The organism is Paenibacillus sp. FSL H7-0737 (genome assembly GCF_000758545.1).
Taxonomy (GTDB): Bacteria; Bacillota; Bacilli; order Paenibacillales; family Paenibacillaceae; genus Paenibacillus_AQ.
The window spans coordinates 6,401,536-6,632,221 of sequence record NZ_CP009279.1; the positions used below are offsets into that span (position 1 = coordinate 6,401,536).

Below are 230,686 nucleotides of genomic sequence, written 5' to 3' on the forward strand. Positions count from 1 at the left end.
ACGGTATCAATTATTACGAAAAAGAAAACTCCCCAGCACAATGGCAAGGGAGTCCAATTTCGTATATGTATTACTCTGTATTATAAAAATACTGAATAGATTTCTGTATTCTTAGAACCAAGCTCCATGCTCGTACGTTGTAATGCCTCCATTGCTTCCAGAGCCTACAGGTCCGATAATGATGAAGCTAAACAATGCTAACACGCTTACCATCATCAATAGTGATTTTTTCATTTTTTCTCACCCCCTTTACTAATTCTCTATATTTCTCCTGTTGAGCAGTATTAGCATAATCTCTACTCATTTCAAATAAAGTTATACAATTAATAAAGTCTTTTCCATTATTCTGCTTAATAGATAACTCGAGAGATTTCACAAGATAATCCACGCCTGTAACATAACGTTTCCTATTTATTTGATAGATCGCTACTTGATAGTACAAACGGAATACACGGTCCACGTTATTCGGCTCCTGAAACCCTTCAAATCTCAACATTTCTCGTGAGAATCGTGTAAGTATATTATCAGCAGAGAACCCATATCGATTAGCCGCATCCATAATGGTAATAAGTCCTGCCAAGATTTCGCCCGGGTGATCTGCCAAAAAATCCGTATAGTTAGGCAAGACATCCACATTGCCCATCAACATCTCTATCGTGAATCCATTACCAATTGCGAATAACCGGAATTGCTCTACAGCCTGACGACCTTCTTCGTTAATCATTTCAAACCAGCTAAGGTCTGCATAGCCTGCAGTATACTTCTTAGCTTCCTCATATTTACCCTGCTTGGTAAGTGAGATTGCTTTAAGTAGATATCCATGTCCATAATAAACAACAAGCGGACGTTCAGTATGAAGAACTTCCTTTCTTCTATCCTGACTTTTTCGTAATTGGTCACGATAAACAGCATTGGCCAACGTTCTTAGTTCATCAGCGAACGACTCCATTTTAATCCATCGACGAAGATCAAAGCTCAACTGCGTTAGAGTAAGTAGACCATCTAACTGCATATTTTCTGGCAGTCGATTCCTGAAAGGTTCAAATGTAATAACTGCATGCAACTTCTCATCTGAATCGACAATTGATAAGATTGCTCTAAAAATACGATAATGACTGATAGCCAATCTCTCTGAGTAACTGTCGGACTCATTCTCTGCTACAATTTTATAGAAAAACATGGATTCATCTATTTTACCTTTATTAAACAATTTTTCAGCTATCGAATAAACGATATCTAGCGATTTAGGATATTCCAATAACTTGCTTAATGTTTCATCAATACATTGCTGCTTGCCTAGTTCAGCGCAACGTATTAAAAAAGGCTCCACCCTGCGGCGTGAGACCTTCTCCTCATTAAAGCATTCATCAATATATAAAGGATACAACCAACCGTCAGGAAATCCAAAGGCTTTAATGATTGCATCTATTTGTCCCAGGGACATAGGCTTCGGCGGATTCCCGTGCAAAATTGCACTGAGACTTCCACGATTCAGGCCACATATTTTTGAAAATGAGGCGAGATTATGGCCGGAGCGGGACAGATTTTTCTCAATTTCTGAGCGTATAGTTGTTAACTTTCCCTCCACTCGGCACCCCCAAAGTTTGACTTGAAAAGATCCTATTAATTGACATTATAGGTGAAAGTTATGGATTGTACAACTTATAGATTGTACGACAAAAAGAGGAGCGTATTTCTCTCCTCTTTATCGGTTGGATCTTTGTAATAGTGTAATTCTATGGATGTATCGAGTTTAATTTATTGTAATAGCGGCTTTTGAGCTTCAGCAGTAAGCTGTTGCACTTGCCTTGCGACTGCGCAAGTTCTCCATCATCTTATGTTGTGCCAGCAAAATATAACCGTCCAATCGCTCGCTTAGCTCTAGGACAGCATGGTCACTAAGACTCCGTTGCTCCGCGACTTCCAGCAATTCGCATCTAAGGCTCTCTATAGTCACAAACAGCTCATCTTCTCTGTAGTCTCTTCTATAAGCTTTCTCGGAAGAACCTTGATATAGTGTCACAACTCTCTCCTTCTCTCTATCAACATCTCTTCCTATCATAATCCATGATACCAAAAAACATATTTTCAAAAAAAAAGAAAAATTTGCAGAACATCCACAAAAAATAAAATAGCTATTTATTCGGGTTCTATAGGCTTGTGGGGAAGCTCATTTGGGTACTGTTCTCAATAGTCCCTTTGCAAAAGAAATCCATTCACGTGCTGCAAAAGATAAATAACGGTCTCTACGCCATGCCATAGCGATCTGCCAAGGAATCACCGGATCTGTCAAAGGAATGACTACCAATCGCGAGCGATCCATGTCACGGCAAATGGTTTCCGGCAATAATGCGATCCCCATTCCCGCAGCTACCATCTTGCTGATCAAGTCCCATTGTGAACTCTCATATATAACCTTCGGCTGAAATCCAGCTTTTACACATTCCGTAATAATCCGATCGTGCAGCGTGAAATCCTCCCGGAATAACACGAACTCCTCTTCAGCCAGTTCACTTAGTGGAACTAACTCTGCCTCGGCCAGCCGATGCCCCATAGGCAAAATAAGATTCAACTTCTCTTCAACAAAGGTAAAACAATGAAGTTTGGATGTATCTACAGGCAATACGACCATTCCAATGTCCAGCAGTCCCGTTTCTACATCTTCCTCCACTTTTTTGGCCCCATCCTCATGAAGACGAATCGTAACCTGCGGATAACGTTTATGAAATTGACCAATCACCGATGGAAAAAAGCTCGCTCCTACCATTGGAGGCAGGCCGATGCGGATGTGGCCCTGCTCCAGATTCCGTAAGTTATCCAGTTCGGAAGACAAGCTAGCGAAAGACTCCACGATATTTTGCGCTTTGGTGAACAAAATTTCCCCTGCGTCTGTAAGCCTTACACTCTTCCCTTCACGGTAGAACAAGTCTGCCTCCAGTTCGACCTCCATATTCCGAATCATTTTACTGATCGTGGGCTGTGTTATATATAATGATTCAGCAGCTCTGGTAAAGCTTTTCATTCGTGCCGCTTGAACGAAATATTCTAATTGTCGGATATCCATTTATGTGCCCCCTAATCCATAGACAAAAGGAATGTCATTTATTCGATCTATTCATTTTACCTATGAAAACAATTGATGTAAACTTTCATTATTATGAAAGGAGCGAAGCCTTATGAAAAAGATTGTTATAGGCTTGCTGCAGGTGGCGGGACTTATGTTATTCTCTTTACTTATCAATGCTGTGACCCCATTATTGCATATCCCTATTCCCGGAAGCATACTCGGAATGATTATATTGTTTCTCCTGCTTGAGTTCGGTGTCATTCGTCTGAATTGGGTAGAGGTTGGTGCTTCTTGGCTACTCGCCGAGCTCCTACTGTTCTTCATTCCATCTGCTATAGGTGTAATGAAATACGCTAATATTCTGGAAACGGATGGATTACGCATTCTTGCCGTTGTCGTCTTAGGCACATTTGTTGTGATGGCTAGTTCCGGATTACTTACCAGTAGAATTTATAAAGCGAAGGAGCGGAAAGAATCATGTTAAACGCTCTGCTATTTTTTGGCCTCACGGTCGCGGTGTATTTACTCGCGAAACGTATCTATGCTTCTACCGGTAAAGTCTACACCTCTCCATTAATCATCACACCAGTGATTATGATCATCTTTCTGCTTATAACAGGCATTACTTATGACTCATACAATGCGGGAGGAAAATGGCTGACGGATTTGCTGCAACCAGCAACCATGGCCTTTGCCATCCCTTTGCATAAGAACTTCAAGGTACTCAAAAAGCACGCCGCCGAAATTGCGGCAGGCGTGCTATCAGGGACGATAGTTGCGGTGATCTCTTCCATACTTCTCGCCAAATGGCTGCATGTTAGCGGCGATCTGGCAGCTAGTCTGGTCCCGCGTTCGGTAACTACACCGATCGCTATGAGCATCTCGCAAAGTATCGGCGGTGTACCGAGTATTACGGCAGTCTTCGTCATTATTACCGGGATACTTGGTACAATGATGGGCCCTACTGTACTTCGCATCTTCCGCATTGAGAATGAAATTGCGCGCGGTGTATCGCTGGGAACCGCTGCACATGGTACAGGAACATCCAAAGCCTTCGAGCTTAGTTCACTGACCGGAACCATCTCCAGTATTGCGATGATTCTGTCCGCGCTGTTATCTATAGGTGTGGCGCCAGCTTTGCTCGCGATATTCCTCCACTAGGCTAACCCAGCTTGGGCCAAGGGCATGTCTCTTTAGTACATCTAAAGTAGCATGTCCTTTTTCTATGAACTGAACCTTAGAACTTAACAGGCAATCCGCTTTGCGCTGAATCATAGGCCGCACAGGTGACTTTTAGGGTATTGTATCCATCCTCATAATCGCATAAAATGCGCGAGCGATCCCCCGTCCGTACAGCATGTATGAAGGCTTCACTTTCTACTAAATATGGGTTTCCTGTATTCGCAAATTCGGTGCTATTGCCGCTTCTCACTTCCAAGAGACGATCCGGGTTCCAGTCCAAAAGTCCCCGATCATTATAGAAGCTAAGACCTACACTTCCCACCTCATCAGGTAAAACGCATGTATTTGAAATATTAGCAACAATTCCATTTTCAAGCTTCAGGGATACGGTACCTACATCTGCCACGCTCACACCTTCATGCTGCTCATGCATAATCCGGTTTCCGAACATGCCGTAAACTTCCTTTACTTCTCCGGCTAGATAGCGCACCAAATCAACGATATGTGTAGTCTGCTCTGTGAATTGTCCTCCGGATTGCTTCTGATCACGCCACCAAGCTACGCCTGGCATGCCGCCCATCCATTGCCCCATAATCATACCGACTTTGTCACCACGCAAAGTTTCTTTCAGACGTTTAATGTTCTCCTGATAGCGGAAATGATATCCTACCGAGGTTAACAAATTATGTTCTTTGATATCCTGAAGTAGGCTTGCGGGAATTTCAGTAGTCATACTAAGCGGTTTTTCTATAAAAAAGGGAATATCCCTCTTGATTAATGATCGTTCGATCGCGCCATGAGATTGTGGAGGCACACAAATATAAACAGCATCGAGCTTCTCCGCATCCAGCATCTCCGTAATATCACCATATCCAGCAGCATCGTATGGACGTGCCATATCTTCGCCTTTAGCCTTACTGCTTCCGCAGACCGCTTGCAAACGGACATTATCCATCTCTGCTAGTAAATCAGCATGTACCTTAGAGAACCAACCCGTACCCACAATACCCACTTTTAATGTCATTCTTTTTCCTCCTGCCGATTGATTATGAATACCTTTTCATAGATTATACCCTCTTATGAGCGGATAAGATAATCTCTCCATTCTTCGGGAAGCAAATGCATGTAAGGACTCTGCAAAAAGCGATCATCCGCAAGCACAATAATGCCTGTATCTGTCTCACTTCGAATCAGTCTGCCTCCAGCTTGCAATACCTTGCACATTCCTGGGTAGACATAAGCATAATCAAAGCCATTTTTACCTCTGGCATTAAAATACTGACGCAGTAGATTACGCTCAAGACCAAGCTGTGGTAGGCCAACTCCAACAACCATTACCCCGTTGAGACGGTCTCCTGGCAGATCTACACCTTCCGAAAAGATCCCTCCGAGTACAGCAAATCCTAACAGCGTCTCGTCATTATCTGGACTAAATGCTGCTAAAAAACTTTCTCTAGCCTGCTCACTCATGCCTGTATCCTGTATCAAAGTCCGTACTTCGGGGTAATTCTCCGTAAAGGCCTGATATACGTTTTGTAAATAGAGATATGAAGGAAAAAAAACCAGATAATTGCCCTTCTTTGAAACCATTTGATTCAATGCCTGAGTTAACGGGATGAGGGAAGCTTCCCGGTCATGATAACGTGTGGAGACAGGCAGCACGGTCACTTCCCATTGCTCCTTCTGAAAAGGAGATGAGACCGTTAAACTGTAATCTTCCTCCACCGCACCAATCATATCCCGATAGTACGATAATGGAGAAAGCGTAGCAGAGAACAGAATCTGGCTTCGAAAGCTCTTAGACATTTGTCGGAGTAAATGCGATGGATCCAAATTAAATAACTTCAAGTACACATCGCCGCGCCGAACCTCAGCATAGGTTATGTAGCGTTCATCATAGGTCTTAAAGGTGCGAAGCATCCCTTGAACTGAAAAATAGGTATCCAGAAGAACATTCTCTCCTTCTCCATTCTGAGGAACAATGCTGGCGCTCGGGTGAATAAGTTCCTGTTCCGCCTCCAAAGAAAATATCTCAAGCAAGGCTGGCAACTCCTCCGGGAACGAAGCCCACTGCCCTTGCCCCTCTTCATTACAAATTTTGCGAAGGGAGATAAAAAAAGCATTCACCGATTTAGCTGCAGTACTCAAATTACGGTTTACTTCCTTGTACTGACGCTGGATTTCTAGAAAGGGGGCCTTCAGCAAAGAGGCAGAGAACATCTCTCGTCCCCGGTCTACCAGATTATGTGCTTCATCTACCAGAAGCACCGTTTCTCTCTTTCTCTCCTCTGTTAGCCGTTTCAGGCTGATCCGAGGATCATATATATAATTGTAATCGCAGATCACCGCATCACAGGCATAGGCTGCATCCAGCGAGAACTCAAACGGGCACACTTTATGTTTGTGAGCATACAGTGCTAGGGTGTCTCTGCTCACCAGCGTTTCATGCTCTAACAGATCCATTACCGCATCATTAATCCGATCATAATAGCCTTCCGCATAGGGACAGAAATCCTTACCGCAAATCCCTTCATCATGAAAACAGGTCTTCTCTTTAGCAGTAAGTGTGATGACATGCAGCTGGAGTCCCTGCGTCAGCAGTAGCGAGATTGCTTCCTGTGCGGCAAAACGGGTAACCGTCTTAGCCGTTAAATAGAACAATCCTTTAGCTTGTCCTTCGCCCATTGCTTTAAGGACCGGGAACAGCGTTGACATTGTTTTCCCAATACCTGTGGGCGCCTGAGCGAACAGACTGACCTTTTCTACGATGGATTTGTACACCGCTCCGGCAAAATGCCGTTGTCCCTTTCGATAAGAAGGAAACGGGAATTGTAACTCTCGAAGGCTCTGCTCTTTCTTAGCATCATGACGAACCATCATCTCAGCGTACGGAGCATATCTGGCTACGGTATCATTAGCAAATGAGATCAGTTCATCTAAAGACAACGTTCGGTACAAGCTTTTTTGCTCATCAGTAGCCCGGTGGACATAGGTAAGCTTTACTTGAATAGAAGAAAGCTCCTGCTCCAGCGATACCATATATGCGTACATCAGCGCCTGAGCCCAATGAACATCATGTCCCTCTTCCAGCATATCCAGCAGTCCGGAGGTTGATTTGATTTCTTCGACGATTAGGCTCCCATCCTCCGAAACAAGCAGTCCATCACAGCGCCCATCTACTATATAGAGTAAGCTACCATAAGGGATCTCTGTTTTCAGATAGACCTCCTTGCGGTCGCCTTCCTTATATTGCTTTTGGATTTTCTGATGAATTCGTGTTCCTTCAACCATAGAGGAAGTACCATGAAATCCAGGCTCAATACTACCGCTGCGAAAAACATACTCGACGAGAGTTCTAACGGATAGGGTTACAGTATGATCCAACTATTCTCGCCTCCCTTAATTAGCCATATATCCTTTTTATTCCCAATGTCTATTTCGGTCCTTTAATCGCTGTATAACCCCATGGGATAGCATAAACATTATCTTTCACCTATGCGTCTTTAACTTTACGCACTCCACAAAGCTTATACTTACGCTTTCGGTTTTTGACTTTCTTCTGCTAGCCCTGCATAATAAATTTTATTACTATGGAGTCATTTTGTCTTGGTGCTGTTTCGTCCTGTTTGAGAAATGGCGTTTTATCATGTAGAAAGAGGGGGAAGCTGTGTCATCCTTTAATATTAAACGTTGGATCATTAAACCTTTTGTGTTTTTCACAATACTTTTTATCCTAAAAGCATTTCTGGCTTGGGGCGTCATTTTTGATGATGTGCTGCCTTGGAAATCATTACTGACAGAAATCCCTTTTGCCTGGGCGCTCTTCTGTATTATTGAGAGGTTCGCCTCCAAACGAAAGCTTGGATATTACATGACAGTCAATTTATTAGTAACAGCCATCTTTTTCGCAGCCATTATGTATTTTAAATATTATGGTGTTATTGTAACTTACCATGCCGCGGAACAGGTGAATCAAGTCACAGCCGTCAGCAACAGCGTATTCTCACTGATGGATCCTTACTACCTGTTAATCTTTACAGATATAATTGTCCTAGGAGGCTATTTCTTCTTTAATAAGAAAGGCCGTGTCTATAAAAAAGAGAATATCAACCGTCGTAACGGAAAAATAAAATATAGTGTTCTATTCGCAGTCTCACTTGGTTTATGCTTGTTCAACATTTTGCCTAATAAGGCTAGTATGAACGAAATTAAGAAAGCTCAGGAGATGGGTATTCTTAACTACGAAGCCTATACGATCTTTGCAAAAGAAGAACCAGAGCTTGTGCAATCAAGTGACATTACACAAGATGCCATCAACCAAGTGAAGGGGATTAATACTGCGGTTAGTTCTCCACTTCATGGCACGGCTAAAGGCAAAAATCTTATTATCATTCAATTGGAATCCTTCCAGAACTTCTTGCTGGGTCTTGAGCTAGACGGGCAAGAGATTACACCGAACCTGAACAAGGTAATGAAGGATAGTCTTTACTTCCCTAATTTCTATCAAATGGTAGGCCAAGGGAATACGTCAGATGCAGAATTCGTAGTGAACACATCCGCCTACATCCCTCCGCGTGGTGCGGCAACGATGTCCTATGTAGATAAGGTGCTACCAAGTCTGCCACGCTTGCTTAAAGACAATGGGTATCAGACCGCAACCTTCCACACCAATGTCGTAGAGTTCTGGAACCGTGGTGAGCTGTATGACTCACTGGGCTTCGATCATTATTATGATCGCTCATTCTTTGGTGAAGATGATGTTTTCTTCTTCGGTGCTTCTGATGATACGCTCTATAGTAAAACTGCTGACAAACTGAAAGAAATGAGCAACGAGGGTCAACCCTTCTACGCTCAGATCATTTCGATGTCAGCGCATCATCCATTCACAATTCCTGAGGAAAAATACCGCATGAAGCTACCAGAGCGTTACGAAGGTACTTTTGTGGGTGACTATATCCGTTCCCAGAACTATGCGGATGATGCCTTCGGACATTTCGTAGAAGAGCTTAAAGCGAATGGCGTATGGGATAACAGCGTGATCATGATTTATGGAGACCATATGGGACTGCCTATTTATTCTCTCGATCATGATGATAAGCAATTAATGACTGAAATTTATGGTCATGAATATTCCTATGCGGATATGTTAAACATTCCTCTGCTCATTCATGCAGGAGACAGTACAGCACCACAGACCTTAGAGCAAGTCGGTGGCGAAGTGGATATTATGCCAACTGCTGCTGGTCTTCTTGGAATTTCATTAGAGAATAACCTAGTTTTCGGTCAAGATCTACTCAGTCAGACTTATAATTTACTGCCAGAAAGATATTATTTACCTTCTGGATCTTTCATTTCCAGCTCAGGACTGCTTATTCCGGGTAACAGCTTTGAAGATAATACCCAATACCCTATTTATAATGGAAAAGCACCGGCTGCTACTGAGGATGAATACAACCGAGCATTGAGACTTCTACAGCTTTCCCATAGTTACATTACGCAGCTGCCAGACAAACCAATTAAACCTTAGAACTTATCATTATTATATTTCAAAGAAGGCCACCTTCTCTCCGGAGAAGGTGGCCTTCTTTCTGTATCTATAAGCTAAAGCTAGAGATTTACCGTTCCTGATCCTCGATCATACGGTAGTACTCCGCAAACTTTTGCAGCTCTTCCGGCTTCAGTATAGATAAATGCTCAGCAAGCAGCTGTTTTGAACGGAAATGTCCTTCTTCAAGTATTTGCTGACCTTCCTCGGTGATGGTCACCACAACCGCTCTCCGGTCCGATCCATCCGTCTCACGCTTAATAAAACCCAGCGCTTCCAGGCGATCGAGCATCACGGTAATGGCACTTGATTTGACCTCCATAGACTCCGCCAGTTGTACCACCCGCGACTTTTTCTCTTTCGCTACTATATTTAACAGACCCATCTGAGGTACGGTAAGTCCGAGTTCTTTATGCAAAGTCCTTTGAGACATGATCTTACGCTGTACTCTCCACATGGATAATCCAAGACGCTCTATTAACGGATCTAATTGATGCGGCATCCTTGTTTCAACTCCCAATCCGTTTTTTAATAACACAAGCGTACCACTAGAACTGGTCAGGATTCAATGCTTTTGTCTACTAAAGATTTCATAATCACGTTTATTTCCATAATTTTTCCATCAATTTACAATATCCGACACAAAAATACTATATTCTATGTAAGGTCATAGGCTTAACGATACGCTATAATCGTAGCAGTGAGAGCGATTGTCTCCGAAAACATATTTTGTCAAGGTTGGTGCAAAGAATGAAATTGGCAACTAAATTAACTTGGATGATGTTCATCGTGTTACTTCTTGTTGGATCATCCATCGGGTTCTTCGGATACCGTACTGCGTATAAGCAAGTAGATGAAGCAGCAGGTATCGAATTGGTAGGATGCGCCAATATTACAACCGGGCTGATTGACCCATCAGATATTACCGCGTTAATTGCAGGAGATCAAAGCAAATTGGAGGCTGTCGAAGACCGGATCGGTTGGATTGTGGCACATAAGGCTATTTTTAAAGAGGCGTTCATTTTATCGCTAGACGGAAAGATCCTCGCCGCAGATTCAAGCTTCAAAGCAAGAGGTTATAAAGCAGGCGACACTTTTTATTTCTCAGATGAAGAGAAACAAATGATCACTAAATCTAAGCATTCCGCTTACTCCAAGGTTTATACATACGAAGGTACCTCACTTAAGACGGGTTACGGCCCCATCTATCAGGATCATGATCCGTCCAAGCCTATAGTTGCTCTAATGGCTATTAACTTCGATGGCCCATTAATTCAAGAACGGACCCGAGACATCATTGTTCAGCCTTTTATTATCGGGACTTCCATTCTAGTTATTGCTATTGTGGCAGCATATCTCTTAATCCGCCGAATGGTAAGTCCACTAACAAAGCTATCCAGAGGCGTAAATCTTGTTGCACAGGGTGATCTTACTCATGATCCTATTTCATTCAACAGCAAGGATGAGATTGGTACACTAGCTCGAAATTTCAACGGCATGACGCAGAGCTTGCGCATGCTCATTACCGAAGTTAATGAAACCTCCATGCAGGTGGCGTCTTCATCCGAAGAGCTCTCTGCCAGTGCACAGGAAACTAACCGTGCTGGTGAGTACAGTGTCAACGTTTCGATTGAACTTGCTGATGGAGCTAATACACAATTGCAAAATTTGGAGGGTGGATATAAGTCTGTACAAGACTTGTCACACTTCATTACAGAGATTGCAGGAAATGCTGATAACGCAATGAATAATGCTACCAGTAACGCCGAAAAGGCTCGTACAGGTCGAGAAGCAATGGACTCTACTACACAACAGATGAGCATCGTCAGTGACAGCATCACTGATTTAGCTGTCATTATTGAGACCTTGGGCGGCTACTCCAAGGAAATTGAGAATATTGTGGGCACGATTGCGAGCATCGCAGAAGAAACCAATTTGCTGTCGCTGAATGCAGCCATTGAAGCTGCAAGAGCCGGAGAAGAGGGAAGAGGCTTTGCGGTAGTTGCACAATCCGTACGCAAGCTTGCCGAGCGATCCGCCCAATCTGCTGCTCAAATCGGACAACTCGTAAGCATCATCGTAAATCAGATGGACCAAGCAGGAGAAACCATGAAGCGCTCTACAGAAGAGATGGATCAAGGCCGGGAATTAATCGTAACAGCAGGTCAATCCTTCTCCGAGATTGAGATGTCTGTCTCTGGGATGGCTTCACAAAGTCAGCAGATTTCCGGAACAGTCCGCGAGCTAGCCTCCATCTCCGATGGTCTCGTTACTACTCTACAGAATATTGTAGACGTCGCTAATCAGACAGCAAGCGGTGCGGAAACATTATCCGCCTCCTCACAAGAGCAGCTTGCAGCCATGGAAGAAGTGGAGTCAGCCGCAGGTTTCCTGTCCTCGCTAGCTGAGAAGCTACAGATTCTAATTGAACGTTTCAAAGTATAATTCTTCTTATTCATGTAAGTTCTTAAACTTAAAGGGGCTAGCGACCAAGCAGAGAAATTCTGCTTGGTCGCTAGCCCCTCTTCTATGTATTGAGATCACGACGCTGCCGTATTCGCTATAAACCACTCACCCAGCTCATGTACAGGCATCGGCCGACCGTAATAATAACCCTGCATGACTCTACAACCCAGTGATTTCAGCAATTCAATTTGCTCTGGTGTCTCCACACCTTCCGCCACGACTTCCATATTAAGATGAGTCGCAATCGCAATAATATTGCTGATAATAGCTTTCTTGGAGTGCATCTTGCTGTTACGAATAAATACTTGGTCAATCTTGAGTGTGTTCACTGGGATTTCATCCAAATTACCAAGGGAGGAGAAGCCTGTCCCAAAGTCATCCAGCGATACTCTTACCCCAAGCAATCGAAGTCTAGACAGCTGTGCAACCGTCTCTTTCATGTTATGCATCGCAATGGACTCTGTAATCTCCAGTTCGAGAAAGTGTGGCTCTAATTCTGCACATGTGAGTGCTTCCGCTACAACATCGTATAGACTCCCATCCTCAAACATCCGTGCGGACATATTAATTGAGACCGGTACGTTAGCTATCTCTTCCTTATGCCAGAACCTGTTCTGGCTACACACATCATGTAGCATCCAATAGGTAATCGGAACGATCAGTCCGGTCTCCTCTGCAATAGGAATGAATTCCGCTGGCGAAATGATCCCATGCTCTGGGTGTCTCCAGCGCAGCAGTGCTTCAAGACCCACCGTAACATTCATATATGAATCCCATTTCGGCTGATACACAACCATAAACTCAGAACGAGCCAAAGCTTTTCGAAGATCCTTCTCTAGCGACATCCGCCGTAACTGATGGCGGTTTACTTCCTGGTCGAACACACTGCATTTATTCTTACCTGAATCCTTAGAGGTATAAAGAGCCGTATCCGCAGCCTTCATTAGCGCTGAGCGATCAGTCCCATGCATAGGAGTCATACTGATTCCAACACTTGCAGTAACATATAGCTCATTGCCCTGAATACGATAGAATTCCTTAAGTTCATGCATAATATGCCCTGCTTCTTCCTGCGCACCCTCCAGTGTGCAATCTGGAAGAGCAATCAGGAATTCGTCACCGCCTAAACGGAAGATCTTTCCTTTATCCCCTACAGAACGAATTAATCTAACAGCGACCTCCTGTAGTAACATATCTCCTATATCATGTCCCAGCGTATCATTAATCGACTTAAAGCGATCTAGATCTACAATAAAAACAGCACCAGATCTGCTTTCAAAAAATTCATCTTTAAAATAGCGTTCTAGTCCATGTCGATTCGGCAGCTCTGTTAGCGGATCTTGATAAGCCATTCGTTCAAGCACATGGCGATCCAGAAATACGGCGCCAGCAGAAACTGCGAGCATAAGTAGCGCTGCCAGCGAAAATGCCATTAACAGTATAACATCAGTCTCTACAAAAAAAGGTTTGCTTCCAGGTAAGTTGTTATATTCAAAATGACAAGCCTTTACACTTGTGTAATGCAATCCGGTAACTGAAAATCCGATAAACAACGCCGAGTATAGCTTCCATCGCTGAAACCCTGCGCATTCTTTAAACTTTTGAAACATCAATAATCCGATATAAGACGAAACCAAAACCAGAATTACAGCAACGGCTTGAATCCATATATCATAATGAATCCTCGTCGCAATCTTCATAGAAGACATTCCGATATAATGCATAGCCGAAAAGCCGCTTCCCAAGAGAATACCACCTACTACTAAATTCCATATCTTTAACTGAGGAACAGATGTGATCCGGAATGCCAAATAGCAGAATAACACACCAACTAATAGTGATATTATAGATCTGCCTGGATAATAATTGACCTCCGCCGGAAAGCGATTCGCCATTATCCCAACATAATGTATTGCCCATATACCGCAGCCTAACACACAAGCTCCCGAGATCAACCACAGACGTCGGATTTTGCCAGTAGAACGTGAAACTTGCGAAATCAGATTTAGTGCAGAATAAGTAACTGTCGCCGCTAGCACAAATGATAGTAAAACAATCCAAACATTAAAGTGGATTCCCATTTTATCCATTAGTTAACCTCTTCACCGGTTTTGAATCCCGTAATCGCTCAGCGTATTTCTCAAGTAAAAAATCAGTACACGAATATCAGATATGGAAGAGTGCGTAAAGATTATAGGTTATCCATAAAAAGAAACTTTAGATGTATTCTACTCTGTATTCAGAAGATTGTCTAAGTAAATACTGGAATTTATACCCTTTTTTATTACGCGAAAAATGTCCATATTTGACACAATCACTCAACCCGGAAAACTTGAACCATGACCTTTTGATGATACATTTTTGGGAAATGTAATTCGCCATATCCATAGATTCAAAACTACCAGAACCAACAGGTAGATATAAACTCCACCCATAAACAAAGTGAAGACATAATGAATACCTGCCATCCCCATCAGCAAAAATAGTAATCCAAAGGAGTTTGCGGTGTAATCCTTCTGTTTAGCTGCCTCATAACGTTCTGAGAAAGGTAGTACCGGAGGATAAGAACGGAAACAAATGACCGCATAGATCAGCATTGCAAACAGCACGACTACCAAGTCTGGCACAATCCGCAGCCCAAACAACCAAAGATACACTATCGCTTCTATAGCGAATAAAGGTAATAGCAGGCGAACTATCGCTGCCTTAAGCATTCCACGATAGATGGGTGCGGTGTTTGGCAGAGGAATCAGCTTATAAATCCAAGAGCCTTTATAACCCGCAGAGTACCTTAGCATTAGAACAACCGTCTGAAGTAACGTCGCACCGAAATAAATCATCAGGTATGTGTTCGAATCCTTGATAGACGATGCATTCCCATCCCAAAAGATCCCAAATATAAAAATGAACGGGAAGACAATGGAATAACCGATTGCCGGATATACCTTTAACTTGAAGTCACGCTCATTCTTCATCATTGACCAGCTAAAGCGAAAAAACATGCCCTCTACCGGGTTCTTACAAGTTACTTTCGACAACCAGTCCACCATTCGGGCGTTACTCTTGCCAACGTTCCCTTGTTCTGAAAGCTTCTGTAAGCTCTTTTCGAATAAAGGCATCAGCTTAATATAAGCCACAATCAGCAGAACCGGAATTACTAAAGCTAGCACTGAAAGCACCACGAAGTGTGTATCTCTCGCCCCGCCAATCAACATCTCAAATGGAGCCGCGAACCAAATCGGAGAAATCAAATACTGCCACCATGCCGGCTTAAAAGAGAGGCTCAATTCAGCAATATCGAACAGTCTAACAACGAGCTGATACCCTACTGTAATCCCTATAGTCAAAATGATCTGTACATAATTAATAATATCTTTGAGCTTCTCCCCGTCGAAAAACTTCATAATCAATAAATAAAGCAGCGCCGTAATGACGAGGATAAAGCAGTCCATCAGAATGATCTCAACAGCATATATTAGAAAAAATAGTACTCCCTGTTTGAACAGGCACAAAATCAGCGAAGGTCCGGTCAAGGTCAGCGTCACTGAAAATAAATAAATGAGAATGTGGATGCTCTTCGCCATGTTCAAGGTACGGCGGTTCACTGGCTTTGAAGCCAGTATGTTTTTGTCCCGAAGATCAAGCATCACGGAAGAGAAATCAGAGATCAGTGTGGTCGTAATCATAAACATCACTACACCAAACACTAGACTCATCTGCAGCATATAGTTCCCCGTTAACATCATAAGAGGAATTAACATGACGCCAAAAAGTAAATAAATCCATTGCACCCGCAGCGGCGAGCCCTCTTTCTTCTCCTCCTTTTTCTGCATTCCAGCGAGCACTGTTGGTGTTCTTCTTCCGTCCATCGTCAGTTTGACCTGCAGAATACTCCGCATCACATCATAATCAACTCCGATTCGGCTAAACCCACCTCGCAGCTTATCCAGAAGCTTCAGCACATAGAAATCAGTCATGAGAATATCCCTCTTGCATGACCGCAACAAATTCCCCAGCAATATCACGGTATTTATCAAATCCAGTTAATTGATTAAAAATATCCTCAAGCGACCCTTCGCGGCCCTTCTCTCTTAGCTCAGCAAAGCTCCCATCCGCCACGATATCTCCACCATCGATCAAAACGATCCGGCTACTGATCTTCTCAACTACATCCATGATGTGTGAAGAATAGAAAATGGTCTTGCCCCTTGCCGCCAAAGATGCAAAAATCTCCTTTACCACCATTACGCTATTGGCATCCAGACCGCTCAACGGTTCATCTAGGAACAGAATATCGGGATCATGAAGCATGCTGGAGATCAGCAGTACCTTTTGTTTCATCCCTTTGGAGAAGGTTGCGATCCGTGAATCATAAGCTTTCTCAAGACCTAGCAAGGCCATTAATTTTCCAGCCTTGTAATCCACATCACTACGCTTCATACCATACAACTCACCTACAAAAGTTAGATACTCCCTAGCGGTGAGGCTATCATATAATTCGGCTACCTCCGGCACATAACCTATTCTTTTTTTGTAAGAAACATCTCCATCAGCAATATCCCTACCGAAAATCTCTACTTTGCCGTTATAGCCTTCTACCAGACCGAGCATAATCTTAACAGTTGTACTCTTTCCTGCCCCGTTAGGGCCGATATAGCCAATAATTTGTCCTCTGTATACCTTAAGGTCAATGCCCTTTAGCACCATTCGGTCCGTGTAGTTCATCCATAAACCAGAAATCGCAATGACTGGATCATCAGCAAGGCCCATATCCTAATCCCCTCTCTAGCGACTAATTGACGATGTTAAAAATTACTATTTCATAAAATTACAATAATTGTATCATTCAACTGAATCCCACTCCATAATTTAACTCACTAATCTTATATCTATGAATGCTAATGCCCTTTTCAACACAAAAGGGAGAACCATTGGTCCCCCCTTAGAGTGTAGAGATCTATCCCACACAAATTATTCTGTTTGATCCACTTGATCATATGAAGCTCTGGCCTTTTCAACCCACACATAATTTTTACTCGTCCACTGATTTAACGCTCTCATAGGCTCAAGTAACGACACCCCTAGGGGGGTTAGAGAATACTCTACGATGGGTGGAACGGAAGGTGTAATCTCGCGTTGTACCAACCCATCTCGTTCCAGTTGCCGCAAAGTTTGAGTTAGCATTTTTTTAGAGATGCCTTCGATTCGTCTTCTGATATCACTGTAACGAATGATTCCATCTTCCATGGCATAGATGACCAAAGCTGTCCATTTATTAGAGATAATATCAAGGACCTTACTGTACCCACAAATCGATAACGAGATATCAGGCTCTACGGCATTCGTCGAAAATGGATTGTTCATATAAAGTCCTCCCGTGCACTTTTTGGTTCCCTGGACACTATAAAGTGCCTCCTTACTTAAGTGTAATTTATGGATTATTGTATGTCTATGCACTTCAAGAAGGAGAGATTGCTCATGAAAGTATACGAAATCCAAAGTGAATTTGGCCTCGATCAACTGAAGGTAGCCGAACGTCCAATTCCTAATCCTGGTTCTGGTGAAGTTCGTATAAAAATGCGGGCAGTTTCCCTTAACGCTAGAGATTTAGGTGTCATTGATGGTTTTTATAACCCGATTTTGAACGCTCCATTAATTCCAGTATCGGACGGTGTTGGTGAAGTTGTCGCCTTAGGTGAGCATACGTCCAGATTCAAGATTGGTGACCGGGTAAGCGGTATTTTTACTCAAAGCTGGGTTTCGGGAGAACCTACACAAGAAAATTGGGTGAGCTCACTTGGAAGTCCGCTTGATGGGTTGCTTGCAGAATATGTTGTGCTTCCCGAGGAGGGATTAGTTCGTGTGCCAGATCTATTAACTGATGAAGAAGCGGCAACTCTTCCTTGTGCAGGTGTTACAGCCTGGCATGCTATTGTTGAAGAAGGAAAGGTGAAGGCTGGAGAGACTGTAGTGATACAAGGAACGGGTGGAGTTTCACTATTCGCGCTTCAATTTGCCAAGCTTCACGGTGCACAGGTGATCATCACATCAAGCAGCGATGAGAAGCTTAAGCGTGCAAAGGGATTGGGAGCGGATTTCGGTATCAATTATTTAAAGACCCCTGAATGGGATAAGGCTGTTCTTGAGCTGACAGGGGGACGCGGGGCAGACCATATTGTTGATCTCGGTGGATCATCCACATTAAATAAGTCAATCGTGGCGCTGCGGGTGGGTGGAAGGATCAGTCTGGTAGGCGGTCTGTCGGGCTTCCAAGTCGAGGGCTTTGAAATCATCCCTGCAATTCTGAGAAAAGCACGCCTTCAAGCCATCAATGTCGGAAGCCGTGACATGTTTGAGACGATGAACCGTGCGGTTGAACAAAATGGACTTCGCCCTATCATTGACGCTGTATTTCCATTTGAACAATCTGTTGAAGCATTGCAATACTTGGCTAAGGGTACACACTTCGGAAAAATCTGCATTAAGTTTTAACAGTAGAACCCCCCTGTAAAAAAGCAGGGGGGTTCTACTGTTATATTCAGCTACCGCCAATCATTTCGATAATAGATTATAAATGACCTGTGCCGCTTGCGCTCTTGTAGTAACTTCTTTAGGACTCAGCTTGCTATTCGCTCCGGTTACTACACCTCTTTCCACCAGCGCCTGAAGGGCTTCCTGTGCATAGCCAGCAATATCCCCTGCATCACCAAAATCAGAAAGAGCTACAGCCTTCTTCTCGGATGGCAGTTCACCTATCGCTACAAGTGAGCGATACAAGAGTGTAAATAGCTCCTGTCTAGTGATCTGAACCTCTGGCTGGAATTGATTATCTCCAGAACCTGTGGCTACCCCAAGGCGCTTAGCAGTCGCGAGATAGTTCGTGTAATACGTATTGCCCGCATCCGCAAAATTATCAGTTGCGGTAGCGTCGGGTGTGATGCCATAAGCATTCAAGAGCAAGACTATGAATTGCCCTCTAGTTATTGCAGCATTCGGACTGTAATGCTCTGCATCCGTACCGGATGTGATACTGCGTGCCGCAAGATAACCTACTGCACTGCTATACCACGATGTCTCTGAAACATCCGCAAAGCTCACCTTGTTATATCCAATAATATATTGGGAGAAATGTGTGGTAACAAAATCTACGGTTCCCTTGGCAGCGTTATAATTGCCGCGTACATTCTCCAAGCTTCCGTTGGTATTGATATGGTATACGATGACCGCATCTTTCTGTTCTCCTGCTTGCAGTGTATACGGCACACTGATATGAATAATGCCCCCACCAAAGGTGGAAATGGTACTCTGACCTGCTTTTACCGACAAATCATAAACCGGTCTGTCCCCGAGAACGGCCTTACCTTCCGCCGTTAACGAAACCTTAGCGATGGTTATGACAATGTCCCCTGCATCCGAGGCTGCGCTAATACTTGCCAAAGATTTGGCATCAAGCGTAATCGTACCTACATTCTCATAATGAATGGTAATCTCGGCCTTTGTACCAGAGACCAACTCGTTAATTATGCTTCTCGGTAGCGTAAGCTCGGCTGTTTGGGTTTCAGAAGTAGCTGCTACTTTAATTTCAAGTACGGCTTTCTTCCCATCCGCTTCTGCCTTTTTAGCAAGATTCACAAGCTCGGTAGCCGCTTCCTTCGTGATTGTTGCTGTGGTTACTCCTGTGGTTTTATCCGTTTTGGTTGCTGCTGTTGATGATAAATTCACAGTGTTACCGGTTGTTGTTGTAGCAACCAGTTGAGGGCTTGCTGTTGGTGTTGGTGTGGTCGTGCTCGGCGCAGGATTGCTGCCGCCAGGCCCACTTGTTCCTGGGTCTGAAATAGATACATAAGCAGGGACAATAATATTAGTTACTGGACTCGCCTTATAACCTTCTTTCGCTGCGTATCGAACTTGATACGTACCTGGTATTAGACCTGTAATCTCTTTATCTGGTGCATACACATAATTAGTCACACTGGACAGCTTATATTCTAAGGCTGTTGTGGTTCCTGTGATTTTTCCATCATTGTTCGCTGTAGAGGTAGGAGCTACCCCCTGTAAACCAGATGGCGCTTCTTGCTCTGCAGTGAAAACTGGAACAATCACTTCTGCTGCTCTGCCTGCATTAAACCCTTCTTTGGCTGCGTATCTTACCTGATACGTTCCCGGTACCAGTCCAACGATCTCTACATCTGTTGCATAGACATAATCGGTAACTGTTGATAACTTATACTCCAACGCTTTCGTAGTCCCTGTGATTTTGCCATCATTATTGGCTGCAGTAGTCGGTGCCACCCCCACTAGCCCTACAGGAGCTGCTTGCTCGCCATAGGCCGGAACTTCAACAGTAGCATCTTTACCTACGCTGTATCCTTCTTTTGCCGCAAATCTCACATTATAAAAGCCCGGAGTAAGACCTGTGATGGCTACGCCTGTTACAGGCTTATAATCAGCTTCTCCAACACCCTTATACTCCTGCCCTTCAGCTGAGCCCGTAATTTGCCCATCATCGTTAGCTTCAGAAGTAGGAGCTACCCCTAATAGACCTGTTGGAGCTGCTTGTTGATGGATATAAGCAGGCACCTCCACACTTACATCTTCTCCAGCATTATAAGGAATGATCGTCGGTCCCGCTGCGTTCGTTGGTCCTTGATATCCTGATGTAGCCGCATATCTTACTTTATAAACACCAGGCGCAAGCCCTGTAATTGCGGATCCTGATACTGGCGTATATGCCGTATCTCCAGCCAGCTTATATTCCAAGGCCGAACTTGTGCCCAAGATTTGCCCATCTTTACTGTCTGCTGCGGTTGGTGCTACACCTGTAAGTCCAGCGGGCACAGCTTCCAGTTTAGAGAATAGCTTATCCAGAGCTGTTGTAGTGTTAGTGTATCTGGCTCCGACTGGGTAATTCGCCTGCACGTAATCCGGTTGGATGTTCGTCCAGCTGTACATAAGCTCAATATGCCCTAGAATAGGTGCATTAGTGCCGTCTGTATCTTTGTTACCCTTGTTGTACGTGAACAGATATGGAACCTGAAGTCTATCTCCAATCACGGTGTCTCCAAGCTCATTCACATAACTAATCACAGATGGCTTGGCTGCTGTATTGTTCTCGGTCTTGATATTGGTCAGATAAGTACGAACCAGATCAACATATAAATTCGCATATGGGTGATTGGTTGTTCTAATCTGAAGCTCATTATTATTGTGCGGATTGGCATTGCCCTTGGTGCCGCTGTTATTGCTTGGTTCAGCAACCGTCACCCCAGAGTCGAGCTTCGTATCGAAGAAGTAGACCTTATCGATGTTATGCTTTTTGGCATACTCATTAATATATTTGATAACCGCTTGCGTGTTAGGGCACCATGATCCACCTAACAAAATCGCATAGTTGCCATCACTCGCCAAAATTTGCTTCAGCTGATGATAGGTCACATGTTCATACACGAGCGTACCGTCCGATTCGTTGAAGATCGTAGGTTTGCCCTCATTTTCGCCCTCGTAGTTCTTGTTAAACGCCGCCTTGATATAAGCAGATTCATCGATCGTGTTATATCCAGAAGCGGCACTAAGTACCTCTCTTACTGATGCTTTATACGCATTAACCTTCGCAGCATCAAGTGTTCCGTTCGTCAGGAACTCATTCCACGAGTAGCTTTTATCCAGATAGGATACAACAGGAGCGATATTTCCTTGTGCATCCTTGTGATCCTTGTTGTATACCAAGAGAAATGGAGATTCGATCTTATTAGCAGTTACGACATCCCCGTTTTTATTGGTATAGCTAACATTGCGTTCTGGAACATCCTTCGAGGACAGATTCAAATTCTTTAAATATTTGTTTACCAGGTCAACGTATTTGTAAGCAAATTTATTATTGCTGTCTGCAATCTGGAGCGTGTCACCGTCCAGCTTAGTATCAAAGTTATAAATCGTAGAGATGCCATATTCTTTAGCTACTTCATTGATAAAGCCGATGTCGGCCTGTGTATTCTCGCTCCAAGCGCCGCCAACCAGAACAGCGTAAGTGCCTTCACTCTCAAAAAGATGAACGATATCCTCATAGGTTGCCGTTTTAAATACATGGTCAGGATCATTCAGACGGTCATAGACATGACTGAAATAATCAAAGTGGCTTACACCACTACTTGAGCCAAAAGAAGTTAGCGCCTCTGCGTTATCCGGATTAGCATAAGCTCTTCCTGCCTGAGTAGGCAGAATTAGCAGGGAGGCTGCCAACAGCAGCGTTAGAATTTTTTTAAAGGTTAATGGTCGTATCATTATGTGCACCTCGCCTTAAATAGGTTTATGTGATGTATGGGCTGAAAGGAATCCTGAATGAGCCTGCCGCTCATCAAGGACAAACCTCTTCCTCAGCGGCTGGTGCCGGTGCGGGTGCCTGAACCGTTTCCGCTGGAGCAGCAGCTGGTGCGCTGACCGTGGATGATGCAGGTGCAGAAGACGATGTCTTCGGTTGGGCAGACTCAACGACCGGAGCGGCTGTCGCTTTAACCACCTCAGTTGTGGAGAAAGTAATGGATTTCGATTTCGAAGGTGCTTCCGTTGCTGTTACTACAGGAGCCGCAGTGGCCTTAGGCTGAGCAGATACGACAGGAGCAGATGTCGGTTGAGCTGCTTTGGCAGTTACGATTGCTTTGGGAGCTGCCGTAGGCGCAGCCGTTGGAACCGGTGTAGCTGTTTGAGTTTGCGTTTTGACAGTCGCAGCTACCGTGGTTGTAGTTGTAGCTACCTTAGCGGTCTCCGCGGCTGGAGCTGCGGTCGCCTTAGGCTGAGTGTCACCCACCGCTGGAGCTGCTGAAGCAACAGTCTTCTTCGCAGAATCAACGGTTGCGTCTGGGGCAGCAGTCGCTTTTGCGGAGACAGTCTCCACTGCTGGAGCTGAAGATTCCGGCTGAACCGTTTCTGTAACAGGAGCCGAAGTGGCTTCTGCCTGAACAACGACTTCGGCTGCAGAAGTAGCTACAGGTGCCGCTGCTGCTGAAACCGATACTGCTGTATTACTGCTTGCTTCAATGGATGCTGCCTCTGCTGTCTTTTTATTAGCGGATACTGCGGCATACGTCAGTGCGGAAAAGACAACAGTTGCAGCAACCAAAGATATCGTAAGTTTTTTCATAATGTGTACCATCCTTTTCAAATAAAATAAGACCCAACACGGCACGTATTACGTACCTGTTGAATCTCTGGCTGTCCAGTAGATCCATGCTTCTTAACTTCATCGTTGTACCTTTAACCCCTAAATTCTCCTTTCTCTAAAATAAAAAAAAGAGACTCAACGAGACGCAAAACACGCGTCTTTCGTTGAATCTCCGGCTGTCCAGTCGATTCCAATTGGCTTGTGATTAAGTTCCATATTATTCATGACGATGCGCCTTGTCAATCAATTTTTATTTTTCACATGGTTTTTATCGGGATTGATTATTTTTAACATATTATTACATTGACTTTACTATAAATTCTATATAGATTGATCTCAATAGGATTAATCACATTAAAAAACTAGGTTTAAGGGGGTATTAGTAGTGAACATAGATAACAACTTGTTATCCGCCATCGAAACGAACTGGTATGGATTTGTAGCTTCCATATTTGTTTTTGCAATTTTGTTTCTACTGGCACGTAAACGCATTGGATTTGGTACTCGGGTACTCATCGGACTTGGCATCGGACTTATTGCCGGAATATTCTTTCAATACTTCGATTTAGAGACCAAAGCTATCAGTACATTCGGCAGCATTTATGTCAGCTTGATTCGCATGCTCGTCATCCCTTTAGTATTCATACTCGTATTAAACAGTATTTCTTCCTTAACTAATCTGGAGTATCTGCGCAAAATAGGGATCAAAACCTTCGCCTGGTTCCTCGGAACGACGGGTATCGCTTCTATTATCGGCCTATCGGTTGCGCTGCTGTTCAATCCTGGTCAAGGGATACAACAGGATGTACCTGCGGATTTCGCCGCCCGGGAAATCCCTACCTTCTCACAGGTTATTCTGGATCTTGTGCCATCTAACCCTGTGAATGAAGCAGCTACGGGTAAGGTTGTGCCTCTGCTCATTTTCGCTATCTTCCTAGCAGTAGCTATAATCAAAATTGGCTCCAAGAAACCGGAAGCCGTGAAACCTGTACGTGATCTTATTGAATCCCTGACACTGATACTGCATCAGGTCGTGAAATTCATTATTCGCTTGACGCCTTACGGTGTCTTCGCACTGATAGCAGGAATTACCGCACGTTATGGCTGGGAAACGTTGCAGGAACTGGGCAGCGTAATCATTACCTCATATGTCGCAATGATTATTCATTTTGTTCTTATCTTTGGCGGGTTGGTTCTATTAGTAGCGAAGGTGAATCCAATTCGTTTCTTCCGCAAAATCTATCCAACCATTACCGTTGCCTTCACGACTAGAAGCAGCTACGCAACACTTCCTGTCAATCTTGAAGTGATTACGAAGCGCCTTCATGTCTCCCCGCGGATCGCGAGCTTTATTGCGCCGTTAGGAGCATCGGTCAACTTTAATGCGTGCGGCGGCATTTGGCCGGCGATTGTGGCTGTGTTCACCGCCCAAGTATTCGGTATTGATCTGAACTGGACTGACTATATTACACTGGTCTTAGTAAGTATCATCTCTTCAATTGGTGTAGCTGGCGTACCTGGACCAGCCGTAATCTCCACTACGGTGGTCTTAACCGCTCTTGGCCTGCCGCTTGAAGGAATCGCTATCGTTGCAGGTGTAGAAGCGCTTATCGATATGGGTCGTACCGCTGTAAATGCAACAGGAACAGCTGTAACCGCGTTGTTGGTCGCGAATTCAGAAGGTGAATTTGACCGCGAAGCCTTTAATAGCAATGATGACGAAGATGATATTCTCTTGAGCACAGTTTAAAATCCGAACATGCAAACAAAAAAACCTCCGGCAGCTGCTTATAGCAGCAAGCCGGAGGTTTTTTTAACGTAGATTCATATTAGATTCGCTGTTACACCATGCTAATTCTTTGCCGTTGTTTAGCTGAAGCAAGGCAGGTTTCAACCAGACGCATACTTAGCACCGGATCCTCCGGTGCAATGAGTCTCTTACCTGTGAACACAGCGGCTGCAAAATCATCCACCTGCCGTATGTATGGATTAGCCCCTGTGGCATCGACCCGTCTCACCTCATCACCAGTGTACACAAAGAATTCCGCATCCTCGTCTCTAGCGTTGAAAGGCATAGGCACCTCAATTCGTCCCTCGGTCCCAAGAATCTCTAAGAGCTGGCGGTTATATGCCCACATTCCGCAATCAAAGATCAAGCTTAAACCATTTGGAAACTCCACCAGCCCTGAAGCCATCATATCTACATTATCATGCTCAGGGGAGAACTTCGCATGCACGGTCACAGCTTCCGGCTCCGTCCCAAACAACAGTCGTGCCGCACTTAACGGATAGCAGCCAACATCATAAAGCGAGCCGCCACCCCAAGCCGATTTAAAACGAATATTTGAAGTGTCTGTAGCATCATTGTAAGTAAATGTACCTCGAATCGAGCGTAATTCTCCGATTTCACCGCTAGCGATAATGTCCTGGAGTTCAGCAATCCGTGGATGATGCCGATACATGTACGCTTCTGCTAAGTGAACGCCTGCATCGTTACATGCTTTCACCATCTCTGCAGCCTCTGCACTGTTCAGTGCGATCGGTTTCTCACACAACACATGCTTACCTGCTTCTGCCGCACGGATCACCCATTCTCGATGAAGATGATTAGGGAGCGGAACATACACCGCATCGATTTCTTTATCCGCAAGTAACTCTTCGTAACTGCCATATGCTTTCTCTATTCCGAACTCTGCGGCTACAGCGCTGCTTTTTTCCAAGCCACGACTCGCTACCGCTGTAATCACTCCCGAATCTGAATTCATGATAGCTGGCATCACTGAGCCAGTCGCAATCTGCGCACAGCCTATGATTCCCCACCGAAGTTTTTGTACCATAATGGCTACACCTCTTCCCTTGGATTAGTTACTATACTTTAAGACACCTTATCATAGAATGAAACTCATCACTAATAGAAAAGTACAGTCAGAGCGCAAAAAAGCAGCACCCATAGGAGATTCGACTCCGATAGATACTGCTTTTTAATCCAGTGGAAAAATTACATTATCACATTTAACAGCACAGCCGCACCAAGCACAGCAATACGGGCCGCATTCATCAACACGAAATTTTTGACGGCAAGAATAAAGGTACTCGCCTTCTCCTGCTTCTGTTTGAACAAATCGATATTTCGGTGCAATGGGATCAGTGTAAGTAGAATCGCCAAGACAAGAATAGGGTTTATCCCCAAGATCAGCAGCACTACAAGATCCAGATAAGAGACATAGTATAGATATTTAAACAGCACAAGCGCATTACGTCGGCCAATGTAGACCGGAAGCGTGTACCTGCGGTTCTCCACATCTTCATCAATATCACAAATATTATTTGCGAGCATAATCCCTGCAATCCCTAGAATGGCAGGAACAGAGAACCAGAACAGGTACAGCACTTCCATAATATTGACATTCAAGCTGACCCAACCGTTCTGAAGCAACAGCGATACCACATGCTCGTCCGTATGAATATAGGCAGAAATAAAAATAATGACAAAGCCCATAAACAAACCCGAGAACAACTCACCTAACGGCATCCGCGAAATCGGGATCGGCCCGAACGAATAAAGGATCCCTATCAAGAACGACAGCCCACCCAGCAAAAAGACCAGTAAACCCGTCTGCGTAACAAGCGCAATCCCGCCCCCTGCAGCCAGAGCCAGCAAAATAACAATCGTCGCCACGACAGTGCTCTCTTTTAGCTTAAAATGTACAATCGCATTATGCGTCTCATAGCCATAGCCGTGGGTTTTAGAAGCTTTTTTGAAATCGTAATAGTTGTTAATCGCCGTCGTCGCCATATCAAAGCTTAGCAGGGAAACGAACATCAGACCAAAACGCAACACATAAAAATCCTCAAACCGATACAGGGCATACAGCGTTCCCATCAGAAAGGGAATCATACTGGCTACTTTTGTCGGCAGCTCCACAAATCTTAGAAAGCTTTTAATATTCACACCATACACCCTTATTTATCAATTGAGCCTGCAAGGTATTACTATTCTGTCGTTGTAATCTTCACTGGGGACCATTCTGCAATAACTGTCTGTCCATGCACAGACACACTGCCTTCAGGACTCAGATCCTTCTCTGTCATAATTCCAAGCGCGACTGTAAAGTTGTTGAACTTGATCGGAATATTTTTCTCACGGCGCACTTCTTGGCCATTCAAATAGAATACAGCCTCATCGTTGCCACGGTGGTACGTTATGCGGTAGGTATTAAATTCACGTGGTTTGAAATCCGTATCTTCTTTAAAGATGCAGAAATATTTCGTTCCTTTGCTCTCTGGTACTTGTACCCCCGGGAACGGCAAAATACCATATACACTAGCATATTTATCATTTCCCGCAAAAAAGTCTAGCGCCGCACCTGTCGTAAAATCAAGCAAGTTCAGCGATACATAGCCATCGTACAAATCTCCAGGTGCTGTTCCTTGTGTACGGCTACGAATTTGCAGCTCAAAGCTAATCTCTCCGGCCTCAGGAATTACCACTGGCTCCGCGGAGTAATACATATGCTTAGCATTGTCTAGAATTTGTACTTGATGGTTCTCGCGGGATAATTTCGCACGCACATACAGCGTATCATTACGAACGATAACTACTGCTTCCGGTTCACGATAAGCCCAAAAGGATCCATCAGGCAGTGTAAATCCACCTGTCTTCCAGACCTTTCCTTCTTCTAAAATGGAGTGGAAATCTCCAAGCACCATTTGATTGCCTTTAACATTTTGTTCTTCCTTCAACAGTTCCTTGTCCTTCTTTTCCATGAAAGCTCACTCCTTCTGTATGGTAATTATTAGTACAAGCAAAAACGCCTTCAGCATCCCTAATGGACGGTAAGCGTTTATGCGAGAAATATAAGGATAATGTATAGCGTGAAACCTATATATTCTTATATCTTCAGAATAATCCTTGAATTAGTAAGGTTGCTGCCATCACTACTCCGCAACGAACGGAGGCTTTTTGTGAAGCACCCATGAGCGGGATATAGGCTGGTGAAGCATTATGTGGCTTCAGTCCACGATAAATACGAATCGGCCAGAAGGCTGTAACCAAAGCCAATAGTGCATAAACTGGAAGTACGCCCATCAGCACACAGATCACTACAGAAGCATAACCGGTGAAGAGAAGCACACGCGAGAAGACAAGTGCCTTCTGTTCACCCCACACTACAACAAGCGTAAGTTTTCCAGCCTGCTCGTCCGCTTTCCAATGTAAGAAATGATGATTAAACAATAGCAATGTAGTCAAGAATCCAACCGGCAATGAAAGGATGACAGGCTTCATGCTAAAATGACCGGTTTGTACGAAAAAGGAACCTAACACAGGCATGATCCCAAAAGCTATAAAGATAGCCATCTCACTATATCCCTTACCGCGATAGCCATACCGCAGGGGTGGGGCTACATAGAAATAAGCGATTAAAGCACCTACAAGTACAAACCAGAGGATATTCCAACCGCTATATATACTTAGGATTCCACCACAGATAAGGGCAATCGCCAACATACTCCAGGTCATCTTTGCATAAAAAGACTCCGAGAGGATTCCACCTGTCAGTAGCCCGGAGTTTGTGCTGATTTCACCAGCGGAATTCTTCGCCTCTGTATCTGTTCCGTTGCGATAATCCCACAGATCATTCACCATATTGGAAAACAGATGCGCCGAAATCGCTCCTATTAAGGTTAGAATAAATAAGACCGGATGGAATGACCTTTCCCATACATATGCCCCAACTGTACCTAAAACAATCGGGATAAGCATAACTGAAAAACTCCAAAACCGGGTCGCCTTCGTAAATAATGTCCATTTGCTCACTTCAAGCTTACCGCCTTTTCATTATGACTTGATAATAATTATCACTGACTATTATACATCAATTTTCAACAGATTGTGAAGATTATCACTGCATATAATGTCTAATCTTGACATAATACCTCGGTTTGTTTGGCTAAAAGGTTTCTTCATTGAAGCTAAAAATGTAAATAACCTCTTATTGGACATAAGGCCACCCATTTACAACAAAAAATGAGCGCTGTTTTATAGGCAAGCACATACCAATATGATATGATAGGCAAGCCTATGAACAGCGCTCCTTGAGTGCTGTTTTTAAGAGCGTAAAACTATATATAATAATGGAGGCTTTTACTGTCATGTCAGCGCAATCCCCTAACACCCAATCTGTCAAAATCGTCACCGCAGACCCTAGCGCCATCGGGCTATTCGGACTGGCTATTGTCACATTGGTTGCTTCTTCACAGAAGCTTGAGTTTACAACAGGACTTAGCTACGTCATTCCTTGGGCTATCTTCCTCGGAGCATTTGCTCAACTATTTGCCGCAATTCAAGATGCTAAGCACAACAACACCTTTGGTATGACCGCCTTTGGCGCCTACGCTTTCTTTTGGTTCGGCATGGCTAGCAGCTGGCTGATCAAGCTCGGCGTATTCGGCCCAACGCTTGCAGAGGCTGTAGATCCTAAGCAGCTCGGATTTGTATTTCTGGGTTACTTGATCTTTACAATCTTTATGACCATTGGCGCGGTTGAGGCTAATAGAGTTTTGCTTATCATTTTTGTATTGATAGATTTCCTTTTTATTGGACTAACCTTCGATTCCTTTGGTATCGCTCCAGAATTCTTCCATAAGCTTGCTGCTTGTGCCGAACTTGGAATTGGTATCGTATCCTTATACGGATGTGGCGCTTCTGTGCTAAACGCTCATTTCGGACGCACTTTCTTACCGATCGGAGCTCCGCTAGGTATTTTCAAGAAATAGTAATTCACCTTTTTTGAATCCTAACTTTTGCAAGCCGAAAGGATGCCTGAGACCATGCATGTCCTATCCTCTTCTGAATTAGCCGTAACCGCTATATTTGCGCTTATTCTCGCAGTTATTGCCTATTGGATCATTCGGAATATCCCAAAGATGTCTGGAGATATTGCGGCTTTTCGCAAAAGAACACTGGTCTGGACCCAGGTTTCGCTTGTACTAACGGTACTTCAGCTGAACTTCAAAGCAGGCGACTGGCGATTTTCTATCGTTCTTGGACTCATCGTATTATTTACCGGAAGCATTTGGCTTTCCGCCCGTTACCATGACATCCGCAGCACCTTAGATCCAGAATCCAAAGATTCTGAAGTACATTAGTAGAAGCTAGGTAACAAAATAAAGGTGATGAAGCTCCCGTAAGGGGGCTTTTTTTTGTGAATTCGGAAGGTCCCTTCGCATACTTCTCCCCTCCATAACCATACTAATGACATTCCAGGCTAAAACGCCTTCGGCGTCCTCTTAAGGACGTTTAAGCGTTTATGCGAGAATTATAAGGATAACGTATACCGTGAAACTTATACTTTCTTATAATTCAATATAAGTAACGGGAGGACTATGCAGGTGAGTAAAAAAATAAATCTTCTGATGTTCAGCGGAGAATACGACAAAGCCATGGCGGGATTGATCCTAGCGAATGCTGCGAGAGATATTGATGTAGAGGTTACGATGTTTTTCTCTTTCTGGGGTTTGTTTCTGGTGCGTGATCCGGAGAAGATGACGCTAGAGGATAAAAGTATTTATGAGAAGCTGATGGATGTCATTACGCCAAAAGGCCCTGGGCAGCTGCCACTCTCCCATTTGAATTTCAGCGGGCTGGGCCGGATGATGCTAGAGGAGATGATGGAGGAGCAAGGCGCGCCGAAGCTGATTCATTTTCTTAAAGGAGCTCGTAAAAAAAACATCAAGTTCTATGCCTGCAAGCTCTCTGTCGAGATCATGGGCTTTAAAACAGAAGAACTGCTGCCAGAGGTCGAGATTATCGATGCTGCGGCGTATTTAAGAGACGCTTTGGAGAGTGATGTTCAGCTGTTCATTTAGCGGTTGAAATTAATTAATATAAGAAAACATAAAGCGACATGGGGAATTTCTCATGCCGCTTCGGATTTCAATTGAAAGGTTATAAATTATACCGTGATGATTGTCTTGCCCATTGGAATCTTGAAGCTCTTCTCCATTACTTTGATATGAATCAGCTCTTGTGCATCCACGATTAATTGCGTCTTCAAATGATTCACTTCCACGGTAATCGTCGCTTGACGGTAACGCATCGTGAAGGTGTATCCCTTCCATTGCTTCGGCAATGTCGGGTTCAATGCCAAATGATCATCCTTGATCCTTACACCCGAGAAGCCATAGACGATCGACATCCATGTACCACCCATGTTCGCCATATGCAATCCGTCTTTCGTGTTGCCATGAGTGTTATCCAAATCCATTCGTGCCGTTTCAATGAAATAATCGTACGCCTTGTCCGAGTAACCTAACTTCGAAGCCATGATGCTATATATCGCGCAGGATAAGGACGAATCATGAGTTGTCAGCTTCTCGTAATAATCGTAGGAGTTCCGCAAGACATCGGTTGAAATGCCATCCTCGAGCAAGAAATGCGCCAGCACCGTATCGGCCTGCTTCAACACCTGATGACGATAGATGTGTAGCGGGTGATAGTGAAGCAACAGTGGGTGTTTTTCTTCCGGTGTGTTCTCGAAATCCCACACCTTCTTCGCTAAGAAAGAATCATCTTGTGCATGAATGTTCAACTTCTCATCGAAAGGCAGATACATCTTCGCAGCCGCTTCTTCAAATGCTGTAATCTCATCTGTTGTTAAGCCAATGCGACTACACAAAGCTTCCCATGCCGCAGGATGAGTTTCTGCCAGCTGCTTATACCACGATGCAGCCCACTCTAGATTATATTTTGCAAGTACATTCGTGTAATAGTTATTGTTTACGATGGCCGTATACTCATCCGGACCTGTTACATCATCAATCTTGAATAGACCTTCATGATAATGACCTAGCTCCATCCAAGTTCTTGCAGTTTCAAATACGACTTCCGCACCGAATTCCGCAATGAAATCTTTATCGCCTGTCGCGAGATAATATTGAATATACGTATAAGCAATATCACCATTAATATGATACTGTGCCGTACCAGCTGGGAAGTACCCCGAGCACTCTTCCCCTGTAATGGTACGCCATGCGTAAGCGGCCCCCTTGTTGTGGCCTAGCTCTAACGCACGCTTCTTCGCTTCACCTAGAATCGTATAACGGTAACGAAGCAACTGCTTCGCCAGCTCTGGCTGACAGAGGATGAAGAACGGCAGGATATAGATTTCGGTATCCCAGAAATAATGTCCCTCGTAGCCCTCACCGCTTAAGCCTTTGGCTGCGATGTTACTGTATTTATCTTTGCCCACAGATTGCAGCAACTGATATACGTTATATCGAAGACCTTGCTCAAGTACCTCATCACCTTGGATCTCGATATTTGCAATTTCCCAAAAATGTTGTAAATATACTTCTTGTGCCATGTAAGCCGCTTGAATCCCTTGCGTTAATACCAAAGCCATCAACTCACGTCCGTGAGCAGCTGGATCTTCGTGTCGACGTGTATCTGTAAATACGTTGAATTTTGTGAATTGAACAATATCCTTCCCTGCTGGGAACGCATACCGCACCATTACACTTTTCTCACCCTTGATCAGTTCACCGTTCACCGCAGGCGTTGTCTGATGAACTGTTGTTGCCGCCACTTGTAGCTTCGACGTATTTGTCTCAAGCACGATTTGTAAGGAGGTCTCGTCGAACACCTCGATATTCTTCATATCCAATAGCTTGGCATGACCCGATGCAACACGAGGGTCCTTCGCATTCGTATAGTTACTTACATTGCCATTCACGCCAGAGGTAATCGTCACTTCATCCTGACAATTGATACGAGTTACCTCAATATCTATCGTGAACAATTCGAGTGTTGTCAATGACGCCATGCGTGTGAATGAAATTTCGACCTCTTTACCTTGTGGTGAAATCCAGTGCACGAGCCGTACGTACTTACCTTCGCGCATATCGAGATAACGACGCTGGGAAACGACCGTTCCTGTGAAAAGACTGAACTTCTCCTCCCCGATATGAATGGTCACATCCTGTACATCCATCACATTCACAAGCTTCTGTTGTGTATCGGGAAAGCCATACGCGCTCTCCCCATATAGCATCGGTGTAATATCATAAAATGCATTTATATATGTTCCACGAACCGTTGGCTCGTCACCTTCATAACCTTCTTCAAAATTACCTCGAACACCTACATAACCATTAGCCACATTAAAAATACTCTCACTAACGCCGAGGTCTTGCATATCCCTATGATTCTCAATAATCCAGCCCGACTTCATATGAAGGCCCCCTCATCCAATTTTATTTCACAGCACCTGCCATAACGCCTTTAATAATGTATTTCTGTGCGAACAGATAAAAGATAATAACCGGAATAATCGATACGACAAGTCCTGCCATTGCAAGGTTCCACTGAATTGTAAATTCTCCGAAGAAGAAGAAGGTTGACAATGGAATGGTACGAAGCGCTGGGCTTGTTAAGGTCAAGGATGGAAGTAAATAGTCATTCCAAATCCACAATAGATTCAAGATTCCTACAGTCATCGTAATTGGCGTAAGCATTGGGAATACAACCTTCCAGAATGTCTGCCACGTATTACAGCCTTCGATCATTGCCGCTTCTTCAAGAGCAATCGGTACCCCTTTAATAAAACCGTGATAGAGGAAGACCGACATACTTAGCCCAAATCCGATGTACATGAAAATTAGGCCATAATGTGTATTAATCATAGAGAAATTAAGTGATGGGATATCCCATTTGTTTAAATATTGCATTAACGGAATCATCACCGATTGAAACGGGATGAGCATCGTACCTACGAATAAGAGGAGAATGCCATTGGACAATTTATTCTTCATGCGAACAAGCATCCAAGATGTCATCGCTGAGAAGATAATAATAAGCCCAATACTAATGACACTCACTAAGAGTGAGTTTTTAAATGCTGACAAAAAGTTCATTTTGTCCATTGCCGCAGCATAGTACTCGAAGGAAAAAGATTCCGGTAGGCCGAACGTATCGGTGAATATCTCGGCACGTCCTTTGAACGAATTCACAAACATAATATACATAGGCAACAGCATAAGAAGTCCACTAACCCAAGCTATAACTTCAAGCAATATTGAAGTTGATTTATTGCGACGTTTCATTATTGTTCAACCTCCCTTTTCTTCGAGATAACGACCTGCGTAACCGTCACAACTAAGATGACGAGGAAGAAAATAATCGCCTTGGATTGCGCGAGCGCATATTGATTCATACTAAACGCGGTTTTAAAGATATTCATTGCAACAAGCTCGGTTGTACCGTAAGGACCACCGTTCGTTAGTGAGATATTGGTATCATATTGTTTGAATGCGTTCGACAGCGTCAAGAACAAGCTGATCGTGAAGGCTGGCATAATGAGTGGGAACATAATTTTGCGGAATCGCATCCATCCGCCTGCGCCATCCATATCAGCTGCCTCCAGCACCTCATCCGAAACACCTTGAATAGCTGCGATGTAGATGATCATGACGTAGCCGGCCATTTGCCATGTTCCTACGAAGACCAGCGCCCAGAAGGAAGCCGTCGGATCATCCAACCAATTGAAGAAGATCGAGCTATTCCCCATTACTTCTCCAACCTGTACGAAGAATTTCGTGAATACGAACTTCCAGATGAAACCTAGGATCAGACCACCGATCAAGTTCGGCAGGAAGTATATTGAGCGTAAAAGATTACGCGACTTAATTTTGGAAGTCACCAGCATCGCGAGTGAAAGTCCGATAACGTTAACGAGAATAATCATGCATACGGCATATTTAAATGTCAGGCCGAAGGATGTAAGAAAATCTGAATCTTGAAACACCCGTACATAATTATCGAAGCCTACAAAGTTAGAACCTGCAAATTTAAACCCATCCCAATCTGTAAAAGAGTACACAATCCCCATAACGAATGGAATGATGACTACATTTATAAAGATGAATAATGATGGAACAATAAAAGCTGCGGCTATTAAATTTCTCTTTACACTTTTCTTCAATGGTTTCACCTCTTATCCATTTCTACAAAACAGGAAGAGGCCGCTTAACGAATATTCGAGAAGCAGCCTCCATAGCCATACGATTATTTTTTAACCGCAGTCATCCAAACATTCTGAAGTGCTTCTAACAAGCCCTCGCCCGTTAATTTTCCTGCATAGTATTTTTCCATTTGGTTCGCAAACTCTTGATCTGCTCCCGCTGGGAATTGATCGAATACCCATTTCACTGTCTTGCCTTCACTTGCATAACGGTTCACTTCTTGGGATAACGGATCCATTTTGCTAGTATCAAAACCGGAGTACACAGGGATAAAGTTAAACTCATCCGTTACATAGTGCTGACCCGCTGGATCTGTTAGCAACCAATCCAAGAACGCCTTCGCACCCGCTTGTTGATCTTCCGATGCATGCTTGTTCACGCGGAAGAAGTTACTGTTACCTACCGCAATACCTTGATTACCTTCGAACGGTACTGGCAAGAAACCGTATTCAAATTTCACATCATAATCGTTCAAGAGACCTTGTGCCCAGTTTCCTTGGTGAATCATCGCATATTGTCCTGCCGCGAAGCCTGCAACTTGTTCATCATACGTATCCTTACTCAAGTTCGTATGGTCTTTGATCTTGTCCAGATCAGCAACGTACTCTTTCAATTCAGGAATATCTTGAAGCTTCAATTCACCAGCATTGATCTTTGCAATCGTACCGGCTGTGTCTTTCATTACTGCAAATGGCCAGTTAAATGGATGCATGAACCGGAAGTAAGACTCTTGTGCATACGCGATTGCCTTCTTCACGCCCTTCACTTGCTCTAGCTTCGTGCTTGCTGCTACAAGATCATCCCATGTCTTAATATCATCCGCATTCACGCCTGCTTCCTTGAACATATCCTTATTGTAGATAAGTCCGAAGCCTTCAAGCGCAACTGGCAAGCCATATAATTTACCATCATTACGCGCTGCTGTATCTTGTCCTTCAACAATTTTGCTAGCCGCTTTCATATCATCCAAGGGTGCCATATATGGAAGATATTTTTGAAACTCTGAGCCAGATGCTGTTGTGAAAATGGTTGGTGCTTTTTCTGGTGCGGAGCTGAATTGTGTCTGGAGCACCGTCATCAGGTTGTCACCTGCTGCTCCTAATGCTTGTACTTCATATTTATCTTGAGTTTTATTGAATTCTTTCACTGCATCCTCTAGTGCACTTTGGATTTCTACTTTATTCTGAATGATTGTAATAACCGCTTTTTTACCAGTTCCTTTAGACGTTGTGTCTGCGCTATTTGCCTTGTTTGCCCCATCATCACTTTTTGCTCCACAAGCGACTAACGTGGATAACATAGCTACAGATAATAATGCTGCCCCTACTTTTTTCTTCATCTGCAATACCCCTCTTCTGAAGATTTCATAATTTTTATTTGTATTTCTAAAATTGAAAGCCTTTACAAAACTGATATTACACGATAATATAACACTTAATTATAAATTCTTAACATTAGTTTCGATTTATAAATACGGATTATATTGTAAAATCCTCCCTTAAACAGGTAGCCTAAAGGAGATTATCCATGCTAGACATTACTGCCGTCCTCGAACGCAATATGGCGAAGAATCGCTATCAGAACTATATGCACCCTTCCTATGAGCACGAAAAGAAGCTCGTCTATGCAATCCAACGCATTGATCGTGAAGGTGCCGTTAAAATATTGAATGAAATCAACCTGCTGGAACGAGCCAACCTGTCACCGAAGCCTTTACAGTCGTTGAAATATTCTCTAGTCGCTAGCTGCACCATTTTTACGCGTGCGATCATTGAGGCGGGAGTCGATTCCGAGTCCGCGTTCATTCTCAGTGACCATTACATCAACTTAATTGATGAGAGCGACTCGATCGTGAAGACCGTTGAGATTGAATACCTCATGCTAAATAGCTTTATTAGTGTCATCTCAACCCATCGTTCGTATTCGTATGGACCCATCATTAATAAGACGATCGCCTATATTAAAAAGCACATTGAAGAGAAGCCTACGCTAGAGCGAGTTGCGGAAATCGTGCAGTTGCATCCGAATTACCTCGCAACGCTATTCAAACAAGAAACAGGGAGCACTGTCCTCAACTTCATCCATAAAGAAAGAATGGATGCGATCAAGAACTTCCTGATCCATACAAATATGGCGCTTCAGGATATTAGTGATATCTTCGGCTTCGCTTCCTCTGCCTACTTCTCTACCTACTGCAAGACGCATCTAGGCATGACCGCAAGGGAGTATCGAAAAGATCACATGAAATGACAAGCAAAAAGGCGAATTCTCATTCATAGCTGAATGGAATCTCGCCTTTTGGTCCCCCTAATGATTACTTTGCATAACTATCTCTTCGGTGGTTGCGGTGTAATCAGGAAGTTAACCGGCAAATTACTACCAGACGCTGCAGTGAACAATATCTCAACAGAGCCCCCTTCATCACCTATACGATAAACCACACTATTCAAGTTTGCATTTGTAATACTGCCGGTACTTGGCATTTGAACAATTTGACCATTCACCATAACAGGTCCCATATAATTACCACCACGCGGGTTAAAGGTAATTAATGAATTTGGAGCAACATGTTCAAATTTGATTTTGTATAGTACTCCGAAGTTGCCTGCATTGGATGCACCAGTTCCTGACATAGGGTCGGTGCCCATCAAATTCAAATCACTTGAATTATCACCGATGAGAAGTCTCGCAGGTGTTCTCCCTACTTCATCCGTAACAGTCATGATACGTGTAGAATCAGCATAAGTCCCTCGGTTATGCACGCCATCACGATCCAGTATTGGAAGCATAGGAAGTGTGGTTAACGGATCTTTATTCGCATCAATCATCATAACATTGTATTCAATAGGATAATCACTATATAAGTCCGCTTGGAGTGAAACGATTTCGCTCGGTTTTATTGCAATATTATTCAGATCAGACAGGATAGAGACGCTTTCACCAGGTTGCAGGACCGTTGTCTTGTAATCTTTTTTCGTTTGCATGGATTCCCAGTAACGTTGCACTGAGAGTTTACCCGTAGCTTCCGGAAAGGGATGTGGGCCTCCAACGCCTAAATATTCTGTTGTGATCGTCGTAGGGGATAGATTGTTGTTCTTAGCTATCACATATACCTTCATTTTAGTATTCATATTATTCTTGTGGTGAATCAAAAAGCGGGTTCCACCGAACGATGTTTCACGATAAGTAATCCCTTCCATATTTACGGTTTCTGGACTGTTAGCGCGAATAAGATTATAAGGCTCAGAAGTGAGCGTATAAGCTACCTTCTGCCAGTTTGGAACATTAGATCCGTCAATATCAAATACACTACCCGGAGAAGCGAACAATCTATAGAAATCTTCCTTACTGTACAAGACTTCACCCGTAATATTAATGACTTTTTCAAAAGTGCTGATTGCGCCATGTGAATCTTCTACTTGAATAGAAACTGTTGCAGGACCAGGCGTGAAGAAAGCTTCCGCTTTATTCGTCCAGGTCGTTGTTTTAAGTGTATCTCCGTCTGGGTCGGTGCTCATATCCGTATAAGTGATCATCTCACCCATTTTGTAGGAATTCTTATCGGTCGTAAAATTTGCAACCGGCGGTGTATTCGGTTTTAGAATCGTGATCGTCGTTGAGTAAGGATCACTCCATTGTCCATTAGCATCCCTAACAGAGTAGGATACTACATATTGCCCAGGTGTATCATAGATATCCTGCTTCCCTTCCCACTTCTCTTCAACTATGGCTGAACCAATCGGTGAAGAGCTAGAAGTCAGGAAATTCACTGGATCACCAGCATAAATTATAGCCGGTACTGTAAAAGAAGCTTTAGGCTTCAAATTTAGCGAAAGAATGACTCGTTTTTGCACATTATCCACGGTATACGGAATGCCCAGCGCCCCAGTAATGGACGTCAATGGAATCATAAAGGTTCCTTTGAATTGATATGCTGGACCTTTCATTGTCACATTCTTACCATTTACGGAATAAATCTTACTGTCTGTCTTGAACCGCATAACGTCGCTGCCTTTAGTAACAATAGTCTCTTTCGTCTTATAATCGTAAATGTATTTCACACCTACACGTTCAACCATAGCTCTAATCGAAACGTAGGAAACGCCATTCTTCACTGCCATTGGCTGATTAGCCAAATATTCAATGCCATTCTGATACATTTTGTTACTATTCATCATAAGTACAAGCTGATTGCTAGCCCCTGCATTAACTATATCAGTTGTAATCGGTGGTGTGGTGGTCGCAGGTATAAGTGTAAGACTTGGACTCGGTGTGGGGGATGGTAACGTTGTTAAAGTAGAATCGGTTGTTACCCCTGTAATAGGCGTTACTGTCGCTGTTGGTGTTGGTGTTGCTGTTGCTGTTGCTGTTGCTGTTGCTGTTGCCCCTTCTGCTACCGGACGTGTCAATAATGGCAATGGATCAGTAGCTTCTGGAATTACTTCCGCAACAGATGTAGTAGCCACTCTTACTCCACTGGTGTTACTGGAGGTAATATTTCCAGCTTCAGCAAAAACGGGCACTGCCGCAGCAGTCTGAGATACGGCCAATAGTACAACTAATGATAGTTTTTTTAAATGCATGATTTGACTCCTCTGCTCCATTTATGAATATAAGTGGCCCCTAACTTTACCTTCCTCTTATATAACGAGACAGTGCTTTTACTTCATGGTACATTCATTATTTCAAATCGTATTATTTGACGCAGTAGATCTCAAAAAGTTTCATTATAAGTAAATAAAAAACAATGTTGTATATTAATTACATCATTCACCTCTATCTCCTTTATTTGTTATTCCTATAAACTCCACCTAGGCTTTAACCCAATTCTCCAAGCAAGCATATACTGATGCCATAGAAACTACTGGCACGCCGAAAATAAACTATGACCTTACCACTATCGGCGTACGGGCTGGAGGGAAATCCGTGCTAAACATCATCCACGCCTCTTCTGCAGAGACGCCCGCTTCACTACAAAACCATTTCGAGATTTTTCGTGAGCACACCATTGGAATTCGGCATCAGATCACCACACCCTATGGTAGACAGCCCCTGCTGTATGCCGATTGGACCGCAAGCGGACGCTTATATGAACCGATTGAACGGAAGCTGCAGGAAGCCTTCGGTCCATATGTTAGTAATCCACATACAGACTCCAACACGACCGGTTTAACCATGACACTGGCTTATAATGAAGCGCGACAAATTATTAAAAAGCATGTAAATGCTGGCCCTCAGGACATCCTGCTCTTCTGCGGAAATGGAACAACGGCAGCCGTAAACAAGCTGCAGCGTATCATGGGCTTAAGACTCCCTGAGTGGATTCAGGACTATAGCGCCCATTCGATGGAGGAACGTCCTGTGATCTTCACCAGCCATATGGAGCATCATTCCAATATCCTTCCCTGGCAGGAGGGGATTGGTGATGTTGTGACTGTTCCTCCCGGAGAAAACGGAAATATAGATCTTCAGCAGCTTGAAGCCCAGTTGAAATTGTATCAGCATCGCCGCTGGAAAATCGGTTCATTTACGGCTTGCTCCAATGTGACCGGAATTCAGACTCCCTACCAGAAGCTTGCCGCGATTATGCACCGTCACGGAGGCCTATGTTTTGTAGATTTTGCCGCCAGCGCTCCCTATGAACCTATCGATATGCATCCTGTCTCACCGCTGGAGAAGCTGGATGCAATCTTTTTTTCTCCGCATAAATTTCTGGGTGGACCGGGCACGAATGGCGTTCTAATTTTTGATGAGGCTCTAAGTAATGGACGTATTCCTGACGAACCGGGTGGAGGTACAGTGGCTTGGGTCAATCCTTGGGGAGGACGCCGCTACACCAACGAAATAGAGATGCGGGAAGACGGGGGAACACCGGGGTTTCTGCAAGCTTTTCGGACGGCACTTTGTGTGAAGCTGAAGGAACAGATGAATGGAAACGGTCAATATATGGTGATTAGAGAGCACGAGCTATGCCAGCAATTAATGAACGGACTCCGTAGCATACCCGAATGCTCGCTGCTAGCTGGACATCATACAGAACGTCATGGCATTGTCTCTTTTACACTACGTGATATTCATTATAATCTTGCAGTTCAACTACTGAATGATCGCTTTGGTATACAAGCCCGGGGTGGTTGCTCTTGTGCAGGTCCTTATGGGCATTACTTACTTGAATTAGGGTGGGCGCAATCTGCTCAGATCGCTGAGGCAATTACTATAGGAGACCAGTCGCTTAGACCGGGTTGGATCCGCATCTCTCTACACCCCATTATGACAAATCAGGAGGTAGAGAGAATTGTATCCGCTGTACGAACTATCGTGATCCATTTCCAACAATGGAAACAGGACTATTTTTATGATGCTTCTACGAACAGTTGGACTCATATCTACAATGAGGATCCCGCAGAAGCGAAGGTCAAAGCGCTTTTTTCGGTGTAGTTCCCAGCTTATTGTGTAATGTCCTTCACCATGTCCAGATCGGCAGCACTAGCGTTGGAGATAACTTGTTCTACATTTTTACAACCGGGAATTACACTGGTTACTGCGGGATGCTGAAGGCACCACGCCAAAGCCCACTGCGCCATATCGAGTCCAGAAGGGACTTCATTGGCAGCAATTTCAGCTACAGCGCGCAGCTGTTTTTGCCTTACATCCTCTTTATGGTTAGCACGCACATCACCCTGACCAAATACCGCATCCGGCTTGTACTTGCCGCTTAAATAACCACTCGCTAACGGAACACGCGCCAACACACCTAATTTATGCTCGATGCAGAGTGGAAGAATCTCTTCCTCAGGTTGACGATCCAGCCGATTATATACTACTTGTATGGCCTCTGCTTGCACATCCGCTGCTGCAGAGGTCTGATGTACACCCGAGACTGATGCACTTATCGAGACGCCTAAATGACGGATTTTCCCTGCCTGCTTCTGTCTGTCGAGCATGCTCCACAACTTGTCATTATCGAATTGCTCATCCGTTCCGGAATGGAATTGATAGAGGTCGATGTACTCGGTCTGAAGTGCACGCAGGGAATCATCCAGCTGCTTCAGCACATCCTCAGCACGCCATAACTGTTCCCGCTGCAAATGTCCCTGAAAATGATGACCGAATTTCGTAGCTACAATCCAGTCCTCACGTTTCCGGCGAGCCAGATAACCCCCGATGAACTTCTCTGACAAGTGATCTCCATAACATTCTGCCGTATCAATCAGGTTAATACCGAGCTCTCCAGCCTTATCTAGCATGGAATCGACTTCTGCTTGAGTGAAATCCTTGCCCCACTCTCCACCGAACTGCCAAGTACCCAAGCCGATCACCGATACATTCATCCCTGTACTGCCAAGTTTACGATATTTCATCATCATTTCCTCCTTTGTTTTATTAAAATAGTCCATTCACAGTACTAAGCGGCCTTGTTTCCATCTTCCACTGTTCTAGCGAACCGCGCCTCGATGGCTTTAACTCCCCATAGTGACAATCCAATAAACACCAAGACATAGATGATCTCCCACGGCTGGCGGATAAATCGTTCCAGATCATTTCCAATATATGAAACTGCGAATACCATGATCGCTTTGCCCACAGTGAGCGCAAGGAGGTATGAACGAAACCTCATACCAGCAAGACCAGCAGCCATATTAATTACAACGAAGGGGCCTACCGGGAATATACTAAGCAGAAATACATAACTGAATCCGCTTTGCCGCACCCATGTCATACTTTTGGCTACCTTTGGCCGTTCTGCCCATTTTCGCAGATACCGATGCGAAGCTACTTTGCGAATAATCCAAAATGTTGTCACACAGCCCGCAACCAAGCCGATCCAAGAATACAAAAAACCTAACCATAAACCATATACAGCCCCGTTTAATCCGACGATCGCAATAGTTGGTAGTGGTGGTATAAATGATTTCAAAAACGTTAACGCAATGCCCGGAAAGGGCCCAAACGAACGATATTGTTCAAGCAGATGCCGCAGATTATCCTCTGTCAGCCAAGACATAATATCAAGAAAGTACATAACCAGCTGATCTCCTCATCCGATTGGAATTCTTAACACCTGGTCTCAATTATACACGAAGTTGCGAGCATTCCTACAGCTCTTCCAATATAAAGAGAACAAGCTAGAACTACATGAATGACAGCGAGTAAGTTCTTCGTTACGATAGACAAAATAAGATTAAGTTACTTCATTACAAAGGGAGTTCAAGACACTTATCTTGACAGCACAACGATTAATAGTAAGATGAGAGTTGATGGAAATAAAATGAATTTATGGGGGCGTTATTTGTTGAAGAGATTGTCGGTTCTAGCAATGATATGCGTTTTGATATTTTCTGTAGGTCTTATTCCTGCTCCAGCGTCAGCAGCTTCGAAGGGATCCCACATTTTTGTGGATGGGGTGCCACTAAATTCAAGATCTGTGAGTAAAAACGGAGTTTCGTTCGTCCCTTTCCGAGAATTATTCGAGAAGCTTAAGATGAGTATAGACTATAACGCAAAACTGAAACAAGTTACGGGCACCAAAGGTGATTTGAAGATAACTTTTACTATTGGTAGCAAAACAGCATACGTAAATGGCCAGAAAAAAATGCTGCAGGCGGCGCCGTTTGCTCAGAATGGCACTACGTTAATTCCGGTTCGTATCGTTGGTGAAGCAACCGGGAACGCCGTTTATTATTCAGCAGCAGCAGATGTGATTCAAATTAATAGCCCATCTTTTAAAGGTGCCTCTTACACCATTGACGGCATCCCGATCTTATTCAATGCCAATGGAACTGTCTTGTTTGGTCCCAACGCATTAAAAGACATGAATTTACAAAAGGAAATAGCTGAGATCGATGCCATTAAAGATTTCACAGCTAACGCTCCCAAAATTCGTATTGTCGGAGTACCGCCAACACAAGAGCAATCCAAAGATCCCGGCTATAAAGGATACCCTGATTATTTTGACGCCAATTATGTAACCGCAGCCGGAAACAAGGAAACCTTGCCTCCGCTTATGAGCGAAGGTTGGATTTCCTTATCTATGCTCTCCGAAATTGAAAAAATCATTAATCTTGGAAATAGTGATTCCAACACCCTTAGCATAGGTAAATATGCTGAGATGGGCCTCGTAAGATACGATATCATTGTGACAGATGAATACAAAAAAGCAAAAACAGGCCAATTCACGTTAAGCGACATACGTGTAAAGAAATATAAGGGCACTATGTATCTTAACATTGAGGATTTACAAACCGTTGGCCTCATTGAGCCTAATTAAACTAGCTTGTTAGTTAGTTCAATAATTCAGAGAAAAGGCCATCCTTTTGCAGGGTGGCCTTTAAATTTTCATCATCACAACAAAAAGCCGAGCACCAAGCCTCCCGATCTAGAAGCTTACTACTCGGCTTTCAATTCATTCACTTCAAACCTCTGCACTGTAACAACCCGCCTGCTCACCTTCCGCCCTCAGCCCCGAAACCACAAGGGTTGTCACATACTTACGAGCATCTGCTGTCAGCAATAATAACTCCATCGAGCCCTTAGCCGGTTCCCCTCTGACAAACTTTATTCGGGCACCGTCCAAATCCTCTTGGATGCTGGCAATCGTATATCCTTTAAAAAGCAGCCCATCAATCTCCTGCTGTTCTTTGGCATATTCCGCAAAAGCAGACATCAGACAACACCTCCGCTAATTTCCGCCTTGGAAGGAAGAGGAGCCTCCGCTGCAAAACGCTTGCGCTTTAAATATTTTCCCGACCCGGGTTTACCAACAAATTGCTTGTCTCGAATCACAAACTCGCCTCGACTGAGGACGGAAACAGGCTCTCCCTTTACTTCAAAGCCCTCAAACGCATTATAATCGACGTTCATATGATGTGTTTCTGCGGAGAGTATTCTTTCTACAGCCGGATCAAAAATAACCAAGTCAGCGTCACTGCCTACCGCGACCGTGCCTTTTTGCGGATACAAGCCAAACAGCTTGGCGCTAGAGGTAGCAATAATGTCTACGAATTTGTTCAATGAGATCCGGCCTTTCTGCACACCTTCCGAATATAGAATCGTAAACCGGTCCTCAATGGTCGGCCCACCGTTCGGGATTTTGGAGAAATCGCCTAGCCCCAGATCCTTTTGTCCTTTGAAATCAAACGAGCACTGGTCAGAGCCAATCGTCTGCAAGCTGCCGCTCCATAGCGCATCCCACAAAACATCCTGATTCCACTGCTCACGCAGGGGCGGAGACCACACGTATTTAGCACCTTCGAAATTAGGCTTTTCCAACGCCGTCTGATCCAGCACTAAATACTGTGGACAAGTCTCACCGTAGACGCGAAGTCCCTTTTTACGCGCTTCAGCAATCTTCCAAACAGCTTCCGCACAGGTCACGTGTACAACATACAGCTGAGAATCTGTCAGTTCGGTTAGATAAGCTGCGCGTCCCGTAGCTTCACCCTCCAGCTCCGGCGGGCGGGTCAGCGCATGAAAGATCGGGTCGGTATTGCCTGCGGCCAAAGCCTGCTCTACAAGATATTCAATGACATCTCCATTCTCCGCATGCACCATAACGAGTGCACCTTCTTTTTTCGCAGCTTGGAGGGTCTTAAAAAGTGTGCCGTCATCCGCCTGAAAAGTATTCTTATAAGCCATAAATACTTTGAGCGAGGTAATGCCTTCATTCTCTATAATCTCCGGAAGCTCGCCCAGTACTTTATCGTTTAATTCTGAGACCATAAGGTGGAAGCTGTAATCAATCACCGCTTTATGCTGCGACTTATGATGCCAAGTATCTACAGCCTGCTGCAGCGGTTGTCCTTTGGTGGTTAAGCAAAAATCAATGACAGTGGTCGTTCCGCCATATGCAGCCGCAATGGTTCCCGTCTCAAAATCATCAGCTGTAACCGTGCCGCCAAAAGGCATATCCAGATGCGTATGAGGATCAATGCCTCCAGGAAAAACATAACACCCCGAGGCATCTATAATTTCCGCACCAGGGACATCCAAATGAAGGCCAATCTCCGTAATAACCCCGTTTTCAATCACCACATCGCCTGTATAAGTATCTGCTGCGGTAACGATGATGCCATTTTTAATAATCTTTTTCATCCTTACACCACCTCCACTTCCGAATAGGTGCCATTCAAGCTACTGATCACCTTCTGCCTTTCATTCCAGGTCAGAGGGGCTGCCCCGGTGTCCACTGGAACCATATCGATCGCGCCGTCTGCGGGACAGACAATAGAACAAAGATTACAGCCTACACAATCTTCCTCGCGGACCTGTAGAATAGCTTTCCCATCTGCATTAGTTAACATATCAATACATTGATGTGAAGCATCTTCGCAGGCAATGTGGCATTTATTACAGTTGATGCAGTTGTTCTCATTAATACGGGCAACGACCTTATAGTTGAGATCCAGATCACCCCAGTTGGAGTAACGGGATACCGATTTACCGATTAACTCTGTTACGGAAGCCAAGCCTTTGTCATCCAAATAGTTGTTCAGGCCATCGATCATTTCCTCCACAATCCGGAAGCCATGATGCATGACCGCTGTACATACTTGAATGCCCGTAGCACCCATCAGCATGAATTCAACAACATCCTGCCAGGTCGAAATCCCTCCAATACCGGAGATAGGAATGCCGACTCCCCGGTCACGAGCACACTCAGCTACCATACTAAGCGCAATTGGTTTCACGGCCGGCCCACAGTAACCGCCATGCGCACCCTGCCCCCCAACATTCGGAATTGTGTTCCAGCTATGAATATCTACACCAGCAAGACTGTTGATCGTGTTGATCATACTAATCGCGTCCGCTCCACCCTTAACCGCATGGTGGGCAACGACGGTGATATCCGTAATGTTGGGCGTCAGCTTCACAATCACCGGGGTCGTCGCAACTTCTTTTACCCAGGTGGTCTGTGCCTGCACCAGATCAGGCTGCTGCCCGGAAGCAGCACCCATTCCACGCTCAGCCATCCCGTGCGGACAGCCAAAGTTAAGCTCCAGACCGTCTACACCCACATCCTCTACCCGCTTAACAATCTCATGCCATTTATGCTGCGTTGGTTCTACCATCAGGGAGGTTATAATCGCATGATTCGGAAATCTTTTCTTCGTTTCATAAATTTCCTTCAGATTAACTTCAAGCGGACGGTCGGTGATCAGTTCAATATTGTTAAAGCCCGCAACCCGTTGCCCATTGAAATTTACTGCCGCAAAACGCGATGAGGTATTAATGATCGGATCACCGAGCGTCTTCCACACCGCACCACCCCAACCTGCTTCAAAGGCCCGCTGCACTTGATAGCCTGTATTCGTAGGGGGCGCAGAGGCCAGCCAGAACGGATTCGGTGATTTGATTCCTGCGAGATTAATACTTAAATCTGCCATTGATGTTCCCTCCCTGTCATGTAAAATCCAATTTGATTTCTACGCTCAGCCCGCTGATCTAACAACGACCTCCTGCTGGCCTAAGAATTGTTTAACAATCGCATGGGCCGCATCTTTTCCCTGCTGGGCCGCGGATACAACCATGGCCTCGCCTTTGCCTGAACCAAATATGATATCGCCAGCGGCATAAATTTGCGGATCGGAGGTTTGACAGGTGGCTTCATCCACCTTTACAACCCCACGGTCATGCACAAGGCCTAAGGAATCTATTAGATCTAGGCGACGCTTTTGACCAATAGCTATTACAACCGCATCTACAGGAATCAAGAACTCAGAACCCTCGATCGGCATAGGTACTGGACGTCCATCTTTGCCCAGCTCCTCTGTCAGCTTCATCTGCGCACATTCCAGTCCGGTTACGTTCCCAAACTCATCACCCACGATACGTTTCGGTAAGGTAAGCCAGTTGAACTCCACACCTTCCTGCTTCGCAAATTCATATTCAAACTCATAAGCCGTCATCTCTTCGCGGGTCCGGCGGTAGACCATTTTTACATTTGAGGCCCCCAGCCGCACTGAGCATGTAGCTGCATCAATAGCTGTATTACCCGCACCAATGACAGCGACCCGCTGACCCATCAGCTCTAGCAAAGGAATGCCAGTCTTAGTGGATTCTACGAGTGCAATGGCGTCGTATACGCCAGCCAATTTTTCACCTTCAATCCCTATCGGAGGCACATAACCCATACCCGCTGCCAAAACGATGGCATCATAGTTCGACTTCAGCTCATCTACAGAAACATCCACTCCGACTTTTACACCTGTACGTATTTCCACACCCAGCTTCTCTACCTGCTCTACTTCCCAAAGAGATACAGACTGTGGGAGCCGAAACGATACAATCCCATGTGTATCCAGCCCACCCGCTAACGCCTTAGCTTCGTAGACCACAACAGCAAAACCTTCACGGGCGAGTTCCCTAGCCGCAGACAATCCCGCAGGACCACCGCCGATAACGGCTACCTTTTTCCCATTAGGGGTGCCAGCCTTAAATAATTGAACTCCGCTGTTCATTGCCCAATCTGTCGCATAACGCTGCAGCAGTCCGATTTGGATCGGCGCCGAGGCATCATTTAACACACAGGCTCCTTCACACAGCTCATCTGTAGGACAAACACGAGCACAGCTGGCACCCACAGGATTGGAATCCATAATCGTCTGTGCCGAGCCTTTCATATTGTCAGTAGCGATCCGTTTGATAAAGGAGGGAATATTAATGCTGGTCGGACATGCTTTTATACATGGGGCATCGTAGCAATATAGACAGCGATTGGACTCATCCATGGCACCCTTATGGGTCAGAGGCGGCTCAGCCTCGGCGAAATTGCGCCTGAACATATCAGGTGTAAATGCTGTTAACGGAGATGAATGCTCCATCACTAGTCCCTCCTTATGGGTAATTTTTCATATTTGTGTTATATAATATAACATTATTCCAAGTTTTTTCTGAATATTTTGCTTACATCATTGAATTATTGTAGTAATATAAGCATTAACAGAAATTATCTCTCAACACTCTTCCTGATTAGGTTATATATACTGACATTCGTTAATCAAACTATAGTCATTTCGAATTTTCGTTGCATTAGACACTTTGTCTAATTTCAAAACTGTATTTTTTACGTATGAGAATAGGCTGAGAATAACAGGGCATTAGCCGAAGGCCAGAGCACAGAAGATCGAGGGGGAGTAACTATGGACTGGGAGCTTGTATTAACCATTCGTGACGCTTTAAAAAGACCACTATTCGCAGAAGCCGAGGTGATCGGCGGGGAAAGCGGCCTAAGCCGTGCCATTCGCTGGGTGCATGTACTGGAAAGTGCCAACTTCGAGACTCTAATTCATGGCGAAGAAATGATTTTGACTACGGGGATTGGTGCAAGTGTCGATCTCCCTTCCTCCTTGGAGTTTATGCAGAACCTGATCGACAAAAATGCAGCTTGCCTATGTATTGAGTTAGGTACGTATTTCAGCACCATCCCGCAAGAGATGATCGACTTAGCCGACAGGCATGACTTTCCGCTAATTATCTTCACCCGCACGGTTCGCTTCGTCGATATCACCCTAGACCTCCATTCCATCATCATCAATCGGCATCACCGGATGCTGCAAGAACTCGAAAGCATCTCTCGTGAATTCCACCGTCTGACCTTAACCTCACAAGGAACAGTGAAGGTACTGCAATTATTATGTAAAAGCACCCGCACACAAATCGTCTATATGCAGCTGCAAGGCAAACCCTTATTCTTCCCGGCACTTCCGCCCGATGAGCAAACTCCCCTGCTGAATTTCTTCACCACCTTCGGTGACGAGATGGAAGGCATTCAACCAGACATCGCCCCTTACACCCGAGAATATGGACAGAAGACGATTGCAATCAAGCCTGTAGGTGCGCTGGATCAGACCTGGGCTTACATTTTGATGGTATGCAATCACAAACCACAGGAATTCGACTGTCTGCTGCTGGATTCCGCCTCGCTGTCCATTGCTCAAGAGCTACTGCGTACCCGATATATGGAGGAGCGTAAGCTTTTTTCAGAAAATCTATGGGTCGATGAGCTGATCAATGGTCGTATAGAGGATGACAATCGCTTAAAAGGCTTGATCGGTTCCAATTTCAACATGGTCAACGAACTCCCTTACCGTGTATGCCTTATCGAAATCAAGAACCCTAGAGACGTAAAATGGAACAGCTCAGAGAACGAATGGGAATCAATCACCTTCCACCTTTCGCTCATCCTGCGTTCCATTTTCGAGAAATATTCTTTACGTCCGCTGATCACACTCAAGAACAATCGCCTCACCGTCATCGCACTCGACATTCAATCGAAAATGCCTGGAAAAATGCGGCTTCAGCAAGCACTTGAGGCCCTGCAGAACATCCGCTCCGATGAGAAGCTCAAGGATTTGCAGCTCGTCATTGGAGTCAGCAAATCGCATAAGCGCCTAAAACAGGCCTATTCCGGTTATCAAGAAGCTTTGCAAGCTTTGTCTCTATACTCTTGTTATCAGAAGTCACTGCTCTTCTATGAAGAGCTGGGTGTATTCCAGTTGCTGTTGAGCTTAAATGACGGAAAAACGTTGCAGAACTTCATTCGCAGTTATCTCGGCCCGCTAATCGACCACGACCAAACCAAAGGCAGCGAGCTGCTGCTTACCCTTCGTGTTTATCTGGATCATGATGGTTCCAAACAAATTGCCGCTCAAAACTTATTCATTGTCAGACAGTCCCTTTATTATCGTCTGGACAAAATAACAGAGCTACTGGGTGAAGACTTCATGCAGCCAGAGAATCGGATCTCCATTCAAGTCGCCCTGCGCGCTTACCAATTTCTATATCCAGACAAAATCACTTTGCCTATTCCCCGTTCAGCACAGATTTAAAGGTATCGATAATAAATTCTATATCTTCATCCGTGGAGGATAACGGCGGGGCGAGGGTAAGCACATTGTTGAACCCAGCTACGGTATCGCCATTTTTGCCGATGATAAGCCCCTTGGACTTACATTCGGCAATAATCCCTTTCACAATACTCAGATCAACTGGCTTTTTGCTAACCTTATCTTCAACCAGCTCGATGCCTGTCACTAAACCAAAGCTGCGAACATCACCCACAAGCTTGTGATCAAGCAGCTCAGTAAATTCTGTATTTATTCTTTTACCTAAAAGATCCGCACGTTCCACCAGCTTCTCCTGCTCGATAATCTCCAGATTACGCAGCGCCAGCGCACAAGAAGCAGGATTGCCACCAAAAGTATTCACATGGCGGAAATAGCCATAATCATCGCTATTGTCCTTAAATACCTTATAGATATCCTTACGAACAGCAGTCGCGGATAAAGGAAGATAAGCGCTAGTCAGTCCCTTAGCCATCGTTACGATGTCAGGCTTCACATTAAAGTTGTGATGACCAAACTTACGTCCAGAACGTCCGAATCCACAAATCACCTCATCCATAATGAGCAACACACCGTGCTTACGGCAGATTTCCTGCACCCGATCCAAATAAACCTGATGCGGTACAATGACCCCACCACCCGTAATTACAGGCTCCATAATCACCGCAGCTACCGTCTCCACGCCTTCCCAGATGATCATATCCTCTATGGACTGTGCACACTGGAGGTTGAATTCTTCTACAGTCATCCCGGCCGGGCGGCGATAGCTGTCCGGGGGAGCCACATGCAGAAAACCACCCGCCAACGGTTCATATTTATATTTGCGTTGGGCCTGGCCCGTTGCAGATAATGCCCCAAGTGAACTGCCATGGTACCCACGATAACGGGCAATGAATTTATGGCGATAATGCTGGCCGATTTGCTGCTGGTACTGGCGGGCCATTTTGAAAGCAGCCTCATTGGCTTCCGATCCGCTATTGGAAAAGAAGATCACGTACTCGTCTCCGAGCCATTCATTCAGCTTCTCCGCCAGCGCAATCGCCGGGAGATGACTTTGTGTCAGAGGAAAATAAGGCAGGGTCAGCAACTGATTGTAAGCAGCTTCCGCCAGCTCCTTGCGCCCGTATCCCACATTTACACACCACAGGCCAGACATCCCATCCAAAAATCGATTGCCTTGTATATCCGTGATCCACGACCCACTTGCCGAGGCGGCAATCATAGGCGGATTTTTTTCACTATAAGGTGTAATGCTGTGCCATAAATATTTCCGATCCTTGCTCACCGCAAGCTCACTATCATTCCCCAGACTCTGCATAACATCTTCTCCTCTCAGCAGCTCATTTTCTCTAATAACGGGCAGTGATCATCTTTTTACGCGTATAGAATTCCACCCCATCACGGCCATTGGCATGCAGGTCTCCATAGAATGATTTCTTATAACCCGAGAAGGGGAAAAAGGCCATGGGCGCAGGCACACCCAGATTCACACCCAACATCCCTGCATCAATCTCTTCCCGGAACTCGCGGATCGCTTTAGCGCTATCTGTGTAAATGCACGCCCCATTCGCGAATGGAGACTGATTCGTTACCGCAATCGCTTCGCTTAAACTCTTCACACGGATCACAGACAACACCGGTGCAAAAATCTCATCCTTCCAGAGGGTCATTCCCGGCTGTACATGATCAAATATCGTCGGTCCGATAAAATAACCCACACCGCCCACAGCAGCATCTTTCCGCCCATCTCTCACTAGCTTGGCTTGTTCAGCTTCACCAGTCTCAATGTAATAAAGAGTCCTCTCCTTATTCGACTGGCGAATTACTGGACCCAAAAACACCCCGTCATCAGCACCATTACCAATCTTAAGCTCATCTGCAGCCGCAGCCAGACGACTCACTAGCTCGTCAGCAATATCCTCATGAACCACTACAACCGAGCAAGCCATACACCGCTCACCCGCTGAGCCAAACGCAGCGGCAATTATATTCTTCACCGCATTATCCAGCTCCGCATCAGGTAACACAATCGAGTGATTCTTAGCGCCTGCCAATGCCTGAACCCGCTTCCCCTGCGCCGTCCCCGCCTTATATACATATTCCGCAACCGGCTGCGAACCGACGAACGAAATCGCCTTCACTTCATCATGCTCCAGCAGCCCGTTCACCACCTCATGCGCTCCATGAACCACATTCAGCACACCTGGTGGAAAGCCCGCTTCAGCAAATAATTCAGCTAACCGATTGACCAGCAGAGGCGTACGCTCAGAAGGCTTCAGCACAAAGGTATTCCCGCAAGCAATGGCGAGTGGAAACATCCAGCAAGGAACCATCATCGGAAAATTAAACGGGGCAATCCCCCCGATAACCCCCAATGGATAGCGGTACATCCCGGATTCAATTCCGGTAGCAATATCCGGAAGCTGGCTGCCCATCATCAACGTGGGGATGCCTGCGGCAAATTCCACACACTCAATTCCACGCTGCACCTCACCTTGCGCCTCTTCCAGACTTTTGCCATTCTCCAGCGTAATCAGCAGGGCCAGCTCATGCCAATGCTTTACCAGCAGCTGTTGATATTGAAAAAAGTAGCGGGCGCGACGCGGCACAGCGACCCTTTTCCACGCTTGAAATGCCACAGCAGCCGCTTCTACCGCCGCACTCAGCTCTTCCTTACTGGAAATGGGCACATAAGCAATCACTTTACCCGTCGCCGGATTATATACCTCTTCATCTCGCCCGGACGACGATTCTACCCAAGCTCCATTCACATAATTCTTAACTCTTTCAGCCTGCGTTACTAGGAGAGACATAGCTCGCACCTCTTTCTCTGTTTCAGATGCACTGATGGACTGCTGATTATAATAGATGACCGCCAGATCAGGCGGCCATCCACTATAACATTAAGCTCAGTTGGTTATTTTGCTGCCATTTCTACGATTTCGTTCGTATAAGCCTCATCTACCTTAGCAGGCTCTTTAATAACACCGAACTTTTGCGAAATATCAGCCGTTTGCTGGAACGCCGCTGCATCGGTATATCCCATCTTCGCACTATCAAAGCCCTCAGGCAGAATCAGCTTGGCAACCTCGGTCATCATCGTCAATTGATGCTCCTTAGTAGTACTGCCGTCTTCTGCTTGCTTCATTACACTATCCACCGCAGCCGCAGGATCAGCAATTGCAGCTTTCCAGCCCTTCAGGGAGGCACGTACAAACTTTGCCGCAGTCTCCTTGTTCTCCGCAAGCCATTCCTTATTAGCGAACAGATTATCCTCTAGCATCGCTACGCCTTCTGTATTCATATCGATGACATTCAGATCCTCAGCCTTAACGCCTGACTCCAGCACTACTTGGTACTCGTTGTAAGTCATCGCTGAGGCCGCATCGATCTGATCGCCCAAGAACTGATCCATCGTGAACCCTTGCTTCGTAAAGCTTAGATCCTTATTCGGATCGAACTTATATTTATCGAATAACGCTAATAGTTCAAACTCGTTGCCGCCCATCCAATTGCCGACTTTTTTACCCTTAAGATCAGCGGCTGAGTTGATGCCCGCCGATTTTTTGGAGACCAGGACCAATCCGCTCTTTTGATAGATTTGCGCGATCTGCACCAGCGGCATTCCCTCTTCAAGACTCGGCAGCAAGCTGGCTACCCAACCCACACCGATATCTGCGGAGCCACCTGCTACTTGCTGTTCCGGAACAATATCCGGACCTCCCGGCAAAATCTCTACATTCAATCCTTCTTCCTTGTAATATCCTTTATCCTGCGCCACAAAATATCCAGCAAATTGTGCCTGTGGCACCCATTTTAATTGCAGCTTCACTGTAACTGGATCAGCCGCTGGTTCAGCCGTAGCACTTGCCTCAGGAGCTGTAGAAGCTTCAGGGGCAGTCGTAGCTTCGGCTGCCGAGTTATTATTGTTGCCCCCGCAACCCGCCATTAAAGAAACACTTAACATCATCACGATCGCCAACAAACCACCACGAAATTTGCGTTTTTTCCCATTCATCAATCGAACTCCCCCTATCGTAATTTAAGTTTGTAACAAGCGTAAACGCCTTCGTCGTCCTTATAAGGATGATAAGCGTTTAAGCGAGAAATATAAGGATGATGTATAGTGTGAAACTTATAAATCCTTATATTTCAAGCAGCACAGTATGGACAATCATCGTGGTGCGTTGTATGCATACAGCCGTGGGCGGTTTCTCTTTTCCCTTCCCACTAGGACCGGATGTAATGATGTTATAGAGCTCATTTACGTTGCGAAGGATGCCACTTGATGAACACTTTCTCAAGCCGCTCAACCACTAGGTAGAAGAGCACGCCGGCAATTGCAGCCAGCACAATACAGGACCAGCCCAGTGGCATTTTGGCAACTTTAATGGAATTGGAGAGCAGGTACCCAAGCCCTTTTGAGGAGAAAAAGAATTCCCCAACAATGGCGCCAATCATACTCGCCGTCGCGTTGATCTTCAGTGCTGTAAATACATAGGGTAAGCTATTGCGAATCCGCAGATAACGAAACACTGCCGGTTTACCTGCCGCATAGGAATGCATCAGATCCAGCGCCAATGGATCGATCGCCGCCATGCCTTTATAGGCGTTGATCGCCATCGCAGCCATTGTAGTTGCCGTTACTATGGCAATCCGCGAGCCTATCCCATCCCCGAACCACAGATTCATAATGGGCGCGAGGGCGACGATGGGCACAGCATTTAGAGCAGCAACCAAAGTTAAACTTCCACTTCCCCAGCGCGGCCAAGCTGTAGCAGCTAAAGCGATCAGAAATCCGATAGCAGAACCAACCAACATTCCCAGCACAGCCTCAGTAAGGGTGTATCCGGTATAGGATAGCAACATGCTGAAATTATCCCTCATGGTCGTGGCAATTGCTGTGGGCAACGGCAGCTGATATTTCTTCAGATCAAAGATCTTATGAAAGAATTCGAACTCCCATAGCCCAAGAAACAACACCCCCGCCAATACAGGCAGCAGCACCCCTGCGCTAAATATCCTCTTCAGCATTCGTGAGCCGCCTCGACTCGCGGTAGCTTCCGCAGGTTTTGGAACGGCTACAGCATTCTTTTGTGTAGCCGTTAGCGCCGGCTGAGCCATTTCTTTACCACTAGAGCCCATAAATGAAGCCTCCCGAACGGAGTTGGTTTCCATTAGCGGCTACCTCCTTTCGGTCGAAATTCAGGCTGCCACGGCGCCACCAAACGTTCTATCAGACTGATCAACCAGTAACTTACAATCCCCAACAAAGCGCCGACAATCACCGTAGACCAGAACATGTAGGTATGAGAGCTGCCGTAGTAGAGATTACGCAGCATGATTACGCCAATCCCGTGCTGCGCACCCATGAGCTCTACCAGGATAGCACCAGTCACTGCGAGCGGAGCAGCAATCTTAAGCCCTCCGAACAAACCCGGCAGGGCCGCTGGAAATCTGAGTTTCCAATAGACTGCCCACGGCTTCGCTGCGTAAGAATGCATTAATTCCAGCGCGGAAGGATCCACACTTCGCAAGCCACGCAGCATATTGAGAGCCACTGGGAAGAATGTAATATAACCCGAAATAATAATCCGTGAAGTCTGCTCATCTCTCACAATCCCATAAATGATCGGCGCCAGCCCCAGGATCGGAATCATCTGCGAGGCGATAGCGTAAGGAAAAGTTAACCGTTCTATCGTCTTCGACAAGCTCATTAGCACCGCCAGCGAAGCACCAGCCACCGCACCAATCAGGAAGCCAACACCAGCATTGCCAAAGGTGGCAGCCCCCTCCTTCAGAAGCGTGCCACTATACTTCCACAGCGTGGATAGCACCTCATGAACGTAGGGCAACTTGGACTGAGCTAACGGTGTCTCCACTACATGGAGCAGCATCCAGGAGGTTCCTTCCCAAACTAGCAGCAAACCAAATATCCAGACAAACAACGGCAGCAGGCGACCCCGTACAAAGATACTGCCCCCTTTCATCCCTACACCCCTTCAAAGCTGTCGCGAATACTTGCGATCAGTTCGAAAAACTCTGGGCTGTTTCTCATTTCCGCCGTTCGCGGACGTGGCAGAGGAATTTCAACCACAGCGGATAAGCGACCTGGATGCGGGGAAAGAACAAACACCCGGTCAGAGAGGAATATCGACTCAGGAATACTATGTGTTACGAAGACAATCGTGTTCTGCACCTTGCTCCAGACAGATAACAGTTCTTCGTTCAGACGCTCACGTGTAAACTCATCCAGTGCAGAGAACGGTTCATCCATCAGTAGAATTTCCGGCTCCATCGATAGCGCTCTGGCAATCGCTACTCTTTGCTGCATCCCCCCACTAAGCTGCCAAGAGTATTTATCCGCGAAGCTCTGCAAGCCCACTAGATCAAGAAGCTCCAGCGCCCTCTCTTCACGGATCGACTTTTTAACTCCCATCAGTTCCAGCGGCAATGTGATGTTATGCTTCACCTTCCGCCAGTCATACAGCACAGGACTTTGAAAAACAATGCCATATTTCTGCGCCAGCCTTGCCTCTTTAGCACTTTTTCCAGCGACTACAATGTTCCCGCCCGTTGGCGCGATGAGATCGGCCATCAGTCTCAAAAGCGTTGTTTTGCCACATCCTGAAGGTCCGAGCAGTGAGACGAACTCCCCCTTTGCAATATCAAGACTCACCTGATGCAGTGCAAGCACTTCCGCAGCTTCTGCCCTATAGCGCATTTCAACATTTTCCAGCTGAATTTCAGGAATATTTGTCGCGAGTAATGACATCCTCAGCCCCCCCTTATCAAAATAAGCTATGCAATTAATGTTAATTAATCTGACTCACTAGAGAGTGTGTCGAGTTAAAATCTTCTGTTGTGTAGTATTAACTAACATGTTACACGCTGCTCACTGGACTCTCATTAGACAATTAGTAAAATAGCTCCCGCTAAATCACGTCATTTTGTCTAGGGGGACATTTATTCAAGTTTCAAATGAAGTGATTTTTAAATATTTGTAGATTTGTGGTAATATTTATCCATATCTTTCCTCAGTAGGAGACAATAGACCCATGGGATCTGTAATTTCGAATTATATTGTTATTGTGGCTATATCTGGTGTCCTGAGCGTTTTACTAGCCCTTTTCGCCTACTATAAAAAAACGGATTTCTTAGGAATTAGAGCCTTTGTTATAAGCTCCTTCACTTCCGCGATTTATACCTTCGGCTTCGCACTAGAGCTGTCGGGGAAAACACTGGAGGAAATGAGTTTTTGGATTAAAGTAGAGTACCTGGGGATGCCTTTTATAGCGCCCGCCAGCCTTATTATGGTGATGCATTTCGTAGGGCTGGAGAGTCTAATTAAAAAGGGCATGCGAGCAGCGCTATATATAATACCGTTCATCACAACACTGATGGTGTGGACCAATGATTACCACCACCTCTTCTATAAATCCATTTATTTGCGAGACAATACGCCCTCCCCACTCGTTGATGTAGTGATGGGACCTTGGTATATCGTTCACGGCAGCTTTACTTTTGGCTGTCTACTGGCAGCTATCTGCCTTATGTTATGGCAGTGGAACCGGATGAAACGGGTATACCGGAGACAAATCGTTACCATTCTAATTGGACTAAGCCTTCCAACGTTAGGCTCTTTTTTATATTTAATGGGCCTGACTCCCTACGGGATGGATCCCGTTCCCATCATTATGAGTATCACTTCCACCCTATATATCTGGGCTATCCTATCAAGAGGTATGCTAACAGCTGCGCCTATCGCCCGTGAGAATCTGTTCGAAAGCATGCGAGATGGGGTGCTTGTCACCGATCGTTCGGACATGCTCGTCGATTACAATCGCGCAGCCGCGGATATGATAGAAGGACTTAATTCCTCGGCGATTGGTAAACCGCTGGCTCAACTGTTTCTTAATGCCGGCAAAGATGCCTTGTCCTATGTTATGGATACAGAGCCACTGCAACGCGAAGAACGGGAAGTTGCTTGGATCAAAGGAGACGAGATTTGTTACTACCAAATTCGGTCCTCTCCCGTACAGAAACAAGGGGGATACTTAGCAGGACAAATGATCATGCTGATTGACGTAACTGAACGAATACTGCTTCAAGATAAGCTGCGTCAATTGGCTACGATGGATAGTCTGACGGGGATTTATAACCGTACCTATTTTTTGGAGCTGAGCCGAGGGCTTCTTGTTCAGGCCGCGAGCAATCGGAGTTCACTATCGATTATTTTGCTGGATGTAGACTTCTTCAAAAGCATTAATGATCGATTCGGACATCAATATGGAGATCAAGCCCTTCAGCACATTGTCGAGGTATGCAACAGACATATCCGGGAGGGTGACATCTTCGGACGTTATGGCGGTGAGGAATTTGTGATCTGTTTGCCAGATACGTCGCTGAAGCAAGCCGCACAACTCTGTGAAACTATCCGCGCAGATATTGAACAAAGTGTCTTATATACGCTCATCGGGTCCATTAACGTGACTGCCAGCTTCGGAGTAGTAGAAGCCCTAAGTCCTAAAGCCACTCTAGAAGAGCTACTGTCAGAGGCTGACCATGCTCTGTACAGTTCCAAACGAAACGGACGCAATGCTGTCCACCTCTCCCAGAGATCAGAAATTACACTTTTCAAGCCTATATAAATCGCATCTTTGTCCCTCCCAGCGCATTCATCAGCCTGCCTTATTTTTCATAGTCTGTTTTTACGTTTAATAAGAGTTATCTGAAAATCTAATCAGAGTGTAGAAAAAATTCGCTTTATGGATATGGAGGCGCAAGAAATAATGAGGAACCATACAATGATGCAATTTTTTGAATGGCATGTCGCTGCGGATGGGAAACACTGGGATCGCCTGAAAGAAACAGCTTCCGCACTAAAAGCCGTAGGCATTGATTCTGTTTGGGTACCTCCTGTGACAAAGGCCGTCTCCGCCGACGATACAGGCTATGGCGTGTATGATCTATACGATCTGGGCGAATATGACCAAAAAGGTACGGTACGCACCAAATATGGCACCAAACAAGCACTGATTGAAGCCATTTCGGAATGTCAAAAAAACGGCATTGCCGTGTACGTTGATTTGGTCATGAATCACAAAGCAGGAGCGGATGAAAAGGAAGTCTTCCAGGTGATCGAGGTCGACCCTAATGACCGGATGAAAGAAATCTCCAAGCCTTTCGAGATTGAGGGCTGGACTAAATTCACCTTCCCCGGCCGCGGTGATGAACACTCTTCCTTTAAATGGAATCACAATCATTTTAACGGCACTGACTTCGACGCCAAGTCGGGGCGAACAGGTGTATTCCGTATCGCAGGCGAGAATAAAACATGGAACCAGAATGTTGATGACGAGTTCGGCAACTACGATTATCTAATGTTCGCAAATATTGATTACAGTCATCCAGAAGTCAAAAAGGAAATGATCCAATGGGGAAAATGGCTGGTGGACACGCTCCACTGCAGCGGCTTTCGCTTAGATGCCATCAAGCATATCAACCATGAGTTTGTGAAACAATTCGCGGTAGAAATGTTTAATAAATGTGAGAAGGATTTCTATATCGTGGGTGAGTTCTGGAATTCGGATTTAGAATCCTGCCGACAATTTCTAAATACCGTCGACTATAAGATCGATCTCTTCGATGTCTCCCTTCACTACAAGCTGCATTCAGCTTCCTTGGGGGGTAGAAACTTTGATTTAACCAAAATCCTCGACGACACACTGGTGCAGACCCATCCTACCAATGCTGTAACGTTCGTTGACAATCATGATTCTCAACCCCATGAAGCTCTGGAATCTTGGGTAGATGATTGGTTTAAGCAAAGTGCTTATGCACTTATCCTACTGCGACGCGACGGATATCCTGTGGTCTTTTATGGAGATTATTATGGGATCGAGGGACCTACACCTGTCGCAGGCAAAAAAGAGGCGATTGACCCGCTGCTATATACCCGCTATCACAAAGCCTATGGTGAGCAGAAGGATTATTTCGATCATCCCAACACGATTGGCTGGACACGACTCGGCGTGAAAGACATCGAACGCTCCGGCTGTGCGGTTGTGATTAGTAACGGTGAGAACGGTCAGAAAAGAATGTTCGTAGGGGAACAACGCGCGGGTGAAGCATGGGTAGATTTCACTCATAATCACAAGGCGACTATAACGATTGAAAAAGATGGCTGGGCGACCTTCCCGGTCAACGGTGGCAGCGTATCTGTCTGGGCTCTGCCTGATGAAAAAGCCGACGAAAAATAAGGGTTATGTTACTCAAAATAGATGAGGCTGCTCTCGAAAGTAGTGAATGCTGCTTACGGGGCAGCTTCATCTATTTTATGGAATAGTCCAAGTAAAGATCTCACTTAACCATTAAACCTTTTCAGATTGGGTAATGATGGCAGACGATGATGAGGATATGCATGCGGGAATGTGCGGTAGACGTTTTTGCGGTGGGCAGAGTGGGTTTAACACTAATTAGGGAAAAGCTCCCTAAAAATATTCGATATTCGCTTATAATCAACGAAATTAGGGAAAAGCTCCCTGAAAATTAGGGTAATGCCTTGATTTCCCACCAAATCAGATGAATTTTAGGGATATTTTCCCTAATTATAAATCTAATGACCGATAATCTTAGAATTTCAGGGAGAAATTCCCTACTTGTTGTATTGGTGTTTCACTCAAACCATCATTTCAAACTTCAATTAACCTTCAACGCAAAAAAGGGTCGTACCCAAGTAGCTAAAACTACTTTGAGACGGTCCCCTTTTCTTTAGCTCCAATGTACGCAGACTTCACGCACGTCTCACTCTACTCCTCCGCCCTAGGATGGCGGGATACTAACCTCACCAGATCGAGTGTTAAGATCGGCAATGCTATAGAAGCCGGATAAGCCAAATAACGCGGTTCCCACTCCGGGCTGAATTTTTCTTTATAGCGGCGAAGTCCGACAAAGCCGTACCAATGCCCCCCTCTTTTAAATACGAGATGAGCCAGCTTCTCCTCTTTCAAGGCCCCAGCATTCTCACCCACACTGGACAGCGGGGCATTACCTAGATTGAATCGATGATATCCCTTAGATTTCGCCCATTCTAGCAAACGAACAAATAAATAATCCATCGTTCCGTTTGGCACATTCTTTCGATGGCGCATCAAATCAATCGATAAGGTCATACCCTGATCATACCCATTTGCAATAGAAGCAAATGCCAGTATCGTCCCTTGGGCATTCCTCAGGAGCACGATTGGAGCCAGCTGTAGATAGGCCTCGTTAAACCAACCCAGCGAATACCCTTTTTCGGTGCGCCCATTCAACCATTCGTTCGAAACGGATCGCAGCTCTCGTAGCAATTCTTCAGCGTGCGGTGCTTCTACAACTTCGAAGGCATAGCCTTCCCGTTCAAAACGGTTGCATACGCTTCGCAAATCACTGTTCTTTTTGCCACTGAGCGTAAAGGTATCGAGCGTTACTAATGCCTCTTCCCCCAGCTTAAAAAAGCGATATCCCTGTTCATGATAGATCGATAAGAAATCAGGTGTGGCCTGATAAAAAACTACGACCAGACCGTACTTATCTGCAGCTTGTCTAAATTCACTGATTGCCTCATTCATGAGACTTCTCTCTCCCAATGGATCACCAAGGACTACAAGCTTATCCCTAACCCTAGCGAAAGCGAGCAACACCTTGCCTTCTTGCGCCCAGAAGAAGCTTTTATCACCCAAAAACAGCATATGAGTTAGGGCATTGCCTTGAACTTCACCTAGGAAGTTTTTCAGCCTTGCCATATCAAAATTTCCGAATAACTCCTCCGGTTTACGATGGGGTCTAAGGGTGATCAGCAAAGTAAGAATGATCCAAGAGAAAGCTAGTCCCCCTACGGCTGTAAAAGCAACATGACTATGCCGCTGTAGCCACTCTGGCTCTACACCGGGCGGGAGATGCTTTAGAAATCCACGATGGACATGGCTGCCCAATAGATAATAGCTTAGGGCAATTACTGAAGTAAGCGCAAGCCACCAAATCGTACTCTGTCTGCTTACGGGAGCACTGATCCGGTAGAACCGAGATCTGGAGATCCACAGAATGAGTGCAACTAGGAGCAGAAACAGCGCCTCTTCATAATCAAAGCCTTTAGCCACCGCAAACACCGACCCGGAAAATAATAAAATGCTGGTCCAGATGTACGCGCTACGAACCCGTAATGTAATGCCTCTCGACAACAAAATGAGCATAAAGCCAATAAGTACAGATAAATGATGTGAGAGCTGCATGATCGAGAATGACAATATTTCCTCTGTAATCTTCAGTCTGTACAACAATCCGGGCGTAGCTGTTGATAGTAAGAGAATAAGCCCGCTAGCTAGTACAAGCTTGCCTAGAGCCCACACACCAAGATCGCTCAGAAAGGTATACTGACCCGGCCAACCCCAAATCCTCTGCCAAATGTTAAGAGCGGGTTCGAACCCTGGAGCTGAACGATCTTGACCCTTTTTTCCCTGCAGACCAAATTCCAGTGCCGCCAGCACCAATCCGATCAGCCATGGAATGAGATAATAGAACAATCTAAAAATAACAAGCACTGCCATGGCCTGATCACTTTTAAATCCAAGCTGCGTAAGACCCAGCAATGCAATAAGGTCAAAAGCACCGATACCACCAGGCGCCATACTCAAGATGCCTGCGATGGCAGCAATCGTAAAGATGCCGAATATGACTGGAAAGTGTACCTCGTGCAAAAGATGACTACTGATTGTCCAAAACGTTACGCCAGCAAAACTCCATTCCAGAAAGGAGGCACCCACAGAGGCAACTACTGTAAGCCAGGGTGTTCTACCTTGTCCCCGGTTAATCCACTTTGCATAAAGAGCAGAGCGCTGTACAAACACAAAAAACGGCAAATAAAGCGCCATCCCCCATACCGCAAATACTAACCAATGATGCTCTTCCAGCAATGCCGTTGCCGGGAGTAAACCAAAAATATTTGCCCAAGAAAGTAAAGATAATCCGGTAATCATGAGTGGTGATAAAAATACGATTGCCGGCGTTAGGACGGAAGTTGACACTCCGCTTTTTTTGTACATCAACGTCCTTAAACCCACTCCAGCCAGACCTGCAAAACCAATTAAATTATTAAATGTATTAGCTATCCAAGCATAACGGAAGGTGTCCCACAGCCCTACTTTCAAACGAAAATGTGCTCGTATCAAATAATCATAAGCACTCATTACAGCTACTGCGAGAAGTGCAAATCCGATCATTTGCAAAACGGCAGATGTAGGCACTCTTCTTAGCTCACGCATAATAAGTCCTAAATGAACCTGCTTCAGCTCATGCTGCCCCTCCCAATACACCAGCGCTATGATAGCTACTGGAAAGAGAGCTCTCACCGCCCGAATCCGATAGATGGATAAGAACAGCCTTACAATTTTGAATCTTTCTAATGTTTGTTGTTTTGATTGCATTAGGCCACCTACCCTTACCGCCGACACACGTTGTGCTAGACAATTTTTACAACCATTTCATTATAACAATTATTGGAATAAAAAACCCATGATAATCAACACCTACTACATTAGACTGCCAGCACAGCCCTAATCCCTGCAATAGTTAAAGAATGTTAATGAAATTCTATTTAGCTAAAGAACATTGAGACTGTAGTTTACACATAAAATTGCACAACAAAAAGGACATCCCTCACGGCAAAGGATGTCCTCTCTGTTATGTAGCACGGGTTTAACTAGCGTTTATACTCGAATATCAAATCTGCCTTTACTATCCGTTGTTGCGGTAGCAATCTCTTGCGGACTTGCTGCAGCAAGCGTATTGTTCGCAGGTTTGGCAGGTGCCTCTACAACACTGCTAGCGGAGGAAGCACTGCTCTGAGACTTCTGCGAGATTTGTGCCTCGATAGTCTTAATCTGTTGCTCAATTTGCTTCGTTTTCGTTTCCTTGGTCTTGTCATCGTCTGAGCTGGCATTAATCTTGTCCAGTTCTGCTTCCAGTTTCGCTTTTTGTTTCTCAAGCGTACTGGTATCTGTAGTGCTAGATGTCGAGGTAGTATACGATGTGGAACCTGAGACTGCCGATATACTCATGGTTATCCCTCCCTTCCTTACCTCCAATATAATCCTTTTGCAAGTAAGGAACGTTAAGACCCGCTGAAAGTTTGCTGAAAGTACTACTTGCCAGGTTACAATGATAGACTGCTAGGAGCTTGCTTTTCCTCGTCTAACAAGCAGCACATAAGATAGAATCGAGAGAATTCCTGTACATGCCATCACAATCGCCATCGGAAGTGCAGACTCAACGCCCCCAAGACCCACAAGTGGCGCTACACAGCTACCCAGCAATAGGGGGATTAATCCGATTAATGCCGAGGCACTGCCTGCAGTTTCACCTTGATCTTGCATCGCCAGTGAGAAGCTGGTCGCTCCGACAATCCCTACACTGGAGACAACCGCAAATAGACAGATCAGAATAGGGATCAGTCCTCCTCCTACCAGAACCGTCAGCAGTAGCAAGATGCCCCCCATCGTACATAGCAATAGTCCACTAAGTAACAACTTAGTCTCACTTACCTTTCCAGCAAGTCTACCGGCTATTTGGCCAGTAATAATAATCCCGATCCCATTCACTGCAAAGATCAGACTATAAACCTGCGGGGTAACCGCAAAAATATTTTGCAATACAAAAGAAGAACCTGAGATATACGCGAACATTGATGCCGTAACGAAACCTTGAGACAAGGCATAACCCATAAACTTACGATTGCCCAGCAATACCCGGAAGGTAAGCAGTGTACCCTTCAGTCCACTCTTAGAGCGTCGCTCCTTCGGCAGCGTTTCCGGCAAGCGCAATAGAATAGTTAAACAAAAAATAATTCCGGCAGCAAATAATACGAGGAATATCCCTTGCCATGTAGTCACCCTTAACAGCTGGCCCCCAATAACTGGAGCTAATATCGGTCCGAGACCATTCACAATCATCAATAGTGAGAAGAACTTCGTGAGTTCAGAGCCACTATATAAATCACGAACAGCCGCTCTAGAGACAACCACCCCCACTGAACCAGCAAGACCTTGAATAAACCGCAAAACGATCAGCAGTCCAATCGAAGGACTAAAAGCACATAGCACTGAGGAAACGGCGTAGATGAACATACCTATAAGCAGCGGACCGCGGCGGCCATATACATCACTCAGAGGTCCAGCGACCAACTGACCTGAGGCAAGCCCCAGCAAAAAGAAGGTCAGACTAAGCTGCACTAAAGCAGCGGTCGTACCGAAATCCGCGACAAGCGTAGGCAGTGCCGGCAAATACATATCAATCGACAACGGGCCGATTGTTGTAATGGAGCCGAGAATCACAGCCAGCTGTAATCTCTGCTTCCGTGAGGGTCCATCTGCGGCAAGCTTATTACCATTTTGAATTCCAATCATAATCCTTACTTCAACCTTTCTAAAGCAACCCTTGGGCCTTTTTTTGTATTCTTCATACTAACGTAAAGGAAGTGGATTGATCAATCCTTTTATGGAGGGTTATAGGTGCCTGTATAACAAGAATAACCGCCATTCGGCGGTTATTCTGATTGTTTTATGCATTTGTAGATGTGCTGCGCATTTGCAACCAATCTCTAGCGGCTTCAGCCTCAGCAACACTCAGGCGATGACCTTGGTTGCCCCAGTGTGTTGTAACCTCTGCGCCTGCCTTCTGTAAAATAATGTCCAAATCCTCAGTCTCCGAAGAAGCGATAAGTGGATCATTTGTGCCTGCACCAATGAAGATAGATACTCCTTCCAGCGAAGGAAGCGTAATATTCCGAAGCGGTACCATCGGATGCAGTAGAATTGCAGCGCGGAAAACATCCTTATAATGGAACAGCAGGCTACCCGCAATGTTCGCACCATTAGAGTAACCCACGGCTACCAGATTGTTGGCATCGAAGCCGTATTGTGCTGCGGCTTCATCCAGAAACTGCTTGATCTCGTGAGTACGGAAGATTAGATCTGCTTCATCGAATACCCCTTCGGCTAACCGTCGGAAGAACCGCGGCATACCATTCTCCAGTACATTCCCTCTGATGCCTAGCACCGATGAATCAGGAGATAACAACCCGGCAAGCGGCAGCAAGTCCTGCTCATTGCCTCCAGTACCGTGAAATAATACAAGCGTGGGTTTCGTTACATCTTTACCTTTATGGAATACATGAATCATCCCTGCTTCACCTCAATTTCTCTTATTTGAAAAGGACTTAAATTTTCTTCGATAGCCGCACGATGCGGTTCATACCAAGATGGCAGCATCAGCTTTTCACCCAGCGCATCCACCGCTTCATCACGAGCAAAGCCCGGAGGGTCCGTAGCAATCTCGAACAGGATTCCACCTCTTTCACGGAAATAAATCGCATTAAAGTATTGGCGGTCTTGAACCGGTGTCGGATGATGCCCATGATTCTGCACTTGAAGCCCCCATTCCTGCTGCTCAGCGTCATCTTGTGCACGCCAAGCGATATGGTGAACGGTGCCTGTACCTCCTGCTCCTTGCGGAACCGGTGTTGTCTTCAGATCAATAATATTACCCAAATCGCCAGTAGTTCTATATCGACTATACCCGTCTCCATCAGCGATATGCTTCATTCCCATTGTATGGACAAGCGTTTCTGCAGTTTGCGACGGATTGTTGCTGTAGAGCACAGCGCCGCCGAACCCTTTGATAGCATGCCCCGTGGGAACTCCCCCGAAAGACCACTTGCTAAGCGGTCCTTCCTCACGTTCCACGAGTTCAATGCGCAAACCGTCATAATCAGCAAAGGATAGATAAGATTCTGAGATTCTATGCTTAAGAGTAACCGGAATTTGATATGCCGCAAGACGCTGTTCCCAGAAGATCAGAGAGCCTACTGGTACTGCGTAAGTTGTTACGCCAACTTGCCCACTCCCAATTCTGCCTTTACGCCCGGTAGGTGAAGGAAAAAAGGTAATAATCGTTCCCGGAGCACCTACTTCATTCCCAAAATATAAATGATAAACTTCCGGAGCGTCAAAATTAATCGTCTTCTTCACAAGCCGTAGTCCTAAAATACCGGCGTAGAAGTCAACGTTACGCTGAGCATCTCCAACAAAAGCGGTAATATGATGGATTCCTGCAGTTTGAAGTGTCATAATGATAAACCCCCTTCTTAGTTAAAAATCAATGCATCCAGAGAAATCGAACCTGGCCCTGTAAGTGCTATACCTGCAGCGACTACCAGTACCGTAAGCGGAAACTCAATTCCGTTCGAAGTAGACCAGAAGCCATTTGGAGCGTGAACCTTAATGATAGCCCCCAGCATAGTGGCAACAATCAACACCGCTGCAACAGGCGTCAGAAGGCCTGCCGCGAACATGAATCCGCCTACCAGCTCCATTAGTCCTGCTAATACCGCCATAGTAACCCCCGGTTTAATGCCGATGGATTCCATCCAGCCACCTGTACCCTTCGGGCCGTAACCACCAAACCATCCAAACAACTTTTGGGCACCATGCCCTATAAACGCAATCCCGATCACTAATCTCATCAATAATATTCCTACACTTATCATTGTTAATCCACTCCAATTTTCTTTGATTTAATTATCTTAACATTAAGATATATGATAAAAATTTTTATCTTTCAGTGGTTAGAAGCAGCGAACTGCTTCCGACCATATAAAATGTCCTTGATGCGATATTTCAGCGCTCCTACACACCTTTGCCTAGCTTCTTCAGTAATTCAATCGCCTGACCCTTCTCATCCTTATCCAGTCCACGCATCAAATCATGAATCGAAGCCACATGACGCGGGAAAATCTTATCGAACAGCGCACGCCCTGCATCCGTAATCTCCGCATAGGTCACGCGTCTGTCCTCACTACACGGCACACGTTTCAGCAGACCTTTCTTCTCCAGCTTGTCGATATTATAGGTGATGCTTCCACTCGTAACGAGAATCTTCTCCCCGATCTGTTGTAGTGGAATACGGGTCCGGTGATACAGCACCTCAAGCACCATGAACTCGGCAGATGCCAGCCCATAACTCTTCATATCCTTCACAGCTTGATCCATCAAGCTTCTGTAAGCCTTAGATAATACAACAAATAACTTTAAAGAAGACGCCTGATCCATCTCCGTAGTATTCTCTGTATTACGAACATTCTCTTCGGTATTACTCATCATTCCCACCTCCAGTTTGACAGCGATGTTGTTCAATATAAAGTAAATGTCTTTACATTAAATATCTTTAAGTTAAGATAACTATACTTCCTCACACTACCTTTGTCAACCTCGCCACTCCAAAAAGATAACATAAGGTGCTTAACGAGCTGTTAATGTTCTTTCTACGACTTTTTAAGAGCGTGATGAAAATCACTCTAAGTTTGACCTGACCCTTAAAACGGCGTATTCTTGTCTTTACGAATGACTATTTAGTAAGCGATTTCACTTCTCTCAAAGGAGGCAACCTGATGGTGGAGGAACAAGCTGGTGCGCGGCGCGTGCTGATCGTAACAGCTGTAGCCGCAGAGCGAGACGCGGTCCTGCGCGGCCTACAAGGCAGCGACAGGTTCCATGTGATTGCTGCCGGCGCAGGTACGGCAGCAGCGGCGGCGGGAACCGCCGCGGCACTCGCAGCCGGATCTTACGGCTGCGTAATCAGCGCCGGGATCGGCGGCGGATTCCCGGGGGTGGCACCTTTAGGCTCGCTGGTCGTTGCCAGCGAGATGATTGCCGCCGACCTCGGGGCCGAGACGCCGGAGGGCTTTCGCAGCGCTGCCGAGCTTGGCTTCGGCAGCGTGTCCGTGCCGGCTGACCACGGCACGGTACAGGCAGTTTCGGCCGCGCTGGCAGCGGCCGGACTGACCGTAAGCACGGGGACCGTGCTTACGGTCTCGACGGCGACCGGCACCGCGGAGACGGCCGCCGCCCTCATCGCGCGGCATCCCGGTGCCGTCGCGGAAGCGATGGAAGGCCACGGAGTTGCCGTGGCCGCTGAGGCGCTAGGGCTCCCGGTACTGGAGCTCCGCGCCATCTCGAACCCGGTCGGTCCCCGCGACCGGGCCGCCTGGAAGATCGGCGATGCAATGGAAGCATTAACGGCGGCAGCCGCTATACTATTGGAGGTGCTGTAATGACAACTGAGCTTAATATCGCTTTTTCCCCTTGCCCTAACGATACCTTTGTATTCCATGCCTGGGCACACGGGCTTGTCCCGAATGCACCACAGCTTAATGTAACCTATGCCGACATTGATATTACCAACACGCTTGCTGCTAATGGAGAGGGACCTGAAGTCCTTAAAATCTCCTATGCCGCTCTACCTTGGGTTCTTGAGCGCTACAAATTGCTGCCATGCGGCGGCGCACTGGGTCGTGGCTGCGGGCCGTTGCTTCTTACAGCAAGTGGCCCAACCGCGATTAAACGTCCCGAGAAGCTAGCTGGACGCCGAATTGCCGTACCTAGCGAACGTTCTACCGCTTATCTGCTCTTCAGATTATGGGCAGCACAGCATATAACGGGAGGGATTGGCGAAATCGTCGTCATGCCTTTCGATGAGATCATGCCTGCCGTACGCGATGGACATATCGACGCTGGACTGGTAATTCACGAAGCCCGTTTTACTTACGCATCTTATGGTCTTAATATGCTGACTGACCTGGGCAGCTGGTGGGAAAGCGATACCGGACTGCCGATTCCACTCGGCGCGATCATTGCTCGCCGCGATCTGGATGCCGATGCCATCACTGGCTGGATTCGCAGCTCTCTACAATATGCGTGGGATCATCCTACCGATTCTAGAGATTATGTGCTTAGCCACGCTCAAGAGCTGGCTCCAGAAGTGGCTAAATCACACATTGATCTCTATGTGAACGACTTCTCGATGAATCTAGGCGATGACGGCTACGCTGCAATCACCTCCTTACTAAATCGTGCTGCAGCAGAAGGACTTGTACCTGCCATCGATCCTGCATTACTTCGGTAGCATTTGCTAGACGTTCTTAGCGCACTTTAAAACTAGACATAACCCACAATCCCCGGTACACCATAAGGTGTTCTCCGGGGATTTTTGTTTGAAATATAAGAAAGTATAAGTTTCACACCATACTTTATGTCTTATATTTCTCGTTTAAACACTTGCCGTCCTTATAAGGACGCCGAAGGCATTTATGCTTGTTCTGAGTAACATTCCCCACGATTGCTTCGATCCATTATTTGGCATGGCGAAGCGATGGCTATACAATAGACCTATAAATAGGTTCTATGAAGGAGGATCACATGATACCTGAAAACAATAGCAAACAAAACATCGATCGATTTCTCGGCTTTCAAGAGGACTATGACCGTTACCGTCCTGAAGCTCCTGGCATGATCATCAAGCTGCTGACCGACTACTTAGGCAGCACACCTTCAGTCGTCGCAGATATAGGCTGCGGCACGGGCTTGTCTACTTTTCTGTGGAAGGATGTCGCGGACAACGTAATTGGTATTGAACCGAATCCAGATATGCTGGGAAAAGCAATCGATAAATTAAGCCGGATAGAAGATCCTCAATCCATCACTTTTGTACAAGGTTATTCTAACCAGCTTCCACTTGCAGTGGACAGCGTAGACATAGTGACCTGCTCACAGTCATTCCACTGGATGGATCCTGAAAGCACACTTCGAGAAATCTCCCGGGTCTTGAGAACAGGTGGTGTCTTCGCTGCCTACGATTGCGACTGGCCTCTCCCCCTTCAACAGAAGGTAGAAGAACGTTACAACCAACTGATCTCCAAATCCGAGGAACTGCTCGCCTCACTCTTACCTGATGCTGAGAGAGCACATAAATGGGACAAAGAAGGGCATTTGTCACGGATTCAGGCTAGTGGAGCTTTCTCTTTTGCAAGAGAGATCGTATTTCATAATCTTGAGTCCTGCGATGCACAGCGCTATGTTGGACTCGCTCTAAGCCAAGGGGGTATAAGAACCGTTCTGAAGCAAGACGCTACCCTACTCAATCAGGACATTGCAGATTTCAGCGCTGCAGTTGAAGACCATTTTCAAGGACGCACCTTAGAGGTACTGATCAGCTACCGAATGAGAATTGGCATCAAATAATTTCCGCCCTTAAGCGCAAAGAACGCCCCGATTTTCCTTATAGGAGGAAAGTCGGAGCGTTTTCTTATTTTATTTGACTTCTTCCATGAACAAATTTAGGTTCTCAACGATTTCCTTAGATCTGGAATGGTGTAAATAATGTCCGCCTTCGAATGTCATCACTTTTCCATGCACAGATTCCTTAACTTGCCCTTCATGCAGAGGAATCCAATCTTTCACGGTTGTATTATTCGCTTGTATAAAGAATATAATGGGAAGGTTCTTGTCGAATTTCAACCCTCTGGCTGCGACAAAGTTAGGATATATATGTTCCATTTCATTTAAGGTAGTGGAATTATTCATATTTTTGAGCGATATCAATTTCATTTGTTTTTTGGTCTCATCATCAAATGGCAGTCCATCATAAGGGTCACCGCTTAATTGCAATCCCAATCTAATGATACCTGAATCTTTGAGCAGCTTTAATTTTTTTATCGGGAATTTAACATCCATACCGCCTTGCTCAGGAACACTACTATCAACCCCTACAAATGCACTCACTTCGTTTGGATATTTCTTCGCATATTCCAATCCGTAAATACCTCCAATGGAGTGACCCATTAGAATATATTGGTCAATGTTTAGATTCTGTACGGCTTCATGAACCTCACTTATGATATTCGCTGTAGTTCGTTCCTTATCGGTCTCATCACTTAATCCATACCCAAACGGCTCAACCGCGACCACTTTGTAAAATGGTGATAACTCATCAATCAACGGCTTAAAATCAAGTGCTGGCGCTCCAGTTCCAAAGCCCGGGATAAGTACAATAGTCTGCTTCCCTTGTCCTTGGATCAAAACATTCATACTTTTTCCGTCAACAGGAACTAACTGACCATATTGATGTATTTTTTTCTGATCAGATTTGTTGCTAATCACATTAACTGTATAAACAACAGCTAGAAAAAGCACGATCAAAATCACTATTGCTCCTAATATTTTAAGCAACAAGTTACGTACTTTATGCTTTTTCTTTTCATTCCCCGTTTTTATTACCTCTGTTTGTGTCACCCTCATCTTCTCCTGTCCTAATCTATTTATTATGTCGCCTTAACGTTTCGCTAATGAGATCTTAACCAACGATGATGTACTCCTCATGACCACAATATGAACTAAATATGAATAGGCAAAAAAAAATACTACGGCAGCGCAAGCAAGAAATCTTACCTGTGCTACCGTAGTATGAACAATGAGGCGCGCGTTCAACCCCTCGCAAAATATCCTTGAACGATAATTATTCTGTCGGCACTATAATTGGTAAGGTGACGATGAAGGTCGTTCCTTGGCTAGGTTCGCTTTCCACTCGGATATCCCCTTTATGAAGCGATACGATCTGTTTAACAATGGCTAGTCCCATCCCGCTACCGCCATACTTGCGACTGTGAGAACGATCAGCTTTAAAGAAGCGTTCAAATATACGTTCTTGGTCCTCGGGAGAAATACCAATGCCAGTGTCGGATATTCGGACGATTACATTGTCCAAATCTTGTTTGATGCTGACGTTAATCACACTGTCATCCTTGGAGAACTTGATGCTATTTCCAAGGAGATTCGTCCACACCTGACTTAACAGATCATGGTCTGCACATACGATTACTGATTTCAAATCAAGTTCAAAACTAATGTTGCGTGCCGACCATTGGGGCTGTATCGCCACGATTACACGTCTGATCTGTTCGTCAAGACTGAACGTGATAAGCCGCAGTTGTTGGGATTGCGATTCAAGCAAGCTCAGCTTTAACAAACTATCGCTCATCTTGGACATCCGCTCCGCTTCAGCAATAATAATGTCGAGATAACGATTCCGTTCATCCTCTGTGAGGGCTACTTTCTTGAGCGCAATAGCATAACCAGATATCGAGGTAAGCGGAGACTGAACCTCATGCGACACATTCGTTACGAACTCCCTACGCATTTGCTCAAGGTGCTGCAGATCGTGCATCATTTCCTCGAAGCTATTAGCCAAGGTACCTAGCTCACCCATCTGCTTAATATTCAATTCGACATTAAAATCCCCAGTTGCTATACGCCTAGTTGCCTTTGTAAGCCTTTTGATCGGTCTCACTAAGAACATAGAAGCGACCAGTATCAATACGCTTCCCGTTATTAACGAATACGCCAAAAAATTAAATAGCAGATTCCTCGTAGAAGACAAAGTAGGAGGCACAATCGGCTCCACAAACATCGCCTTCGTTCCCATTTCAGTTTTCAAAGGTAGTCCTAAGAGGTTGGAAGAACCTATACTCGGTTTAACTTGAACAGCTTCACCAGCCAATACTTTCTTCAGTTGCTCCCTAGTCACGGTAACAGGGCTCTCTCCATTAAGCACTCCGTAAGACTCAAACTGACCGTTCTCATCGTAAATTCGAATATGGTAGGAATCAAGCTGCTTCATTCCACTTATAAGAACATCCGCTTCACGTGATGGTAAGGTTTCGTATATCCGGGCGATGTCCTGACCAAAGCGAAGTAAGGGAATTCGCAGGTTTTCGTTTAATTTATCTTGAAATACCCAGGTTGTCACAAATAGAGAAATCAGTGTGCCTCCGATCACGGAGACTAGAAAGGTCAGAACAACACGTGTATATAACGATTTGATCATTCATATACCTCAAGCCGGTAGCCAAGTCCACGGACCGTCTCAATGCGAAAATCAGGTGTAGACGCGAACCGTTCGCGCAGACGTTTGATATGCACATCTATCGTTCGATCGTCTCCAGCGTAATCAATCCCCCAAATCTGATCGATTAACTGCTCGCGCGTATAGACTTGTCCGGGTGTTCCAGCGAGCTTATACAGCAATTCGAACTCCTTGAGTGGCAACGTGAATGACTCTGTTCCTCTCATCACCTTATAGGTTTGCCGATCAAGGACGACGTTGCCGAACTGGATCGTCTGAGTGGAACCAATCTTGTATCGCTTCAATAAGGATCTAACACGAACCGTCAACTCCAGCGGATCGAATGGCTTCGTCAAATAATCGTCTGTCCCCAGTTCGAAGCCCTTCACCTTCTCCCAGGTTTCACCTCTCGCAGTTAGCATAAGTAAGGGAAGATCCGGATTGGCTTTTCGGAGCTCTTTACATAACGTCCACCCATCCATAATCGGCATCATGATATCGAGTACAACAAGATCAACCTGCTTTGAGGCGTAAACGGCTAACGCTTCTTTGCCGTCTGCAGCTTCGGCTGTATCAAATCCGTCGTTACGTAGAAATAAACAGACGAGTTCGCGAATGTTCGCGTCGTCGTCAGCAACTAGTATAGTAGGCATTCGTACCCTCTTTTCCTGTTATCCATCCTAGCCATTATACTACAATATACTTTCAGCCAAGAAGGAACGCCTTCGGCATCATTTAAAGGGTGATGATCGTTTCACGAAAGCGCAAAACTTATACTTTCTTATCTTTCAAAAAAGAGCGTCTAACACGGTAATCCGCATGTAGACGCTCTTGAAGTCGTTTGACTTTACCTCCAAACGACTTACTTTTTATTCATCTTAAACTTCAGGAAGAGCTCATTGTAATGAGCAAGCATCCGTTTGCCAAGATTATCATACACCTCAAGCCGATCCGTAATCTCAGCAGGCGGGTAGAAACGGGTATCCTCGGAAGTTTCCTTCGGAAGTAGCTCCAGCGCAGGGATGTTAGGTGTAGAATAACCTACGTATTCTGCATTCTTAGCCGCTACATCTGGGCGAAGCATGAAGTTAATGAACTTATGCGCTCCATCCACATTATCCGCAGTTCGTGGAATGACCATGTTATCAAACCACTTGTTCGAACCTTCCTCAGGCACTACATAATCCAATTTATCATTCTCATCCATGATCTCAGAAGCATCACCGGACCACACAATCCCAACGGCAGCCTCTTCATTGGCAAGCAGCATCTTGATCTCATCTCCGACAATCGCCTTAACGTTAGGAGACAGCCTATTCAGCTTGGTCAGTGCTTCTTGCAGGTGAGCCTCATCCCGGTCATTAACGGAATAGTGCAGGCTGTTCAAAGCCATACCCATCACTTCGCGTGCTCCATCCACCAAGAAAATGTTGTTCTTCAGCCTGCTGTCCCAGAGGGAATCCCAGCTGGTGAAGTCCATCCCTTTGGTCATCTCCGGGTTGAAGATAATCCCGACGGTTCCCCAGAAGTAAGGCACGGAATACTTGTTGCCAGGATCGAAGGAAAGGTCCATAAACCGCGGATCAACATTCTTTAGATTCGGAACCTTGCTATGATCCAGCGGTATGAGCAAATTTTCTTCTTTCATCTTAGCAATAGCGTAATCCGAAGGAATTACGACATCAAAAGTAGTTCCACCCTGCTCCACTTTAGTTAGCATAGCTTCATTAGAGTCAAAAGTTTGGTAAATGACCGTTAATCCGGTCTCTTTTTCAAATTCCTTCAACAGATCAGGATCGACATAGTCGCCCCAGTTATAGATAGTCAGTGTATTCCCTCCGGAATAGCCCTCTCTCGAGTTCATCCAGGAGCCCAAGTACATTAGAGCGAATGCCGTGATCATGATCGCCAAAAAAGCATTTACCAGCTGTTTCATCTAGGCACCCCCGCTTCCGCCACTGGCTCCGCCACAGCTTCCGAGGTATTCTGACGGTTCTTCTTAAGGGTCAGGAAGTAATAACCGACAACGAGCAGTATCGTGAACAGGAAGATCAATGTCGATAGCGCATTAATGGATAACGACACCCCTTGCCGAGCTCTGGAATAAATCTCAACCGATAGCGTCGAATAACCATTACCCGTTACGAAGAACGTAACTGCAAAGTCATCCAGTGAATACGTAAGTGCCATGAAGAATCCACTAAAGATCCCCGGTTTGATAATCGGCAGAATAACCTTAGTCAGAACATCCTTGCGGCTTGCGCCAAGGTCACGTGCGGCATCCGTCAGTGAAGGACTCATATCCTGTAAATGCGGCAGAATCATCAACACGGCAATCGGTACACTGAACGCGACATGCGAAAGCAGGACGGACACGAAGCCAAGCTTGATGCCTGCAATGGTGAACAAGATCAGGAACGATGCACCGATAATGACATCCGGACTAACGATCAACACGTTGTTCAGAGATAACAAGGTGTTTTTAGCACGGCGGTTCTGTACACTCTTAATGGCCAATGCACCAATAATAGCGATAAGCGTGGCGATAGCCGAGGACAGAAGCGCGATTACAAGCGTGTTAATCATGATGATAATCAGACGTGTATCCTGAAGGACCTCACGGTAGTAATCCAACGTAAAGCCCTCGAACTTGTGCATCGTCCCCCCGCTGTTGAACGAATAGTACATCAAATAGAAGATTGGCGCATACAGAACAGCGAACACTAGCACTAGGTACAGATTGGAGAACCCGTTTTTATTTCTCATTCCGCACCCCTTTCCGCGATCCGCCGGTAATAATCATAAACAGCGCCATAATAGCAATCAGAAACACTGCGACCGTGGAGCCCATGCCCCAGTCCTGTGTGACCAGAAAATGCTGCTCAATCGCAGTACCGAGTGTAATGACCCTGTTGCCTGCAATCAGACGAGTAATCATAAACAGGGACAGCGCTGGTATGAATACCGCCATACAACCGGAACGTACACCCGAAATGGTCAATGGAAAAATAACGCGCCGGAACGTCGTCCAGCCTGAAGCACCCAGATCACGTGCCGCATCCAGCAAGGATAAATTAAGATCCTCCAAAGCGCTGTAGATCGGCAAGATCATGAATGGGATAAAGATATACACAGATACAAATACAAAGCTGAAGCCCGTAAACAAAATTTGCTGTTCTCCGATTCCAAGCAGATCAAAGAAATTGTTGATTGGTCCGAACGTACCAAATATGCCGATAAAAGCGTAAGTTTTCAGCAGTAAATTAATCCATGTCGGTAAAATAATCAGCAATAACCATAGCTGCTTATGCTTCGTTCTCGTCAACAGATATGCCGCCGGATAGGCGACCAGCAAAGAGAATGCTGTAATCAAAAACGCATACCAGAATGAGGTCAGCGTCATTTTTAAGTACACAGGTGTAAAGAAGTTCACGTAGTTATCTAGCGTAAGATGCCCATCCAGATCAAATAGAGAATAATAGATGACAAGCAGTACTGGTGCGATTACAAACAAGGCGATCCACAGGTAATAAGGGATGAGATAATACGATCTGCCCTTATTCTTCATGACTCTCCACCTCGCCGTAAGCTTCCAGACGTTTGTCGAACTCTTCCTCCGTTTCACCAAAACGCATAACATGAATCGCTTCCGGATCAAAATAAAGGCCAATTTCACTACCTACCGTCGCCTTACGTGTAGAATGCACAAGCCATTCATGTCCGGATTCATCATAACAACTGATTTCATAGTGGACACCCCGGAACAACTGGGAATCCACTCGCACACGTAGCTTACCCTGTTCCAGCGTTGAAATTTCCAAATCCTCAGGGCGTATAACAATCTCCACAGATTCGTTTGGTTTAAGACCAGCATCAAAACATTCAAAGCGGCGCCCGTTAAACTCCACCAGATAGTCTTCAATCATAACACCCGGAACAATGTTGGACTCGCCAATAAAATCAGCCACGAAACGGTTAATTGGCTCATCATAGATATCATTAGGTGTTCCGCTTTGTTCGATTTTTCCTTTGTTCATGACAAAAATCCAGTCGGACATCGCGAGTGCCTCTTCCTGGTCATGTGTAACAAAAATAAAGGTAATGCCAAGTCGTTGCTGCATTTCACGCAGTATGTACTGCATCTCTGTTCGCAGCTTCAGATCGAGCGCAGATAGCGGCTCGTCCAGCAAAAGAACCTGCGGCTCATTCACAATCGCACGAGCAATAGCCACGCGCTGACGTTGACCACCGGACATTTCGTTAATGGCACGCTGCTCGTAGCCCACAAGGTTAACGAAACTTAGCGCTTCCTGCACCTTCTTCGTGATGACGTCTTTCTTAAGCTTCTTAATGCGCAGTCCGAAAGCCACATTCTCGAATACGTTCAGGTGTGGAAACAATGCGTAATCCTGAAAGACCGTATTGACCTGCCGCTCATTGGCTGGAATGTGGTTGATCACTTTACCGTTTAAATAGATAGAACCGCTTGTTGGCTCTGCGAACCCAGCGATCAATCGTAGAATAGTCGTTTTACCACAGCCTGATGGACCAAGTAGTGTATAAAATTTGCCGCGCTCTATCTCAAAGCTGACTCCTTTTAACACCGGATCTTCGTCGTCATATTGCTTGGTAACCTCTTCAAATGAAATAATGGTGCCTTCCTGAATAGCTATAGCTAACAACCTCCCTGCCTAAAGTATCACAATACTATTTTACCCGCATCTCGCGGAGAACAATCGAATGGGCATGCTCAGCGCTAATAAGCGACAATTCCTCCTCTCATTCGACACTCCAATAGATATAGCATATTAGATTGTACCATTATATGCGATAGCTTACATGGATAAGGAATGCGTAAACTTAACAACTTTGTAAAATATCCAGTCCTCCAGGCCTTTTTTAAGGTGTTATAATGAAAACGAACTGAAAGACCAGACAGTTTTTTTCATTTTTTTCCGAAAGAAGATGAATGATAATGAACGAGGGGTTACAAGACCGCCTTGAAAAATATGGTTTCTCACTTTACATGATACGAATTACGCTGGCCGCTTCACTTTCATGGGTCGCCGTACACAGCATATATGGTAGCCAATATTTATACTTTGCACCCCTTGCGGCTATCCTCATCACCCAAGCCAGTGTTAAAGCATCGCTAGAAAAAGGAATCTACCGCCTGATCGGCATTATTCTTGGCGGGATCGTTAGCCTAATTGTTGGCCAGTTTTTTGATGTAGGTGGGCTTTCTATCCTGCTCATTCTACTCATCGGGATTGGCATCGCTACGGCCTGTAAGATGAACATTCAAGCTGTCTCACAGGTGGGAGTTACTTCCGTCCTGGCTCTTACTTTCTACCAGAATGACTACGTGCTTTGGAGAATAGGGGAAACGTTCATTGGTGTGCTGATCGCCCTGGCCATCAATATGATTATCGTGCCGCCGAACAGGTTCGTCAAGGTAAAAGCATTGGCATTCGAAGGAAGTCTTCTACTTGCGGATGCATTAAAAGATCTCGTAGGCGTAAGACGTGATTCTCCGAAAGACAATTTGCTGGAGGAAGCAGGTAAACTCCTGTCGAATAGCAGCCGGGAACAGAAAGAAATGTTCTATACCCTCACACATTATCAGTGCCGGGGTGAACTGAAGGGACTCATACAGGCTACCTCACATCTAAAAAGCATTCATTCCTACGTCAAAGAAATCGCCGACGATATTCGTCTTCTGCCAGCGCATCACGCCTCTTCGGATTGGATGAAGGATGTGCTGGAATCAACCGCAGATTGCATTGCTCTTTATGGAACCAGAACCTTATCAGACGCCGAATGCCAACGTTCTCTTGCCGATTGCATACAACGCGCTCGAGACCTGCAACTGGCAAGTTTCTCTGAACTACAAGGGAATTGTTCGCTATCAAGCATTCGTGATCTTGGTGCGGTCTTCAGTCACTTAAACCGGGTGTTGGAGGAAGTAGAGCGGGCTAAATCTGCTACTTATGTTGTAGCCACTCGGCCCTCAACGGCTGAAGTCGCACGCGCTTTACGTTTTATTAAAAAGGGACTCTCCCAGAAGCTATAAGCTTCGGGAGTGTCCCTTTTGTTCAAATATAAGGATGCCGAAGGCGTTTATGCTTGCCTATTCATCAATATGCCCTCATACGCCCCTGATTACTACAATCACCACATAAATTAACTAAACCGACTGCTTCGCGGCACGCCCGATCCTCACGTTCACCAGAACAATGCTGCTAACAATAAGCAGTAGACCAATCACAAGATTCAAAGTAATCTGCTCATTTAAAAAGACTACACTAGTACCTATCGAGATCAGTGGAATCAAAAAAGTGAATGATCCGACCTTCCCTGCCTCTCCCTCGTTAATCAGCTTGAAATAGATCAGCCAGCCTAAAGCGATCACAAAGACTGCAATAAACAGCGTATCGGCTATAAACGTTCCACTCCAGGTGATATCCGACCACTTCTCTGTAGCAGATCCCGAAAGCAGCAAAATGATACCACCGATCGTTATTTGCATAGCGGTCATCCATAGCATATCCACGCGCACAGCATTTCGTTTCATATATACCGTTCCTAATGCCCAGCTCAAAGCACTGGCTAAAGCAAGCACAATTCCCCATATAGAGATGCTTCCGTTAAGTCCTCCAATACTGAGGGAGCCTACTCCGATGAACCCTAGCAACAGACCTGCCATTTTGAGCCCGCACATACTCTCTCCTAACCACAGCCATGAAAAAATGCCCAGCAATACCGGCTGCAGAAATACAATGGACGAGAATAATCCTGCGGGTACATACTGCAAGCCAATCGTCTGAAATCCATAATAAAACACGATACTTAATATAGCCGAAGTCAGATAGATCGGCCATAGCTGCTTGAAGCGAAGCTCCTTCATCTTAGGAAGTGCAATTAGAATCAGAATGAATCCGCCGATGACGGTTCGGATACCTGCAAATAATAAGGGCGGAGCGTAGTCTAAGGCGATTTTGGATATAGGCCAATTTATGCCCCATACAATCACCAAAAATATAAGAAGGATGATGCTTTTCTTCTGCTGATTCATGTATTCACTCCTTGGTGTAGATTCATCACAAATGATACAATAATTAAGAATATAAATGAAATGAATAATACTCATAAGGGGCATATCATATTTGTTATGAACAATAATCAAATTCGTTTGTTCGTCAAAATCGCGGAAAGCGGTAGTTTTACCAAAGCTGGTGTAGAACTGAATATGACCCAACCTGCTGTCAGTCGAGCAATTTCCTCTTTAGAAGCCGAACTGGATGTAAAGCTATTACTCCGAGATCGACGGAACGGTCTAATGCTTACTGACATCGGCAAGCGTATCCTTGTTATTTTTCGTGAAATTCTAATGGGCTTTGATAAGGTCAATCAGGAGATTTCCGCCGAGAGGGGGCTTGAGAAGGGAAGCATTCGAATTGGGGCTTTTCCAGTGGCTTCCGCCTATTTTTTACCGAAGATTATTAGCTCTATCACTGAAAGATATCCGAATATTACGATTAGCCTGCAGGAGGGCTCTATCGCCGAAGTCAGAGAATGGCTGGAATCCAAAGAAATTGATGTTGGCTTATTGCTCGCTCCTTGCGAGGCGTTCGAAACCATCCCACTATATAGAGAAAAGCTGTACGCTGTAATCAGAAATGACCATCCTTTGCACGAGCGTTCTGTCATAGGTGTTAGAGAATTAGCCGGTGAGCCTATGCTGATCTGTAAAGCAGGTTATGAACCACCGGTGGTAGATTTATTCCGCAGAAGCAGCAGCTATCTGAATGTGAAATATGTGGTTAATAACTATGCAACAGCTCTTAATATGGTTCAAGAGGGGCTGGCTGTAGGTGTGATGTCTGAGCTATCCTTGTTATCTTTACCTCCAAATGTAGTAACCCGTGAACTGCAGCCCGACGCCTATAGAGATATACATATCGCAGTCAGCTCGCTTACCGATACTTCCATAGCTGTAAAGATGTTCATGGATACAGCTCTGGATCTTTTTACTAAGCCTAAAAAAATGGATGATGAGGAGTGCTGAAGATGAACTTTAAAAGACTTGGAAATAGCGGACTACAAGTATCCGCATTGGGACTGGGGACAAATGCTTTTGGTAAAAGGGCGGATCAAGAGACCTCCATTCAGATCGTACATACTGCGCTGGATCATGGCATTAACTTTATCGATACCGCTAATATTTACGCCGGCTCCGAATCTGAACGAATCATCGGTCTGGCCTTGGAAAGTAGAAGACATGAGGCTGTTCTCGCCACTAAAGCAGGCTTAGTTAAGCATGACGGACCTAACGGAAGCGGCTCCTCGAGGCGCCATTTGATGCAGGAATTAGAAGATAGTCTTCGCCGCCTAAAAACGGACTATGTCGATCTATACCAGATTCACACCTTCGATCCCAATACGCCACTCGAAGAGACGTTACGGACCCTGGACGATATGGTATCTTCGGGCAAAGTACGCTATATCGGGGCTTCCAACTATACAGCATGGCAATTAATGAAGGCGATTGGAATTAGTGAGGCACGGAGCTTCGCCAAATATATTTCAATTCAGTGTAGCTATTCCTTAGCAGATCGGACCCCGGAGAATGAGCTTCTCTCCCTTTGTCTTGATCAAGGTGTAGGGATTATTCCTTATTTTCCACTGGCGGGCGGAATTCTCACAGGCAAATATAATTCAAACGGTTCCGCACCTTCAGGGTCCAGAGCAGATACCGATCCTAATTTCAAAAGATTCCTGAATCATGAACGGATCGAACTGGGGAACAAAGTGGGACAGATCGCTGAAGAACTGGGAACCTCTTCTACTGCACTTTCCTTAGCTTGGCTCATGAATCGTCCTGCCGTCTCGACAGTTATTGTGGGGGCTACACGCGTGGAGCAGCTGGAACAGAATTTGCATAGCACCTCCATTCAGCTTAACGAAGAAACAGTGAGCAAGCTGGATGAGGCAAGTGATTCCTTCCGCTTTGGCGAGCCTTTCGCTTTTTATCGGCTCCCATAGTCTGAACTACTATAATGAAGGAGGGGAGTATTATGACAACACATACAACGGCTAGTATTCAAGTGATGCTTGAAGAGCATAAGGACTTTTTCAATCGTGGCGCAACTAAAGAGGTTGCCTTTCGGCTTAGTCAGCTTCAGAAACTCAAAGACAGCATTAAACGATACGAGGTTCGCATTATCACTGCCTTACAACAGGATTTAGGAAAAAGTGAGTTCGAGGCTTATGCCACAGAGATTGGCTTCACCTTGGACAGCCTCGGTTACATGATGAAGCATCTCAGACGTTGGGCGAAGCCCGTAAAGGTTAGATCACCACTGCATTTATTTCCTGCGAAGAGTTATATCTTAAGTGAACCTTACGGTACCGTGCTCATTATAGGTCCTTTTAATTATCCATTTCAGTTGCTGATCGAACCGCTTATAGGCGCCATTGCCGCTGGAAACTGCGCTGTCCTCAAGCCATCGGAGAGCACACCAGCCATTACGGCTGTTATAGAGCAGCTCATTCAGGAGACCTTCGAACCCCAGTATATTCGCGTAGTTCAGGGGGAGAAAGAGACCACCAATCTGCTGATCCATGCCAAGTTTGATTATATTTTCTTCACGGGCAGTGTTCCGGTCGGTAAAATCGTGATGGAAGCCGCTGCGAAGAATCTAGTGCCTGTAACCTTGGAGCTTGGCGGGAAAAGTCCGGTCATTGTCGACACATCAGCCAATCTTGATGTTGCAGCGAAGCGAATCGTATGGGGAAAATTATTAAATGCCGGTCAAACCTGTATCGCCCCCGATTATTTGCTCGTTCATAAGGACATTGCTAATGAATTGATCACCAAAATCAAACATCAGATTACTGAATTCTACGGTCAAAATGCGCAGCCGAATACAGATTATGGCCGGATCGTAAATGAGCGCCAGCTGCAAAGACTCGCCAGTCTCATTGAACGGGATCGGGAAAAGGTGGTTATGGGCGGAACCGTCATTTCAGAAGAACGTTATATTGAACCTACACTAATCTATCCTGCCGCTTGGACTGACGCTTCTATGGAAGATGAGATCTTCGGTCCGATCCTACCCATATTGGAATATCATCAATTGGATGAAGCTATCCGGAGTATTAACGAGCACCCAAAACCACTTGCACTTTATCTATTCACAGAGGATAAAAATGTTGAACAAGAGGTGCTTTCCCGAGTCTCTTTCGGAGGAGGCTGCATCAATGATACGATCTCGCATGTGGCGAACGCTAGCTTGCCGTTTGGTGGGGTAGGCAACTCTGGAATCGGCGGTTATCACGGGAAGCACAGCTTTGAAGTCTTTTCCCACCGCAAAAGCATCGTTAAAAGAGGCACACGAATCGACCTCGGGATTGTGTACCCACCCTATGGGAATAAGATCAAGCTTGTACGAAAAGTATTAAAATAGACAAAGCAGCAAGCCTCCCATGACTGGGAGGCTTGATACTTTTCAGAGGAACCACTTTTCATTATTTGAACAGCTGTACCAATTCCTCTACATGTAACTCCGCGGTAGAAGGAAACCAGAGCTCAGCACTCTCTTTCAAGGATGGACTTCCGGCTCCAACGGACCTCATACCAGCGGCTTTGATGGCAGCTATCCCCTCCGCTGTATCTTCGATAGCTACGCAGCAGTCAGGTGATATGCCCAGCATCTCGGTAACCTGTAAATAAATTTCCGGATCTGGCTTGCCCATACGGATGTTTTTAGGGTCAGCAATCGCCTGAAACAAGCGCCCGATCTTCAATCGTTCAAGAATCAGCATTGCATTCTCATTAACGGAAGCCAGTCCGACAGGGATTCGCTTTTTCTTCAAATCGGTCAGAAGACTATGGATACCCGGGTGCAAATCATCCGGTGTCATTTGTTGAATCAGCTGTTTATACTTTTCGTTCTTTTTGTTGCAGAGCATTCCTTTTACCGGTTGGGGTAAATTCAGACCGCTTCCCTCCAGTAGAATCTCTAAACATTCCATTCGACTATGGCCCTTCAGACGTACATGCTTCTCTCTATCAAAAGAAATCGCCAGCTCATCGGCTAAGGCTTTCCAGGCCAGATAATGATACTCACTAGAATCGGTAATAATCCCGTCCAGCTCGAAAATAACAGCTTCAAGCTGCTTCACATTTGAAAGAGACACCGGCTTCTTTACAGTTAACTGCACAAGGCTCCCTTTATGTAGAATTTCAACCACTTCACCTGTCAGTAGTGTATAGATCACTACCTTACTATCAACATAAATATCCAATAAATGCCCACCGCTTGTTATTTTAAACCGATAGCTGTCCCATTGTGCTGGCAAGGCAGGATTAAAGGATAGCATACCGCCACATAAGCGCATCCCACCAAACCCATTCACAATCGACAGCCAAGATCCTGCCATAGCAGCAGTATGCAGCCCGTCCTTCACATTGCGGTTAATATCATCTAAATCCATCCGTACCGTGCGGTCAAAATAGGCGTACGCCCCCGCTAAATCACCAATCTCAGCAGAAATAATACTGTGAATGCACGGTGACAAAGAAGAATCATGTGTCGTTAGCGGCTCATAGTAATTGTAATTGCGGATCTTGTCCGCCAAGCTGAACTGATCACCTAACAGAAACATGGCCATCACCAGATCTGCCTGTTTGAGCACCTGATGACGGTAAATCACCAACGGATGGTAATGAAGCAGAAGTGGATATTTATCCGCTGGCGTATGTTCAAAGTCCCACTTCTTCTTAGTCAGAAACGTATCATCCTGAGCATAGATGCCAAGCTCATCATCAAAAGGGACATACATTTTTTCTGCGGCGACCAGCCAATCACCAGGCTCTTCCTCAGTCAGACCAATCTTGCCCTTCAGACGTTCAAAATGCTCCGGATACTGCTTTCCTAACAGTCTGGCTATCTCATATGCATAATAGAGTTGATCCCGTACCATAAGATTAGTGTATGCATTATTGTTAACGATAGCTGTATACTCATCTGGACCCGTTACTGCGTCAATACAGAACGCACCCTCCCTGGCTGGATTAAAATGACCCAGATCCACCCAAAAGCGGGAGGTCTCGAAAATCATTTCCGCCCCCTCCAGGACCAGAAACTCATAATCGCCAGTTGCCCGCACATACTGTTTAATGGCATAGGCAATATCCGCGTTAATATGCATTTGTGCTGTTCCTGCCGGAAAATAGGAAGAGTTCTCAGCCCCGTCTATGGTGCGCCAAGGATACAGTGCTCCCTTCTGAGACATGACTGCTGCCCGTTCCCGTGCCTTATCTAACGTAGCATAACGAAACTCGAGTAGCTTCCGGCTAATCTCCGGCTGTGTAAATGTAAAGAAGGGTATCATATACATCTCGGTATCCCAGAAATAGTGACCTTCGTACCCTTCACCCGTCAGGCCCTTGGCCCCGATGTTCGTAACCCCGTCACGTCCTACGGATTGCAGCAATTGAAAAGCATTAAACCGGATACCCTGTTGAAGCGCAAGATCGCCCTGAATCTCTACATCGGTATGTGCCCAGAAATGATCCAGAAAAGCCCGTTGTTCATGAACAAGAGCCTCAAACCCACAATTCTCCGCCAAACGTTGTACTTCTAAGCACCTGCTCAACAGCTCGTCTTCTATATAATCCTTAGAAGTGTGATACGAAATGTACTTGGTCAGAGAGATTCTTTCCCCCATCACCACTGGTACAACCCATTGCATGGATAATCGCTGATTTTCTAGCCGCAGGAGCTTTTCATATCCAGAGCTACAATTCAGACTGTGGCTAATCCCTGTTAAAAGAGCAAACCCGGTATGCCGCGTCCTCTGTTTCATCCACAAAAAGGACTGCTCGAGCTCATGACCGGTTTCGACTAGCAGCAAGTTGGGTTCCTTACTCCCTGATCCCAGCCGGGGGTCATCCGTGACCTCCGGCCTTTGGATCTCACCATCGATCGATGAAGTAATCGTTAGGGTTCCCTCAAAATTCAATGCCTTGACCTCGTAATCTATGGCCGCTAAATGTTTATGCTGCATGGCCACCATCCGACGAATGTTCAGCTGTACCCTGTGTCCGGCAGGAGATTCCCATTCTACCTGCCGATGCAAGATCCCATTTCGCATATCCAGCTTCCGTTCATAACGGTGCACTTGCCCACTGTTCAACTGAAAGGTATGACCTTCAATGCTGAGTTCAATAATCTTGGCGTCCGTCACGTTCAGCATAGCTTGGTTGCGGGAAGGATACCCATAAGCTCCCTCTGGATACACAATAGGCTCGGAATCAAAAAATCCATTCAAGTAGTTCCCTATTACAGATGAGCCCGAGTGGCCATGGTAACCTTCCTCGAAATTACCGCGCATGCCAATGTATCCATTACCCAGAGCAAATACACTTTCGCTTCTTTGATTGTTCTCTTCATCATAAGTCTCCTCATCAAGACTCCACTCCCGGTAAGGATACACCGCAGCCGGATGTACGTATGGTTTCATCTTCATCTCTCTATGCTCCTCCTGACACAGTTTTGTTCAATTAGCTATACTTTATCCTTATAATTCCTGCAATGTTCAAATCAACCTTTTAATGATCCACCCATAAGCCCTCTGACGAAATACTTTTGCAGCAGGAAAAAAATCGCGAGCGGCATCAGCATGGAGATAAATGCAGCCGAGGTGAGTAAATGCCAGTCGTTGCCTCGTGAGCCTACTAAGTCGGCGATCTTCATCGACATGACCTGCACTGACGGTTGATTGCCGATAAAAATCAGCGAGACTAAATAGTCATTCCACACCCATAGGAATTGAAAGATTCCGATAGAAGCCAGTGCGGGCACAGATAACGGTAGAATCAGCCTACTGAAAATAGTAAAATGGCTCGCCCCATCCATAAAAGCTGACTCAAACAAATCCTTAGGAAGCTGACTGATAAAGTTATACATAAAGTAGGTAACCAGCGGTAATCCAAAGGCCGTATGCGCCAGCCAAATGCCCAAGTAACTTCCGTTCAGTCCAAGAGCCGTATAATCTTTAAGCACTGGAATAAGTGCCACTTGTATTGGAATAACGAGCATTGCGATAATGATGACAAAAAGCGTGCGGCGTCCAGGAAAACGTAGCCAAGCAAAAGCATAGGCGGCAAAAGAAGCGATCAACACCGGAATGACCGTCGCCGGAACAGCAATCGTCAGTGTATTCCAGAAGGCCTGCGACAATCCGGTACCCTTTTGCACCGTTTCACTGCCATCAGCTTGCTTGAGCTTGTATTCCTTGCCCGAGAGCACATTATTGTAGTTATCCAATGTGAGATCCGGTGTCATTTTCCAGCCTTGTTCCTGTTGATTTATGGTACGCGCTCTGCGGTTCTCCCACATCAAACGACTGCCATCGGCCTTCACGCCTGCCTTCAGCTGCTCATCGGTATAGGTTTTACCGTTTACCTCGATCGGCTCCCGCAGATCCACATCCTTCGATAGCTGAAGGGTCTCTCCAGCCTTCCACTCCTGATGGGGGAAAGCTTTCCACCATCCAGTCTGCAGAATATCGGCAGCCGGACGGAAGGAGGAAATGAACAGCCCAAGGGTCGGAAGCAACCAAATGAAACAAATCACACCCAGCACGATATTAACAATCGTCTTGCTGCCTTTTCTCTTCTTTTTCCCGGCCATTAGAATCCCCCTTGCTTACGGAACTGACGTAGATTGATTATGATCACAGGCAACACCGCGATCAGCAGAACAATAGCCAGCGTGGAGCCGTAACCGAAATTCCGGTACATAAAGAATTGGCGGTAAAACTGTGTAGCCACTACCTCTGTATCGTATTGACCTCCTGTCATCACCATGACGACGTCAAATATTTTCAATGTAAAGACGATAATGGTCGTTGTCACAGTCAGAATGGTTGCTGAAATGTAGGGGATCATGATTCCAAAGAAGATCTTCACCTCATTAGCACCATCCACTCGTGCAGCTTCCAATATGTCGTCAGGAACTCCCTTAATAGCTGCCGAGAATATCACCATCGCAAATCCGGTCTGCATCCAGATCAGAATGATGATGAGGAAAAAGTTATTCCACGGCTGAAGCATACTCGTCCATGCCTGTGGTTCTCCCCCAAAATAAGTAACGATGGCGTTCAAAAGTCCAATTTGTTCATCGCCGGGTTGATAGTAATATACAAACTTCCAAATAACGCCTGCGGCTACAAAAGAAATAGCCATCGGCATAAAAATGATCGATTTAGCTAGCTTCTCATAGCTGCTTCTGTCGGCAAGAATTGCAATCAAGAGCCCAAAAGCTACACATGCCAGTGTACCAACGAATACCCAAAGTAAGTTGTTACGCAGTGCCGTCGCCATTAGATGGTCGCTAAAGATCGCTGCATAGTTGCTGAGACCTACAAATTTCTCTGAAGAAGCATTGAAAAAGCTTAAATACAGCGTCCGCAGCGCAGGCAGCACCAATAGCCACCCCAATATAATCACTGCCGGACCAATAAAAATATAAGGCAATACCTTTCGGCGTACGTAATCAGGATATTGCTCGACTGCCCAGGTAAGTGTGTAATAGATCAGATAAACACCCAGAACCCCCCATAGAACAGCCAGAACCGCCGTTAGTAGCGGGTTTAGCGTTGAATCCCGAAAGAATAAAAAGATCGAGCCATTAACAACAACATTGGCTATTAATACTAAAAGAGACAGCAATACCGCCCTAAGGCTTACCGTCTGCTTGGCTTTTAATTGTGGCTTCATTTGTGGTTGTAGTTGTGATTGTCCACCCATATTAGCTCCAGCTCCTCCTATACTCACGCTTTGGAAAACAAAAAGAGGGGCAGAGAACCTTCAAATCTCACTGCCCCTCTTTTAACTGTGTGCTTTCAATATTAGGTTAGTTGTTCCAGCCAGACTGGATTTGTTCCAACGCCTGATCCAGCGTCGCAGTACCACTTACGTAGTCGGTCATCCCCTTCCAGAAGGTACCTGCGCCCACTTTGCCCGGCATCAGGTCAGAGCCATCAAAGCGCAGCGTGGAAGCATCCTGAACCAGCTTCGCCATCCGGCGATCGGATTCTGAGGTATACCAATCCAGGGAAGCATCATTCATTGGAGCAATTACGCCGCCCGATTGCACCCAGGTCTTAATGGATTCTCCTGTAGTAAAGAATTCCATAACTGCACGAACTTCAGGACGATCGTTGAACATCGCGTAAATATCGCCAGCAACTAGCACTGGTTTACCATATTGAGGATCAATAGGCGGCAGGTAGAACCAATCATAATCTACATCAACCTTTGCGGTTTCAGGGAAGAAGCTTGTAATAAAGTTGCCGAGCATATTAAACCATGCTTTAGGAGGATTATTGAACATTGGTGCTGGGGCATCCCCGAACGATGTCGTCACGATGGATTTTGCACCACCATAGACATAATCCTTGTTGAGCCAAATTTTCGACATGGTTTCAACTGCATTCTTCACTTCTGGAGAGGTAAATGGCAGCTCACCTTTTACCCATTTATCGTAGTTCTCAGGTGTAGTTGTGCGCAGCATTATGTTTTCTACCCAGTCTGTTGCCGGCCAGCCTGTTGCAGCACCACTCTCGATTCCAATAGCCCAAGCAGGATCACCATCTTTCGCAATTTGTTCCGTCAGAGCCATCATCTCATCCCATGTCTCAGGAACCTTGTAGCCCGCTTCATCAAATTGCTTTTTTGGATACCAGACCAAGCTCTTTACGTTACTGCGGTTCCAGATCCCCGCCATGATTTTGCCGTCTTTCCCGTCCATATTAGACATATCAAGCCAGCTCTTGTTGTAATTAGCCGTCAATTTGGCTTGATCCAGCACGTTAGTTAAATCGATAACCTTGCCAGTCTTAGCAATCGAGGCTAGCAGTCCCGGCTGCGGGAAATCAGCGATATCCGGAGCATTTCCACCGTCTACTCGAATGTTTATCGTAGCTTCGAACTCTTTTGAGCCCTCGTATTGAATATCAATCCCTGTCTTCTCTTCAAACTCTTTAATACTATTCTCAAATTTCACTTGGTCAGCATCTACGAAGGGGCCGAACATCGTTACTTTAGTTCCTTTATAGTCGCCCTTCATGGCTAGCTCTAGCGGAGATCCCGATGGCTCGGTGCTAGGAGCAGTTGTAGCTTTCTCAGTGTTATCTGCTGTTGGGCTGGTAGTCGCTGCAGGTGGATCTGTAGGCGCTGCATTGTTGTTATTGCCTCCGCCGCATGCGCTCAGCATCATAGTGAAGGATAAACACAGTACTAAAGCCAATGACTTTTTACGTCCTGAGGTTTTCTTCATCTTTTGTACATCCCCTTTAATGGTTTTAGAGATTGCTTCTGACTCAATCATCCGGTACCCTGGCATGTATAAGCAGCTTGTAGCAGATCACCTCCTTGGAAAGCTTTTCAGAATCTAAGGATCTATACTAAAAAAGAATCCAATCACAAATTCCAATTAATTGTAGCGCTTACATTTGTTATAGTATCACATAAAGTAAGCGTTTCCAATCTGTATTTGAAATGTTTTGGTAAAAATTATTTTTATTGTCTAAGCAAATATTCAAATGTTGCTTAAGACAAGCGCTGAATTCTGAAAAGCTTTTCAGAGGGTGGTACAGAAGTGAACTACCCCTATTTTTCTCGTGTAGATTCCCGCACAATCAGCTTATGCTCCATCTTCTCATTCAATACCTGCACTTCACCAGTTGTAAGCAATTCATGCAGCTTCTCGGCCGCACGATACCCTAACTCGTAAATTGGCTGTGCAATCGTAGTTAGCTTCGGGATGAACATACCCGACATCCTTAGATTATCAAACCCAATCACGGATACCTGACCCGGAACAAGAATATTACGATCCTTCAGATAAGAAATCGTCCCCATCGCGAATTCATCAGCCACACAGAAAACAGCAGTTAGTTCAGGGTAATCTGTAAATAGTTCATGCGCAGCTTGATAAGCATGTTCAAACCGGTGACTGGCATATTTACTCTTCACAATATTCTGCTGTAACCCTGACTCTGTTAGTGCTCTTACAAACCCTTCATAGCGTGGTGGTCCTGATACCGAATTATCATGGTAAAAACCAATCATACCAATATCTTTATGACCTAAATCAATCAGGAACTTTACCGCATCATAGGCAGCCGCTTCATCATCCACCTCCACACTTGGAATGTCGAACTCATCGGAATGTGACGACACTAGCACAAATGGAATTCTACAACCGACCAATTTGTCATGATACTCAGGGTAAAGAAAATCACTGGCGAATACAATTCCATCCACCTGCTTCTCATGGAAGTTATCAATATAGGACAGTAGTCGTTCTTTGTCGCGGTCCGTATTGCAGATCATTAGACTATACCCAAGCTTGATGCAAGCATCCTGCATCCCCCGAATCACCCCTGCGAAATACAGGTTCTCAATATCCGGAATAAGCAGGCCCAGTGTAAAGGACTTCTTGTAAATCAGACCACGTGCAAATGAATTAGGTTGATACCGCAATCGTTCTACAGCCTCCATCACTCGATTCCGTTTGCTCTCCACTACCGAATTCGGTGCATTCATAACACGTGACACTGTGCTAATCGACACCTCGGCCATTCTGGCAACATCTCTTATGGTTGGCTTCATAATGATAACTTCCTTTTTTAGGGAACTTTTCGATGTGATTATAGCAAGCCCGATTGGAAATAACAATATATTTTTTGAAGCGCTTACATTATTTTAAAAAATTCATCTTCTCCTCCTCTTTCTTCACTCGGAAGATAAACAACTTACTTAAAGTGTGTATATAGTTTTATTACATGGTATACTATCCGAGTAGCGATATTCGTAGCTACAAATACTGCTCTATGAGCATAGAGCATTTATTATAGGAGGGATAACATTGAAACAACCTCGTGACATTCGATTCTCCGTACTGGACCTGGCTTCTATTGTGGAAGGAGGGACCGCGGCAGACTCTTTTCATAACTCTCTAGATTTAGCTCGGAACGCTGAGAAGTGGGACTATCATCGGTATTGGTTCGCTGAACATCATAATATGATCGGAGTTGCCAGCTCTGCTACCTCACTCTTGATCGGACATATTGCTGGTGGCACCCAAAGTATACGTGTTGGCTCTGGTGGCATTATGCTATCCAACCACGCACCACTTGTTATTGCCGAACAGTTCGGGACTCTCGAATCTCTATATCCGGGACGGATCGATCTTGGACTGGGCAGAGCACCCGGATCTGATCAACCAGCTTCCCGTGCGCTGCGTCGCGGGCTCGGAAGCGATGGCAGTGAATTCCCTGAGCAGCTAAGTGAGCTAAGAGCTTACTTCGACCCTGCAGGAGCAGGATCGCGCCCAGCTGGAGTACGCGCGGTTCCTGGGGAAGGCTTAAATGTTCCCATCTGGCTCTTAGGCTCCAGCGGCTTTAGTGCTGAGCTAGCAGCCAAGCTAGGGTTACCTTTTGCCTTTGCCAGCCATTTTGCACCTGAGTATTTACTTCAGGCGCTGCACATATACCACAGTAATTTCCGTCCATCAGAAGTACTAGACAAACCTTATGTTATGGTCGGACTAGGGGTTACAGCAGCCGATACTGTAGATGAGGCAAGAAAGCTAGCTACCTCGCAGCAGCAGCAGTTCCTCAATATCATCCGCGGGCGTACAGGCAAGTTACAACCACCCGTTGAGAGTATGGATGGGCTATGGACGGTACAAGAAAAAGCAATCATGCTCGATAAGCAGCGTTATTCTTTCTCTGGCGATAAAGCAGCGATTAAAGAACGACTTCAAGACATTCTGAAAGAGACACAAGCAGATGAATTGATTATCTCCGCAGGGATTTATGATCATGAAGCTCGTCTTCGTTCCTATGAAATTGTAGCTGAGGCTATGAAAGAACTGTAAGATTGCAGTCTTAACAAGGCAGGACGTTATCTGAGTATCGGGAATTCTCCCGTTTCAGATATGCGTCTTGCCTTTTTTGTTTTGTTTTCGAAACCGTTCTTAATAAAACACTACTAAGATAGTAAAAAACATAAAAATAAAGAGATATAGAGAGAAATCAACAGATAAAGAGACCATATACTTACTATTTAAGCAAATATGATCTAATTAGTTGTAATACATCATTTTTCTTTGGATATCATTTTGATTATACTTTATATATTCGCTATAACGAACGATTTGTATTTTGGCTATGCCCTCTTTCTCCGTTCATTCAGAGAGATTCCCCCCACAAATGAAAGAGTGGTACTTCACAATACCACTTATTTCGACAATGTAGAATGGAATAATCGTTTAAAACGGAGGATTTTGCCGGAAGCCCGCAGATTTTGTTTTTCAACAGCTACAATGGGCTCAGGAGAAAGGAGCAAAGAAAGTGAAGAAGAAATACCATTCGGTCTTCATAGCTGCTTACGTTCTGATTATTCTGGTAGGAGTAATATGGCACGCTGGAGGGGTAAGCGCTCAGGATACCATTAAGCTTACTGTGAATTCTCATACCACGAGCACAGCCACCATGAACAATATGAAGCCCGGTGACGAAATGAGCTCAGAGTACACGATTATTAATGATGGCACAGAAGGCTTTGATTACTTTGTGGACTTTAAATTCATCTCTGGAGACGTAGAGTTGTACAATATTCTCCAAATGACACTCGAAAAAGAGGGAGTAATCATCTATTCGGGAGTGATGAGTGAGGCTGCTGGCAGAGTAACCATCGGTTCACTTGCTGGAGGAGAGAAGAGTGTAATTCAAATGGATGTAACCTTCCCATGGGAAGCCGGCAACGAATATCAAGGGAAGGCCACGACCGTAGCTTTTGAATTCTCCGCTTCCGGAGAACCAGGTCCAACCACCGAGCCTACTTCAACGCCTACGCCAACAGCGACGGTTGCACCTACACCTGATCCATCACCTACAGCAACAGCAACAGCAACAACTGAACCTACTACAACACCTACTGAAACACCAGCAGCTACACCTGAAGCTTCACCGTCACCTACGGTTGCACCAACCACAACACCTACGGATTCACCAACGACTACTGTCTCACCTACAGCTGTCGTAACACCAGGTCAGTCAGTGCCTCCAACAGCAACAGCAACACCATCGCCTACACCTACGGCTTCACCGCCTGCAGTCGATGAAATAAGCGTTACTGAAGAACCGATTCCAATGGGCGGAAGCAGTAATGAGCCTACACCTGCAGCGTCACCAGGTGCTGGTAGTCAAACCACCAGTGCAACACCTCAGCCAAGCGATGAGGTAGCCTTACCTGACGGCGACATTCCTTTGGGAGCACCAGAGGCAGGCAACGAGCTTCCAAATACCGCCGAGCCTTGGTATAACTTAATTCTGGCCAGCTTAGCTATTGCGGTACTCAGCGTGATCATCATGCGCAGATTGAAATCGAAGAAAGAATAACATTTAGTAATATAAGTCTGGAGGAGAGAGTATGAAGAAGCGTAATGGTGTTTTATTAACCGTGAAGCTAATCTTCATACTCTCTTTAGTTGTGCTGATTTATTCGATCGTCCAAGTCGTCAAAGCACCCATCGAGGCCAAGCAGGCCCTAAATGATTGGGCAAAAAAGAGGGAGGAAGCCATCGCCCGCCCCCTTTCAAATGAAGAGAACCCTCTCCCCAAGGGAATGGTCAGTTCTTCAAAAGAACAACCATCTTCTCCTCCCTCCTATAAAGAGGGTGAAGTGATTGGAGAAATCCGCTTCCCCACCTTAAATAAGAAGGTGGCTATTCTGGAGGGTACGGAAAGCCCTGAATTAAAAAAAGGAGCTGGACACTATATAGGTAGCGCAGCCATCGGTGCCATCGGTAATAGCGTGCTTGCTGGACACCGTGATACCGTCTTCCGCAATCTAGGAGAACTTGTCGCAGGAGATCTAATCGAACTGGAAAGCATGGACGGTACGTTCACCTATGAAGTGACAGGCAGCACGATTGTAGACGGGACTGAACGCGGCGCAATAAAACCAAGCGATAAGGCTATTCTTACCTTGATCACCTGTTATCCTTTTTCATACGTGGGGTCAGCACCGGACCGGTATTTACTTTCAGCGAAGCTAGTAAAGAAAGAAATATCGCCTCATTAAAGCTAATCTTAACTCTTAATCTTCCTCCTCAGGGATGAGACCGGATATGGAAAGTGATACTATATAGATACAACAGTAATGAGGAGATGACCCACAGTGAAAAAAGAGGTTATAGAACGGTTTATTTCGTATGCTCAAATGGATACCCAATCGAACGAGGATAATGAAACTTGTCCGTCCACTCCGGGGCAGATGGTGCTGGCTCACAAGCTGGTCGAAGAGCTCAAGGAGATCGGCATGGATGAAGTGCAGGTGGACGAGCATGGGTATGTCATGGCTACACTCCCAGCCAATACGGAGAAGGATGTTCCGACCATTGGTTTTTTAGCGCATCTCGATACAGCAACTGATTTCACAGGAACAAATGTAAAGCCACAGATCGTGGAGAACTACGATGGCAAAGATATTCTTCTGAACAAAGAATTAAATGTTGTATTGTCTAAAGCGAGCTTCCCAGAGCTGGCAGAATATAAAGGCCATACATTAATTACAACCGATGGTACCACCCTGCTTGGCGCAGACAATAAAGCCGGTATTGCCGAGATTATGACAGCTATGAATTACCTTCTTCAGCATCCAGAAATCAAACATGGCAAGATTAGAGTTGCCTTCACACCGGACGAAGAAATCGGCCGCGGACCTCATAAATTTGACGTAGCTGCTTTTAATGCTTCCTATGCTTACACTGTGGACGGAGGCCCACTCGGTGAACTAGAGTATGAAAGCTTTAATGCTGCATCAGCCAAAATCTCGGTTTACGGCGTCAATGTACATCCTGGTACTGCCAAAGGAAAAATGATTCATTCCGCAAAAATCGCTATGGCGCTCCACCTTAGACTCCCTGCTGAGGAAGCTCCAGAATTCACAGACGGTTATGATGGCTTCTACCACCTTAGCTCCATAGAAGGCACACCGGAATTCAGCAAGCTTCAATATATCATTCGTGACTTCGACCGCGAGAAATTCGAGGCACGTAAAGCCTTTCTTTCTGCCATCGTAGATGAATTCAAGAGCATCCATGGTGAAGAGAACATCGTGCTTGAAATGAAAGACCAATATTACAACATGCGCGAAAAAATCGAACCGGTGCGTCATATTGTCGATATTGCCCATGAGGCGATGGAGAATCTGAACATCACACCGATCATCCGCCCGATTCGCGGGGGAACAGATGGCTCACAGCTTTCCTACATGGGTTTACCTACACCTAATATTTTCACGGGGGGCGAAAATTTCCACGGCAAATTCGAATACGCCTCTGCTGACAACATGGAAAAAGCGGTAAACGTAATCGTCGAGATCGCCAAGCTGTTCGAACAAAAAGCCTAAATCGTAATTCACGTCACTCCATATTGAACACAAAAAATCCCTGAAAAGGTCGATTCAGACCTCTCAGGGATTATTAATGTTCAAAGTCTATTCGATTAGCATCTTTCTTCCGGCGGCGTGTCTTTCCAGATCACGTTTTCCCCGTAATTCTTACCCCAATCATACATCAATCGAAGGACGGGAAGCAGGCTTTGTCCATATGAAGTCAGAGAATACTCTACTTTTGGAGGAACCTCGGCATACACTTTCCGAAGAACCAACTGATCTTCTTCAAGCTCTCGAAGCTGATTGGTCAACATTTTCTGCGTGATATGAGGAATTAGCTTCTTCAGCTCACTGAACCGCTTTGTCCCTTCAAGCCCAAGATGCCACAGGATTATCAGCTTCCATTTGCCTCCGATCACCGCAAGCGTCAGTTCCTTCTCGCAGTTAATTTCCTTCAAATTGATGCGATCTTTAATCTCGGTCGCCATAACTAAAGCGCCTCCTCTCTCCTGTTGTCATACTAACACAAAAACGAATAACCTCCTTACTAGGAAGGCATTCGTTTCTGTACTCTCACTCTAAATTAGCATGCTTGCCGAACATCTGCTTAGTCGTCTGCCCCGTCTTCTCCATCATCCGCAGAATCACTGCATCGTAAAAGACTAACATCGTCTGTTCGAATAAAGAAGCCATTGGCTGAATCGTGCTGTAGCCTCCGCTGGTCTGATCTTTTGTAGATCCCGGCAGCTTCACTACATAGCTCGCTAAACGTCCGACGGTCGAGTCCGGCGCAATCGTAACGGCAATAACCTCTGCACCTACTCCTTTGGCCTTCTCTGCCATAGAGATCAGCCCCTTAGTCTCTCCTGAACCCGAACCGAGCACAAGCACATCACCAGGCTCAATACCCGGAGTTACCGTTTCTCCCACGACGTACGCTTCTTTACCGACATGCATGAGTCGCATTGCAAAAGCTCGTCCCATCAATCCTGATCTACCAGCCCCGGCCACAAATACCTTATTCGACTGAAGAAGCAGTTCAGCCATTCGTTCAGCCTCTTGCTGATCAAGCTGAGAAATGGAGCACTGAAGCTCCTCTATAATTTGCTGCGCATATTTCAATGTGTCCATTGTAATCTTAAGCCTGGTTAACTAGACGTTTCATCTCTGCCGCTGCGGCCTTTTGATCAGCCTCACCCGTAATGCCTCCGCCAACGATAACAAGATCAGGATTCGCTGCAATAACTTCCGGAAGCGTACTTAGCTTGATACCCCCAGCGATAGCGGTTTTAGCCTGTTTAACCACACTTTTAATTGCATTCAAATCTGCAAAAGAATTTTTTCCTTCCGCCTGATGGTCATATCCAGAGTGTACGCAGACATAGTCTACGCCAAGTGCGTCTACTTCAGCCGCTCTTGACTTAATATCTTTTACATTGATCAGATCAACCAGAATCTGTCTATTCGTCTTCTTAGCTTCCTCCACCGCACCTCGAATGGTAGCATCATCAGATACACCAAGCACAGTAACGATATCAGCACCAGCCTCTACCGCCTTCATCACTTCATATCCGCCAGCATCCATGATTTTCAAATCAGCCAATACTGTCAAAGCAGGAAAAGCTTCCTTTATTGCTTTCACCGCATGCAAGCCTTCATTAATAACGATAGGTGTTCCAATTTCAACGATATCTATATATTCAGCAACCTCTGAGACAATCTCTTTCGCTCCCGCAATATCCACTAGATCCAATGCTAATTGCAATTTCATATTTATTTGCACTCCTTGTTAATATATTTTAGTAAGTCATGTACAAATTGTAGATCCTTACATCCTTTAAGGGAAGTAGGCACTTTATTGTGATGTAGTTACCTGGAGGATACTAATGTGCTGCTGCCAGCTTTATCTTTGCAGACATTAACAACCTTTTGTCATATTTTTGTAAAAGTACTGCATTTTCATGAAAGCTGTGCTAACATTACAGTTTGTTTATGGAATAACAGCAATTTAATCATGATGTAAGAAGGTGTACAATGAAGCACAATAATCACCAAGAATTTAACCTTGTAAAACTAACTTGGCCGATATTCCTGGAACTGTTCCTATTTATGCTCATGGGCAGTGTGGATACTTTTATGATCAGCTCCGTATCGGACGATGCCGTATCGGGTGTTGGCGCAGCGAATCAGATTATCGCGATGGCTATTTTAGTTCTCAGTGTAATTGGTAACGGCGCAGCGATTGTAGTCTCCCAATACCTCGGTTCCAAAAAACCTCTGGAAGCCGCTCAAGTGACCGGCAATGCCATTACTCTAAACCTGTTAGTAGGAATTCTCCTAAGTACATTTTTGCTGATATTCGGAGGGACTCTACTAACTGCCCTGAATGTAAAAGGGGACATTCTCGTTTACGCTAAATCCTATATTCATATTGTCGGGGGCGGTATTTTTCTCCAAGCATTAATCAATGCTCTGGCGACCACAATCCGTACGCACGGTTTCACTAAACAGACGATGGTCGTATCCTTGCTGATGAACATCATTCACGTGGTGGGTAACTACTTACTCATCTATGGTCATTTTGGACTTCCAGCGTTAGGTGTCGAAGGTGCAGCTATCTCAACGGTTGTCAGTCGGTTTATCTGTCTTATTATTTTCTTCTTACTGCTCTACAGAGTGATGGAGGTACGGGTAAAGTTAACCTACTACATTCATCTTTCCAAAAAATATGTGCAGCAAATTCTCAAAATCGGCATCCCGTCCGCGTTTGAATCGATTATTTATCAATCTTGTCAGCTCGTATTCACGCTGTATATTACCTATCTGGGCGCCGAGGCTATGGCCACTCGTCAATACGCGCTCAACATTTCCAATTATATTTATTTATTCAGTGTAGCCGTCTCCATGGGAACCTCCATTATCGTAGGACATCTGGTGGGAGCTAGGCGCCCCAAGGAGGCCTATACGCGTGTATTCACCAGTGTGAAGTGGGCACTTCTGGTCACAGTAGTAATAGATGCTCTTGTGATCGTCTTCCGGGTACCACTATTCGGCCTCTTCACAGACAACGAGAACATTATTCTGATGGGGGCTCAGGTTATACTGCTTAGTTTCTTCCTAGAGACCGGGCGCACAACTAATTTGGTCATCATTAACTCACTACGCGCCTCGGGCGATGCGAAGTTCCCAGTATATATGGGACTGATCTCCATGGTCTGCATGAGCTTACCCCTTGGCTATTTTCTGGTATTCCAGCTTAACCTAGGATTAGCCGGTGTGTGGATTGCCACTGCGGCTGATGAGTGGACAAGAGCTGTCATTATGTATTTCCGCTGGAAGAGTCGAGCTTGGGAGAAACATGGACTGATTCAGCACGATGATGTAGAACACAGCGTGCCTTCCACTACCCCTGCAGCTGTAAATTAACGAATTTATTTAGGTGGTTCTCTAAGGTCATACCAGATCTTAAGGGTCCACCTTTTTTGTCGCTTCATGATTACATAAATATTAGAATGAATGAAGCATTCTACGTTACAATAGATAGAACGTAATTAATCTAAAGGGGAGAACCTCATGCCGGAAGAAACCGGAATCCACGAGTTATTGACGCTCAAGACGATTGCGGAGACCTTAAACAGTTCCAATGAGCTCAAACCGATGCTCGATACAGTTATGGGTAAGCTGTTAGATCTAACAGGAAATACGGCAGGCTGGATCTTCCTGAGCGAAGAGAATATGGAGTATGAATTCGCCGCAGATCAAGGTTTACCGCCAGCGCTGCAACGGAACAATAAACAGCCGATGCAGTGTGGAAGCTGCTGGTGCCTAGACCGCCTATGGGACGGACGGCTAGAGCATGCCGTTAACATTCTAAACTGCAAGCGGCTGAGTAATGCCAGGCAATATAACTGGGGCGATACGTTGGGGATCACCCACCACGCCACTATCCCATTGCATTCAGGCGAACGCTACTTAGGGCTTATGAATGTAGCTGCACCAGGCAAAGCACATTACCCCGACAGTGAGCTGGCTCTGCTACAATCCGTAGCCCTGCAAATTGGCAGTGCCATTGAACGCATGCAGTTATATAGCACCGAGCTGCGCCGTGCCAATCTGTACGCCAAATTAGGGGAGTTCAGCGCTGCTTTGAATATAACGGCTAGTGAATGCATCTCCCCAAGCATTCTGGTGGAGAAAACCACCGCCCTGATTGGTCAATATTTCGATTGGCCTTTTGCAGCGATCATTGGACAACACGCGGGCAAATTCGAAGTACATGCAGCCGCTCATGCAGCTAATATAACACCTGAATTAGCTCCTTTTGAGCTCTCGGATTCCTTTAAGAATCGTCTAAGGGACATTGCAAAAGGACAGCGCTTCGCAACATTAACCTCTGACGAAGAACAGGAAATTACGAACTCATGCTGTTCCGAACAGCCTGTTACAGAGCGAGTTGTAATGCTTGCCGTCCCCTTTCGGCAGATTACTGCACATGGTTCAGCCATTCTACTCATCACCTCGCCTAAAGCACTCGCCTCCGCAACCGCAGATGGAGAAGTACTCGAAGCGATTGCCGAGCACATTTCAGCTACACTGGAAAGTGTACAGCTCGGAGAGAAGCGCCGCGAAATCGCGCGTCTGGACGAGCGGAATCGACTGGCCCGTGACCTCCACGACTCGGTGAACCAGATTCTGTTCTCCCTCTCGATGACGGCCAAAGGTGTAGAAAGCATGCTGCAGCAAGAGCACATCTCCCATCCGGCTGCTGAGGCTGTCCGCGATATTCAAGAGCTCTCTCAATCTGCACTCAAAGAAATGCGTGCTTTAATCATGCAGCTTCGTCCTGCAGGACTGGAAGCCGGGTTATTGACCGCGCTGCAGGCTCATGGTCAGCAACTAGGGCTGTTGATACAGACTCAACGCAGCGGTGTACTCGAACTTCCCCGCAATGTGGAAGAAGGACTGCTGCGCATTGGTCAAGAAGCACTTAATAATGTACGTAAGCACTCCGGAGCTTCTAAAGCTGAAGTATCTCTACATTTAAACGCTACCGAGGTGATACTGAGCATTGCCGATCAGGGCAAGGGCGGTGCCAAACGGCGCTGTAACATAGACACCAATGAATCTCTCGGCCTGCATATTATGAAGGAAAGAGCTGAGGCGCTCTACGGCCATATTCATATTTACAGTGAGGAGCACCAAGGCACAACGATTGAGGTAACCATCCCTTTGCCCCTCCAATCCACATGAAGTCGGGTGATCACAAATGACAATAGGTTTATTACTGGTTGACGATCATGCAATGGTTCGTCGAGGGCTACAAGTGTTTCTCTCGACACAACCGGACATCAAGGTTATCGGAGAAGCATCGAACGGCCGCGAGGCACTAGAGAGAACGGCTGAGCTCCAGCCGGATATCATATTAATGGATTTGCACATGCCCGTTATGGACGGCATCGAGACGGCTAAACAGCTGCGGGTCTCCCATCCACAGGTCAAAATCATTGTTTTGACCTCCTTTTCAGATCAGGATCATGTACTCCCTGCTATCCGCGTAGGGATCAAAGGATATTTGCTAAAAGACATAGAACCAGAAGCGCTGGTAGTCGCCATCCGCAAGGTACACAGTGGTCAAGTTGAGCTGCATTCCGCAGCTGCCAGTCAACTGATGAATCTAATGGCAGCTTCTACACCAGAACAACTGAATGTTAGCAACTCAGATCTGAATGGATCCAGTACTACATCGGTTACAATCACCGGATCTGAGCTTCTTACTCCACGAGAGCAGGAAGTGTTAGACCTCATTGCACTAGGTATGAGCAACAAAGAGATTGCCAGTAAGCTGGTCATCACCGAGAAGACTGTTAAGACACATGTCAGTCATGTACTGGGAAAGCTGAACTTATCGGATCGGACTCAAGCTGCCATTTTTGCATTGAAAAGCGGCTACAACTCATAGCGCCACAGCCCATCTACAACTATAGTCTTAGACGCTCAGCACAATGGCTGAGCGTTTTTATTATGCAGGTTCATTCCATGTGCTGACGTCAACAAATGTCGATTCAGCTATCATTGGTTTATAGCAATCAACCTTATAGGAGTGGATACAGATGAAAGTCATGATCCTGACAGGCAGCAATCGAAAAGAAGCGACCAGCACGAAGTTGGCAGAGCATGCCGCACATTTTATTAATCAGCAAGGCGAACAAGTCACCCTGTTTAATCTCCATAAACGCCCACTGCCCTTTTATTCACCAGATGAGTCTTACGCGGAGCATGAGCATCTAAGCGCCCTCCATCAAGAGATGCTAACTGCGAACGCAATCATCCTGATTACCCCGGAATACCACGGTTCCATGAGCGGCGTGATGAAAAATGCTCTCGACCATCTAGGCCAGACGCACTTCAACGGCAAAGTGGTATTGTGCGCTAGCTCTGCAGGTGGAGCTGTAGGTGTAAGCTCATTGCTTCAATTGCAGGCGGTTGTACGCAATCTACATGGGATTAATACGCCAGACTGGATCTCCATCGGCGGGATGCAGCGCAAGCGGTTCGAGGTTGAATACGACGGGTACGAGGGCGGTCAAGAAATTGAAGATCGCATTCGCCTAGTCTTAGAATCATTCCTAAATTTAGCTCGCAAAATCAATAGCCCGACAGGTGCCGCCCTATGATCAAAGGACTGTTTGAAACCCATCTGAACGTGACTAACCTTGAACAATCTGCTCATTTCTATGAACATGTTCTGGGACTACCCTTAGCACATTCGGAGAATACTGAAGGTCGCAAGCGGCGATTTTACTGGATTGGAGAAGATCGAAATCAGGCCATGCTGGGGATTTGGGAGAAGGCACCTTCCGAGGTTGTGCGTCAGCACTTTGCTTTCCAAGTAACGCTTGAGGATTTGAAGCAGTCAGTATCCTACCTGAAGGCCAAGGGGATTGAAGCCTCCAACTTCCTCGATGATGATAAGGGACAATTGTATGTATTTAGCTGGATGCCAGCCGTATCCGTGTATTTCAGTGATCCAGATGGTCATTCCTTAGAGTTCCTATCTATACTGCCTGATTCACCCAGACCTGAGCTAGGAATGGTACCCTGGAAAGAATGGGAACTAATACATGAAAGAAATTGGTAGTTATTGATAAAATTCAGGCTAAGCCTGCACGAGGAGACGAGAATATGATAAAAGGACTATACGAAGCACATTTACCAGTAAGTAATCTTGAGGTATCTATCGAATTTTATGAGAAATTGGGATTAAAAATGGCCTGGCGGGATGAGGAAACTGCATTCTTCTGGATGGAGGAAGGTCGGAGTTGGATCGGCATTTGGGAAGGAAAGGAAGTAGCAACGCCATACCACCCATCTTTACGGCATATTGCCTTCCGCGTAACTTATGAGGATCTGAAGCAATCACTGCAATGGCTGGAATCCATTGGGGTAGAGGCTGTTCCGTTCCGTAATCGAACTTCCGTTGAGCCTTTTATTCGAGCTTATCAAGGGAATGCTTCTGTGTACTTCAACGACCCGGACGGCAACAGCCTGGAATTGATGTGCCATGTAGAGGTTCCTGAACATTTGAAGCATCTCTCAGAGAACATCATCTTAACCGAGTGGGAGAAATTGCTCGAACAGAAATAAAATACTCCAACAAAAAAACAGCTGCCCACCATCAAGGGTCCAGCTGTTTGAGTATGTTAGCTGTTTCTATTTAACCATCTCTAGCATGGTTTTAGTAAAGGCTGTTACTTAATCGTGATGCCTTTCTTCATAGCCTTCATATCTGAATTCGTGTTCACAAGCATTGGCAGTATCTTCATACTTCTCGTCATGGGAGAGTTACATTGCCAGCAGGTAGGTACGTACTGAAATGCAAAGTTATCGCGCATCCAACCGGTGCAACCTTCCTTGGTACAAGACCAAATGGCTGTGTCTTCCTGCGGAAGATCCTCCAGTGCTTTTTTACGAAAATACATAAGTACCCCTCCTTGGATCGAATCGAGACGATTTCGCCACCCTATTAGGGGCAGATTCATAAGATGAAAAATAAAAAAGCTGCCCTCAACTTGTGTTAAGGGCAGCCTAATTTTCGAATTACAGTTTTACAACGTTTTCGGCTTGTGGTCCACGAGCGCCTTGAGTTACGTTGAACTCAACGCGTTGGCCTTCGTCCAAAGATTTAAATCCGTCGCCTGTGATTGCGGAGAAGTGTACGAATACGTCGCTTCCACCTTCAACCTCGATAAAACCAAATCCTTTGTCTGCATTAAACCATTTAACTGTACCTGTTTGCATGATATTACCTCCAATATTTTATTTAACACATGTCCTTTTATTCCTACGTAGTGTACGAACAAATAAAAATTCACACATTGGAAAAGGACTCATACGCACAAATGATAACCTTTTACAATATGTGAATTAAGGGTTAAATTTATGATTAACTTCATTGTACCACACTAAATCATTGAATGCAATGTAAATGCCTACTTTTTTCATTCCGGCTCAATATCCTCTATATTAAAGGCTTTAGAGCCGGAAATGTGCACGGGTTAATCGATGTATCCTGCCAACCCTTTATCCATTAAGTAATCCATCTCCGCATCAAGAATCGTCTCCACTGTGATTTCATCCAGCTTCACATCACGCTGGCCAACAACATAATCAACCAGATCATCATTGTCGATGTCTACCTCGCCTTTGGCATTGGCCTTGGCGTTATTGATAAAGGTCTGTTCATGCTTCAATACTAAACGAATTAATTTAGGATCTACTTTGGTTTTGGCAGATAATACGGTTACTAATTCCTGCTCGTTTAATTTGTCACTCATTTTTCAAATTTCATCTCCCTACAATTATTACATCTCCATTGTAGCATATTTCACGCTTTAACGCGTCATTACGCGAAGTATACCGCGGTTTGTTCACACTTTTCTTGCTATCACGGGCTCTACAACATTCCACTTCAGGTAAGTTATTTAATAAAAACAGTTGTGAGGAACATTGACTTGTGCCAAAATATAAAAAAAGTGTTGGACCAAATTGAATACTAGAAAAGGCGGTTGAATTCATGAGCTCTGTATCTTCCCAGCAATTAGACACAAACAGCAACAAGGCACATCGTTATATCGAAGACGTATACGCACAGGTTGTTGCGCGTAATCCTTTCGAGCCCGAATTCCATCAGGCTGTAAAGGAAATCCTTGAATCTTTGCTTCCAATCCTGGCTGCTGAACCTAAGTATCAGGAAAATGCCATTCTGGAAAGATTGGTTGAGCCAGAACGTTTGATTATGTTCCGTGTTCCTTGGACAGATGATCAAGGCAAGGTCAGAGTTAACCGTGGATATCGTGTACAGTTCAGCAGTGCCATTGGACCTTACAAAGGTGGACTTCGCTTTCACCCTTCCGTTAATGCTAGTATTATCAAATTCCTCGGCTTCGAGCAAATCTTCAAAAACGCTCTTACCGGCCAACACATCGGCGGAGGTAAAGGCGGATCCGACTTTGATCCTAAAGGAAAATCCGAAGGCGAAATCATGCGTTTTGCACAAAGCTTCATGACTGAATTGCAAAATTACATCGGTCCTGACCAAGACGTTCCTGCAGGAGATATCGGTGTAGGTGGTCGTGAGATTGGTTACATGTACGGACAATACAAGCGGATCCGCGGAGGATATCCGGCTGGCGTATTGACTGGTAAAGGTATTGGTTACGGTGGAAGTCAGGCTCGGACAGAGGCTACTGGTTACGGTACAGTTTATTTCGTAAACGAGATGCTGAAAGCAAAAGGCCTTTCCTTTGAAGGAAGTCGCGTTGTTGTTTCCGGTTCTGGTAACGTAGCGATCTATGCGATTGAAAAAGCTGTACAGCTAGGTGCAACAGTCGTAGCTTGTAGTGACTCCGCTGGATATATCTATGACGAAAACGGCATTAACCTCGAAACTGTCCGCCGCCTGAAAGAAGTCGAAAGAAAACGGATAAGTGAATATGTGAATGAACACCCTAACGCAGTGTATACCGAAGATTCCACACAAATTTGGACTATTCCTTGTGATATCGCCCTTCCGAGTGCTACTCAGAATGAGATTGATGAAGCTATGGCTTTGAAACTGATTGAGAATGGTGTTAAAGCAGTAGGCGAAGGCGCCAACATGCCATCCACCCTTGAAGCTATTCACCAGTTCCAACAAGCTGGCGTGCTATTCGCGCCTGCCAAAGCTGCTAATGCTGGCGGTGTAGCTGTATCTGCGCTTGAAATGGCCCAAAACAGCATGCGTATGTCCTGGAGCTTTGAAGAAGTTGATACGAAGCTGCATGAGATCATGGTTTCCATCTATCAACAGTCTGTAGATGCATCCGAGCAGTATGGACAGTCCGGCAACCTCGTTGCAGGAGCGAACATCGCTGGATTCAAAAAAGTAGCCGATGCTATGTTGGCTGAAGGCGTAATCTAATCAAGCATAAACAAACGGCGTTGTGATCATACGAAGTCCCCGTAACCGGTGAGTAAGAAGCCGGGGACGGGGACTTTTTAATTCAACTATGAGTTCCAACCTGGGATTTGCCGCAAACCACCATCCCATATAGAGTACGTACTCTTCACAACCATATCGGACGGTGAAGAAGCCGTGTGAATGTAACAGGAATCAATCCCTGCCTTCAGAGCACCCTCAATATCCGTACGAGGATCATTTCCAATCATAATGGCTGAGCTCAAATCCGCTCCATACCTTTCAACTAAATAGCGATAAAATAGCGGATCAGGCTTGCTCACCCCTGCTTCCGAAGAGATCGCAATGCCATCAAATAGATGTATGATTCCGAGCATAGTTAACTCTGCCTCAATAAATGTCTTCTGCCCGTTGGAGAGCAAGAATACTTTTTTGCCACGTTCTCTTAACGTTTGTAGAATTTCAGTCACACCCTCATATAGAGAGATATGGACCATTGATAACGTCCGTAGCCACCTCACGGTTTCATATAACCACGCTTGATCCGGTTCTCCACCTAATTGACGGACCACAGACCGAAACACTTCCTCCATTACGAAATCCGGATACTCGCAGCTCCGTGCGGCTTCACCAAGTTGAAGATCCCGCTCCCGCAAAAACCGTTCTTGCAGTTCACTACCTGATATAGAGAGTCCCTGATATCCGAAATGGAGAGCTAACCTTTCCCATACCTCAGATTGCTCCTCATCTGTCTCAATATCAATCAGTGTACCGTACAGATCGAAAATATAAGTCTGATACATCCCCGTCTTCCTTCCCATGATTCACATTGTAAGTTACCCCTTAGTCACATTCTCCGTCGCTGCCTGCCCCTCCTCCATTTTGTTTGACACCTTTTGATAGAGATAGGAGATCCCCAGCAGGCAAATCCCAAAGCTGGCATAAGCGATAATTTTACTTCCGGTATTCAGTAGTCCCAAATCGTATAGCAGCAGCTTACCTGTCGCCAGAAGCGTTAATCCAAGGCCGAAGCGCCGGATATACACATATCTTTTGCGGAAGCCGTACATGATGAACAGAACTGCTATCAACAGATACACAAGACTAAATATTAATCCCGCATCGCTTAATTGCAGCTGTACCCCTAGAAAAGCGGTGATGATTCCGAGTAGATACACTCCCATGAAAACAGGATAGATCTCCATACTTTTATACTCACGTTTAAGTAAGGTGATCAGCAGATCACGTCCACTAAACCACACGAAAATATTGAAGATAATAAGCACACCCAGTGCGATATAATCAGCCCCGGTATTACGTGCAAGCTCATTCTGCAGGCTTGGCAAGCCTACTGTAATCACCAAACAAATAGCGTAGCCGATCCCAAAGAGAAGTCTCACAAAATACTTAACAATCGTGTCATAAAGCACCTTCACCTTTGGCAATACATAGGCCAGAATAATAGTTAACAGAGCGGACAGCAGCAAATTATAGAAGGTTCTATGCGAGAAATCCTCCGGTACAGCCAGACGATACAGTCTTCTCGATTCATACAAACCATAGATCCAGAAATTCAATAATGCCGCGTATTTAAACCACAGGGCTAAGGTGATTTCGTAAGGCTCACTGCGCTGTAGGACATCCTTTCGATTATGCTGAACAGCGTACCATACGGCAATGATCAGCATGCCTGCAGTAATGAAGACATATTTTAGCGGAAAATAGACGTCTGCGGAATTCAACCATTCATTGGCTATACTGAGCTGCATGGGTACATTTAATCCGAAGAACACCGCAAGGCAAAGCGTTAAAATCCCCCAGCCTGCCCTTTCCATCCCTTTAAACCGATTCAGATTACCAAACAAGGTAAGCACAACGCCTTCAACCAACCAGCCAATGGACCACCAAGCCGCTCCAAATTGGAACGGAATCATCAGAATACCAAAGGTCAGCGAAGTAGCGTAGAACAGCAGCATGCTTTCTTTTTCTTGTGGCATCAGTTTTTCAAGCCCTCGTCCAAGCCCTAGATACAGCAGACAGAAGAGCAGCGCCAGCGCACCATTGTAATCCTTGAGCCCTGCATCCAGAAATAGAAGATACAAGGTAAGACAGCTAATAAACGTGTTGCATCCCAGTAGAGAGAAATCCCACCAAGACAACTTGGAGCGATACTTGAACGGGTACCATAACGTAATGCCCAAATACATCGCAAAAGTCAGCACCGCATAAATCATATTCATTCCGTTGCTATCCGATAACGCTATTAATATCAGCATGGAGGGTGTATTAAATAAGTAGCTGATGTAATTGACCACGTTCCAGCGTTTGCGGAAGGAGATTAGTAGAATGAATAAATTTAGAAGAAACAAGTAGCCCATTGCCACATAAACTGCGTTGCCTGAAAGCCCGAAAGCCCCAAGATAAGAATATAGTGGCAGGTACCCTCCGACTAAGCCCAAAGCACAAATACTTCGTGATTCATACCTTAAAGACAGGAGCACCGCAGTCAAAGTGACGAGCACGGATAAGGACAGCCCTACATAAATACTGATAATATCCAGTAAAAAATAGCTATAGAAAATAGAGCCGTACAGCACTGAAATCCCGCCGCCAAGTAGCCCTAAAGCGAACGTCCCTTTTCCTTTCCGGTAGAGCCACTCCCCGCCCCCTAACATCAGTAAACCCAGTAGGAAAAAGGCGCCTCCCTTCATATAACCGGTGAACCAATTGGAATAGGAGTATCTGAATGCCGCTCCCACGGCCAAGATCAGCAACAAGATCCCAAGCTTGTTAATCCAGCCTAGTCCAATTTTCATTTCGATCTGATTTTGTTTTCTTCGACGCTCCAATACTTCTTCACTGATCTCTTCTGAGGCAAAATCATGTAATCCGTTATCCATTCTGGAGTTCAGAGCAATTTCGGATTCCCTCAGTCTTTGTCGCTGCGCTAGTACACGCTCATTTAACTCCGCCGATAACGCTCCAAGTCGACTGGATAACTCCGCTTTATCCTCACCGAGCTGCCTCGCGGCTGTTTGGTACAACCGCTGAATATGACGCTTTGTGTCCATCTCAAAATCCGTCAGCCGGTCCGTATGGGCAAGGCTTTTAGAGGCAAAATAAGTCTGTAGCTTCTGTCTGGACAGACTAAGAATGCCAAGCTTCTCATCTAAAATTTGTTCCGTTAGCGTAACTTTTAGCTCTGTATTCTCTTCTTGAAGCTTCCCCACCTGAGTCTTTAACTCCACTAAAGCAAGCTTATGTTTCTCATATTGCTTCTTTAAGTGTTCATTCTCGTTGACCAGATCGTGACTTTCATATTCCGCGATCAGAGCTTCATATTCCTTAATAATCCCGTCCTGCTGGACCTTCATGAATCTAAGTCGATCTTTGAATGACTCCATAGCGCCTCCTAATGTGAGCGATTGTTAATATTTCCATTTTACTACAAACGGAAGAGTCTCTTACTCTTTTTTATGCAAAAAACTGCAACATATTTGAGGGATGTCCCGTCTAGATAATAACAACACTAACAAATGAACTTAAAAAGGAGCTCACAACTATGAACAACATTTTAAAAACAAGTACAGTTCTTTTAACTTTGTCCCTAGCACTATCAACAGGAGCAGCCTATGCCGCACCAACAACAACTTCTGCCAAAAATGATGCTGCTCAAACTACCGTTAGCGCTAACCAAAAAACATTTGCGATTGAAATCAACGGTTCCGCTCTGAAAGAAACAGGCTTCCAAACTACAAATGGCAAAGAGCCTATGGTGCCACTTCGTTCGGTTACTGAAGCACTTGGCTTTGAATTAACTTGGAATGGACAAACTAAATCCGTTGATCTTATCAATGGTGCTGTCTTCACTACAGTGAAAGCCGGAGAAGATCGCTATAGCATTAATAAAATGAATACTACGCTTGGAACTGCACCACAATTGGTTGACTCCATTTTGTACGTTCCAGCTTCCTTTGTAAGTGAAATCATCCACCACAACATGACAGTGAAGGGAGATTCCATCGTGATCACTGCTGCTAATCAGGAAGAGCATATGACCAAGACTGGCGTGATTACAGCTGTCAATAATGATGGCAAATACCAATCCGTTCAGATCCAGGGTGTAGGCACAGATGGCATCGTACTGAATGTAGGTGAAGATACGACTATCGAAATGGCAGACGGTACTAAGCTTGCTCTAAAAGATCTTCATATCGGTATGACCGTAAAAGCAGAGCATTCCATGATCATGACCATGAGCCTGCCACCGCAAACTCCAACTTACAAGATCACTGTTCTAGATGAGCAGAAACAAAATGATCTTTTGGGTACTGCAGGTACCATTGAAGAAGTTAAAAAAGACGATGAAGGAAACATCAGCATCACCGTTAAAGGCAGTGGCCTGAACGAACAGTCACAACAAGAAGTAGTACTTCGCATTAGCAAAGATACCGTGCTAATTAATACCGATGGCAAAGCTGTAAATAGCAGCGAGCTTGTAAAAGGCGCAAAAGTTATAGGATTCTACAGCCCTATGCTGACTAAGAGCCTGCCACCAATCGGCACAGCTGCTAAAGTCGTAGTAGATTCCGTTCAACAATAACATTATCAACAACCCTAGAGCTGTCCAATCGACAGCTCGTACAAACTAAACAGCGCGCGCCAGTACTCCATTGGCGCGCGCTGTTTGATTTTTCTAGAATCTATCACCTTATGAATCACTATTTAGGATTAATTGCATCAATGCTAATAAACGTTCTAAGTTAATTGGCTTACTAAGATAATCTGTTGCACCCGCTTGTAAGATTTTCGCCTTATCTTCCTTCATCGCCTTCGCGGTCAGCGCTATAATTGGAATTTTATTCCCTGCCGGCATTTCTCTGATTCGAGCGATAGCTTCAAATCCGTTCATTACCGGCATCATAATATCCATAAGAACGATGTCTATGGATGCAGATTGCTCCAGCGCATGTATGCCTCTCTCTCCATCCGCAGCTGTAGTTACTTGCAGTCCACGCTTCCTTAGCGTGTTAGATAACGCGAACAGATTCCGCTCATCATCATCCACAATTAGAACATGCTTATGATTTAAAGAGGTGAAGTCGCTGCTTATGTTCTCACTGGTTGCTGCGGGAAGAGCAACCGAACTTTCTTCCTCATGATTAAGATCTGCTATCCCAGCGGTTTCTTCAAGGCTAGGGTCCTGAAGCTTCATTGGCAAATACACCGTAAAGACACTACCTATTCCTTCTTGACTCTCCACTGTAATCCTACCGCCGAGCAGTGTTGCCAGTTCTCTGGATATGGATAACCCAAGCCCAGTTCCACCGTATTGACGTTCTGTATTTCCATTCGCCTGTTGAAAAGCTTCGAAAATAATAGCCTGCTTCTCAAAAGGAATCCCAATTCCAGTATCTTTGATGGCGAAAGCAATAAATAACCCTGGTTCCAAATGTGCCAAACTCCGTAGTTCGTCTGTAGTCGCCAAACGTATTTCAAGAGTTACTGAACCATTAGCTGTAAACTTAAACGCATTGGACAGCAGATTTATAATAATTTGCCGTACCCTTTGAGCATCCGAATAAAATAGCGGAGGTAAGTCCTCCCCCAGTTGTATATGCAAAGGAATCTCTTTTTTTCGAGACAGGTGACTGAAGCTCTGAAGCATTGCCTCCGGGATCTCCGTTAGATTTATCGCTTCAACTTCAATATTCAGCTTCCCTGCCTCAACCTTGGACAAATCCAAAATATCGTTAATCAGCGCCAGCAGATCTTGCCCAGAAGAATGAATGGCTTGGGAGAATTCAATATCCTCCTCACTTAAGGACCCCGACTGATTCTCCATGAGAAATTCGGAGAGTAACAATATGCCGTTAAGCGGAGTTCGGAGTTCATGAGACATATTCGCCAAGAACTCCGATTTATACTGCGAGCTTTGCCGCAATAATTCTGCAGATTGAGCAAGCTCTATTCGAGCTTTTTCAGCCTCAATTGACTTTTGTTCAGCTAAGAGATTCTTATCTTCCAGCTTTCTATTCGTCGCATGTAGCGACTCTGTCTGGATTTGCAGCTCCTCAGACTGGGTTTGTAGTTCTTCAGTATACACTTGAAGTTCTTCGTTTAAGCGTTGGGATTGCTCCAAAAGTTGATCAATTCTCATACTGCTGATGGTACTGTTAATTGCAGCACCAAATGCATTTGAAATAGACTCCAAGAATTTAATCTGCGGCTCAGTAAGTGGAGAAAAGGAGGCAATTTCCACCACAGCAACTACCTCACCCGAAAAACAAACTGGAAGTAATATAAGGAATTTCGGTGCGGAAACGCCCAGCCCGGACTGAATGTTGATATACTCATCTGGAAGATCCTGTATGTGAATCAAACGTGCCTCTTTAGCACATTGACCAACCAAACCTTCTCCAATTTGGAATGTCCCATGATCTGTTATGTCGCTGTTTCCAGCAAAAGTAGAAGTTCTATTTAACATGTCTCGATCATGATCTTGCATCCGTATATATAAGGCACCATATGGATAATCAATAACTTCTGCAGTTTTACCTAAAAAGATATCGCCCAGTTGTGAGACTCGTGTGATGCCCTGATACCTTGACAGCAAATCATTAGCATGATCCTGAATCCATATTCGCTCTTGTTGCGTGTCTATCAGATGATTCGTAGCGACACTGAGATCCCTGATTTCATCATTCGTGGTAATCTCCACTCTTCTCTTCGTATCATCAGCGGAATCTAATCCAGTAATCGTATGAGTAACCTTACGAATCGTACTAACGATGGCATGTGAAATGATCCACGAGGCGATCACTGAGGTAACAGCAATAATCGCCCAAACAATATAAAGGAGCTCCAGCAGCAATTTATTCTGATCTGCCTGTCCAGCTATCAAATCATTAGTATTCTCATTCATCGTCTCGCGGTAAGTACTGATCTGGCTACGAATTCGGTCCATTTGATCTTTGCCATCATCCGAATGGAAATATCGTAAGATTTCAGCTTCCTGTCCCTCTTTTTTCAACTCTATCACATAATCCCCGGACTGCTTGATCCACTGCTGAATATTATTTTCAATGCCCATCAGACGCTGAAGTTGCATGGAATCATTAGCAGTAAGCACGGAGAGCTCATCATAATTCGCCTTCCATTGAGTTTTCCCCAAATTATAGGGCTCCAGATACTTATCATCGCCGGTGATAATATAACCTCGTTGTCCCGTTTCCATATCTAGAATGTTCTTCTCGATCTGATTAGCCAAACTAGTTATCTCTCGGTCCTGATGGGAAATAAAGCTACTTTCCCGCTGCAGCGCATTGATTCTATCATGCATAACCATCACGAATCCTAATAGACAGATCACGATAAAAATTGTTATAGATAGTATTTTATACTGCAAAGTAAATCGATGTTTTTTCACAAAGTGCCTCCGTCCTGTCTTCTAAGCCTAACTCCTTACCTAATTCCTTATAATAATGGCCCTTTGCTCCTTCTTCATTGCTCCACTAAGTTTTCTATGTGAATTTTTACTGCTGGTAACTTAAACATTTTTGAGCACCGTTGAAACACCTGTGTATTTGACCATAAAAAAACTCCAAGTTTACTCACTCCTCAATAGAATATGAGGGGGAAATAGAGTGACTAACTTGAAGGCGATGTTATACTGTCTCCATTAACAAATACAGGTCTTCTTCTTCACACCAAGCTTTCCTGCCTGCTCAACCTTGGCAATATAATCTACTGCCAGCGGTACTTTACATGCGGTTTGTCCCATTTGTACCTGAACCTTTCCAATGCTTGCAGCAATCTGCGTTGCCTCATCATGCAGTTCGGTTACGCTGCTGGCGGCGATAATTACAAACATATTCATCGTGTAACGAACTCGATTCCGTTCCTGATGAATGGTAGATTGTATTTGCTGTAGCAGCTTTCTGATCTCAGCGATGTCTAGCAGATCATCCGGCGTAACTGAAATGTAATTCCCATAAGTACTCCAGCCACAGGTGGCCACCATTTCATCCGATGAAGAAATCCATTCTCTTGCAAGTTCTAGTGCGTAAGGGCTCTCTGCAGCGACAGACGCTACCGTATATTCCGCTATTCCAGAGCAGTAAGCTGTCACTACCCAGCTTTGAAGCACTTCCTTCGTAAGCGTCTTGGGGTCAACTGTAAGCCCTGCCAAATACATCGCATCATAATTCCCCGTCTGATACAAAGCGCGAGCTAGACCTTGGTCTTTCTTGATATCCTTTACCAGCTTCTTCATGTCCCCTATCCTTACTCCAAATAAAGGCTCCTTAGCACCATGTCGTATGAAGGTACGCTTCGTCTGCTCTGTACCCATTTCCTCAAGCTTACTCATCACTTCATTAATTGTCAGATTCATTAGAACACCTCTTATCCCTTCATCGCTTCTCTTAAAATGGGCTCACGACCCAGCGTTACTCTATTCTTGCCCGAATTCTTGGAACGATATAACGCTTCATCCGCTTCCCGATATAAATCTTCGAAAGTCACCTCTCTGCGCTCTGTAAAAGAAATTCCGATGCTAGCGGTAAGCTGAATGCTATCGTGTTCGTTCAAAATTATTTTATAATCACTCATCGTAGTGCGAAAATCCTCTGCTTCCATCAAGGCTGCACGTTTATCCTCAGCAAAAAAGCATACAGCAAACTCCTCGCCCCCGACTCTTCCGGCAATGCCTTTGTTTTGGTACACCTGAAGTATTTTATTCGAGAAATCAACTAATGCCTGATCTCCTGCTAAATGACCATAGGTATCATTAATTAACTTAAAATCATCGATATCAAATAACAACAGCGCCAGTCCTAGCCCGTCCGGAATCGTTTGATTTTGCACCATTTGCATAAAGTGCCTGCGATTATAAAGTCCTGTCAAATCATCTACCGTTGCTTGATAGACCAATTCACGTTCATACTGCTTCTTTTCACTATGGTCACTAAAAACAATTAGCATCCCCTTGTTCTCTGTTGCCTGATGTTCAGTCGCTATCAAGGAAACCCCATAACAAACCTCTCTTATTCCAGTACATACAATCTCAAACTGTCCTTCGGTCCTTTGACTATAATGAGCGCCAATGTCCTTGTGATGCCTCATAAAAAGATCAATATTTTTCCCCATCCAGGTCTCATTCGATATCCCGGTAATCTCAAACAAAATGGAGGTTGCAGCCTCATTTATACCAATGATACTATCATTCCGGTCTGTCAAAACTACGCCGTCTTTCATATGCTCCAGGATTTTAATTTTAGTTAAAGGATAGATCGTAGATTTGGAGTCAATGAATAAACACAAATAAGCCGCTATAATTGCGGGTAGATAAGTGAAGGCCGTAAAGCCTGTAAGCGTGATCTTCAACAAGGGAAGTAAAAAAACAGAAACGACCGGAACAAGTAGCCCGGCAAATAGTAAGAACGCACGTCGCAAAAAAGCTCTCGGTCTATTCATTAAGGAAACAGCTAGCAAGCAGACCGCATATAGACCAAATAGCTGATCATAAGCAATAAAAGCCATGCTAAGAAGCGTAGGCTTTACAGTAATTCCACTAACACCCGCAACAGTGGCCATGCCCACTTCACTACGCATTAGATGATGATAGGTATCCGTAAAAATAAGCAGTACGTCCAAAGCAATTGGAATCGAGAAAATAGCAAGTTTTACAGGTAGGCGTTCCGCGGAAGGAGACACATATTCTTTAACGACAGCATAAGTAAATAACGCACTTAAAAAAAGCGGAGCCTGCTGCATATTCTTCCACCACAGCTTAACCTGAAAAGAGGATGACATGATCTCTCCCGCCGTTGCAATAAATATGAGGCTGACCAGCAGCATTAAGATCCATAAATAGCGTCTTCCTGCCGACTTTCGATGTCGATAGGAGCTGATGCCCATGTAAAAGCTTAGAACACTGCCCATTAATAAGTAATACGGATATCCTTGAATCCACGGCATGCCATATTTCTCCTATTTTTCAAGTCGCTCCTATCATTATATCCTAATCAATCCTACAAATGAATCAACAAATACCAGCACATCTGTACATCTTACGATTTGAACTTTACTCGATGGGAGAACATATACTTTCTGGCCAAGTCCTTAAATGCATCTTTATCTTGTACCGACTGAAAGTACCGTTTAGGAATAATCAGCGCTCGATTAGAAGACACAAAAAACACGAACAGGTTCATCGTTTCACCTATTTTATGTATCTCTTCCCATTTCACTTGCCCGGAACCTGCCTCAGATACGTACTTTATACCCTCATCTGATACGGAATAGCTCTGAGGTTGCTGGGCTAAACTGTCTGTTGCGAAGGCTTTTTTAGATTTTTTGGTCAAACTTGATTTGGTCATATACCATAAAACAGCGGCAAGAATCACAGCAGTCACAGCAAGGATTGAAATATTTTTAATACTGTAATCCTTAGTAATTAACAGCAAAATCACAAAATAAGCAACCACACTGAAAGAGCTAAGTATAATACGGCTATTCAAGCTGAACCATAGGTTAAACTCCTGAACGTCCTCACTCTTAAGGACGGTATCTACTTTTATTTCATTTTCCACTACTAATCGCTCCCCTGCCACTATCGAAATTTGTCAATTCCATTTCATTCTAACATGTCTGAACACAAAAAAGGGACATCCCTGAAGCGATCGCTTCTAAATGGGTTGTCCCTTTTTAAACCGTATGAATGCTTATTTCTTTTGTGCAAGACGTTGTTTGAACTTGTCAACACGGCCGCCTTGTTCTGTATCTCTTTGTTTACCAGTGTAAAATGGGTGGGATGCGGAACTTGCGTCCACGCGGATAACAGGATAAGTGTTACCATCTTCCCATTCCATAGTTTCATTGGATGATTTTGTAGATGCACTCAAGAATTTGAAGCCTACGCTTGCATCCATGAAAATAACCTTGTTGTACTTTGGATGTATGCCTTCTCTCATTCTGATCGTCCTCCTTCTGAACAAATTAGTGGAGCCTTTATGGTAAATTAACCAAATGATCTGTAGGTTTATCTATAAGTATAACCTAATAAACGTAGGAAAATTCGTAAATCTTACGATTTAGACCACCACTCCATCATACGTGAAATCGACATGTAAAGTCAACTACTATCCGATATTCCTTATATTCCCTTACGTTCAACTGACTTATACATCATACTCCAGTTGTTTTTTAGCCTGAACAATAAAATCTAACGGATTCTCAATAGTGCTGGATTGATATTCTACAGCACCTATTTTGAGACCGAGGCTAACTTTATACTTTTTGACAAATTCAGTGTCATTAAGCTCTTGAAGCTTCAATTTAATCCGCTCGATCACGATTTTTGCTCCATCGTTGTCGGTGAACAGCAGAAGGCCCCATGTTGCGTCATCTTTGTCCAGCAGATACAGTGCATCATTGGTACGAATGCTGGCCTGACTGAGCTGAGACACGTCATGAATGGCCTCAGCCAGCTTATCTTCGGGAATAATACGTCTAATCTCATTCCAGTATTTCACTTTCACTACAAGCAGTGTGAGTGGAATCTGATATCGAGTAGAAATGCCTGTAAATAAAGCGGCATCCTTCTGAAAAGAAATACTGTTACGCAGATCTGTGTTCTCGTCGATGATGGCCATATTGGCAGTCTTATTCTCCAAACGCTGATTCTCAGCCTGCAGCTCACGATTGCTTAGTGTAAATATCCACAGTACCACTGTTAACAATGGGGTCATAATTAGCCAGAAGTAAGTATTCAGTCCAATTGTCTCTCCCAAAGATATCGTCTGATACATCGTGTAGAAGCCATAAGCAAATATAAACACCAGGTTCAAGACCAACCCTGCAGTCACCGTTGTAAAATAAGTAACAATCGCCAGAATAAAAGCCACATTTAAAATAATAATATTCTGGATATAATCATCGGGTGCCCCTGAAATGAAGACAATACAAATAAAAAGAAGCACCAGGAACGATAAGAGAGCGATATCCGAAACTAAACCGCTGCGATTACGTCTCACGCTTATCACCACGTTTCTTCATATGTTTACGAAGCAGCAGGATCAGCGATAGAATCACCAGTGTCAGCACCAGCACAATTACGATAATGAAACTCAGCACGTCCGTTCGTTCCGCTATTTTTTTAACCACGGAATCCTCTGCTGCTCCAGTAATGATCTTGAAACGGTGCGCATTGACATTACCGTCCTTATCAACGATTACCCCATCGCCAAACACCTTCCATTTATCCCGCTCTGTTGCGATCAACTTCGACGCCAAATAGTACTCTTCAGAGTGGGCTCCCGTAACAGCAAGCAACCCCCGTCCCGCTTCAAATGGCGATTCAATCAGCTGCAGTGTACCAATTTGAGCACCGTAATGATCTTCAATACTCATCTTCTCATTGGAGCGAATCGCTGTTCCGTTCCCGTTATATTGAAAATAGAGCTTATCATTATGATCACGGATGATCTTATTATTCTTATACGTACCTATGGCGATAACATTATTATTCTTCAAATGATCAGCGCTAATGTTATCCGTGTAGAACTGAATGTTGCCTATATTTCCGCTAGCGTATTTTCCCAGTAGATTAAATACATTAGCTAAACTCAAATATGAATAATCATCCATTTCTTGTGGTAGAACGACTGCTACTTGATTGTAAAGTCCGTCGCGTATGAACGGATACGGATAGTTATTAAACAAAAGATCCGTACGATCCTTAGTATTAAGACGCATTACAGAATCTTTGCTGATATACGCCCAAGGCATTTGTTGCTTATCTAAAGTACATTCGGCTCCCTTCAGCTCCAAATCAAAGGCTACATTTACCGTGAAATTACCCGAAATATTCAAGCTTTGGGGAACTGGAAGATCCAGCTTATCGCCATTCGCCAGCTCTTTGGTCAGCTTCTTGCTGCCAATGGGTGTGTTGTTGATGCTGACAGTCACTAATGAACGGTCGAAATCTAAATTCTGTGCATAACGGAAATCCAATCTGATTCTGCCTGAATCTGCAATCGAGCGGTTAGAGGGCAATGCAACAAAGTATGTCTGCTCCTGATGACGTGCCCCAGTGAGTTTATCACCCGTCTCTGTAAGCGTAATATTGGAGCTAATCGAAAGGGGGGGTGCAGATACTTCTGTAGCATCATCGACTACCTTTAAATCACTGCTGATTTGACCCAATAACTCTTCATTCGCAACAAAACGGCCTGCTTTAATCAGTAAGTTCTCATCCTTCGAGGTTACGACAAGTGTCGGCTGAGTATCCTTATTCACTAACTGCAGCAGTGCATGTGTACTTAAATCTTCAGAGGTGCTTAGCTGAGCCTTTAGCCCACTTGGTACTCGGTCATACATAGCTACCAGTACAACCGCAGCTTTATTCTTCACCGTATCTGACCGGTAGGGAAGCATTGGAATCGTTCTATTGTCCAATGTATTCCCCTTCACAAGCCCGGAGAGCGCATAAGTAGCCGACTCCAATTCAGCCCCTGTGCTTTTATCCGGTACGGTCAGCACACTATGATTCTTCGTTAAGGTATCAACGCCAGAGAAGCGCTCGCTAAAGTCACTAATCCCTCCAGTCAAGGGCTTCGGCGCATACATCACGCTAATACTGGATGTATTAAACAGATGCAGCCAATTATCAAAATCATAATCGACAGAACAAGATTGTTCATCTGTATAGTTCGACTGCAAATAGCCCTGAATTCCAAGCGTATTGGTTCCTTTTTTTAGAAACCCTTTAGGTGCCTGAAGGACCAGTTGTTGTTCGCCATTATCTTTTAGAGAGGGTCTAAATGTATAGAATGGGCTGCCATTTAGTGTTAAGGTAATGCTAGAAATCTGCTCCTTGGTAATTTGCGAAATTTGAAAGTGCAGGTTAATTCTGATCTCATCCACATTCCAATAATCCATGACCTCAAAATATTGCTGCTGGGCACTCGAACCTTTTAACGTAGTATCTGTTCCTGTAAAAGAGGTTGTGTAGGTTAATCTAGTATCCTGAGGCGGAGCCTCGGCGGCTGCAACATTCAATTGAATTAGAAAAAGAGAGAGGCAGGTTAACAGTATAACCATTTGTTTTTTCATCATCATGTTCTGTTTCTCCTGTGATCACATATTTCTCACATTACTTCTTTGTTCTTTATTAATAGCGTTCAGTCTTATACCACTTTGCTTCTCTTTTGAAGATGAGGTCTTTGACATAAAGATATAGTCCGTAGGCGGCGACAACCATCCACAGCTGACAATAAGAGACGTACATCAACATTACGATCCATAAATTGGAGAAGCTCATCTCGCCCTTCTCTGTCGTCAACGTTATGAAAGTACCTACAACGAACAGAATGATGGCGAGCAGCCAGAGGAAATTGCTAAGCCCAGCAATGGTAGTATGTACATAGCCCAAAGCATGCAGGATGAGCAGCACATCCGAGGTGATTAACGACATCAGCAATAAGAAGTAAATGGCTAGAAAATAAAGAATATCGAATCGGACTTTTGCGGCGGACTTATCGAACAGCAGAGGGATATTTTTGACAATGACATAAATGTTGCCCTTAGCCCAGCGCGTTCGCTGCTTGAACCAGACTTTTAAGGTCTGTGGCTCTTGCTCCCATGTGACCGATTTCGGCTGGAACTTGATCCGATAACCCATCATATATATTCTGAAGCTGATTTCTGTATCTTCGGCTATCGCTTTAACATCCCAGCCACCGATACTTTCTACGATAGACCTGCGCATAATAAAATTAGTGCCGGGAATGGTGCATAACTTGAACAGTTTCCAGCGTCCCGCTTGCGCCATCCATTGAAAGGACAACGTCTCAATATTAATAAACCGGGTAAGTAGGCTTGCGTTACGGTTACGGGTTCTAAACTTACCGATTACTGCGCCTAGGCTAGAGTCATTCATGATCTCAGCGACCAGATAACGTAAAGCCGTTTTTTCAGGAGTGTTGTCTGCATCATAAATCGCAATTAACTGCCCTTTGCAATGGGTGAAGCCTATATTCAGCGCATTCGATTTCCCCTTGCCACCCGTAATCGCATCCGTATTAATGACGATCAGCTGCCGCCCCGGATTTCGGTTTTGGATACCGGCCAGCAGTTCAGCACTGTTATCAGAGGAATTATCATTAATCACAATAATCTCATATCGATCTTCCGGATAATCAAGCGCTAGCAGAGACTCTACCGTCTTACAGATTACTACCCCCTCATTGTGAGCAGGAACCATAATTGAAACCAAAGGATATTCGCCCTCTATCTCTGGTATGTCCTCATTTTCAGATTTAATGTAATATAAATAGCCTGCGATAATGAGGGTCACATTCACCAGCAATAGAGACCAGATACAGATCACTGCAATTACCATCAGTATGTCTGAAATCGTCATAGGATCCTCCAAATCACGATTAGTTGTCTCATTTCAAATACTTTTTCCTATACAATCGGTATCCGATGATCATTAATCCGCCAAATAGCAACAGAGAAATCATTATCGCAACTATAAAGAACTGATTCTGTATATTAAAAAGCGTCGTAAAGCTCTTCTTCTGCTCTTCTGTATACCGATAATCGCTATTCACTGTTTCTGGCGTATAATTCAGACTCAGGGGTTGTCCATTAATAGAAATCACTCCTTCTGATGAAGTGATCGTATTGACGTCTGTAACAACCTCATGCCTTTCTTGTTTATAATCTGCAAAAGAAACCCAGTATTGTTCCAGCATCTTCAGCATTTCCTCAAGTTCTTCCTTATCCTTAGGCATATCCACAGTGATTACCGTGTCCATCGGCAGTTCTGGCATCACAGTATTGGATGTTTGCAGATCCTGCAAAAAATCAATCGGCACACTATATAAAGAGGATGGAAAGGACTTGGAGGTGTCGCTCTGCTCCATATAATCAACGTTTTCATCCGGATACAGTATCACAGAATCGAAAAACCCCATCCCCGCCTCCGAGTATTCCTTGTCATACGCCCAGTGCATTTGTGCTCCGATTCCAAGCGGCCCAATCTTGTTGTGCACCAGCAGATTAATGAACGCATTCATCTTCACCTGAAGTGAATGATCCATATTACTAGTACTCGTTGAATGCATCGCAATAGGGGCATTGACCAGAATGCTGCCATTATTCGATTGCACTCTTTTGATGGCTACCAAATAACGCTGCATTGCCGGATAATCGGTATTGCTGAACACTGGCCGCACACTTGCAAGAAAAGGTATCCCCACTTGATACAGCCGCTCCGCAGTCTCTGTCAGCAGTCCCAGATCAGAGAAGGGATAGATCTCTTTGATCGCAAGATACACTTTAGGCGTTGTGTTGATATGAAGCCAATCCTTCAGAACATACCCCATCGCCAGTGCACTGACATTCCCTTGTTCAAAATACGGAACATAAGCAGCATCCTCTTTACTCACAGCATAAGGTACTTGCAGGCTATCATCCTGGAAGATCAGCTTTCCAAGGGACTGGGTTCCCTGACTTCCGGCTATATAGAGCATATCCTGTACCTGAAGTGAAATTCCCGAGAACTGTCCGATCTGGAGATCTGGATTCGCGTCATACATGACATCCGTGGTTAACTGAAGTTTCTTTGTCAGCGAGGCTGGAGGACTGTACCCGATGTGCAAATACTGTCCCTGATAATGCTCCCAATCCTCTACATAAAATTTATTAGTAATCAAAATATCCGCTGCATTACGGACCATAATTACTTTAGAGTAATGATTCAGCATCCCTTGTTCATATTGATCCAGACTTCTAAGTGTGACCTTCATGGAATAGGCCGCCAGCAGTCGCTGGAGTTCAGTCACGTTGCCTTCCTTCGTTGTCCCCTTAGCGAGGCTGTCGTAGAGTAGTAGGACCTGCTGTGGCGAAGCAGCAGATTGGACAGGTGTGACGGGAATCAGAAGGGCTGTTAGAGTCAACGTCAGTAGCAATATTCCGTTTAAAACTCCTCTGATGCTCACACACTCACATCCTTTTGAGGCTTTGTATACAGGCTAGAAGGGGTGTTCTTGCTAACCTGCTTAACCCGATTGCTGTTTTTAGAAACTCTACGCCCAATCACACTGGATAGGGTCAGAAAAGTGACTAAATCAAAGGATAATGTAAATAAGAACTCATGCTTGGAAATATCGGCATCGCCTGCCCCGATAATCGATACAAAAATACCTGAAAGCCCAATGCCAATCGAAGCGACAATCAATACCATTCGCTGCACACCTCTGAAGTCACGGGACTTGATCGCTTTTACAAAGGAAGGCATATAGAGACCGATGACAAGCACCATCCAGAGGAAGATGAACCCGAATGTTCGCGGGGCCAGCGTTTGTTTCAGTTGGCTGTATCCGGTGAAAAAGTGACTCTGTGCTCGAAACTCCTTACCAACAGAATGCTCGAAATTCCCCATAGCCGCAGGCTTAATCGAGAATGCACTTTGAGCAGCTACATTAAGAATCGAATTAAGCTGGTCAGGGTTCGTTAAATAATATTTAAGGATGGATACAAATCCATAACGACTGTAGAAATTCTCCTCGAGAAGTGGTGAATTCACGTCTATGGTCACGTATTTCTCATAGTGAATGCTGTTCTTCAGAATGGCGAATTGCTCGTCCATCCCTAACGCTTTTAAAGCGGCTTCTGGATCAGGTGATTCCTTCAGCACCCCTCGGGTCATGGCATGGAACTGGTTAATGTTTACGAACTCATTTGAGATATTCAAATACGTGAACACACCTGCGAACAGCATCAGAGCAAGAGACGCCATTGTCAGGATCCGAAATATCTTGTCTCTACGAATCCAAAGCAATGAACATGCCAGAACAGCAATGATCATACCCACTGGCGCATTCTGCTGCTTAGAAGTAGTCAGGATCAGCGTGCTAATTACGAACAAGGCCAGCATCGCGTAGTCATTGAATCTTTTTCGATATAACATCAGCCATGAAGCGAACATGAAGATCATCGTGATCATCACAACACTCTCGCCGTAAAAGGAGCTAAAATAAGCCGTATACCCGGTATCTCCGAATATAAAAATAGCAATACCTGCAATAATGAATCCCTTTTTTCGGGACATCCTCCATGTAATAGCCTCTATTAATAAGTAAATTGCGATTACATAAAGAATCGTATAAATCGCCGCTTGAAAGCGGATGTCGAATACCTCACTACTGAAGAACAACTTGTTAAGTCCTATAGCCAGCTTGATAAATAAGGACTGAGAAGAAAATAACATTGCACCATTCTCATTAAAATATTGAAAGATCCCATATTGCTTCACAAAATAACCAAAGTACTGACTATCATAATCCGGCAGATTGAAATAGAGTCCATTACTATAAATGCTACGGAAAAAGTCACCGTTATCCGCCACTCCGACATACGGAGCTGTGAACAGCGCAATGATGGTTATAAGCAGCACTCCAAATGCAGCAAGAAATGCCGGAGAAACCGATAAATTAGCAAGTGCTATCCCCTGCCTTAGAGGTGTTTTCACCGTGTTGTCCATCATGCAGGTTCACCTTCAATACAATAAGTTTAAGTTAATAGACATAGGCCAGTAATGCCATCAGGTTGTCAAAAGAATAAGCTTGGCCGCTAGCGACATCACCGAATCCTCCGTACAGTGGGCTATCCACATCTGTTACTCTGAACTCGTTCATTCTTTCAATGCTTTTATGGTGGAGAGATTCATCGCCGATTTCTGAGCCGATCATAGCCGTAATGGCATAAATGGCTGTGGAGCGGATATCGTTCAGCGGCTTACCTTCTCTCGAATATTGCCCATACAACGTTCCAGCTTCGACCTGTTGCTTGATAAAATCAATGCTGGTGGCTTTCTGCTGGCCCACCTCAGCTAAGGCTAGAATGGATAAAAGCGACTCTACTGTATTGATGTTTTCCGAACTATATTTTCCGCTCTCATAATTAAACCGTGTCTCATAAAAGGGGAATTCATCCGATAAATATCCGTTTTCCAATATTACGTTCAAATCATTCGTCAGTTTCTTACTAAATTGGCTAGGAATCGACATTTTTCGCAAAGTGCCCAAATTAATATAACACAAAGTGACGAATGTGTTTGTTGAAGAATATTCCATATCGTAGAAATCATAAAGTTTTCCGTCTTTTACATTATAATCATATAATCTTTCGCCATATTTATCCGCTTCAGCTGTATAACGTTTATCGCCGAACTTCTCCCCCGCCTCATAAAGAGCTTGAATCATACGCAAATCATCAACGGCAGCATTCAAGGGGTATAGCTTCTGCTGTTTAGGACTGTAACGGTAGCTGAAACCACTGTTGATATCAAAAGTTTGCTTAGCCAGTTGCCATTGTTCTGCAAATCTCTCTTGTTGGCCGCTACGCACAGCTGCCAGCATCCGGAGAGATGCCGATTCACTCAGAACTTCGTGTCCACTCGCCGCTTCCGCCGACTGATCTGTTTCAATAAAATTAGTATATACACCGTACTCACCTGTGAGTTTCGAGGTAATAAACTGCTCTAAGTTAGTTACTTCCTGCGTCTGGATTACCTTAGTATCATTTTCCGAATCTACTGGAGCTGGAGAATTAGTATGAACACTATTGGACGGATTCGGTACTGCCGTTTTTTCGCATGCCGTTAACCCTATAATGCCTGCAAATATCGCTAGTGCAGCAATAATTATTTTCCTCAAGTGATCACCTCCTTTTAATATTCTCCTATTCTGCTTACTGCCTAGTATTATCTATAACGGTAATATACAACAAAATGTTAAATCAAACTGTGAGTGTTATGTATCTATCCTTGGACAAAAAAGAGATATCCTTACGCCTTTGGCGAGCGGGATATCCCCTCTGTATCAGTTATTTATTCATTCATACGTTCCCAAAAACGATGGGCAGTAATTGCCGCGACAAGGCTGGCAGCGAACACCTCTCCGCCATCTCCAATGATTACACCCGGACTGCTTCTATGCTCGGCCGTTTCAAGTAGTTTAGCATTTTCAGTAGTCACCGCTATGGGCTTAAAGTGAGAATAGGCTTGGTTCAGGAATTGCGCTGTATCTTTATGGAATTTCTTATGTTCCGAATTTCCACCAGCTGCATAAATTGCATCAAAGAGCACCGAATCTGTCGTGGATAAGGTATGAATGACTTCAAGCTCTGTCCCCTTCGAGCCTTTAATAAATCCAAGCTTATCACTGATTATTTCTGGTTGGATCCCGGCTCTCATAAGCGTATCCAGAACAGGCATCACCAAGTCTTCATCAAATCTGTCGCCTATAATCACACCTATTTTACGTGTGTTTGGGTGCTTCTTCGTATTTGCCTGACTTAGTGCCGGGGAGATTTGAGCTACCTCGGAACCCCCTGTTTTCGGTGAAGTCGCCCCAATAGCTTCTGCTACAGGCACAGCAAGCTCTAACGTAACGTTCGCGAGCATATCTACAACCTGCTGCCGGACAGACTTACTCTTTACCTTCCCGAGCTCGAATGAATAGGCTTCAATAATATGCGCTTTTTCTGGAGCACTCATGCTGTTCCAGAACAGCTTGGCTTGTGAAAAATGGTCTTCAAAGCTTTTGCTCCGGCTACGCACCTTACGGCCCTCAACCTTCTCCTGATAATGTACATAACCACCTTCATCCTCTGTTGCAGGTGCAGGCGTATTGTTAGCAAGCGAATTATTGTGATAGCTCACTGAACCCTGATTAATCGTCTGCCGTCCATACCCGTCACGTTGATTGTTGTGGAAAGGACATACCGGTCTATTGATCGGCAACTCATGGAAGTTAGGACCGCCAAGCCGAATTAGCTGAGTATCCGTATATGAGAACAATCTGCCCTGAAGCAGTGGATCATTGGTGAAATCGATGCCTGGAACCACATGTCCAGGGTGGAAAGCTACCTGCTCCGTTTCGGCGAAGACATTATCCACGTTGCGGTTCAAGGTCATTTTCCCAACAATCTGTACAGGTACATCTTCCTCTGGCCAGAGCTTTGTAGGATCCAGCACGTCAAAATCAAACTTAAATTCATCTTCTTCACTTAGAAGCTGAATGCCCAATTCGTATTCCGGAAAGTTGCCGGCTTCAATCGATTCCCATAAATCACGGCGATGAAAGTCAGGGTCCGCACCTGATATTTTCTGAGCTTCGTCCCACACTAAAGAGTGTACACCGAGCACCGGTTTCCAGTGGAATTTAACAAAATGGGCTTTTCCTTGCTCATTAATCAACCTGAAAGTATGCACCCCAAACCCTTCCATCATTCTGAAGCTACGTGGAATAGCGCGGTCCGACATCAGCCACATTGCCATATGGGCCGATTCTTGGTTATTGGCTATGAAATCCCAAAAGGTATCGTGAGCCGATGCGGCCTGAGGCATTTCATTGTGCGGCTCAGGCTTAAGCGCATGTACTAAATCTGGGAACTTGATCGCATCCTGAATAAAAAAGACGGGCATATTATTTCCGACTAAATCGTAATTCCCTTCCTCTGTATAGAATTTGGTAGAGAATCCGCGGGCATCCCGCACCGTCTCGGCTGATCCCCGTGATCCGGCTACCGTCGAGAATCGGACAAATACCGGTGTCTTCACAGAGGGATCTTGAAGGAATTTCGCCTTTGTATATTCTTTCAGTGATTTATATACTTCAAACTCACCATGAGCAGCAAATCCACGTGCATGCACGACTCGCTCAGGGATTCGCTCATGATCGAAATGCGTCATTTTTTCCCGGAAATGAAAGTCTTCCAGTAAGGTTGGGCCCCGATCACCCGCTTTTAAGGAGAACTCGTCCTCTGATACTTTTAAACCCTGGTTCGTTGTTAAGGTGTGACCTTCATCCTTACTGCGAAACTGTTCCAGTTGCTCATTCTTGCTGTTTCCGTTCACTTTTTGATGTTCACTCATTAACAATGGCTCCTTCCAAAGGTAAAGTAAATATTATCATGTATCTCTTACCCTTTAGGAAAGTTTGGCAAACAAAAAAGGGCGGAATTCCGCGAAGCCATAGCTCCCGAAAATCCGCCTATTCCATCTAATTCTGACCTAACCCTTAATCCTACGATACGTCGCTTCATCGGAAACAACATACAATCTAGCATCCTTAGGAATAGCCTGATCCAGCTTTCGATTGATACTTAGATCGCTACGATCCGCCAATAAGGTTGCACCTTGCAGAAGCAGGCTCTGAAACGCGTCCCCATAAGTCTTCCACGTAGTATTCACTGGAATCTCATAAATATCATCACCATATTTACGGCTCAGCAGCTGCGTTATCACCTCAGAGTTGCCCTCTTGCAGTGCAGAACGAACAGCCAGTCTGGAGATGGCATCATGCGAAAGAACGAACTCGTTTACTTGGACATGCCTGAAATTCTGAATATTCTTCTCTTGCATTATTTCTACAGTCGTATGTACTTGTGGTGCAATGCGCTCAATGCTAGAGGCAATTAACAAAGATTTGCCGTCGATCAGCGATGCTTCATCAATCTTTGTGTCCCCGAACACAATGGCTGCTCTTGCTTCATGGATGTTAGCCTTAAGAAGAATCTCATCACTGGAGGCATCGCCACTTATAAAGTGAACTTGATCCATATGCTCCAGAGGATGACTTCCTGTCTCATCAATGATGACAATGTGGCATTTCGGCGAATAGCATAGAATCTCCTCTACGGCAGCTTGTGCTTTCTTACTCCAATTAATCAGAATCACATGATCCTTTCCCCGAAAGCTCAACGTTCCCGCTCCTCTCCTTCTCTGCACCTCCGCTATGGAGTCAATGACCTTACCAATAACCAAGCTGAGGAGGCCGATACCAAAGATATATAGAAACATGGTAAACAGCTTTCCAACTACGGTCTCTGCAAAATAATCTCCATATCCTACGGTCGCCATCGTTGTCATGACCCAATAAAATGCATTAAACCAACTGTGAAACGTACCCGGCTCGATCAGGTAAGCAATCGACGCACTAAGAACTATAAAGATCAGAATGATTAGCCCTATCGTCCGTTTACGTAACCGCATCATCTTGGTGGAAATTCTCAGAAACAGATGCATCTGCCCACCCCTTCTTCACATCAAGCAAAATGACTCCGGCGTCCTTTAAGGACAGTAAGCGTTTATGCGAGAAATATAGGCTGCCACTCGACGGATGGATCGGGGCAACCTTTGTCTTTATCCTATTTCAAGTTGAAACTAAACAATCAAACTGCTAATCGCAAATGCAGTCCCAATAAACACCAAGCAAAGCATAGTGCCTACAGCCACATTCCCTTTCTCCAGATGCTCTGAAATCTTAAAGGTTGGGGTTGCCAATTCAAAGATCCAATAAGCCGCTATCAAGCACACATAACCTACCGCAAACCAAATGATCATGTGCAAAATGGAGGTATTCGTATACGCCGCTACGCCAATAATAATAGCCGTTGCCAGAAACTTGCCGCCTAAAGCCAAAGCTACAGCCACATTGCCTTTCTTCAGCTCCTCCATATCTTTAAACGGAGTCATTAAACCAAAGATCACCATGCCTAACACTTGCAAAAGAATAATCACAAACACACTCACTACCAAATTAACCACCATCGTCACTTCGCCCACCCCCGAAATTTCGCATAAGCCGAATCATAGTCGGCAAAATCATGTACTTCCTCAAGGACTACGGAAGCGGTTTTCTTTTTCTCTAATGCGGTATAGCGTTCATCATCAATCGGCTGCTTAATCCGATTTCCTGAAGGGAGCTCAAGCACCGCAAAGTTTCTTGTCTTATCCTTATACTTAGTCTTGTATACTCCTACAAGATCAACATCAGTGGTTACCGATACTTTAAGATTGGTAAGATCCTCTGCTGCCGTTTTTTCATCTGCATAAGACTTAATCGTGCTCCATGAAGACAGGCGAACTTCATTCTTCTGATCAGCATCCGTGATTAACTCGGCGTCCATGAACTGAAGTGTCCAAATTTTATCGCCAGTAGCATAATTCCCATCATTCGGGAGCAGTTCATTATCCGGCAAAACCGTCATGTCACTCCCAATTAAATCCCCTACGGTACTCTCTACCACCCGGTAGTCCCACGGTACCCGTGCTACACTATCTGAAGTTTGAGCTGTTCCTGAATCAAATACACTGCCCTGATTACTGGAACATGCGCTTAGCAACAGTACCGTCAAAAGCATCATACATAAGACTCCGATTCGGGCTTTCTTGCTCTTATCCAATTATCTCACTCCCAACGCAATAAAATGACTGGCATTGCCTGTAATCAATCCGCCCGCTCGGCCGAGCATACCACAAGGCTTCCCGTTAATCACGAACATGCCTGTCAGCAGATGAAATTCACCCTCTGATGTCGTTATCCGTGCTAAATCAGCTCTTTTTTGATACACAGTGGGGAAGAGCTGACTACTGTCATAACCGTCTTCATCTTCAAGCTCTAGCGCACCGCTATCATCAAACATGCGCACCGAACCCCCTTCACGGCCAAAAACAGATTTGGACACAAAGTTCCCTGAGAATACAGGCTTATTATAAGTAGGCAAAATATAGCGCGAGATCGTCTCTCGCTCTTCCTTGTCGAATAGCAGGCCCAGCTCATACATTCCCCACACCGCTGCAACCAGCCCCTTGGATTGGAGCAATATACTGTGAGGACCATTAAAGAGCTGAAGATTCCCTTGCTCTACCGCATAGGCGAGGGCATCACCGCCTTCATCCACAGCCATCCACTCTTTAGGATATAGAGCGAACATCCGCTCGATCACACGGTCCTCCCCATCCTTGAGAATTCCGTTGTCGACCCACAGATCAAGACAATCCACACACTGGATATCGAGACCACTGTGCTTCACTAATGCTTCTATCGTACCTGAATCTTCAAGATGAGATCCATAAGCCACACAAGCTGCGGTATCCGGACGTTCTACCTGCCAAGCTGCCGCAACTTGTGCCTTCATCCCTTGATTTGGACTCTGCATTCCAGCTTGCTCACAGATCCATGGTGTAGCTATCGAGGCTTCCACATAACCTGTTGGGGTATCCGCATTCAGTTCGAGCAGCTTAATCGTCCCATCATGGGCTATGGCAAAGTCAAATCTGGCATACCGACTAATGAATCCTTCTTCTGGCATAGGACACCCGTCAAGCATCTCCCAAAGTACAGGGGGAATCCCAAGCAGTTCATACAAATCGCGCTTTAGATGAACATAGCGAACCGCTTTATCGAGAATGGCCCAGAGTTTTGATGAGGCTTCTTCAAGCTCCTTATAAGTGTCCCTTTGCATTAGAGCAATTGCATCCAACCAGTACTCTTCATCCTCAAGATCAGCCCAAGTGAACCCGAGTTCATATAACGCTTTGACCCGTGGACCTCTTTCAAGCTCAGACTGATCTAGAATTTCAAATACACTCTGCTGCTCACTCATCCGCCAAAACCACTCTTACTTGAGCCTGATCTCGAAGAGGACTTCGAGCCTGAGCTAGATTTAGAGTTCTTCGAAGAGTTTAATCCGCTGGAAGTGCCACCGATTCCATTTTTTGAGGAAGAGCCTCTTCTCGTAATAGAGCCTGTGGAGGAAGTCGATGTTTTGGGCTTTACAACAGAACCGGGAACCTTCTTATTCTGGAATTTCTCACTGCTATAGGTAGGCGGCTTATAAGTTGTTCTCGTGCCTCCATAATAAGTTGGACGGTCCTTAGACCATCCTCTGGAAGAGTAATTGCCACCACTGTTAAACAGCATGTGATATAGCAGCAAGTCATCCCAACCAAAACCTGAATGATATCCACCATAGTTATTCACTACCGTCGTTCCATTATTGGTTACAACACCTTGGCCTTCCTGTTCTACCTCTTGTGTACCTTCCGGATATGGAATATTCCAATCCACATTTTTGTCAAAATAGGCTTTAACCTCTTCGGTAGACCAGGACACTAGCTGTGGTTCATCTCCAGAAGTATTTGCACTAGCCCCTGCGCCGCCAGGAATAAACATAGCATTCGCTAACAAAGCTATGCCTAGCGAAGTAGATAATACTCGAATGGGCTTACCATCAGAAGTGAATAATTTGGATACCGCTAATTCCTTATCCTTTTCATCTTTAGACATCGTAAGGTTCTCCTTCCCTTATCTCAATCATTCGTTGTGCATTGGAACAAGTAAAAGCTCCAGCTTGCCTTCATCTACGTTCAGCCGTCCTTCAACCGTTTCATATTCAACACTGCCAACCACAATATAATTGACATGCTCTAACGCTGCGATCATATTCATGCTCCACGTGCGTTCCTCAATGACTCGCAGCCCGCCTTCCGGCATTTTTTCAAATAAGATTACATTCATCCCATTGTCCATTATTACCATTCCTTCCTTAGTTCTGCTATAGCATCTGATACGTCTTTATTACCTTTTCGTTTCAGTTCTAGGCGTGCATAGACTGCCCAACCTTTCTCTTGGCGTTAGAACGTCTATATAAAAGAAGAATTCCTAACGAACACAAGCAAACGAGGAGCAACACGCCGTATACATGCTGATATGCTTTTGCAGGGGAGATATCACGCTGCGCATGCAGCAAAAGCCCGCAGACTGCAACAGATACAGAGCCTCCGAAGAATTGAACCAGTTGTAAAAGTCCCATACCAGAACCAATCCAAGTCCTTGGAAGAACTATAGAAGTTTCATTGTTTAAGGATGCCATCGTAGCTGAGAAAGCGGGAGAGAAGCATAGATAACCTAGCAGCAGTACTACAGGTGATACAGAAAGATTCAGGGCAAACACAGCCATAACGGCTGCAAGTATACAATGTCCAATCACTAAGAAGCGTATATTACCGTACCGATCAATAAAACGTCCCACATAACGGGTCAGAAATGCAGATAATAGCGCTCCCGGTGCGATATACAAACCAATCATCAGCGCTGATTTATCGAACAGATTAGCGAGCGCAAGCGGCATCAGGAACAAGTTCCCTAGGTTCAGCACCAGAATACAAAAGCCTACGGCAACCAGTTTCAAGTAACCCGGCATGGTAAGCAGCTGCGGATTAATGAATGATTCCTTGGCCTTCTTCAGATGTACGGCATGCACGATAATAGACACTACACCCACCGCAAGCCATACAAGCGACTGGGTAGTTACAGCTACCAGTAAACTTGCAGCATTTACAACGGTCAGCGCCGCCCCCAGGATGTCAAAGCTTGCAGGCTGTGGCTGTTCCTTAGGCAATAACCGCAGCAATACCGGCAGCACGATAAGCACAAGGCAAGTTATGCCGAACAATCCGTTCCAGCCAAAGTACTGGCTGATGACACCTCCCACAATAGGACCCAAACCAAAGGCCATTGCACTACCCGCCGAGATCATCGCAATAGCAGCACCGCGTCTTTCAATCGGAACATAGCGACTGGCGAGTACAAGCCCCAATCCAGCCATAGATCCGGCGCCCGCAGATTGTAGGATTCTTGTAATCAATAGCATATTAAAGTCATGTGCGAACAATCCAAACACTGATGCTGTCCCAAGCGTAATTAAGCCAATGGTCAAGAGCTTGCGAATCGGCACCAAGTCTGATAACCGGCTATAAATAACCGTCGACAACGCATATCCAATCGAATAGCTGGAAATGACCCATGAGCCTAGGTCAGCAGAAATTTGGAGATCCTGAATAATGGTTGGAAGCGATACATTAAACATCGTTGTGTTCATCACTACAATAAAGAGGCACATCGTCCATAATGGCATGACAATTTTATCATTCATTCCTACTTTCTCATTCATTCCTACTCCATCCCTGTCCTAATTTATCTATACATGCTCAACTAATTTTATGCCTATAAAAAGAGGTTGGCAATTAGAAGAGGAAATTACTTGCGCCACATCAATCCACATACCAGTTCGAACAGCTCTATATAGTTGCGTGGATTTTTACCCGTCAATGTATGAATGCGGTTAAGTCGGTAATTCAGTGTATTTCGGTGAATATTCAACTTCTGTACCGTTCGATTATGATCTCCATTCTCCGCAATAAATACTTGCAGTGTTTCAATCAGACCCGTCTTGTCTCCCGACTGATCCAGAAGAGCATAAATCGTCCCTGGCCGCTCATCCCCTTCATAGGATAAGTGTATTAGAAACCTCAATTCTGCATAGGTATATAGTTTTTTGAGTGGATCGACTCTACTGCCAATATGAATGGCCGCCTGTGCCTGTTCCAACGAATAAGCGGCTAACTCCTCTGCCTCGCCAGAGCCGATCCGTCTCACATCACCGCAAGCACTAAGCTTTCCTATCAGCTCTTTATAGAGAAATCCATCTGTGATGAAAAAAACAGCCTTGTCGTTCTCCAAATTCCAGTAATGCGGATAGGATCTAAAAACGCTTCTGAACTCCTTCCCATTCACGTCTCCATCTACCAGGATGGCCCAGCATTTCTTCTTCAGATCAAGCCCATAGCTACTCGCCCGTTCTAGAAATTCAAGATCATACGCCTCTTTACGATAAGACAATTCATGATAAAATTTCACACGCTTTACTCTGTCATCCTGTTCCTGCTTATTCCTTGCTTCCTGCTCTATAAGTAATATGGTAGTAACTCTGACCAGCTTGCTAAACGGTCTAACCTCATCCGGATGTCCCGTAATGCCTACCACACCCAAAACTTTACGGTCTATAATAATGGGTTCATTCACCCCTGGCTTCATTCCAATGCCGTCCTCGTATACCTCAAAGACATGCCCACTTTGAATGGCTATTCTCGCTCCCTCATGTAAGGTCCCAACCCGTTTTAGATCTCCACTCCCTACAATAAAGCCGTTCTCATCCATAACATTAATGTTATAAGGAACTACACTCATCATTTCCTGTGCGATTTGTCCTGCGAGTGATTTGGATATCTTCATGTCTGCCCCTCCTGTTCCTGTATATTCTACTCAGAAAGCTTCTACCTTAAAAATAAACAAGAAGAAACGGTTGTCGTCCTTAAAAGACGATAACCGTTTCTCGTAGGAATAATAAGGATGATGTAATATCTCCGTCGCTTTTTATAATGATCAACCTTGGTTCAGTGCGACTAGCCGGGCCACGTTCTCAGCGGATCTTTCCAGATTCTCCTGCCCTTTCTTCAGGGCATCCTCCAATGAAGCCGCACCTGGCATAATGCCAAAAATAGCATCGATTCCTTTATCATACAGCACTTCTGTCTGATCGCCGATCCGTCCCGCGAAGGCTAGCACGGGTTTATTATATTTCTTAGCGACCTGGGCAACGCCTAACGGTGTCTTGCCATATTGAGTCTGGAAGTCGATGCTTCCTTCCCCGGTCCACACCATATCAGCCTGTTGCACCTTTTCTTCAAGTCCGGTGTAGTCAATGACAAGCTCAATGCCCTTTTTTAACACTCCGTTTAAAAACACTACCAGCCCTCCACCAAGTCCACCGGCTGCACCAGCTCCAGGCATATCCATAATATCGTTTCCAAGCTGTTCCTTGATGACACTCGCATAATGCTGAAGATTACTGTCGAGCTGTTTGATCATCTCTGAAGTAGCACCCTTTTGCGGACCAAATACATTAGAAGCTCCGGTCGGACCACATAATGGATTCGTAACATCACAGGCCACTTCAACCTGCACATCCTTCAGGCGAGGGTCAAATTCACTCAAATCGATCCTTGCTAATCTGCCAAGCTCACCGCCGCCAAATATCAGTTCATCCCCTTCTTCGTCCAGAAGTCTGCCGCCTAGCGCTTGAACCAACCCGGCACCTCCATCATTGGTGGCACTACCTCCGATACCTATTAGCAGTTTGCTGACACCACGGTCCAGACAGGCTTTGATTAATTGTCCTGTTCCGTAAGTTGTTGTAATCAAAGGGTTACGTTCCTCAGGGGATACCAGCTGAATGCCGCTCGCGCTGGCCATTTCCAGTACGCCTGTCAATCCATCACCTGTAATTCCGTAGGATGCGCTAACTTCATTGCCAAGAGGGCCTTTAACTTTAGTAGTATATACGGTGCCCTCGGTTGCATCGACTAAGGACTGCATCGTTCCTTCGCCGCCATCCGCCATAGGTACATGAATACAATTTATATTAGAATTCACTTTATGAATGCCTCTTTCCATGGCTTCACAAGCTTCTTTAGCTGTCATACTTTCTTTGAAAGAATCCGGTGCCAGAACGATAACCAGGTCTTTTTTCATAGAATATCTGTCCCTTCTAGTTAGAGATATTATTATAGGATGAAGCCGTAAAGTATAGTAGCAACGATAGCCATTGTCAGACCCACGAGACTTTCGTAAGGAATCAGTGACATCCGGTCCTTGATGTTCATCTTAACGGAATCCGCAGTGACGTGGAAGAAGTTACCATGTGGCAGATGATCAATCACTGTAGCCCCGGTATGCACCATAATCGCCGCATTAAGTGGCGCTGTCCCCATAGATAGAATAGCGGGCCCGAACGATCCGGCTGCCACAATGGAAGCCGTAGATGTGGACGCTGTAGCGGCCGCCATCAAGATACCTGCAATCGGAGCAAGGAAGGTTCCTGAGATCCCCATAGCTGTAATTGCATCAACAACCGTAGCACTTAAGTCAGACTTTGAGATAATGCCAGCGATAGCACCAGCACCAATCAGGATAATGGCTGTACCTGTCATTTTATTTAACCCTGAGGTTGTAAAAGAAATGATGTTCTTCGTCTGTTTCATAGCAATCAGTCCAATAATACCGGCAAGAGGCAAGATGATCATAGAGTCAACTTTAAAGGATTTCAGCAATTCGATATTCAGAATATTTCCGACCGGATTAATGGCCAGAAGCAGAATAGCGACAACTGGAGCGACGATAGCACGGCCGAAGCTTGGTTTAACCTTAGAGGTATCTTCCTCTTTCGTTACAACATCGCCGTCTGCGATTTTCACACCTTTGTTGACTAAGAGATTAGCAATAATAACAGTGACAATCAGACCCGCAACAGCTGGGATGAACCCATGGATCATCACCTGAGCCAAATCTACATCAAAGCCCTTCGCTACGGCAATGGTATTTGGGTTTGGAGAAATAATATTACCTGCTTTACCGCCACCAACCAGAGCGAGTAGTAAGGCTGTTTTGGAAATGCCGATTTTTTTACCCACAGACAAAGCAATCGGAGCGACGATAATGATGGCTACCGTGATGAATACACCAACTGCTGTAATAATCATAGTAGCTAGTGCTATAGACAATAAGGCTTTCTTTTCACCAAGCTTGTCTACGATGGTCTCAGCCATTCGTTCGGCTGCACCTGATTCAATCAGTACCCCCGCCAGCACACCTGCCGCGAGTACACGTACAACTGCCCCCATTACACTATTCGTTCCATCGATAATATACTGTACCGTTTCCGCAATAGAAGCGCCGCCCAATATCCCTCCGGCAATTGCGCCTAAAAAGAGTGCGTAGACCGGATTAACCTTTTTAAAAATCAATACGACGGCTAATATCAATCCTGCAACAGCGCCCATCCAGTTAATTACTGTGCCTTCCATCTCTAGTTGCCCCCTTAATATAAAAGTATGACACTTTAAAGTGTGTGTTTTGATAACGCTTTCTAAACTGAGTATACTGCGCTTACAAACCCAATTATATTGACGGGACAACCTATTTTTTTGTGCAAATGCACAAGCACCGAACACAAAAGAAGACCAAGCTTAGGTTTATACTTCACCCAGGCTTGGTCTTTTATTATGAATCAAATTAGTTTAGGAGACTTGAGATTCCTTAGCAAGAACAGGTACAGTGTTATCCTCTACCTGCACATCATCCTTTGTCTTGGAGAGGACAATGTTCAGCACAATCGCTGTAAGCGAACCGGATACGATACCGTTCTGTAGCAGCATTCGGGCAAATTCAGGCAGCTCTGCGAACATTGCAGGAAGTGTCGCTGAACCTAAGCCAACAGCAATACTACAAGCAGCAATCAGTAGATTACCATCCTTACGGAGATCCACATCGGATAGAATGGATATCCCGGAAACGGCAACCGATCCGAACATGACAATCATGGCTCCACCAAGTACGGCATTCGGTACAATCGTCGTCAAGGCAGCCAGCTTAGGTAGGAGTCCTAGTACAATCATGATCCCGCCAGCGGCAAAAATAACATTACGGGTCTTAATGCGAGACAGCGAAATCAAACCCACATTTTGAGAAAAAGCAGTGTATGGGAAAGCATTAAAGATTCCGCCCAGCATAATTGCTACTCCCTCGGAACGCAGTCCGTTTACGATCTGCTTCTGTTCAACTTTCTGATCAATTACTTTACCAACTGCAAAATAAACCCCAGTAGACTCCACCATACTAACAATATTAACGATGATCATAGTGAAGATTGCAGTAAGACTGAACTCAGGCCATCCGAAGTAGAACGGTTGTGCGATGCTTACCCAAGAAGCGTCACCTACCGTAGAAAAGTTAACGATACCCATTCCATAAGCAATCGCTGTACCCACCACAAGACCTACCAGAACTGAGATCGAGCGCAGGAATCCAGTGGCGAAACGATTAACTGCTAAAATGACAAGTAGTGTAATTAGTGCAAGCAGCAAATTGCGGGGTTGTCCAAAATCAGCGCTGCCTTCTCCGCCAGCAACGTTATTCATGGCTACTGGAATAAGAGATAACCCGATAATGGTCACGACAGAACCCGTTACAATGGTCGGGAAGAACTTCAGCAGCTTCCCATAAAGCGGGGCCGCAAGAACAACGAACAAACCGGAAATAATGATCGCACCGTACGCAGTCGCCAGATTATGTGTCGAGGCAATCGCAATAATCGGGCCAACAGCTGTAAAGGTACATCCAAGAATAACTGGGAGCCTGCTACCAAAATACTTGGTGCCCATTATTTGCAGCAGTGTAGCCAATCCGCAAGTGAACAAATCGGCTGCGATGAGGTAAGCCATTTGAGTCCCATTTAGCTTCAAGGCACCCCCAACAATCAGCGGTACAATTACTGCTCCTGCATACATGGCTAGGACATGCTGAAGACCTAACGTAAATACCTTTTGCTTGCTTAACATCCCGCACTCTCCTTGATTTTCTCTAATGAGCTTTCATTATCAATGAAGTGAATTTCACCTGGTGACATAGATGCAATACGGGCCAAGGCATGGACTTCTATGCCTCTGTTCTCCAGAAGGCTCCGGCCTTCCTGGAAGCTCTTTTCAATGACACAACCGACGCCAAGGAGCTTTGCTCCCGCCTCTTTTACGATATCAACCAGTCCTACAAGAGCAGCACCAGTAGCGAGGAAATCATCCACAATAAGCACCTTGTCATCCGGCCCAAGATATTTCTGAGAGACACTGACCAGATAATCCTCTTGGCGAGTAAAGGAATGTACAGGCGCTGAGTAGACAGCCTCTGAGAGCGTTACTGCTTTCTTTTTCTTCGCATAAACAAACGGTACACCTAATGCAATCGCAGTAGCCATGGCAAACTGAATCCCACTAGCTTCAATAGTAATTACTTTCGTGATCGGTTGATGACCGAACAACTTTTTGAACTCTTGACCGATTTGCAGCGCTAGCTCCGTATCGACCTGATGATTCAGAAATGAATCTACCTTCAGTACCGTATCTGATAAAATAAGACCCTCTTGTCTAATGCGCTCTTGAAGTACTTTCATCGTGAACTAATCTCTCCTCTTCATTAAAAAAACAAAAAAAGGACAAATCCCTTGAGTCGTTTCTCTCAAGTGAATCTGTCCTTCTGGGCTTTTGTCCCTTAGTGGTGTAACACTACATAGTGTCCGCATCGCTCGGTCCAGACCTTTCCTCCAAAGAAGAAAGCGGAACCCTAGATGCGCTATTTCACTCATAGTCGGATAATTACGATGGTTATCCGGTAGAAACTTATGGGCCATATCCCCAAGATTATATGAGTTTTATTAATGTTCGATATGAATACCTTGTATATCTTACACGCTCTGTCTGGTGCTTACAAGCAAAATTTTTAGTGTTTTGCATACCATTTTCAGGTTATTTTCACGAAATTCAATTGTTTACATTTAGTAGGGGTTACTCCAAGATCTTCTGCGCCGTTTCTTCGGTCGTTACGAGCACATTCATATACCCGCCATTTAGCGCGCCCAAGATCCCAGAAACCTTCTCCAGCGATTCCGCTACACCAATAGCGTACCTCGCTCGCCTGATCTGCTCCAGCTCAATGGTCAACGTTCGGTCCGATATTGCTGTGCGTACAGGCAATCCATTGCCGTTATAAAAACGCGAGCAAATATCACCAGCTACTTTCCCGTCCTCCAGCTCATCAATCACAGCATCGCCATAAAATCCACGCCATGCCTCTTCGCCTTTAATTTCCGGTGATCCAATGCCGAATATAGCGATATCCAGCCGATCCCATGCCTTGGCAATGGTCTGATAATACTGCGAACGCATCAGTTGATCTCTGGTTTCCTTTTGCTCCGTGATCGCTGGCACGTCAATCATTAATGAGCGCGCACCCCACTTTAAGGCAGCTTGGTAGCAGATATTATTGACATGGTATCCGCTCTCCATCTTTCCAGATGGACCACCCACCGTAGGAACACAGGTTACAAAAGGCCTCTGTCCGAGGGTCAGATTGTCTACAACGGCAGCTAAGCTGCTTCCCCAAGAGAACCCAATCGTATCTTTCGGCTGAACCACTTGCTCCAGCCATCTTGCACAAGCCTGTCCAATGGCTTTACGTTTGTTCACCCCTGACTGGGCTGGATCTACCTCTACAACAATGGCTTCCTTCAGCCCGAACCGTTCTTTCAATTCCTGCTCCAGTGTACAATGATCTCCAATATCGTAATTGATGGTGATTGTAACGATGCCCTCTTCACGGACTCTCTTCAGCATCCTACTTATGGTGGTGCGATATATGCCAAGTTCATTAGAAATTTCACTTTGCGTTAAATTCTGCTCATAGTACATTTGTGCAATCTTAATGAGCAGCTTCTTGTCTTCTTTTCGATCCATGATAGAACTCCTCGCTTTTTTCAAGGATTTGACGAATCCATAACCCCTAGTTATACTGTAGACGATTATTTTGCACATTTTATATTATATTGCACAAATGTGCAAATTATCAATTTTTTAATGGAGATGATCGGCTTTGAATATGGGCTTTAGAAAGAAAAGTTGCGCCGTAGAAGCTCTAAAGTATATTGAGAACGACACAACCATTGGTTTAGGTGGGGGTAGTACGATTTCCTATTTAATCGGGAATATTAAAGAAGCAGATCTTCGAGTAAAGGTAGTGACCCCCTCCTTCACTACAGCTTCACTCTGTGTCCAAAATGGATTGCAGGTTGTACCCACTTGGTCCGTTGACCGAATAGCTGTTGCTTTTGATGGCTGTGATGAGGTGGATGAGCAACTGCATGCGCTTAAGAGTGGTGGCGGCATTCATACGAAAGAAAAACTGATTGCTAGTATGGCGGATCATTATATATTGCTGGTAGATGAAACTAAACTTGTGAACAAGCTAACCTTCAAGCATCCCGTAGCATTGGAAATTCTTATGGATGCTCTTAGTTATGTTCAACATTCCGTGAAATCGCTGGGCGGCAAGCCTGAGATTCGAACAAGCGCAAGTAAAGATGGGTATACGGTCAGTGATCATGGCAATGTGCTGCTGGATGTCTTTTTTGACAAGGTAGAGGATAGCACTGCTCTTCAAACTGAACTCAAAGCCATTAACGGGGTCATTGAGACCTCCCTATTCACGAAAGAAGTTACCTCAGCACTTGTGGCTGGTTCAAATGGAATCAAGGTAATCTCTAAGTAAGCTCAAACAATCAAAACAGGCGAGGTGCTAACCATGAACAATCTGAAGTGGGCAATCATCGGCCCGGGAAGTATCGCTACTGAATTTGCGGCTGCTCTAAATGACATCGGCGGAACTTTATATGCGGTAGGATCACGAACCTTAGAGAAAGCCCAGGCGTTCGCGAGCCAATATGGAGCGGAGAAGGCTTATGGCAATTACAGCGAAATGCTGCAAGATCCAGAAATTGATGTCGTCTACATCTCAACACCACATAGTAACCACTACGAATACATCATAGAAAGCTTGCAGAATAACAAACATGTCCTCTGTGAAAAGGCGATCACCGTAAATAGCAAACAACTGCAGGAAATCGCCGAGCTTGCTAAACAAAAAAGCTTAGTCGTCGCAGAGGCTATGACCATCTACCATATGCCACTGTACAAAAAGCTACGGAAAATCGTGGATGAAGGTAAGATCGGACGCCTCAAAATGGTGCAGGTCTCCTTTGGCAGCCATAAAGAATATGATGTGAACAACCGTTTCTTCAGCAAAGATCTGGCGGGCGGAGCGCTGCTGGATATTGGGACGTATGCCTTGTCCTTCACAAGATTCTTCCTGTCCAAACAGCCACAGGAAATTCTAACGACAGTGAAACGTTTTGAGACAGGCGTCGATGAACAATCCGGAATCATTCTGAACAACGATGCGGATGAAATGGCGATCATCTCCCTTACCATGCGCTCCAAAATGCCTAAACGCGGCGTCGTTGCTGGAGAACTTGGCTTTATTACTGTAGACAATTTCCCACGGGCCTCTACAGCTACAATTCAATATTTAGATGGCACCCTAGAAACGATCGAAGCCGGCGATACTTCCAAAGCGCTACAATACGAAATCGAGGATATGCAGCGCTATATCGCGGCAAACAGCAACCAGGAAACCCTCAAGCTCTCCTTAGATGTCATGGACATTATGAGTAATGTTAGAGAACAATGGGGAATCAAATACAGCTTCGAATAACATACTGAACACAATAGATCAATCATCAAAGCGTTGGTATTCCCTTCAACTGAAGGAAGCCCAACGCTTTTTTGCGGATAATTTTCTAGGAATGGATGACAATATCCTTAGGTGATTTCTTATAGGTACTTTTTAGTACCTATAGCACTTTAAAGTACGTACTATACTTAAATGACTCATGCCTTCATAATTGCACTTACCGGCCGGTGATTATCAGAGTGTAGGAGTGAGAGACATGTTGTTAAACCAAAAAAGAAGTACCCTGGCACTCCTGGCTTTAGCCATTAGCGCCTTTGCGATCGGAACCACCGAGTTTATCAGTGTAGGGCTGCTGCCTTTAATCGCTGATGACCTGAATATACCGCTGACCACAGCTGGATTAACTGTTACTTTGTACGCTTTAGGGGTAACCTTTGGCGCCCCAATCTTAACGTCGCTGACCACGGCGATATCGCGCAAAACATTATTGCTTATCATTATGATTGTATTTATTATCGGCAATAGCCTTGCCGCGGCTGCGGACAGTATTACAATTCTGCTAATAGCTAGAGTAATATCTGCCCTTTCGCATGGTCTGTTCATGTCGATTGCTTCGACCATTGCCGCCGACCTTGTGCCTGAGAATCGTAAAGCCAGCGCTATTGCGATCATGTTCACAGGGCTAACCGTAGCTACTGTTACCGGTGTGCCACTGGGTACCTTTCTAGGGCAACAGTTAGGCTGGAGAGCTGCATTCATCGCCATTATTGCCATCGGGCTTATAGCGCTTATCGGTAATCTGATCTTGGTCCCTGCCACAGGGCTGCGCAAAGGAACCCGAACACCGCTTCGCGAACAAGTCAAACTCGTGAAGAACGGACGGTTACTGCTTGCCTTCGCAATCACTGCTTTAGGGTATGGAGGTACCTTTGTAGTCTTTACTTATTTATCTCCACTTCTTCATCAAATCAGCGGTTTCAAAGAGAGTACCGTTGCCATCATCCTTCTTGTTTATGGCATAGCGATCGCCATCGGCAACGTCATTGGAGGCAAATTAGCCAACCGTAACCCTATGAATGCCCTCTTCTACATGTTTGCTATACAAGCTGTTGTACTGTTCGTCTTAACCTTTACCGCACCCTTCAAAGTGGCTGCACTACTTACGATCTTCTTTATGGGATTGTTAGCCTTCATGAACGTACCTGGTCTACAAGTACACGTAGTTACACTTGCAGATCGATATGCTCCGAGTGCGCGAGATGTGGCATCTGCGCTGAATATTGCTGCTTTTAACGCTGGCATTGCCATCGGGGCCTATCTTGGCGGTATCGTCACGGATCATATGGGACTGATTCATACCACTTGGGTGGGTGCTATAATGGTTCTGTCCGCTGTATTCCTAACCGCTTGGAGTCGTGCGCTGGAGAAGAAAGATGAGACTCTTCTCCAGTCTGAGGCTGCTTAATCAGCCTTGCCTTAACATACCAATCAAACTTTTAAATATCTCAGGAGGTAATTTTATTATGGCTCAACATCTACAGGATACAACTGCATTACACAACGGGGTAAACATGCCTTGGCTTGGACTTGGTGTATTTCAAGTCGAAGAAGGTTCTGAGCTGATCCAAGCGGTCAAATCTGCTATTGCACACGGCTACCGCAGCATCGATACAGCAGCGATCTATCAGAATGAGACTGGCGTAGGTCAAGCGATCAAAGAAGCTTTGCAGGACAACAACCTGTCCAGAGAAAAGCTCTTCGTAACTTCAAAGGTCTGGACTGCAGATATGGGCTACGAAGAAACCATTGCCGCCTACGAAGCTAGCCTAGCTAAGCTTGGACTTGAATACCTTGATCTATATCTTATCCACTGGCCTGTAAAAGGAAAATATAAAGAGACTTGGAGAGCACTTGAAACCTTGTATAAAGAGGGACGCGTAAAAGCGATTGGGGTCAGCAATTTCCAGATCCATCATCTTGAAGATGTGATGAAGGATGCGGAAATTAAGCCGATGGTAAACCAAGTGGAGCTCCATCCTTATTTGAGTCAGCAAGCACTGCTTAGCTTCTGCCAGGAACAAGGAATTCAACTGGAGGCTTGGTCTCCATTAATGCAAGGGCAATTGTTGGATCAGCCTGTACTGAAACAAATTGCAGCTAAACACAGTAAATCCGTAGCTCAAGTGATTATCCGTTGGGACCTGCAGCGTGGAATTATTACCATTCCAAAGTCTACTAAAGAGCACCGGATCATCGAAAACGTAGATGTGTTTGATTTTCTGTTAACAGAAGAGGATATGAATCTAATCAACGCTCTGAACCAAGATCAACGGGTAGGTCCTGACCCTGATAATTTCGACTTCTAAGAGATTAACCACTAGGTTAAGTAACAGTAAAAAAAAGACCCTATCTTTCAGAAATGAAAGAGGGGTCCTTTTTGTCTTTACGCCCCTTGCACTAGCACAATAAGGATCGGCAACACAAGAAAGGAAGCAAGCGTCGTCCATAAAATACATTTGGATACCAGCTCTGGAGAGGCGTCAAATCGTTCCGCTAATACCACCGCGTTGACGGCAACTGGCATGGAGGCCAGAATCAGCAGCACAGAGAATAAAATACCATCAATATGCAGAATAGATAATCCGAGGTAGGCCACTAGTGGAGCTAAGATTAATCGAATGATCATCCCTGCCCAAAAAGTAGACTGACCCTTACGTTCAGATGACATGGTTCGTACTTTGACCATCTGTGCACCCAGAATCGCCAGTACGACTGGTGAATAACCTCCGGCAACCATGGAGACCCCTGTAGCAAGCTCAGAAGGTAAATGCAGGTCAAATATTCTAAGAAAAAGTGCTAGCATAGCTGCATAGATGGCTGGGAGAGAGAACACGGACTTTACCGCATTTTTCACCGAGAACTGCGATCTAGCCGCAAAATAAACGCCCACAGTATTCACGATAATCATCTGCCCAATCACATAAACAGAAGCCTTATCGAGCCCAAGCTGTCCGAAAGCCAGCAACACCAAGGGAAGTCCATAATTCACACTATTCGTAAATGTCGAGACCAGAGTCAATCCCGATATTTCAGAGGGGCCGAGCTTCAATAACTTTCCGATGATATTTGCAATCGCCCATAAAAAGCACAGATTTAGCAGCGAAAAAGCGAGCGTCTTGTAAATATCATCCATAGAAATCTCAGCCGTAGCCAGTGTATTAAGAATAATAGCCGGCGTTAAAAAGTATAAATAGAGCGTCAATAACGGCTTGGTATCCAAATTCTTAAACCGTCCAAGCAGTGCACCGACGATCACCGGAATGGATAATGGCACGATGACTTGATACAACGTTGATAACACGCTCTGGATCATGAACAGTACTCCTCTGCTCTAAGTTACTCTAAACTATAAGCGCAACAGAGCATGACGTCTAAGATATGAAATCAATATACACAATAGCCATTACCTATAATTAAAAAAGGTCTCAACCCCTATAACGGGGTTGAGACCTTTTTATCATGTGTTACATCATTTTGATTTCAAGCAATTCATATTTGATGATACCCATTGGTGCGTTTACACTAACGATATCCCCGACTTTTTTACCCAGCAATTCCTTGCCCAGCGGACTTTCATAGGAAATCTTGTTGTTTAGGACATCTGCTTCAGCAGCCCCTACAATTCTATATTCAATCTTCTCGGAGTATTCGATATCGTTCAGGGTAACGATACAACCCATACTAACCTTTGACAGATCCATCTGACTCTCATCTACGATCTTGGCTTTGGTCAGCATTTTCTCCAAAATCATAATACGAGTCTCCATGAACGATTGGTCGTCCTTGGCCGAATGGTACTCGCTATTTTCCTTCAAGTCTCCATAGCTGATCGCCAATTTGAGCCGTGCTGCCAATTCCTTGCGCCCTGGGCCCTTCAATTCCTTCAGTTCTTCCTCTAATTGAGCCAATCCTTCTTTGGTCAAGAACACTTCTTCATTAGACATGTATACAACTCCTATTTTGGATGCTTTTTAATATTTTAACCTATATTTCACATTCATGCGACAAGCATAAACGTCTTCGGCGTCCTTGTAAGGACGGTAAGCGTTTAAGCGAGAAATATAAAAATCCCTGCCACAATTGAACATTGGGCAAGGATGTCAATGCTGCATCATTATTCTGGCAAATGCTCTTTACAGAAAAGGAGTAATGCTGCTTCCTCGTCCTCTTCCATATCAAAGTCAAGCAACTGACCTGTTGTTGTCTCCTGTAGATCATAACTCACGATGCTAACTTGATCTTCATCCACTTTAATAATCGCTCTAGCGGATACTCCGTTCTCTACATAGAGCTCATCATCTTCTGGAACATCCAGTTGAACCACGAATTCATACCGTTTACCGGTTAGTATACCAAAAGGATCTTTAACATTCTCCACGTTGTAGCTTGTAAATGTCAACATTGCTCAATCAACCTCTTTTCCTAATACCTGCCACGTCATTGTATCACAAAAAGCTGCATGAAGGGGTCGCCCGTCCCTCAAGCCATAGCTTTCGACTTCTTGATCTGCTTGCTTCGCAATTGTCCGCAAGCAGCATCAATATCTACACCATGCTCCAGACGAGTGCTTACGCTGACGCCCTGCTTCTTCAAGGTATCAAAAAAGGCTCGTACGGTCTCCCGCTCGCTTCTTTGATATTGACTGTGCTCATCGACTGGATTATAAGGAATCAAGTTCACATTGACGAGCTGGCGCCGGTCGCCGATTAGCTCGGTCAGCTCAAGCGCATGCTCCTTGCCGTCATTTACATCCTTCATCAGAATGTATTCTAACGTAATTCTGCGATTTGTTTTTTCCAAATAATAATCTATGGACTCCATTAGCTTCTCAATTGGAATGGCCTTGTTAATCTTCATAATCTTCGTCCGCAGCTCATTATTAGGCGCGTGAAGCGATACTGCCAAGTTCACCTGTGTATTCGCATCGGCAAATTCAACGATTTTGTTAGCAAGCCCACTCGTCGATACAGTAATACCTCTTCCTGCGATGGCTAATCCTTTGTGGTCCTTAATAATCGATAAGAAATTGAGCAGGTTCTTGAAGTTGTCGAACGGTTCGCCAATTCCCATGACTACAACGTGACTAACCTTTTGTTCGAGGTTTGCTGCATCCAAATGCTGCTGAACCTTCATAATCTGCTCTACAATCTCACCGCTGGAAAGATCACGACTCTTCGCTAACAGTCCACTAGCGCAAAAGCTGCAGCCGATATTACATCCAACCTGAGTCGTGACACATACGGACAAACCATATTTCTGTCTCATGAGCACCGTCTCGATCAGGTTGCCATCCTTCAAACGGAATAGGAACTTGATCGTCCCATCCGCAGACTCCTGCTTCACATGTTCTTCCAACGTATGGATCACATAGTGCTGCTCCAATAATTCTACACAATCTTTATTTACATCGAGCATTTCTGAGAATTCTGTAATCCGCTTCCGATAAAGCCAATCCCAGACCTGCGTAGCTCGAAATTTTTTATGTCCACGTTCTAACAGCCATGCCGCCAGTTGATCAAAAGTTAATCCATAAATGGATTCCATATTCATTCGTTATCCTCTTTTCAAAACATTAAAGTTCAGTCCATCACTACTCATTGTCTCAAATTTTTTTTATTTAAACAAGGGGAGTTGTAGCGAAGCGTCGAAGTTTACACCATTAGAAGTCCGTTCCATGAAATTACATCTGAGGAGAGATCGAATCAAATGAGCTCAACCACAATAAAAATCATCGGTTTTGCCCTTCTAGCTGCCGTTCTAATCTTTGGTGGCTTTTTACTGTATATTACCATTACCGATTATAAGCCGAAGGAGACTACTCCACTAACGGTAAACCATAATCAGGAACAAATGATGAAGCAGGGAGAACCTTTTGCAATAACAACCTTTAATATTGGTTATGCTGGGCTGGATAAGGATCAGGATTTCTTTATGGATGGCGGGACCAAATCACGTTCAAGCAGCGAGGAACAATCGAGGACAAATCTTGAGGCAATAGCCTCTCTAATGACCACTTCAGGATCAGATTTATTTATGTTGCAGGAGGTAGATCTCGATTCTTCTCGTAGCAACCATATAGATGAGGTCTCCTTGTTATCGAATACCTTCTCTGATTACAGCAACGTATTCGCGACGAACTACAAGGTGCCTTGGGTACCGATTCCCGTTCTTGATCCGATGGGCTCAGTAAATAGCGGTTTATTAACCTTATCTAAATTCAGTAGCACAAGTAACGTTAGATATGATCTTCCGGGAAAAGAAAGCTGGCCTCGTCAACTGTTTGAACTTGACCGCGCCTTTTTGGAGAGCAGATTCCCCGTCGATAACGGGAAAGAACTGATCCTGATCAACCTTCATTTATCAGCCTTTGACCAAGGGGGAACGATTCGCAAGCAGCAATTAGAATATCTTTCTACTTATATTCAGAGAGAGAATGATAAAGGCAATTACCTCATCTTAGGCGGAGACTGGAATCATTCTTTACCGGGCACAACCCCTGAGGCCTTTGAGACTACACAAGCTTGGCCAGAATGGCTACAGCAGTTCCCTGAAGATTTCAAACCGGAGGGCTTTCAATGGGCTGTTGATGCTAAAGTGCCGTCCGTCCGGACACTTGATATAGCTTATTCAGAAGGTGTGAATTTCCGTGCTGTAATTGATGGCTTCCTAGTTTCACCGAATATCACAATAAGTGGCGTACAGGGCCATGACCTATCTTTTGAACACAGCGATCATAACCCTGTAACAGCTACCCTTATTCTAAGATAAGACCCAATCATGGATCATTGATGTTATTTAAAAATGACGAATTTCATGTTTTCCCCTTTTAGATACTGAATGATAGCAGGCAATGCCTCTACGGTAATCTTCTTTTCGTGAAAAAGATATACAGCACCGGACGGATCAGTATGATGAACAAATTGAATGACGTCTTCTGGGGTCTTGCGTCTCCAATCCTCGGAATCACGATTCCATAACAATACTTTCATCTGCTGTTCTGTCACTTTGGCTGCTAACTTATCATTAATCGCACCATATGGCGGCCGAAAAACAGTAATCGGCGATTGAATGATTTGCTCCAATGCCTGGTTAGCCTTCGCCAAATTATTCTGATTCTGGTTAGCCCCATTGTCGGTCATCTTGCTATGATCCCACGAATGACTTCCAATCGACATCTGATGTTCATTCGCATACTTAACTGCTTCCACATTATGAGCGACCTTATTCCCAACAAATAAAAAGGTGGCTGCCACCTCATGTTCTACTAGAATATCTACGATTTCTTTCGTATACTTCGACGGACCATCATCAAATGACAAGGCCACGTAACCCTTCGGCAGGCTATAGGTGTATTTATTCCCGGTTAATTTAATCTCCTCATACCGCTGTGTTTGTTCTTGAGGAGGCTCTGTAGGTTCTGGTGTAGGTTTAGAAGGTTCTGGCGTAGGCTCAGACTCCTCTTGCTGGCTAGGGGTCGTTTCTATTTTACCAATAGGAGGAATGAACGGTAGAGAGACTATTTTCTCGATCCCCTCAGCGCTGGTGCCTAGTGAGGGACCTTCCAATCCTTCTGCACGGTCCATAACATGACCACCCATTCGAAGAGACAACAATACAACTACTAAACAAGCGAACATGATACTCTGCAGCCTAAGTCTTCCAACCCGTTTTTTGCTCTTCTTTCTTAGCCTGCGTGCTGGAGGTATAGAGGGTGACGTAGTTTCAACAGTAATCTCTTCCTGTACATGGGGATCGTTCACTTGCTTTAATTGAAGAAGCTGAGACACATAATATTCAGAGCAGGCAAAATACATAGTTTCGCTGAAGGTTTGGTTCATAATAATCAGTGTGCTGTAATAACTATTACGAAATGGATCCCACTTCGGATACAATGACAATCTCATTCTTTCCCCGAAAAAGGGAGCCAGCGCGTTTAGTTGTTCATATGTAAATTCGTCTATGTTTAGCATGCGTCTGGCATACCCAATATCACGGGTTAAACCTACTTCAATCTGATAACCGGCCTGTTCATGCTCAAGCGACAGCAACTCAATCATTAGAACAGTGCTCGGTTCATTCATTGCCATGAATCTTATGTATCTCCGTTTTCGTCATTTCGTCCCGCCAGTGTGCTTCCATTCCCAAAAGGAACGGTCATACGATTTGTAAAATCGCTGATCATACCGGAGAGATATGCTTTTTCTTGGCGGATCGTATCGTATTTCTGTCTTAAATGCGCGTTCTCAGTTTCAATCCGTCCGAGCTTCTCTTCCAGATCATTCATCTTCTTGAGCTTCTCTGCATGAGCTTCGTTATGCTTTTGGATCAGATTTACATACTTTTGATGCTCCAGATCAATCGTACTCTTTAATTCTTCAATCTCTGCTGTGAGGGTAGTCTGAAGCTCCCGATAATCTTCCAGCACTTGATCGACTTTCAGATTCTTCTCAATCAATTTATGCTCAAGCTCTCGAACGTTCTTCTCTCTTTCCTCAATCACTTTATTGAGATTCTTCATGTCCCGGTTCAAACGTTCAACATGGCTGCTGGAATGAGTCAACCGATCCTGAAGTTCATTAATATTCGTCTCAGCATGCTGTCTGGCCTGAATGATCTGCTCCACGGAGAAGATCAAATCGAGTGATTTTTTATCAAGCGGCGCTTTCCCTGTAGTAACCACTCCTGCTAAAGTCTCGCCAGCGATCTGTTCCTCTACTTCCTCGCCCTGCTCTTCTGATAATTGCACCTTTTGAACCATACCCGGTTTGGACTGCTTATCCACTGAATCTTTCTTTTTAAAAAAGGGAGAAATCATTGATCTTATCACCTCAATTATAAAAAAATGTCAAAAAATGTCGAGTGCCCACGAGTCTATTATAGTTTACTTGTCTTGTCTGTAAGTGAGCCTTTATATCTAACTTTTTGAATTGGATCAAAAGACCTAAATTCTTGCCAATAACAAGAGAAAAGCACCCTTGCGGGTGCTCTGGTTTTAATTAAATTTATCGGGGAATTGTTTAACAATACCCTCGGTTAGTATATCTCCAAACATAATCATATGCTCGAGTCCTTTATCGAAAGCGACGATCTCGGCATCCCAATCCTTTTTAGCTCTAGCTGTCACATCATCTGTTATTAGCTCCAAATGTTCATGAAGCATCTCTTTCAATTGTTCATACGAATATTTGGGATTCTGTGCGCTAAGGAACTTAGCAATGTCGTCAGCGTTGTCATACCACTCTTTATTATATTTTTCTAAATCCGCCTGATTTCCTGCTAGTGCAGCAGCAACTACCTTTCCGGCAATAAGGATATGCTCCCGCAATAATTGAGCTAGCTTATCACCTACTGCCTCACCGTAATACGGCTTATAAACATTCCCTATCTCCTGCTGATTCTGTAGCAACCTTGCCAGTACCTTCTCTTTGTCCTCGGAATTCGCAAAAGCGCTAACTATGTAGTTTTTCGTCCATATCACATGGTCGCTCCATAGTTTCCTGAGATTATCCTTAAGCTCTATTACAGAGGGCGTAAAGCATTGCTTGTGTGAACTCTTTTTCTCTTTGGCTGCAGCATCGGCAGTTACAGGCATTACACTAACAACAAGGAACATACACACAAAAACTAACTTCACAATCAAAAACTTAGGCTTCAATATGACCTATCTCCTTTTAAGCATCTATTAACAATCTTGTATAGTGTGTACCGATGCTCTTATTTCATTCCTATCTTCTTTTACATAAAAAAAAGCACCGTCATTAGACGGCGCCTCTTCCTTAAACTTATCTGAACATCACTTTATCTACATTGTATTTAGACTTCAATTCATTAATGATATACGTTTCGTAGATCTCTCTATGAACGGGGCTCTCGATTAAACTTACATCAATTCTGGTGACCTCGTCCCGATGCAGCTTAATATCAGATACGGTATCTTCAAAATGTTTTTTGATTCTGGGTCTTAGCTTTCTCGCTTTACCTACAAACAACAACTCATCTTGGTCATTGTAGAACATAAAGATACCGCCGTAATCTCTAGGAATCAGATGGAAATCAGTGAATCCGTAGATATTGCTTAACTGCGGGTTGATTTGTTTAGTAATACTAACATCCACATTGGGCATAGTTATGTTGATCATTTTAGCTCACGTCCTCTTTCTATATAGGAGTAAATAGTATCATAAGTTAGCCTTTTATTCTATCTTTCACAATGAGTCTGGCTCTTTATTCTGCCTTGGACTGACGACTCATTAGAACTTGAACAGTCTCTGTTATCCCTTGCTCAAAAGGAGTAGCGGGAATTGGACCCACAACACGCTCGTATTTACCACCGCTTAGGACCACAGGCTCTTTGGTTAAATACAGCATTTCAACGATCTCTTTCATGACTGGAACGAATATACCGAGCAGCGATAGTCCAGTCTTTCCTAATGAGATAACGGGCTTCTTGGAGCCGCTTGCTGCTTGCGCTATTCTAACGATATCTCGTCCTGAGATTGTGCCTGCCCCGGGAATGTTCCAATTCTGACCATAAGCTTCATCTCTACTAGCGAGCTCAATAATCATGACAGCGGCATCCGGCAAATACACATACTCACGGGCAACGGTCATATTTCCGATGAACACTGCAGGTTTACCTGCAGCGATGGACTCCAGAGTCGATCCTAAATAGGAAGCCTCATTGGCAGTAGGCCCATAATAATCCGGTAAACGGACAATGAGCCGCTGTGCTTTACTCCAACGCTGGCTAAAAAACATTTGTTCAAACTCAAGTTTCACTTTACCTTTTTTTGTATGCGGATTCTTCGGATATTCCTCGTTGATCGGCTTGTCATTCTGTCTTCTTCCATAAGGATAAATGCCATCCACTGCGACAACCTTTATCCCCAGCTTATTAGCCGCCTCCATGACCGCCTCTCCCATAGGTAACAGTCGTGTGCTCATTTCATTATACGGAACAGATGCACTATGAAAAATAACATCCACATCCTGTGCAGCTGATAATATGTCCTTCGCATTAAATACGTCCCCTGCTATTAGCTTAAGAGCGGTGGGATTACCCAGCTTCGTTGCAAGCTTCTCCAACTTTGGAATCGATCGCCCAAAGGCCACCGTTTCTATCCCTCTCTTTAATAATTCAGCGATAATTACCGTCCCTGTTCCCCCGGTTGCACCAAGCACAAGCGCTTTTGTTAACATAAATGATCCCTCCTATTATTGTTATTGATTAATCACTAACTAACGATCATAAATCTAAGAGCCTGAGCTCTTAGATGTTAGAATGAATTTCATCTCTACTACTCTTTCCGGTGTTTCGGCTTCAACTCTGGCATTCCAAGAGCCATAGAAATATTACAGAGCATACCATTGGCCATAAAGGTACTTACCTCTACTTCAGGCTGCTCGATCCCAGCGGCGACAAACTTCTCGTGCACAAGGTTGGTGATCTCAAGCATTCCTTTTTGCATCGTTTCACGGATGACTTCATCGCGAATCCCTAACCCCTGAACTTGCAAAATAATCTCATTCGGATGTGTCTCCATCAACAACTCGTATACTTTAATGCTTTCCTTTAACACTTGATCTGCTGTGCCCTCTACTCCTTGAAACGAACGAATAATCCGTTCAAAAGCCCGCTCTAAGGAAGCAACAAACAATTCTTCTTTATTCTTGAACACCTTAAACACATAGGGCTGAGAAATACCTACCTTTTCCGCAACCTGTGCTGTCGTAGCTCGGTAGTAGCCATTCTCGGCGAATACAACAACCGCTGCCTCCAAGATTTGTTCTCGGCGGTTTACGGAAACCGATTCATCCGCTTTCTTGCGACCGGAACTAGATTCTGTTGTCATCATAATCTCCTTACGCAACCTAATCCATTAGGTTATTGATCAATCACTTTCTTGATTAGAGTATATGCTCATCTCCTAAATAATGCAACTTAAAATCAACTATAATTTTTAACAACTTTCATCCGTACAGAAAATACAGTAAAAGTTATTTCCCTATTTCCACTGGAAATATTACTAAAAAATATGACGTTATTCAGAACCTTCTCGCCAAAGGGTTGTGATTTTCCTCATGAGGGTATTATAAATATTAAGGTAGTGTAGAGTTGTGTTAACTTCATGAAAAGAGCAATTAGCATCTAGGAGGATTTGATTCATGTCAGCAACAGACAGGCAAAAAATTGTAGATAGTGTCCCGCAAACCGGATTTTTCGGACATCCTAAGGGACTATTCACACTCTTCTTTACTGAATTTTGGGAACGTTTTTCCTATTATGGCATGAGAGCGATTCTTGTTTACTACATGTATTATGAAGTAAGCAAAGGCGGGCTCGGATTTCCAGAGGATATGGCCCTTTCGATTATGTCTATCTATGGATCACTCGTATATATGTCTGGAATTATAGGTGGATGGCTTGCGGATCGAATTTTCGGGACTTCGAAGGCAGTCTTTTACGGCGGCGTTCTAATTATGTTTGGGCATATTTTACTGGCGATACCGGGAAATGCCACGCTATTCTTTTCTTCGATGATTATGATCGTGCTTGGAACCGGACTTCTTAAGCCCAATGTATCAAGTATTGTAGGCGAAATCTACAGCGAACAAGATAACCGCCGCGACGCTGCTTTCAGCATTTTTTATATGGGTATTAATCTCGGCGGATTCATCTCTCCACTGATTGTAGGCGCTGTAGGTATGAATAATTTCCATCTCGGTTTCTCGATTGCCGCGGTGGGCATGTTTATTGGATTAGTTGTTTACGTAGTGACTCGCACCAAAAATCTAGGTCTGGCAGGTACGATTGTTCGCAACCCAATTCCAGCCGAACAAAAGAAAAAATTATTTACTTGGATTGGCATTGGACTAGTTGTGCTTGCTGTATTAGTTACGGTCGGCATTCTTACTGGAATACTCACCTTTGAGACATTCATTAAAATCGTAGGGGTGTTAGGGCTACTTATTCCTACAATGTACTTCATTGTGATGTACCGCAGTCCCAAAACAACAGCTGTAGAGCGATCACGGATTCTTGCGTACATCCCTTTATTTATTGCTTCGATTATGTTCTGGGCGATTCAGGAACAAACTTCAACAGTTCTAGCAAGCTTTGCTGATAAGCGTACCCAATTGGACTTTGCAGGCATACACATTTCTCCAGCTTGGTTCCAATCGCTTAACCCGCTATTTATTATCGCCCTTGCACCTGCATTTGCATGGCTTTGGTTAAAGCTCGGTAACCGCCAACCAACGATTCCACAAAAGTTCTCGCTTGGTTTATTGTTTGCCGGTCTGTCCTTCCTAGTAATTCTGGTACCGGCTTACTTCGGTGGAGCCAATTCACTGGTGAATCCATTATGGCTGGTTCTCAGCTACTTTATCGTCGTCATTGGGGAACTATGCTTGTCACCTGTTGGCTTATCAGCAACAACCAAACTGGCACCAGCTGCCTTTACCGCTCAGATGATGAGTATGTGGTTCTTGTCCAATGCTGCTGCGCAAGCTATTAATGCTCAAATTGTGAAGTTCTATACCCCGGATACCGAAATGCTGTACTTCGGAGTCATAGGCGGAGTCGCCATTGTGCTCGCGTTAATTCTCTTCCTGTTCTCTTCTAAGATTCAAAATTTCATGAAGGGTATACGATAAATATATAAGGCTGCCGGGATATTCCCGGCAGCCTTTTTTTGAATCAATATTCTAAGCTAAGTCTACACCAGAAACATAGCAACAATCGTTGTAACTATCAGCCCAATCAGCACCGGTTTCACATTGCGTCTAGCGAGCTCAAATGGACTTACGCCGCAGATAGCGGCGGCTGGAATCAATGCCCATGGGATTAGCGTCCCCCCGCCAACCCAAATGGCAGATACCTGACCGAGTGCAGTTAAAGTAGCTGCGTCGGAATGTGTGGCAACAGCGAACAATTTTCCGATGGACCCCGCAAGTGAGATTCCCGAGAACCCTGAACCATCAAGGCCCGTAATGGCCCCTGTTATGGTAGCGGTCACAGCACCTACAGCACCATTAAGAGGTACATTATGCGCCAGAGCAACCCCTAGATCATTAACAATTCCCTGAGAAGCAGCAGGTAAGACTTTGCCAAACAATTCAGCAAAGGCCGAATCTCCCAAATAGAAGAATGCCGCAATTGGAATCACTGGACCGAATACTTTAAAGCCAAATGTGAGTCCATCAATTAGATATGAGGTGACTTGCTCCAGTCCCTTATTACGATGTGCGAGCAATGTTACTACAACCAAGATAAATACAGCAGTCCCGCCAACTAAGGCCGTTGCGTCTCCACCCTGTAAATCCAGCAGAAACATACCTGCTACATCAGCTAGAAACAGGAGTGGGATAACGATCGCCAGCCATTTCTTCAGTGTGGGAGGAATCACCGCTTGACCCTCGATCGCGTCACTGTCTGCAGCTAGCGCATTCGCGGCATTTTTCCCGGAAATAAGTCCGTCTCGCCAAGTACCGTTCTTCTGATCTCGTCGCATCATCCAATAGGCTGTTACCGTAGTGACTACACCCATCACTATAACAAGCGGAATACTCGCTTCCATGACACTGCTTACCGGAAGTCCTGCCGCATCTGCCGTCAATTTAGGTGCACCTTGAATAATATAATCACTCGACAGCGCAATCCCATGACCGAATAGATTCATCGCAATCGCTGCTCCAAGTGCAGGCAATCCTACGCGAATAGCAACGGGCAGCAGCACAACCCCTATCAGGGCCACTGCTGGCGAAGGCCAGAAGAACCATGATGTCACCATCATAATCAAGCCAATGCCCCAAAATGCCATAAACGGCGTACGTAAAAAGCGGGTAAGTGGGGCAACCATCGTCTCGTTTATTCCGGTACGTGTTAATACTCTGCTCATGGCTACAATGATCGAAATAATCATAATCGTACCCATTAGCTCCTTAGTTGCATATACAAAAGAGTTGAATACGCCTGTGACTGAACCACTAATCGTTTCTGTCGCGAGCCAGCCTAATACAAAGATGCCTGCAATACAGATCATCGTTGTATCCCGCCGCTTAATCAGAAGTGCCATAATGAACACGATGAATGCCAAATATACATAATGGAGCGCTGTTAATTGGATGCCCATCTCTGAACCACACCCTTCTCCTGCTTACAAGTGCTATATGTTATGCAGGGGTGTAGGCTAATGTTCGGTAGAAATGGGCGCTTAAATATTTATGATTTAAATAGAAAGAGACGCTTTTGCTAATGTATCCATCACCTCGTCGCTAATAAATGGTGCGATAGACATATCAAGTGCCGCTTGTTTACTCATATTCATCCATACCTTTCGTTGAACTAGAGAAAGCCTGCAAAAATACAGCTTTATCCATACTTATGGCTCAAAGGCTTCATCTGGAGCAAGAAAAACTGCAGTTTTGCAGGAATTAATGTTTTTTGCCATCCTCTTATCATTAAAAAATGTATTTTTGCAGTTTTATTCCCTTGATCAATCCTTACATTTACGTAAAAAAAGCCGCCCCACGCATAGATAACATCTACGCATGAGACGGCTTTCTTAGTGTTTCCTAATTAGAAATTTATTATTTAGCCACGACTCCGCCATCAACTGGCAGCTCAACACCTGTAATGTATGAAGCTTCATCAGAAGCTAAGAACAATACAGCTTCAGCTACTTCAGAAGCACGTCCAACGCGTGGCAATGCAGTCTGGGACATAAAGAAGCTATGCATTCTTTCATCATTTACAAATTCAGCACTCATTGGAGTTTCGATAAATCCTGGGTGAACAGAGTTCACGCGAATGTTATCTTTACCAAAGTCTACAGCTGCTGCTTTACTCAGCATACGAACGGCACCTTTAGAAGCTGTATAAGCGCCGGCACCACTGCTGCCAGTCAAACCTGCAATGGAGGAGATATTGACGATGGAACCACCTTTATTGTTCTTCATTTGAGGAACAACATGTTTCATCCCAAGGAATACGCTGCTTACATTAATGTTCATTACTTTGTTCCATTGATCAACAGTGGATTCAAGCAATTGAACTGGGAACGAGATCCCTGCGTTATTTACCAGGATGTCGATTTTTCCAAATTTGCTAATCACATCTTCTACAACTTTGATCCAGTCTTCTTCGGAAGCTACATTATGTGCATAAGCTGCGGCTTTTCCACCATTGGCTTCGATTTCTTTTACAACTGCTTGTACAGCAGCTTCGTTAATATCAGTTGCTACAACTGTAGCACCTTCTTTGGACAATAAAAGGGCTTCTTCACGACCCATGCCACTGCCTGCACCTGTAATAATTGCTACTTTATTAGTTAGACGATTCATAATTAAGTCTCCTCTATAATCGTATTGTGATATAATAATTCGAGTGATGATAGTCACACTATCACTGTGATATTAATCATATCATTTTTACGAAATAACTACAACCTCTCCTTGCTTAATCCAATAAACGGTGGATATAATACTAATAATTAAAGAACCTAATTATAAAATGGAAGGGTCTATCCCTCATGAATCCTAAAGCACGCTATGAAAAAGAACGATCTGACGGTAAACAGCAGCGATTATATACGATTCTTGAATCCGCAGAACGAATATTTTCGCAAAAAGGAATTGAAAAGTCGACGATGCAGGATGTCGCAAGCGAAGCAAATATAGGGATTGCGACGCTGTTTCGATATTTTCCCAGAAAAGAAAAGCTCATCGTGGCGGTGGCCACCCGAATGCTAGAGCCAATGCTCGATTACTTTAAGCATGTAGCTGACTTGCCACTTACCTGTCTCGAAAAGATCGAGATGTTATTTGATTTCTTTATTCAGGATCAAAATCATTTAAGCATTATTTTTATGGTCAATTTTGAAAGCTACGCCTCTCACTTAAATGAGCCTGTTGAGGACGTTCTGGATTTCAATGCATTAAACCGCAAGATTTGGCATGAGTACTCCAGGATCATTCAAAATGGGGTAGAAGACGGTTCTATTCGCGCCGATCTCCCTGTGAAAGAGACCTTAATCACGCTGATGAACAGCTTTGCTCTCTTTTCCAGAAAGCTAACGATGAAAGAGAACATCCTCCTGCTAGAATCGGATTTAGACTCCGACAAGCAGCTTGAGCTTCTTAAACAAATCTTTCTAGAGCATTTAAAAGCCTAAAAAGCGCCAGTTTCCTTATGAGGGGAACTTGGCGCTTTTTTGATCATAAATTGGATTGCTAGTGAAAAGGACAGGTGGCCACAGGTGATCGCTGATAAAGGAAACGAGGGCTGTAATCATATTCTTTCAGTTTACTGTCATGCCAAATCGGTGTAGACGACGGAGACATAGGGGGGATCAGCCATGACCAGCGTCCCGAAACCTGACGTCCATGTCCCTGCTCCTGCTCTTGAAATCTCACAAATTGATCGGCTGCTGTATGGTGATCAACGATACTGACCCCAGCTTGCTTAAAGGAATGCAGTACTGCACGATTCAACTCAAGAAGCACCCGATCCTTCCAAAGCGTTATGTTACTGGAGCGGTCAAGTCCCATCAGATCAGCTACAGCCGGCAAAGTGTTATATCGTCCAGTATCCCCTAAGTTACGTGAGCCAATTTCGGTCTCCATGTACCAGCCGTTAAAAGGAGCCGCGGGGTATACAATCCCGCCAATTTCCAACTGCATGTCCGAAATGATCGGCACAGAATACCAGCGAAGTTGAAGCTCTGCAAAACGTTCAATTTCGGGATGTGTTAACGGCACCTCTTGAATGAGGTGCTGGGGAATTGGAAATACGTGGGGATTGCCATTACCAATACTGATTACTAGCGGCAACACATCATAATTGCCCCTTGTTCTCTGCCAGCCTAGTTGTTGGCACACTTTCGTAAATTCATCCGATGCCGGATCGCCAGCGCGTTCATGTTCAGCATCACCAGGGTATCCAGCGTAACGAATCAATTGATGGTTCCAAATCCGGATTCTCCGCTCAGGATCTTCCCCGCTGCGGAAGACCGTAATGAGTGGACGGATACGTCCTCCATTATTCGCCTTTTCCATATGTCGTAGCAGAGCTTCAGCAACATCCTCCTCAGTCTCTGCCTGACGTTCATCCATCAGCTCAATGGACTGCCAAAAAAGACGACCAATGCAGCGGCTATTGTGACGCCAAGCCATTCTTGCCCCATGCGCCAGCTCTTCCGTTGTATGTGTGTAACTCCCTGATTGATTGATTTCTTCTCGTACGGCTTGGATGCGATGATCCATCTCAGCTTCAGTCTTATCTAGCTCAGCATAACATTGCCGAATGAAAGCTTCTGCCTGCCGGGTTAATTCTTCGATGTGCATGCCATTCATATCCCTTATCCTCCATCTAAGCCATGCTAGAACTCTCATTCCAGTATACCACCCACACTCCTAAGCTACATCCTTAGGGAAGTAGCACATGAGAACAACCCGTGAAGCTTAGTCGCTTCACGGGTTGTAGCAGGAACATCTAGCGTTCTGAACGTTTCCCTTGCATCTTCAATGCAGCAAGCCTGCTCTTATCCTCGGCCAGCAGTTCTTCAGCCAACTCCACACCTTGGGGGCCTAGTGAGGCACGAGCTTGTTCTACCGCCTGTTCGGTATGCGCCAAACGGTTCTCAGCCTGTGCCAAGGTCTGTTCTGTTGGATGACTAAGCGCCTGAGAGACAGAGAAATGAAGCTTGCCTAAAGCATTTTTGGCTTGAGTTACATTGTCGTTCGCTTGCAGACTGGAATCGGGTTGTTTCATAAATGAAATTCGCTCCCTTCTGAAATGCGCCTGTTCTCTTCTAGCATGGTTTAGGATAAGTAACTTTATGCATACACCTACTGGATGATGGATTGCATGAAAGTAGTCATTTCTTTGCTGGCCTTATTCAAGCGCTCAATTACCCCGCTGAATTCGGTGACCAGTTCTGCTTGTGCGTGTGAAGAAGCGGAGATCGCTTCAATTTCTAGCTCCATTTGTTTAATGGACTTTTGAACATCACTGAGTGATTTTTCAATATTATGGGTTGCTTCTTTGGTATTTACAGACAGTTTGCGTACTTCCTTAGCCACAACGCCAAAGCCCGCCCCCTGCTCTCCTACACGCGCAGCTTCGATGGCTGCATTTAGTCCTAGCAGATTCGTCTGCTCAGAAATCTCACGAATGAAGCTAGTAACCTTATTTACTTCTTGAGACTCCGCTACCGCTCTACGTGTATTATCTAATATTTGCTGAGAGGTAGCCGATAATTCTTCAGATTGTGCAGCTACGCTCTGAACCATATCCATTAGGTGATTGCTTATCCCATTAATTTCGTCTGTAAATACCTCAAGCTTATTCTCGTTCTCCAGTGTGTAGGCAATTGCGAACACGCCTACTACCTCGTTGTCTGTTCCATATATAGGCACACATGTTGAAATCACAGGAGATCCATAAACTTCTGCTGGAATCCGGTTAAAGCTAACCTCACCTTTCAATCCATTTGAAAGCGTTAGGTCTTCAGGTGGAATAGGACTTCCTTTGGCCAGTCCAAAATCAATGGCATTACTCGGAGTATAATACTGGAAGATTTCCCTGTCCGTAATACCGATCATAATATCTTGCGAGTGAAGCTTTTTGAAGTAAGGTGCTGCGAGGACTAAGGCATCGATAATACTCATCTGTTCATCTCCCATTAAGTAAATGTATATGTAAGTTTATCGACATAATGGGTGACATAATGAATATTGTCATATTAAAGTAACAATTCTACCGTAGGATGGATTCATGAATACTAAACCTATTAGCAGACGCCAATTTTTGAAGAAAAGTGCTCAAGTGTCGCTCGGGCTGCTTGGAACCGCTAGTGCGACCGGCATTTATTCACACTGGGTTGAGCCCTACTGGCTTGAAGTTAAACATATAGATATAAAGCTTCCTCTACTCCCTCCAGCATTCGATAGATTTCGTATCGTTCATTTCAGTGATTTACACTTAGGCGTATATACGAAGTCCGAAGCCTTAACAGAGTTAGTACAGCAAATTCAACATGTAAGTCCAGATCTGATCTGCTTCACCGGAGATCTACTAGATCATTCTGTCGATTATATTTCTGAGGCTGTGGACATCTGTTCACAGTTGCGGGCACCGTTTGGACAATATGCTGTGTTAGGTAACCACGATGCTTTTGGTACTAGGAAAGCTGTGACGAAAGGGTTAGCGCAATCTGGCTTCCACGTACTTCATAATGAACATATTGTCTTAAAAAAAGATGCGGAGGCGCTTTATCTAGCTGGAGTGGATGATCCGTGGGTCGGCAAAGCAGATATTCATCAGGCGCTACGCCATATCCCTGATAAGGCATGTACTCTACTCCTTGCACACGAGCCTGATTTTGCCGATGAATACAGTGATCTTCCCATAGATCTGCAATTGTCCGGCCATAGTCACGGAGGACAGGTGCGTCTCCCATTTGTAGGTGCCTTGTATACCCCGCCTCACGGCAGTAAATATTCAAGCGGATTATACCAGCTCCCAGATAGTCGACTCCAGGTCTACACCACACGCGGAATTGGAGTGACTCGTATGCCTATACGTTTTAATTGTCGTCCCGAGCTTACCGAAATTACTTTAAAGTCCTCATGATTGTGTCAAAAATTAATAAATGGTTAAAAAGTATATACCTTTTGCACGTCTATGCAACAACACTGTAACCGTGTTTGTAATCAAATCTATTTGGGGCCTAGGTATAATTGTAGGAGTGATAGATAACATCAAAAATCATAATGAACTACATAAGCCCATCATTGGAGAGGAGAAATTAAATCATGAACAAAACTGTGAAATGGACGTCTGCTGTATTAGCAGCTGGAGTATTACTTGGAGGTACTGGACTCATCGGAGGGAATTCTGTTCTAGCTGCAACTACTGGTACAAAAACAGTCACACAAGCCGTTCAGCAGCCTTCTGTGGTGCTTAAATATAAAGGCCAAGTCTTAACGCAGCAAGGAAAAATCGTAGACGGAAATACGATGATCCCTTTAACTGTATTGCGTGATGCCTTCGGCCTTGCTATTCAATACAATTCAACCACAAAGACTTACAGTGTAAGTAGTGACTCGGTGAAGCTTAACATGGAGGTCTCTGACTATGGCGTCAGTACCGATTTGAACGGATATTACATTTATAGCATGACCGGAAATCATGAAGTGAAGATGATCAACGACCGCTTATATGTTCCTTTCAAACTGTTAAATGATTATTTAGGTGTTCAAGGCGTATATAATCCAGCCCAGAAATCGCTTGAACTTAGCAAAAAGGTGATGAATGACATCAAGATCACCTCTGTTACCTTAGACAAGAGCAATAAGAATGCTAGTATTAAAGTACAATATCCAAAGATCAGCGGTCTGACAGATGAAGTACAAAACACGATTAATGCTGCCTTCAAAAAAGAGGCTGAACTATTCGCATCAGAAAGCGAAAAAGAGGCTAGCCGCAGAGATGGTACAATAGAGAATAAATATGACTACTCTCAAACTTATGTTGTCACCTTTAACCGTGAAGGCGTACTTAGTATTGTAGTCGATCAATATGGTTACAGCGGTGGAGCACACGGCGGTACCATGCGCGAGGGACATACCTTCTCGCTGAAGGATGGTAAGAAGATAGAGCTTAAAGACCTGCTAAAGGCAGAACCAAATTACAAACAAAAACTAGATAAAATGTTGAAGGAAAGCACCAAGGATATTGCTTTTCCGGAGTCAACTGGTGGACTCACAGATAAACCAGCCTTCTACGTCAGTGAAAGTGGCTTAGCTATCTTCTATCAACAATATGAAATCGCACCTTATGCAGCTGGAATTCCTACCTACACCTTTAATTTCAGCTCAATACTGCCTAAAGGCACCGATCCATTTGCTTCTTTCAAATAAACACTAACGCAAAACAAAAAGCGCTTCAGCCAATCGGCTAAGGCGCTTTTTGTTATCTATATTATTCTTCTAGAATGCCGGCAGGTCCAAAAAATTCAAAATGAATTCTGTCATCAGGTACCCGCCATTCCTTGAGCGCCTTATATATGACCTTCATAAATGGGGTCGGCCCACAGAAATAGAATTCAGAGTTCACATCTGCTATTTCTTGAAGCCAAGAAAGATCAATATAACCAGATCTATTGTACTTGTCGCCTTCTCCTGGAGATTCATAACATACATAGGACCGAAGAGAAGAATGAGATTGTGCTAAATCTGCCACCCTATCTTTCATAGCATGCAAACTTCCATTGATGGCTGCATGAATATAAGTTACCTCGCGTTCTGGCTGTGCAGCAATTATTGTCTCCAGCATACTTACCATTGGGGTTAAGCCCACACCCCCACTGATTAGAACCACCGGAGTGTCACTACGCTGATCCAGTACGAAATCGCCCGCTGGAGAGCCCACTTCTAATATAGAGCCCACTTGGACGAAATCATGCAGATAAGTGGATACGACGCCCGCAGGTCTGTCTATCCCTTCACCTTCCCGTTTAACAGTGATACGGTAATACGCCTGTCCCGGGGCACTGGACAAACTGTAGTGGCGAATATGGGAATATTCTTCCCCCTCGGGCTGAATACGAACCGTGATGTACTGACCCGGGAAATAAGAAGAGATCGCCCCTCCATCCTCAGGAGACAGGTAAAAGGAAGTAATAAGCTCACTTTCACTAACCTTCCGAGTGACGACAAAGTTTCTGAATCCACTCCAGCCCCCCGGAGCTTCCGCAGCTTCACGATACTTTTCTGCTTCCACACCAATGAAAGCATCTGCGATTACACCATAGGCTTTGGCCCATGCATCTATAATTTCCGGTGTTGCCGCATCGCCAAGTACTTGTCCAATCGCAGCTAACAACGTCTCACCCACGATCGGATAATGCTCAGGTAATACACCTAGTGCTCGATGCTTCTCTGCAATCTGCTTTACCACCGGTAAGATATTCCCTAGTTGATCAATATTCATAGCTGCTGCTAGGACTGCGTTAGCAAGCGCTGTCTGCTGTCTGCCTTGCCGCTGATTGGCATGATTAAATATATTTAATAGCTCTGGATGGTTTTCAAATAACATGCCATAGAACGTCGTAGTAATGGTTGTTCCATGAACCTGTAATACAGGAACTGTTGATTTTATAATAGCAATCGTTTGTTGATCTAACATATGAATACCCTCTCTCCTGCAATTAGATAATGCCTCTATAAAAAGCATATAGAAGCTGCAAATGAGCGAGTGTGCGCTGAATCACTTTAAAATTTAATAAAATGTGAACAAACAGAAAATGCAATGATATCCATCACATTCGAATGCCCAATCCAAAAAAAAGCCGCCCAAGCAGCTCAGGTAGCTACCGGACAGCACTTTCACTCTTATTTTGCCAGCTCCACAAAGCCTTCTCCGAACACATCTCTTACATCGTGAATGGCGATAAAAGCCTCTTTATCAATCGATCTTACGATTTTCTTAAGCATGGTTACTTCCTGTTTGCTAATGACAATATAGAGCAGCTCTTTGGGTTCTTTAGTATAATACCCTCGGCCATAAATGACTGTGACCCCTCTATCCATGATTCCATTAACTTGTTCAGCAATTTTGTCCTGCTCCTTGGATACAATCGTAACAGCCTTCTTAGGATTCACTCCCTCAATAATGAAGTCCATCACCTTAGTCGCTACATAGAGCATCACAATCGTAAACATTAGACTTTGAACACCAATGATGAAATACGAAGCAAATACCACAACTAAATCGACTAGGAGAAGAGCGTAGCTAACGTTCCAATCCAAAAATTTATGCAGGATTCTGGCGATAATGGTTGACCCTGCGGTCGTTCCACCCACACGTATGATCATTCCGATACCCACACCAGACAAGATGCCTCCAAATATTGCATTGATGATCAACTCATCGCTGGCGATATGCCAATTCTTCGTAAGAATCAGGAATAACGAGTTAAAAAACACCGCAATAATCGTGTATACTGTCGTCGTTTTGTCCAGAAATTTATAACCCACAATCAATAATAAAGCATTAAGAATTAAGCTAACAATACCTGGTGACCACTGATACAAATAGTATGTAATCATAGTCAGTCCCGTTACCCCGCCTTCACCGAACTCGTTCGGAATCACAAACAAGTTAACGGCCAAGGAAAACAGCAATGCTCCTACAATGATGGAAACAATATCCGAAATACGCTTTTTCATACCATGCCCCTTCTATCCTCTGTCTATATCTACCATCCACAAATACTAACACCGCTTCGATATAGTTGTAAACAATCCAGAAGAAACCAGCATTCTATATATGGCGTAACCGACTACCCCACCGCAAGTGTTTAAGATCAGATCATCCACGTCAAAGGTGCCGATATACAATACTAATTGTGTAACTTCAAAGCTCAGACTCAGCGCAAAAGAGAGCATGAAGACCTTTTGAAATAACCTTACTTTTTGCGACAACAGCATTGGAACAAAGACTCCAAACGGAATAAACGCAAGAAGATTGCCCACTAAATTAAGTGATGAAAAAGGATCTGAAAGTGACAGATGCTCTATCCCCCGCGAGATCTCTTTAAAGGGTACATAGTTGCCCTGTCGCTTAAAAATTCTGTCGGGATGCTCGAGCATACGCCCTGCCTGTTCCCAAAGTGATTGCAAGCTAAAAGGTGCGCCTTTAAATACGATAATTCGGATCAAAAAATACATATAGACAATAAATACGGCTGCCAGCAATAATGTCATAGTAGACTCGCTCTTAGGCTTCGTACTCATCAAAATGTAGTGACAATTACGCCATCCATATTATCGCCCGACGTTTTATATTGCCCTTCCTTTGGAATCTTAATACTTGTATATCCTGATACTGGATAATAGTTCACCGTATATGTTTTGCCGTCTACAACCGTTGAAATTTCACTATTTTCCTTCAAAAGATCTAAATATTGTTCCAGCACGATCCCCTTCTCCTGAATGATCGCACTGTGCGGCAAGCCGACATAACGGAAGTGCCAAGGTTCATATTTAATCCCCGTAATCTCCGTTTTGTCTTTCGGATAGCGTAGAATAAAGCCGTATTTCCACGCATTCTTTTCCAGCCATTTACCTTCAGGTGCTTTGCTCATTTCCGATTGAGACGATCCGATGTCCAGCGATAATCCTAAATTATGTTCGCTATATTGCGCTGGAAGAGCATAGTCTGAACCTTTTTCCTCATACAATTGCTCTTGCTCCTCAAAGTCCCTGTACCCACTGCTAATTAAAAAATGATTCACGCCATCCTTCTCAGCGGCCTTGATCATCTTATTGAATTCATGTGCCACACTTTCAGACAACCGAATCGAGGTATCTAGTAATCCATAGCCCTGAACCAGATCCTTCTGATCAAATAAGGTCACAATATCAGACTTCACACTGTCCTCATGTACCGGATATTGTTTGTTCACCAGCAATAAATCCCCTTGATATACCTGATCTTGCGTAACCACCTTTAAACTATCGCTATCTCTAATCGATCCCTTCTGGATCTTATCATTCTTATCAGCTAAATTACCCGTATCCGGTAAATAACGAGCGGCTGCGTAACCAAGAAATAACACAACGATCACCAAAAAAACCCACTTTTTCATCCGTAATGTCCTCCATTTCCTTAAGACGTTTATGCTTGATAGGAATAGAATAACGAAGACACTTTAAAGAAAAGCAGGACAATTATAAAGTTTTTCTTAAAATGTATAAGAACTCAGCGGCCTTACCCAGTAAAGGTATATCCTACACCCCAGATTGTCTTAATAAATTTGTTCTTATTGATGTCTTCACCGAGCTTTTTGCGCAAGGTACGGATATGCACCATGACCGTGTTGCCACTCTCATAATAAGCTTCTCCCCATACCTGCTGGAAGATACTCTCCGCGCTAAACACCTGCTTAGGATGGCTCGCCAATAAATGCAGAATATCAAACTCTTTCGGAGTTAGGTCTATTACCTCGCCGTAAAGAGTGACGGTATGTTCATCTGGTGAAATCGTCAACCCACCAACTTCAAGGACCGACTTAAGAACAGCTGCGGGCTGACTGAATTGTATAGAGCGCCGAAGTTGAGAATTAACGCGAGCGACTAACTCCATTGGATTGAACGGTTTGGTCATATAATCATCTGCGCCCATGACAAGTCCCGTGATCTTGTCCAGATCAGAAGTCTTCGCGCTTAAAAAAATAATCGGCAGATGATGCTGCTCCCGAATGTGACGGGTTACCTCATAGCCATCCAGCCCTGGCATCATAATATCCAGAATCGCCAAATCTATCGTTTGGGACTCAATAGCTTGCACCGCTGCCCGCCCATCGGATACTTTAATGATATGATACCCTTCTTTTTGCAAATGCAAAGCCACCAGATCCGCAATCTCCGCCTCATCATCCGCAATTAAAATCGTAATGCGCTTCATCTATATTTCACCCCTGTAGGTTTGTGCTATATGATCTACATCCATTATACCCCAAACTTAAAAACCACTCCTAGGATGAAGTGGTTTTGCTGAAATCTATGATGAATAAATAGAACTGTTGTAATATTATTTACCGTCTTTATGTCTTTAAATAATCTTTTTGATGAAGAAAGGTCTAGTTAGAGTTCAGTACTACTGGCTTGCCGATACAGCTCACGGCTCTTATAACCAGCCTGTAGAATCATCTTCATTTCCTCTTTACGCTTAGCTCTTGTTGCCTCTTGTTTGGCACTATAGACATATCGAGCCCAGTCTTTGCGGTATCCCGGGGTAAGCGATTGATAGATGGCTAGAAGCTCCGGTGTATCTTTCAGATCTTCTTCCACATTTGGAATGAAAGAAATATAGTCATCCACAGATTGACTTGGGGTATTGGAAAGCTGCCCTTTCCCCTTAGCGTCCTCTTTCAACCCCACAACTGTAAAGACATCATCCAAACCTACCATGCGTGCAAATTTAATATTGCTTGTTCCGATGTAGCCATTCTCATCACTGCCCAGACCCTCTAGTAAGTCGTCACGATGAATAAAGGTCGGATACACTTTGTTTCCCTTTTTAGGATACGCCACAAAGAGATAGCCATTCTTATGAAGATGCTGTTGCTCAATCACACGGTTCACTAGTTCCTGTAACGACGCCATGTCTAGTACAAAGGCAAATATAAGATCATACGCCCCATTTAGCGAAGTATCATAATCCGTCAATTCCGCTAAATAATCGGAGCCTTTTGGTTTACTCAATATCGCTACTTGGTTGTATTTTTGTAAGTTCAGCTTTTCTACGATGGTTTTAGTCACTATGCTTCATCCCCCAAATGTATTCGGATGCTTCTTCATCGTGATCATTATAGCCTAATCGCTACCCAATCTAAAACATTCTACGGGCCGTCACAAAACGCTTCTTCCATTTCTCACTCAGGGCTTCATAATGGACGCCTTGCTCCTTAGAATACGTATGCAATATCTGATTATTTCCCGCATACATGGCAACATGACCAATGTCGAGACCACGTGCACTAAAGAACAGTAGGTCTCCTTTACGCAGTTCGTTGATCCCAACTTCCTTCCCTTCTTTGGCTTGATTATAAGAGGCGCGTGGCAGATCCACCGACAACACGTTCTCTAATAAATGTGCTACGAAAGAAGAACAGTCAAAGGTAGACGTCTGGTTCGTCGCTGCACCGAATTCATAAGGGGTTCCCAGATACTTTTCTCCGTAAGCAAGCAACGCACTTCCCTGCTTCTCAGCGAGCGACTCACTAGTATAATCGCTATATTTCGGTTTAGCAGATATGTACCCCGTCTTGTTGTCTTGCGTTCGCACTTCTAACCACAAAGCATCCACTTCTCTAACGATATGGACTTTATCGCCTACGGACAACATTTGCTGGACACCTGATTGATCCGATGAATTCGGCGAACTGCGCAGGTTAACCCCATAACGAATCGTTGTATCGTAATTCAGCGCTGAATAGATGCGGACGGTCCGAGTGTTAGCCTCCCACTTCACAGTGCTGCCTAGAGCCTCGCTGACAAAACGCAGCGGCATCATCGTATTACCACCGACAACCTGACCCGGAACGGTTAAGCTTAAGGCTTGTCCATTTTTGTTCGCGGTTAAATCTCCTATTTGATAAGTCAGCACCAGCGTTCCCTTAGTGGCCTTCACTGTTTTGGTATCGTTGTTCCATGAAATCTTTGCTCCCTGTTCTTCAAACAGCTTGCGCATGGGAATAAGCGTTGTACCGTTTATGAGCAAGGGCTGAACCTCTAATACAAGCTGCCGATCATCCAGAAAAACGCCTGTAACCTGATTCTGAGGCATCACCGCCGCATGGGCTGGAGCTGTATAGAGTATAGATGTAAGTAGTACAAGTAGTGTGGCTTTCTTATGAATCCTCATGATGTCGTCACCTCGTTGATTAATATGTTCAATTATTATTACTAAAAAAAGGGTAATTAGTTCTGTTACAATTATTGGGGTTGCTGTCTAGCTACAGGTCAAACCATATAAAAAAGAGGACTGCGGTCACCCTTCGGTGCCACAGCCCTCTTTTTAATCCACTTCAAAAATAGAATCGATAATGATCGGAAGATTATCCCTTACAGAAACAGCGCCCAATACCGAACGAGCATGACTGCCCTTGTCCCCGAATACCTCCAGCATTAAATCCGAACAGCCATTGAGCACTTTATGATGCTCTTCGAATAAGGGATCTGCATTCACAAATCCTTGAATTTTGACCACTCTCTTCACTTTATCCAAGGAGCCTAAAGCAGACTCAAGGACGGCAAGGATCTCTATACCAGTCTGACGTGCAAAATGATAGCCTTCTTCGGTGGTAAAGTCTTGTCCCAGCTTGCCTTTGGGATGCCCGGCAGGTCCTTTTCCCGATACAAAACATAATCCATTAACAATAACGTAGTTAGCATATTTTGCCGCCGGTTCACTAGCACTAGGTAGGACAATACCTAATCCCTCAAGTCTATCCGCTATGATTCGATCCGCCACTTCAGTCCCCTCCTCCAATCAGTACAACCTCAATAAATTGGTAAGATTATACTGATTAATCCAGAAAGGGTCAATCCTATTTTGCTTCGACCTCTGCTTCCCATCTCGATATCTCAGCTCGAACAATTGGCGCTACTTCAGTACCCAATAGCTCAATGGCTCTCATTACATCCTTATGAGGCATCGTACCTAGCGGTACATGCAGCATAAAGCGTGTAATTCCTACGTGTTTGCGTAGGTGAATAATCTTCTCAGCAACAGTGTCTGGATCTCCTACATACAAGGCACCTTCAAATCTACGTGCCGCATCAAAGCTCGCACGACTATAATGACCCCAGCCACGCTCACGACCAATCACATTCATGCTAGCCTGCGTAGAGGGAAAGAACATATCGGCCGCAAGCTGATTATCCTCTGCAATAAAGCCGTGCGAGTGTGAGGCAACCGGAAGCTTCGACACATCATGTCCTGCTTGGGCCGCCGCTTTCTTATAGAGCTTCACCAGTGGAGCAAATTGCAACGGACTTCCGCCAATAATCGCGAGCACAAGTGGTAGCCCGAGCAGGCCAGCGCGAATCACAGATTCCGTATTGCCTCCACTGCCAATCCATACGGGCAAAGGATTCTGAACGGGGCGCGGATAAATCCCCAGATTATTAATCGCTGGTCGGTGATTTCCACTCCAGGTTACTTTTTCGGATGCCGTTATTTTTAACAACAGGTCCAGCTTCTCATCGAATAACTCATCGTAGTCATTTAAATCGTATCCAAAGAGCGGGAAAGATTCGATAAAAGAACCCCGCCCTGCCATGATTTCTGCCCGTCCATTTGAGATTCCGTCAAGTGTTGCAAAATCCTGAAATACACGTACTGGATCAGCAGAGGACAGTACGGTTACCGCACTGGTCAGCCGAATTCGTGTCGTCTGTGAGGCAGCCGCAGCCAGCAAAACTGCTGGAGAAGATGCGGCATAATCCTTTCGATGATGCTCACCCACACCGAATATATCTAAGCCCACCTTATCTGCAAGAACAATCTCCTCTACTACCTCGCGCAATCGCTGTGCATGACTTATTAACTCCCCCGATTGAACATCCGGCGTTGTTTCTACGAACGTACTGATACCTATTTCCACTTACGATTCCCCCTTAACTATAATTTTCTCTTCGAGTTGTTTGTTTGATTATAACACAAGTTACGTTCAAGCAGAGCTAGGTATTAATGCCTAGCTCCAGCTTGTCCAAAAACTCATTCTTAAAATTTGCAGAACATCACTGACAAATAGAGGATTTTGATGAAATATGTTGAAATGATCTAAAACAAGTAGCTCTCATGCATCTCATGCTTGATATAGGAGGGACATATGCTTCAAAGAAATAAACACAAAAATTCCATATCCAAACAAACCTTCAATCCTGTTCGGGGTTCCTTAAAAATCGCCGTAATATATTTTATTGTTGGGTGCTTATGGATCCCTTTAACAGATAAGGCCGTTTCCACTTTTACGCGAGATCCGGAGTGGATAAGACTTATTAATATAATTAAAGGCTGGTTCTTTATCCTCATAACAGCTTTGCTTATCTTTGCATTAATTCTAGGTACTCTGAAACGGATTAAAAGGATCGAAAAGAAACTGGATCTTGCCTATAGGGATAGGGTGAGCGCCCACGAAAATCTAGAGGCCGCCTATGAGGAAATCACAGCTACGGAAGAAGAACTCAGACAGCAATATGATCAGCTCATTGAGAATCAAGAGAAGCTAGCCATGAATGAAGAAAGGATGCATTACCTGGCGTATCATGATCTATTAACCGGCTTGCCCAACAAATTAGCTTTTTATGAGAATGGGCCTCACATCTTGGAATTGAATAACATTGCAGCCTTAATGTTCATCGACATTGATTACTTCAAATATGTAAATGATACGATGGGCCATGAATTTGGTGACCGGCTAATTGTTAAGGTTAGTGAGAGATTGGTGTCCCTGGTTGGGAGTAGTGGGGAAGTGTATCGTTTCGCCGGGGATGAGTTCATCGTTCTTTTATATTCTATTGAGAACAGTCAGTGTATAACTAGTGTAGCCTCTCACATTATTGCCGGTTTTAAAGATGCGATTGAGATGGATGACAGTCTGCTACATGTTAGCCTAAGCATCGGAATCAGTGCTCACCCCGAACATGGAAGTAATATTATGGAACTCCTTAAATGCGCAGACATCGCTATGTATAAAGCCAAAGACGCTGGCAAGGGTCAAATTATTGTCTTTGATCAACCGCTCAATGATACCTTTACTGAGCGAATGAACATTGAGAAGCAGTTGTATAATGCTTTAGAAAAAAATGAGCTAGAGGTATTCTATCAACCCCAGATTGATCTGACTCAGAACAGGGTGACGGGACTAGAAGCTCTTATGCGCTGGAACAACCCTATACTAGGCATGGTCCCTCCGGATAAGTTTATCAAAATAGCAGAAGATTCCCACCTCATTATTCCTCTCGGGGCGTGGGTGCTCAGAACAGCCTGTGCCTTTTTAAAAAGCCTTCATGAGCAAGGATTATCACATCTGACGATGTCTGTTAATATTTCAATGCTGCAGCTACTGCAAAGCGACTTCAATGAGTTAGTTCTAGACACCTTGCAAGCCTCCGGACTAGATCCTGAATACTTAGAGCTGGAGATTACAGAGAGTGTTCTGGTTGAATCTTACGAATATGTGAGCAGTAAACTGACTGAACTCAGAGCTCACAACATCAAAATTGCCTTGGATGACTTTGGTACCGGTTATTCCTCCTTAAGCTATCTTACTCATATGCCGATCTCGACTTTAAAAATAGACAAGTCCTTCATTGATTCCATTCGAACAGGGACACATCAAGCCGTTCTTGTCGAACAAATTATTATGATTGGTAAACGCATGAATATGTGTGTTATTGCAGAAGGTGTGGAGCGAACTGTACAACTCGATTACCTGCAGGAGCAAGGCTGCGATAAAATTCAAGGTTACTTGTTCAGTAAGCCACAGTCCGCACAGAGCGTAAAAGAGCTGCTAACCGAGTGGGAGAAGGTTTCGAGCTTAAATGAATAAAGATGAACCTATTTTTTTATATAAGAAGGTGTTACCGAATTGAATGTCATGACATGGATTGACTTATCATTATTCTTCGTTCTTTTCGTTCTATTCATCTACATATTTGTTACTGTAACAATCACTAACTTACATAAGGTTTACTTGACTTTCCATTTCACGATGATGTTATGGCCCTTCTGTCAATTTGCTCTCAAAACTACAGCGGATCCCGATGTTCAATTGTTTTATGTGAAGCTAGCTTTTATTGACTCGATACTGTTAACGATTGGATGGCTTCTTTTTACGATATTTCTCACTGGAAAATCATATCTCCTCCGAAAAAAGAAAACGCTGATCCTATACATTGTCGCAGCATTGATCTTAATAGGAGTGATCGTCAATCCAAAGCAAAGCTTTGTACTGCCAATGCATGGTGGATATGTTGAAAGATCTTATGGTCCGCTTTTTTGGCTGTTTATTCTTTTCTTGATCTGCACCATTATTATTTCTCTGTATATCATCTATTCAGCGCTTATATCGAACGCCACACAGCGGATCAAAAAGCAGGTTACTCATGTACTCAAAGGTGTGCTGGTGCTGACTGTATTTGTATTACTGGATGTCTTTCTTAATGTGGTACTGTTTAAATCTCAGCCGGTGATTCCGGGGATGACCTCTCTGGGGATACTAATCTCTGCCATCTTTTTCGTCATTGCCATCCATCGCGATAAAATATTTGATCTCGTAACCATCGCTCATCAGGATATCATTGACACACTCACACTAGGTATTCTTGTACTGGATGATAACGAGACTGTGGTAGAGATCAATCGATCGCTTTTGCCAAAAATCAACCTACAGATCGGTGATCGCTTCGACTTATCGGCGCTAACACCCCTGGAGCAGACTGCCAGCGCTTTCCGATTGTTTCAACATACATATCTTAAACAGCCCATGGAGAGAACCGAAGTTGAAGTATTCTACACCTCGCTCCAAGCATACATCAATATTACAGCGGAACCCATTGTCGTAGGCGAGATCATGGTTGGACGGATTCTCACCTTTCAGGATAGAAGCGAGCTGCATCGCCTCATTGCTGAGACTAATCAGCAGAACGAGATCCTGCAAGAGCGTAATCTGGCATTAATTGCAATCCAGAATGAGCTTTCTCAGACCAACCAAAAACTCAAGCAAATGGCTATAACCGACAGCTTAACAGGTTGTTATAACCGTCATTACTTAACACAGTACTTAGAACAAGAGATCATAGAAAATATGATATTGAAGCAGCCTTTTGCCATCATTCTACTGGATATCGACTTTTTCAAAACGGTGAATGACAATTACGGCCATTTAGTGGGCGATGTTGTAATTTGCAGCACGGTAGAGGTCATTAAGCAATCGCTAAGGGAGACGGATATTCTGGCACGCTATGGCGGGGAAGAGTTTATCGTCTATTTACCAAATACGAATCACACACAAGCAAACCTCTGGGCAGAACATATAAAATTCATGATAGAGGCCAATAAAGTACATGTGGATGAGGTTGCTCATTCTGTATCCATCACTGTAAGCATGGGACTACTGTCCATTAATAATTTTGCAGAGCAGTATGCAGAAAGCCCGACCAATCAACTAAATGATTTATTCGAATCTGTGGACAAAGCTTTATATCAAGCCAAAAATGCAGGACGAAACCAAATTGTTGAAATCATAAGATGACACGCTTTTAAATATTACCTAAAAAAAGAAAGAATCAGCCCTACTTCTATCGAAGGTAAGCTGATTCTTTTCTTTATATCTTTTTAACAAATTCGGATTTTAATTTCATAGCTCCAAACCCATCAATTTTGCAATCAATATCATGATCTCCGTCCACTAAACGGATGTTTTTGACTTTGGTACCTATCTTCAGAACAGATGAGCTTCCTTTTACCTTAAGGTCTTTGATTACAGTTACTGAGTCGCCGTCGTTTAATACATTGCCATTGGCATCTTTGATAACCTTTTGATCTTCACTATTCTCAGACTCTGATTCTAATGTCCACTCGTGTGCACATTCCGGGCAGACTAGTAGACTTCCATCTTCATAAGTGTACTCAGAATTACATTTCGGGCAGTTCGGTAAATTAGACATTGTTTCATTTTCTCCAATCGTAGTTCAAATTCTAGCTGTCTTGCGGCTAATCTTTAAAAGTATATTTCATATTCATGAAGGAATCCACTATATCCAGATAGTAAGCTTGTTCCACGTTTCTTAAAAAACAAACTACTAAATATTATCTTGTATATATTTTCACAATTGTCTATGATAATAATGTAAAATTTTCATATAAATACATAGGAGAGTGAACAATGATTAGTCAAAGGAGTGTCGCATTTTCCATTATACTGTCATTAATTACATGTGGAATATACGGAATATTTTGGTTTATTGTTCTAACAAATGACGTAGGAAAGCTAAGTGGAGACTACACATTCACAGGAGGAAAGCATTTTCTTCTAACATTGATTACTTGCGGGATATGGAGCCTGGTTTGGGCCTACCAGATCGGTAAACATGTTGCAGAAGCTCAAAGACAACGCGGCTATCTCGTATCCGATAATTCAGCTCTGTACGTGATCCTCACAATCTTTAGTTTTGGTATTGTCACATACGCTTTGGTGCAATCTGATGTTAACAAATTGGTATAATTTTACGATTCATAGAAGGACACACCCTAAACTATTTTGGAGTGTGTCCTTAAGTCTCCTTGGCTTACTGTATTTCACTGTATGGATGCCTTTAACCAATCTAGGTATACCTTGTCTATTTCATGAATGGACTGGATTTTATTGTCCGGGATGTGGAGTCACAAGAGTTATTCTATCCTTGTTAAAGTTCGACTTCATTCAGGCGTTTAGATTTAACCCGTTGCTATTTATTCTAGCGCCTCTGTATATGTTGTACTTAATTACTGAAAAGAAACGTATCCAACCACTTAGCCATGGAATTATGGCTGTGATGTTGATCCTAACCGTTACATTTGGAGTACTGAGAAATTTTCCAATGTTTGATTACTTGGCCCCTACAGTAATTCGTTAGCATCAACTATGGTTACATAATAGCTTGAAGGCGCACAATCGCTTGAGCCCGGTCAACCACCTCTAATTTGCTATAAAGATTACTAATATAGTTACGGGCTGTCCCCTCCGCAATATGTAGTGTATCGGCAATTTCGCGATTGTTAAGTCCCCGGATAATGAGCTGCGCCAGCTCCTCTTCCCGTTCTGTCAGACTCATACGATCTACATTGGATCTTTGCCAATGTTCGTACTCCTCCGTCAATCTATTCATCCTGGTTGCCAATTTGGCTGCTACCGGAGCTGGCAGAATAAATTGCCCGGATATCGTATCACGGATCGAAGAAATCATTTTATCAGCATCCATATCCTTCAGCATATAGCCGCTTGCTCCAAATGCCATACCCTCAACAATATAATCGGTCTCTATAAAAGTGGTTAAAATCAGAATGAATATATCCGGACGAATCTGCTTGATTCGTTTTAGTGCACTGATCCCATTCATGATCGGCATTTGAACATCAAGCAGTACCAGATCGGGTTGGAATGCTTCCACCATCTCGCAGGCCTCTTCCCCGTTCTTGGCAGCGCCAACCACTTCCATATCATCCTCCAGATCCAGAATGGTACGAAGTCCTTCACGCGTCAACAATTGATCATCGGCAATTACAATCTTTATCTTACTCATTTTCTATTCCCAACCCTTCGCATTGGCAGATCGATTTCCAGTAGACAGCCCTCATTCATTTCTGAATCGATGGATAAGCTACCTCCCAGTTGCTCCACCCGTTCTTTCATCGTCCTGAGTCCAAAACCCATCACTATATGACTATCTCCTGACCCACGATCTTTGAGCCTAAACTGTAAATTTGCTCCGACAGACTCCAGACTAAAATGAAACTCCGTACTCTTACCGTGTCTGATTCCGTTCGTTAGGCCCTCCTGCAAAGCATGATAGATGGCCTTTTTATAGGCTGTTGACATGGCCTCCGGCAGATCATAAATAATGGCATGGACGACAACGCCCGCATTACGTTCAGTATCGCGTATCAGTTGCTTCAACATGACCGTGAGGTCCGAATACTTGTCCTCCTTCAGCATATGGACAGAGCCGCGGATTTCATTCAAGCTATGCCGAACAAGATCCTGTGCTTCAACCAGTCGCTGAAAACCACTATCTATATCTTTTTTCTGAAGCAGCCGCTTGCCAGCTTCAATCTGCAGAATCGTCGATGTAAGTGTATGCCCAACAATATCATGAATCTCTTGGGCAATACGATTGCGTTCTTCAAAGACGGTAGCTTCGGCCAAAGCCGCAGATGTTTCTCGCATCGAACGCTCCAGACTACGAGTTCTTTCTACAACTTGGTCCTCTAGATTTTTTTTAAGATATTGGATTCCCGAATACAGCTTGGCGTTAGCGATTGAAATTGCGCATTGTGAACCAAGCAGCTTGAGCACATCGAGTCTACTTGGCGTAAATACACCCGGGGATAGGTTATTCTCCAAATAGAGCAAGCAAACCAATTTATTCTGATTCATGATAGGAAGACAAAGAACCGATTTCAGTCTATTCTTCCTAACGTAAACGTTACGCGTAAATATCCCCTCACTGAGCGCATCATGTAATACAACCTGCTCCTGTGTTCTTGCTGCATAGGCTATAATCGCTGCCGGAACAAGATCTGACTCTTCCCCGAGAGGAACAGATTCGATATGCTGAGCTTCTGAGGTACCATAAGCTTCAACCATCCATTTGCCATCATGATCAAAAATAACTGCCCCATATTCGGCCCCAGCATTGTGGAGCATGATCCGCATCAGCGTGGCCAATAATCGACTCATCTCCATCTCGCCCGATAAAGCTTGAGCAGACATAACTACAGAAAGGGAATCGACTCGATCGAGCCCGGGCTCCCGTTTAATATGCAGCAAATGGCTATGCTGCTGCTCAAGGTCAGCCGCTTTAGCCTTTGCGCCCCATTGCAGATAAGCCTCGTAGGCCTCAGTCATATAGATTCTTGCTAGATGTAATTTGCCATGACGAAGTCCATATTTGCCGTAGCATTCCGCCGCCATCGCTAAATCGTGAATATGGCCATTGATACGAGCAGCCTCAATAGACTGCTCATACAAGGCTTCAGCTTGTCGTGGATCCCGCGATAGGCGAGTCAGCTCAGCCTTCATCAACAAATATTTATGCTCATAATTTTCCGGGCAACGCTTAGCAAGCTTTTTCATTTTCTTCAGCCGACTGTGCATTTTTACCCGGTATACACGTTGCTCTTCAGCGTTATATTCCTCATACAACTGAGCCCAGACTAAACATTCATACACGGTCTGCATAGGACTGTCTAAGCCATCTTCACGTGATTTTATAATGGCAGCTGATTTCGCTAATGCCTCACTGGCTTCGCGGTACTCCCCAAATACATAACCTGTCAAATATCTGTGTATCCAGACCATTTCTTGTATAAAATTAAAGGTATCTCCATGAACCGACTGTGCAAAATCAGGTTCGCTAATCTCTGCGATGTTAAATGGATCATCTAGAGAGCGATAACCTGTCAATCGAACTAGAGTAGCAGCAGCTATGATAGCCTGCTTACAATGAAGACTGTTGTTATGGCGCAGCAAATCACCGGAATGAGCAATTAACCGATCATAGATATCGCCTAACGGATGGCCAAATTGCAAAAGGGAGGCACAGTTGATTAGCACACTCTGGTTGCCCTTCCATAAGTCACCTGATTCCAGTCCCACTTTACCTGCTTTCTCGGTAAACATACGGAGCATAGTTGGATCATAATGCCGCCAGCTATCGTAGCACATTGCGAACGCAGCTAAGGTTGTCATATGCACTTTCGGATAGGGTTCCGATAAGCTGCACGCCAGCATGGCCCATTTAAATGTTTCTTCATCATTACGGAAGTAATAGTATTGAAACATTGCATAGCCTATGAATCCAATGGAAGCCTCCGGAGTCATCCCATAATCGAGCGTCAATTCAATCATGGTGAAGGAAGAAGCGAGCCACCCATCTCGGTTGACATAGAAGCAGGCATTGCTCGTATGATCTAAAGTGGTCATTGCGACTCTACGAGCCTCGTCGGTCATCGGCGGTAAAAGATTAAGCGATTCGAGTGAAACCTTCTGTAGTCTGCGCCGCAATCTTAACCATTGAAGCGTCAATTGAACATAGCTAGGATCAAATTGATGGCTCACTTTCAATAGCGATAATGTATGCCGACCTAAGGAGATAACCTCTTCATGATTATCATTACTTGCTTCCAATTGAACCTTCATCGCGTAGATATAAGCCTTATCCGTATTTGTCGCAGCTTTATGGATTAACAGATGAAATAATTCATTAGCCTTATCAAAATGTGAACATAAGTATTCGAGCTCGGCCCTCTCACGAAATACCCGGAAGGTTAGCCCATAATGCTCCTCCCAGCTCTGTACCTCTAGTATCGCTGTTGCCTGAAGCATATATTGTAAGGCTGTCTCATGTGCAGTCGTTTGCTTCGCTTTTATCCCTGCCTGTAAGTTCAGCTCTACCAGTTGAAGCCTCTGTTCGGGGCGATCTATCCATGTAAGCGCCTGATTGAAATGATGGACCGCTTCAAATAGAATCGTTCCTTCACTAAGAGAGCTGCGGCCTAGCAATAGCATGCCAATCCTCCAATGTAGCTCTGGGCGCACCTCTTCGGGAACAAGAGCATAAGCCGCCCGATGAATGCGGTTGTGCTGGAATTTAAAATGCGTATATTCCTCCCCGTTAACAGGTTGTAGCACACGTCCATTTACAGCGATTTCCAACGCTTCGGTCAATGTCTCTACCGGAATCTCCGTAATTTCGGCAAGCGTACCCACATCAAATATGCTGCCCAGTAATGCAGCTCTACTAAGTGCATACACCGTCTGATCAGGAAATTGCTGTAACTTACTTGAAAGATAGGCTGCTGCATTATCAGGAACATTCAATTCAGTAATGCGCTGGAGGTCCCATTTCCAGCTTCGAAGATCCTCGTCAAATTCCACTCGCTGATCATCAATCAAATCCTGAAGGAATTGCTTAATAAATAGTGGATTCCCATCTGTCTTATGCAGAAGTACCCGCGCTAACTCGTCCAAGTCAGCAGCCTCGTAACGCATAACATCCAGTAGCAGTTGTTTTAAATCGGTGAGTTCAAGCGCTTGTAGAGATATTCTACTCATCACTACGTTGCGGTCTATCAAATGCTTTTCCAGCCTACTGAGTGGGTGCAGCCTCGTGATTTCCCGATCACGATAGGAAAGAACGATTAGCAGATGACTCGTGGCCGTGTCCTCTATAAGCGAAGTGAGATATTGCAGCGATGTTTCATCCGCCCATTGCAGATTGTCCAATATCAAGATCAAAGGATGATCTTCATGGGGAAAGAGTTGAATAAATCGGCTCATAATTAATTGAAATCGATGCTGAGCTTCCAGCGGCGGCAACGGAGGCACGGAAGGTTGGGGGCCAATCAAGAGCTCAAGCTTAGGGACAAGTTCGATCAATAATTGCCCGTAACTGTCCACTGCTTGTAAAATACGCAGCTTCCAAACCTCCACCTGCAGCTTCGTTTCCATCAGCAGTTGACTGACCAATTCTTCTATAACTTGATGCCAGATGCCATAAGGGAGTGAGGTATGTAGAGATTCGAATTTGCCTCTGGCGAAAAAACCATCCAAAGAAATCGAATTTCTAAGCGTTTCTTTTAGAAAGGTTGTTTTGCCGATACCACTCTCGCCACTAAGCCAGACCGTCTTTACTGCACCTTGTGATGCTCGTTTCAGTGCTTCTCGTAAGCTTAGTTTCTCAAAATGTCTTCCGTAGAATCGTTCCGATACCATCCAGCGTTCTGGAATATCCCAGCTTCCTAATAGGAAGGGCTCGATGTACCCGTATTGTTGTAGGTGGGTTAGACATTCCTCAAGATCCGACTTGATTCCAAAGGCGCTGGCATATCTCGCATCAGGCATCTTCTCCATGCATTTAGCAACAATGTCAGAGATAGATAGAGGGATAGCGGGAAACCTGCGATGTAAAGGCTCAGGTGTATCTGCAAGATGACGATATACAATATCAACAACATCATGAAGCTCAAAGGGGCGACTGCCTGAAAGACATTCATACATAATGACTCCAAGCGAATAAAAGTCAGAACGATAGTCCGGGTTCAACCCAGTTCGACCCGTTTGCTCTGGCGATATATAAGGAAGCAAGGCATCCGGCCGCCCGCTTAAAGGTGACAATGGACTGGTATCATTTTCAGTGGAGCACATTCGTATATCAATAAATTTCACTTCAAAAGTAATTGGATTGACGATTAGATGAGCGGGGGTCAGTTCATTTAGTGTTATTTTTTCACGATGAATTTGCATAAGGCAATCAGCAACAGCTATGGCGATCCGAAGCAGCACTGGAAGCTCCAGTGAATCAGGTGTACGCAGTATCTGATCCAGCGTACTCCCCTCTATATCTTTTAGGAGAAGGACTGGCCGATCCGGCGTGATTTCCAGGCTATATGCCTCGATTGCTCCACGACCGCTAAGTCGCTTAAGCATGTCATACTCATGACGAAAAGCATCAACCATAGTAGATCCCGGGTACTCGCCTGTAGTTGTCTTGGCAATAACCCTAAGGCCATCTTCTTGACGTAGGAGTCTGTACAGCCTGATATCTGAGGTAGTCTCTATCAGATCTAAAGTTTGGTATCCTTGCAACTCAAACATGAACAGCACTCCCTAGTTACAATTAGGTAGACAGAATAAGCAATCTCGCAAAGCAATTATACTCATTATATCATCTGATCTCGCCATAGAATCCTATGTTGTAATTAACTTTGTCATCTATTTTGTCATATGACATCTATAAAATCCCATTGTGATAATATAGGAAAAAATACTCAATCATCCCCACATAGGGAGGATTCAAATTGCATCTTTCCTACATAGACTACCCTATGCTTGAGCACCTGTCCGATGAAGAATTACAGCAGTTAGCTCCAGAAATGCAAGAAGAGCATTATGAACCCGGCAAGCTTATCATGCAAAAGGGCGAGGTCAGCCAGCGGGTTTATATTTTGGTATCCGGTCAGGTACAAGTATTTATTAGTACGGAAATAAAGGTAGAATTGGCTATACTCTCGAAAGGCCAGTTCTTCGGGGAAATGTCCTGTCTTACCGGAGACCCCATCAGTGCACATGTAGAAGCGATCGATAACGTTCATGTAATATCCGTATCCAGAAGTGGCATGCTGCTGTTAATGGACAAAAATCGCGAGTTCCGTAGCCAGATCATCGAATCCATGATCAAGAGAATCCAAAATTCCAACGAACGTGTACTGGAGGAGCATTCGAAAAGTCAGATCATCATGAAGCTTCATGAATCCGAGGAACAAGAGCGCTATGGTGAACTGATCGGAGAAAGTGCCGAAATGCGCACACTACTCAGATCGATTGAACATCTATCGACGGAGCGGGTCCATGTTGTCGTGATAGGTGAATCCGGTACAGGGAAGGTAAATGTAGCAAGAGCACTTCATTACCGAGCAACGAACGGTCAATACCCGCTACTGGTGTTAAATGTAGCAGACATGAGCCTTGTTGATTGGGAGACCAAGGTTATTGCGGCAAAAGGAGGAACCATTGTCATCGAGGAAGCAGAATCCTGTCCTTCTGAGAAGCTACTACAGCTGCTGGAGGCAGCTGCACAGATTCGAATCATCCTGACTAGCACTTGTCCCTTGAAGATTGTTTCCCACTTAGCGGTCTTGCCTGTGCCTCCTCTTCGTGAGCGAACTGAAGATATACCGCTGCTTGCGCAATACTTTCTAGAAAAAGAAGGAGCGGGCAAGGCGCAAGAAATCCTCTCTCAAGATGCCCTGAGCATGCTGTCCCTGTTCCCTTACCTCGACAATAATGTAGAGGAATTACGAAATATCGTGAGAGAAGCCTATATTCGTAGCGAAGGACGTATGATCTACAGTCACCATCTCCGCTTCGGCCGAGTCCGAAAAGTAGGAGACCGCCCAGTTATTGGTCTGGCGTTAGGAAGCGGCGCAGCCAGAGGCATGGCTCACCTTGGGGTGTTAAACATTCTGGAGCAGGAGGGCATTCCCATAGACATGATCGCAGGAACAAGCGTTGGATCTATGGTCGGAGGAGCCTATGCAGCCGGAATGTCTGTAAAAGAATGTATGAAGGTTCTTTCTACGATCAGTTGGGGACAACTGGTGCGTCCAACCTTCCCTATGCGGTCCCTTGTTCATAACGCGCCCATTATCAGCTTTATCGAAAAGCATGTCGGTAAGCGTCTAATTGAGGAGCTGCCTATACCCTTTGGCGCGATAGCTTCAGACGTCTCCACCGGTGAGGCTCATATCATGAGAACGGGTTCGCTTGCACATGCCATTGCCGCAAGTACAGCCGTTCCCGTAGCCATGCGACCTGTCAACTATCAAGGAAAGCACTTAGCCGATGGAGCCATTGTTCATCCTGTGCCAGCTGCGCTAGTAAGAAGCATGGGAGCTGATATTGTGATAGCAGTTAACGTTTGCCCTGAATCCTTCACGAAGGGAGCAGCCAGACATCTAATAGATTCCTTAATGAATACGATTGACATCATGAGCGCAAAACTGATAAAGGAAGAGCTGCAATTAGCGGATGTAATCTTGCGTCCCGATCTTGGCTTCAATCAAATCAGCTTTAAGGATGCGGACGATTACATAGCCGCCGGAGAAGTGGTAACAAGAGAAGCGATTACCCAAATCCGCCAAAAAATAGCCGCTTCCTAAATACATTGCATACAAAAAAAGAAAAATTCAGGAGGTGTCCCAAGAGCTATGAACTGCTACTGAGACACCTCCTCGTATTTAATGCTAATGTTATATTTTTACTCATAACACATTTCATATTTCGTTAGCCCTATCGCGTTTGCGTACAATGCTGCCTGTGTCCGATCATTAACCTGCAGCTTCGCTAAAATCTGGCTGACATGCTTCTTCACCGTAAATTCACTGATATATAGACGTGTAGCAATCGTTCTGTTGCAAGCACCTTGTCCAAGTTCAATCAGTACTTCCTTCTCTTTCGGTGTTAATTCATCCGTCGGACTGCTGCCGCTAATACGCATCTTTTCTTCCATTAGACCAGGATCATAGTACTTTCTCCCTTTATGCACCAATTGGATAGCAAAGAGTAACTCCTCCGGCAGTGCCTCTTTTAGGACATATCCATCTACTAGTACTTCTTCAGCCCTCAAAAAATCCTCTCTGCTCGCAGAGGAAGTCAACAGAATGAACTTACTAACCATGCCGCGAGCACGTGCTGTCTTAATGATATCCAAGCCCGATTCATTAACAAGCTTAAGATCAATGAGAACAATATCTGGCTTTGTCGCTTCAATCACATCAAATGCTTCTTGACCATTCGTGGCTTCACCAGCGAATTGCACACCTGGCTGCATTGAAATGACAGATGCCAGCCCTCTTCTAACTAAAGGATGATCATCCACAATAACGATTTTCATAGAAACGCCTCCCTCTAAATCTCATGACAATCTTAATTCTCTATATCAAGTCCACTTAGGATACCGTCCAATTAACGTCTGCCCGTTTGGCCCCTTCCATCTTGAGCAGGAATTCCGACTTAAATCCAATAGCCCCTGCAAATAAAAAATTAGGAAAAGTACTTATCATCGAATTATAGCTTGTCACATTTTCGTTATAGATACGTCTACTAGCAGATAGATTTTCCTCTAAAATATTAATCCTTTGTTGCAATTTGATATACGGATCGCTGGCCTTAAGCTCTGGATAATAGTCTGCCTGAACATTGATCGAATGAAGATACTTTTCCATTTCCACATATTTAGTCAGCTTCTCAACCGGAGAATGATGATCACTTAAACCCGCACCTATTCTATGTACTAACGCCAATATTTCGTGTTCATGTGCGGCATAAGCAATAACCATCTCCGCAACTTCAGTTAAGGCCTCAAACCGATTTTGCAAATAAACTTCTATAGTAGAAAAAGATTCTTTTACAAGATTACGCATGCTAAACAATCGAATGTAAGCAGCTATTAAATAAGCTCCGATTGTAAAAGCGATGACCAATCCGATTCCTAACATCTACATCACCTCTTGTGTATTTAATTGAATAGGCTGGAAGAGTTGGACCATCTGATTCATTATAATTAAAAGACTTGTCTGGTTATAGTGAGCGTTGTCATCACTTCTGTCATATTACAAAATGGATAATTTTATAATATAAGTATGTAAAAGGAGTTTTATTGGAGCGCTACTGTTTCCATGGTTTCCCACATAATCTAAGGCAACAACCTAATTAACCAAGGATGTGTATGCCCATGAGCAGTACAGCAGAATCATCACGCTATTTAGAGAGACCCAATTTTCTTGTAATTCTCGTAGATGAGGAGCGATATGCCCCCATATATGAACATCCCGAAATCAGAGAATGGCGACGCCAGAATCTAGTCACACAGCAATTATTAAAATGCCATAGCCTTGAGTTCCACAGACACTACATTGGAACTACCGCTTGCTGCCCCAGCCGGGCAACGCTGTTTACAGGTCATTATCCATCGCTCCATGGTGTCAGTCAGACCGTAGGAATTGCCAAAGAATCCTTTGATTCCAATATGTTTTGGCTGGATAGGAACACTGTACCTACAATGGGTGACTACTTCCGGGAAGCCGGTTACCAGACCCACTATAAAGGGAAGTGGCATATCTCCAATGAGGATATTATCATTCCCGGTACCCACGACAGCTTGCCCAGCTATAATTCGGTGACAGGCGTCCCTGACAGACATCTTGAAGAAGTTTATTTACGAGCGAATCGCTTAGATAACTTTGGGTTCTCTGGTTGGGTGGGACCTGATCCGATTGGAAAAAATCCGCGAAACTCTGCTTCCTCAGCCGCGATCGGATTAAGTGGACGCGACGAGGTGTACGGTGCAGAAACTGTGGAACTCATTCAAGCGCTGGATCGCCAAAAAAACCAGGATAAAAATACGCCTCCCTGGCTTCTCGTCTCTTCCCTTGTAAATCCACATGATATTGTTCTATACGGAGCCCTCACTGCACATTTACCTAATTTTAGGTTTGAGGTCGAGCCTATGCCTGCAGTTGCTCCCTCTCCGACGCAAAATGAATCATTAGCTACCAAGCCAGCTACCGGGACCTTTATCCAAAAGCCTTGCAGCCTATTATTGACCAGCCTTTTTATCGCCAACTGTATTATCAACTTCAAAAAAACGCTGACCTTCAAATGCGAAAGATCTTCGAGACTCTAACTCGCTCTTCTTTCTATGACAATACCATCGTCATCTTTACCTCCGATCATGGAGATTTATTAGGGGCTCATGGAGATCTTCATCAAAAATGGTACTCTGCCTACGAAGAATTTCTGCATGTCCCTTTTCTCATCCATAATAGACGCTTATTTCCCAAATCTCAGGACATCCATGCCCTAACAAGTCATGTAGATCTGATTCCAACCATGCTAGGGCTTGCGAATGTAAACATCACAGACCTTCAAAGCCGTATGCACAATAGGTACAGTGATGCCCGCCCTTTTGTAGGCCGCAATCTTGCACCTCAAATCCTTGGACACAGCCCATCTGCAATCGTCGATGCGCCCGTCTATTTCATGACCGACGATGATGTTACACGCGGCCAGCATCAAACCAGTCCCTTGGGAAAACCGTATTCGTCTGTCGTTCAGCCGAACCACATTGAGACGGTTCTAACGTATCTTCAAAGAAATGGTCGGAAAGAGCTGTGGAAGTTCTCGCGTTATTTCGATAATCCTCAATTTTGGAGCCAGCCCGGAGTTCAGGATGTCACACTTCAGCCTGTGGAGGGAAAACCCGGTGAATGGACCACAAGGATTAAGACAGAACCCGTACCTGAGGAATATGAGCTGTACAATTTGACAGAAGATCCTTTGGAGGCATATAACCTTGCACACCCCACCCTGACAACACAGCAGAGCAGAAGTATTCAGCAATGGATGAAACGTCTACTTGAAGAGCAACGGATCCAAAAGCGCTTAACACCAACCCAAACAACTACTATATAAAAACAGGCGAATCATGGTTGGATATACCACAATTCGCCTGTTTTTTTCTGCCTATGGGATTTAATTGTTATCAATAAAAGAAATTAATTGCACGAGATTACCTGCGACTTGGTAAGTTAACCCCAGCATGTAAGTTCCCTTCTCCTCGTTCGATAGGTCTATAGTGAACACATCAGGATTAGCTGCCCATTCATTCATATCAAACATGATTTCTTTAGATGTTCCAGTGTTTCTGACCCCTGCTGAATTAGGGATCACTTTACTGCCATCGAGCCCTTTCACCGGATTGGTCAATTCAACCACAGGTCCCTTTAATCCTCCCACCTCTACCACTTGAGGGTCAGCCAATAAGCTCGTTAGTTTAGTTAACCCTTGTAGTGGGGAGAAATCAGTGATTTCATTTCCAGTAATATCAAGTGTCTCTAGGTTCTTAGCATACTGTAGACCTTCCAAGGATCTAGCTCTTCCGGTCTCGCTCGTTAACGTTGTAAGGTTATACATATCCCCTAGCGTTAGTTCTCCAGTTACGCCTAACGTAGTCTTGATCGAAGCACTTAAATATTTGTCCGCAATGGTAATGACTTGCGTAAGGTCTATTTCGGTCAGACCTTCTGTTGCTTGTTGTAACGCTGCTGAGACTGCATCTATTTCACTTTGTGTGACAGAAGGATTAGTCAAAGCCGCTTCTGCACTCGAAAGGCTTGCCGTAAATGACGCAATACTCTCCGCCGTGAAGCCTTCTAGAGAAATTGCTTTTGCCGCCGCAATGGCTTGCTCCAGATCTCCAGTGAATAGGTGATCTCCATTCGCAAAATGTAGTTTGGTTCCTCCCCATGTAGCATGGTCAGATCCGTTGCCATTTCCGCCGTCTGTAACGACTAATTTCAGCTCTTTAGCTCCGTTAATATCCAATTCGATGAACTTCTGCGGATCTCTGGAGCCCATAACCCCACTATCGAATTTCTTCTCTCCATCGACAAACACTTCAAAGCTCACCGAACCGACCGTACCATACATTTGTCGATCTACACCCACATAGGAAGTGAAGTAGTCCGCGTTCTTATCGCTTAGATCGTATACAATCGTCGAGTTAGAGTGTGCTCCAATCCCTCTCTCATAGGACACTACTTGATTGCTCTCATCGGTTAATCTCAGCGTATTGGCACTAATAGATTTATCCTTCAAAGGCGCAGTATAACTGTTCTGAGTAGAATTCCAGTCGTAATCCGTCAGATACGTAAAGTCCGTCATGTCTACAACGGCAATGGTTCTAGTCTTCGTGGTCGTATTTCCATCACTATCCGTTACTGTATAAGTAATCGGATACTTTCCAGCTCTGCCCAATTTAACTTGATCTTCACCCGTAACCTTTACTTGAGCCGTCAAGTCACCATCTTCTGAATCTGTTGCCGAATAGTCTGCACCTACTGCTATCGCTTGGCCCACTTTGGTAGATACTGATTTAGCTATGGTAAGCTCCGGGGTACTGTTCAGAATTATAAACTTCGCATCAGCGAAATCACCGTGATCTGATGCATTTCCGTTGCCTGCATTGTCTAATACCAATTTCAATTCACTTACACCCTTCACAGGGATTCGAGCTAGTTTGGCTTCCGTGCCAAATTTCATCAGTCCGCTGTTATACACTTCTACCCCATCGGCGAAAATTTTGAAGATCACACTAGAGTTGTTTTGCTCCGGGATATTTCTATCAACCCCTACAAACGTTTCAAAATATTCATAGTTTGCGCCCGCTAGATTATATACAATCTCAGAGTTAGCATGCGTTCCTAAGCCCTTAGCGAACTCTTTGGTTACGCCATTTACAAGTAGTTTAATCGGATTGTTAGAACTTGCCTTATCCTTACGAACAACATTATAATCCGTTCTTGCCGACTGCCAAGCTGTATCACTCAAGTATTTACTAGCGCTATACACAACGATTGTTCTGGTCTGCACAGCTGTATTCCCATCCCGGTCTGTAACTGACAGTTCGACGTTGTAAGTGCCTGTTTTGCTTGAAGTAAAACCATTCGGACTTACCTCAACGGCTCCAATCAAGTTACCATCTTCCTTATCAACGACTGTAACATCGGTCAAAACATCAAATTCACTGTTCAGCTTAATAAACGTTGTCTCTTCAGGCACTGTGATAGTAGGCTTGCTTGAAGTATTCGTAAACTTCGCATCCGCCCATACCGTATGATCTGAAGCATTGCCGTCTGTAGCATCTGTGGTAACCAGCTTCACTTCGCGCGCGCCTGTCACAGGTATTTTCACAAATTCATGCTCTGTCCCTGCCCGGAAAACATCGCTCCCGAATTTCTTCTCTCCATCTACATATACTTCAAAGGTTGCAGAGGATGGCTTTCCTTTCATCGCTTGATCGATCCCGATGTAGCTTTCAAAGAAGTCATAACCTTTACCCTCAATATCATAAATAACTTCAGAGTTCGCATGTACACCGATTCCCTTGGTATAGGTCGCAGCTAACCCTTGTCGAACAAGAGTGATGATTCCACCAGAAACGACTTTGTCTTTCTTTAATTCACCCCAACCAACAACGACTGACTTGGCATTAAGATCCGAAAGATAAGCATAGTCACTCGTTACCATAACCAGTGTAGTTTTGGTTTCTGTAACCCCTTCGTTCTTCACTTCATATACCACTTCGTAGTCGCCTTTTTGCGTTACATTAACGGTATTTGCTTTCAGGGTGACATTAGCAGTAATATCGTTTCCTTGATAGTTAGTCGCTTTTACATAGCTCATCGGATCAAAAGCTTGATTAAGCTTTAACGTGATTTGATCTTCAACAGATAACGCTGGCTTGAAGGCTTTAACCTGTACCGGCTTCAGTGGGTTCAGCTTCTTATCATAACCAACGATCTTGTACGTATAATTGATGCTGCTATCTACATTCGTGTCCACGAACTGGTCAGTCCCTGTAAACCCTACTAACTTATCGTCTCTATACACTTCATATCCTAAGAAATCTTTCTTAAGATCCTTATCCATACTGAAGCTTAATGTGTTTGATTTAGCAGTAGCGTTAGGCGTGATATTAACCTTTATCGCAACATTCTTATCTGCTATTCCTGTTCCCTCATAATGAACCACTGAATTGTTTAAATACCAGAGCTTTTTCGGTGCTGGGTATTTAGCTAACTTCTCTTTCGTTTCAGGATTCACAGTGAAGCCATGTCTGGCAAAATAGCTACTTAGGTCTAACCCCAGCACTTCAGAGGAGAACTCCACCAAATACTGCTGCTTGGAATTGTCGCCGTTCGGAAGGGAGACCTTCCGCTCGCGGTATAGCTTGGTCAGTTCTGTCCAGTAACCCGGATGCGCTAATTCTAACTGCCAATAGGCACCGAGCTGTGCAAATAAGCCCTGCTGATTCATAACCACTTTATTTTCTTCGATTACATATTTATAAATATCACTTTCAAAAGGAATACGAGTATCCATCGAGTCCGCATAGACTGACATCAGCATAGACACCATATTATTGGTTACTTCACCATATTCTCGTTCACCCATCGCCAAGCGATGCCCTATTTCATGATTCAATCCCCATCCTGGATAGACTTTGTTAAAATCACCTAACATCGTCCCTACGGTCCCAATTTGTATCCCTGTATGATCTCCCGCTGCATACATCGCACCATAAGGCTGCATCAATCGGATGTTCTCACGAATTAGCTTCGCATCATGAATCACACTACTGCCATCCAAGCCATAGAAGTCAAAGATCGTCTTCATCCAAGTATCATAGCCGGTTACGGTACCCAGCGGATCATTTTCTTGCGTAATAAACTTGTTATAAGCTTCTGTCGCAGTTCCTGTGAAAATAACATGATCGCTGACCATTTCCACCACATCGATGAGCTCGCGATCTTGAACATTCGGATGCGCTGCCTTATCTTCATCTAATTTTTGTTTATAGGTGGTTAAGAAGGCTTTAAATTGTTCAGGATCTGTAGTCTTGGTCATCATAGGGATCTTGGTAAGCCCCTCGAACCGGATCATAGGTGCTTTACCTTGTTCCTCTGCTGTATATGGATTGACGATATACACTGTACCGCCTTTAGTCACTTCATGTGCATAATAACTATTCGTAGCAAATTCAGGAACGGTTATAATATTCTTACCTGGACGCAATTGCACACCTCTAGCCCAAACATTCCAAGCCGCCTCTTGTTGAGAAAAGACTAAAGAAGGTAGTTTATCGCTCGAAGCTGCGTCCACATAAACGTTGATTGTATCTCCAGGCATTGCAACGAGACCTGTAGGCTGGTTGTTCGTCCCGAAACCAATTCTCAGGTTTTCCTGCGCATGCTTTTTCATATCTCCACGTTGTTCCGCCTCAATGATGGTGCCTTCAGTTTGAACTTCACCATTCACTAGCTTCTTAGCTAAATCCAAAGAATCTTTCAGGATTGGATAGAGCGGATGTACTTTTGCCGCTTCTTCTAATTCGTTGATTGCTTCGACGCTATTATAAGCAGGAACAACCGCACTCATCGTGCCATCTGTGAAAATACCATTTACAGCTTCACTTACTTTATCCTCTGTATAAAATCTAAATTCAGCTGCAAAGGGTCTGTTGATATTGGCTTTTGTGAACTTGAATTTCAATCTTTTAAACTTTGTAGGTTCGAATTTAAACTCCAGAAAGTCATTCGTACTAGTCGCGGTTCCGCTAGATACGAGTTGGAAGGTCTCTCCCTTACTTGTTTCTGATGCATAAATTTCAAAAGCCTCTGGGAAGCCTTTGCGGTTATCTCTAGCCAGGAAAGCCACTCTATCTAGTATTTTCGCTTGCGCTAATTCAAACACGACTTCATTCGTGAAGCTGTCATCATTGTTTTTGTTCGTTTCCCAGTGTGTATTCGGCTGGTCATCGAGCATGTATTCCGGTTTCGTACCTGGATAGCTTCCACCGTTCACCGTTACTTTTGATACATTAGAGTTGGGCATTCTATAAGCTTCGCTATAGGCATTTTCGTATGCTGTACCATAGCCTTGTAGCTTCGAAACCTTAGCCGCTGTTGCCTCTATTTGATGATTCTCCAGAAGTACTTTTGCATTCTCTATATCTGCTTGAAACTGCACGTACAGTGGATGTGTCTGTACTTCTTGTTCTAAAGCCGTTAATTTCTCCACCGTATTAAATGCTGCGCTAACTTGACTCAAGGTATCATCTGTAAATAAATTTTTCATTTTAGCGGATACGGTATCTTCTTTGTAAAAAGAAAACTCAGCTGCACTCGCCCAATCTTGGTTAGCTTTTTTGAAGACAAATTTAAGTCTCTTGAAGGCTGTGGGTGCAAACTGAATCTCTACTACGTCACCTGCTCCGCCTTTATATTCTCCAGAGGATACTAGCGTATAATCGCCTGCATCCGTAGTTGAGCCATAAATATCAAATTCCTGAGCAAACCCCTTCCCCTTTGCACTGGATTGTCTTGCAGCGTATACGATTCTATTTAATTCAGTGGACTCATTGAAAACAAAGACAACCTCATTCGTGAACGTTGAACTGTTCGGTTTGCCCGTTTCCCAATGCGTACTCATATCGCCATCAATAGCCTTAGCTATAGGTGAACCTGAGTAGTTGCCACCGTTATTGGTAATGGATTTAATATTCGCAGGATTCATTCTAAAAACATCATTATAAGCGCCTAGGATAGCCTTGCCGTACAGATCAAACGGAATAACTGACGCATTGCTGAATAGGTCAGCCTTGCTTTGTACTACAGTGTTCACTACACTTACCTTGCTTACATCACTTGCTAAAGCATAACCTGCCTCACTCGAAAAACTGGCTAACATGGCTGCCGATGTAGCGATCGCAATCATTTTTTTCATCTTTTCTACCCCCCAGATGTAATATGAATCTCTTCCGTGCCTAAAAATAGGCACAAAAAAAACTACCCCAAAAGAGTAGCTTGATTGCGTATAAAGTCGCATAAAAACTAAGACTTAATTTTTATTAAACTTTAACAAAAAGCGTAATACACTCTTTGGCAGCTGGCTGACAATAGTTATGATAACCTTAGTCCCTATAGCTTTGCGTCCCTACATTTCCATAGGTTTGCCTATGAAGTTTCGAATACATTACAAAGAGTAACATAACGCTACATCTGATCGCATGATTAATTGGTATGAAATCCGAATAGGTAATTGCAATTACTTTTTCTATCGTGATAGATATTCTTTATCGAGTATCCCGGAAGAGAGAGGACACTTTAGGACTGGAGGTCTACTTAACTCCCCGCACCAAACAAACGCCGGAACCAATTCCACACATCGCCCGTGATGGGAATTAACCCGAAGCCATGCTCGCCAACTGCGATTAGACCATATGCCCATTGGCCAATAGCTACTGCTCCCCCAGCAATCCGTCCTATGGCTACCGCCCCAAATGCCGTATCACCTATGGCGACAGCCCCCAACGCTTTTTCGGCTATCGCGATCGCGCCTACAGCCACTCCTGCAATGGCAATCGCCCCAGCTGCGAAGCCAAGCCAGCTAATGGCTATCGCTCCAAGGGCTAACCACATTCCTAGTGATATTGCACCCACGGATAGAACCCCTACGCTTATCGCACCTATGGAAATCAAGCCTACAGCTACATCTCCAATAGCAATTAATCCAACAGCTGTCTTCACTTGTGGCTTGCTTCCGTGACCATACCCCTGACCTGAGTATCGACCCAAATTGCTGCGAATACTTACCACCGGAAATGATGGAGACGGCCATTGATAATCAATTTCTCGTCCACCTAACCCTCTAGAATCCGCCCAGTGTGTGATGTACTTATGCCATTTCATATCCATCCCGTCCCCCTTCTCAATTACCTTAATTATACAACCCCGGGGGTTGGCTGCACTCAGACTCTGACCTGAAATTCATCTCATCCTCTAGACGGAGTTATACTCATTAGTATCACTGTTTGGGAATAGGATCAGGCTTTCCAAATAAATATCCCTGAAACAACTGATAACCACTCTGCTTAAGCCATTCAAAGTCCTCTCTAAACTCCACACCTTCTGCTAAAGGAACAGATTGGATTTCTAAAGCTTTTTCTAAAAATTGTTTAGCTATTTTCTGTTTGTTCAGATCGCTGGACACACCCTGAACATATTTCATATCCAGCTTCATGTAATGGGGTTTAAGCTCCAATAACATCTCGATCGTGCTGAAGCCCTCGCCAACATCATCTAAAGCGTATTCAAATCCCCGATCCTTGTAATATGTCAAAATAGCTTTCAAATGAGCGAGATCATCCACTTTCTCCGTCTCAACAACTTCAAAAACAAAAAGAGAGGGATCGACGCCTAATTGATTGGCCAGTTCAACGGTTGATCTTAAGCAGAACTCTGGAGCGTAGATCGACGTTGGGATAAAATTAATAAACGTTTTTTTATTTAAGGGTGCAGCATATTTTACAGCAGTCATTCTACATAACCGGTCTAAAGCATATAAACGCCCACGATTCCGTGCCGCCGCAAAAATCTCATTAGGATAGATAAGGGACCCATCTTCTTTTTTAAATCTGGATAGGAGCTCGTATGCAAAAATCTCTTCCCGTACGTTCACAATCGGTTGGAAGTGACAAGTAACTAAGCCCTTAGTTATAACCTCATCAATCCACTCCATATCAAGTACAGTAGGTAATTCGGATAGAGGTCTCCATGTTTGGTCATCTATACGGAATTCAAACTGCTCCGACTCCATATGGTCATTACAGAAATCTAGAAAATCCCGCACCCCAGCCTCCTTAATCGTAATCACATTTTCTTCTACCTTATGTATCGAATTACTTCTACTCAAGTGATGAATAACCTCAGGTAAAATCCTTAGATTAAGCTCACCATGAGCCTTGATTTCAAAATTCAGCTCTCTTACTACACAATGATTACATGCCACATTCATAACCCCTTTAATAATCAATTCTCTGAAAAAGATCCCGGAACTGCTCTTCTCAATCGAAATCCGTATACTCTAGTAAATACGTCGGGTCTAACACGGTGATCTGCTGATGTTGAATATCAATAATCTTTTGCTCTTGCAGGTCTTTAAGCACAAGGGTAGCCGTCTCCCTTAGCGTTCCGATCATATCCGCGAACTGCTGATGGGTCAATCGAAGATCAATCCTCTGTTTGCCTTGCTCCTCGACTGCAAATCTTTGGTATAGTCTTCTCAGCGTAAAGATCGCACGCGCTCTCGCATCATGAAATTTCATTTCATGTAATAACCGATTCGATAAAAATAAACGGTCCATTTGCAGCAGCATCAATTGTTCCTTAATCAACGGGTAATCGGCAAGCATCTGCTCAAAAGGCTCACGTTTAATCACAAATAATACAGTATCATTCATAGCCACCGCAGACAGCACTCTTATATTGGAGGGATGGATCACTTCCAGATCGCCAAATAAATCGCCTTTTCCAAAAAGATCTACGGTATGCTCTTTCCCCTTCGTAGTAGCGTACACCCTAATAATTCCCGAATAGATAACATAGGCGTGATCTCCCGGATCTGATTCTGCAAACACCAGAGTCCCTTTGGAATAGGCCCTATAAGTGAACAGTCTTGAGACCGCCTCGATCTCCTCCGAGGGTAAACCCTGAAAAAAGCGAATGCCAGTCCAAAAAGAAGCTTCCATCTCATTATTCCTTTCTAACACATTCCATAGTTTTGTATGCCAACATACTGATAATAAATCATCATCCTGTTATATTCTATCGTAACGATGCCAAAACCAATAACAAAGGAGAACCTTCCATGAGATATAATTTTGACGGAAAAGGACTTACAGAAACGCCAGAGATCGTGTTTGAGAGCAATCCTCTACTAGAACTGAGCATGTACAACAACCATCTTAAAGAAATCCCTGACCATCTCTTCCTCCATGACGAATTAGAGGTACTTAATTATGCGGGTAATGAAATCGAACAGTTATCCGAGAACATCGGTCGCTTAGTTCACCTAAGAATGTTGGATTTAGGCCATAATCGACTGAAGGTATTGCCGGAGACAATTGGCGGACTGCAGGGGTTAGATTCTTTTCTATACCTAAGTAATAATCAGTTCGAACAGCTGCCGGAGCAGCTTTGTAATCTCCAGAAACTCAAGTATCTGAACGTAACAGATAATCATCTCAAGCAATTGCCTACCCGTATAGGCGAAATGAGCAGTCTAATTGAACTGCGGCTTTATTATAATCAGCTAGAACGTCTACCTGATTCGATCACACAAATTAAAGGGTTAAGAGAGATTCATCTTTATGGTAATCAACTGGTCGTATTGCCAGAGCATTTGGGTGCTTTAGAAGAACTGCGGATACTCGATATGAGTGATAATCGAATCACTGAACTGCCCTCATCCATCGGTAAACTAAGCAAGTTAAGAAGACTTAACCTTCGAAAAAATAAACTGAATAAGCTGCCTGAGGAAATAGGTCAATTAAGCAGCCTTGTTGAGCTTGATTTAAGAGATAATAACCTGCAAGAAATCCCGAATTCCCTTTTACAGCTTGAACGATTAGAGAAACTGGATCTAAGATGGAATCACAGCTTGAAGGGAACGGATATTTTAGAGCAATTAGAGCAAAGAGGATGTATCGTATATAAATAACAAAAAAGCCCCCTGTTAAAGAAGCTTTTCATTCAAATCTATGCTATGCGTGACGCGGTTTCTCCCCTGTTCTTTAGAGGCATAGAGCGCTTGATCAGCTTTTTGCAGAAGGGTGGTTTCTGAATCAGCTGGAATAAATGTAGCTATACCAATACTCACCGTAATCCGGCCCATTTCCCAAGTTGAATACGCGATAGATTGCCGTAAATTCTCAGCTATAGTCTTTGACTCCGAGATGTCTGTATTTGGTAAAAGAAGTATGAATTCCTCACCGCCATATCTAACCGCCATATCCTCTTTACGAGATTGCAGTTTCAAGATACTCGCCATTTTCTCCAGTACATAGTCACCTGTCTGATGCCCATAGGTGTCGTTCACTTTTTTAAAATGATCAATATCTATAATACACAGCGAAAATGCTGCTTCAGCTTGGGCATACCCTGCAATCTGCTCTTCCAGCTTCTCTTGAAGAAACCTTCTATTCTTCAGCCCAGTCAGCTTATCTGTATTAGATAATTCTACTAAAACGGCATTCATCTCCAGCAATTCAGCTTGCTTTTGCTCGATTTCCAGGTGAATTTGTTTGAGCTTTGCCAGCGCCTGATCTTTTTCCCAATAAGCCTCTTCTATTTGCTTCTTCGCAGATCGTAACTCTAGCTCATAATCAATACGTTTGCCCATCTGTACCAGAATACAATCAATGACCTCTACACCTTCACACTCAAGGCGTCTGCCATTTAACAAGTAAGGGACGGCTTGTCCCTTGCTGTCCTTCAAATTGATAAATAACTCTTCCACCTGTCCATTCAGATTGATAAAAGGATAGAAGTATGAATGAAAAATAAGCTTGTTTGCCGTAGACATGATAGATTCAAAATGCTTATGCACCAAATCAACCTGCTTATATCCCATACGGTCCAAGAACGTCTGATTTACATCCTTGATTATTCCTTCATGGGTAATAGAAACATAGCCACAAGGCGCATATCTTAATCGGTCATCCATGATCTAAATATCCTTTCAACACAGCATAATCTCATCTAGCTTACGTAAGATATTCATTAATTAAAGTGATGGTCTCCTCAGGATGGCTTATATGCGGGTAATGCCCTTTAGCCTCCATTAACCGGAAGGTGCTATTATTCAAGTGTTTATGTAGATATTCTCCAGCCGCTATAGGTACGATACTGTCATCCGAGCATTGTAGAATAAGTGTAGGGATTGTAGCCTTAGGTAGATCTTCCCTATGATCTGAAAAGAACGTAACTTCTGCAAATTCCCTTGCAATAACAGGATCTGCCGAGATAAAGCTGCGCTCCAGCTCTTTCGTTAACATCGGGTCAGGGTTGTTCATAGCAAGAGGTGCCATAAAGCTAGCCCAGCCAGCAAAATTCATCTCCATCATCTCCAGAAGCTCAGTAATATCGCTCTTCTCGAAGCCTCCGAAATAAGTATCCCCCTCATTTAAATAACATGAAGAAGGACCAATCATAATCATTTTATCAAAATAATCCGGCCGCTCAATCGAAGCAAGCATCCCGATCATAGAGCTAATCGAATGACCTATAAAAATAATATCTTTGAGTTCCAACGTTTCGATGACATCCAATACATCCTGTACATAGCCGTGGAGCGTATGATACTTATCTGTTGTATATGCACTTAAATCTGAGTTACCTGAACCTACATAATCAAATAGAACGATTCGATATTTTTTCTCAAAAGAAGGCGTAATAAACTGCCACATGCTCTGGTCACACCCAAATCCATGTGCAAAAAGGATGGTTCTTTCTCCTTCTCCAATCACTTTCACATGATTCCGCGCCCTAACATCGTTCATTTCATATAACTCCCTCTATAGTTAGCATTCTCTCTATTTTGAAGGGTTAACCTGGAAATATCAAGAGCATAAAAAACTCCGCTAGAGTAATCTCTAGCGGAGTTTTTATGATATCTAATTTTAGAATGCTGAAGTCCATCCCGCATCGGCAGCGAGGACTGCTCCGTTTACAAAACTGGAGTCATCTGAAGCCAGGAATAACGCAACTTGTGCGATTTCTTCAGGTGAACCTACACGAGGAATTACAGCCTGTGTTAGTTGAGTGCGGCTCATGCCGAACTCATTAATATTTTTCATAGAAGCACTAATGTTAGTGGCAGTAGCTCCTGGTGCGATGGCATTACAACGAATGCCTTTGTTGGCATACATAAAAGCTGTATTTTTCGTCAAGCCTACTACTGCATGTTTGGAGGCAGTATAAGTTGCTCCAGCATGAGCACCACTTACGCCACCAGTAGAAGCGGTATTCACAATAACGCCCTTTCCTTTTTCGAGGAAAATAGGTAGCGCTTTACGTGTGGACCGCATTACACTTTTGGTATTGATGTCAAAGATAAGATCCCATCTCTCATCATTAATATCACCAACTGGCTCAAAGCCGTCCATAATACCCGCATTATTCACTAGTATATCTAGGGTTCCATATTCATTTACTGCGGTATCAATCATGTTATTGATATCTTCGACTAGAGCAACATTTACTTTCAACGCCTTAGCTACTCCACCATTACTAACGATTCCTGCTGCGACTTGTTCCGCACCTTCGAGGTTAAGATCGGCTACTATTACTTTAGCACCTTCTTTAGCGTACAACTCTGCGATAGATTTCCCCATACCCGAGGCTGCTCCGGTAACAACTGCAACTCTGTCTTGAAGTTTCATGTTGGAAGTCTCCTTTACGTTTATCTATAATGTAAGTATCAATACAAGCAAAAACGCCTTCGGCGTCCTTAATGGGACGGTAAGCGTATATGCGAGAAATATAAGGATAAAGTATAGCGTGAAACTTATACTTCCTTATATTTTATAAAATCTCTAAATCACTTAAAATTTATTCTACTCAAGTTTAATCTTCTGCAATTTAACTATCAATATACAAATGAGACATCAAATGTTCATAAATATATATAACTTGGAATTGTGTTGAAATAGGAATAGAAAATAGACAGTTAGGTGGTCTTCTGTTGCTTAAAAATCGAAGAACGAGTAAATCGAAGAAAGAACTAAAAAATGCATTGATATTACTCATGGAAAAAAAGAATTTCCGCACCATTACGATAACCGATATTGTGACCCTAGCCGATTTAAACCGTGGAACCTTCTATAAGCATTATCAAACCAAAGAAGAACTTCTGAATGAGCTGATTGATGATGTGCTGGAGGATTTAATTAAGGCTTATAAAGATCCCTATCTCCATACCGATAAATTCATGGTGAGTGAGCTTACTACCTCTAGCATCAAAATTTTTGAGCATGTCGTTTCCTACTCTAATTTTTATACCATCATTGTAAATTCCAATGTTCTGCCTGGGTTTCAAAATAAGATTTGTGACATCTTAAAGGAGCTAACCAAGCAGGACTTAGTCGAGGTTAATAATACTAATAACAATATAAATATCGAATTATTTTCTAGCTATACGGCCTATGCTCTATTTGGATTAATCATGGAATGGGTAAAGGGAGGGTTCAAATATACTGCGAACCATATGGCAGAGCAGTTGATTCAAATTCTGTCTTTTAATTCACACAATGTGATCATAAAGACTTCAAATCAACCCATTAAGCAGAATTTAATCTCTATTAATAGCGACTAATTATCTGTACCACCAAAAAGCCACTCCAATGTGCTGGAGTGGCTTTTAATAGGAAATTTATAGATTATGGTCTTCCTTTTCCACCGCCACCGCCGCCACCTGGACCTTGATTGGTGTTCGCGGTGGTTACTCCGGATTCATTCAGCCAAGTTACACTACTTGTGATTTCAAACGCTACTACTTTCGTTCCTCCAGTATATTCGCCATCCGTATACAATCCATTTGCTTCACTGCCAGTCGAGGTACCTCCCGAGTAGAGGGTGTATGATCCACCGTCTTTCAAATCAGGGGAGCTCATCACCAACGACTGATAATCCTTCGATGGAGCAAAGGTTAGGATCGTGTTTCCTTCGCTATCCTCCAGATGGACCAATGTTCCGGCCTTCTGGATCTGAGGAAACGTCATGCTGACTGCATGTTGGCTGGAGGTGTCAGACGTTGCCTGAGCCATACCCGAGCTTCCCGCGGCTATTAGAGTACCGCCACTCTGTTCAAAGCTGCCATCGTAATCGAGAGCACCGTTTCCACCATTAGTAGGTCCATTAACAATTACTGTACCACCTGACATCACGATAGAGCCGTTCGAATCCAATCCGTCACCTGTGGCATCGACTGTTAATGTTCCCCCGCTAATCGTGAGCACATTAGCCGCAGCATCGCTGAATTGATCCTGCTCCTGAGGGCCACCTCCTACAGTCGCTTCATCATTACCTCCTGCAACATTCACTCCATCATCAGAAGCAACCACATGAGCTTCACCACCGGAAATCTCGATGTTTGCTCCTTCAATCCCTTCGTAGCTCTTCGTAATATCAATTTTGCCACCGGATATCGCCACCAAGGCATCCGCATGGATTCCATCGTCGCCAGTTTTGATGTTGAATTCTCCATCGGCTATCGCAACGTTACTGTTGCTGTGCACTGCATCATCAGCAGAATCAATGTTAAATGTTCCGTTGTTTACGCTAATATCTCCTCCAGCCTTCAAGCCTTTAGTACTTGGTATTTCCGATTCTGTTGTTGTAGTTGTTGGTGCTTCCGTTGTTGTTATCTCTGGCTTTGCTTCTGGTTTTGTTGCTGGTGTCGATGTTTCTGATGTTCCCGGTGCTTGGCCACCTGTTCCTTGACCTCGGTCACCTCTCATGCCCATGCCTGCCCCTTGATCGCCTGTCTTCACTTCGCCATTCTCGCTGCCTCCGCCTGTAACCACGGTATACGTTCCGCCATCGATTACAAGTGCAGTTTCCGCCTGAATTCCGTCATTGCCAGCCTTAATATCAAATGTTCCTGCTGCTATAGCAAGGAAGCCTTTGTCCGTTTCGGTATCGTTCGTTGATTTCATTCCGTCACCTTCAGCTGTAATGCTGATACTTCCATCCTGCACAGCGACTAGATCTTTACCGACAATCCCGTCATCGGCAGCCTGAATTTCAAGTGTGCCATTCATTATTTTGAGATCGTCCTTGCTTGTAATCCCATCATTATAATTAGCAGAAACGGACAGCTTCCCTGTGCCATTGATTGTTAAGTCTGCTTTACTAAAGATAGCTGCACTAGGCTCATCTGTAGTGTCATCAGCATAGACATAAGTTGCTCCATCCGATACGGAGTTCTCTGTTCCGTCCTCCAAGGTAATGATCACTTTACCTGCTTCTTTAATATCAATTGCAGCACTATCGCTGTTCGTGATGTTCACACCGTTCAGTACCAAATGCACAATACCTTCATCCTGATTATTAACTACAATCTGTCCATCACTCAGCTTACCAGACAGCACATAAGTTCCCGCTGCAGTAATTGTCACTGATCCATCCTTAGACTCAGCCCCGGTGCCGTCAACAAGCGCACTTGTTCCAGCCAAAGCAATTTCCGTCGATTGGTCCGCCGTCCAACTTGTATTAGAATCATCTTCATCGAACGTTACTAAGTCCGACAGCTTTGCACTTGCCAGTTGTACTCCGGTAGCAGCTCCACTCTGGCTCGACGTTAATTCACTCGACATAGCTTCAGACTGTGCTGTCGTATTATTATTGCTGCAAGCCGACATGAGTCCCGCACACAGTAACAAGACCCCTATTTTACTGATTGTTGTATAATTCTTCATATCTCATCCATCCTTTCGGTCATTTTAATAGTCATTTGCAGTGGGATTCATAGTTAACGAGAGATCTAGATTCCCGTTACGAGTGCGAATCGCATCTAGGAATTCCTTCTGGTTCACAGTCTCGCCCAGCGTAACGACATAGACTAGTTCATATAAACTACCAAGCTCAGTCGTTCTAATCTTCTTAAGGTCATACCCTACATTAAATTTGTTGAAAACTTCAGCGAATGCCTCCTCATAGCCCAGACTCTCTGGAATAGTTACCTTGAGTGTCTTTTGCAACGTTGTTTTTACCCCGAAATTAGTCCGATTAAGAATAAACATAAGTGCGCACAAGATAAGAGTGAACAAGACTGCGTATCCGAATGAACCTACCCCGCAGGCCAGTCCTGATGCCATGGTAAACAATACAAATGTGATATCCTTCGGATCACCAGGTGCACTTCTGAACCGAATGATGGAGAATGCTCCGGCAAGACTGAAGGCTCTGGCAACATTACTGCCAATGAGCAGGATGATGATGGCTACAATTACGGGCAGCAGTACCATTGTGAGTGTAAAGCTTTGCGAATAACCACTGGAATTCGTCTTCATATAGGTGTAGCTAATAATCCCGCCAAGGGCGATAGCTATAACAATGGTTAGGATTGCGTTGGTAAACGTTAGCCCTGTACTCGTAGCTACGGTAAATAATGAATCAAGCATAAAGAGCACTCCCCCGTTCTGTTTTACTGTTCTTCAGCATTTTTTTATATTCATTACCGTACTTGGAGAAGCTTGTACGGTACATTTGATGCTCTGAGAGCATTTTTGCTAACCAAACCGGAATCGTATTTTCAGCCTTTACTTCCATAAGCCACTGACCTGGCTCTAGTAATGGTTCGCCATAAACGCCATGCTCCATCTTGAGATCGTATCGCCGACTTCGAATATTCGTATCGAACGTGATTCTTAAATCACGATTTTTTTTACAAAACAACGCTTTGCGGTCATAAGACAGATACACCTTTGGCTGCAATTCATACCGCGTTAAAAAGTATTTAATCTCTTCAATCACCTGTTTGTTCATATAATCCTTAAATTCTGGCTCCCTGCCAGTGGCAACAAAAGCATAAGCCTCGTCCAATTTGAGCGGCGTTCTTCTTTTATTCACCAGCCCGAACACCTTCTTCTTAATTTCCAGATACACCTTTGTATCTTGATTCGGAACACCGTAAGCTCTCAAACGCAGCTTCTCTTTGTACTTCGGCTTCGCAAGACTATTACGAATCAGGGTATTGTGCGCAGTATCATAATATAAGTTGGTGATGGAATAAAACTCATGCTGCTTGTTGAAATCGTCTAGTTCCATGTATTCGAGTAATTGGTTATAAAATTTATAGTAAGCTTCGTTGTCCAGTAAATATTTGTTCTCATAACGGTTGAATACCTCAATCGCCATATGGGATCATCCTTTCTGTTTATCATTGTCTCGTGTGCTTATGAATGTATCTTAGATCCCAAACCTTTAATGAATCTTAAATGGTTTTACAAACTACCCCACTACAGGTGTAAATCGTAACTCCGGTGAATGTTGGACTTCCGGCCGCTGTTGTCTGCAGATTTATTGATTTAAATTGCTATTCGCAGTGGAAATCCCCAGACAAAGGCGGACGCTATCGCTCCTACAGTTCCAAAATCCCCCTCCGTTACTTACCACCTGTTCAATTTTTTACAATGCAGTTCTATACCAGCCTTCATTAAGGTTCAGTAAAGGTAATACTGATATAATGACCTCAATAACAAATACTCGTTTTATGTAGGGGATGGCAGAACCATGAGAATACTAATCGTAGAAGACGAGCTTCATCTCGCTGAAGCCTTAACTCAAATATTAAAAAAACATAATTATTCGGTGGATGCAGTCCATGACGGTAGATCGGGTCTCGATTACGCACTGAGCGGAATTTATGATTTGCTGCTGCTCGACATTATGCTACCTGAGATGGATGGGGTTAGCGTCCTCAAGACGCTGCGCAAGAAAGGGGTATCCACTCCCGTTATCCTGCTTACCGCAAAGGGGGAGATAACAGATATGGTCACTGGACTAGACTATGGGGCTGATGATTATATCGCCAAACCTTTTTCCTCGGAGATCTTACTGGCACGAATAAGGGCTGTACTAAGACGTAAAAACGAGGTTATTCCAGATGATGCTTTAAAGTTCGGGGATATTGAATTGAATACATCGACTCTGAAGCTTACCGTGGGTGGCAAAGAGATCAAGCTGAACCTTAAGGAAAGTGAATTATTGGAGCTTCTGATTCTTAGAAAACAAGCCGTAACCTCCAAGGAACAAATTATTGAGAAGTTATGGGGGTTCGATTCGGAGGCAGAGCACAACAATGTGGAGGTGTACATTTCTTTTTTGAGAAAAAAATTGACCTTCTTAAATTCGACTGTACGCATTAGTACGATCAGAAATGTAGGGTATGTATTAGAGGTGACGGCCTAATGTTCACGAAGCTCAGAAATCGATTTCTTATTGTTAACCTAGTAACTATATCCGTAATAATGCTGGTGGCTTTCATCTCGATTTATGTCATTACGTACCAAGATGTCCAAAACAATATTCAGATGGATCTTCACAGAATTATGGAGAACTACAAGTCTCCCGGCGGTGATACAGGACGAATGGGCTCAACTAAGGGAGGTTCCCAGTTACCCCATGCTGATAATAAACGTATGGATAACGGAACTCCACCTCCGGAACGGTCCGTCTCATTTATGCTGAAGATAGATACAGCGTCGAACCTCATCGGGAAAGATTCCAAATTTACGATGGACGATGAATTTTATGATACGGCTCTGCAAGAGGCTCTGAGTGCTGATAAAGATACCGGAAGGTTCACCTTGGACAGCAGCAAATGGATCTTCAACATCCAGCATACGAATGATGGGGCAATGCTTGTATTTCTGGACATCACTGCCCAGCAGAAAATCCTCACCAATCTAATCTATACCTTCTCTGTAGTTGGCTCGGTAATGCTAATTATTTTATACTTCACAAGCCGGTTTTTCGCTAATCGGTCCATCGCACCGGTGAAGGAGGCTTTTGATAAACAAAAGCAGTTTATTGCCGATGCTTCCCATGAATTGAAGACGCCGCTGACCATTATTAACACCAATGCGGATGTTCTTCTCTCCAACAGTGATGATACTATTCACAATCAGTCGAAGTGGCTGCACTACATCAAATCGGAAACAGAGAGAATGACCAGTCTGACCAATGATCTGCTATACCTAACCGAGATGGACGACTCCAGATCGACCATGATCTATTTGAAGTTCAATTTGAGCGAAGCGGTTGAGAATATTATTTTAACGATGGAAGCTGTTATCTTCGAGAAGCATATCTCGCTTGAATATGACATTGAGCCTAACCTGACCGTGATGGGGAATAGTGAACAAATTAAACAAGTGATTATGATCCTTTTGGACAACGCTGTAAAATATACGAATCCTAAAGGCTCAGTCACTTTATCCCTTAAAAAACAACATAATGATATGGTGTTATCGGTCACCAATACGGGTGAGGGCATTGCATCGGAGCACTTAGCAAGAATCTTTGACCGATTCTACCGTACGAATGCTTCCCGAGCGCGTAAACAAGGGGGTTATGGCCTGGGGCTGGCGATTGCCAAATCCATCGTTGAACAACATAAAGGAAAAATTTACGCCAAAAGCACGGTCGGCGAATCCACCACCTTTTACGTTCATCTTTCATAACTAAAAGTAAAAAAAGACTCGATCCCTGTTATCACTAGGATTTGAGTCTTTTTAATATGCTGATTTCATTTATTATACTTCGCCCCAATAGACCTCGGTCTCATATTCAAAAAACACTTTATCATCCTGTTTATTTCGTTCAAATAGGTTCCTCAGCTCCGTCATCATATTCTCGTAACGTGGATCTCCGGGGGCCGGAATGTAGGAAGATGATCTCGCCCGTCCGCTTAATCCCTCGAAATCAAACACCTGCTGATTGCTAAAGTGCGCTACTTGCATCTGCCCTGCCTTAAAAAAGGAGCTAAGGATTTCGGGGGTAATATTCTTATGATTAACTTGAGTGTAGTCGGTGCTGAAGGTTTGCACGAGCTGCTCATATTCCTCCAGAAATGGGGTACCGTAAGTACGCCGAGAATTCCATATCAGAACTGCCTTTCCACCCGGTTTAAGAATGCGCTTGAATTCCAATTGCGCTGCACCCCTATCAAACCAGTGAAACGCCTGGGCACACACGATAAAGTCTACAGACTGGTCTGGCAATTCTGTCTTCTCGGCAGAGCCAGGCAATGCGCGGAAATGGTTATCCTTTGCGAACTTCTCCTCCGCAGCTGTACGCATTTCCGGATTTGGTTCAACGGCAGTCACGCGACACCCGCGCTCCAGAAGCAGTGCTGAGAATATTCCTGTTCCTGCGCCAATATCCGCAATATCACAATTCGATTTTAAACCAATCGTATTGTATAAATAATCAATGGCTTCTTTAGGATAACTCGGGCGGTATTTCACATACGAATCTACCCGATTTGAGAACCGTTCTTTGTTATTAATCCCAATACTCTCCCTTAGCTTTTAGGTTCGTACTCACTTAATTTGCCTTGATAGATTAGCTTCAGCCGATCGCTTTGCCGAAAATCATCCGGCGTTACGAGCGCAGGCAGCTTGTTCCATAGCTTAATGCCTGATCGTTCCAGAATCTCAGCTACAAATTGCGAGCAGAAATAAGAGTTGCTGAATTCAACAGGTTCCTTCAAAGCGATACCAATCACGCCGAGAATATTATAGAGATACTTTTGCCGGCTTCGGATAAAGACTTTGAGTACCCGCTCCATTTTCTCCACTTCACGGGCTGTAACTTGAAGTTCATATAGAACACACGTCGTATTTGGATATTTGCTGAACGTGCCTGTCTTAATATCCTCCTTCACGAATCCTCCGTTTAGAGGGTTGCTCGGGTGCTTTCTGCCAAAGCTATATAACTCGGAAAGCTCCCGATTAAAGGAGATCGAGGCATGATTATAAGGAGCTCTCGTGTAGCCTTGAATAAGCTTCGTAAAGAGCGTTCCGGTATTCGTAAGCAAGATAAAGACCGATGGATCATCTGCCATTTACAATTTTCCCCTTATCAAGATTGAACGTTTCCTTCATAATAACATATGAACCCATTAATGGAATCTACTCTACGACAAGTTGGTGATTAGCTATCGACCGCTCTCTATTAACGGTAATCCTGATTTTTGCGGCCTTATCGGCCATTCACTTGATGTATGTAGTTATAGGCAAATTACAGCCCAGTAAAGACTATACAGGGATCGGCTTCCGCATCAAAACCTGGTGGGGAATGCTTTTTATCTTTTGTTTGGCTACTCTCTTTAATCCAGTCGTCTCACTATTGGCACTAATGGTACTGACCTTCTTCGCACTCAAAGAATATTTCTCCATGATAAAGTCACGAAAATCCGACCGCAGACTATTTCTGTGGGCGTACTTATCCATTCCTCTACAGTTCTACTGGATTTATATCGAATGGTACGGGATGTTCATTGTGTTTATTCCAGTCTATGTATTCTTACTCCTACCGCTACCTAGGCTCATTAATAAAGGGACAGTTGGCTTCCTGCGTAGTGTTAGTTCAACCCAGTGGGGATTAATGCTGATGGTCTTCGGACTTAGTCACTTAGCTTATTTTCAATTTGCTACACCGGAGTATGGAGCGGGGCTTGTATTATTCCTAGTAGTGCTGACACAGCTGAATGATGTGGTCCACTATCTTGCATCCCTTTATATGGGAAAGCGCAAAGTGGTCCCAACCGCCAACCCGTATTTAACCTGGGAAGGTTTTGCCTGTGCGTTTGTCGTAACAACCGGGGTCTCCTATTTGATCTATCCCTACCTGACGCCGCTCAACCCGATCTTCGGTTTCCTGTCAGGCATGCTAATCAGTTTGAGCGGCTTCTTGGGTAGCTTAACGGTTTCCGTGCTGAAGCGAGATTTGCTCATCGGTGATGGCGATAAATTCGTAGCTTTAAAAGAAAGCTATTTAAGCCGTGTGGATAGCTTGACCTACACCTCGCCGGTCTTTTTCCATGTCATCCGTTATTTCTTCGATTTCATGTAAATTAGTTTTCTACAACGATTTTGGTCGCTTGGCCGATAGGTGGCAAGCTCTTGGTCAACATCGGACCGTAGAACGCATACACTTTGTCACCTTTTTTCAGCTCACTTATGGCAATCTTCTGATTGTCTTTCGTGCCGAGAATAGTCGTAGTATCTGAAGTATTTAGAACAATCGTCTCGAAGGAAGAATCACTGAGCTTATCGCCTTTGATTACAACGCGGGTCGTGCCATTATCTGAAGGAGTAACCTCTTCGATCACGCCAACCGTTCCCAAGGTCTGCTGATCGGGAGCTTGTTCTTTCACAACAATCTTGATCGCGCCCGCCAATGGCGGCATGCTCATAGCCATGACCATACTGTGCTCGACCTCGATGGACATGCCTAGCTGCAGATCAGCAAAGGTTAGCTTCTTATTATCAGCAGATACGATCTCCGTTTCATCAGAAATGCCTAGGCGAATGCCATGACCATAGCCGTTGAGGCCGATTTCAGCATTTTTTTCGCCCTTATAAATACTAGTGATTGATCCTTGTTTGATCGTGTCTGAAGCGGTCTCTCCATTGCCTTGTTCCTTGGAATTAATCGATATGGTTCCAGTTGGGCCTGCGACTACTTTAAGCTTCAATACTTTTTCGAAGAATGATAATGGAACGTAGGTTTTGCCATTCTTTAGCTCTGGTACAGCACCCAGCGAAAGAATTGTTGTACCATTACGGTAAGCATCTTTTGCAATTTGAAAGGACATCGACTGGCTATCTTTCTCAAGACCTAGCGATTGAAGGCTTTGAGTCCATGTTAGCTTGTATCCAAGCGCTTCAGCTGCTGTACGGATTGGGATCATAACTTCCTTGCTTGAACCTACGTATAGCGGAACATCGACTGGGGAGTAGCCGTTACCATCAATGACTAGCACATATTTTAGACCACCATAAGAATCCTGCGGTACTGAGGAATTAGTCGCTGGTTTGACTGGAGCTGGCTGGATTGGAGCAGCAGAGATGACGTTCGATGCTATGAGCGTGCCAGCGAGGACCGCTCCGATTACTTTGAATGTTTTCATTGTGAATTATACCTCCTGAGATGAATGAAATTGTGCTACTCTATCATTCTTAACGTGAGGTCCAGGAAAAATGTTGCGATAAGATCAATCACTCAGACGTTCCATAAATGATCTTGGAGCGTCTTTGTCATGTCCTCTTGCTGGCTGGCAAACTGCTTAAATCTATGTCCGTTCGCTCCAGAAGGATGAGGAAATCCCCATAAACAGCGGTGATCATCGAGCTTACCCTCAGATACCAAAAGCTGGAGCATTCCCTCCACCGTTTTTCCTAGAGGAATAATTAAAGCTTGGCTCAGGATGCCCAGCTCCTGCTCTAACGACAATAGCGTACATTCTCTAAGGAACGGATCTGAACGTAGCTTAGGATGTGCCCCATTATAATTTTTCTTCTCTACGAACACAGGAAAACGCAATAAAGAGGTGGTATGCAGGTTCGTTTGCTGCTTCTGAAACAATTGGTCACAAGAGGTAAGGTTCAAGTACTGATGAAGCCCAAGTGTATCTAGCATGTGAATTAACGTACTTCTCATGGAGCCTGCGAACCTCGCCGCTTCTTTTGCTTTTCTGCATACCTCTTCATCTGAAAGCCCGGCTTTCAACCCAATAACTGCTTCTTGTATGGCTATTCTCATTTGTGTAAACCCGGGCGTTAGTCCGATAATAATCACCTTTGCAGATGGATTAATGTATTCATTGTGCGGTGCATAGTACATTTCAAGCTTCCCGCTTCGCTTCATTAGAAGCTTATCCACCTGCAGATCATCTTTCGATAGCACGGTCCCCTTCGGAAGAGAGAGCATCGCTGATTTATACTGTTGTAAATGGTTAGAGATGAGCATGTCATCCACCTCTCATGTCCCTATAATGATCCACTCACGAGACGCCCTTCGAACCATACCGCTTGACGGTCCGCTCTTCTTGCTACTGCTTCGGCCGAGCAGCTGGCATGCAGCAGCACAAAGCTTGCCGTGTCTCCTACTTTTGGCCATACCTGTTCACCTTTTAGATTAAGAGGCGTTATCCCTCCTGTTATGAATCTAAGGGATTGCGATAATGACCCTTCATCACTACACCCATATAACTCTGCGTACCGTCCCGCCTTCTCCAATTGATCTCCATTTCCAAAAGGAGACCAGTGATCCGTAAGGCTGTCTGTTGCCAGTTTCACTTGTACACCTTGGCTGTGCAGCATCGGTAGTGGCATCATCATTCTTCCAATAGGTACTGTGGATGCAATACCCATACTAAGTGATGCCATCCGTGCAGCCATTTCCTCTGCTTCCTGCTGCGATGCACCTGCGAACCAGAATGCGTGACTAACGGTCACCTTGCCCTGTAAGCCAGCTTCTTCTGTGAGATCAGCCAAACGCGATAGCGTCTGCTTTCCTGCTTCTTTTCCATCATGTAAGTGAAGATCAATGCCAGCATTATTCATTACCGCTAGCTCGACCATGGTCTGGAGTGACTTCTCGATATCTCCATCCACTGAGTATGGATCGACACCACCTACATAGGTTGCCCCCTCTGCCAGGGATTGCTTTACTAATTCAACAGAATTAGAGCGAAGCAGACCATGCTGCGGAAAGGCTACAATTTCAGATGAAATTTTGCCCGAGAAGGTATCCAATGCTTGCAGGGTTGCCTCTAAACGCTTCAGACCGCTGACAGGCTCAATATTACAATGACTACGCACATGTGTAGCACCGAAACGCTGTATAAGCGTCAAGATGCTCTCCGCTTGTTGTCTCGCCATAGGCAGCAGCTTAGGCAATAATACCTTCTCTTCCTCAATGCGTTCGAAGACACCGGCAGCAGGCTTTACCGCTTTCCATGGTCCAGCGAAATATGTTTTATCTAAATGGATATGCGCCTCCTCAAAGGAAGGAAGCATCAATAACCCTTTGCAGTCATATTTAGGTAGATGACTCTGAAGCTCTACGTCCGCTCCAACCACTTCCGAAATCTTATCCCCGTCAATTCGGATATGACAAACCTTCGTATCTGTACCAACCACTTGTCCATCCTCAATAACATAACCCTGCTCTAATCTTATATTGGTTAACCAGTAAGAAGCATTCAACATGCTACCCCATCCTTTTCTCAACGATTTAATATAGGTGCAAACCACTTTATCCTAAATGGTACCATAGCCTTCCTATATAAAAAATGTTTGAAAGGTTTTTAGCATAAGACTATATCGTAAATATCCCAACTTCTAACTTTAAAAATACAGATAACTCGCTGAGTTCTCTAAGTTTGGTCGTCATCTCATCGATAGTCGCAAGTTGCTCCTCCGTGGAAGCCGCTACTTCCTGTGAGGACGATGCCGACTGATCAATGAGCTGCGAAGATTGCACTAGAGCCTTTAATGATTGATGTGACATTGTAGACAGCTCACCAAATATGCCTTGAATGCGCAGCGTGCTTTGGGTTGTTAGATCAACCTTCTGAAAGATTTCCTCCAGAGATTGTTGCCCTTGTAATACTAAATCATTCTGTTGATTGACCACTTGTTGACTCGATTCCATCGTTTTGACCGCTGCATTCGTATCCGCTTGAATTGCGCCAACAAGCTCGGCAATCTGCTCGGCTGCTCTTTCGGAACCTTCAGCAAGCTTACGGATCTCTCCTGCAACTACTGCAAAACCTTTCCCTTGCTCTCCAGCGCGGGCCGCTTCAATGGCTGCATTTAGCGCGAGTAGATTCGTCTGACTAGCCAATTCGGAAATCACGTTAATGATCTCACCGATTTGGCTGGATCGGCTGTTCAACTGTGCAATGGTTTCTGTTGAGCGCTCAATGGAACTAACCATAGTTTCCAAGTGATCTACAGATGCCCGGTTTGCACGCTGGCCAGTTTGCACCGCTTTTATTAAATGATTGGAATCGCTAACTGTCTTTACCGTTTCCTGCATAATTTCCTCAGAGATTTCCCCTGTCCGTTCCATCATCGTGAGTACTTGCCGCACATGTTCTGCTTGCTCCGTCGACCTCACAGCCATATCCGTAATAATCGTGGTAATCTGCTTGGATGTTTCATTTGTCTGCTCTGCTGAAACTTGAAGTATTTCTGCATTTTCATTCAGATGATTGGCCTGTGAAGTAACATTCCCGACGATGGCCCGAATGTTATCCAGAAACTGATTCATGGAATACGCCAACATCCCAATCTCATCATTACGCTTCATGTCCAGCTTCTTAGTCAGATCGCCTCCGTGTTCAACAAGCTCCATTACATGCTCATTAATTCTTCGCAGCGGTCGTACAATAAGTCGGGTTAAGATAATGAAGAGTAAGACAATAAAAATAATCAAAGCGATAACAAAACCGCCAATAATTAAATATTGGTTGTTCATCATTGGCTCCAAGATCTGTTCTACAGACATCACTAGCACTAGCTTGTAATCTGTATCGCCGATCCTTGTAAAAGCATAAACATTCTTCGAGTCCTCCGTACCACTAGTTCCCGTAGATTGTGCTATGAACTGACCAACCTTTTGCAACTGTATGTCCGGTTCATCAAATATAGCTTTACCTATATCGTGCTTAGGGTTCTGGCTTGCTACATATCGACCAGCTTTATCTATGACAAAATAATAACCTGTATCCTCCTCACTCATTTCAGCCAAGCTCTTCTGAAAATCATTCGACAATCGACTATTCAGTTTAGTAGAAGTAAGCTCCACCTTATAGTTAAGCTTTTGTTCAACTTCATGACTGAGAATTTCATTAAACTTAGAAAATGTGTACATACATAGACCTGCAAAAATCAACACCATGTATACTACAGAAACGGTCATAACGATGGTTCGAACGGTTTTCTTCTTCAATGTCTGAATTCCCTTCCAATCTAGTGACATCATGTCATCCATAGCTACAGATTAATCTGACCGTGATGTTTGATGCTGGACCTAGCTTCTCCAATGCGACTAGCTTCCTTGTTCAGTAGCTCATCCACTCGATGGCTCTTCAGCCCCCTTCTTGAAATCTCCTTTAAGACCTCTTCCAGTCCGGTGATCATGTTCAGCGGTGCTTCTCGATCTGCCCCCGGTGTATCACCATTGTCGTGCAGAACGATGATAGAACCGGGTTTTATTTTTTTCAATAAGTCATGCTTTATTTGGGCTGCGCTAACAGACGCCTTCCAGTCTCCCACCATTACAGACCACAACACTACCCGATAAGAACGTCTAAGAAAGACAAGATCGCCTAAATTAAGGAGCCCCCATGGTGGTCGATACAAGATAGGCCGCTCTCCTGTAATCCGCTCGACAATTTCAGCTGTTCGATCTACTTGCTTCCGTCTATTCGTCCATGGAGAGTAAATCCAGTTAGGCGTATGTGTATAATTATGAATGCCGATCTGATGTCCTTCACGGTGCATTCGCTGGATTAAATCCGGGAATTGCTCAGCCCTTTTGCCTAATACGAAGAAAGTTGCCTTAACGTCATGTTCATGCAGCAAGTCCAATAATTCAGGGGTATAGCATGGATCTGGCCCGTCATCGAAAGTAAAGGCAACTTCCTTCGCGGCATTTCCTCTGGATACAACTCCCCATCCCAATATTCGAGTAATCACAAACGGAACAATCATATAAAGAATAATCGCATCTATAGCTAAAATAAGGAGCGTCCACACTAGGAAACCGCCTCTTTCCTTCGAGGAGCAAACCGCGCTTTCAAAGACTGCTTACTAAGCACGAGCATCTTAGGAGACAACTTCTCCGTGCTGTCCTCAACGCGATGTTTCCCCTCCGGATGCAGCATCCGAAGTAAGAACCGAAGATAGATTCCGAACCATCGCCGCTGCCATTTGGACTTGATAGGATGCTGCTCAAACCCTATTCCATGAATGATCCCCCGGTGAAGTAGCGTAATCCCCGTTAGCGCCTGCACTTTGCTTAGTTCTGGATTGCTATCTAGTTCACGACTAATCTCCTTCATGGCCTCGCGAAGCATACGTGCAGTTCGAATTCCGGCCCGATCAGCGCCCAGGGTACGCGTAAGCTGCACTACCTGACGATTATCCAGATGAAGTTCACCCACCCAATCTCCGGGAAGAATCTGATGTCCATCTTGGCAGACTATACTTTCACCGTGATACTTTAACACGACCAATTTACATATCCCGTATCTCCACACAGACTGGCTGCGGAATTTGGTGACAATAGCAAATAGATTCTCCCACATCATCCAAAGAGATTGCGAGAATAATTTTATAAATGAAACTGAGGCTACCATTAATCTTCCTTCTTTCGTGTAAAAGTTTATCTTCTAGCAAAATCTTTCACTAAACGCCGCGTATACCTGCCGATCATCTTTACTAAACCGTTGCCAAGATAAGCACCTATCCAAAGAGATACCGCGCCTAACAGCATGAACAGAAGTGAGGTGTTGAGTGTTTTATTTTCAATCCCGAATAACGATATAGAAGAGATATCGATGAAATACAAGATAGGGGACAACAAGAGAATAATAGGGGACAAATAGAAAAGAGTTGCACATATGAGACTGAGCATTCCAATTCCAAATTGCAGCATTAACCCTATAATTGCTCTCCAGTTATGCTCATCGGACAGCTCCGCCTTAACCTTTTCCCATATGTTTCCTTGTTCTTGAGATCGAGTTGGAAGCGTCCGAACGGAGATATCCGTATAGACTTTCGTTCGAATTCGCTCATGTTGTAAAAAGGTTTCGGTAGAACGCAAAACATAATAAAGGATCGGAATCCCTACTATGGTGAAGGACATCGCGACCCCAAAAGTGATGCCTACCAAATAAAAGCAAAAGTAAAATAGCCCTGTGGCAAAAGTAATTAATAAGAAACAGAAATTCCTCACATGCTTCCGGATCATTTGACTCATATTCTCCTCTTCCTCTCTGCACTAAAAATTTGTTCATCTTTGTAAATCCTATGTTAGAGCTCCTGATGTAAAATCGACCAGTGCCATAATGTCATATGACAGTTATTTCATACAAAAAAGCACCTTTCGCCTACTCCCACAAGGGAAAATAGACAACAAGGTGCTCGCTCTACAATTTCAGATCATTCGGTTTTAGTTATTCCAATGTGCCAAAGGCTTTCTCAACAGCCTCTTCGCGATTCCGTACACCCAGCTTAGCATAGATGGTAGAAGCGTAATTTCTCACCGTTCCATCAGACAAATACAATTTAGCTGCAATGGATTTATAACGCATGCCCTTTGACAGGCATTCTAGAATTTCCAGCTCGCGCGGGGTCAGCCCATACTCATTACTCTGCTCAGTCTGCGCTTCAGAAGTTGGATGCATCTCATAATGATCAATTAATACATTCGTAATAGCTGGTGTTATCATCTTCACACCCCGATGTACGAGACGTATCCCTTCGAATAGCTCCTGCGGTTCAGTAGACTTTAACAAGTAGCCATCTGCCCCGTTTTGCAGTGCTTCGACTGCCAAATCCGTTTCTTGAAAAGTAGTCAGGATCAGCACTCGTACCCCTGGCCACTTTTGCTTAATAAGCTTCGTTGCTTCCGCACCGTCCATGTCAGGCATATTTAAGTCCATCAGCACCACATGAGGCTGTTCCTGCTCACAGAAGCCTACTGCTTGTTCACCATTCTCAGCTAACCCAATGATCTCAAAATCGGGCTGCTGCTCTAAAATAATTCGCAGACTATCCCGGATATAAGGTTGATCATCGACCAGCAATAAGCGAATCATTTCCTCCTGTATCTCTTCAAGCCTTGGTAAACTACAGGTCACTAAGGTTCCTTCCCCTGGCTTAGAGTAGAGATACACTTGGCCTTGCAGGTTGGAAGCACGTTCCTTCATCGCGTTCACACCAAATCCTGCTTTTAAATCTTCAGTGCCTAATCCATTATCCTGCACTTCCAGTCGAATTAACTTCTCCTCGTAATGCAGGGTGATGACAATTTCACTGGCTTGACCATGACGAACAGCGTTGGTTATCGACTCTTGCAAACATCTATATAAGGTCATTTTAGCCTGCTTGGATATTGTATAAGCCTCTCCGAACGTTCTTAGACGAACCTGAACCTTCGAAAAGGTCTGGAAATCATCCACTAATTTCTGCAGGGACTGCATAAGCGTCAATGAATCCTGCGAAGAGCCCACATGGTGCAAATATTTACGCACATCATCCAAGCCATTGCGAGTTAGCTTTAATAAGGAATCTATCTTTTGCTCTCCTTCAGAGGTATTCACCTCCGTACGTAAAGTCTCCAGCCCCATAAGAATTGAAGTATAAGAATGCCCTACAGTGTCATGCAAATCTTTGGATAATCGATCTCTTTCCTCCAGAAGGGTCATACGCTCGACTTGTGAGATATACTGCTCCAGGACAGCATTCTGGTTCTTAATAATCCCGTTCTGCTTATGATTCACCACCAGCAAGTGAAAAGCGAAGCCAATCGTATACACCAAGCCAAAGTTCACAATCATCGATATAGCATCCATTTGTTGTGACAATTTAGATAACATTATTGGAATCAAGATCACCGTGATCGGAGCTGACCAACGATAGGACTTCTGTGCACTATTGCTGGCAATCATAAAAGCAATTGGCAGAAAAGTTACATACGAATCAGGAAACAGAGCAGCCAAATATAAGCATAGACCACCTGAAAGAAGGATCTCCGCCATCAGATAATACTTATAATGCAGCTGCAAACAAAACCAAGGCACTGAAAAAGAGATCACACCCCAAACAAACACGATCCAGAAAGGAATCGTAAAGTCCTCCGAGAGGTAACACATCGTAACTATAAAAGAAGTAGAAAAACAAATCCGAAACAGGAGGACGAGCCAATCGTACCAGAACCACTGTTTGACCAGATTAAACAAGACATTGCCCCCTATAAATTCTGCTGACTAGACCCTTATTATAGTGTAACCCCCTGAGGCCTTACTAGTTACAAAAGGTCATGAGATGGGATGACATTTATGCTAGGGATGTAATTACAGAATAGAAAAAAAGATACCATCCCTTTAGGGGCAGCATCCCTTGATCAATCCTAATCGATTTCTGGAATTAAAACTTAATTCGTGAAAATCCATTGTCTGTCATTACATACCCCACGCCATTGCCTACATAGTTGAAATTAAAATCATCCTTCAGCTTAAAAGTATAATCTACTGCGAGCGTTTTAGGATTTAAAACATATGTGGTGGAACCCGGGAAGCCAAGCTCAATATTACCATCCTGTAATCGGCCCAACGATACAAAAAATTCTGTCTCATCTTTAAGCGCTACCGACTTAACCAATCCTTTGACATTATATAGAGACAGCTTGCCATTGGCATAAACCCCATAAACTTCACCAAGCGAGGATACGACAGCATCACCTGCGATATCTCTTCCCCACAGTAGATTACCTTTAGAGTTGAATCCGAATAACCGATTCCCTGTCTTTGGTATATTAGTACGGATTAGTACTGTTCCATCGGAAAGCACCTGATTGTAATACACTTCAGTGTACGAATCGGTCGGCATTTGATATGTAAACACTGAATTTAAGGAAGAATCGAGTGCCTGGATACGTGAGCCTTTCCCACCACCGTAATTCGTTTGAATTAAGACACGATTTCCTTGCGCCAACACCGTTCCTTTATAAGAAATATTTTTTACTTTGGTACCACTTTTATTAATTAAAGTTAGTGACCCGTTATAATTCCCATTGTTATCAAAATTACCTTGGGATGCAAAGACTAAACTCCCGTTATCAAGTCTATATAAGTATCCCTCTGTCTGAGACAAATTCACTTTCCATTTCCGTTTTCCGTCTGGTCCCACCGCATAGATCTGAGTTGCGTCAGGTGAAAGATTATCTGTAAAGGTTATGTATACCGTTCCATCTGGCGCCACTAAATAATCTTTCGATTCACGAAACATCGCTGTGCCCGGGTCTGCAAAATTAACTGACCACTTTAGCTTCCCTGTCTGTGTATCATAAGATTTCAGCGTATCAACCAACCATACCTTAGTTTGGGTAGCATGCTCTTCCTTAGTGTGGAGATACACTGTATTTAATGATGGAACCTCCACGGGACCCCCTTCTATGCTTTCTAATGCTCCCACAACATTCAGCTGACTCCATTGGGGGCTAGGTAATTTCGTTACTGTTCCAGCGGCCTCTACAACATTAAAAGATAGCGTACTGGCGGTAATCAGCAAGAGCGCAAGAAGACCTGTAAATATTCCTTTTTTCAAAAAATATCAACCTTTCTTTCCATAAATAGTATGTATCATGTTACTTTACTACCTTTTTTAAGGGACAACAAGATTATATTAATCATCTTTTTTTATAAAGGCATAAATTGTATGATAGTACATATTATTTAGCCAGAAATTATGGATGAAGGGGTCGATAACCAATGGGCGAGAATATCCAGATACAAAATGTAATGGATCAATTAAACAAATGGCTCATTAAATCACCTCAAGAAATCAGACTTATGTCAGAAACAGAAGTGACAGAGCGCCCCCAGCCGCATAAATGGTCACGAAAAGAAATATTAGGACATCTATGTGACTCCGCGATCAATAATCTTGAACGATTCATCAAAATTCAATATGAGGAGCAGCCATACGTCCTGCATGGTTGATTCAAGACTATCTAGAACATATGGAGCACCATATTCAAAAGCAAATTTTATAACGCATTACTCATCACCGGAGGACACAATTATGTTAGCCGCACTACTTCACGGAATCGCCTTAGCCTTTGGATTAATTCTTCCGCTTGGCGCACAAAATGTTTTTGTATTTAACCAAGGGGCCTCACAGCCACAGTTTAAAAAAGCCATCCCAGTTATTATTACGGCTGCTTTATGTGACACCCTTCTTATTTTATTAGCCGTCTTAGGTGTTTCCGTTCTTGTGTTTGCCATCCCTGTTCTGCAGACCGCTTTATTTACTGTGGGACTTGTATTCCTTTTGTATATGGGATGGTCCATCTGGAGAAGCACACCTACCTCTTCATCCCAAGACGCAGCACCTCTATCTTCAAAAAAACAGATCTTATTTGCGATGTCCGTTTCTTTATTAAATCCACATGCTATCCTGGATACGATTGGGGTTATCGGCACCAGCTCCCTTAGTTACACGGGCATAGAAAAAGTTACATTCGCCGTTTCGACTATCCTGGTTTCTTGGATTTGGTTCTTTGGGCTTGCTGTAGCAGGAAAGACCGTAGGACAAATAGATTCAAGCGGCAAAATCATGCTGATCATTAATAAGATCTCTGCGATTATCATTTGGATCGTTGCAGCGTATATTGCTTACAAGCTTTTTCAAATGTAATTAAGAAAGGTCATCCCTTATAGGGATGGCCTTTTGTTAATATCTATACATATTCTTGTCCCTACATTCAGTTCACTATATGAGAGTCATAAGCCGTACACCAAATCGTCGTATAATTAAGTCCAATTTACACCATAATGTACTAGAATTTTGACTTCTTGTTCGGAATGCTGTACATTACAAAGTGGACGAACAATAATCAAACCAAAATACTATAATGTTCGCATTTAGAGGTGTATATAATGAAAAAAGTATTCGATTATGAAGATATTCAGTTAATTCCTGCAAAATGTATCGTAAATAGCCGTTCTGAGTGTGATACAACAGTCACCTTAGGTGGTCATACTTTTAAATTACCTGTGGTACCTGCAAATATGCAAACCATCATAGATGAGAAGATCGCCAGCTTCTTAGCCCAAAATGGCTACTTCTACATTATGCATCGTTTTGAACCGGAGAAGCGTACGTCTTTCATCAAGGACATGCACACCCGCGGATTAATCGCATCCATTAGTGTCGGAGTCAAAGAAGAAGAATACGATTTCGTTGAACAATTAGCTAACGAACAGTTGATTCCGGAATTCATTACGATCGATATTGCACATGGTCATTCCGAGGCTGTCATTCGAATGATCAAACATATTAAACAATATCTACCTGCTAGTTTCGTTATTGCTGGAAACGTGGGAACTCCTGAAGGCGTTAGAGAATTAGAGAACGCTGGGGCCGACGCTACTAAAGTGGGAATTGGACCAGGGAAAGTATGTATCACGAAGATTAAGACAGGATTCGGAACAGGTGGCTGGCAATTAGCCGCACTGCGCTTGTGTGCCAAGGCTGCAAGTAAGCCCATTATCGCTGACGGAGGTATTCGGACACACGGTGATATCGCCAAATCCATTAGATTTGGTGCTTCCATGGTCATGATCGGTTCCCTATTTGCTGGGCATGAAGAATCTCCTGGTGATACCATCGAGATTGATGGAAAGCTGTATAAAGAGTACTTTGGCTCCGCTTCTGAATACCAAAAAGGTGAAAAGAAGAATGTTGAGGGCAAAAAAATTGTTGTCGAGCACAAAGGTGCTTTAGCAGAAACGTTGAGAGAGATGGAGCAAGATCTTCAGTCCTCGATTTCTTATGCTGGAGGCAATAAATTAGAAGCTATTCGTAAAGTCGACTATGTTATCGTTAAGAATTCCATTTTTAATGGTGACAAGGTCTATTAACAAACATAAAAGAGGTGAGTAAGACGACTTAGGTCGTTCTTGCTCACCTTTTTTTAGGTTGTTATGATTTCTGCTATACCACTTTGGGGTAATCATCTAATAGGCTATTAGATTGAACAAGAGAGGATAATCCCTATGCGGCAAGCTATGATTATTATTAACCCCTCATCTGGTAAAGAAGAAGCTGGCGAATATGCCAGATATGCAGAAAGAGTTCTAGCTGATCAAGGCTACTTGGTTACGATTAAGGAGACGGCAAAAGAACTAGATGCAACTCGTTATTGTATCACTGCCTGTGAGGAGTGTTACGATCTAGTCGTCTCCATTGGCGGGGATGGCACGCTTCACGAGACTATTAATGGTCTCATGAATCAGAAACAACACCCAAAGTTAGGTGTAGTCCCTTTAGGAACGGTTAATGATTTTGCCCGCGCGTTACAGATTCCGCTGAATCCCGAAATAGCCATTCAAACCCTTGCTTCTTCTAACGTAAAGACAGTGGATGTTGGTTGCTTGAATGACCGCTTATTTGGCAACGTTGTTGCAGTAGGTTCAATCGCCGGATCTTTATCCTCCGTTTCAATCGAAGAGAAAACTAAGCTCGGCTCATTTGCATATTTGAAAGAAGGCCTAAAACAACTTACAAGCACCTCCCCCCACCCTCTTGTCATTCATTATGACGAGAAGACATGGCAAGGCGATTCCCCGCTTTTTCTCGCCGTGTTAACCAACTCCGTTGGCGGATTCGAGAATCTGATACCTGATGCTGAGGTTGACGATGGTCTGCTTCACTGTTTTATTATTCAAGACCTCAGTATACTCAATACCATTACAGCCAGTATTTCTTTACTACTTGGCAGCCTTAAGGATCATAAAGACGTTGTCTATTTCACGGCCCAAAATGTGACTGTGAGCTCTCCAGAAGCCGTAAGAACCAATGTGGATGGTGAAGAAGGTCCGATTTTACCAATTACGCTAAGTGTTCTCCCTCGTCATATCCAAGTCATTGTGCCGGAAGTGGACTAACAAATAAAAAGCAGTCCGGAACTCAAAAAGTTCCAGACTGCCATTCATTTATGGAGACCCCGTTCCATATCTCCTTCTAATCAAATAACTAAGAAGTAAATTCTATTCCGCTACAATAAACTTTTTACTTAATAACCACATTCCGCCGCTAATCCCTAAGAAATAGATGGGCATCGTCAGTAATGAACCATTATGCAGGGCGCTCATTCCCCATGTCGCCAAACTAACTAATAAGTAATATCCCAAACTGAAGATCGCACCTGCTGTACCCACAACATCCTGAAAATTGACAAGCGCAAGACTTAGACAGTTAGGTAAAGCGATACCGGCCCCCATTAACATGACAAAAAGGGTTATTAGAATGCATACCATCAACATCATATTCGGCAACGAGGTAAGGCTGCTTACGATTGTTAATAGCAAAGCCCCACTGGTCATCACTAAACAGCCGATGTGAATTATTTTTTCTGCGGCATAGAGACTCAATAATCTCTTGGACATCATTGCTCCCACTATCGATGCCAAAGCCACAACAATGCCTAGAAAACCATATACTCCCGGTGAAATGTTAAAGTGTTCAATAAATATAAAGGGTGCTTCCGCATAGTAGCTAAATAAAACTCCATTGATGCCCCCGATCAGTAACCCAAACACTAGTACACGTGGCAATGAGAGCATTCTTTTAACGATAGGTAGAATAGCCACCTTTTTTCTCACGGAAACATCAGTCGTTTCTGGCAGCTTCCAAAAAGCATACACAAATAACAACACACTCATCATCACTAATGTAAAGAAAACCGCTCGAAAACCAAAAGCTTGATCCACCCATCCGCCAATAAGCGGCCCTACTGCTGGAGTAAAAGCGATCACCGCCGAGATTTGGGCAAACATGGCATGCCGCTTATTCCCGGATACACTCTCCCGAAGAATGGTTTGCGTAATGATAGAGCCAGTTGCTGCTCCAAATGCTTGAATGAAACGGCTGACCAGAAGTAGAGTAATGGATTCCGAGTAAAAGCACATCAAGCTTCCAATACCATATACAATGAGGCCACCTAGCATGGCAGGTCTCCGTCCGATGAAATCAGAGAGCCAACCCCAACACAAAACACCTAAAGCAAATCCGATAAAATATATACTTAATGTTAACTGTACAGAACTATTAGAGACCCCAAGTGCTACCGCAATATCCGGCAACGATGGAGTGTAGATCGTCTCACTAATTTGCGGAAAAGCCACAAGAACAATCATTAGCAGTAAAGATGGTGCTGCATATTTTTTCATATTAAATTCGCCCTCCTACAAGCTTATATCCTCGAACAGCAACAAGAATATGAGCCTAGCTAGGGAAATGGGGGCATCATTATGGCAAGACGACTATAGATCATCATGTTCAATATTACCTTTCATTGTTAAGTTTTCTTTGTTATATAGGAGGGTTTCAATGATTCAACTAAAATATCATTATATACGGTAATAGAAAAGCTCTCAAACGAAATGCTTCGCCTGAGAGCATAGTTATGTTATGAGTTTTGTTCCGATAATCCATTTACAGTTATACCAGCGGCGCTGGACTTCTTTTTATCCTGAGAAGCATGTAGCTTTACCATCACAAATCGTGCAAAAGGTTGGATCACTATACTTTCAGCGATCAGTACAATTAGGAAATTTCTTGGCCAATTCGCTAAGAAGTGATTAAACGTTTCAGAACTCAATCCGTTTCCGATGATGTCTCCAATAAAGGTCATCACAAATGACATTCCTAGTACGGTGAAAAGAATACGAAACAGAATTTTGGCGTTGAAGCTATCGCTAGGTTGTGTGAATTTAGCTGTCAGCTTTTCTGCGATACGCCCAATAACAACAGGCTCTAAAATCATAACAATGACCCAAATGATCGGAAATACCTTAAGGATCGATAAGGCAACTTCTCCATTGAATTCTCCAACCGCTAAAATGATATTTAATGAAGACATAAACAGAACGGTTAGTGTGCAAATAATTGCACCGTATAATGCGCCCTCTTTGCCGTTTCTCGGTAATCTTGTTTCTAGATTCATGATGTTCTTCCTTTCAAAATTGTCGGTAATAGTTTCGCAATAGTCTTTAAAGGTGCGGTAGATCGCTGCGTTTGACACAGCATGATCGCACCCTCAATCGAGGTTGTCATCAATAAAGCAATATCAGAAGCTAGTTCATTCGAGAAGCCTTCAGTTGCAAGCTTCGTGTAGTAAATAGCCTGAATGTTCTCATAAAGTGAGTTACATGCTTGGCGGACAGGCTCACTGACCGTAGCCATTTCACTGACAATACTGCTAAATGTATAGCCTGTAAGCTTGCCCTCGGTTTCCAAGTTGTGAATTAACTTATTAAGCATGAATTGCGTGGCCTCTTGCGTAGAAGAATGCTTTTTGAAAATGTCCTCCATATCTATTGTGATTGCTTCCTTTAGGCTCTTTAGACAAGCAATTAATAGCTCTTCTTTTCCATTTGGAAAATGATGATAGAGCGCTCCTTTGGTAACATCACAAGCTTTTAAAATTTCACTAACGCCTACACTCTTGTAACCTTTTTGTTGAAAAAGGAGTGTCGCCTTCTCAATCATTAGTGATTTTGTATCCATAATTACGTATTCCCCCTAACATACCAACCGGTCTGTTTGTAATTATAACAACATAATATCCGTTAATGTAAGTGTTTTTTGCTTTTTTTCAAAAAAAGCATTGAAGTTTTCATAAAATACAGCAAAAAAAAGATCCTTGTCATGTTGTGCCGGAGGAGGCAAAGTTGCCGTCCCACATGGATTAATGTTATCATTCTGATGAAGTTATCTTACTTTAAATATGAAGGAGGAATACCTAATGAAAAAGAGATCCCTAAAATATTTATCTTTTGGTATTGGGTATTCTACTGCTGTTTTTTTCTAGAATTAATGATTGATAGGATAAGTCTGTCAAAAATTAAAACTAAAAAACAGTGGAGATATATAACCTAGCTATCGTTATGTATCTTCTATTTAAAGGAGACTTCATAAAAATGAACTTAAATAATCATGTGATCACAAGATATAATCCAGAAAATATTGCGAAACCCGTTGGTAACTACAGTCATGTAACAAAAATAAGCAGAAACGCTGAAATGTATGTATTTTCTGGTCAAATTGGAATCGATCAAAACAATAATATCCCTACAGATTTTAATCAACAAGTAACAAATACGATGAGTAATATTGTGGAAGTCCTCTCTTCTCAAAAGTTGAGTCCCGATAACGTAATCAAAATCAACATTTGGGCCACAGA

At 44.3% G+C, this 230,686-nt stretch carries 198 protein-coding genes, 1 pseudogene and 2 riboswitches (1 of these 201 cut by a window edge); of the genes and pseudogenes, 59 read left to right on the forward strand and 140 right to left on the reverse strand.

From position 1 onward, the window contains the following. Positions 1-111: 111 nt before the first annotated feature. From H70737_RS31550 to cidR, 4 genes are all read right to left on the reverse strand, one after another. Complete coding sequence (locus tag H70737_RS31550) at positions 112-234, reverse strand: hypothetical protein (RefSeq protein WP_262495583.1); 123 nt, start codon at positions 232-234, stop codon at positions 112-114. Next, positions 188-1,588 (reverse strand): hypothetical protein, encoded by a 1,401-nt coding sequence (locus H70737_RS27970; RefSeq protein WP_042192578.1) that lies wholly within the window; start codon positions 1,586-1,588, stop codon positions 188-190. The genes H70737_RS31550 and H70737_RS27970 overlap by 47 nt, the downstream gene beginning before the upstream one ends. Before the next feature lie 195 nt (positions 1,589-1,783). Then, positions 1,784-2,023, reverse strand: coding sequence for an aspartyl-phosphate phosphatase Spo0E family protein (locus tag H70737_RS27975; RefSeq protein WP_042192581.1), 240 nt, complete (start codon positions 2,021-2,023; stop codon positions 1,784-1,786). A 147-nt stretch (positions 2,024-2,170) separates the two neighbouring features. After that, positions 2,171-3,064, reverse strand: coding sequence for a cidABC operon transcriptional activator CidR (cidR, locus tag H70737_RS27980; protein WP_042192583.1), 894 nt, complete (start codon positions 3,062-3,064; stop codon positions 2,171-2,173). Between the two features lie 112 nt (positions 3,065-3,176). On the opposite strand from cidR, the gene H70737_RS27985 reads away from it, so the two are divergent. Both H70737_RS27985 and H70737_RS27990 read left to right on the forward strand, forming a co-directional pair. Beyond that, positions 3,177-3,551, forward strand: coding sequence for a CidA/LrgA family protein (locus tag H70737_RS27985; RefSeq protein ID WP_042192585.1), 375 nt, complete (start codon positions 3,177-3,179; stop codon positions 3,549-3,551). Continuing rightward, a complete protein-coding gene (locus H70737_RS27990) occupies positions 3,545-4,228 on the forward strand; it encodes a CidB/LrgB family autolysis modulator (RefSeq protein ID WP_042192587.1) in 684 nt (227 codons plus the stop codon). The genes H70737_RS27985 and H70737_RS27990 overlap by 7 nt, the downstream gene beginning before the upstream one ends. 76 nt (positions 4,229-4,304) lie before the next feature. Here the strand turns inward: H70737_RS27990 and H70737_RS27995 are convergent, their stop codons facing one another. Then, complete coding sequence (locus tag H70737_RS27995; protein ID WP_042192589.1) at positions 4,305-5,273, reverse strand: Gfo/Idh/MocA family protein; 969 nt, start codon at positions 5,271-5,273, stop codon at positions 4,305-4,307. A 53-nt stretch (positions 5,274-5,326) separates the two neighbouring features. Further along, a complete protein-coding gene (locus H70737_RS28000) occupies positions 5,327-7,633 on the reverse strand; it encodes a helicase C-terminal domain-containing protein (RefSeq protein ID WP_042192591.1) in 2,307 nt (768 codons plus the stop codon). 283 nt (positions 7,634-7,916) lie between these two features. Between H70737_RS28000 and H70737_RS28005 the strand changes: the two genes are divergently transcribed. Then, entirely contained in the window at positions 7,917-9,776 is a 1,860-nt protein-coding gene (locus H70737_RS28005) for an LTA synthase family protein (RefSeq protein WP_042192594.1), read from the forward strand. A gap of 88 nt (positions 9,777-9,864) precedes the next feature. Here H70737_RS28005 and H70737_RS28010 read toward each other — a convergent pair whose 3' ends face one another. Next, positions 9,865-10,296, reverse strand: coding sequence for a MarR family winged helix-turn-helix transcriptional regulator (locus H70737_RS28010; protein ID WP_052404451.1), 432 nt, complete (start codon positions 10,294-10,296; stop codon positions 9,865-9,867). A gap of 248 nt (positions 10,297-10,544) precedes the next feature. On the opposite strand from H70737_RS28010, the gene H70737_RS28015 reads away from it, so the two are divergent. Further along, complete coding sequence (locus H70737_RS28015; RefSeq protein ID WP_042192597.1) at positions 10,545-12,239, forward strand: methyl-accepting chemotaxis protein; 1,695 nt, start codon at positions 10,545-10,547, stop codon at positions 12,237-12,239. Between the two features lie 95 nt (positions 12,240-12,334). Here H70737_RS28015 and H70737_RS28020 read toward each other — a convergent pair whose 3' ends face one another. The 4 genes from H70737_RS28020 to H70737_RS28035 form a co-directional block, all read right to left on the reverse strand. Next, a complete protein-coding gene (locus H70737_RS28020; RefSeq protein WP_042192600.1) occupies positions 12,335-14,350 on the reverse strand; it encodes a bifunctional diguanylate cyclase/phosphodiesterase in 2,016 nt (671 codons plus the stop codon). A gap of 228 nt (positions 14,351-14,578) precedes the next feature. Continuing rightward, the gene (locus H70737_RS28025; protein ID WP_042192602.1) at positions 14,579-16,237 is read right to left on the reverse strand and encodes a hypothetical protein; all 1,659 of its coding nucleotides are present in this window, start codon (positions 16,235-16,237) and stop codon (positions 14,579-14,581) included. Then, a complete protein-coding gene (locus H70737_RS28030; protein ID WP_042192604.1) occupies positions 16,230-17,030 on the reverse strand; it encodes an ABC transporter ATP-binding protein in 801 nt (266 codons plus the stop codon). Before H70737_RS28030 ends, H70737_RS28025 begins: the two co-directional genes overlap by 8 nt. Positions 17,031-17,231: 201 nt before the next feature. Next, on the reverse strand, positions 17,232-17,624 hold the full coding sequence (locus tag H70737_RS28035; protein ID WP_042192606.1) for a winged helix-turn-helix transcriptional regulator: 393 nt from the start codon (positions 17,622-17,624) through the stop codon (positions 17,232-17,234). 114 nt (positions 17,625-17,738) lie between these two features. Here H70737_RS28035 and H70737_RS28040 point away from each other — a divergent pair, with 114 nt between their 5' ends. Then, positions 17,739-18,752, forward strand: a complete 1,014-nt coding sequence (locus tag H70737_RS28040; protein WP_042192608.1) for a zinc-dependent alcohol dehydrogenase family protein — start codon at positions 17,739-17,741, stop codon at positions 18,750-18,752. Between the two features lie 60 nt (positions 18,753-18,812). Here H70737_RS28040 and H70737_RS28045 read toward each other — a convergent pair whose 3' ends face one another. Further along, positions 18,813-22,541, reverse strand: a complete 3,729-nt coding sequence (locus H70737_RS28045; RefSeq protein ID WP_042192610.1) for an S-layer homology domain-containing protein — start codon at positions 22,539-22,541, stop codon at positions 18,813-18,815. A gap of 73 nt (positions 22,542-22,614) precedes the next feature. Next, positions 22,615-23,397 (reverse strand): hypothetical protein, encoded by a 783-nt coding sequence (locus H70737_RS28050; RefSeq protein WP_042192612.1) that lies wholly within the window; start codon positions 23,395-23,397, stop codon positions 22,615-22,617. Positions 23,398-23,809: 412 nt separating this feature from the next. Between H70737_RS28050 and H70737_RS28055 the strand changes: the two genes are divergently transcribed. After that, positions 23,810-25,168: a dicarboxylate/amino acid:cation symporter gene (locus tag H70737_RS28055; protein ID WP_042194660.1), complete on the forward strand. Its 1,359-nt coding sequence runs from the start codon at positions 23,810-23,812 to the stop codon at positions 25,166-25,168. A 91-nt stretch (positions 25,169-25,259) separates the two neighbouring features. Here the strand turns inward: H70737_RS28055 and H70737_RS28060 are convergent, their stop codons facing one another. The 4 genes from H70737_RS28060 to H70737_RS28075 all read right to left on the reverse strand — a co-directional run bounded on the left by H70737_RS28060 (position 25,260) and on the right by H70737_RS28075 (position 29,236). After that, complete coding sequence (locus H70737_RS28060; RefSeq protein WP_042192615.1) at positions 25,260-26,255, reverse strand: Gfo/Idh/MocA family protein; 996 nt, start codon at positions 26,253-26,255, stop codon at positions 25,260-25,262. 161 nt (positions 26,256-26,416) lie between these two features. Beyond that, positions 26,417-27,370 carry a 1,4-dihydroxy-2-naphthoate polyprenyltransferase gene (gene menA, locus H70737_RS28065; protein ID WP_042192618.1) on the reverse strand — a complete coding sequence of 318 codons (954 nt, stop codon included), beginning with the start codon at positions 27,368-27,370 and terminating at the stop codon, positions 26,417-26,419. 41 nt (positions 27,371-27,411) lie between these two features. After that, positions 27,412-28,185 (reverse strand): DUF6081 family protein, encoded by a 774-nt coding sequence (locus H70737_RS28070; protein ID WP_042192620.1) that lies wholly within the window; start codon positions 28,183-28,185, stop codon positions 27,412-27,414. A gap of 133 nt (positions 28,186-28,318) precedes the next feature. Continuing rightward, a complete protein-coding gene (locus tag H70737_RS28075) occupies positions 28,319-29,236 on the reverse strand; it encodes a prenyltransferase (RefSeq protein ID WP_231573357.1) in 918 nt (305 codons plus the stop codon). 335 nt (positions 29,237-29,571) lie between these two features. Here H70737_RS28075 and H70737_RS28080 point away from each other — a divergent pair, with 335 nt between their 5' ends. From H70737_RS28080 to H70737_RS28090, 3 genes are all read left to right on the forward strand, one after another. Continuing rightward, on the forward strand, positions 29,572-30,195 hold the full coding sequence (locus H70737_RS28080; RefSeq protein ID WP_042192624.1) for an acetate uptake transporter: 624 nt from the start codon (positions 29,572-29,574) through the stop codon (positions 30,193-30,195). A 54-nt stretch (positions 30,196-30,249) separates the two neighbouring features. Continuing rightward, positions 30,250-30,567 (forward strand): hypothetical protein, encoded by a 318-nt coding sequence (locus H70737_RS28085; RefSeq protein WP_042192626.1) that lies wholly within the window; start codon positions 30,250-30,252, stop codon positions 30,565-30,567. A 243-nt stretch (positions 30,568-30,810) separates the two neighbouring features. Further along, positions 30,811-31,287, forward strand: a complete 477-nt coding sequence (locus tag H70737_RS28090; RefSeq protein WP_042192628.1) for a DsrE/DsrF/DrsH-like family protein — start codon at positions 30,811-30,813, stop codon at positions 31,285-31,287. An 86-nt stretch (positions 31,288-31,373) separates the two neighbouring features. On the opposite strand, the gene H70737_RS28095 is transcribed toward H70737_RS28090, so the two are convergent. From H70737_RS28095 to H70737_RS28110, 4 genes are all read right to left on the reverse strand, one after another. Further along, positions 31,374-33,650: a glycoside hydrolase family 65 protein gene (locus H70737_RS28095; RefSeq protein WP_042192630.1), complete on the reverse strand. Its 2,277-nt coding sequence runs from the start codon at positions 33,648-33,650 to the stop codon at positions 31,374-31,376. A 22-nt stretch (positions 33,651-33,672) separates the two neighbouring features. Next, a complete protein-coding gene (locus tag H70737_RS28100) occupies positions 33,673-34,521 on the reverse strand; it encodes a carbohydrate ABC transporter permease (protein ID WP_042192632.1) in 849 nt (282 codons plus the stop codon). Further along, positions 34,521-35,399: a carbohydrate ABC transporter permease gene (locus H70737_RS28105; RefSeq protein WP_231573358.1), complete on the reverse strand. Its 879-nt coding sequence runs from the start codon at positions 35,397-35,399 to the stop codon at positions 34,521-34,523. The genes H70737_RS28100 and H70737_RS28105 overlap by 1 nt, the downstream gene beginning before the upstream one ends. An 83-nt stretch (positions 35,400-35,482) precedes the next feature. Beyond that, a complete protein-coding gene (locus H70737_RS28110) occupies positions 35,483-36,778 on the reverse strand; it encodes an ABC transporter substrate-binding protein (RefSeq protein ID WP_042192635.1) in 1,296 nt (431 codons plus the stop codon). Between the two features lie 188 nt (positions 36,779-36,966). On the opposite strand from H70737_RS28110, the gene H70737_RS28115 reads away from it, so the two are divergent. Further along, a complete protein-coding gene (locus tag H70737_RS28115) occupies positions 36,967-37,689 on the forward strand; it encodes a helix-turn-helix transcriptional regulator (RefSeq protein ID WP_042192637.1) in 723 nt (240 codons plus the stop codon). A 77-nt stretch (positions 37,690-37,766) separates the two neighbouring features. Here H70737_RS28115 and H70737_RS28120 read toward each other — a convergent pair whose 3' ends face one another. Beyond that, positions 37,767-40,022: a copper amine oxidase N-terminal domain-containing protein gene (locus H70737_RS28120; protein ID WP_042192638.1), complete on the reverse strand. Its 2,256-nt coding sequence runs from the start codon at positions 40,020-40,022 to the stop codon at positions 37,767-37,769. A gap of 343 nt (positions 40,023-40,365) precedes the next feature. Here H70737_RS28120 and H70737_RS28125 point away from each other — a divergent pair, with 343 nt between their 5' ends. Beyond that, positions 40,366-41,877 carry an aminotransferase class V-fold PLP-dependent enzyme gene (locus tag H70737_RS28125; RefSeq protein WP_042192642.1) on the forward strand — a complete coding sequence of 504 codons (1,512 nt, stop codon included), beginning with the start codon at positions 40,366-40,368 and terminating at the stop codon, positions 41,875-41,877. An 8-nt stretch (positions 41,878-41,885) separates the two neighbouring features. On the opposite strand, the gene H70737_RS28130 is transcribed toward H70737_RS28125, so the two are convergent. Both H70737_RS28130 and H70737_RS28135 read right to left on the reverse strand, forming a co-directional pair. Continuing rightward, complete coding sequence (locus H70737_RS28130; RefSeq protein ID WP_042192644.1) at positions 41,886-42,800, reverse strand: aldo/keto reductase; 915 nt, start codon at positions 42,798-42,800, stop codon at positions 41,886-41,888. A 44-nt stretch (positions 42,801-42,844) separates the two neighbouring features. After that, positions 42,845-43,462: a TVP38/TMEM64 family protein gene (locus tag H70737_RS28135; RefSeq protein ID WP_042192646.1), complete on the reverse strand. Its 618-nt coding sequence runs from the start codon at positions 43,460-43,462 to the stop codon at positions 42,845-42,847. A gap of 267 nt (positions 43,463-43,729) precedes the next feature. On the opposite strand from H70737_RS28135, the gene H70737_RS30060 reads away from it, so the two are divergent. Continuing rightward, positions 43,730-44,707, forward strand: a complete 978-nt coding sequence (locus H70737_RS30060; RefSeq protein WP_197071253.1) for a copper amine oxidase N-terminal domain-containing protein — start codon at positions 43,730-43,732, stop codon at positions 44,705-44,707. Positions 44,708-44,851: 144 nt separating this feature from the next. Here the strand turns inward: H70737_RS30060 and H70737_RS28145 are convergent, their stop codons facing one another. The 4 genes from H70737_RS28145 to H70737_RS28160 are packed head-to-tail and all read right to left on the reverse strand — an operon-like array spanning position 44,852 to position 49,259. Next, on the reverse strand, positions 44,852-45,103 hold the full coding sequence (locus H70737_RS28145; protein ID WP_042192649.1) for a hypothetical protein: 252 nt from the start codon (positions 45,101-45,103) through the stop codon (positions 44,852-44,854). After that, positions 45,103-46,530, reverse strand: coding sequence for a dihydropyrimidinase (hydA, locus tag H70737_RS28150; protein WP_042192651.1), 1,428 nt, complete (start codon positions 46,528-46,530; stop codon positions 45,103-45,105). Before hydA ends, H70737_RS28145 begins: the two co-directional genes overlap by 1 nt. A gap of 2 nt (positions 46,531-46,532) precedes the next feature. After that, the gene (gene preA / locus H70737_RS28155) at positions 46,533-47,822 is read right to left on the reverse strand and encodes an NAD-dependent dihydropyrimidine dehydrogenase subunit PreA (RefSeq protein WP_042192653.1); all 1,290 of its coding nucleotides are present in this window, start codon (positions 47,820-47,822) and stop codon (positions 46,533-46,535) included. Between the two features lie 45 nt (positions 47,823-47,867). After that, positions 47,868-49,259 (reverse strand): NAD(P)-dependent oxidoreductase, encoded by a 1,392-nt coding sequence (locus tag H70737_RS28160; RefSeq protein WP_042192656.1) that lies wholly within the window; start codon positions 49,257-49,259, stop codon positions 47,868-47,870. A 318-nt stretch (positions 49,260-49,577) separates the two neighbouring features. On the opposite strand from H70737_RS28160, the gene H70737_RS28165 reads away from it, so the two are divergent. Beyond that, the gene (locus H70737_RS28165) at positions 49,578-51,266 is read left to right on the forward strand and encodes a PucR family transcriptional regulator (RefSeq protein WP_042192658.1); all 1,689 of its coding nucleotides are present in this window, start codon (positions 49,578-49,580) and stop codon (positions 51,264-51,266) included. Here the strand turns inward: H70737_RS28165 and H70737_RS28170 are convergent. The 6 genes from H70737_RS28170 to H70737_RS28195 form a co-directional block, all read right to left on the reverse strand. Then, positions 51,241-52,599 carry an aspartate aminotransferase family protein gene (locus H70737_RS28170; protein WP_042192660.1) on the reverse strand — a complete coding sequence of 453 codons (1,359 nt, stop codon included), beginning with the start codon at positions 52,597-52,599 and terminating at the stop codon, positions 51,241-51,243. The two genes, H70737_RS28165 and H70737_RS28170, sit on opposite strands and share 26 nt — an antisense overlap. 31 nt (positions 52,600-52,630) lie before the next feature. Then, positions 52,631-54,094 (reverse strand): CoA-acylating methylmalonate-semialdehyde dehydrogenase, encoded by a 1,464-nt coding sequence (locus H70737_RS28175; protein ID WP_042192662.1) that lies wholly within the window; start codon positions 54,092-54,094, stop codon positions 52,631-52,633. Between the two features lie 104 nt (positions 54,095-54,198). After that, a complete protein-coding gene (locus tag H70737_RS28180; protein ID WP_042192664.1) occupies positions 54,199-55,299 on the reverse strand; it encodes an ABC transporter substrate-binding protein in 1,101 nt (366 codons plus the stop codon). Positions 55,300-55,541: 242 nt separating this feature from the next. After that, a complete protein-coding gene (locus H70737_RS28185; protein ID WP_081951232.1) occupies positions 55,542-56,459 on the reverse strand; it encodes an ABC transporter permease in 918 nt (305 codons plus the stop codon). Next, positions 56,459-57,271, reverse strand: a complete 813-nt coding sequence (locus H70737_RS28190; protein ID WP_042192667.1) for an ABC transporter permease — start codon at positions 57,269-57,271, stop codon at positions 56,459-56,461. The genes H70737_RS28185 and H70737_RS28190 overlap by 1 nt, the downstream gene beginning before the upstream one ends. 2 nt (positions 57,272-57,273) lie before the next feature. Beyond that, positions 57,274-58,056 (reverse strand): ABC transporter ATP-binding protein, encoded by a 783-nt coding sequence (locus H70737_RS28195; RefSeq protein WP_042192669.1) that lies wholly within the window; start codon positions 58,054-58,056, stop codon positions 57,274-57,276. Between the two features lie 283 nt (positions 58,057-58,339). Between H70737_RS28195 and H70737_RS28200 the strand changes: the two genes are divergently transcribed. Together H70737_RS28200 and H70737_RS28205 are read left to right on the forward strand one after the other, a co-directional pair. Then, the gene (locus H70737_RS28200; protein ID WP_042192671.1) at positions 58,340-59,932 is read left to right on the forward strand and encodes a histidine kinase N-terminal 7TM domain-containing diguanylate cyclase; all 1,593 of its coding nucleotides are present in this window, start codon (positions 58,340-58,342) and stop codon (positions 59,930-59,932) included. Between the two features lie 138 nt (positions 59,933-60,070). Further along, positions 60,071-61,543 carry an alpha-amylase gene (locus H70737_RS28205; RefSeq protein ID WP_042194667.1) on the forward strand — a complete coding sequence of 491 codons (1,473 nt, stop codon included), beginning with the start codon at positions 60,071-60,073 and terminating at the stop codon, positions 61,541-61,543. A gap of 549 nt (positions 61,544-62,092) precedes the next feature. On the opposite strand, the gene mprF is transcribed toward H70737_RS28205, so the two are convergent. From mprF to H70737_RS28240, 7 genes are all read right to left on the reverse strand, one after another. Next, positions 62,093-64,744, reverse strand: coding sequence for a bifunctional lysylphosphatidylglycerol flippase/synthetase MprF (gene mprF, locus H70737_RS28210; RefSeq protein WP_042192673.1), 2,652 nt, complete (start codon positions 64,742-64,744; stop codon positions 62,093-62,095). A gap of 282 nt (positions 64,745-65,026) precedes the next feature. Further along, positions 65,027-65,377, reverse strand: a complete 351-nt coding sequence (locus H70737_RS28215; protein WP_042192675.1) for a FlxA-like family protein — start codon at positions 65,375-65,377, stop codon at positions 65,027-65,029. Between the two features lie 111 nt (positions 65,378-65,488). Next, the gene (locus H70737_RS28220) at positions 65,489-66,721 is read right to left on the reverse strand and encodes a multidrug effflux MFS transporter (protein ID WP_042192677.1); all 1,233 of its coding nucleotides are present in this window, start codon (positions 66,719-66,721) and stop codon (positions 65,489-65,491) included. Between the two features lie 154 nt (positions 66,722-66,875). Then, on the reverse strand, positions 66,876-67,496 hold the full coding sequence (locus tag H70737_RS28225) for an alpha/beta hydrolase (protein ID WP_042192679.1): 621 nt from the start codon (positions 67,494-67,496) through the stop codon (positions 66,876-66,878). Further along, entirely contained in the window at positions 67,493-68,443 is a 951-nt protein-coding gene (locus tag H70737_RS28230; RefSeq protein WP_042192681.1) for a ring-cleaving dioxygenase, read from the reverse strand. Before H70737_RS28230 ends, H70737_RS28225 begins: the two co-directional genes overlap by 4 nt. 17 nt (positions 68,444-68,460) lie before the next feature. Further along, on the reverse strand, positions 68,461-68,862 hold the full coding sequence (locus tag H70737_RS28235; protein WP_042192683.1) for a DoxX family protein: 402 nt from the start codon (positions 68,860-68,862) through the stop codon (positions 68,461-68,463). Between the two features lie 139 nt (positions 68,863-69,001). After that, complete coding sequence (locus H70737_RS28240; protein WP_081951233.1) at positions 69,002-69,472, reverse strand: MarR family winged helix-turn-helix transcriptional regulator; 471 nt, start codon at positions 69,470-69,472, stop codon at positions 69,002-69,004. 290 nt (positions 69,473-69,762) lie between these two features. On the opposite strand from H70737_RS28240, the gene H70737_RS28245 reads away from it, so the two are divergent. From H70737_RS28245 to H70737_RS28255, 3 genes are all read left to right on the forward strand, one after another. Then, complete coding sequence (locus tag H70737_RS28245; protein ID WP_042192689.1) at positions 69,763-70,425, forward strand: futalosine hydrolase; 663 nt, start codon at positions 69,763-69,765, stop codon at positions 70,423-70,425. After that, on the forward strand, positions 70,425-71,276 hold the full coding sequence (locus H70737_RS28250) for a 1,4-dihydroxy-6-naphtoate synthase (protein ID WP_042192692.1): 852 nt from the start codon (positions 70,425-70,427) through the stop codon (positions 71,274-71,276). The genes H70737_RS28245 and H70737_RS28250 overlap by 1 nt, the downstream gene beginning before the upstream one ends. A 293-nt stretch (positions 71,277-71,569) precedes the next feature. After that, positions 71,570-72,391: a class I SAM-dependent methyltransferase gene (locus H70737_RS28255; RefSeq protein ID WP_042192694.1), complete on the forward strand. Its 822-nt coding sequence runs from the start codon at positions 71,570-71,572 to the stop codon at positions 72,389-72,391. Positions 72,392-72,460: 69 nt separating this feature from the next. Here H70737_RS28255 and H70737_RS28260 read toward each other — a convergent pair whose 3' ends face one another. The 7 genes from H70737_RS28260 to H70737_RS28290 form a co-directional block, all read right to left on the reverse strand. Next, positions 72,461-73,441, reverse strand: a complete 981-nt coding sequence (locus tag H70737_RS28260) for an alpha/beta hydrolase (RefSeq protein ID WP_042192697.1) — start codon at positions 73,439-73,441, stop codon at positions 72,461-72,463. A 223-nt stretch (positions 73,442-73,664) separates the two neighbouring features. Next, the gene (locus H70737_RS28265) at positions 73,665-75,032 is read right to left on the reverse strand and encodes a sensor histidine kinase (RefSeq protein WP_042192699.1); all 1,368 of its coding nucleotides are present in this window, start codon (positions 75,030-75,032) and stop codon (positions 73,665-73,667) included. Then, positions 75,029-75,703 carry a response regulator transcription factor gene (locus H70737_RS28270; RefSeq protein WP_042192701.1) on the reverse strand — a complete coding sequence of 225 codons (675 nt, stop codon included), beginning with the start codon at positions 75,701-75,703 and terminating at the stop codon, positions 75,029-75,031. Before H70737_RS28270 ends, H70737_RS28265 begins: the two co-directional genes overlap by 4 nt. A gap of 209 nt (positions 75,704-75,912) precedes the next feature. Beyond that, positions 75,913-76,986: an ABC transporter substrate-binding protein gene (locus H70737_RS28275; protein WP_042192703.1), complete on the reverse strand. Its 1,074-nt coding sequence runs from the start codon at positions 76,984-76,986 to the stop codon at positions 75,913-75,915. Next, complete coding sequence (locus H70737_RS28280) at positions 76,983-77,816, reverse strand: ABC transporter permease (protein ID WP_042131492.1); 834 nt, start codon at positions 77,814-77,816, stop codon at positions 76,983-76,985. Before H70737_RS28280 ends, H70737_RS28275 begins: the two co-directional genes overlap by 4 nt. Further along, on the reverse strand, positions 77,806-78,618 hold the full coding sequence (locus H70737_RS28285; RefSeq protein WP_042192705.1) for an ABC transporter permease: 813 nt from the start codon (positions 78,616-78,618) through the stop codon (positions 77,806-77,808). Before H70737_RS28285 ends, H70737_RS28280 begins: the two co-directional genes overlap by 11 nt. After that, entirely contained in the window at positions 78,608-79,717 is a 1,110-nt protein-coding gene (locus tag H70737_RS28290) for an ABC transporter ATP-binding protein (protein WP_042194671.1), read from the reverse strand. The genes H70737_RS28285 and H70737_RS28290 overlap by 11 nt, the downstream gene beginning before the upstream one ends. A 308-nt stretch (positions 79,718-80,025) precedes the next feature. Here H70737_RS28290 and H70737_RS30065 point away from each other — a divergent pair, with 308 nt between their 5' ends. Further along, complete coding sequence (locus H70737_RS30065; protein ID WP_052404453.1) at positions 80,026-81,123, forward strand: FUSC family protein; 1,098 nt, start codon at positions 80,026-80,028, stop codon at positions 81,121-81,123. A 114-nt stretch (positions 81,124-81,237) separates the two neighbouring features. Here H70737_RS30065 and H70737_RS28300 read toward each other — a convergent pair whose 3' ends face one another. Then, the gene (locus H70737_RS28300) at positions 81,238-82,125 is read right to left on the reverse strand and encodes a DMT family transporter (RefSeq protein WP_042192707.1); all 888 of its coding nucleotides are present in this window, start codon (positions 82,123-82,125) and stop codon (positions 81,238-81,240) included. A 96-nt stretch (positions 82,126-82,221) separates the two neighbouring features. On the opposite strand from H70737_RS28300, the gene H70737_RS28305 reads away from it, so the two are divergent. Genes H70737_RS28305 through H70737_RS28315 form a run of 3 tightly spaced genes read left to right on the forward strand, consistent with a single transcriptional unit; the run spans position 82,222 to position 85,519 of the window. After that, positions 82,222-83,118: a LysR family transcriptional regulator gene (locus tag H70737_RS28305; protein ID WP_042192709.1), complete on the forward strand. Its 897-nt coding sequence runs from the start codon at positions 82,222-82,224 to the stop codon at positions 83,116-83,118. A gap of 2 nt (positions 83,119-83,120) precedes the next feature. Further along, complete coding sequence (locus H70737_RS28310) at positions 83,121-84,095, forward strand: aldo/keto reductase (protein ID WP_042192711.1); 975 nt, start codon at positions 83,121-83,123, stop codon at positions 84,093-84,095. Between the two features lie 32 nt (positions 84,096-84,127). Then, positions 84,128-85,519 (forward strand): aldehyde dehydrogenase, encoded by a 1,392-nt coding sequence (locus H70737_RS28315; protein WP_042192713.1) that lies wholly within the window; start codon positions 84,128-84,130, stop codon positions 85,517-85,519. A 61-nt stretch (positions 85,520-85,580) separates the two neighbouring features. Here H70737_RS28315 and pgmB read toward each other — a convergent pair whose 3' ends face one another. The 5 genes from pgmB to H70737_RS28340 all read right to left on the reverse strand — a co-directional run bounded on the left by pgmB (position 85,581) and on the right by H70737_RS28340 (position 93,738). Beyond that, a complete protein-coding gene (gene pgmB / locus H70737_RS28320; protein WP_081951236.1) occupies positions 85,581-88,586 on the reverse strand; it encodes a beta-phosphoglucomutase in 3,006 nt (1,001 codons plus the stop codon). Positions 88,587-88,660: 74 nt separating this feature from the next. Continuing rightward, on the reverse strand, positions 88,661-89,752 hold the full coding sequence (locus H70737_RS28325) for a carbohydrate ABC transporter permease (RefSeq protein ID WP_042192715.1): 1,092 nt from the start codon (positions 89,750-89,752) through the stop codon (positions 88,661-88,663). Further along, complete coding sequence (locus H70737_RS28330; protein WP_042194677.1) at positions 89,752-90,840, reverse strand: carbohydrate ABC transporter permease; 1,089 nt, start codon at positions 90,838-90,840, stop codon at positions 89,752-89,754. Before H70737_RS28330 ends, H70737_RS28325 begins: the two co-directional genes overlap by 1 nt. A gap of 136 nt (positions 90,841-90,976) precedes the next feature. Then, positions 90,977-92,401 (reverse strand): ABC transporter substrate-binding protein, encoded by a 1,425-nt coding sequence (locus tag H70737_RS28335; protein ID WP_042194681.1) that lies wholly within the window; start codon positions 92,399-92,401, stop codon positions 90,977-90,979. 332 nt (positions 92,402-92,733) lie between these two features. Further along, positions 92,734-93,738: a LacI family DNA-binding transcriptional regulator gene (locus H70737_RS28340; RefSeq protein WP_042192717.1), complete on the reverse strand. Its 1,005-nt coding sequence runs from the start codon at positions 93,736-93,738 to the stop codon at positions 92,734-92,736. Between the two features lie 256 nt (positions 93,739-93,994). Between H70737_RS28340 and H70737_RS28345 the strand changes: the two genes are divergently transcribed. The 4 genes from H70737_RS28345 (at position 93,995) to pepT (ending at position 98,547) form a co-directional block, all read left to right on the forward strand. Then, positions 93,995-95,008 (forward strand): LLM class flavin-dependent oxidoreductase, encoded by a 1,014-nt coding sequence (locus H70737_RS28345; RefSeq protein ID WP_081951237.1) that lies wholly within the window; start codon positions 93,995-93,997, stop codon positions 95,006-95,008. Positions 95,009-95,483: 475 nt separating this feature from the next. Continuing rightward, a complete protein-coding gene (locus H70737_RS30915) occupies positions 95,484-96,533 on the forward strand; it encodes a hypothetical protein (protein ID WP_042192721.1) in 1,050 nt (349 codons plus the stop codon). A 31-nt stretch (positions 96,534-96,564) separates the two neighbouring features. Then, on the forward strand, positions 96,565-97,218 hold the full coding sequence (locus H70737_RS28355; RefSeq protein ID WP_052404454.1) for a sortase: 654 nt from the start codon (positions 96,565-96,567) through the stop codon (positions 97,216-97,218). A 96-nt stretch (positions 97,219-97,314) separates the two neighbouring features. Then, a complete protein-coding gene (pepT, locus tag H70737_RS28360) occupies positions 97,315-98,547 on the forward strand; it encodes a peptidase T (RefSeq protein WP_042192723.1) in 1,233 nt (410 codons plus the stop codon). Positions 98,548-98,642: 95 nt separating this feature from the next. Here the strand turns inward: pepT and H70737_RS28365 are convergent, their stop codons facing one another. The 3 genes from H70737_RS28365 to hxlA form a co-directional block, all read right to left on the reverse strand. Beyond that, entirely contained in the window at positions 98,643-99,020 is a 378-nt protein-coding gene (locus tag H70737_RS28365) for a winged helix-turn-helix transcriptional regulator (RefSeq protein WP_036682121.1), read from the reverse strand. An 85-nt stretch (positions 99,021-99,105) separates the two neighbouring features. Then, positions 99,106-99,663, reverse strand: coding sequence for a 6-phospho-3-hexuloisomerase (hxlB, locus tag H70737_RS28370; protein ID WP_042192725.1), 558 nt, complete (start codon positions 99,661-99,663; stop codon positions 99,106-99,108). A gap of 7 nt (positions 99,664-99,670) precedes the next feature. Then, a complete protein-coding gene (gene hxlA / locus H70737_RS28375) occupies positions 99,671-100,303 on the reverse strand; it encodes a 3-hexulose-6-phosphate synthase (protein ID WP_042192727.1) in 633 nt (210 codons plus the stop codon). 263 nt (positions 100,304-100,566) lie between these two features. Here hxlA and H70737_RS28380 point away from each other — a divergent pair, with 263 nt between their 5' ends. The 6 genes from H70737_RS28380 to H70737_RS28405 all read left to right on the forward strand — a co-directional run bounded on the left by H70737_RS28380 (position 100,567) and on the right by H70737_RS28405 (position 106,176). Beyond that, entirely contained in the window at positions 100,567-101,958 is a 1,392-nt protein-coding gene (locus H70737_RS28380) for an MATE family efflux transporter (RefSeq protein WP_042192729.1), read from the forward strand. A 147-nt stretch (positions 101,959-102,105) separates the two neighbouring features. Continuing rightward, entirely contained in the window at positions 102,106-103,782 is a 1,677-nt protein-coding gene (locus tag H70737_RS28385) for a GAF domain-containing sensor histidine kinase (RefSeq protein WP_042192731.1), read from the forward strand. A gap of 16 nt (positions 103,783-103,798) precedes the next feature. Then, the gene (locus H70737_RS28390; RefSeq protein WP_042192733.1) at positions 103,799-104,491 is read left to right on the forward strand and encodes a response regulator; all 693 of its coding nucleotides are present in this window, start codon (positions 103,799-103,801) and stop codon (positions 104,489-104,491) included. A 151-nt stretch (positions 104,492-104,642) separates the two neighbouring features. Then, positions 104,643-105,206, forward strand: coding sequence for an NADPH-dependent FMN reductase (locus H70737_RS28395; protein ID WP_042192735.1), 564 nt, complete (start codon positions 104,643-104,645; stop codon positions 105,204-105,206). Then, the gene (locus H70737_RS28400) at positions 105,203-105,670 is read left to right on the forward strand and encodes a VOC family protein (RefSeq protein ID WP_042192737.1); all 468 of its coding nucleotides are present in this window, start codon (positions 105,203-105,205) and stop codon (positions 105,668-105,670) included. The genes H70737_RS28395 and H70737_RS28400 overlap by 4 nt, the downstream gene beginning before the upstream one ends. A 44-nt stretch (positions 105,671-105,714) precedes the next feature. After that, on the forward strand, positions 105,715-106,176 hold the full coding sequence (locus H70737_RS28405; RefSeq protein ID WP_042192739.1) for a VOC family protein: 462 nt from the start codon (positions 105,715-105,717) through the stop codon (positions 106,174-106,176). Between the two features lie 104 nt (positions 106,177-106,280). On the opposite strand, the gene H70737_RS28410 is transcribed toward H70737_RS28405, so the two are convergent. The 3 genes from H70737_RS28410 to H70737_RS28420 form a co-directional block, all read right to left on the reverse strand. Then, positions 106,281-106,511: a cold-shock protein gene (locus tag H70737_RS28410; protein ID WP_042131520.1), complete on the reverse strand. Its 231-nt coding sequence runs from the start codon at positions 106,509-106,511 to the stop codon at positions 106,281-106,283. 118 nt (positions 106,512-106,629) lie between these two features. Continuing rightward, positions 106,630-106,830 (reverse strand): cold-shock protein, encoded by a 201-nt coding sequence (locus H70737_RS28415; protein ID WP_019914790.1) that lies wholly within the window; start codon positions 106,828-106,830, stop codon positions 106,630-106,632. 257 nt (positions 106,831-107,087) lie between these two features. Further along, positions 107,088-107,366 carry a hypothetical protein gene (locus tag H70737_RS28420; RefSeq protein ID WP_042192741.1) on the reverse strand — a complete coding sequence of 93 codons (279 nt, stop codon included), beginning with the start codon at positions 107,364-107,366 and terminating at the stop codon, positions 107,088-107,090. Positions 107,367-107,605: 239 nt separating this feature from the next. Here H70737_RS28420 and gdhA point away from each other — a divergent pair, with 239 nt between their 5' ends. Next, positions 107,606-108,991, forward strand: a complete 1,386-nt coding sequence (gdhA, locus tag H70737_RS28425; protein WP_042192743.1) for an NADP-specific glutamate dehydrogenase — start codon at positions 107,606-107,608, stop codon at positions 108,989-108,991. An 86-nt stretch (positions 108,992-109,077) separates the two neighbouring features. Here gdhA and H70737_RS28430 read toward each other — a convergent pair whose 3' ends face one another. Further along, positions 109,078-109,791: an HAD family hydrolase gene (locus H70737_RS28430; protein ID WP_042192745.1), complete on the reverse strand. Its 714-nt coding sequence runs from the start codon at positions 109,789-109,791 to the stop codon at positions 109,078-109,080. Positions 109,792-109,824: 33 nt separating this feature from the next. Next, entirely contained in the window at positions 109,825-112,392 is a 2,568-nt protein-coding gene (locus H70737_RS28435; protein ID WP_042192747.1) for a DUF2339 domain-containing protein, read from the reverse strand. A gap of 158 nt (positions 112,393-112,550) precedes the next feature. On the opposite strand from H70737_RS28435, the gene H70737_RS28440 reads away from it, so the two are divergent. Next, positions 112,551-113,591, forward strand: a complete 1,041-nt coding sequence (locus H70737_RS28440; protein WP_042192749.1) for a copper amine oxidase N-terminal domain-containing protein — start codon at positions 112,551-112,553, stop codon at positions 113,589-113,591. A gap of 108 nt (positions 113,592-113,699) precedes the next feature. Here H70737_RS28440 and H70737_RS28445 read toward each other — a convergent pair whose 3' ends face one another. The 25 genes from H70737_RS28445 to H70737_RS28565 all read right to left on the reverse strand — a co-directional run bounded on the left by H70737_RS28445 (position 113,700) and on the right by H70737_RS28565 (position 144,035). After that, on the reverse strand, positions 113,700-116,417 hold the full coding sequence (locus H70737_RS28445) for a CHASE3 domain-containing protein (RefSeq protein WP_042192751.1): 2,718 nt from the start codon (positions 116,415-116,417) through the stop codon (positions 113,700-113,702). Positions 116,418-116,669: 252 nt separating this feature from the next. Then, positions 116,670-117,377: a DNA alkylation repair protein gene (locus H70737_RS28450; RefSeq protein ID WP_081951315.1), complete on the reverse strand. Its 708-nt coding sequence runs from the start codon at positions 117,375-117,377 to the stop codon at positions 116,670-116,672. Between the two features lie 17 nt (positions 117,378-117,394). Next, a complete protein-coding gene (locus H70737_RS28455) occupies positions 117,395-118,969 on the reverse strand; it encodes a sensor domain-containing diguanylate cyclase (protein WP_042192755.1) in 1,575 nt (524 codons plus the stop codon). Positions 118,970-119,061: 92 nt separating this feature from the next. Continuing rightward, positions 119,062-119,583, reverse strand: a complete 522-nt coding sequence (locus H70737_RS28460; RefSeq protein WP_042192757.1) for a YcxB family protein — start codon at positions 119,581-119,583, stop codon at positions 119,062-119,064. A 132-nt stretch (positions 119,584-119,715) separates the two neighbouring features. After that, positions 119,716-119,964, reverse strand: a complete 249-nt coding sequence (locus H70737_RS28465; protein WP_042131530.1) for a type B 50S ribosomal protein L31 — start codon at positions 119,962-119,964, stop codon at positions 119,716-119,718. Positions 119,965-120,171: 207 nt separating this feature from the next. Further along, complete coding sequence (locus H70737_RS28470; RefSeq protein ID WP_042192759.1) at positions 120,172-121,026, reverse strand: diguanylate cyclase domain-containing protein; 855 nt, start codon at positions 121,024-121,026, stop codon at positions 120,172-120,174. Beyond that, positions 121,016-123,112, reverse strand: a complete 2,097-nt coding sequence (locus tag H70737_RS28475) for a cellulose biosynthesis cyclic di-GMP-binding regulatory protein BcsB (protein ID WP_052404455.1) — start codon at positions 123,110-123,112, stop codon at positions 121,016-121,018. Before H70737_RS28475 ends, H70737_RS28470 begins: the two co-directional genes overlap by 11 nt. Before the next feature lie 52 nt (positions 123,113-123,164). Then, on the reverse strand, positions 123,165-124,415 hold the full coding sequence (locus H70737_RS28480; RefSeq protein WP_042192761.1) for a glycosyltransferase family 2 protein: 1,251 nt from the start codon (positions 124,413-124,415) through the stop codon (positions 123,165-123,167). 28 nt (positions 124,416-124,443) lie between these two features. Then, positions 124,444-126,000, reverse strand: coding sequence for a hypothetical protein (locus H70737_RS28485; protein ID WP_042192763.1), 1,557 nt, complete (start codon positions 125,998-126,000; stop codon positions 124,444-124,446). Then, the gene (gene wsfD, locus H70737_RS28490) at positions 125,997-127,547 is read right to left on the reverse strand and encodes a glycan biosynthesis hexose transferase WsfD (RefSeq protein ID WP_052404456.1); all 1,551 of its coding nucleotides are present in this window, start codon (positions 127,545-127,547) and stop codon (positions 125,997-125,999) included. Before wsfD ends, H70737_RS28485 begins: the two co-directional genes overlap by 4 nt. Before the next feature lie 31 nt (positions 127,548-127,578). Beyond that, on the reverse strand, positions 127,579-128,718 hold the full coding sequence (locus H70737_RS28495; protein WP_042192765.1) for a glycosyl hydrolase family 8: 1,140 nt from the start codon (positions 128,716-128,718) through the stop codon (positions 127,579-127,581). A 173-nt stretch (positions 128,719-128,891) separates the two neighbouring features. Next, on the reverse strand, positions 128,892-130,940 hold the full coding sequence (locus tag H70737_RS28500) for a catalase (RefSeq protein ID WP_042192767.1): 2,049 nt from the start codon (positions 130,938-130,940) through the stop codon (positions 128,892-128,894). Positions 130,941-131,078: 138 nt separating this feature from the next. After that, entirely contained in the window at positions 131,079-132,092 is a 1,014-nt protein-coding gene (locus tag H70737_RS28505; RefSeq protein ID WP_042192769.1) for a potassium channel family protein, read from the reverse strand. Between the two features lie 138 nt (positions 132,093-132,230). Then, the gene (locus H70737_RS28510) at positions 132,231-132,623 is read right to left on the reverse strand and encodes a DUF350 domain-containing protein (RefSeq protein WP_042192771.1); all 393 of its coding nucleotides are present in this window, start codon (positions 132,621-132,623) and stop codon (positions 132,231-132,233) included. Beyond that, positions 132,620-133,213: a hypothetical protein gene (locus H70737_RS28515; protein WP_179085796.1), complete on the reverse strand. Its 594-nt coding sequence runs from the start codon at positions 133,211-133,213 to the stop codon at positions 132,620-132,622. Before H70737_RS28515 ends, H70737_RS28510 begins: the two co-directional genes overlap by 4 nt. Before the next feature lie 39 nt (positions 133,214-133,252). Beyond that, a complete protein-coding gene (locus H70737_RS28520; RefSeq protein WP_042192775.1) occupies positions 133,253-134,455 on the reverse strand; it encodes a glutathionylspermidine synthase family protein in 1,203 nt (400 codons plus the stop codon). Beyond that, positions 134,452-135,138 (reverse strand): hypothetical protein, encoded by a 687-nt coding sequence (locus tag H70737_RS28525; protein WP_042192777.1) that lies wholly within the window; start codon positions 135,136-135,138, stop codon positions 134,452-134,454. The genes H70737_RS28520 and H70737_RS28525 overlap by 4 nt, the downstream gene beginning before the upstream one ends. 27 nt (positions 135,139-135,165) lie before the next feature. Continuing rightward, positions 135,166-135,381: a hypothetical protein gene (locus H70737_RS28530; RefSeq protein WP_042192779.1), complete on the reverse strand. Its 216-nt coding sequence runs from the start codon at positions 135,379-135,381 to the stop codon at positions 135,166-135,168. 67 nt (positions 135,382-135,448) lie between these two features. After that, complete coding sequence (locus tag H70737_RS28535) at positions 135,449-136,804, reverse strand: MFS transporter (RefSeq protein ID WP_231573360.1); 1,356 nt, start codon at positions 136,802-136,804, stop codon at positions 135,449-135,451. A gap of 86 nt (positions 136,805-136,890) precedes the next feature. Next, positions 136,891-137,925 carry a CdaR family transcriptional regulator gene (locus H70737_RS28540; RefSeq protein ID WP_042192781.1) on the reverse strand — a complete coding sequence of 345 codons (1,035 nt, stop codon included), beginning with the start codon at positions 137,923-137,925 and terminating at the stop codon, positions 136,891-136,893. Positions 137,926-138,075: 150 nt separating this feature from the next. Continuing rightward, on the reverse strand, positions 138,076-139,224 hold the full coding sequence (locus H70737_RS28545; protein ID WP_042192783.1) for a glycerate kinase family protein: 1,149 nt from the start codon (positions 139,222-139,224) through the stop codon (positions 138,076-138,078). Between the two features lie 32 nt (positions 139,225-139,256). After that, positions 139,257-140,555: a GntP family permease gene (locus tag H70737_RS28550; RefSeq protein ID WP_042192785.1), complete on the reverse strand. Its 1,299-nt coding sequence runs from the start codon at positions 140,553-140,555 to the stop codon at positions 139,257-139,259. 213 nt (positions 140,556-140,768) lie between these two features. Further along, positions 140,769-142,088, reverse strand: a complete 1,320-nt coding sequence (locus H70737_RS28555; RefSeq protein WP_042192787.1) for a nucleobase:cation symporter-2 family protein — start codon at positions 142,086-142,088, stop codon at positions 140,769-140,771. Next, on the reverse strand, positions 142,082-142,696 hold the full coding sequence (locus H70737_RS28560; RefSeq protein WP_042192789.1) for a xanthine phosphoribosyltransferase: 615 nt from the start codon (positions 142,694-142,696) through the stop codon (positions 142,082-142,084). Before H70737_RS28560 ends, H70737_RS28555 begins: the two co-directional genes overlap by 7 nt. 171 nt (positions 142,697-142,867) lie before the next feature. Beyond that, a riboswitch (purine riboswitch) is annotated at positions 142,868-142,971 on the reverse strand. 116 nt (positions 142,972-143,087) lie between these two features. Then, positions 143,088-144,035, reverse strand: coding sequence for a sugar-binding transcriptional regulator (locus H70737_RS28565; RefSeq protein ID WP_042192792.1), 948 nt, complete (start codon positions 144,033-144,035; stop codon positions 143,088-143,090). A gap of 142 nt (positions 144,036-144,177) precedes the next feature. Here H70737_RS28565 and rpiA point away from each other — a divergent pair, with 142 nt between their 5' ends. From rpiA to H70737_RS28585, 4 genes are all read left to right on the forward strand, one after another. Beyond that, on the forward strand, positions 144,178-144,846 hold the full coding sequence (gene rpiA, locus H70737_RS28570) for a ribose 5-phosphate isomerase A (protein WP_042194692.1): 669 nt from the start codon (positions 144,178-144,180) through the stop codon (positions 144,844-144,846). A 33-nt stretch (positions 144,847-144,879) separates the two neighbouring features. Further along, positions 144,880-145,848, forward strand: a complete 969-nt coding sequence (locus tag H70737_RS28575) for a Gfo/Idh/MocA family protein (protein WP_042192794.1) — start codon at positions 144,880-144,882, stop codon at positions 145,846-145,848. Between the two features lie 235 nt (positions 145,849-146,083). After that, entirely contained in the window at positions 146,084-147,292 is a 1,209-nt protein-coding gene (locus tag H70737_RS28580; protein ID WP_042192796.1) for an MFS transporter, read from the forward strand. A gap of 58 nt (positions 147,293-147,350) precedes the next feature. After that, a complete protein-coding gene (locus H70737_RS28585; protein ID WP_042192798.1) occupies positions 147,351-148,193 on the forward strand; it encodes an aldo/keto reductase in 843 nt (280 codons plus the stop codon). A 77-nt stretch (positions 148,194-148,270) separates the two neighbouring features. On the opposite strand, the gene H70737_RS28590 is transcribed toward H70737_RS28585, so the two are convergent. From H70737_RS28590 to rlmN, 4 genes are all read right to left on the reverse strand, one after another. Continuing rightward, positions 148,271-149,200, reverse strand: a complete 930-nt coding sequence (locus H70737_RS28590) for an AEC family transporter (protein WP_042192800.1) — start codon at positions 149,198-149,200, stop codon at positions 148,271-148,273. Between the two features lie 151 nt (positions 149,201-149,351). After that, positions 149,352-149,831 (reverse strand): transcription elongation factor GreA, encoded by a 480-nt coding sequence (greA, locus tag H70737_RS28595; protein ID WP_042131553.1) that lies wholly within the window; start codon positions 149,829-149,831, stop codon positions 149,352-149,354. 170 nt (positions 149,832-150,001) lie between these two features. Then, positions 150,002-150,289, reverse strand: a complete 288-nt coding sequence (locus H70737_RS28600) for a DUF6509 family protein (RefSeq protein ID WP_042192802.1) — start codon at positions 150,287-150,289, stop codon at positions 150,002-150,004. 77 nt (positions 150,290-150,366) lie between these two features. Then, positions 150,367-151,437 (reverse strand): dual-specificity RNA methyltransferase RlmN, encoded by a 1,071-nt coding sequence (gene rlmN / locus H70737_RS28605; protein WP_042192804.1) that lies wholly within the window; start codon positions 151,435-151,437, stop codon positions 150,367-150,369. 156 nt (positions 151,438-151,593) lie between these two features. On the opposite strand from rlmN, the gene H70737_RS28610 reads away from it, so the two are divergent. After that, positions 151,594-152,655: an endonuclease/exonuclease/phosphatase family protein gene (locus H70737_RS28610; protein ID WP_042192806.1), complete on the forward strand. Its 1,062-nt coding sequence runs from the start codon at positions 151,594-151,596 to the stop codon at positions 152,653-152,655. A gap of 23 nt (positions 152,656-152,678) precedes the next feature. On the opposite strand, the gene H70737_RS28615 is transcribed toward H70737_RS28610, so the two are convergent. From H70737_RS28615 to H70737_RS28640, 6 genes are all read right to left on the reverse strand, one after another. Then, a complete protein-coding gene (locus H70737_RS28615) occupies positions 152,679-153,974 on the reverse strand; it encodes a polysaccharide deacetylase family protein (RefSeq protein WP_042192808.1) in 1,296 nt (431 codons plus the stop codon). Positions 153,975-153,979: 5 nt separating this feature from the next. After that, positions 153,980-154,702 (reverse strand): hypothetical protein, encoded by a 723-nt coding sequence (locus H70737_RS28620; protein ID WP_042192810.1) that lies wholly within the window; start codon positions 154,700-154,702, stop codon positions 153,980-153,982. Between the two features lie 177 nt (positions 154,703-154,879). Then, on the reverse strand, positions 154,880-155,542 hold the full coding sequence (locus tag H70737_RS28625) for a hypothetical protein (protein WP_042192812.1): 663 nt from the start codon (positions 155,540-155,542) through the stop codon (positions 154,880-154,882). Between the two features lie 127 nt (positions 155,543-155,669). Beyond that, positions 155,670-156,026, reverse strand: a complete 357-nt coding sequence (locus H70737_RS28630) for a nucleotide excision repair endonuclease (RefSeq protein WP_042192814.1) — start codon at positions 156,024-156,026, stop codon at positions 155,670-155,672. A gap of 85 nt (positions 156,027-156,111) precedes the next feature. After that, the gene (locus H70737_RS28635; RefSeq protein WP_042192816.1) at positions 156,112-157,086 is read right to left on the reverse strand and encodes an NAD-dependent epimerase/dehydratase family protein; all 975 of its coding nucleotides are present in this window, start codon (positions 157,084-157,086) and stop codon (positions 156,112-156,114) included. A gap of 98 nt (positions 157,087-157,184) precedes the next feature. Beyond that, complete coding sequence (locus H70737_RS28640; RefSeq protein WP_331281405.1) at positions 157,185-157,742, reverse strand: TetR/AcrR family transcriptional regulator; 558 nt, start codon at positions 157,740-157,742, stop codon at positions 157,185-157,187. Between the two features lie 310 nt (positions 157,743-158,052). Here H70737_RS28640 and H70737_RS28645 point away from each other — a divergent pair, with 310 nt between their 5' ends. Beyond that, positions 158,053-159,543 (forward strand): peptide MFS transporter, encoded by a 1,491-nt coding sequence (locus tag H70737_RS28645; RefSeq protein WP_042192820.1) that lies wholly within the window; start codon positions 158,053-158,055, stop codon positions 159,541-159,543. Between the two features lie 62 nt (positions 159,544-159,605). Here the strand turns inward: H70737_RS28645 and H70737_RS28650 are convergent, their stop codons facing one another. Together H70737_RS28650 and H70737_RS28655 are read right to left on the reverse strand one after the other, a co-directional pair. Then, entirely contained in the window at positions 159,606-161,021 is a 1,416-nt protein-coding gene (locus H70737_RS28650; RefSeq protein WP_042192822.1) for a hypothetical protein, read from the reverse strand. 457 nt (positions 161,022-161,478) lie between these two features. Further along, entirely contained in the window at positions 161,479-162,231 is a 753-nt protein-coding gene (locus H70737_RS28655; protein ID WP_042192824.1) for an SDR family NAD(P)-dependent oxidoreductase, read from the reverse strand. Between the two features lie 188 nt (positions 162,232-162,419). On the opposite strand from H70737_RS28655, the gene H70737_RS28660 reads away from it, so the two are divergent. After that, on the forward strand, positions 162,420-163,061 hold the full coding sequence (locus tag H70737_RS28660) for a TetR/AcrR family transcriptional regulator (protein ID WP_081382675.1): 642 nt from the start codon (positions 162,420-162,422) through the stop codon (positions 163,059-163,061). Between the two features lie 58 nt (positions 163,062-163,119). Here the strand turns inward: H70737_RS28660 and H70737_RS28665 are convergent, their stop codons facing one another. The 3 genes from H70737_RS28665 to H70737_RS31555 all read right to left on the reverse strand — a co-directional run bounded on the left by H70737_RS28665 (position 163,120) and on the right by H70737_RS31555 (position 165,558). After that, positions 163,120-164,232: a nitric oxide synthase oxygenase gene (locus H70737_RS28665; RefSeq protein ID WP_042194697.1), complete on the reverse strand. Its 1,113-nt coding sequence runs from the start codon at positions 164,230-164,232 to the stop codon at positions 163,120-163,122. A 148-nt stretch (positions 164,233-164,380) separates the two neighbouring features. After that, the gene (locus H70737_RS28670; protein WP_042192827.1) at positions 164,381-164,659 is read right to left on the reverse strand and encodes a hypothetical protein; all 279 of its coding nucleotides are present in this window, start codon (positions 164,657-164,659) and stop codon (positions 164,381-164,383) included. 77 nt (positions 164,660-164,736) lie between these two features. Next, the gene (locus H70737_RS31555) at positions 164,737-165,558 is read right to left on the reverse strand and encodes a methyl-accepting chemotaxis protein (RefSeq protein ID WP_042192829.1); all 822 of its coding nucleotides are present in this window, start codon (positions 165,556-165,558) and stop codon (positions 164,737-164,739) included. Positions 165,559-165,664: 106 nt separating this feature from the next. Between H70737_RS31555 and H70737_RS28680 the strand changes: the two genes are divergently transcribed. Together H70737_RS28680 and H70737_RS28685 are read left to right on the forward strand one after the other, a co-directional pair. Next, the gene (locus tag H70737_RS28680) at positions 165,665-166,522 is read left to right on the forward strand and encodes a metallophosphoesterase (RefSeq protein WP_042192831.1); all 858 of its coding nucleotides are present in this window, start codon (positions 165,665-165,667) and stop codon (positions 166,520-166,522) included. 182 nt (positions 166,523-166,704) lie between these two features. Continuing rightward, entirely contained in the window at positions 166,705-167,811 is a 1,107-nt protein-coding gene (locus H70737_RS28685; RefSeq protein WP_042192833.1) for a PdaC/SigV domain-containing protein, read from the forward strand. A gap of 61 nt (positions 167,812-167,872) precedes the next feature. On the opposite strand, the gene hmpA is transcribed toward H70737_RS28685, so the two are convergent. From hmpA to H70737_RS28730, 9 genes are all read right to left on the reverse strand, one after another. Then, the gene (gene hmpA / locus H70737_RS28690) at positions 167,873-169,078 is read right to left on the reverse strand and encodes an NO-inducible flavohemoprotein (protein ID WP_042192835.1); all 1,206 of its coding nucleotides are present in this window, start codon (positions 169,076-169,078) and stop codon (positions 167,873-167,875) included. 206 nt (positions 169,079-169,284) lie between these two features. Beyond that, entirely contained in the window at positions 169,285-170,121 is an 837-nt protein-coding gene (locus H70737_RS28695) for a YitT family protein (RefSeq protein ID WP_042192837.1), read from the reverse strand. Between the two features lie 45 nt (positions 170,122-170,166). Continuing rightward, positions 170,167-170,658, reverse strand: a complete 492-nt coding sequence (locus H70737_RS28700) for a VanZ family protein (RefSeq protein ID WP_052404457.1) — start codon at positions 170,656-170,658, stop codon at positions 170,167-170,169. Positions 170,659-170,687: 29 nt separating this feature from the next. Then, on the reverse strand, positions 170,688-171,542 hold the full coding sequence (locus H70737_RS28705; protein WP_042192841.1) for a D-Ala-D-Ala carboxypeptidase VanY: 855 nt from the start codon (positions 171,540-171,542) through the stop codon (positions 170,688-170,690). A gap of 122 nt (positions 171,543-171,664) precedes the next feature. Beyond that, positions 171,665-172,360, reverse strand: a complete 696-nt coding sequence (locus H70737_RS28710) for a response regulator transcription factor (protein ID WP_042192843.1) — start codon at positions 172,358-172,360, stop codon at positions 171,665-171,667. A gap of 179 nt (positions 172,361-172,539) precedes the next feature. Then, positions 172,540-173,220: a YdeI/OmpD-associated family protein gene (locus H70737_RS28715; RefSeq protein ID WP_231573519.1), complete on the reverse strand. Its 681-nt coding sequence runs from the start codon at positions 173,218-173,220 to the stop codon at positions 172,540-172,542. Between the two features lie 67 nt (positions 173,221-173,287). Next, positions 173,288-174,322, reverse strand: coding sequence for a C40 family peptidase (locus tag H70737_RS28720; RefSeq protein WP_042192848.1), 1,035 nt, complete (start codon positions 174,320-174,322; stop codon positions 173,288-173,290). A 153-nt stretch (positions 174,323-174,475) separates the two neighbouring features. Next, the gene (locus tag H70737_RS28725) at positions 174,476-174,931 is read right to left on the reverse strand and encodes a RidA family protein (protein ID WP_231573361.1); all 456 of its coding nucleotides are present in this window, start codon (positions 174,929-174,931) and stop codon (positions 174,476-174,478) included. A gap of 76 nt (positions 174,932-175,007) precedes the next feature. Continuing rightward, a complete protein-coding gene (locus tag H70737_RS28730) occupies positions 175,008-176,066 on the reverse strand; it encodes an LLM class flavin-dependent oxidoreductase (RefSeq protein WP_042192850.1) in 1,059 nt (352 codons plus the stop codon). A gap of 228 nt (positions 176,067-176,294) precedes the next feature. Between H70737_RS28730 and H70737_RS28735 the strand changes: the two genes are divergently transcribed. Both H70737_RS28735 and H70737_RS28740 read left to right on the forward strand, forming a co-directional pair. After that, positions 176,295-178,016 carry a putative bifunctional diguanylate cyclase/phosphodiesterase gene (locus tag H70737_RS28735; RefSeq protein WP_052404458.1) on the forward strand — a complete coding sequence of 574 codons (1,722 nt, stop codon included), beginning with the start codon at positions 176,295-176,297 and terminating at the stop codon, positions 178,014-178,016. A gap of 48 nt (positions 178,017-178,064) precedes the next feature. Continuing rightward, positions 178,065-179,720: a histidine kinase N-terminal 7TM domain-containing diguanylate cyclase gene (locus H70737_RS28740; protein WP_081951316.1), complete on the forward strand. Its 1,656-nt coding sequence runs from the start codon at positions 178,065-178,067 to the stop codon at positions 179,718-179,720. A 73-nt stretch (positions 179,721-179,793) separates the two neighbouring features. Here the strand turns inward: H70737_RS28740 and H70737_RS28745 are convergent, their stop codons facing one another. Then, a complete protein-coding gene (locus H70737_RS28745; RefSeq protein WP_042131582.1) occupies positions 179,794-180,135 on the reverse strand; it encodes a zinc ribbon domain-containing protein YjdM in 342 nt (113 codons plus the stop codon). 218 nt (positions 180,136-180,353) lie between these two features. Here H70737_RS28745 and H70737_RS28750 point away from each other — a divergent pair, with 218 nt between their 5' ends. Both H70737_RS28750 and H70737_RS28755 read left to right on the forward strand, forming a co-directional pair. Then, positions 180,354-180,692: a DUF4234 domain-containing protein gene (locus H70737_RS28750; RefSeq protein ID WP_052404459.1), complete on the forward strand. Its 339-nt coding sequence runs from the start codon at positions 180,354-180,356 to the stop codon at positions 180,690-180,692. An 85-nt stretch (positions 180,693-180,777) separates the two neighbouring features. Continuing rightward, entirely contained in the window at positions 180,778-181,083 is a 306-nt protein-coding gene (locus H70737_RS28755; protein ID WP_231573520.1) for a DUF2752 domain-containing protein, read from the forward strand. Between the two features lie 12 nt (positions 181,084-181,095). Here H70737_RS28755 and H70737_RS28760 read toward each other — a convergent pair whose 3' ends face one another. Together H70737_RS28760 and H70737_RS28765 are read right to left on the reverse strand one after the other, a co-directional pair. Then, positions 181,096-181,749, reverse strand: a complete 654-nt coding sequence (locus tag H70737_RS28760; RefSeq protein ID WP_042192856.1) for a response regulator — start codon at positions 181,747-181,749, stop codon at positions 181,096-181,098. Next, positions 181,746-186,824, reverse strand: a complete 5,079-nt coding sequence (locus H70737_RS28765) for an AAA family ATPase (RefSeq protein ID WP_042192858.1) — start codon at positions 186,822-186,824, stop codon at positions 181,746-181,748. Before H70737_RS28765 ends, H70737_RS28760 begins: the two co-directional genes overlap by 4 nt. Before the next feature lie 203 nt (positions 186,825-187,027). Between H70737_RS28765 and H70737_RS30070 the strand changes: the two genes are divergently transcribed. Continuing rightward, positions 187,028-188,887: a patatin-like phospholipase family protein gene (locus H70737_RS30070; RefSeq protein WP_052404460.1), complete on the forward strand. Its 1,860-nt coding sequence runs from the start codon at positions 187,028-187,030 to the stop codon at positions 188,885-188,887. Between the two features lie 98 nt (positions 188,888-188,985). Here the strand turns inward: H70737_RS30070 and H70737_RS28775 are convergent, their stop codons facing one another. Beyond that, positions 188,986-189,621, reverse strand: a complete 636-nt coding sequence (locus tag H70737_RS28775; protein WP_042192860.1) for a response regulator — start codon at positions 189,619-189,621, stop codon at positions 188,986-188,988. A gap of 55 nt (positions 189,622-189,676) precedes the next feature. Continuing rightward, complete coding sequence (locus tag H70737_RS28780; protein WP_042192862.1) at positions 189,677-190,225, reverse strand: LemA family protein; 549 nt, start codon at positions 190,223-190,225, stop codon at positions 189,677-189,679. Between the two features lie 236 nt (positions 190,226-190,461). On the opposite strand from H70737_RS28780, the pseudogene H70737_RS28785 reads away from it, so the two are divergent. Then, positions 190,462-192,200, forward strand: a pseudogene (locus H70737_RS28785) (sulfatase-like hydrolase/transferase). 60 nt (positions 192,201-192,260) lie between these two features. Here H70737_RS28785 and H70737_RS28790 read toward each other — a convergent pair. From H70737_RS28790 to H70737_RS28805, 4 genes are all read right to left on the reverse strand, one after another. Beyond that, positions 192,261-198,074 carry an NPCBM/NEW2 domain-containing protein gene (locus H70737_RS28790; protein ID WP_052404461.1) on the reverse strand — a complete coding sequence of 1,938 codons (5,814 nt, stop codon included), beginning with the start codon at positions 198,072-198,074 and terminating at the stop codon, positions 192,261-192,263. A 154-nt stretch (positions 198,075-198,228) separates the two neighbouring features. After that, positions 198,229-198,315: riboswitch (cyclic di-GMP riboswitch) on the reverse strand. Between the two features lie 157 nt (positions 198,316-198,472). Further along, entirely contained in the window at positions 198,473-199,045 is a 573-nt protein-coding gene (locus H70737_RS28795) for a hypothetical protein (protein ID WP_231573362.1), read from the reverse strand. A 109-nt stretch (positions 199,046-199,154) separates the two neighbouring features. Then, positions 199,155-200,144, reverse strand: coding sequence for an EAL domain-containing protein (locus tag H70737_RS28800; protein WP_331281406.1), 990 nt, complete (start codon positions 200,142-200,144; stop codon positions 199,155-199,157). A 49-nt stretch (positions 200,145-200,193) separates the two neighbouring features. Continuing rightward, positions 200,194-200,877: a Crp/Fnr family transcriptional regulator gene (locus H70737_RS28805; protein WP_042192866.1), complete on the reverse strand. Its 684-nt coding sequence runs from the start codon at positions 200,875-200,877 to the stop codon at positions 200,194-200,196. Between the two features lie 119 nt (positions 200,878-200,996). On the opposite strand from H70737_RS28805, the gene H70737_RS28810 reads away from it, so the two are divergent. Beyond that, entirely contained in the window at positions 200,997-201,848 is an 852-nt protein-coding gene (locus H70737_RS28810; RefSeq protein WP_042192868.1) for a leucine-rich repeat domain-containing protein, read from the forward strand. 15 nt (positions 201,849-201,863) lie between these two features. Here the strand turns inward: H70737_RS28810 and H70737_RS28815 are convergent, their stop codons facing one another. From H70737_RS28815 to H70737_RS28825, 3 genes are all read right to left on the reverse strand, one after another. Continuing rightward, the gene (locus H70737_RS28815) at positions 201,864-202,853 is read right to left on the reverse strand and encodes a sensor domain-containing diguanylate cyclase (protein WP_042192870.1); all 990 of its coding nucleotides are present in this window, start codon (positions 202,851-202,853) and stop codon (positions 201,864-201,866) included. Between the two features lie 40 nt (positions 202,854-202,893). Then, positions 202,894-203,688, reverse strand: a complete 795-nt coding sequence (locus H70737_RS28820) for an alpha/beta fold hydrolase (protein ID WP_042192872.1) — start codon at positions 203,686-203,688, stop codon at positions 202,894-202,896. A gap of 120 nt (positions 203,689-203,808) precedes the next feature. Then, complete coding sequence (locus H70737_RS28825) at positions 203,809-204,570, reverse strand: SDR family oxidoreductase (RefSeq protein ID WP_042131593.1); 762 nt, start codon at positions 204,568-204,570, stop codon at positions 203,809-203,811. A 302-nt stretch (positions 204,571-204,872) separates the two neighbouring features. On the opposite strand from H70737_RS28825, the gene H70737_RS28830 reads away from it, so the two are divergent. Beyond that, positions 204,873-205,502: a TetR/AcrR family transcriptional regulator gene (locus H70737_RS28830; protein ID WP_231573363.1), complete on the forward strand. Its 630-nt coding sequence runs from the start codon at positions 204,873-204,875 to the stop codon at positions 205,500-205,502. Positions 205,503-205,566: 64 nt separating this feature from the next. Here H70737_RS28830 and H70737_RS28835 read toward each other — a convergent pair whose 3' ends face one another. From H70737_RS28835 to H70737_RS28845, 3 genes are read right to left on the reverse strand one after another with little or no spacing between them, the layout of a single operon-like run. Then, a complete protein-coding gene (locus tag H70737_RS28835; protein WP_042192875.1) occupies positions 205,567-207,606 on the reverse strand; it encodes a carbohydrate-binding domain-containing protein in 2,040 nt (679 codons plus the stop codon). Between the two features lie 24 nt (positions 207,607-207,630). Beyond that, the gene (locus H70737_RS28840) at positions 207,631-208,311 is read right to left on the reverse strand and encodes a DUF4956 domain-containing protein (RefSeq protein WP_042192877.1); all 681 of its coding nucleotides are present in this window, start codon (positions 208,309-208,311) and stop codon (positions 207,631-207,633) included. Further along, on the reverse strand, positions 208,304-209,047 hold the full coding sequence (locus H70737_RS28845) for a polyphosphate polymerase domain-containing protein (RefSeq protein ID WP_042192879.1): 744 nt from the start codon (positions 209,045-209,047) through the stop codon (positions 208,304-208,306). Before H70737_RS28845 ends, H70737_RS28840 begins: the two co-directional genes overlap by 8 nt. Before the next feature lie 375 nt (positions 209,048-209,422). On the opposite strand from H70737_RS28845, the gene H70737_RS28850 reads away from it, so the two are divergent. Both H70737_RS28850 and H70737_RS28855 read left to right on the forward strand, forming a co-directional pair. Then, the gene (locus H70737_RS28850) at positions 209,423-210,100 is read left to right on the forward strand and encodes a response regulator transcription factor (RefSeq protein ID WP_042192881.1); all 678 of its coding nucleotides are present in this window, start codon (positions 209,423-209,425) and stop codon (positions 210,098-210,100) included. Beyond that, positions 210,100-211,374, forward strand: coding sequence for a sensor histidine kinase (locus H70737_RS28855; RefSeq protein ID WP_042192882.1), 1,275 nt, complete (start codon positions 210,100-210,102; stop codon positions 211,372-211,374). Before H70737_RS28850 ends, H70737_RS28855 begins: the two co-directional genes overlap by 1 nt. Before the next feature lie 72 nt (positions 211,375-211,446). Here H70737_RS28855 and H70737_RS28860 read toward each other — a convergent pair whose 3' ends face one another. Then, positions 211,447-212,202 (reverse strand): class I SAM-dependent methyltransferase, encoded by a 756-nt coding sequence (locus tag H70737_RS28860; protein ID WP_081951240.1) that lies wholly within the window; start codon positions 212,200-212,202, stop codon positions 211,447-211,449. A 14-nt stretch (positions 212,203-212,216) separates the two neighbouring features. Continuing rightward, positions 212,217-212,759, reverse strand: a complete 543-nt coding sequence (locus H70737_RS28865) for a hypothetical protein (RefSeq protein ID WP_042192886.1) — start codon at positions 212,757-212,759, stop codon at positions 212,217-212,219. Between the two features lie 95 nt (positions 212,760-212,854). On the opposite strand from H70737_RS28865, the gene H70737_RS28870 reads away from it, so the two are divergent. Then, entirely contained in the window at positions 212,855-213,769 is a 915-nt protein-coding gene (locus H70737_RS28870) for a phosphatidate cytidylyltransferase (RefSeq protein ID WP_042192888.1), read from the forward strand. 1 nt (position 213,770) lies between these two features. On the opposite strand, the gene H70737_RS28875 is transcribed toward H70737_RS28870, so the two are convergent. The 9 genes from H70737_RS28875 to H70737_RS28915 all read right to left on the reverse strand — a co-directional run bounded on the left by H70737_RS28875 (position 213,771) and on the right by H70737_RS28915 (position 224,043). Continuing rightward, the gene (locus tag H70737_RS28875) at positions 213,771-214,829 is read right to left on the reverse strand and encodes a copper amine oxidase N-terminal domain-containing protein (protein ID WP_042192891.1); all 1,059 of its coding nucleotides are present in this window, start codon (positions 214,827-214,829) and stop codon (positions 213,771-213,773) included. 92 nt (positions 214,830-214,921) lie between these two features. Beyond that, positions 214,922-215,668, reverse strand: coding sequence for a uracil-DNA glycosylase family protein (locus H70737_RS28880; protein WP_042192892.1), 747 nt, complete (start codon positions 215,666-215,668; stop codon positions 214,922-214,924). Between the two features lie 20 nt (positions 215,669-215,688). Continuing rightward, positions 215,689-216,912 carry an amidohydrolase gene (locus tag H70737_RS28885; RefSeq protein ID WP_042192894.1) on the reverse strand — a complete coding sequence of 408 codons (1,224 nt, stop codon included), beginning with the start codon at positions 216,910-216,912 and terminating at the stop codon, positions 215,689-215,691. Positions 216,913-217,021: 109 nt separating this feature from the next. Beyond that, positions 217,022-218,659, reverse strand: coding sequence for a methyl-accepting chemotaxis protein (locus H70737_RS28890; RefSeq protein WP_197071254.1), 1,638 nt, complete (start codon positions 218,657-218,659; stop codon positions 217,022-217,024). Positions 218,660-218,703: 44 nt separating this feature from the next. Continuing rightward, the gene (locus H70737_RS28895) at positions 218,704-219,468 is read right to left on the reverse strand and encodes a polysaccharide deacetylase family protein (protein ID WP_231573364.1); all 765 of its coding nucleotides are present in this window, start codon (positions 219,466-219,468) and stop codon (positions 218,704-218,706) included. Then, entirely contained in the window at positions 219,468-220,070 is a 603-nt protein-coding gene (locus H70737_RS28900) for a YkoP family protein (RefSeq protein ID WP_042192898.1), read from the reverse strand. The genes H70737_RS28895 and H70737_RS28900 overlap by 1 nt, the downstream gene beginning before the upstream one ends. Positions 220,071-220,096: 26 nt before the next feature. Further along, a complete protein-coding gene (locus H70737_RS28905; RefSeq protein ID WP_042192900.1) occupies positions 220,097-220,693 on the reverse strand; it encodes a sensor domain-containing protein in 597 nt (198 codons plus the stop codon). A 196-nt stretch (positions 220,694-220,889) separates the two neighbouring features. Beyond that, a complete protein-coding gene (locus tag H70737_RS28910; protein WP_042192901.1) occupies positions 220,890-222,677 on the reverse strand; it encodes a helix-turn-helix transcriptional regulator in 1,788 nt (595 codons plus the stop codon). A gap of 187 nt (positions 222,678-222,864) precedes the next feature. Beyond that, positions 222,865-224,043 carry a PQQ-binding-like beta-propeller repeat protein gene (locus tag H70737_RS28915; RefSeq protein ID WP_042192903.1) on the reverse strand — a complete coding sequence of 393 codons (1,179 nt, stop codon included), beginning with the start codon at positions 224,041-224,043 and terminating at the stop codon, positions 222,865-222,867. A gap of 164 nt (positions 224,044-224,207) precedes the next feature. Between H70737_RS28915 and H70737_RS28920 the strand changes: the two genes are divergently transcribed. The 4 genes from H70737_RS28920 to H70737_RS28935 all read left to right on the forward strand — a co-directional run bounded on the left by H70737_RS28920 (position 224,208) and on the right by H70737_RS28935 (position 227,387). Continuing rightward, a complete protein-coding gene (locus H70737_RS28920) occupies positions 224,208-224,438 on the forward strand; it encodes a hypothetical protein (protein WP_052404462.1) in 231 nt (76 codons plus the stop codon). Between the two features lie 82 nt (positions 224,439-224,520). After that, a complete protein-coding gene (locus tag H70737_RS28925) occupies positions 224,521-225,135 on the forward strand; it encodes a LysE/ArgO family amino acid transporter (RefSeq protein WP_042192905.1) in 615 nt (204 codons plus the stop codon). A gap of 242 nt (positions 225,136-225,377) precedes the next feature. Further along, positions 225,378-226,361: a GMP reductase gene (gene guaC / locus H70737_RS28930; RefSeq protein WP_042192907.1), complete on the forward strand. Its 984-nt coding sequence runs from the start codon at positions 225,378-225,380 to the stop codon at positions 226,359-226,361. A gap of 135 nt (positions 226,362-226,496) precedes the next feature. Next, on the forward strand, positions 226,497-227,387 hold the full coding sequence (locus H70737_RS28935) for a diacylglycerol/lipid kinase family protein (protein WP_042192909.1): 891 nt from the start codon (positions 226,497-226,499) through the stop codon (positions 227,385-227,387). A gap of 102 nt (positions 227,388-227,489) precedes the next feature. On the opposite strand, the gene H70737_RS28940 is transcribed toward H70737_RS28935, so the two are convergent. The 3 genes from H70737_RS28940 to H70737_RS28950 form a co-directional block, all read right to left on the reverse strand. Beyond that, complete coding sequence (locus tag H70737_RS28940) at positions 227,490-228,671, reverse strand: multidrug effflux MFS transporter (protein WP_042192911.1); 1,182 nt, start codon at positions 228,669-228,671, stop codon at positions 227,490-227,492. Between the two features lie 239 nt (positions 228,672-228,910). Then, a complete protein-coding gene (locus tag H70737_RS28945) occupies positions 228,911-229,447 on the reverse strand; it encodes a DUF2798 domain-containing protein (protein WP_042192914.1) in 537 nt (178 codons plus the stop codon). Next, the gene (locus H70737_RS28950) at positions 229,444-230,010 is read right to left on the reverse strand and encodes a TetR/AcrR family transcriptional regulator (RefSeq protein ID WP_042192916.1); all 567 of its coding nucleotides are present in this window, start codon (positions 230,008-230,010) and stop codon (positions 229,444-229,446) included. Before H70737_RS28950 ends, H70737_RS28945 begins: the two co-directional genes overlap by 4 nt. A 413-nt stretch (positions 230,011-230,423) precedes the next feature. On the opposite strand from H70737_RS28950, the gene H70737_RS28955 reads away from it, so the two are divergent. Further along, positions 230,424-230,686: the 5' portion of a RidA family protein gene (locus H70737_RS28955; RefSeq protein WP_042192918.1), read on the forward strand. Its footprint extends 139 nt past the window's final position; 263 of the gene's 402 nt are visible here — the first part of the coding sequence; its start codon is at positions 230,424-230,426; the stop codon falls past the right edge of the window.

Excerpts from the sequence above, each read along its gene's own strand:
- preA (WP_042192653.1), bottom strand. The coding sequence starts at position 47,822 with ATGGCAGATTTAAGTATTAATCTCGCAGGAATCAAATCACCGAATCCG.
- H70737_RS28455 (WP_042192755.1), bottom strand. The coding sequence starts at position 118,969 with ATGCCGTGGATTCAAGGATATCCGTATTACTTATTAATGGGCAGTGTT.
- H70737_RS28365 (WP_036682121.1), bottom strand. The coding sequence starts at position 99,020 with ATGGCGACCGAGATTAAAGATCGCATCAATTTGAAGGAAATTAACTGC.
- H70737_RS28175 (WP_042192662.1), bottom strand. The coding sequence starts at position 54,094 with ATGTCTCTCCTAGTAACGCAGGCTGAAAGAGTTAAGAATTATGTGAAT.
- H70737_RS28795 (WP_231573362.1), bottom strand. The coding sequence starts at position 199,045 with ATGGATATGAAATGGCATAAGTACATCACACACTGGGCGGATTCTAGA.
- H70737_RS28875 (WP_042192891.1), bottom strand. The coding sequence starts at position 214,829 with ATGAAAACATTCAAAGTAATCGGAGCGGTCCTCGCTGGCACGCTCATA.
- H70737_RS28190 (WP_042192667.1), bottom strand. The coding sequence starts at position 57,271 with ATGAAAGGGGGCAGTATCTTTGTACGGGGTCGCCTGCTGCCGTTGTTT.
- H70737_RS28600 (WP_042192802.1), bottom strand. The coding sequence starts at position 150,289 with ATGTTGACATTTACAAGCTACAACGTGGAGAATGTTAAAGATCCTTTT.
- H70737_RS28135 (WP_042192646.1), bottom strand. The coding sequence starts at position 43,462 with ATGTACTTTCTTGATATTATGTCTTGGCTGACAGAGGATAATCTGCGG.
- H70737_RS28230 (WP_042192681.1), bottom strand. The coding sequence starts at position 68,443 with ATGACACTTCAAACTGCAGGAATCCATCATATTACCGCTTTTGTTGGA.
- H70737_RS28815 (WP_042192870.1), bottom strand. The coding sequence starts at position 202,853 with ATGGATGACCGATTAAGATATGCGCCTTGTGGCTATGTTTCTATTACC.
- H70737_RS28695 (WP_042192837.1), bottom strand. The coding sequence starts at position 170,121 with ATGAAAAAGCGTATTTCGGATATTGTTTCCATCATTGTAGGAGCATTG.
- H70737_RS28220 (WP_042192677.1), bottom strand. The coding sequence starts at position 66,721 with ATGATTGGAATTCAAAATGGTAATAAGCTTGCCGCAGATGGACCCTCA.
- H70737_RS27990 (WP_042192587.1), top strand. The coding sequence starts at position 3,545 with ATGTTAAACGCTCTGCTATTTTTTGGCCTCACGGTCGCGGTGTATTTA.
- H70737_RS28720 (WP_042192848.1), bottom strand. The coding sequence starts at position 174,322 with ATGAGGATTCATAAGAAAGCCACACTACTTGTACTACTTACATCTATA.
- H70737_RS28705 (WP_042192841.1), bottom strand. The coding sequence starts at position 171,542 with ATGAAAAAGTGGGTTTTTTTGGTGATCGTTGTGTTATTTCTTGGTTAC.
- H70737_RS28275 (WP_042192703.1), bottom strand. The coding sequence starts at position 76,986 with ATGAAACAGCTGGTAAATGCTTTTTTGGCGATCATGATCACGGCATTC.
- H70737_RS28025 (WP_042192602.1), bottom strand. The coding sequence starts at position 16,237 with ATGACTGATTTCTATGTGCTGAAGCTTCTGGATAAGCTGCGAGGTGGG.
- H70737_RS28580 (WP_042192796.1), top strand. The coding sequence starts at position 146,084 with ATGTTGTTAAACCAAAAAAGAAGTACCCTGGCACTCCTGGCTTTAGCC.
- H70737_RS28630 (WP_042192814.1), bottom strand. The coding sequence starts at position 156,026 with ATGATCAACATAACTATGCCCAATGTGGATGTTAGTATTACTAAACAA.
- rpiA (WP_042194692.1), top strand. The coding sequence starts at position 144,178 with ATGGGCTTTAGAAAGAAAAGTTGCGCCGTAGAAGCTCTAAAGTATATT.
- H70737_RS28145 (WP_042192649.1), bottom strand. The coding sequence starts at position 45,103 with ATGTCTGCTTTTGCGGAATATGCCAAAGAACAGCAGGAGATTGATGGG.
- H70737_RS28265 (WP_042192699.1), bottom strand. The coding sequence starts at position 75,032 with ATGATCAAATCGTTATATACACGTGTTGTTCTGACCTTTCTAGTCTCC.
- H70737_RS28280 (WP_042131492.1), bottom strand. The coding sequence starts at position 77,816 with ATGAGAAATAAAAACGGGTTCTCCAATCTGTACCTAGTGCTAGTGTTC.
- H70737_RS28540 (WP_042192781.1), bottom strand. The coding sequence starts at position 137,925 with ATGAAGATATCCAAATCACTCGCAGGACAAATCGCACAGGAAATGATG.
- H70737_RS28035 (WP_042192606.1), bottom strand. The coding sequence starts at position 17,624 with ATGAACAATCCATTTTCGACGAATGCCGTAGAGCCTGATATCTCGTTA.
- H70737_RS28615 (WP_042192808.1), bottom strand. The coding sequence starts at position 153,974 with ATGGCAATGAATGAACCGAGCACTGTTCTAATGATTGAGTTGCTGTCG.
- H70737_RS28060 (WP_042192615.1), bottom strand. The coding sequence starts at position 26,255 with ATGGTACAAAAACTTCGGTGGGGAATCATAGGCTGTGCGCAGATTGCG.
- H70737_RS28440 (WP_042192749.1), top strand. The coding sequence starts at position 112,551 with ATGAACAACATTTTAAAAACAAGTACAGTTCTTTTAACTTTGTCCCTA.
- H70737_RS28185 (WP_081951232.1), bottom strand. The coding sequence starts at position 56,459 with ATGGAAACCAACTCCGTTCGGGAGGCTTCATTTATGGGCTCTAGTGGT.
- H70737_RS28550 (WP_042192785.1), bottom strand. The coding sequence starts at position 140,555 with ATGGAAGGCACAGTAATTAACTGGATGGGCGCTGTTGCAGGATTGATA.
- H70737_RS28760 (WP_042192856.1), bottom strand. The coding sequence starts at position 181,749 with ATGAGTAAGATAAAGATTGTAATTGCCGATGATCAATTGTTGACGCGT.
- H70737_RS28560 (WP_042192789.1), bottom strand. The coding sequence starts at position 142,696 with ATGAAAGTACTTCAAGAGCGCATTAGACAAGAGGGTCTTATTTTATCA.
- H70737_RS28950 (WP_042192916.1), bottom strand. The coding sequence starts at position 230,010 with ATGGATACAAAATCACTAATGATTGAGAAGGCGACACTCCTTTTTCAA.
- H70737_RS28565 (WP_042192792.1), bottom strand. The coding sequence starts at position 144,035 with ATGGATCGAAAAGAAGACAAGAAGCTGCTCATTAAGATTGCACAAATG.
- H70737_RS30065 (WP_052404453.1), top strand. The coding sequence starts at position 80,026 with ATGAACGAGGGGTTACAAGACCGCCTTGAAAAATATGGTTTCTCACTT.
- H70737_RS28030 (WP_042192604.1), bottom strand. The coding sequence starts at position 17,030 with ATGGGCCTTGCTGATGATCCAGTCATTGCGATTTCTGGTTTATGGATG.
- H70737_RS28700 (WP_052404457.1), bottom strand. The coding sequence starts at position 170,658 with ATGACATTATTGCTGGCAGCCGTATTTATTGTCTATATGTATTTTTTG.
- H70737_RS28085 (WP_042192626.1), top strand. The coding sequence starts at position 30,250 with ATGCATGTCCTATCCTCTTCTGAATTAGCCGTAACCGCTATATTTGCG.
- H70737_RS28325 (WP_042192715.1), bottom strand. The coding sequence starts at position 89,752 with ATGGCCGGGAAAAAGAAGAGAAAAGGCAGCAAGACGATTGTTAATATC.
- H70737_RS28710 (WP_042192843.1), bottom strand. The coding sequence starts at position 172,360 with ATGAAGCGCATTACGATTTTAATTGCGGATGATGAGGCGGAGATTGCG.
- H70737_RS28430 (WP_042192745.1), bottom strand. The coding sequence starts at position 109,791 with ATGTATCAGACTTATATTTTCGATCTGTACGGTACACTGATTGATATT.
- H70737_RS28885 (WP_042192894.1), bottom strand. The coding sequence starts at position 216,912 with ATGTTGAATGCTTCTTACTGGTTAACCAATATAAGATTAGAGCAGGGT.
- H70737_RS28340 (WP_042192717.1), bottom strand. The coding sequence starts at position 93,738 with ATGAAGCCAACCATAAGAGATGTTGCCAGAATGGCCGAGGTGTCGATT.
- H70737_RS28755 (WP_231573520.1), top strand. The coding sequence starts at position 180,778 with ATGCCTTTAACCAATCTAGGTATACCTTGTCTATTTCATGAATGGACT.
- H70737_RS28225 (WP_042192679.1), bottom strand. The coding sequence starts at position 67,496 with ATGATTCATGTATTCCATAAAGGTAAAGATGTAACGAAACCCACGCTT.
- H70737_RS28410 (WP_042131520.1), bottom strand. The coding sequence starts at position 106,511 with ATGTATTTTCGTAAAAAAGCACTGGAGGATCTTCCGCAGGAAGACACA.
- H70737_RS28255 (WP_042192694.1), top strand. The coding sequence starts at position 71,570 with ATGATACCTGAAAACAATAGCAAACAAAACATCGATCGATTTCTCGGC.
- H70737_RS28825 (WP_042131593.1), bottom strand. The coding sequence starts at position 204,570 with ATGAAACTTCAAGACAGAGTTGCAGTTGTTACCGGAGCAGCCTCGGGT.
- H70737_RS28865 (WP_042192886.1), bottom strand. The coding sequence starts at position 212,759 with ATGGCAGATGATCCATCGGTCTTTATCTTGCTTACGAATACCGGAACG.
- H70737_RS28115 (WP_042192637.1), top strand. The coding sequence starts at position 36,967 with ATGCTAGACATTACTGCCGTCCTCGAACGCAATATGGCGAAGAATCGC.
- H70737_RS28250 (WP_042192692.1), top strand. The coding sequence starts at position 70,425 with ATGACAACTGAGCTTAATATCGCTTTTTCCCCTTGCCCTAACGATACC.
- H70737_RS28735 (WP_052404458.1), top strand. The coding sequence starts at position 176,295 with ATGCTTCAAAGAAATAAACACAAAAATTCCATATCCAAACAAACCTTC.
- H70737_RS28020 (WP_042192600.1), bottom strand. The coding sequence starts at position 14,350 with ATGGATAAAATGGGAATCCACTTTAATGTTTGGATTGTTTTACTATCA.
- H70737_RS28465 (WP_042131530.1), bottom strand. The coding sequence starts at position 119,964 with ATGAGAGAAGGCATACATCCAAAGTACAACAAGGTTATTTTCATGGAT.
- H70737_RS28390 (WP_042192733.1), top strand. The coding sequence starts at position 103,799 with ATGACAATAGGTTTATTACTGGTTGACGATCATGCAATGGTTCGTCGA.
- H70737_RS28660 (WP_081382675.1), top strand. The coding sequence starts at position 162,420 with ATGAATCCTAAAGCACGCTATGAAAAAGAACGATCTGACGGTAAACAG.
- H70737_RS28015 (WP_042192597.1), top strand. The coding sequence starts at position 10,545 with ATGAAATTGGCAACTAAATTAACTTGGATGATGTTCATCGTGTTACTT.
- H70737_RS28285 (WP_042192705.1), bottom strand. The coding sequence starts at position 78,618 with ATGAAGAATAAGGGCAGATCGTATTATCTCATCCCTTATTACCTGTGG.
- H70737_RS28420 (WP_042192741.1), bottom strand. The coding sequence starts at position 107,366 with ATGAGTGACAAATTAAACGAGCAGGAATTAGTAACCGTATTATCTGCC.
- H70737_RS28925 (WP_042192905.1), top strand. The coding sequence starts at position 224,521 with ATGTTAGCCGCACTACTTCACGGAATCGCCTTAGCCTTTGGATTAATT.
- H70737_RS28435 (WP_042192747.1), bottom strand. The coding sequence starts at position 112,392 with ATGGAGTCATTCAAAGATCGACTTAGATTCATGAAGGTCCAGCAGGAC.
- H70737_RS28655 (WP_042192824.1), bottom strand. The coding sequence starts at position 162,231 with ATGAATCGTCTAACTAATAAAGTAGCAATTATTACAGGTGCAGGCAGT.
- H70737_RS28240 (WP_081951233.1), bottom strand. The coding sequence starts at position 69,472 with ATGAGTAATACCGAAGAGAATGTTCGTAATACAGAGAATACTACGGAG.
- H70737_RS28160 (WP_042192656.1), bottom strand. The coding sequence starts at position 49,259 with ATGGAGCATTCATCTCCGTTAACAGCATTTACACCTGATATGTTCAGG.
- H70737_RS28395 (WP_042192735.1), top strand. The coding sequence starts at position 104,643 with ATGAAAGTCATGATCCTGACAGGCAGCAATCGAAAAGAAGCGACCAGC.
- greA (WP_042131553.1), bottom strand. The coding sequence starts at position 149,831 with ATGTCTAATGAAGAAGTGTTCTTGACCAAAGAAGGATTGGCTCAATTA.
- H70737_RS28840 (WP_042192877.1), bottom strand. The coding sequence starts at position 208,311 with ATGCTTGATTCATTATTTACCGTAGCTACGAGTACAGGGCTAACGTTT.
- H70737_RS28400 (WP_042192737.1), top strand. The coding sequence starts at position 105,203 with ATGATCAAAGGACTGTTTGAAACCCATCTGAACGTGACTAACCTTGAA.
- H70737_RS28765 (WP_042192858.1), bottom strand. The coding sequence starts at position 186,824 with ATGTTTGAGTTGCAAGGATACCAAACTTTAGATCTGATAGAGACTACC.
- H70737_RS28590 (WP_042192800.1), bottom strand. The coding sequence starts at position 149,200 with ATGATCCAGAGCGTGTTATCAACGTTGTATCAAGTCATCGTGCCATTA.
- H70737_RS28245 (WP_042192689.1), top strand. The coding sequence starts at position 69,763 with ATGGTGGAGGAACAAGCTGGTGCGCGGCGCGTGCTGATCGTAACAGCT.
- H70737_RS28120 (WP_042192638.1), bottom strand. The coding sequence starts at position 40,022 with ATGCATTTAAAAAAACTATCATTAGTTGTACTATTGGCCGTATCTCAG.
- H70737_RS28940 (WP_042192911.1), bottom strand. The coding sequence starts at position 228,671 with ATGAAAAAATATGCAGCACCATCTTTACTGCTAATGATTGTTCTTGTG.
- H70737_RS28330 (WP_042194677.1), bottom strand. The coding sequence starts at position 90,840 with ATGAAGCCACAATTAAAAGCCAAGCAGACGGTAAGCCTTAGGGCGGTA.
- H70737_RS28520 (WP_042192775.1), bottom strand. The coding sequence starts at position 134,455 with ATGAGTGAGCAGCAGAGTGTATTTGAAATTCTAGATCAGTCTGAGCTT.
- H70737_RS28480 (WP_042192761.1), bottom strand. The coding sequence starts at position 124,415 with ATGACGATTTCAGACATACTGATGGTAATTGCAGTGATCTGTATCTGG.
- H70737_RS28500 (WP_042192767.1), bottom strand. The coding sequence starts at position 130,940 with ATGAGTGAACATCAAAAAGTGAACGGAAACAGCAAGAATGAGCAACTG.
- H70737_RS28645 (WP_042192820.1), top strand. The coding sequence starts at position 158,053 with ATGTCAGCAACAGACAGGCAAAAAATTGTAGATAGTGTCCCGCAAACC.
- H70737_RS28235 (WP_042192683.1), bottom strand. The coding sequence starts at position 68,862 with ATGATAAGTGTAGGAATATTATTGATGAGATTAGTGATCGGGATTGCG.
- H70737_RS28110 (WP_042192635.1), bottom strand. The coding sequence starts at position 36,778 with ATGAAGAAAAAAGTAGGGGCAGCATTATTATCTGTAGCTATGTTATCC.
- H70737_RS28080 (WP_042192624.1), top strand. The coding sequence starts at position 29,572 with ATGTCAGCGCAATCCCCTAACACCCAATCTGTCAAAATCGTCACCGCA.
- H70737_RS31550 (WP_262495583.1), bottom strand. The coding sequence starts at position 234 with ATGAAAAAATCACTATTGATGATGGTAAGCGTGTTAGCATTGTTTAGC.
- cidR (WP_042192583.1), bottom strand. The coding sequence starts at position 3,064 with ATGGATATCCGACAATTAGAATATTTCGTTCAAGCGGCACGAATGAAA.
- H70737_RS28515 (WP_179085796.1), bottom strand. The coding sequence starts at position 133,213 with ATGATGCTTTTGACGGTACTGTTGCTAAGCGCATGTTCCAGTAATCAG.
- H70737_RS28415 (WP_019914790.1), bottom strand. The coding sequence starts at position 106,830 with ATGCAAACAGGTACAGTTAAATGGTTTAATGCAGACAAAGGATTTGGT.
- H70737_RS28535 (WP_231573360.1), bottom strand. The coding sequence starts at position 136,804 with ATGAATGAGAAAGTAGGAATGAATGATAAAATTGTCATGCCATTATGG.
- H70737_RS28270 (WP_042192701.1), bottom strand. The coding sequence starts at position 75,703 with ATGCCTACTATACTAGTTGCTGACGACGACGCGAACATTCGCGAACTC.
- hxlB (WP_042192725.1), bottom strand. The coding sequence starts at position 99,663 with ATGGACACATTGAAATATGCGCAGCAAATTATAGAGGAGCTTCAGTGC.
- H70737_RS28475 (WP_052404455.1), bottom strand. The coding sequence starts at position 123,112 with ATGATGATGAAAAAACAAATGGTTATACTGTTAACCTGCCTCTCTCTT.
- H70737_RS28100 (WP_042192632.1), bottom strand. The coding sequence starts at position 34,521 with ATGAAACGTCGCAATAAATCAACTTCAATATTGCTTGAAGTTATAGCT.
- H70737_RS31555 (WP_042192829.1), bottom strand. The coding sequence starts at position 165,558 with ATGAGTATTATCGATGCCTTAGTCCTCGCAGCACCTTACTTCAAAAAG.
- H70737_RS28575 (WP_042192794.1), top strand. The coding sequence starts at position 144,880 with ATGAACAATCTGAAGTGGGCAATCATCGGCCCGGGAAGTATCGCTACT.
- mprF (WP_042192673.1), bottom strand. The coding sequence starts at position 64,744 with ATGCAATCAAAACAACAAACATTAGAAAGATTCAAAATTGTAAGGCTG.
- hxlA (WP_042192727.1), bottom strand. The coding sequence starts at position 100,303 with ATGAAATTGCAATTAGCATTGGATCTAGTGGATATTGCGGGAGCGAAA.
- hmpA (WP_042192835.1), bottom strand. The coding sequence starts at position 169,078 with ATGTTAGATCAACAAACGATTGCTATTATAAAATCAACAGTTCCTGTA.
- H70737_RS27985 (WP_042192585.1), top strand. The coding sequence starts at position 3,177 with ATGAAAAAGATTGTTATAGGCTTGCTGCAGGTGGCGGGACTTATGTTA.
- H70737_RS28905 (WP_042192900.1), bottom strand. The coding sequence starts at position 220,693 with ATGAGTCAAATGATCCGGAAGCATGTGAGGAATTTCTGTTTCTTATTA.
- H70737_RS28525 (WP_042192777.1), bottom strand. The coding sequence starts at position 135,138 with ATGTCTAAAGATGAAAAGGATAAGGAATTAGCGGTATCCAAATTATTC.
- H70737_RS28170 (WP_042192660.1), bottom strand. The coding sequence starts at position 52,599 with ATGCAGAGTCTGGGGAATGATAGTGAGCTTGCGGTGAGCAAGGATCGG.
- H70737_RS28665 (WP_042194697.1), bottom strand. The coding sequence starts at position 164,232 with ATGCACATCGAAGAATTAACCCGGCAGGCAGAAGCTTTCATTCGGCAA.
- H70737_RS28380 (WP_042192729.1), top strand. The coding sequence starts at position 100,567 with ATGAAGCACAATAATCACCAAGAATTTAACCTTGTAAAACTAACTTGG.
- H70737_RS28300 (WP_042192707.1), bottom strand. The coding sequence starts at position 82,125 with ATGAATCAGCAGAAGAAAAGCATCATCCTTCTTATATTTTTGGTGATT.
- gdhA (WP_042192743.1), top strand. The coding sequence starts at position 107,606 with ATGAGCTCTGTATCTTCCCAGCAATTAGACACAAACAGCAACAAGGCA.
- H70737_RS28585 (WP_042192798.1), top strand. The coding sequence starts at position 147,351 with ATGGCTCAACATCTACAGGATACAACTGCATTACACAACGGGGTAAAC.
- hydA (WP_042192651.1), bottom strand. The coding sequence starts at position 46,530 with ATGAAAAAGATTATTAAAAATGGCATCATCGTTACCGCAGCAGATACT.
- H70737_RS28315 (WP_042192713.1), top strand. The coding sequence starts at position 84,128 with ATGACAACACATACAACGGCTAGTATTCAAGTGATGCTTGAAGAGCAT.
- H70737_RS28745 (WP_042131582.1), bottom strand. The coding sequence starts at position 180,135 with ATGTCTAATTTACCGAACTGCCCGAAATGTAATTCTGAGTACACTTAT.
- H70737_RS28070 (WP_042192620.1), bottom strand. The coding sequence starts at position 28,185 with ATGGAAAAGAAGGACAAGGAACTGTTGAAGGAAGAACAAAATGTTAAA.
- H70737_RS28335 (WP_042194681.1), bottom strand. The coding sequence starts at position 92,401 with ATGAAGAAAACCTCAGGACGTAAAAAGTCATTGGCTTTAGTACTGTGT.
- H70737_RS28740 (WP_081951316.1), top strand. The coding sequence starts at position 178,065 with ATGACATGGATTGACTTATCATTATTCTTCGTTCTTTTCGTTCTATTC.
- H70737_RS28855 (WP_042192882.1), top strand. The coding sequence starts at position 210,100 with ATGTTCACGAAGCTCAGAAATCGATTTCTTATTGTTAACCTAGTAACT.
- H70737_RS28670 (WP_042192827.1), bottom strand. The coding sequence starts at position 164,659 with ATGAAACAACCCGATTCCAGTCTGCAAGCGAACGACAATGTAACTCAA.
- H70737_RS28045 (WP_042192610.1), bottom strand. The coding sequence starts at position 22,541 with ATGATACGACCATTAACCTTTAAAAAAATTCTAACGCTGCTGTTGGCA.
- wsfD (WP_052404456.1), bottom strand. The coding sequence starts at position 127,547 with ATGATGGACAACACGGTGAAAACACCTCTAAGGCAGGGGATAGCACTT.
- H70737_RS28945 (WP_042192914.1), bottom strand. The coding sequence starts at position 229,447 with ATGAATCTAGAAACAAGATTACCGAGAAACGGCAAAGAGGGCGCATTA.
- H70737_RS28195 (WP_042192669.1), bottom strand. The coding sequence starts at position 58,056 with ATGTCATTACTCGCGACAAATATTCCTGAAATTCAGCTGGAAAATGTT.
- H70737_RS28680 (WP_042192831.1), top strand. The coding sequence starts at position 165,665 with ATGAATACTAAACCTATTAGCAGACGCCAATTTTTGAAGAAAAGTGCT.
- H70737_RS28810 (WP_042192868.1), top strand. The coding sequence starts at position 200,997 with ATGAGATATAATTTTGACGGAAAAGGACTTACAGAAACGCCAGAGATC.
- H70737_RS28800 (WP_331281406.1), bottom strand. The coding sequence starts at position 200,144 with ATGAATGTGGCATGTAATCATTGTGTAGTAAGAGAGCTGAATTTTGAA.
- H70737_RS28310 (WP_042192711.1), top strand. The coding sequence starts at position 83,121 with ATGAACTTTAAAAGACTTGGAAATAGCGGACTACAAGTATCCGCATTG.
- H70737_RS28385 (WP_042192731.1), top strand. The coding sequence starts at position 102,106 with ATGCCGGAAGAAACCGGAATCCACGAGTTATTGACGCTCAAGACGATT.
- H70737_RS28935 (WP_042192909.1), top strand. The coding sequence starts at position 226,497 with ATGCGGCAAGCTATGATTATTATTAACCCCTCATCTGGTAAAGAAGAA.
- H70737_RS28200 (WP_042192671.1), top strand. The coding sequence starts at position 58,340 with ATGGGATCTGTAATTTCGAATTATATTGTTATTGTGGCTATATCTGGT.
- rlmN (WP_042192804.1), bottom strand. The coding sequence starts at position 151,437 with ATGAATATGGAATCCATTTATGGATTAACTTTTGATCAACTGGCGGCA.
- guaC (WP_042192907.1), top strand. The coding sequence starts at position 225,378 with ATGAAAAAAGTATTCGATTATGAAGATATTCAGTTAATTCCTGCAAAA.
- H70737_RS28095 (WP_042192630.1), bottom strand. The coding sequence starts at position 33,650 with ATGAAGTCGGGCTGGATTATTGAGAATCATAGGGATATGCAAGACCTC.
- H70737_RS28305 (WP_042192709.1), top strand. The coding sequence starts at position 82,222 with ATGAACAATAATCAAATTCGTTTGTTCGTCAAAATCGCGGAAAGCGGT.
- H70737_RS28555 (WP_042192787.1), bottom strand. The coding sequence starts at position 142,088 with ATGTTAAGCAAGCAAAAGGTATTTACGTTAGGTCTTCAGCATGTCCTA.
- H70737_RS28610 (WP_042192806.1), top strand. The coding sequence starts at position 151,594 with ATGAGCTCAACCACAATAAAAATCATCGGTTTTGCCCTTCTAGCTGCC.
- H70737_RS28650 (WP_042192822.1), bottom strand. The coding sequence starts at position 161,021 with ATGGGCATCCAATTAACAGCGCTCCATTATGTATATTTGGCATTCATC.
- H70737_RS28165 (WP_042192658.1), top strand. The coding sequence starts at position 49,578 with ATGGACTGGGAGCTTGTATTAACCATTCGTGACGCTTTAAAAAGACCA.
- H70737_RS28820 (WP_042192872.1), bottom strand. The coding sequence starts at position 203,688 with ATGAACGATGTTAGGGCGCGGAATCATGTGAAAGTGATTGGAGAAGGA.
- H70737_RS28900 (WP_042192898.1), bottom strand. The coding sequence starts at position 220,070 with ATGGTAGCCTCAGTTTCATTTATAAAATTATTCTCGCAATCTCTTTGG.
- H70737_RS28010 (WP_052404451.1), bottom strand. The coding sequence starts at position 10,296 with ATGCCGCATCAATTAGATCCGTTAATAGAGCGTCTTGGATTATCCATG.
- H70737_RS28790 (WP_052404461.1), bottom strand. The coding sequence starts at position 198,074 with ATGAAAAAAATGATTGCGATCGCTACATCGGCAGCCATGTTAGCCAGT.
- H70737_RS28805 (WP_042192866.1), bottom strand. The coding sequence starts at position 200,877 with ATGGAAGCTTCTTTTTGGACTGGCATTCGCTTTTTTCAGGGTTTACCC.
- H70737_RS28845 (WP_042192879.1), bottom strand. The coding sequence starts at position 209,047 with ATGGCGATTGAGGTATTCAACCGTTATGAGAACAAATATTTACTGGAC.
- H70737_RS28620 (WP_042192810.1), bottom strand. The coding sequence starts at position 154,702 with ATGATTTCTCCCTTTTTTAAAAAGAAAGATTCAGTGGATAAGCAGTCC.
- H70737_RS28405 (WP_042192739.1), top strand. The coding sequence starts at position 105,715 with ATGATAAAAGGACTATACGAAGCACATTTACCAGTAAGTAATCTTGAG.
- H70737_RS28130 (WP_042192644.1), bottom strand. The coding sequence starts at position 42,800 with ATGAAATATCGTAAACTTGGCAGTACAGGGATGAATGTATCGGTGATC.
- H70737_RS28780 (WP_042192862.1), bottom strand. The coding sequence starts at position 190,225 with ATGTTAGGAATCGGATTGGTCATCGCTTTTACAATCGGAGCTTATTTA.
- H70737_RS28640 (WP_331281405.1), bottom strand. The coding sequence starts at position 157,742 with ATGATGACAACAGAATCTAGTTCCGGTCGCAAGAAAGCGGATGAATCG.
- H70737_RS28040 (WP_042192608.1), top strand. The coding sequence starts at position 17,739 with ATGAAAGTATACGAAATCCAAAGTGAATTTGGCCTCGATCAACTGAAG.
- H70737_RS28685 (WP_042192833.1), top strand. The coding sequence starts at position 166,705 with ATGAACAAAACTGTGAAATGGACGTCTGCTGTATTAGCAGCTGGAGTA.
- H70737_RS28880 (WP_042192892.1), bottom strand. The coding sequence starts at position 215,668 with ATGCTCATCTCTAACCATTTACAACAGTATAAATCAGCGATGCTCTCT.
- H70737_RS28530 (WP_042192779.1), bottom strand. The coding sequence starts at position 135,381 with ATGGACAATGGGATGAATGTAATCTTATTTGAAAAAATGCCGGAAGGC.
- H70737_RS27995 (WP_042192589.1), bottom strand. The coding sequence starts at position 5,273 with ATGACATTAAAAGTGGGTATTGTGGGTACGGGTTGGTTCTCTAAGGTA.
- H70737_RS28635 (WP_042192816.1), bottom strand. The coding sequence starts at position 157,086 with ATGTTAACAAAAGCGCTTGTGCTTGGTGCAACCGGGGGAACAGGGACG.
- H70737_RS28215 (WP_042192675.1), bottom strand. The coding sequence starts at position 65,377 with ATGAGTATATCGGCAGTCTCAGGTTCCACATCGTATACTACCTCGACA.
- H70737_RS28750 (WP_052404459.1), top strand. The coding sequence starts at position 180,354 with ATGATTAGTCAAAGGAGTGTCGCATTTTCCATTATACTGTCATTAATT.
- pgmB (WP_081951236.1), bottom strand. The coding sequence starts at position 88,586 with ATGAAGATGAAACCATACGTACATCCGGCTGCGGTGTATCCTTACCGG.
- H70737_RS28505 (WP_042192769.1), bottom strand. The coding sequence starts at position 132,092 with ATGCATCTGTTTCTGAGAATTTCCACCAAGATGATGCGGTTACGTAAA.
- H70737_RS28920 (WP_052404462.1), top strand. The coding sequence starts at position 224,208 with ATGGGCGAGAATATCCAGATACAAAATGTAATGGATCAATTAAACAAA.
- H70737_RS28180 (WP_042192664.1), bottom strand. The coding sequence starts at position 55,299 with ATGAATGGGAAAAAACGCAAATTTCGTGGTGGTTTGTTGGCGATCGTG.
- H70737_RS28835 (WP_042192875.1), bottom strand. The coding sequence starts at position 207,606 with ATGAAGAATTATACAACAATCAGTAAAATAGGGGTCTTGTTACTGTGT.
- H70737_RS28775 (WP_042192860.1), bottom strand. The coding sequence starts at position 189,621 with ATGAAAATCGTTATTGTGGATGATCATCCTTTAGTTAGAAGAGGGCTG.
- H70737_RS28355 (WP_052404454.1), top strand. The coding sequence starts at position 96,565 with ATGAAGAAGCGTAATGGTGTTTTATTAACCGTGAAGCTAATCTTCATA.
- H70737_RS28050 (WP_042192612.1), bottom strand. The coding sequence starts at position 23,397 with ATGAAAAAACTTACGATATCTTTGGTTGCTGCAACTGTTGTCTTTTCC.
- H70737_RS28545 (WP_042192783.1), bottom strand. The coding sequence starts at position 139,224 with ATGAAAAAAGACCTGGTTATCGTTCTGGCACCGGATTCTTTCAAAGAA.
- H70737_RS28850 (WP_042192881.1), top strand. The coding sequence starts at position 209,423 with ATGAGAATACTAATCGTAGAAGACGAGCTTCATCTCGCTGAAGCCTTA.